Annotated in this window: 195 protein-coding genes, 1 tRNA gene, 1 other RNA gene and 2 riboswitches (1 of these 199 only partly in view); of the genes, 123 read left to right on the forward strand and 74 right to left on the reverse strand. The window is 67.8% G+C overall.

The window, feature by feature from the left end:
* From C1922_RS20630 to bcsZ, 27 genes are all read left to right on the forward strand, one after another.
* On the forward strand, window positions 1-328 hold a 328-nt coding region (locus tag C1922_RS20630; protein WP_234413459.1), incomplete at its 5' end, for an IS3 family transposase.
* A 235-nt stretch (window positions 329-563) separates the two neighbouring features.
* Entirely contained in the window at window positions 564-4,448 is a 3,885-nt protein-coding gene (gene purL / locus C1922_RS03195; protein WP_199912221.1) for a phosphoribosylformylglycinamidine synthase, read from the forward strand.
* Between the two features lie 438 nt (window positions 4,449-4,886).
* The gene (locus tag C1922_RS03200) at window positions 4,887-12,389 is read left to right on the forward strand and encodes an ESPR-type extended signal peptide-containing protein (protein WP_108748469.1); all 7,503 of its coding nucleotides are present in this window, start codon (window positions 4,887-4,889) and stop codon (window positions 12,387-12,389) included.
* Window positions 12,390-12,575: 186 nt separating this feature from the next.
* Window positions 12,576-14,438, forward strand: coding sequence for a S8 family peptidase (locus C1922_RS03205; RefSeq protein ID WP_108751464.1), 1,863 nt, complete (start codon window positions 12,576-12,578; stop codon window positions 14,436-14,438).
* A gap of 150 nt (window positions 14,439-14,588) precedes the next feature.
* Window positions 14,589-16,310, forward strand: coding sequence for a type II secretion system ATPase GspE (gene gspE, locus C1922_RS03210; protein ID WP_108748470.1), 1,722 nt, complete (start codon window positions 14,589-14,591; stop codon window positions 16,308-16,310).
* 24 nt (window positions 16,311-16,334) lie between these two features.
* Window positions 16,335-17,555, forward strand: coding sequence for a type II secretion system F family protein (locus C1922_RS03215; protein ID WP_108748471.1), 1,221 nt, complete (start codon window positions 16,335-16,337; stop codon window positions 17,553-17,555).
* Window positions 17,556-17,604: 49 nt separating this feature from the next.
* The gene (gene gspG / locus C1922_RS03220) at window positions 17,605-18,048 is read left to right on the forward strand and encodes a type II secretion system major pseudopilin GspG (RefSeq protein WP_108748472.1); all 444 of its coding nucleotides are present in this window, start codon (window positions 17,605-17,607) and stop codon (window positions 18,046-18,048) included.
* 6 nt (window positions 18,049-18,054) lie between these two features.
* Window positions 18,055-18,549, forward strand: a complete 495-nt coding sequence (locus C1922_RS03225; RefSeq protein ID WP_108748473.1) for a GspH/FimT family pseudopilin — start codon at window positions 18,055-18,057, stop codon at window positions 18,547-18,549.
* On the forward strand, window positions 18,546-18,965 hold the full coding sequence (locus C1922_RS03230; RefSeq protein WP_108748474.1) for a prepilin-type N-terminal cleavage/methylation domain-containing protein: 420 nt from the start codon (window positions 18,546-18,548) through the stop codon (window positions 18,963-18,965). Before C1922_RS03225 ends, C1922_RS03230 begins: the two co-directional genes overlap by 4 nt.
* Window positions 18,962-19,597, forward strand: a complete 636-nt coding sequence (locus tag C1922_RS03235; protein ID WP_108748475.1) for a type II secretion system protein J — start codon at window positions 18,962-18,964, stop codon at window positions 19,595-19,597. The genes C1922_RS03230 and C1922_RS03235 overlap by 4 nt, the downstream gene beginning before the upstream one ends.
* Window positions 19,594-20,457 carry a general secretion pathway protein GspK gene (locus C1922_RS03240; RefSeq protein WP_108748476.1) on the forward strand — a complete coding sequence of 288 codons (864 nt, stop codon included), beginning with the start codon at window positions 19,594-19,596 and terminating at the stop codon, window positions 20,455-20,457. The genes C1922_RS03235 and C1922_RS03240 overlap by 4 nt, the downstream gene beginning before the upstream one ends.
* Entirely contained in the window at window positions 20,454-21,614 is a 1,161-nt protein-coding gene (locus C1922_RS03245; RefSeq protein WP_108748477.1) for a PilN domain-containing protein, read from the forward strand. The genes C1922_RS03240 and C1922_RS03245 overlap by 4 nt, the downstream gene beginning before the upstream one ends.
* The gene (gene gspM / locus C1922_RS03250) at window positions 21,595-22,311 is read left to right on the forward strand and encodes a type II secretion system protein GspM (RefSeq protein WP_108751465.1); all 717 of its coding nucleotides are present in this window, start codon (window positions 21,595-21,597) and stop codon (window positions 22,309-22,311) included. The genes C1922_RS03245 and gspM overlap by 20 nt, the downstream gene beginning before the upstream one ends.
* Window positions 22,308-23,105: a general secretion pathway protein GspN gene (locus C1922_RS03255; protein ID WP_108748478.1), complete on the forward strand. Its 798-nt coding sequence runs from the start codon at window positions 22,308-22,310 to the stop codon at window positions 23,103-23,105. The genes gspM and C1922_RS03255 overlap by 4 nt, the downstream gene beginning before the upstream one ends.
* A gap of 9 nt (window positions 23,106-23,114) precedes the next feature.
* A complete protein-coding gene (gene gspD, locus C1922_RS03260; protein WP_108748479.1) occupies window positions 23,115-25,319 on the forward strand; it encodes a type II secretion system secretin GspD in 2,205 nt (734 codons plus the stop codon).
* Between the two features lie 734 nt (window positions 25,320-26,053).
* A complete protein-coding gene (locus tag C1922_RS03265; RefSeq protein WP_108748480.1) occupies window positions 26,054-26,908 on the forward strand; it encodes a glycosyltransferase in 855 nt (284 codons plus the stop codon).
* A complete protein-coding gene (locus C1922_RS03270) occupies window positions 26,905-27,744 on the forward strand; it encodes a glycosyltransferase family 2 protein (RefSeq protein ID WP_108748481.1) in 840 nt (279 codons plus the stop codon). Before C1922_RS03265 ends, C1922_RS03270 begins: the two co-directional genes overlap by 4 nt.
* 72 nt (window positions 27,745-27,816) lie before the next feature.
* Complete coding sequence (pncB, locus tag C1922_RS03275) at window positions 27,817-29,004, forward strand: nicotinate phosphoribosyltransferase (RefSeq protein WP_108748482.1); 1,188 nt, start codon at window positions 27,817-27,819, stop codon at window positions 29,002-29,004.
* A gap of 201 nt (window positions 29,005-29,205) precedes the next feature.
* Window positions 29,206-30,738 carry a BcsE family c-di-GMP-binding protein gene (locus C1922_RS03280; RefSeq protein WP_108748483.1) on the forward strand — a complete coding sequence of 511 codons (1,533 nt, stop codon included), beginning with the start codon at window positions 29,206-29,208 and terminating at the stop codon, window positions 30,736-30,738.
* The gene (gene bcsF / locus C1922_RS03285) at window positions 30,735-30,914 is read left to right on the forward strand and encodes a cellulose biosynthesis protein BcsF (protein ID WP_108748484.1); all 180 of its coding nucleotides are present in this window, start codon (window positions 30,735-30,737) and stop codon (window positions 30,912-30,914) included. The genes C1922_RS03280 and bcsF overlap by 4 nt, the downstream gene beginning before the upstream one ends.
* Window positions 30,911-32,539 (forward strand): cellulose biosynthesis protein BcsG, encoded by a 1,629-nt coding sequence (bcsG, locus tag C1922_RS03290; protein ID WP_108748485.1) that lies wholly within the window; start codon window positions 30,911-30,913, stop codon window positions 32,537-32,539. Before bcsF ends, bcsG begins: the two co-directional genes overlap by 4 nt.
* The gene (bcsR, locus tag C1922_RS03295; RefSeq protein ID WP_108748486.1) at window positions 32,539-32,715 is read left to right on the forward strand and encodes a cellulose biosynthesis protein BcsR; all 177 of its coding nucleotides are present in this window, start codon (window positions 32,539-32,541) and stop codon (window positions 32,713-32,715) included. Before bcsG ends, bcsR begins: the two co-directional genes overlap by 1 nt.
* A complete protein-coding gene (bcsQ, locus tag C1922_RS03300) occupies window positions 32,712-33,470 on the forward strand; it encodes a cellulose biosynthesis protein BcsQ (protein ID WP_108748487.1) in 759 nt (252 codons plus the stop codon). Before bcsR ends, bcsQ begins: the two co-directional genes overlap by 4 nt.
* Window positions 33,470-36,094 (forward strand): UDP-forming cellulose synthase catalytic subunit, encoded by a 2,625-nt coding sequence (bcsA, locus tag C1922_RS03305; RefSeq protein WP_108748488.1) that lies wholly within the window; start codon window positions 33,470-33,472, stop codon window positions 36,092-36,094. The genes bcsQ and bcsA overlap by 1 nt, the downstream gene beginning before the upstream one ends.
* Window positions 36,091-38,466 (forward strand): cellulose biosynthesis cyclic di-GMP-binding regulatory protein BcsB, encoded by a 2,376-nt coding sequence (gene bcsB / locus C1922_RS03310; protein ID WP_108748489.1) that lies wholly within the window; start codon window positions 36,091-36,093, stop codon window positions 38,464-38,466. The genes bcsA and bcsB overlap by 4 nt, the downstream gene beginning before the upstream one ends.
* Entirely contained in the window at window positions 38,466-42,047 is a 3,582-nt protein-coding gene (gene bcsC / locus C1922_RS03315; protein WP_108748490.1) for a cellulose synthase complex outer membrane protein BcsC, read from the forward strand. Before bcsB ends, bcsC begins: the two co-directional genes overlap by 1 nt.
* Entirely contained in the window at window positions 42,031-43,164 is a 1,134-nt protein-coding gene (gene bcsZ, locus C1922_RS03320; RefSeq protein WP_108748491.1) for a cellulose synthase complex periplasmic endoglucanase BcsZ, read from the forward strand. Before bcsC ends, bcsZ begins: the two co-directional genes overlap by 17 nt.
* Before the next feature lie 163 nt (window positions 43,165-43,327).
* Here the strand turns inward: bcsZ and C1922_RS03325 are convergent, their stop codons facing one another.
* Both C1922_RS03325 and ettA read right to left on the reverse strand, forming a co-directional pair.
* On the reverse strand, window positions 43,328-44,644 hold the full coding sequence (locus tag C1922_RS03325; RefSeq protein ID WP_108748492.1) for an NCS2 family permease: 1,317 nt from the start codon (window positions 44,642-44,644) through the stop codon (window positions 43,328-43,330).
* Between the two features lie 123 nt (window positions 44,645-44,767).
* Window positions 44,768-46,432 (reverse strand): energy-dependent translational throttle protein EttA, encoded by a 1,665-nt coding sequence (ettA, locus tag C1922_RS03330; protein WP_108748493.1) that lies wholly within the window; start codon window positions 46,430-46,432, stop codon window positions 44,768-44,770.
* A gap of 254 nt (window positions 46,433-46,686) precedes the next feature.
* Here ettA and C1922_RS03335 point away from each other — a divergent pair, with 254 nt between their 5' ends.
* Window positions 46,687-47,166, forward strand: a complete 480-nt coding sequence (locus tag C1922_RS03335; RefSeq protein ID WP_108748494.1) for an RcnB family protein — start codon at window positions 46,687-46,689, stop codon at window positions 47,164-47,166.
* A gap of 104 nt (window positions 47,167-47,270) precedes the next feature.
* Here C1922_RS03335 and C1922_RS03340 read toward each other — a convergent pair whose 3' ends face one another.
* Window positions 47,271-50,765 carry an autotransporter domain-containing protein gene (locus tag C1922_RS03340; protein ID WP_159091848.1) on the reverse strand — a complete coding sequence of 1,165 codons (3,495 nt, stop codon included), beginning with the start codon at window positions 50,763-50,765 and terminating at the stop codon, window positions 47,271-47,273.
* A 366-nt stretch (window positions 50,766-51,131) separates the two neighbouring features.
* On the opposite strand from C1922_RS03340, the gene glyA reads away from it, so the two are divergent.
* The 5 genes from glyA (at window position 51,132) to ribD (ending at window position 55,172) form a co-directional block, all read left to right on the forward strand.
* On the forward strand, window positions 51,132-52,385 hold the full coding sequence (glyA, locus tag C1922_RS03345; protein WP_108748496.1) for a serine hydroxymethyltransferase: 1,254 nt from the start codon (window positions 51,132-51,134) through the stop codon (window positions 52,383-52,385).
* 68 nt (window positions 52,386-52,453) lie between these two features.
* On the forward strand, window positions 52,454-52,921 hold the full coding sequence (locus tag C1922_RS03350) for a hypothetical protein (protein ID WP_108748497.1): 468 nt from the start codon (window positions 52,454-52,456) through the stop codon (window positions 52,919-52,921).
* Window positions 52,914-53,348, forward strand: coding sequence for a hypothetical protein (locus C1922_RS03355; protein ID WP_108748498.1), 435 nt, complete (start codon window positions 52,914-52,916; stop codon window positions 53,346-53,348). Before C1922_RS03350 ends, C1922_RS03355 begins: the two co-directional genes overlap by 8 nt.
* A gap of 95 nt (window positions 53,349-53,443) precedes the next feature.
* Entirely contained in the window at window positions 53,444-53,965 is a 522-nt protein-coding gene (gene nrdR, locus C1922_RS03360) for a transcriptional regulator NrdR (protein ID WP_108748499.1), read from the forward strand.
* A 121-nt stretch (window positions 53,966-54,086) separates the two neighbouring features.
* On the forward strand, window positions 54,087-55,172 hold the full coding sequence (ribD, locus tag C1922_RS03365; RefSeq protein ID WP_108748500.1) for a bifunctional diaminohydroxyphosphoribosylaminopyrimidine deaminase/5-amino-6-(5-phosphoribosylamino)uracil reductase RibD: 1,086 nt from the start codon (window positions 54,087-54,089) through the stop codon (window positions 55,170-55,172).
* A gap of 66 nt (window positions 55,173-55,238) precedes the next feature.
* On the opposite strand, the gene C1922_RS03370 is transcribed toward ribD, so the two are convergent.
* Both C1922_RS03370 and C1922_RS03375 read right to left on the reverse strand, forming a co-directional pair.
* Window positions 55,239-56,120: a hypothetical protein gene (locus C1922_RS03370; RefSeq protein WP_108748501.1), complete on the reverse strand. Its 882-nt coding sequence runs from the start codon at window positions 56,118-56,120 to the stop codon at window positions 55,239-55,241.
* Window positions 56,121-56,222: 102 nt separating this feature from the next.
* A complete protein-coding gene (locus C1922_RS03375) occupies window positions 56,223-56,846 on the reverse strand; it encodes an outer membrane beta-barrel protein (protein WP_108748502.1) in 624 nt (207 codons plus the stop codon).
* 245 nt (window positions 56,847-57,091) lie between these two features.
* A riboswitch (FMN riboswitch) is annotated at window positions 57,092-57,236 on the forward strand.
* A 77-nt stretch (window positions 57,237-57,313) separates the two neighbouring features.
* Here C1922_RS03375 and C1922_RS03380 point away from each other — a divergent pair.
* The 5 genes from C1922_RS03380 (at window position 57,314) to thiL (ending at window position 61,286) form a co-directional block, all read left to right on the forward strand.
* Window positions 57,314-57,916 (forward strand): riboflavin synthase, encoded by a 603-nt coding sequence (locus tag C1922_RS03380; RefSeq protein WP_108748503.1) that lies wholly within the window; start codon window positions 57,314-57,316, stop codon window positions 57,914-57,916.
* A complete protein-coding gene (gene ribB / locus C1922_RS03385; protein ID WP_108748504.1) occupies window positions 57,913-59,013 on the forward strand; it encodes a 3,4-dihydroxy-2-butanone-4-phosphate synthase in 1,101 nt (366 codons plus the stop codon). The genes C1922_RS03380 and ribB overlap by 4 nt, the downstream gene beginning before the upstream one ends.
* A 155-nt stretch (window positions 59,014-59,168) precedes the next feature.
* Entirely contained in the window at window positions 59,169-59,636 is a 468-nt protein-coding gene (gene ribH, locus C1922_RS03390; RefSeq protein ID WP_012479138.1) for a 6,7-dimethyl-8-ribityllumazine synthase, read from the forward strand.
* Entirely contained in the window at window positions 59,633-60,112 is a 480-nt protein-coding gene (gene nusB, locus C1922_RS03395) for a transcription antitermination factor NusB (RefSeq protein ID WP_108748505.1), read from the forward strand. Before ribH ends, nusB begins: the two co-directional genes overlap by 4 nt.
* Window positions 60,113-60,323: 211 nt before the next feature.
* Window positions 60,324-61,286 (forward strand): thiamine-phosphate kinase, encoded by a 963-nt coding sequence (thiL, locus tag C1922_RS03400; protein ID WP_108748506.1) that lies wholly within the window; start codon window positions 60,324-60,326, stop codon window positions 61,284-61,286.
* A 302-nt stretch (window positions 61,287-61,588) separates the two neighbouring features.
* Here the strand turns inward: thiL and C1922_RS03405 are convergent, their stop codons facing one another.
* Genes C1922_RS03405 through C1922_RS03415 form a run of 3 tightly spaced genes read right to left on the reverse strand, consistent with a single transcriptional unit; the run spans window position 61,589 to window position 63,850 of the window.
* On the reverse strand, window positions 61,589-62,548 hold the full coding sequence (locus C1922_RS03405; RefSeq protein WP_108748507.1) for a hypothetical protein: 960 nt from the start codon (window positions 62,546-62,548) through the stop codon (window positions 61,589-61,591).
* A gap of 8 nt (window positions 62,549-62,556) precedes the next feature.
* Window positions 62,557-63,279, reverse strand: a complete 723-nt coding sequence (locus tag C1922_RS03410) for a fimbria/pilus periplasmic chaperone (protein ID WP_108748508.1) — start codon at window positions 63,277-63,279, stop codon at window positions 62,557-62,559.
* A gap of 58 nt (window positions 63,280-63,337) precedes the next feature.
* The gene (locus C1922_RS03415; RefSeq protein WP_108748509.1) at window positions 63,338-63,850 is read right to left on the reverse strand and encodes a fimbrial protein; all 513 of its coding nucleotides are present in this window, start codon (window positions 63,848-63,850) and stop codon (window positions 63,338-63,340) included.
* A gap of 255 nt (window positions 63,851-64,105) precedes the next feature.
* Here C1922_RS03415 and C1922_RS20635 point away from each other — a divergent pair, with 255 nt between their 5' ends.
* The 5 genes from C1922_RS20635 (at window position 64,106) to C1922_RS03440 (ending at window position 70,148) form a co-directional block, all read left to right on the forward strand.
* Window positions 64,106-65,065 (forward strand): fimbrial protein, encoded by a 960-nt coding sequence (locus tag C1922_RS20635; protein WP_234413460.1) that lies wholly within the window; start codon window positions 64,106-64,108, stop codon window positions 65,063-65,065.
* A 115-nt stretch (window positions 65,066-65,180) separates the two neighbouring features.
* Window positions 65,181-66,143 carry a fimbrial protein gene (locus tag C1922_RS03425; protein WP_159091850.1) on the forward strand — a complete coding sequence of 321 codons (963 nt, stop codon included), beginning with the start codon at window positions 65,181-65,183 and terminating at the stop codon, window positions 66,141-66,143.
* A 78-nt stretch (window positions 66,144-66,221) separates the two neighbouring features.
* A complete protein-coding gene (locus C1922_RS03430) occupies window positions 66,222-68,669 on the forward strand; it encodes a fimbria/pilus outer membrane usher protein (RefSeq protein ID WP_199912222.1) in 2,448 nt (815 codons plus the stop codon).
* Window positions 68,670-68,697: 28 nt separating this feature from the next.
* A complete protein-coding gene (locus C1922_RS03435) occupies window positions 68,698-69,207 on the forward strand; it encodes a fimbrial protein (RefSeq protein WP_108748511.1) in 510 nt (169 codons plus the stop codon).
* A 104-nt stretch (window positions 69,208-69,311) separates the two neighbouring features.
* Window positions 69,312-70,148, forward strand: a complete 837-nt coding sequence (locus tag C1922_RS03440) for a fimbrial protein (protein ID WP_159091852.1) — start codon at window positions 69,312-69,314, stop codon at window positions 70,146-70,148.
* A gap of 692 nt (window positions 70,149-70,840) precedes the next feature.
* On the opposite strand, the gene C1922_RS03450 is transcribed toward C1922_RS03440, so the two are convergent.
* A complete protein-coding gene (locus C1922_RS03450) occupies window positions 70,841-71,257 on the reverse strand; it encodes a hypothetical protein (protein WP_108748514.1) in 417 nt (138 codons plus the stop codon).
* A gap of 496 nt (window positions 71,258-71,753) precedes the next feature.
* Complete coding sequence (locus tag C1922_RS20640; RefSeq protein WP_234413461.1) at window positions 71,754-74,036, reverse strand: autotransporter outer membrane beta-barrel domain-containing protein; 2,283 nt, start codon at window positions 74,034-74,036, stop codon at window positions 71,754-71,756.
* 710 nt (window positions 74,037-74,746) lie between these two features.
* Here C1922_RS20640 and C1922_RS03460 point away from each other — a divergent pair.
* A complete protein-coding gene (locus tag C1922_RS03460) occupies window positions 74,747-77,968 on the forward strand; it encodes an autotransporter outer membrane beta-barrel domain-containing protein (protein WP_108748515.1) in 3,222 nt (1,073 codons plus the stop codon).
* 101 nt (window positions 77,969-78,069) lie between these two features.
* Here C1922_RS03460 and C1922_RS03465 read toward each other — a convergent pair whose 3' ends face one another.
* From C1922_RS03465 to C1922_RS03480, 4 genes are read right to left on the reverse strand one after another with little or no spacing between them, the layout of a single operon-like run.
* A complete protein-coding gene (locus C1922_RS03465) occupies window positions 78,070-79,455 on the reverse strand; it encodes an FAD-linked oxidase C-terminal domain-containing protein (protein WP_108748516.1) in 1,386 nt (461 codons plus the stop codon).
* On the reverse strand, window positions 79,452-80,132 hold the full coding sequence (locus C1922_RS03470; RefSeq protein ID WP_108748517.1) for a metal-dependent hydrolase: 681 nt from the start codon (window positions 80,130-80,132) through the stop codon (window positions 79,452-79,454). Before C1922_RS03470 ends, C1922_RS03465 begins: the two co-directional genes overlap by 4 nt.
* On the reverse strand, window positions 80,132-80,524 hold the full coding sequence (locus C1922_RS03475) for a YraN family protein (RefSeq protein ID WP_108748518.1): 393 nt from the start codon (window positions 80,522-80,524) through the stop codon (window positions 80,132-80,134). Before C1922_RS03475 ends, C1922_RS03470 begins: the two co-directional genes overlap by 1 nt.
* Complete coding sequence (locus C1922_RS03480) at window positions 80,490-82,211, reverse strand: penicillin-binding protein activator (protein WP_108751468.1); 1,722 nt, start codon at window positions 82,209-82,211, stop codon at window positions 80,490-80,492. The genes C1922_RS03475 and C1922_RS03480 overlap by 35 nt, the downstream gene beginning before the upstream one ends.
* 81 nt (window positions 82,212-82,292) lie before the next feature.
* Here C1922_RS03480 and rsmI point away from each other — a divergent pair, with 81 nt between their 5' ends.
* Both rsmI and rnpB read left to right on the forward strand, forming a co-directional pair.
* Window positions 82,293-83,111, forward strand: a complete 819-nt coding sequence (gene rsmI, locus C1922_RS03485) for a 16S rRNA (cytidine(1402)-2'-O)-methyltransferase (RefSeq protein ID WP_108748519.1) — start codon at window positions 82,293-82,295, stop codon at window positions 83,109-83,111.
* Between the two features lie 134 nt (window positions 83,112-83,245).
* An RNA gene (gene rnpB, locus C1922_RS03490) (RNase P RNA component class A) lies at window positions 83,246-83,597 on the forward strand.
* Between the two features lie 69 nt (window positions 83,598-83,666).
* On the opposite strand, the gene C1922_RS03495 is transcribed toward rnpB, so the two are convergent.
* Entirely contained in the window at window positions 83,667-84,146 is a 480-nt protein-coding gene (locus C1922_RS03495) for a DM13 domain-containing protein (protein ID WP_108748520.1), read from the reverse strand.
* Between the two features lie 251 nt (window positions 84,147-84,397).
* Complete coding sequence (locus tag C1922_RS03500; RefSeq protein WP_108748521.1) at window positions 84,398-85,186, reverse strand: NRDE family protein; 789 nt, start codon at window positions 85,184-85,186, stop codon at window positions 84,398-84,400.
* Between the two features lie 323 nt (window positions 85,187-85,509).
* On the opposite strand from C1922_RS03500, the gene mraZ reads away from it, so the two are divergent.
* From mraZ to lpxC, 15 genes are all read left to right on the forward strand, one after another.
* Entirely contained in the window at window positions 85,510-85,956 is a 447-nt protein-coding gene (mraZ, locus tag C1922_RS03505; protein WP_004143635.1) for a division/cell wall cluster transcriptional repressor MraZ, read from the forward strand.
* A gap of 14 nt (window positions 85,957-85,970) precedes the next feature.
* On the forward strand, window positions 85,971-86,954 hold the full coding sequence (gene rsmH, locus C1922_RS03510) for a 16S rRNA (cytosine(1402)-N(4))-methyltransferase RsmH (RefSeq protein ID WP_108748522.1): 984 nt from the start codon (window positions 85,971-85,973) through the stop codon (window positions 86,952-86,954).
* Entirely contained in the window at window positions 86,951-87,214 is a 264-nt protein-coding gene (gene ftsL, locus C1922_RS03515; protein WP_108748523.1) for a cell division protein FtsL, read from the forward strand. Before rsmH ends, ftsL begins: the two co-directional genes overlap by 4 nt.
* Window positions 87,211-89,058 (forward strand): penicillin-binding protein 2, encoded by a 1,848-nt coding sequence (locus C1922_RS03520; RefSeq protein WP_108748524.1) that lies wholly within the window; start codon window positions 87,211-87,213, stop codon window positions 89,056-89,058. The genes ftsL and C1922_RS03520 overlap by 4 nt, the downstream gene beginning before the upstream one ends.
* Window positions 89,055-90,563, forward strand: coding sequence for a UDP-N-acetylmuramoyl-L-alanyl-D-glutamate--2,6-diaminopimelate ligase (locus tag C1922_RS03525; protein WP_108748525.1), 1,509 nt, complete (start codon window positions 89,055-89,057; stop codon window positions 90,561-90,563). The genes C1922_RS03520 and C1922_RS03525 overlap by 4 nt, the downstream gene beginning before the upstream one ends.
* Window positions 90,560-91,954, forward strand: a complete 1,395-nt coding sequence (gene murF / locus C1922_RS03530) for a UDP-N-acetylmuramoyl-tripeptide--D-alanyl-D-alanine ligase (protein WP_108748526.1) — start codon at window positions 90,560-90,562, stop codon at window positions 91,952-91,954. Before C1922_RS03525 ends, murF begins: the two co-directional genes overlap by 4 nt.
* Window positions 91,944-93,029: a phospho-N-acetylmuramoyl-pentapeptide-transferase gene (mraY, locus tag C1922_RS03535; protein WP_108748527.1), complete on the forward strand. Its 1,086-nt coding sequence runs from the start codon at window positions 91,944-91,946 to the stop codon at window positions 93,027-93,029. Before murF ends, mraY begins: the two co-directional genes overlap by 11 nt.
* Window positions 93,030-93,031: 2 nt before the next feature.
* Entirely contained in the window at window positions 93,032-94,372 is a 1,341-nt protein-coding gene (gene ftsW / locus C1922_RS03540) for a putative lipid II flippase FtsW (protein WP_108748528.1), read from the forward strand.
* Entirely contained in the window at window positions 94,369-95,466 is a 1,098-nt protein-coding gene (gene murG / locus C1922_RS03545; RefSeq protein WP_108748529.1) for an undecaprenyldiphospho-muramoylpentapeptide beta-N-acetylglucosaminyltransferase, read from the forward strand. Before ftsW ends, murG begins: the two co-directional genes overlap by 4 nt.
* Window positions 95,467-95,506: 40 nt before the next feature.
* The gene (gene murC / locus C1922_RS03550) at window positions 95,507-96,943 is read left to right on the forward strand and encodes a UDP-N-acetylmuramate--L-alanine ligase (protein ID WP_108748530.1); all 1,437 of its coding nucleotides are present in this window, start codon (window positions 95,507-95,509) and stop codon (window positions 96,941-96,943) included.
* Window positions 96,940-97,902, forward strand: a complete 963-nt coding sequence (locus tag C1922_RS03555) for a D-alanine--D-alanine ligase (RefSeq protein ID WP_108748531.1) — start codon at window positions 96,940-96,942, stop codon at window positions 97,900-97,902. The genes murC and C1922_RS03555 overlap by 4 nt, the downstream gene beginning before the upstream one ends.
* A complete protein-coding gene (locus tag C1922_RS03560; RefSeq protein WP_108748532.1) occupies window positions 97,899-98,645 on the forward strand; it encodes a cell division protein FtsQ/DivIB in 747 nt (248 codons plus the stop codon). Before C1922_RS03555 ends, C1922_RS03560 begins: the two co-directional genes overlap by 4 nt.
* Complete coding sequence (gene ftsA, locus C1922_RS03565) at window positions 98,642-99,877, forward strand: cell division protein FtsA (protein ID WP_079220634.1); 1,236 nt, start codon at window positions 98,642-98,644, stop codon at window positions 99,875-99,877. Before C1922_RS03560 ends, ftsA begins: the two co-directional genes overlap by 4 nt.
* 167 nt (window positions 99,878-100,044) lie before the next feature.
* A complete protein-coding gene (gene ftsZ, locus C1922_RS03570; RefSeq protein ID WP_108748533.1) occupies window positions 100,045-101,280 on the forward strand; it encodes a cell division protein FtsZ in 1,236 nt (411 codons plus the stop codon).
* A gap of 180 nt (window positions 101,281-101,460) precedes the next feature.
* A complete protein-coding gene (gene lpxC, locus C1922_RS03575) occupies window positions 101,461-102,372 on the forward strand; it encodes a UDP-3-O-acyl-N-acetylglucosamine deacetylase (RefSeq protein WP_108748534.1) in 912 nt (303 codons plus the stop codon).
* Window positions 102,373-102,653: 281 nt separating this feature from the next.
* Here the strand turns inward: lpxC and C1922_RS03580 are convergent, their stop codons facing one another.
* Window positions 102,654-103,103 carry a DUF721 domain-containing protein gene (locus C1922_RS03580; RefSeq protein WP_108748535.1) on the reverse strand — a complete coding sequence of 150 codons (450 nt, stop codon included), beginning with the start codon at window positions 103,101-103,103 and terminating at the stop codon, window positions 102,654-102,656.
* A gap of 12 nt (window positions 103,104-103,115) precedes the next feature.
* On the opposite strand from C1922_RS03580, the gene C1922_RS03585 reads away from it, so the two are divergent.
* The 4 genes from C1922_RS03585 (at window position 103,116) to C1922_RS03600 (ending at window position 112,041) form a co-directional block, all read left to right on the forward strand.
* Window positions 103,116-104,069, forward strand: a complete 954-nt coding sequence (locus C1922_RS03585; protein WP_108748536.1) for a M23 family metallopeptidase — start codon at window positions 103,116-103,118, stop codon at window positions 104,067-104,069.
* Between the two features lie 252 nt (window positions 104,070-104,321).
* A complete protein-coding gene (gene secA / locus C1922_RS03590; protein ID WP_108748537.1) occupies window positions 104,322-107,054 on the forward strand; it encodes a preprotein translocase subunit SecA in 2,733 nt (910 codons plus the stop codon).
* A gap of 283 nt (window positions 107,055-107,337) precedes the next feature.
* A complete protein-coding gene (locus C1922_RS03595; RefSeq protein WP_108748538.1) occupies window positions 107,338-110,991 on the forward strand; it encodes an autotransporter domain-containing protein in 3,654 nt (1,217 codons plus the stop codon).
* Window positions 110,992-111,084: 93 nt separating this feature from the next.
* Window positions 111,085-112,041 (forward strand): Nudix family hydrolase, encoded by a 957-nt coding sequence (locus C1922_RS03600; RefSeq protein WP_108748539.1) that lies wholly within the window; start codon window positions 111,085-111,087, stop codon window positions 112,039-112,041.
* A 76-nt stretch (window positions 112,042-112,117) separates the two neighbouring features.
* Here the strand turns inward: C1922_RS03600 and C1922_RS03605 are convergent, their stop codons facing one another.
* Window positions 112,118-112,699 carry a DUF4124 domain-containing protein gene (locus tag C1922_RS03605; protein ID WP_108748540.1) on the reverse strand — a complete coding sequence of 194 codons (582 nt, stop codon included), beginning with the start codon at window positions 112,697-112,699 and terminating at the stop codon, window positions 112,118-112,120.
* Window positions 112,700-112,739: 40 nt separating this feature from the next.
* On the reverse strand, window positions 112,740-113,567 hold the full coding sequence (metF, locus tag C1922_RS03610) for a methylenetetrahydrofolate reductase [NAD(P)H] (RefSeq protein ID WP_108748541.1): 828 nt from the start codon (window positions 113,565-113,567) through the stop codon (window positions 112,740-112,742).
* 200 nt (window positions 113,568-113,767) lie between these two features.
* Here metF and C1922_RS03615 point away from each other — a divergent pair, with 200 nt between their 5' ends.
* Genes C1922_RS03615 through C1922_RS03625 form a run of 3 tightly spaced genes read left to right on the forward strand, consistent with a single transcriptional unit; the run spans window position 113,768 to window position 116,463 of the window.
* Window positions 113,768-114,664, forward strand: coding sequence for an alpha/beta hydrolase (locus C1922_RS03615; protein WP_234413462.1), 897 nt, complete (start codon window positions 113,768-113,770; stop codon window positions 114,662-114,664).
* A gap of 24 nt (window positions 114,665-114,688) precedes the next feature.
* Window positions 114,689-115,735, forward strand: a complete 1,047-nt coding sequence (locus tag C1922_RS03620; protein ID WP_108748542.1) for a histidine kinase — start codon at window positions 114,689-114,691, stop codon at window positions 115,733-115,735.
* Window positions 115,732-116,463, forward strand: coding sequence for a LytTR family DNA-binding domain-containing protein (locus C1922_RS03625; protein WP_108748543.1), 732 nt, complete (start codon window positions 115,732-115,734; stop codon window positions 116,461-116,463). Before C1922_RS03620 ends, C1922_RS03625 begins: the two co-directional genes overlap by 4 nt.
* A gap of 20 nt (window positions 116,464-116,483) precedes the next feature.
* On the opposite strand, the gene C1922_RS03630 is transcribed toward C1922_RS03625, so the two are convergent.
* On the reverse strand, window positions 116,484-118,007 hold the full coding sequence (locus C1922_RS03630) for an amidohydrolase family protein (RefSeq protein ID WP_108748544.1): 1,524 nt from the start codon (window positions 118,005-118,007) through the stop codon (window positions 116,484-116,486).
* Between the two features lie 134 nt (window positions 118,008-118,141).
* On the opposite strand from C1922_RS03630, the gene C1922_RS03635 reads away from it, so the two are divergent.
* Both C1922_RS03635 and C1922_RS03640 read left to right on the forward strand, forming a co-directional pair.
* On the forward strand, window positions 118,142-118,699 hold the full coding sequence (locus C1922_RS03635; protein ID WP_108748545.1) for a DUF3228 family protein: 558 nt from the start codon (window positions 118,142-118,144) through the stop codon (window positions 118,697-118,699).
* 80 nt (window positions 118,700-118,779) lie between these two features.
* Window positions 118,780-119,424 (forward strand): energy transducer TonB, encoded by a 645-nt coding sequence (locus C1922_RS03640; protein ID WP_159091854.1) that lies wholly within the window; start codon window positions 118,780-118,782, stop codon window positions 119,422-119,424.
* Between the two features lie 5 nt (window positions 119,425-119,429).
* On the opposite strand, the gene C1922_RS03645 is transcribed toward C1922_RS03640, so the two are convergent.
* A complete protein-coding gene (locus tag C1922_RS03645) occupies window positions 119,430-119,924 on the reverse strand; it encodes a hypothetical protein (RefSeq protein WP_108748547.1) in 495 nt (164 codons plus the stop codon).
* Window positions 119,924-120,397 carry a Cys-tRNA(Pro) deacylase gene (gene ybaK, locus C1922_RS03650; protein WP_108748548.1) on the reverse strand — a complete coding sequence of 158 codons (474 nt, stop codon included), beginning with the start codon at window positions 120,395-120,397 and terminating at the stop codon, window positions 119,924-119,926. Before ybaK ends, C1922_RS03645 begins: the two co-directional genes overlap by 1 nt.
* A gap of 96 nt (window positions 120,398-120,493) precedes the next feature.
* Here ybaK and C1922_RS03655 point away from each other — a divergent pair, with 96 nt between their 5' ends.
* Window positions 120,494-121,336, forward strand: coding sequence for a hypothetical protein (locus C1922_RS03655; protein ID WP_108748549.1), 843 nt, complete (start codon window positions 120,494-120,496; stop codon window positions 121,334-121,336).
* A 61-nt stretch (window positions 121,337-121,397) separates the two neighbouring features.
* Here C1922_RS03655 and C1922_RS03660 read toward each other — a convergent pair whose 3' ends face one another.
* From C1922_RS03660 to ahcY, 3 genes are all read right to left on the reverse strand, one after another.
* Entirely contained in the window at window positions 121,398-122,759 is a 1,362-nt protein-coding gene (locus C1922_RS03660) for a peptidoglycan-binding domain-containing protein (protein ID WP_234413463.1), read from the reverse strand.
* A gap of 50 nt (window positions 122,760-122,809) precedes the next feature.
* Complete coding sequence (locus C1922_RS03665) at window positions 122,810-123,526, reverse strand: lysozyme inhibitor LprI family protein (RefSeq protein ID WP_234413464.1); 717 nt, start codon at window positions 123,524-123,526, stop codon at window positions 122,810-122,812.
* A 336-nt stretch (window positions 123,527-123,862) separates the two neighbouring features.
* Window positions 123,863-125,323, reverse strand: a complete 1,461-nt coding sequence (gene ahcY, locus C1922_RS03670; RefSeq protein ID WP_108748552.1) for an adenosylhomocysteinase — start codon at window positions 125,321-125,323, stop codon at window positions 123,863-123,865.
* Window positions 125,324-125,359: 36 nt separating this feature from the next.
* Window positions 125,360-125,443: riboswitch (S-adenosyl-L-homocysteine riboswitch) on the reverse strand.
* A gap of 101 nt (window positions 125,444-125,544) precedes the next feature.
* Here ahcY and C1922_RS03675 point away from each other — a divergent pair.
* The 3 genes from C1922_RS03675 (at window position 125,545) to C1922_RS03685 (ending at window position 131,565) form a co-directional block, all read left to right on the forward strand.
* Window positions 125,545-128,055, forward strand: a complete 2,511-nt coding sequence (locus tag C1922_RS03675; RefSeq protein ID WP_108748553.1) for a prolyl oligopeptidase family serine peptidase — start codon at window positions 125,545-125,547, stop codon at window positions 128,053-128,055.
* A 247-nt stretch (window positions 128,056-128,302) separates the two neighbouring features.
* Window positions 128,303-131,014: a phosphoenolpyruvate carboxylase gene (gene ppc, locus C1922_RS03680; RefSeq protein WP_108748554.1), complete on the forward strand. Its 2,712-nt coding sequence runs from the start codon at window positions 128,303-128,305 to the stop codon at window positions 131,012-131,014.
* An 89-nt stretch (window positions 131,015-131,103) separates the two neighbouring features.
* Complete coding sequence (locus tag C1922_RS03685) at window positions 131,104-131,565, forward strand: hypothetical protein (RefSeq protein WP_159091856.1); 462 nt, start codon at window positions 131,104-131,106, stop codon at window positions 131,563-131,565.
* Window positions 131,566-131,590: 25 nt separating this feature from the next.
* On the opposite strand, the gene C1922_RS03690 is transcribed toward C1922_RS03685, so the two are convergent.
* From C1922_RS03690 to metK, 3 genes are all read right to left on the reverse strand, one after another.
* On the reverse strand, window positions 131,591-132,097 hold the full coding sequence (locus C1922_RS03690) for an acyl-CoA thioesterase (RefSeq protein ID WP_108748556.1): 507 nt from the start codon (window positions 132,095-132,097) through the stop codon (window positions 131,591-131,593).
* Window positions 132,098-132,156: 59 nt separating this feature from the next.
* Window positions 132,157-133,353 carry a hypothetical protein gene (locus C1922_RS03695; RefSeq protein ID WP_108748557.1) on the reverse strand — a complete coding sequence of 399 codons (1,197 nt, stop codon included), beginning with the start codon at window positions 133,351-133,353 and terminating at the stop codon, window positions 132,157-132,159.
* A 176-nt stretch (window positions 133,354-133,529) separates the two neighbouring features.
* Window positions 133,530-134,741, reverse strand: a complete 1,212-nt coding sequence (metK, locus tag C1922_RS03700) for a methionine adenosyltransferase (RefSeq protein WP_108748558.1) — start codon at window positions 134,739-134,741, stop codon at window positions 133,530-133,532.
* A gap of 313 nt (window positions 134,742-135,054) precedes the next feature.
* On the opposite strand from metK, the gene C1922_RS03705 reads away from it, so the two are divergent.
* The 3 genes from C1922_RS03705 to C1922_RS03715 all read left to right on the forward strand — a co-directional run bounded on the left by C1922_RS03705 (window position 135,055) and on the right by C1922_RS03715 (window position 138,731).
* A complete protein-coding gene (locus C1922_RS03705) occupies window positions 135,055-136,752 on the forward strand; it encodes a GNAT family N-acyltransferase (protein WP_108748559.1) in 1,698 nt (565 codons plus the stop codon).
* A complete protein-coding gene (locus C1922_RS03710) occupies window positions 136,749-137,549 on the forward strand; it encodes a UDP-2,3-diacylglucosamine diphosphatase (RefSeq protein ID WP_108748560.1) in 801 nt (266 codons plus the stop codon). Before C1922_RS03705 ends, C1922_RS03710 begins: the two co-directional genes overlap by 4 nt.
* 153 nt (window positions 137,550-137,702) lie before the next feature.
* Window positions 137,703-138,731 (forward strand): metal-dependent hydrolase, encoded by a 1,029-nt coding sequence (locus tag C1922_RS03715; protein ID WP_108748561.1) that lies wholly within the window; start codon window positions 137,703-137,705, stop codon window positions 138,729-138,731.
* A 25-nt stretch (window positions 138,732-138,756) separates the two neighbouring features.
* Here the strand turns inward: C1922_RS03715 and C1922_RS03720 are convergent, their stop codons facing one another.
* The 4 genes from C1922_RS03720 to C1922_RS03735 all read right to left on the reverse strand — a co-directional run bounded on the left by C1922_RS03720 (window position 138,757) and on the right by C1922_RS03735 (window position 143,189).
* Window positions 138,757-139,584 carry a class I SAM-dependent methyltransferase gene (locus tag C1922_RS03720; RefSeq protein WP_108748562.1) on the reverse strand — a complete coding sequence of 276 codons (828 nt, stop codon included), beginning with the start codon at window positions 139,582-139,584 and terminating at the stop codon, window positions 138,757-138,759.
* A 108-nt stretch (window positions 139,585-139,692) separates the two neighbouring features.
* Window positions 139,693-140,688 carry a tRNA dihydrouridine synthase DusB gene (gene dusB, locus C1922_RS03725; protein WP_108751470.1) on the reverse strand — a complete coding sequence of 332 codons (996 nt, stop codon included), beginning with the start codon at window positions 140,686-140,688 and terminating at the stop codon, window positions 139,693-139,695.
* Window positions 140,689-140,908: 220 nt separating this feature from the next.
* On the reverse strand, window positions 140,909-141,865 hold the full coding sequence (locus C1922_RS03730) for a ribokinase (RefSeq protein WP_108748563.1): 957 nt from the start codon (window positions 141,863-141,865) through the stop codon (window positions 140,909-140,911).
* A 25-nt stretch (window positions 141,866-141,890) separates the two neighbouring features.
* Complete coding sequence (locus C1922_RS03735) at window positions 141,891-143,189, reverse strand: nucleoside transporter C-terminal domain-containing protein (RefSeq protein WP_108748564.1); 1,299 nt, start codon at window positions 143,187-143,189, stop codon at window positions 141,891-141,893.
* A gap of 193 nt (window positions 143,190-143,382) precedes the next feature.
* Between C1922_RS03735 and C1922_RS03740 the strand changes: the two genes are divergently transcribed.
* From C1922_RS03740 to C1922_RS03770, 7 genes are all read left to right on the forward strand, one after another.
* Window positions 143,383-144,354: an aldo/keto reductase gene (locus C1922_RS03740; protein WP_108748565.1), complete on the forward strand. Its 972-nt coding sequence runs from the start codon at window positions 143,383-143,385 to the stop codon at window positions 144,352-144,354.
* Window positions 144,355-144,580: 226 nt separating this feature from the next.
* A complete protein-coding gene (locus C1922_RS03745; RefSeq protein ID WP_108748566.1) occupies window positions 144,581-144,775 on the forward strand; it encodes a hemin uptake protein HemP in 195 nt (64 codons plus the stop codon).
* Window positions 144,776-144,927: 152 nt separating this feature from the next.
* Window positions 144,928-147,120, forward strand: a complete 2,193-nt coding sequence (locus C1922_RS03750) for a TonB-dependent hemoglobin/transferrin/lactoferrin family receptor (protein WP_325051579.1) — start codon at window positions 144,928-144,930, stop codon at window positions 147,118-147,120.
* Window positions 147,121-147,125: 5 nt separating this feature from the next.
* The gene (locus tag C1922_RS03755; protein WP_108748567.1) at window positions 147,126-147,728 is read left to right on the forward strand and encodes a Hemin transport protein; all 603 of its coding nucleotides are present in this window, start codon (window positions 147,126-147,128) and stop codon (window positions 147,726-147,728) included.
* An 84-nt stretch (window positions 147,729-147,812) separates the two neighbouring features.
* On the forward strand, window positions 147,813-148,742 hold the full coding sequence (locus tag C1922_RS03760) for a DUF6607 family protein (protein WP_108748568.1): 930 nt from the start codon (window positions 147,813-147,815) through the stop codon (window positions 148,740-148,742).
* A 268-nt stretch (window positions 148,743-149,010) separates the two neighbouring features.
* Window positions 149,011-149,541, forward strand: a complete 531-nt coding sequence (locus C1922_RS03765; RefSeq protein ID WP_108751472.1) for a hypothetical protein — start codon at window positions 149,011-149,013, stop codon at window positions 149,539-149,541.
* Window positions 149,541-149,753: a hypothetical protein gene (locus tag C1922_RS03770; protein ID WP_108748569.1), complete on the forward strand. Its 213-nt coding sequence runs from the start codon at window positions 149,541-149,543 to the stop codon at window positions 149,751-149,753. Before C1922_RS03765 ends, C1922_RS03770 begins: the two co-directional genes overlap by 1 nt.
* A 248-nt stretch (window positions 149,754-150,001) precedes the next feature.
* Here C1922_RS03770 and C1922_RS03775 read toward each other — a convergent pair whose 3' ends face one another.
* From C1922_RS03775 to C1922_RS03790, 4 genes are all read right to left on the reverse strand, one after another.
* A complete protein-coding gene (locus tag C1922_RS03775; protein WP_108748570.1) occupies window positions 150,002-150,487 on the reverse strand; it encodes a hypothetical protein in 486 nt (161 codons plus the stop codon).
* 2 nt (window positions 150,488-150,489) lie between these two features.
* Complete coding sequence (locus C1922_RS03780; RefSeq protein WP_108748571.1) at window positions 150,490-150,834, reverse strand: DMT family protein; 345 nt, start codon at window positions 150,832-150,834, stop codon at window positions 150,490-150,492.
* 78 nt (window positions 150,835-150,912) lie between these two features.
* Window positions 150,913-153,423, reverse strand: a complete 2,511-nt coding sequence (locus tag C1922_RS03785) for an FtsX-like permease family protein (protein ID WP_108748572.1) — start codon at window positions 153,421-153,423, stop codon at window positions 150,913-150,915.
* Window positions 153,420-154,067: an ATP-binding cassette domain-containing protein gene (locus tag C1922_RS03790; RefSeq protein ID WP_108748573.1), complete on the reverse strand. Its 648-nt coding sequence runs from the start codon at window positions 154,065-154,067 to the stop codon at window positions 153,420-153,422. Before C1922_RS03790 ends, C1922_RS03785 begins: the two co-directional genes overlap by 4 nt.
* 25 nt (window positions 154,068-154,092) lie before the next feature.
* Between C1922_RS03790 and C1922_RS03795 the strand changes: the two genes are divergently transcribed.
* The 3 genes from C1922_RS03795 to C1922_RS03805 all read left to right on the forward strand — a co-directional run bounded on the left by C1922_RS03795 (window position 154,093) and on the right by C1922_RS03805 (window position 157,011).
* A complete protein-coding gene (locus tag C1922_RS03795; protein WP_199912223.1) occupies window positions 154,093-154,788 on the forward strand; it encodes an arylesterase in 696 nt (231 codons plus the stop codon).
* An 87-nt stretch (window positions 154,789-154,875) separates the two neighbouring features.
* A complete protein-coding gene (locus C1922_RS03800) occupies window positions 154,876-155,589 on the forward strand; it encodes a response regulator transcription factor (protein WP_002811889.1) in 714 nt (237 codons plus the stop codon).
* 150 nt (window positions 155,590-155,739) lie between these two features.
* A complete protein-coding gene (locus C1922_RS03805) occupies window positions 155,740-157,011 on the forward strand; it encodes a HAMP domain-containing sensor histidine kinase (protein ID WP_108748576.1) in 1,272 nt (423 codons plus the stop codon).
* Between the two features lie 124 nt (window positions 157,012-157,135).
* Here the strand turns inward: C1922_RS03805 and C1922_RS03810 are convergent, their stop codons facing one another.
* On the reverse strand, window positions 157,136-157,837 hold the full coding sequence (locus C1922_RS03810; protein WP_108748577.1) for an SGNH/GDSL hydrolase family protein: 702 nt from the start codon (window positions 157,835-157,837) through the stop codon (window positions 157,136-157,138).
* A gap of 213 nt (window positions 157,838-158,050) precedes the next feature.
* Here C1922_RS03810 and C1922_RS03815 point away from each other — a divergent pair, with 213 nt between their 5' ends.
* From C1922_RS03815 to C1922_RS03860, 9 genes are all read left to right on the forward strand, one after another.
* On the forward strand, window positions 158,051-158,446 hold the full coding sequence (locus tag C1922_RS03815; protein ID WP_108751473.1) for a diacylglycerol kinase: 396 nt from the start codon (window positions 158,051-158,053) through the stop codon (window positions 158,444-158,446).
* Between the two features lie 33 nt (window positions 158,447-158,479).
* A complete protein-coding gene (locus C1922_RS03820; protein ID WP_108748578.1) occupies window positions 158,480-159,229 on the forward strand; it encodes a TerC family protein in 750 nt (249 codons plus the stop codon).
* Window positions 159,230-159,390: 161 nt separating this feature from the next.
* On the forward strand, window positions 159,391-160,551 hold the full coding sequence (locus C1922_RS03825) for an MFS transporter (RefSeq protein ID WP_108748579.1): 1,161 nt from the start codon (window positions 159,391-159,393) through the stop codon (window positions 160,549-160,551).
* Between the two features lie 557 nt (window positions 160,552-161,108).
* Window positions 161,109-161,729, forward strand: coding sequence for a LemA family protein (locus C1922_RS03835; RefSeq protein WP_108748581.1), 621 nt, complete (start codon window positions 161,109-161,111; stop codon window positions 161,727-161,729).
* Between the two features lie 3 nt (window positions 161,730-161,732).
* Window positions 161,733-162,611, forward strand: a complete 879-nt coding sequence (locus C1922_RS03840; RefSeq protein ID WP_108748582.1) for a TPM domain-containing protein — start codon at window positions 161,733-161,735, stop codon at window positions 162,609-162,611.
* Window positions 162,611-163,105: a TPM domain-containing protein gene (locus tag C1922_RS03845; RefSeq protein ID WP_108748583.1), complete on the forward strand. Its 495-nt coding sequence runs from the start codon at window positions 162,611-162,613 to the stop codon at window positions 163,103-163,105. The genes C1922_RS03840 and C1922_RS03845 overlap by 1 nt, the downstream gene beginning before the upstream one ends.
* Window positions 163,106-163,156: 51 nt before the next feature.
* Window positions 163,157-164,044, forward strand: coding sequence for a prolipoprotein diacylglyceryl transferase (lgt, locus tag C1922_RS03850; RefSeq protein WP_108748584.1), 888 nt, complete (start codon window positions 163,157-163,159; stop codon window positions 164,042-164,044).
* Window positions 164,041-164,835: a thymidylate synthase gene (locus C1922_RS03855; RefSeq protein WP_108748585.1), complete on the forward strand. Its 795-nt coding sequence runs from the start codon at window positions 164,041-164,043 to the stop codon at window positions 164,833-164,835. Before lgt ends, C1922_RS03855 begins: the two co-directional genes overlap by 4 nt.
* Before the next feature lie 5 nt (window positions 164,836-164,840).
* The gene (locus C1922_RS03860) at window positions 164,841-165,332 is read left to right on the forward strand and encodes a dihydrofolate reductase (protein ID WP_108748586.1); all 492 of its coding nucleotides are present in this window, start codon (window positions 164,841-164,843) and stop codon (window positions 165,330-165,332) included.
* Between the two features lie 93 nt (window positions 165,333-165,425).
* Here the strand turns inward: C1922_RS03860 and C1922_RS03865 are convergent, their stop codons facing one another.
* From C1922_RS03865 to C1922_RS03905, 9 genes are all read right to left on the reverse strand, one after another.
* Entirely contained in the window at window positions 165,426-166,430 is a 1,005-nt protein-coding gene (locus C1922_RS03865) for a symmetrical bis(5'-nucleosyl)-tetraphosphatase (RefSeq protein WP_108748587.1), read from the reverse strand.
* 15 nt (window positions 166,431-166,445) lie between these two features.
* On the reverse strand, window positions 166,446-166,829 hold the full coding sequence (apaG, locus tag C1922_RS03870) for a Co2+/Mg2+ efflux protein ApaG (protein ID WP_108748588.1): 384 nt from the start codon (window positions 166,827-166,829) through the stop codon (window positions 166,446-166,448).
* 13 nt (window positions 166,830-166,842) lie between these two features.
* The gene (rsmA, locus tag C1922_RS03875; protein ID WP_108748589.1) at window positions 166,843-167,646 is read right to left on the reverse strand and encodes a 16S rRNA (adenine(1518)-N(6)/adenine(1519)-N(6))-dimethyltransferase RsmA; all 804 of its coding nucleotides are present in this window, start codon (window positions 167,644-167,646) and stop codon (window positions 166,843-166,845) included.
* The gene (gene pdxA, locus C1922_RS03880; protein ID WP_108748590.1) at window positions 167,643-168,623 is read right to left on the reverse strand and encodes a 4-hydroxythreonine-4-phosphate dehydrogenase PdxA; all 981 of its coding nucleotides are present in this window, start codon (window positions 168,621-168,623) and stop codon (window positions 167,643-167,645) included. The genes rsmA and pdxA overlap by 4 nt, the downstream gene beginning before the upstream one ends.
* Before the next feature lie 3 nt (window positions 168,624-168,626).
* Entirely contained in the window at window positions 168,627-169,970 is a 1,344-nt protein-coding gene (locus tag C1922_RS03885) for a peptidylprolyl isomerase (protein ID WP_108748591.1), read from the reverse strand.
* The gene (gene lptD / locus C1922_RS03890) at window positions 169,967-172,414 is read right to left on the reverse strand and encodes an LPS-assembly protein LptD (RefSeq protein WP_234413466.1); all 2,448 of its coding nucleotides are present in this window, start codon (window positions 172,412-172,414) and stop codon (window positions 169,967-169,969) included. Before lptD ends, C1922_RS03885 begins: the two co-directional genes overlap by 4 nt.
* Window positions 172,415-172,503: 89 nt before the next feature.
* Complete coding sequence (locus C1922_RS03895) at window positions 172,504-173,442, reverse strand: histone deacetylase family protein (RefSeq protein WP_108751474.1); 939 nt, start codon at window positions 173,440-173,442, stop codon at window positions 172,504-172,506.
* A 4-nt stretch (window positions 173,443-173,446) separates the two neighbouring features.
* Entirely contained in the window at window positions 173,447-174,001 is a 555-nt protein-coding gene (locus C1922_RS03900; RefSeq protein ID WP_108748593.1) for a cob(I)yrinic acid a,c-diamide adenosyltransferase, read from the reverse strand.
* A gap of 8 nt (window positions 174,002-174,009) precedes the next feature.
* Window positions 174,010-174,594: a hypothetical protein gene (locus C1922_RS03905; RefSeq protein ID WP_108748594.1), complete on the reverse strand. Its 585-nt coding sequence runs from the start codon at window positions 174,592-174,594 to the stop codon at window positions 174,010-174,012.
* Window positions 174,595-174,703: 109 nt separating this feature from the next.
* Between C1922_RS03905 and ubiH the strand changes: the two genes are divergently transcribed.
* On the forward strand, window positions 174,704-175,912 hold the full coding sequence (gene ubiH, locus C1922_RS03910; protein WP_108748595.1) for a 2-octaprenyl-6-methoxyphenyl hydroxylase: 1,209 nt from the start codon (window positions 174,704-174,706) through the stop codon (window positions 175,910-175,912).
* Window positions 175,909-177,090, forward strand: coding sequence for a UbiH/UbiF family hydroxylase (locus C1922_RS03915; protein WP_108748596.1), 1,182 nt, complete (start codon window positions 175,909-175,911; stop codon window positions 177,088-177,090). The genes ubiH and C1922_RS03915 overlap by 4 nt, the downstream gene beginning before the upstream one ends.
* Before the next feature lie 531 nt (window positions 177,091-177,621).
* Here C1922_RS03915 and rlmM read toward each other — a convergent pair.
* From rlmM to C1922_RS03940, 5 genes are all read right to left on the reverse strand, one after another.
* Complete coding sequence (gene rlmM / locus C1922_RS03920) at window positions 177,622-178,689, reverse strand: 23S rRNA (cytidine(2498)-2'-O)-methyltransferase RlmM (protein ID WP_108751475.1); 1,068 nt, start codon at window positions 178,687-178,689, stop codon at window positions 177,622-177,624.
* The gene (locus C1922_RS03925; protein ID WP_108748597.1) at window positions 178,673-179,233 is read right to left on the reverse strand and encodes a nucleoside deaminase; all 561 of its coding nucleotides are present in this window, start codon (window positions 179,231-179,233) and stop codon (window positions 178,673-178,675) included. Before C1922_RS03925 ends, rlmM begins: the two co-directional genes overlap by 17 nt.
* A gap of 96 nt (window positions 179,234-179,329) precedes the next feature.
* Entirely contained in the window at window positions 179,330-180,067 is a 738-nt protein-coding gene (locus C1922_RS03930) for a DUF6348 family protein (RefSeq protein ID WP_108748598.1), read from the reverse strand.
* 30 nt (window positions 180,068-180,097) lie between these two features.
* A complete protein-coding gene (locus C1922_RS03935; RefSeq protein ID WP_108748599.1) occupies window positions 180,098-180,745 on the reverse strand; it encodes a hypothetical protein in 648 nt (215 codons plus the stop codon).
* A 43-nt stretch (window positions 180,746-180,788) separates the two neighbouring features.
* Window positions 180,789-182,537 carry a glutamine--tRNA ligase/YqeY domain fusion protein gene (locus C1922_RS03940; protein WP_108748600.1) on the reverse strand — a complete coding sequence of 583 codons (1,749 nt, stop codon included), beginning with the start codon at window positions 182,535-182,537 and terminating at the stop codon, window positions 180,789-180,791.
* A gap of 146 nt (window positions 182,538-182,683) precedes the next feature.
* Here C1922_RS03940 and C1922_RS03945 point away from each other — a divergent pair, with 146 nt between their 5' ends.
* Together C1922_RS03945 and msrA are read left to right on the forward strand one after the other, a co-directional pair.
* Window positions 182,684-182,947: a DUF2007 domain-containing protein gene (locus tag C1922_RS03945; RefSeq protein ID WP_108748601.1), complete on the forward strand. Its 264-nt coding sequence runs from the start codon at window positions 182,684-182,686 to the stop codon at window positions 182,945-182,947.
* Window positions 182,948-182,977: 30 nt separating this feature from the next.
* On the forward strand, window positions 182,978-183,643 hold the full coding sequence (gene msrA / locus C1922_RS03950; protein ID WP_199912251.1) for a peptide-methionine (S)-S-oxide reductase MsrA: 666 nt from the start codon (window positions 182,978-182,980) through the stop codon (window positions 183,641-183,643).
* Window positions 183,644-184,224: 581 nt separating this feature from the next.
* Here the strand turns inward: msrA and C1922_RS03955 are convergent.
* From C1922_RS03955 to ahpC, 5 genes are all read right to left on the reverse strand, one after another.
* Window positions 184,225-185,181 (reverse strand): transaldolase, encoded by a 957-nt coding sequence (locus C1922_RS03955; RefSeq protein WP_108748603.1) that lies wholly within the window; start codon window positions 185,179-185,181, stop codon window positions 184,225-184,227.
* Window positions 185,182-185,231: 50 nt separating this feature from the next.
* The gene (gene rnk / locus C1922_RS03960) at window positions 185,232-185,636 is read right to left on the reverse strand and encodes a nucleoside diphosphate kinase regulator (RefSeq protein ID WP_004154317.1); all 405 of its coding nucleotides are present in this window, start codon (window positions 185,634-185,636) and stop codon (window positions 185,232-185,234) included.
* A 122-nt stretch (window positions 185,637-185,758) separates the two neighbouring features.
* A complete protein-coding gene (locus tag C1922_RS03965) occupies window positions 185,759-186,724 on the reverse strand; it encodes a LysR substrate-binding domain-containing protein (protein ID WP_108748604.1) in 966 nt (321 codons plus the stop codon).
* 87 nt (window positions 186,725-186,811) lie between these two features.
* The gene (gene ahpF / locus C1922_RS03970) at window positions 186,812-188,404 is read right to left on the reverse strand and encodes an alkyl hydroperoxide reductase subunit F (RefSeq protein WP_108748605.1); all 1,593 of its coding nucleotides are present in this window, start codon (window positions 188,402-188,404) and stop codon (window positions 186,812-186,814) included.
* A gap of 222 nt (window positions 188,405-188,626) precedes the next feature.
* Complete coding sequence (gene ahpC, locus C1922_RS03975) at window positions 188,627-189,190, reverse strand: alkyl hydroperoxide reductase subunit C (RefSeq protein ID WP_107229920.1); 564 nt, start codon at window positions 189,188-189,190, stop codon at window positions 188,627-188,629.
* 323 nt (window positions 189,191-189,513) lie between these two features.
* On the opposite strand from ahpC, the gene prmC reads away from it, so the two are divergent.
* Together prmC and pip are read left to right on the forward strand one after the other, a co-directional pair.
* Entirely contained in the window at window positions 189,514-190,371 is an 858-nt protein-coding gene (gene prmC / locus C1922_RS03980; RefSeq protein WP_108748606.1) for a peptide chain release factor N(5)-glutamine methyltransferase, read from the forward strand.
* A gap of 49 nt (window positions 190,372-190,420) precedes the next feature.
* Window positions 190,421-191,362, forward strand: a complete 942-nt coding sequence (gene pip, locus C1922_RS03985) for a prolyl aminopeptidase (RefSeq protein ID WP_108748607.1) — start codon at window positions 190,421-190,423, stop codon at window positions 191,360-191,362.
* Between the two features lie 163 nt (window positions 191,363-191,525).
* Here the strand turns inward: pip and C1922_RS03990 are convergent, their stop codons facing one another.
* Window positions 191,526-192,425 (reverse strand): LysR family transcriptional regulator, encoded by a 900-nt coding sequence (locus C1922_RS03990; RefSeq protein ID WP_108748608.1) that lies wholly within the window; start codon window positions 192,423-192,425, stop codon window positions 191,526-191,528.
* A gap of 90 nt (window positions 192,426-192,515) precedes the next feature.
* On the opposite strand from C1922_RS03990, the gene C1922_RS03995 reads away from it, so the two are divergent.
* Window positions 192,516-193,928: an MFS transporter gene (locus C1922_RS03995; RefSeq protein ID WP_108748609.1), complete on the forward strand. Its 1,413-nt coding sequence runs from the start codon at window positions 192,516-192,518 to the stop codon at window positions 193,926-193,928.
* Complete coding sequence (locus tag C1922_RS04000) at window positions 193,925-194,596, forward strand: hypothetical protein (RefSeq protein WP_108748610.1); 672 nt, start codon at window positions 193,925-193,927, stop codon at window positions 194,594-194,596. Before C1922_RS03995 ends, C1922_RS04000 begins: the two co-directional genes overlap by 4 nt.
* 81 nt (window positions 194,597-194,677) lie before the next feature.
* Here the strand turns inward: C1922_RS04000 and C1922_RS04005 are convergent, their stop codons facing one another.
* The 4 genes from C1922_RS04005 to C1922_RS04020 are packed head-to-tail and all read right to left on the reverse strand — an operon-like array spanning window position 194,678 to window position 197,535.
* Complete coding sequence (locus C1922_RS04005; RefSeq protein ID WP_108751476.1) at window positions 194,678-195,475, reverse strand: N-formylglutamate amidohydrolase; 798 nt, start codon at window positions 195,473-195,475, stop codon at window positions 194,678-194,680.
* Window positions 195,468-196,022 carry an NUDIX hydrolase gene (locus C1922_RS04010; RefSeq protein WP_108748611.1) on the reverse strand — a complete coding sequence of 185 codons (555 nt, stop codon included), beginning with the start codon at window positions 196,020-196,022 and terminating at the stop codon, window positions 195,468-195,470. Before C1922_RS04010 ends, C1922_RS04005 begins: the two co-directional genes overlap by 8 nt.
* The gene (locus C1922_RS04015) at window positions 196,019-196,951 is read right to left on the reverse strand and encodes a 5'-3' exonuclease H3TH domain-containing protein (protein WP_108751477.1); all 933 of its coding nucleotides are present in this window, start codon (window positions 196,949-196,951) and stop codon (window positions 196,019-196,021) included. Before C1922_RS04015 ends, C1922_RS04010 begins: the two co-directional genes overlap by 4 nt.
* Before the next feature lie 5 nt (window positions 196,952-196,956).
* Window positions 196,957-197,535 (reverse strand): nitroreductase, encoded by a 579-nt coding sequence (locus C1922_RS04020; protein ID WP_108751478.1) that lies wholly within the window; start codon window positions 197,533-197,535, stop codon window positions 196,957-196,959.
* Window positions 197,536-197,866: 331 nt separating this feature from the next.
* On the opposite strand from C1922_RS04020, the gene C1922_RS04025 reads away from it, so the two are divergent.
* The gene (locus C1922_RS04025; RefSeq protein WP_108748612.1) at window positions 197,867-200,185 is read left to right on the forward strand and encodes a DUF1631 domain-containing protein; all 2,319 of its coding nucleotides are present in this window, start codon (window positions 197,867-197,869) and stop codon (window positions 200,183-200,185) included.
* Window positions 200,186-200,237: 52 nt separating this feature from the next.
* Window positions 200,238-201,317, forward strand: coding sequence for an NAD(P) transhydrogenase subunit alpha (locus C1922_RS04030; protein ID WP_108748613.1), 1,080 nt, complete (start codon window positions 200,238-200,240; stop codon window positions 201,315-201,317).
* A gap of 77 nt (window positions 201,318-201,394) precedes the next feature.
* Here C1922_RS04030 and C1922_RS04035 read toward each other — a convergent pair whose 3' ends face one another.
* The 3 genes from C1922_RS04035 to C1922_RS04045 are packed head-to-tail and all read right to left on the reverse strand — an operon-like array spanning window position 201,395 to window position 202,767.
* On the reverse strand, window positions 201,395-201,856 hold the full coding sequence (locus C1922_RS04035) for a DUF3106 domain-containing protein (RefSeq protein ID WP_108748614.1): 462 nt from the start codon (window positions 201,854-201,856) through the stop codon (window positions 201,395-201,397).
* A gap of 3 nt (window positions 201,857-201,859) precedes the next feature.
* Window positions 201,860-202,186, reverse strand: coding sequence for a hypothetical protein (locus C1922_RS04040; protein WP_108748615.1), 327 nt, complete (start codon window positions 202,184-202,186; stop codon window positions 201,860-201,862).
* Window positions 202,183-202,767, reverse strand: coding sequence for an RNA polymerase sigma factor (locus tag C1922_RS04045; protein ID WP_108748616.1), 585 nt, complete (start codon window positions 202,765-202,767; stop codon window positions 202,183-202,185). The genes C1922_RS04040 and C1922_RS04045 overlap by 4 nt, the downstream gene beginning before the upstream one ends.
* Before the next feature lie 98 nt (window positions 202,768-202,865).
* Between C1922_RS04045 and C1922_RS04050 the strand changes: the two genes are divergently transcribed.
* Both C1922_RS04050 and C1922_RS04055 read left to right on the forward strand, forming a co-directional pair.
* Entirely contained in the window at window positions 202,866-203,186 is a 321-nt protein-coding gene (locus C1922_RS04050) for an NAD(P) transhydrogenase subunit alpha (protein ID WP_108748617.1), read from the forward strand.
* On the forward strand, window positions 203,183-204,643 hold the full coding sequence (locus tag C1922_RS04055) for an NAD(P)(+) transhydrogenase (Re/Si-specific) subunit beta (protein ID WP_108748618.1): 1,461 nt from the start codon (window positions 203,183-203,185) through the stop codon (window positions 204,641-204,643). Before C1922_RS04050 ends, C1922_RS04055 begins: the two co-directional genes overlap by 4 nt.
* Before the next feature lie 110 nt (window positions 204,644-204,753).
* On the opposite strand, the gene C1922_RS04060 is transcribed toward C1922_RS04055, so the two are convergent.
* Window positions 204,754-205,173: a hypothetical protein gene (locus C1922_RS04060; RefSeq protein WP_108748619.1), complete on the reverse strand. Its 420-nt coding sequence runs from the start codon at window positions 205,171-205,173 to the stop codon at window positions 204,754-204,756.
* Window positions 205,174-205,295: 122 nt separating this feature from the next.
* On the opposite strand from C1922_RS04060, the gene sufT reads away from it, so the two are divergent.
* From sufT to C1922_RS04075, 3 genes are all read left to right on the forward strand, one after another.
* Window positions 205,296-205,847 (forward strand): putative Fe-S cluster assembly protein SufT, encoded by a 552-nt coding sequence (sufT, locus tag C1922_RS04065; protein WP_108748620.1) that lies wholly within the window; start codon window positions 205,296-205,298, stop codon window positions 205,845-205,847.
* A 59-nt stretch (window positions 205,848-205,906) separates the two neighbouring features.
* Window positions 205,907-207,001, forward strand: a complete 1,095-nt coding sequence (locus C1922_RS04070) for a branched-chain amino acid aminotransferase (protein WP_108748621.1) — start codon at window positions 205,907-205,909, stop codon at window positions 206,999-207,001.
* Between the two features lie 465 nt (window positions 207,002-207,466).
* Window positions 207,467-209,215 carry a S8 family peptidase gene (locus tag C1922_RS04075; protein ID WP_108748622.1) on the forward strand — a complete coding sequence of 583 codons (1,749 nt, stop codon included), beginning with the start codon at window positions 207,467-207,469 and terminating at the stop codon, window positions 209,213-209,215.
* 200 nt (window positions 209,216-209,415) lie between these two features.
* Here C1922_RS04075 and C1922_RS04080 read toward each other — a convergent pair whose 3' ends face one another.
* From C1922_RS04080 to wrbA, 3 genes are all read right to left on the reverse strand, one after another.
* A complete protein-coding gene (locus C1922_RS04080; protein ID WP_108748623.1) occupies window positions 209,416-209,901 on the reverse strand; it encodes an asparaginase domain-containing protein in 486 nt (161 codons plus the stop codon).
* Window positions 209,902-209,980: 79 nt separating this feature from the next.
* The gene (locus C1922_RS04085; protein ID WP_108748624.1) at window positions 209,981-210,316 is read right to left on the reverse strand and encodes a DUF2069 domain-containing protein; all 336 of its coding nucleotides are present in this window, start codon (window positions 210,314-210,316) and stop codon (window positions 209,981-209,983) included.
* Window positions 210,313-210,906: an NAD(P)H:quinone oxidoreductase gene (gene wrbA, locus C1922_RS04090; protein ID WP_108748625.1), complete on the reverse strand. Its 594-nt coding sequence runs from the start codon at window positions 210,904-210,906 to the stop codon at window positions 210,313-210,315. The genes C1922_RS04085 and wrbA overlap by 4 nt, the downstream gene beginning before the upstream one ends.
* A gap of 77 nt (window positions 210,907-210,983) precedes the next feature.
* Here wrbA and C1922_RS04095 point away from each other — a divergent pair, with 77 nt between their 5' ends.
* The gene (locus C1922_RS04095) at window positions 210,984-212,258 is read left to right on the forward strand and encodes a YihY family inner membrane protein (protein WP_108748626.1); all 1,275 of its coding nucleotides are present in this window, start codon (window positions 210,984-210,986) and stop codon (window positions 212,256-212,258) included.
* Window positions 212,255-212,818 (forward strand): TlpA disulfide reductase family protein, encoded by a 564-nt coding sequence (locus tag C1922_RS04100; protein ID WP_108748627.1) that lies wholly within the window; start codon window positions 212,255-212,257, stop codon window positions 212,816-212,818. Before C1922_RS04095 ends, C1922_RS04100 begins: the two co-directional genes overlap by 4 nt.
* A 98-nt stretch (window positions 212,819-212,916) precedes the next feature.
* Here the strand turns inward: C1922_RS04100 and ppk2 are convergent, their stop codons facing one another.
* The 4 genes from ppk2 to hemA all read right to left on the reverse strand — a co-directional run bounded on the left by ppk2 (window position 212,917) and on the right by hemA (window position 217,906).
* The gene (gene ppk2, locus C1922_RS04105) at window positions 212,917-213,702 is read right to left on the reverse strand and encodes a polyphosphate kinase 2 (RefSeq protein WP_108748628.1); all 786 of its coding nucleotides are present in this window, start codon (window positions 213,700-213,702) and stop codon (window positions 212,917-212,919) included.
* Between the two features lie 151 nt (window positions 213,703-213,853).
* Complete coding sequence (locus tag C1922_RS04110; RefSeq protein WP_108748629.1) at window positions 213,854-215,557, reverse strand: tetratricopeptide repeat protein; 1,704 nt, start codon at window positions 215,555-215,557, stop codon at window positions 213,854-213,856.
* Window positions 215,558-215,562: 5 nt separating this feature from the next.
* A complete protein-coding gene (gene prfA, locus C1922_RS04115; protein WP_108748630.1) occupies window positions 215,563-216,645 on the reverse strand; it encodes a peptide chain release factor 1 in 1,083 nt (360 codons plus the stop codon).
* Window positions 216,623-217,906 (reverse strand): glutamyl-tRNA reductase, encoded by a 1,284-nt coding sequence (gene hemA / locus C1922_RS04120; RefSeq protein ID WP_108748631.1) that lies wholly within the window; start codon window positions 217,904-217,906, stop codon window positions 216,623-216,625. The genes prfA and hemA overlap by 23 nt, the downstream gene beginning before the upstream one ends.
* Window positions 217,907-217,969: 63 nt before the next feature.
* Between hemA and C1922_RS04125 the strand changes: the two genes are divergently transcribed.
* The 10 genes from C1922_RS04125 (at window position 217,970) to C1922_RS04170 (ending at window position 226,273) form a co-directional block, all read left to right on the forward strand.
* On the forward strand, window positions 217,970-219,655 hold the full coding sequence (locus tag C1922_RS04125) for a tetratricopeptide repeat protein (RefSeq protein ID WP_199912224.1): 1,686 nt from the start codon (window positions 217,970-217,972) through the stop codon (window positions 219,653-219,655).
* Window positions 219,652-220,308, forward strand: a complete 657-nt coding sequence (gene lolB, locus C1922_RS04130) for a lipoprotein insertase outer membrane protein LolB (protein WP_108748633.1) — start codon at window positions 219,652-219,654, stop codon at window positions 220,306-220,308. The genes C1922_RS04125 and lolB overlap by 4 nt, the downstream gene beginning before the upstream one ends.
* The gene (gene ispE, locus C1922_RS04135) at window positions 220,305-221,174 is read left to right on the forward strand and encodes a 4-(cytidine 5'-diphospho)-2-C-methyl-D-erythritol kinase (RefSeq protein WP_108748634.1); all 870 of its coding nucleotides are present in this window, start codon (window positions 220,305-220,307) and stop codon (window positions 221,172-221,174) included. The genes lolB and ispE overlap by 4 nt, the downstream gene beginning before the upstream one ends.
* An 11-nt stretch (window positions 221,175-221,185) precedes the next feature.
* Window positions 221,186-221,262: transfer RNA gene (locus C1922_RS04140), tRNA-Gln, on the forward strand.
* 138 nt (window positions 221,263-221,400) lie between these two features.
* The gene (locus C1922_RS04145; RefSeq protein ID WP_108751479.1) at window positions 221,401-222,360 is read left to right on the forward strand and encodes a ribose-phosphate diphosphokinase; all 960 of its coding nucleotides are present in this window, start codon (window positions 221,401-221,403) and stop codon (window positions 222,358-222,360) included.
* Between the two features lie 110 nt (window positions 222,361-222,470).
* Window positions 222,471-223,088: a 50S ribosomal protein L25/general stress protein Ctc gene (locus C1922_RS04150; protein ID WP_108748635.1), complete on the forward strand. Its 618-nt coding sequence runs from the start codon at window positions 222,471-222,473 to the stop codon at window positions 223,086-223,088.
* Window positions 223,089-223,136: 48 nt separating this feature from the next.
* Window positions 223,137-223,715 (forward strand): aminoacyl-tRNA hydrolase, encoded by a 579-nt coding sequence (pth, locus tag C1922_RS04155; RefSeq protein ID WP_057501643.1) that lies wholly within the window; start codon window positions 223,137-223,139, stop codon window positions 223,713-223,715.
* A 41-nt stretch (window positions 223,716-223,756) separates the two neighbouring features.
* Window positions 223,757-224,338, forward strand: coding sequence for a DUF4375 domain-containing protein (locus C1922_RS04160; RefSeq protein WP_159091858.1), 582 nt, complete (start codon window positions 223,757-223,759; stop codon window positions 224,336-224,338).
* A 99-nt stretch (window positions 224,339-224,437) separates the two neighbouring features.
* The gene (gene ychF, locus C1922_RS04165; RefSeq protein ID WP_108748637.1) at window positions 224,438-225,529 is read left to right on the forward strand and encodes a redox-regulated ATPase YchF; all 1,092 of its coding nucleotides are present in this window, start codon (window positions 224,438-224,440) and stop codon (window positions 225,527-225,529) included.
* Between the two features lie 150 nt (window positions 225,530-225,679).
* A complete protein-coding gene (locus tag C1922_RS04170) occupies window positions 225,680-226,273 on the forward strand; it encodes a hypothetical protein (RefSeq protein WP_108748638.1) in 594 nt (197 codons plus the stop codon).
* 446 nt (window positions 226,274-226,719) lie between these two features.
* On the opposite strand, the gene C1922_RS04175 is transcribed toward C1922_RS04170, so the two are convergent.
* The gene (locus C1922_RS04175; RefSeq protein WP_108748639.1) at window positions 226,720-229,929 is read right to left on the reverse strand and encodes an autotransporter outer membrane beta-barrel domain-containing protein; all 3,210 of its coding nucleotides are present in this window, start codon (window positions 229,927-229,929) and stop codon (window positions 226,720-226,722) included.
* Window positions 229,930-230,172: 243 nt separating this feature from the next.
* A protein-coding gene (locus C1922_RS04180; protein WP_108748640.1) for a response regulator transcription factor crosses the window boundary here: on the reverse strand, window positions 230,173-230,686 show its 3' portion. Its footprint extends 128 nt past the window's final position; 514 of the gene's 642 nt are visible here — the last part of the coding sequence; its start codon lies off the right edge, out of view; the stop codon is at window positions 230,173-230,175.

The raw sequence follows: 230,686 nt of genomic DNA on the forward strand, positions 1-230,686 counted from the left end.
CAAGAAGCTTTCGCCCGAAGATCGGCCGATGATCCACTCCGACCAAGGCTGGCACTACCAGCACGAGAACTACCGCCACAAGCTCGAAAAGCACTCGCTGAAACAGAGCATGTCCCGGCGCGGCAACTGTCTGGACAACGCGGCCATGGAGAGCTTCTTCGGGACCCTGAAGTCGGAATTCTTCTACCTGAACACCTTTGACAGCATCGATAGCCTGGAAGCTGGCCTGGTGGAGTACATCCGTTACTACAACGAGAATCGTATCCGCCTGAAATTAAAGGGCTTGAGCCCGGTAAAGTACCGGGAGCAGGCCGCGCTGGCCGCCTGATCCCCCACCTGTCCAACTTCAGGGGGTCACTTCATGGACGGGTTTACGGCGTCCCCCGCAACCGGACCCACCCCGCCATCCCACAGGAAACCCGCTGTTGCTGTTGCTCCGGCTGTTGCTCCGGCTGTTGCTGTGGCTTGGGCGCCTCTGCGGGTGCCGGGCGCCGCCCGGCCAAAGCCCACCCCCCGGTTCCGGTACAATGTCGGGCCCGTTTCCCAACTACGGTTCCCCGGACATGATGGTCCTCGAGGGCGCGCCCGCCCTGTCGCTGTTCCGCCGCGAACGCCTTGAATCCCGCCTGCAGTCCATCGCTCCCTCTCTGCGCATCAGCGGTGCCTGGCACGTCTACTTCGTCCAGCCCGAAGGCACGGCCGCCCCCGACGTGGCCACCCTGTGCCGCATCCTGGAAGCCCAGCCGCAGGCGCAGGCCGTGGCCGACGGTGCGGTCAGCCGCGTCGTGGTGCCCCGCCTGGGCACGCTGTCGCCGTGGTCCAGCAAGGCCACCGAACTGGTGCGCGGTGCCGGCCAGCCGGTCAGCCGGGTGGAACGCGGCCTGCGCATCGACGTGCAGGGCTGGCCGGCCGACGCCGCCGCCCAGCAGGCGCTGGTGAAGGCCCTGCATGACCCGATGACCCAGTCGGTGCTGGACACTGTCGACCAGGGCCAGGCCCTGTTCACCACCCCGGCGCGGGGTGAACTGGAACGCGTGCCGGTGGACCAGCTGGAGGCCGCCAACCAGCGCCTCGGCCTGGCCATGGCCCAGGACGAGATCGACTACCTGCGCGAACGCTTCACCGCGCTGGGCCGCTCGCCCTCGGACGTGGAACTGATGATGTTCGCGCAGGCCAACTCCGAGCACTGCCGCCACAAGATCTTCAACGCCAGCTGGACCATCGACGGCCAGGAACAGGACCGTTCGCTGTTCCGGATGATCAAGAACACCCACCAGCAGACCCCGCAGCACACGCTCAGCGCGTACAGCGACAATGCTGCGGTGATCGAAGGCCATCCGGCCTCGCGCTACCGCCCGGACCCGGCCACGGGCGAATACCGTCGCGAGCCGCAGGTGCCCAGCGCGTTCCAGATCAAGGTGGAAACGCATAACCACCCGACCGCGATCGCGCCGTTCCCGGGCGCCTCGACCGGCAATGGCGGCGAGATCCGCGATGAGGGCGCGACCGGCCGCGGTGGCAAGCCGAAAGCCGGCCTTTCCGGCTTCTCGGTCTCGCACCTGCGCATTCCCGAGCTGCCGCAGCCGTGGGAGGCGCCGCGCGCGCTGAACCCGCGCATGGCACCCGCGCTGGAAATCATGACCGACGGTCCGCTCGGCGGCGCCGCGTTCAACAACGAGTTCGGCCGCCCGAACCTGCTCGGCTACTTCCGCAGCTTCGAGCTGCCTGAAGGCGCCGACCTGGTGCGTGCCTACGACAAGCCGATCATGCTGGCCGGTGGCCTGGGCGCGATCGACCGCATCCAGGTCGACAAGATCCAGCTGCAGGCCGGTGATGCGGTCATCGTGCTCGGTGGCCCGGCCATGCTGATCGGCCTCGGTGGCGGTGCCGCCAGTTCGGTGGCCTCCGGCGAAAGCGCCGAGGACCTGGACTTCGCCAGCGTGCAGCGCGACAACCCGGAAATGGAACGCCGCTGCCAGGAGGTCATCGACCGCTGCGTGGCGATGGGTGCCAACAACCCGATCAAGTTCTTCCACGACGTCGGTGCCGGTGGCCTGTCCAATGCCATCCCCGAACTGCTGCACGACTCCAGCGTTGGCGGTGTCATCGACCTGGGCAAGGTGCCCACCGATGATCCGTCGCTGTCGCCGATGCAGCTGTGGTGCAACGAATCGCAGGAACGCTACGTGCTGGGCGTGGCCCAGGAACGCCTGGCCGAGTTCGCCGCGCTGTGCGCCCGTGAGCGTTGCCCGTTCGCCGCCGTCGGCGTGGCCACCGCCGAAGAACACCTGGTCGTGGCCTACGGCGCCGTGCCGGGCCACACCCCGGCCGATGCGCCGATCGACCTGCCGATGGACGTGCTGTTCGGCAAGCCGCCGAAGATGCACCGCGATACCGCGCACCCGCCGGCACCGCGCTGGCCGGCGCTGAAGACCGGTGGCCTGGACCTGCAGGAAGCCGGCCTGCGCGTGCTCGCGCACCCGACCGTGGCCTCGAAGAACTTCCTGGTCACCATCGGTGACCGCAGCGTTGGTGGCCTGACCGCGCGCGAGCAGATGGTCGGCCCGTGGCAGCTGCCGGTGGCCGATGTGGCCATCACCCTGGCCGACTTCGACGGCGTGGCCGGCGAAGCGATGTCGCTGGGCGAGCGCACCCCGCTGGCCCTGCTCGATGCCGCGGCTTCGGCACGCATGGCCGTGGGCGAAGCGCTGACCAACCTGTGCGCGGCCCCGGTCGATGCGCTGGATGAGATCAAGCTGTCGGCGAACTGGATGGCCGCTGCCGGCCATCCGGGCGAAGACGCGCTGCTGTACGACGCGGTGAAGGCGGTGGGCATGGAACTGTGCCCGCAGCTGGACATCAGCATCCCGGTGGGCAAGGACTCGCTGTCGATGCAGGCGCAGTGGCACGACCAGGGCGAAGCCCACAAGAGCGTGTCGCCGGTGTCGCTGGTGATCTCGGCGTTCGCGCCGGTGGCCGACGTGCGCCAGCAGCTGACCCCGCTGCTCGACCGCGACGTGGACAGCGAGCTGTGGCTGATCGGCCTGGGGGCCGGCAAGCAGCGCTTGGGCGGTTCGATCCTGGCCCAGGTGCATGCCGACCACGGCGACCTGCCGGCCTTCGCCGGTGCCGCCCCGGACCTGGATGACCCGCAGCGCCTGCGTGGCTTCTTCGAACTGATCCGCGATGCGCGCCAGGCCGGCCTGCTGCTGGCTTACCACGACCGCAGCGACGGTGGTGCCTTCGCCGCACTGTGCGAAATGGCCTTCACCTCGCGCCTCGGCCTGGACATCACCCTCGATGCCTGGGGCGATGATCCGTTCCGCAGCCTGTTCAACGAAGAGCTGGGTGCGGTGGTGCAGATTGCCCGCGAAGACCGTGCGGCCTTTGCTGATCTGATCGAGCGCCATGCACTGATCGAGTGCGCGCAGCGCATCGCCAAGCCGACCACCGCACCGGTGGTGCGCGTTTCGCTGGGCGGCGAAAACCTGGCCGAGTGGCGCTGGGAAGCGCTGTTCGACGCCTGGTGGTCGGTTACCCACGCCATGCAGAAGCGCCGCGACAACCCGGAAAACGCCGACGCCGAGCGCGAGATCGCCCGTGCCTTCAACGCCCCGGGCCTGAAGCCGAAGCTCAGCTTCGACCTGGCCGAGGACGTGGCAGCGCCGTTCATCAACACTGGTGCGCGCCCGCGCGTGGCGGTGCTGCGCGAGCAGGGCGTGAATGGCCAGATTGAAATGGCCAACGCCTTCGAACGTGCCGGCTTCAGCGCGTTCGACGTGCACATGAGCGATCTGATCGAAGGTCGCGTGGCCCTGCAGGACTTCACCGGTCTGGTCGCCTGCGGCGGCTTCAGCTACGGCGACGTGCTGGGTGCCGGCCGTGGCTGGGCCACCTCGGTGCTGGAACGCAGCGCGCTGCGTGATGCCTTCGCCGCGTTCTTCGCCCGCGAAGACAGCTTCGCGCTGGGCGTGTGCAACGGCTGCCAGATGATGAGCCAGCTGAAGGACATCATTCCCGGTGCCGAGCACTGGCCGCAGTTCCGCCGCAACGCCAGCGAGCAGTTCGAAGCCCGTACCGCGCTGCTGGAGGTGGTGGAATCGCCGTCGATCCTGCTGCGTGGCATGGCCGGCTCGCGCCTGCCGGTGGCCGTGGCCCACGGCGAAGGCCGTGCGGTGTTCGCCAATGCGGTGGACCAGGCGGCTGCACGCGTGTCGCTGCGTTACATCGATGGCAATGGCAACGTGGCCAGCCAGTACCCGCTGAACCCGAACGGTTCGCCGGACGGCATCACTGGCCTGACCAGCAGCGACGGCCGGGTGACCATCATGATGCCGCACCCCGAGCGCACCCCGCGCGCGCTCAACCTGAGCTGGGCACCGGCTGAATGGCGGGGTGATTCGCCCTGGATGCGGATGTTCCGCAACGCACGCGTCTGGTGCGGCTGATCGTCCACCCCGCGCACGCGCCAATTCGATGACGTATGGAAACCCGCCGGTAACCCCGGCGGGTTTTTGTTTATATTGCGTGAATATCGTGTGCTGTCCACGAGTTACACCGCGTTACACGCGCTACGACATGTTCACGTGGTTCTAACGAAATAACCGCATAAACGGATAAAACGGTGAACTGGTTCACGACAGTAGGTTTTGTTCCGTCAAACTCTTGACGGAAGATAATCTTCACGTTAACACTGCCAGTCCGTTTTGAATTCATTCATTTCGTAGTAACGCATTGCGCAACGGAAGGCGCTCTTGCCTCTCTGCGCGTTCTGCGCGAACACCGTCGTAAATCACGCGAATAGACGCCCCCAGGGGACGTTGGGCCGGATGGCCCAGCGATGGCGTTGCTTTGCCTAAAAACCAGTCCACTCAGGAGCCGTATCGATGAATCGGATTTATCGCAAGGTCTGGAACAAAGCATTGGGTCAGTTGGTCGTTGCCTCGGAACTGGCAACCTCGGACCAGGCCGGTACGGTTGTCGACAAGCGGCAGAAGCAGGGCGGCAGCGCGCCGACGGTGCTTGCCGCGGGCCTGCTGATGGCCCTGGGCTGGACAAGCCTGGCGCAGGCGCAGTCAGTGGAAGTAGGCGGCAACGCCAATTGCGTAACGATCAGCAGCAGCGTGATCGACCAGTGCGTGGTCGATGGCAGCGCCAACGCCAGTGGCCGCAACGCCGTTGCAGTCGGCACCGGCAGCACCGCCAGCGCGGCCAACAGCGTGGCGCTGGGCGCCGGCTCGACGGCCAACCGCGCCAACACGGTGTCGGTCGGCGCCAGCGGCAACGAACGGCAGATCACCAACGTGGCCGCGGGCACGGCGGCCACCGATGCAGTGAACCGCGCGCAGCTGGATGCGCAGGCACAGGCACAGGCGCAGGCCACCCAGGCCGCACTGGCTGCGGCAGCCGCCGAAGGCAGCCGCTACTTCAAAGCCGACGGTGCCGGCGATGACAGCGATGCGGCGCAGATCGACGGCCAGGGCGCATTGGCCGCCGGCGCCGACGCCAGCGCCAGCGGCGACGACACCACTGCGCTGGGCAGCGCCGCGCAAGCCAGCGCCGACAGCGCGACGGTCGTCGGTGCGCAGGCCCAGGCCAGCGGCAGCGGCAGCACCAGCGTCGGTGCCGGCAGCATCGCCAGTGGCACCGCATCGGCCGGCTTCGGTGTCGGCGCTGAAGCCACCGGTGGCTACAGCACCGCGCTGGGCGGCCTGTCCAACGCATCTGCGTTCAACGCAACGGCGGTCGGCAATGCCGCCAACGCCACCGGCTCCAGCAGTGTCGCGGTCGGCGGTGATGCACAGGCCAGTGGTGCCAACAGCACCGCTACCGGCCAGGCCAGCATCGCCAGCGGCAGCAACAGCGTGGCCGTCGGTGGCGCCCTGTTCGGCCTGCTCGCAACTGAAGCATCGGGCGATTACTCCACCGCCGTCGGTGGCGGCGCGTGGGCGCCGGGCACCAACAGCACCGCGCTGGGCAACGCCGCCGAAGCGCAGGGCGACAACAGCGTCGCCCTGGGTGCCGACTCCATCGCCGACCGTGACAACACCGTGTCGGTGGGCGGCGCAGGCAACACGCGCCAGATCACCAACGTGGCCGCCGGCACCGAAGGCACCGATGCGGTGAACAAGAACCAGCTGGACGAAGTGGCCGCCGCCGCCGAAGCAACCAGCAAGTACTTCCAGGCCAGCGGCAGCGACGACAGCGACGCCGGCGCACTGGCCGAGGGCGACAGCGCACTGGCCGCCGGTGAAGCAGCCAACGCCATCGGCGATGGCACCACCGCACTGGGCGGCGGCGCACTGGCCATTGCGGCCAACGCGACCGCCGTGGGCTACAACAGCTCGGCCACCGGTGAAAATGCCGCGGCCGTGGGCAGCAACGCGCAGGCCAGCGGCAGCGACAGTGCCGCCCTCGGCAGCGGCGCGGTGGCCAGCGAAGTGAGCAGCACCGCGACCGGTACCGGCGCGCAGGCCACCGGCGTGTACAGCACCGCCAACGGCGCCGAAGCCATCGCCAGCGGCGCGCAGTCGCTGTCCAGCGGCTTCCGCGCCTCGGCCTCGGCCGATGGCACCACCGCCGTCGGTGGTTACAGCGAAGCCAGCGGTCGCCTCGGTTCGGCGCTGGGCTACGGCACCGTGGCCAGCGGCGCCAACAGCACCGCGGCCGGCGTGTTTGCCACCGCCACGGGCGCCGGTTCGGTGGCCGTGGGCGAGGCCAGCGAAGCCAGCGGCGATGAGAGCGTGGCGATCGGCGGCAGCACCTATTTCGGCCTGATTCCGGCGCGCGCCAGCGGCTACGGTGCGGCGGCCTACGGTGCCGGTGCCTGGGCCACCGAAGACTATGCAACGGCCATCGGCTGGAACGCCTGGGCCGATGGTGCGCAGTCCACCGCACTGGGCGCCAGCGCCACCGCCAATGGCAGCAACAGCGTGGCCATCGGTGCGGCCTCGCAGGCCGACCGTGACAACACCGTGGCCGTCGGCGCCGACGGCAACGAACGCCAGATCACCCACGTGGCCGACGGTACCGAAGCCACCGATGCGGTGAACAAGGGCCAGCTGGATGCAGTGGCCAGCGTGGCTGAAAACACCAGCACCTACTTCAAGGCCACCGGCAGCGATGACAGCAGCGCCGGTGCGTTCGCCGATGGCAGCAATGCCACCGCCGCCGGTGAGGCCGCCAATGCCCTGGGCAATGGCACCACCGCACTCGGCAGTGGCGCCACCGCGGTCAACAGCAACGCCACCGCGGTGGGCTTCAACGCTCTGGCCAGCGGCCAGAACAGTGCCGCCTTCGGCAACAACGCGCAGGCCGTCGGCCCAGGCAGCGTGGCCGTCGGTGGTGCCGCGGTGGATGAGCAGGGCAACCCGCTGATCACCAACGGCGGCGTGCCGGTCGATACCGGTGCGACCAGCGCCGGCGTGGGCGGCACTGCTGTCGGTGCCAGCGCCGAAGCCGGTGGCTTCGCCTCCAGCGCCTACGGCGTGGGTGCGTATGCCGGCGGTGCGCAGTCGGCGGCGTTCGGCGCCGTGTCCAACGCCATTGGCGACTACTCCACCGCGCTGGGCACCAGCAGCGTGGCCACCGGCACCAGCAGCGTGGCCATCGGTGGCCCGGCCGACCTGATTCCCGGCCTGGGCTTCTTCGTGCAGACCCAGGCCAGCGGCGAAGCCGCCACGGCGGTCGGCGCCGGTGCCATTGCCAGCGGCGACTACGCCACGGCCAACGGCACGCTCACCGAAGCGTCGGGTGCCGAGGCGACGGCCGTGGGCTACTTCGCCTACGCACCGGGTGAACAGTCCAGCGCGCTGGGCGCACAGACCTGGGCCAGCGGCGCGCAGAGCACGGCGGTCGGCTTCTATGCCACCGCGCGCGGCGCCAACAGCGTGGCCCTGGGCGCAAACTCAGAAGCGGTACGCGACAACAGCGTGGCCGTGGGCAGCAGCGGCAACGAACGGCAGATCACCAGCGTGGCCGCCGGTACCGAAGCCACCGATGCGGTGAACAAGGCGCAGCTCGATGCCGTGGCCGACACCGCCGATACCACCGCGCACTTCTTCCAGGCGCAGGCCGAAGAGGGCACCGATGCCGGTGCCTATGCCGAGGGCGCAGGTGCGGTCGCGGCCGGTTCGGCCAGCAATGCCATTGGTGCCGGTGCACTGGCGCAGGGTGCCGGTGCCGGCGCGCTGGGCGCCGATGCCGTGGCACTGGGCCGCAACACCTTCGCCGACGGCGATGGTGCGGTGGCTGTGGGTGGCCTGGGCCAGGCCTACGACGAGTACAACCAGCCGCTGCTGGACGACGAAGGCAACCCGGTGCAGGTGGGTACCACCGCCTCGGCCGGTTCCACCGCAGTGGGCAACGCGGCGCAGGCCACCGGGCTGACCAGCAATGCCTTCGGCAGCGGCGCGCAGGCCACCGGCGACAACAGCTTTGCGGCGGGCAGCAAGTCGCGCGCCACCGGCAGCTATGCCGTCGCCGTCGGCGACAGCGCGTTTGCCAAGGCCGACGACAGCACTGCCGTGGGTGGCTACAGCACCGCCAGCGAAGCCGGCGCCACCGCGTTCGGTTCCGGCGCCTGGGCAACCGGCAGCAACGCCTCGGCGTTCGGCCCGGCCGCATGGGCCAGTGCCAACGGCGCCACCGCCATCGGCTACAACAGCTGGGCCAACGGCACCAGTTCCACGGCGGTCGGTCGCGGTGCCTTCAGCTACGGTGCCAACAGCGTGGCACTGGGCTTCCAGGCACTGGGCAACAGCATCAACAGCATCGCCATCGGCACCAACACGGTGGCCGGCGGTGAAAGCGCCATTGCACTCGGTGCTGGCAGCACAGCCAGCGGCAGCAATGCGGTCGCGCTGGGTGCAGGGTCGGTCGCCGACCGCGATGGCAGCGTATCGGTGGGCAGTGCCGGTAACGAACGCCAGGTCACCAATGTGGCCGCCGGTACCCAGGCCACCGATGCGGTGAACAAGTCGCAGCTCGACGCCGTCGCCGCCACCGCTGAATCCACCAGCAAGTACTTCCAGGCCAGCGGCAGCGACGACAGCGATGCCGGCGCCTATGTGGAAGGGGACAACGCGCTGGCGGCCGGTGAAGCGGCCAATGCCATCGGTGACGGTGCCAGCGCGCTGGGTGCCGGTGCCAACGCCATCGGCAGCAATGCGCAGGCCATCGGCTTCAACGCCCTGGCCACCGCCGCCAACGCCAGCGCGGTCGGTGCCAATGCACAGGCCACCGGCGAGTACGCCACCGCACACGGTGCCGAAAGTGAAGCCAGCGGCGAACAGAGTGCCGCCTTCGGTGCGGCCGCCGTGGCCAGTGGTGCCGGCAGCACCGCCAGCGGCGTGCTGTCCGAAGCCAGCGGCGAAGAAGCGGTGGCCGTGGGCTACTTCAGCACCGCCAGCGGCGAGGCATCCACCGCGGTGGGCAGTGAAAGCGTGGCCAGCGGCACCGCCTCGGCGGCCTTCGGCATCGGCGCCGAAGCCACCGGCGGTTACAGCACGGCCATCGGCGGCTATTCCAGCGCATCGGCATTCAACGCCACCGCACTGGGCAACTTCGCCAATGCCTCCGGTTCCAACAGCGTCGCCCTGGGCGGCGATGCCGAAGCCTCGGGCGCCTACAGCACCGCCACCGGCCAGGGCAGCCTGGCCACCGGCACCAATGCGGTGGCCGTGGGTGGCTCGTTGTTCGGCCTGCTGGCCACCGAAGCGTCGGGTGATTACTCCACCGCCGTCGGTGGCGGCGCGTGGGCACCGGGTACCAACAGCACTGCGCTGGGCAACGCAGCCGAATCGCAGGGCGCCAACAGCGTCGCTCTGGGTGCCGACTCCATTGCCGACCGTGACAACACGGTGTCGGTGGGTGGCGCAGGCAACACGCGCCAGATCACCAACGTGGCCGCCGGTACCGAGGGCACCGATGCGGTGAACAAGGACCAGCTGGATGCCGTGGCGGCCGCAGCCGAGGCCACCAGCAAGTACTTCCAGGCCAGCGGCAGCGACGACAGCGATGCTGGCGCGTATGTGGAAGGGGAGAACGCGCTGGCGGCCGGTGAAGCGGCCAATGCGATCGGCGATGGCAGCACTGCCCTTGGCAGTGGCGCCACTGCGGTTGCGGCCAACGCTACTGCGGTCGGCTTCAACAGCCTGGCCACCGGCGGCAATGCGGCAGCGGTCGGCACCAACGCACAGGCCAGCGGCGAAGACAGTGCCGCCCTGGGCAGTGGCGCGGTCGCCAGTGAAGTGAGCAGCACCGCTACCGGTGCTGGCGCACAGGCCAGCGGCGTGTACAGCACCGCCAATGGTGCCGAAGCCATCGCCAGCGGCGCACAGTCGCTGTCCAGCGGCTTCCGCGCCTCGGCCTCGGCCGATGGCACCACCGCCGTGGGTGGCTACAGTGAAGCCAGCGGTCGCCTGGGTTCGGCACTGGGCTACGGCACCCTGGCCAGCGGCGCCAACAGCACTGCCGCCGGTGTGTTCGCCACCGCCAGCGGCGCCGGTTCGGTGGCCGTGGGTAATGCCAGCGAGGCCACCGGCGATGAAAGCGTGGCTATCGGTGGCAGCACCTACTTCGGCCTGATCCCGGCCCGTGCCAGCGGTACCGGCTCGGCCGCGTTCGGTGCCGGTGCCTGGGCCACCGACGACTACGCCACCGCCATCGGCTGGAACGCCTGGGCCGATGCGGCCGACGTCACCGCACTGGGTGCCAACGCCAGCGCCAGTGCGGCCAACAGCGTCGCGCTGGGCAGCGGTTCGCAGGCCACCCGTGCCAACACGGTGTCGGTCGGCACGGCCACTGCGCAGCGGCAGATCACCAACGTCGCCGCCGGTACCGAAGCCAGCGATGCAGTGAACAAGGGCCAGCTGGATGCGGTTGCCGCCACCGCCGATGCGGTCGGCCAGCGCTTCCAGGCCAGCGGCACCGGCACGGCAACGGCGTCGGGTACCGACGCGGTGGCCATCGGCGCCAATGCCACGGCCAGCGGCAGCCGCAGCAATGCGGTCGGCAGCGGTGCCACCGCCATCGGCAATGCCGCTCTGGCCCTGGGCGCCAACAGTGGCGTCACCGGCAACAACTCGGTGGCCCTGGGTGCCGGTTCGCGCGCCGTCGAAGCCAACGTGGTGTCGGTCGGTGGTGGCAATGGCACCGCCGGTCCGGCCACCCGACGCATCGTCAACGTGGCCGATGGCCGCATTGCCGCCGGCAGCACCGATGCGGTCACCGGTTCGCAGTTGAACGTGACCAACCAGCGCGTGGGTGCGGTGGAAACCCGCGTGGGTGACTTCGACTCGCGCATCGCCACCATGGAAACCAGCACCGCCAATGCCGTCGGCTACGACGATGCCAACCGCGATCGCCTGACCCTGTCCGGCATGGATGGCACCACGATCGACAACGTGGGCGCCGGCAGCATCGCCGCCGGCAGCCGCCAGGCGGTCACCGGTGGCCAGCTGTTCCAGTCGCTCAGCGATGCCGCCAGCTTCCTCGGCGGTGGCGCCAGCGTCGGCCTGCAGGGCGTGTTCGTGGCACCGAACTACGTGATCCAGGGCAGCACCTACAGCAACGTGGGCGACGCACTGGGCGCGCTGGACCGCAAGGTGACCGAGCTCGACCAGCGCACCGCCGGTGGTTCCAGCCGCGCCAGCACCGCCAGCACCGCCACGGCCAGCCTGCGCAGCGCCAGCACCACCGCGCAGGCGTCGGTGGCCGAACTGTCCGCAGCGGCCGAGTCGGATCCGGTGGCATCGCGCACCGACATTCCGGCCAAGCCCAGCGTGGGTGGCACCAGCGCCGCACAGCCGGCTGCCGCCGTCGGTGCGGTCAGCGTGGGTGAGGGCGCAGTCGCCAGCGCGGCCTCGTCCACCGCCATCGGCCAGGGCGCGACGGCCTCGGCCGCCAACGCGGTGGCCCTGGGCCAGGGTTCGATCGCCGATCGTGCCAACACCGTGTCGGTGGGCAGCGAGGGCAACGAACGCCAGGTCACCAACGTGGCCGCCGGTACGGCCGCCACCGATGCGGTGAACAAGAGCCAGCTGGACCGCGGCATCACCACCGCCAACAGCTACACCGATAGCCGCGTGCAGGCCGTCGCCGACAGCTTCGATGTGTTCAAGGGCGAAGTCGATGGACGCCTGCGCCACATGGACCGCCGCATCGACCGCCAGGGTGCGATGAGCGCGGCCATGCTGAACATGGCCACCAGTGCCGCCGGTATACGCACCCAGAACCGGGTCGGCGTCGGCATCGGTTTCCAGGGCGGCGAATCGGCGATGTCGCTGGGCTACCAGCGTGCGATCAGCGATCGCGCCACGGTCACCCTGGGCGGTGCGTTCAGCAGTGATGACGCCTCGGTCGGCGTCGGTGCCGGCTTCGGCTGGTAAGCGCAAGCGCGTGCCGGTGGCCACGTGCCACCGGCGCGTCATGCAGTGAAGGCCTGAGGGGGCGAGGCACGGCAACCCTGGTGGGCCAGCCAGGGCAGTCGCAGGGAATGATGGCCGTAGTGAGCTCCGCCCGAGCAATGGGTGGAGAAGGAAAGCTCAACCATGACCTTGAAGAGGATTTCGAACGTGACCAAGAAGCAGAACCTTCGCATCAACGTACTGGCTGCCGCCGTGCTGTCGCTGACGGTCGGCGTCGGTGCCGCCCATGCGATCAATCCGGGCACGCCCAGCGCACCGGCACGTGTGGCCAGCGCCGACCAGCAGGCCGTGGACGGCATCATCGTCAAGTACCGCGCCGGTACCGCCGCCGCCAGTGACCGTTCGAGCAAGCTCACCGTCGTGCAGTCGGCGCTGTCGCGCGCGATTGTCAGCAGCGGCACCAGCAGCCGCGCGCTGTCGCTGTCGCCGCAGGTCGAGCGCAAGCTGGGCACCGGTGGCGATCTGATCCGCCTGAAGTCGCGCCTGGCCGGCGCGGAAATGAAGAAGGTGCTGGCCGAGCTTAACGCCGATCCGTCGGTGCAGTACGCCGTGGCCAACGTGCGCCTGCAGCGTTCGGACCTGCGCGCCAGCAATGCGCAGCCGGCACTGGTGCCCAACGATCCGAACTACACCCAGTACCAGTGGAACTTCTACAACGCCACCAGCGGCGTGAACGCGCCGGCGGCGTGGGATGTCTCACAGGGCGAAGGCGTGGTGGTGGCCGTGCTCGACACCGGCATCCTGCCGGGCGTGCCGGACTTCGGCGACAACCTGCTGCCGGGCTACGACTTCATCAGCGACAAGGAATCCTCGCGCCGCCCGACCGACGGTCGCGCCCCGGGCGCCACCGACTACGGTGACTGGGTGGAAACGGCCAACGAGTGCTACAACGGCTCGCAGCCGGAAGGCAGCTCCTGGCACGGTACCCACGTGGCCGGCACCATCGCCGAAGTGACCAACAACGGCAGCGCGCTGGCGGGCCTGGCCTACAAGGCCAAGGTGCTGCCGGTGCGCGTGCTCGGCAAGTGCGGCGGCACCCTGGCCGACATCAGCGACGCCATCACCTGGGCCTCCGGTGGCACCGTGGCCGGCATTCCGGCCAACACCACTCCGGCTGAAATCATCAACATGAGCCTGGGCGGCGGCGGCGCGTGCGACGCGGCCTACCAGGATGCGATCAACGGCGCCGTCTCGCGCGGCACCCTGGTGGTGGTGGCCGCCGGCAACGAAACCGACAACGCCGCCAATTACCGTCCGTCCAGCTGCGCCAACGTGGTCTCGGTCGGCGCCACCCGCGTCACTGGCGGCATCACCTACTACTCCAACTACGGCACGGTGGTCGATCTGGCCGCACCGGGCGGCGGTGGCAGCGTGGACGGCAACCCGAACGGCTACATCTGGCAGGTCGGCTCCAGCTCCGACACCACCCCCGATGCCGGTGAGTGGGTGCTGATGGGCAAGGGCGGCACCTCGATGTCCTCGCCGCACGTGGCCGCCGTGGCCGCGCTGGTGCAGAGCGCCCTGGCTGCCAATGGCAAGGATCCGCTCAGCCCGGCTGAGCTGGAAACGCTGCTGAAGCAGTCGGCACGTCGCTTCCCGGTCACCATCCCGGCCGCCACCCCGATCGGCACCGGCATCGTCGATGCCAAGGCCGCGCTGGATGCCGCGCTGAAGGAACCGTGCACCGAGAACTGCGAACCGGAAGGCATTCCGCTGACCAACAAGGTTGCCGTCAGTGGCGTGGCCGGCGCTGCCGGCAGCGAAACCGTCTACACCTTCCAGGCTGAAGCCGGCAAGCAGTTGAGCGTGCTGACCTATGGCGGCACCGGCAATGTGTCGGTGTACCTGGCGCAGGGCCGCGTGCCCACCGCCACCGACAACGATGCCAAGTCGACCCGCCCGGGCAACACCGAAACCGTGCGCGTGGCCAAGCCGGTTGCCGGCACCTACTACGTGAAGGTGGTGGGCGAGGCGGCATTCGGCGGCGTGACCATCCTGGCCACCCAGTAACGGCCCAGCGGTTGCAGATGTTGTCGTAAGTGAATTGGCGGCGCCCGTTACCGGAAGGTGACGGGCGTCGTCTTTTGTTGTCCTGCGCGTGCAGGACGGCGGAAACCCCGGCCAAACTGCTAAAGTCAGGGCGATCGACAGGAGAGTCATGTGAACGCGCTCGCAGCTACCGCCCACGACGACGCCGAAGGCCGCATCCTGGATGCCCTGCTGTCGCGTGGCCGGTTGAAGGATGCTGACCTGGCGCGCGCGCGGCCACTGCATGCCGAAGCCGGCGGCAGCCTGTTGGCGCTGCTGGTGCGGCTGGGGCTGGTCTCCGAACGTGACCAGGCGCAGGCCAGCGCCGACGTGGTCGGCCTGCCGCTGCTGGAAGGCAAGCAGTTGCCCGAAGCTCCGCCGCAGTCGCTGGCCGAAGGGCTGCCGCTGTCGCAGCGGTTCCTCAAGCAGTTCCATGTCTGCCCGTTGGCGCTGGACGAACACGGGGTACGCCTGTGGCTGGCCGATGCGCACGATCCCTACCCGCAGCAGGCCGTGCAGCTGGCGCTGGGGGTACCGGTCACCCCGGTGCTGGGCATGCGCGCGGAAATCGACGATCTGGTGGAACGCTGGTTCGGCCAGGGCCGCAGCGCGATGGGCGCCATCGTGGAAACCGCCGATGGTGAAGGCGGCGCGGTGGACGATATCGAACACCTGCGCGACCTGGCCTCGGAAGCGCCGGTCATCCGCCTGGTCAACCTGGTCATCCAGCGGGCGGTGGAACTGCGCGCCTCGGATATACACGTTGAACCGTTCGAAAGCCGGTTGAAAGTCCGCTACCGCGTGGACGGCGTGCTGGTGGAAGGCGAAAGCCCGCCGGCCAACCTGACCGCGGCGGTGATCAGCCGCATCAAGATCATGGCGCGCTTGAACATCGCCGAGCGCCGCCTGCCGCAGGATGGCCGCATCATGCTGCGCGTGCAGGGCAAGGAACTTGACCTGCGCGTCAGCACCGTGCCCACCGCGCACGGCGAAAGCGTGGTCATGCGCCTGCTCGACCGCGAAACCGTGGTGTTCGACTTCCACCGTCTCGGTTTCACCGATGCCTTCCTGCCGCAGTTCCGCAAGGTGCTGGAACAGCCGCACGGCATCCTGCTGGTCACCGGCCCCACCGGCTCGGGCAAGACCACCACGCTGTACACCGCGCTCAGCCAGCTCAACACCGCCGACGTCAAGATCATCACCGTCGAAGACCCGGTCGAATACCAGATCGAAGGCATCAACCAGATCCAGGCCAAGCCGCAGATCGGCCTGGATTTCGCCAACGCGCTGCGCAGCATCGTGCGCCAGGATCCGGACATCATCATGATCGGCGAAATGCGTGATCTGGAAACCGCGCGCATCGCGATCCAGTCGGCGCTGACCGGCCATCTGGTGCTGTCCACCCTGCATACCAACAACGCTGCCGGTGGCATCACCCGCCTGCTCGACATGGGCGTGGAAGACTATCTGCTGACGTCCACCATCAACGGCATCCTGGCCCAGCGCCTGGTGCGCCGCCTGGAGCCCACCCACGCCGAGCGCTACGAGGCCTCGCCGGAGGAAATCGAACGTTTCGAACTGCGCCGCCTGCAGCCGCAGGGCACCATCCACCTGTTCCGCCCGAAGCCGTCGGCGCTGGCGCCCACCGGTTATCTGGGGCGCACCACCATCATGGAATTCCTGGTGATGAACGATTCGCTGCGTCGCGCGGTCATGCGCCGCGATGGCATGGGCGAGATCGAACGCATCGCCCGCGAAGCCGGCATGCGCACCATGTACGAAGATGGCCTGGCCAAGGCGTTGAGCGGGCAGACCACCATCGAAGAAGTGCTGCGCGTGACCGAGGAGGGTTGATGCGCGCCGGAGCCTGCTGCTGACATGCCGAACTACCGCTACAAGGCGCTGAACCCGCACGGCGAAGTCTTCGATGGCCAGATGGAGGCGGCCAGCGAAGCCGAGCTGATCGCGCGCCTGCAGGACCAGGGGCACCTGCCCATGGAAACCCGGCTGGCCGATGGCGGCGCCGTGGGCGGCAGCAGCCTGCGTGGCCTGTTCCGGCCGCGGCCGCTGCAGGGCGCGGCATTGCTGCAGTTCACCCAGCAGCTGGCGACGTTGCTGGCTGCTGGGCAGCCGCTGGATCGCGCGCTGTCGATCCTGCTCGGCCTGCCCGAAGACGAGCGCTCGCGCCGGGCGATCACCGACATCCGCGACGTGGTGCGTGGCGGCGCGCCGCTGTCCACGGCACTGGAACGGCAGCACGGTCTGTTCTCGCGCCTGTACGTGAACATGGTGCGTGCCGGCGAAGCCGGTGGCAGCCTGCACGACACGCTGCAGCGCCTGGCCGATTACCTGGAACGCAGCCGCGCGCTGCAGGGCAAGGTGGTCAACGCCCTGGTCTACCCGGCCATCCTGCTGGTGGTGGTGGGCGGCGCACTGTTGTTCCTGCTGGGCTACGTGGTGCCGCAGTTCGCGCAGATGTACGAAAGCCTGGACGTGGCGCTGCCGTGGTTCACCAACATCGTGCTGCAGATCGGGCTGTTCGTGCGCGACTGGTGGATCCTGCTGCTGGTGGTGCCGGCGGTGCTGGTGCTGCTGCTGGAACGCAAGCTGCGCCAGCCCGCGTTCCGCCTGGCATTGGATGGCTGGCTGCTGCAGCGCCGTGGCATCGGCCGCCTGCTGGGCGAACTGGAAACCGCACGCCTGGCGCGCACCCTGGGCACTCTGCTGCGCAACGGCGTGCCGCTGCTGGGGGCGCTGGGCATCGCCCGCAACGTGCTGGGCAACCGCGCGCTGGCCACCGACGTGGACAGCGCCGCAGACGAAGTGAAGAACGGTGCCGGCCTGTCGCTGGCACTGTCGCGCGGCAAGCGCTTCCCGCGGCTGGCCCTGCAGATGATCCAGGTGGGCGAAGAATCCGGCGCACTGGACACCATGCTGCTGAAGGCGGCCGACACCTTCGAACAGGACAGTGCCCGCCGCATCGATCGCCTGCTGGCGGCCATGGTGCCAGCCATCACCCTGGTGCTGGCCTCGGTGGTCGGCGCGGTGATCGTGGCCGTGCTGGTGCCGCTGTACGACCTGACCAATGCCATCGGTTGATGATGGCCCTTCCCACACTCCCGCTGTTCCGTACCTGAAAGGACCGACCATGATTGCTTCCCGTCGACCGATCCGCCTTTCCTTCACCGCCGCCCGCCACCAGTCGGGCATGAGCCTGCTGGAAATCATCATCGTCATCGTGCTGATCGGCGCGGTGCTGACCCTGGTCGCCAGCCGCGTGCTGGGCGGCGCCGACCGCGGCAAGGCCAACATTGCCAAGGCGCAGGTGCAGACCGTGGCTTCCAAGATCGACAACTACCAGCTCGATACCGGCAAGCTGCCGGGCACGCTGGAAGACCTGATCAACGCCCCGGCCGGTACCGGTGGCTGGCTGGGCCCGTACGCCAAGGCGGCCGATCTGAACGACCCGTGGGGGCACGCGCTGGAATACCGCGCACCGGGTGAAGGCCAGCCCTACGATCTGATCAGCCTGGGCAAGGATGGCAAGCAGGGCGGCAGCAGCGTCGATGCCGATATCCGCTACGAGCCGTAAGCCTGCATGACCCGCATCCTGCCGCGCCGGTTGCCCCGCCCGCGCCTGCACGGCAGGCGTGCAGCGGGTCTGTCGCTGCTGGAAATGCTGCTGGTGATCGCGTTGATCGCCGCCATCGGCCTGATCACTGCCGCCGGTCTGTCGCGTGGCTTTGCTGGCATGCAGCTGCGCAGTGCCGGCAAGGACATCGCCAACCAGCTGCGCATGGTGCGCGCCCAGGCCATCGCGCGGGGCGAGCCGCAGCGGTTCGTGATCGAACCGGCGCAGCACCGCTGGACCGGTGCCAACCAGCGCCAGGGCACGTTGCCGGAAACGCTGCAGGTGCAGTTCGAAGGCGCCGCCCAGTTGTCCACTGGCGCAGGGCAGGGTGTGATCGAGTTCCATCCGGATGGCGGTGCCAGCGGTGGCCGCATCCGCCTGCAGCGCGACAGCGCCGAATGGCGCATCGACGTGGGCTGGCTGACCGGCGAAGTACGTTCCGGCCCGTGGCAGGCGCAATGAAACGGCGCGCGCGTGGCTTCACCCTGCTGGAAGTGATCGTGGCCTTCGCCCTGCTGGGCCTGGCGCTGACCTTGCTGCTGGGCAGCCTGTCCGGCGGCGCGCGGCAGGTGAAGGATGCCGAGCTGCGCACCCGCGCGGTGCTGCATGCGCAATCGTTGCTGGCCGCCGCCGGGGTGGAGGAACCGTTGCAGGCCGGGCGCCAGCAGGGTGAGTGGGAGCAGGGGCGCTTCCATTGGGAACTGCAGGTGCAGCCCTGGGTGGAACCGCGCGCGGGCAACGTGCCGGTCGCCGATTCCCCCGGCGCGCCCTGGCTGGCCGAACTGCAACTGCAGGTGCGCTGGGGCGATGGTGCGCGCGAGCAGTTGCGCTGGCGCAGTCTGCGCCTGCTGCCGCCGGACCTGGAGCGTGCACGGTGAAACGGCAGGCACGCGGCTTCACCCTGGTGGAAGTGATGCTGGCCACGGTGCTGCTGGCCGGCGGCCTGGCGCTGGCCTTTGCCAGCGTGCGTTCGGCCATGGCGGTCAGCCAGCGTGGCGAACAGATCGCCGCCGACAGCGAGCGCATGCGCGCGGTGCAGGGGCTGCTGCGGCGGCAGTTGAGCGCGGCGTTGCGCAGTCCGATGGAAGTACCCGACCCCACCCGCGAGCCGGTGTACTTCAGTGGTGACGAAAGCGGCATGCAGTTCGTGGCCGATCTGCCTGGCTACCTGGGCCGCGGAGGCCCTTACCTGCATGCGCTGCAGGTAGATGGCCAGGCCGGCGAGCGCCGCCTGTTGCTGGGCCTGGTGCTGCTGCAGGAAGGCGAACAGCTGCCGGAAACCCCGCCGCGCGCGCCGGAAGTGCTGGTCGAGCACCTGCGCGATGTGCAGCTGCGCTACCGCGGCGTGGATGCCGCCAGTGGCCAGATGACCGACTGGTTGCTGCGCTGGGACGATACCCGCCGCCTGCCGCTGCTGGTGGAAGTGCAGGTGCGCCCCGCGCGCGGGCCGGCCTGGCCACCGCTGGTAGTCGCCCTGCGTGCCGGTGGTGCCGCCGGAGGCATCCGATGAGGATCCAGCGCGGGGCCGCGCTGGTGCTGGTGCTGTGGCTGATCGCGCTGATGACCGCTCTGGTGGGCGCATTCGCGCTGACCGCCCGGGTCGAGCACCTGCAGCAGCGGGTGCTGGATGACGACGGGCGCGGGCAGGAACGCGCACGAGCCGGCCTGGAATATGCGCTGATGCGCCTGCGCGCCGATCCGCAGCGCCCGGCCTGGCAGGCCGACGGCCGCACCTACCGGTGGCAGTTCGACGATGCCCGCGTGGATATCCGCGTGGTGGACGAGAACGGCAAGATCAATCTGAATGTCGCCGACGCCGTGCTGCTTACCGCCTTCCTGAAGGCATTGGGCGAAAGCCCCGACGATGCGCAGCGGCTGGCCGGGGCCATCATCGACTGGCGCGATGAGGACAGCCTGCAGCAGCCTGGTGGCGGCGCCGAAGCGCCCGACTACGCAGCGGCCGGCCTGCCGTATGGCCCGCGCAACAAGCGCTTTGAAACCCTGGGCGAACTGCAGCGGGTGCTGGGCATGCGCGCGGCGCTGTACCAGGCCATGCTGCCGCACATCACCCTGTACAGCCGCATGGCGCGGCCCGATCCGCGCTTCGCCACCGCCCCGGTTCTGGCAGCGCTGGGGCTGGACGCCGAGCAGGTATTGGCGCAACGGGCCCAGCAGGAGCGTGACGAAGATTCAGGTGCGGGCACGTCAACCCTTGCCAGCGGCAGCGGCACCTATAGTATCGAGTGCCGCGCCATCGACGGCAGTGGACGCCAGTCGGTTCTGAAGGCGGTGGTACGCAACGGCTCGGGCGGAGTGCCCGGCCAGACCTACACAGTGCTTCGCTGGGAGCAGGGAATGGCAGCAAGATGACAGCATGGCAGGACAGCGTGCGGCAGGTGCAGGGCCGGATCGGCCCTGGCGTCGGCCATTTCCTGCGCTGGTGGCGGCAATCGTTGCTGGCCTGGGTGCCGGCACGCTGGCAGTGGGCGCTGGGCTGGTCGCAGGCACGCCTGCTGCTGCAGCGCGATGGCGACCAGGTGCAGGTCTGGCGTGATGGCAGCGCGGGCCCCGAACGCGTGGTGCGCCTGCCGTGGCCGCTGGCGCCGGCTGATCTGGACCGCGTGCTGGAGCCGCGCCTGCGGCGCCTGCCGCGCGTCTGGCTGCTGCCGGTGGCACAGGTGCTGCGCCGCAGCCTGCGCCTGCCCAGCGCCGCCGCCGATCGCCTGCACGCCGTGGTGGGCTATGAAATCGACCGGCAGACACCCTTCGAAGCCAGCCAGGTCAGCTATGACGTGCGCGCCCTGGGCACGGCCGGCGACGGCCTGCTGCAGCTGGAGCTGGTCGCCTGGCCGCTGCGCCAGCTGGACACCTGGCGCAGCCTTGCCGGTGACTGGGCCGATGCCCTGGCTGGCGTGGATGCCATCGACGAACACGGCCACACACTGCAGGTGAACCTGCTGCCGCCGGCGCAGCGCCAGCGCCGCGTGGATCCCAGCCGTCGCTGGAACCTGCTGTTGGCGGCCGCAGCCTTGATGATGCTGGTGCTGGCCGCGCTGCAGTTGCTGGATAACCGGCGCGACGCCGCCGACGCTCTGCGCGAACAGGTCGAGCGCAGCGCCCGCAGTGCCCGCGGCGTGGCCAGCGAACGCAGCCAGCTGCAGGCGCTGATCGACGGCGCCGCCTTCCTTGAAAAGCAGCGCAGCCAGCGTGCCACCACGGTGGAACTGTGGACTGAGCTGACCCGGCGCCTGCCCGACGGCACCTATCTGGAAAAACTGGCGATCGAGAACAACAGCCTGCAGTTGATCGGGCTCAGTGGGCAGGCATCGCAACTGGTCGCGCTGCTGCAGGATGCGCCGCAGTGGCGCAAGGTGAATCTGACCGGCGTGCTGCAGGCCGACGGCGCCAGCAGTGGCCGCGACCGCTTCACCCTGACCGCCGAACTGCAGCCGTTGCCGGCCGCACCCGTCGCCGCCCCCGCTGCACGCAAGGAGGCGGCCGATGCCGATGCCCAACCCGCGCCGTGACCGCTGGCTGGCGCTGGCCCTGCTGCTGGCCGTGCTGGGCGTGGCTTACCTGCTGCTGGTGCACCCCTGGTTCACCCAGCCGCTGCTGGCCATCAACGAAGACGTGGCCGCGCTGCGCGAACGCCAGCAGCGCGTGCAGGCGCAGCTGCAGCAGCAGCCGCAGATCGAACAACGCTTGAAGGAAACCCGCCAGGTGCTGGAACAGCGCCCCGGCTTCCTGCGCGAAGCCACTGCCGAGGCGGCTGCCGCCGCGCTGGGCGCACGGCTGCAGGATGCGGTGGCCATGGCCAGCCCGGGCAACCGCAGCTGCACGATCAGCAACCGCACGCCGCTGACCGACAACCGACGCGATGCCGAATTCGTGCGCGTGGCCATGCAGGTGCGGCTGCGCTGTGGCGTGGCCGAACTGGCCACCGTACTGCACAGCCTGGAAACCGGCAGTCCGCGCCTGTTCGTGGACAACCTGAACCTGATCGCGCAGCGGTTCCAGCAGTCGGCCAATGAATCCGGCCTGGGCCTGGATGTGTCCTTCGAGCTGGCCGGCTATCTGCTGCCCGGCGCGGCGGCCGACAGCGCAGCGCCGGCGGCTGCCAACGCTGCGGTCGTTGCACCGGAAGCAGCTGCTCCGGTTGAGCCGGCCGCGGATGTCGCGGCCGATGCTGCTGCCGATTCCGATGCAGGGGAGGGCGCCCAATGAAGCTTGATGCGCTACCCCTGCGCACGGGGCTGCTGCTGGCCGTGGCGGGTTGGGCAGGCGCGCTGTGGCTGGCCACTGGCTTCGGCCTGGGCAGCCGCCTGCCAGCGGGCCCGGACGATGCCGGCCGTGCCGCCGCATTGCCCTCGCTGCCGCCACTGGCTCCCGAACGCATGGCCGCGGCCGACAGTTACAGCGCCATCAGCGAACGCCCGTTGTTCGCCGAAGACCGGCGCCCGCGCCCGTATCTGCTGGGCGGCAGCGAACCGGCCGCCAGTGCCGCCCTGCGCCTGACCGGCGTGTTGCTGACCGACAGTTTCAGCATGGCCACCTTCACCACCGAGCAGAACCGTTCGCTGCGCCTGCGCCTGAACGGCGAGGCCGTGGACGGCTGGCAGTTGGTCGCGCTCGAACCGCGCCAGGCCACGGTCATCGGCCCGTCGGGCAACCAGGTGCTGGAACTTGCCACTTTCAACGGGCAGGGCGGTGAACCGCCGACCGTGCTGCGCGGGGCCAACGGCGCGGTGCCGCCGGCAGGCGTGGTGGTGCCGCCACCGCCACCGAGCCCGGCCAGCAGCAGCAACAGCAGCGCACAGCGCCCGGTCGATCTGGCGGCCTCCGCGACTGCCGGTCCGGCGGCGCAGAGCACGTCCGCCGCCAACACCAATGCCAACGGTCCCAGCGAAGCGCAGATGCAGGCCATCCGCGAACGCATCCAGGCCCGTCGCCGTCAGCTGCAGCAGCAACAACAGCAGCAACAACCGTCGCCGCCCACGGGCGATGGCACCAACCGATAGAGTGAATGCATGAACCTGCGTTTCCTTTCTTCCTCGTTCCTCCTTGCGCTGCTGGTCGGCTGCACCACGGTGTCCGGCCCGCACGTGCAGCGCAACGGCAACCCGCAACCCACGCCGCCAGCCGGCCAGGCCGCCGCCGATGCGCAGGTGGCCGAAGGTGATGGCCAGAGCGGCGCGCCGCAGGCGGTCATCCGTCGTGGCAGCGGCACCATGATCAACCGCGAAGCGGCGCGCGCGCCTGCGCCGGCGTTGAATACCGCCAGCAGCGGCAGTGCCACCTTCAATTTCGAGGGCGAATCGGTACACGCGGTGGTCAAGGCCATCCTCGGCGACATGCTGGGCCAGAACTACGTGATCGCACCGGGCGTGCAGGGCACGGTCACCCTGGCCACGCCCAAGCCGGTGTCGCCGGCACAGGCACTGAACCTGCTGGAAATGGTGCTGGGCTGGAACAACGCGCGCATGGTCTACAGCGGCGGCCGCTACAACATCGTCGCCGCCGACCAGGCCCTGGCCGGCACCGTCGCGCCCAGTACCGCACCGGCCTCCAGCGCCCGCGGCTTCGAGGTGCGGGTGGTGCCGCTGCAGTTCATTTCCGCCAGCGAAATGAAGAAGGTGCTGGAGCCGTACGCGCGGCCCAACGCCATCGTCAATGTCGATACCGGGCGCAACGTGATTACCCTGGGCGGCACCCGCGCCGAGCTGGAAAACTACCTGCACACCGTCGAGATCTTCGACGTGGACTGGCTGTCGGGCATGTCGGTGGGCGTGTTCCCGATCCAGTCGGGCAAGGCCGAACAGGTCGCTGCCGATCTGGAGAAAGTCTTCGGCGAAGACAGCAAGACGCCCAGCGCCGGCATGTTGCGTTTCCTGCCGCTGGAAAACGCCAACGCCGTGCTGGTCATCACCCCGCAGGCGCGCTACCTGGACCAGATCCAGCAGTGGCTGGACCGCATCGATACCGCTGGTGGCAGCGCCCGCCTGTTTTCCTACGAACTGCGCTACATCAAGGCCCGTGACCTGGCCCAGCGCCTGTCCGAAGCGTTTGCCAGCAGCAACAACCGCAACAACCGCGGCGGTGCCACCACGCTGGCCCCGGGCGCGCAGCCGATGCAGCTGGACAGCACCGGCCAGACCGACACCCGCACCGACAGCGGCACGCTGGGCGGCACCGGTTCCAGCAGCAGCGGCATGGCCAGCACCATGAACCTGCCGCAGCGCCAGGAAGGCAACATCAGCGTCAGCCTGGACGTGGAAGGCGACACCGTTGGCGTTTCGGCGGTGGAAGAAACCAATGCGCTGCTGGTACGCGCCACCCCGCAGGCCTGGCGGTCGATCCGCGAAGTGATCGAGAAGCTGGACGTCATGCCGCTGCAGGTGCACATCGAAGCGCAGGTGGCCGAAGTTTCGCTGCAGGGCGAACTGAGCTACGGCGTGAACTGGTACTTCGAGAACGCCGTGCAGGGCCAGACCTTCCCTGGCGCCACCGGCGATGCCACCCTGCCCAGCGCCCTGGGCCGCAACGTGTGGGGCACCTTCGCCGGCGCGATCACCGGCAGCGAGGGGCTGGGCTGGACCTTCCTGGGCAAGAACGCCGCCGCGGTGGTCAGCGCGCTGGACAAGGTCACCGACCTGCGCCTGCTGCAGACCCCGTCGATCTTCGTGCGCAACAACGCCGAAGCCACCTTGAACGTGGGTGACAAGGTGCCGATCAGCACGGTGTCGGTGAACACCGGCGTGGGCACCGACAATACCTACAGCCAGGTGCAGTACATCGACACCGGCGTGATCCTGAAGGTGCGCCCGCGGGTGACCCGCGATGGCACGGTGTTCATGGACATCGTGCAGGAAGTGAGCAGCGCCGGCGAAGTGGCGGCCAACTGCGACCCGACCCGCACCCAGTGCAACCCGCGCATTTCCACCCGCAAGCTGTCCACGGAAGCGGCCATCCAGAGTGGCGACACCATCATGCTGGCCGGCCTGATCACCGATTCGGGCACCGATGGCCACAACGGCATTCCTGGCCTGAGCCGGATTCCGGTAGTGGGTGCGCTGTTTGGCAGCAAGACGCGCAACAGCCGTCGTTCGGAAGTGATCGTGCTGTTGACCCCGACAATCGTGCGCAACGGCCAGGAAGCGCGCGCGTTGACCGACGAATACAGCAGCCGCTTCCGCGCCATGGAGCCGATCGCCCCCGGCGCCCGCAAGAAGTAAGGCCGGCAGGGCCTGCGGCCCTGCACCCGCTTCAAGGCAACGGCAACGGCAAAAGCGGGCATTCCGGGGGGGGGGGGCGGGACGGTGTGGGAGTGCGGGGACGCCGCAAGTACGTCCTTGTAGGCTTGGCAGCCGCATCCATGCGGCTGACACCCCGCCCTCAGTGGTAAGGCCGGCAGGGCCTGCGGCCCTGCACCCGCTTCAAGGCAACGGCAACGGCAAAAGCGGGCATTCCGGGGGGGGGGGGGCGGGACGGTGTGGGAGTGCGGGGACGCCGCAAGTACGTCCTTGTAGGCTTGGCAGCCGCATCCATGCGGCTGACACCCCGCCCTCCGACACCGCCCCACCTCTGACAGATTTACGCGGCTGTACGGCGCCTGTCGTTCCGCGCGGCTGTTGGTAGGTGTCGACCTTGGTCGACACATCTGTCAGATATCGAATGAATTCATCCGTGTCGACCAAGGTCGACACCTACCGAGGTAGAGCGCCGTTCGGGCAGATCGCGGCCAACTGTCGAAGGCGGGGTGGGTCCGGTTGCGGGGGTGTCCGCGGCATGGATGCCGCGGCCAAGCCTACATGGACGTATTTACGGCGTCCCCCGCAACCGGACCCACCCCGCCATCCCCCAGCAACCCAGCTTCTGCTGTTGCTCCGGCTCTGGCTCTGGCTTCTGCGGGTGCCGGGTGCAACCCGGCCAGTGCTACCCTTCGCCCAACGACAACCACGGAGGCGGGATGGGGGCGATCGTGTTGTTGCCGCTGGGCGTGGACGATGCCGTACTGGACCGCTGCCTGGCCGCGCTGGATGCCGGTACCGCGCCCGGTACCGCCGTCTGGTTGGCCGACGATGCACAGGCCGGGCCGCGTGCGCAGGCGGTGGTCGAACACTGGCTGGCACATACACCGCTGCAGGCCGAATACACCCGTCGCGCACGACCGCTGGGCGAAGTGGCCCACCTGGATGAAATGCTGCGGGCCTGCGAAGGGCTGGATGTGGCCGTGCTCGCGCCCGACTGCGTGCCAGCCCCCGGTTGGCTGCAACAGCTGCAGGCCTGCTTCGCCCGCGATGCCGCCATCGCCACCGCCACGCCCTGGTGCAACGCCGGCGAAACCGCCGCCTGGCCCCGGCTGGGCGAGATCAATCCGGAACCGGCTGATCCGGTCCTGCTGGCCCACACCTGCGCCGCCTTGCCCAGCCTGCACCCGGAACTGCCTTCGGCGGTGACCCATGCGGTGCTGGTGCGAGGCAACGCGCGCCGCCGCGCGGGTGGCCTGGACGTGGACAGCTACCTGGGCTGGAACGCCGCGCTGGTGGACCTGAGCCTGCGCATGGCAGGCCTGGGCTGGCGCAACGTGCTGTGCGAGAACGCCTTCGTCAGCCGCGCCGGCGAAGCGCCCAGCCGCGAAGGCGACTTGGAAGCACTGGCGGCGCGCTGGCCCGGCTGGATGCCGCGGCTGGCCGACTTCCTGATGCACGACCCGCTGCACGGGTTGCGCCAGGATCTGCAACAGCAGCTGCAGCAGGCGATAATGCCGCGCGGGCAGGGCGACCTGTTCGCCCCACCACCTTCGCCGGAGTTGCCCGCTTGACGTCCGCCATTGCCGCCATCGTTGTGACCTACCAGAGCGGCAGCACCATCGATGCCTGCCTGTCGCGGCTGCGCCAGGCGCAGGACGTGGCCGAAATCCGGGTCATCGACAACGGCTCGCTGGACGACACGCTGGACATCATCCAGCGCCATGCCAGCCACGACGCGCGCGTGCGCTTCATCGGCAATCCGGACAACCCCGGCTTCGCCGCAGCCAACAACCAGGGCGTGGCCGATTCGCACAGTCCTTGGCTGGCCTTCATCAACCCGGACCTGATGGTCGAGCCGGACACCCTGGCCGCGCTGCGCACGCGTGCCGAAGGCCTGGGGGATGCGCTGCTGGGGGTGGAGCAGGTGGACGAGCAGGGCCAGGCCGACGATGCCGTGCGCCGCCGCGATCCGGATTTCCTGGCCATGCTGCGCTCGCCGGGCCGTGGTGGCCGGCTGGCCATTCCGCGTGATCCGCAGCAGACGCTGCAGGTGGTGCCGGCCCTGTCCGGCGCGCTGCTGCTGATGCCGCGCACCCTGTTCGACCGTATCGGCGGCTGGGATGCGGGGTACCGGCTGCATGCCGAAGACCTGGACCTGTGCCGCCGCGTGCGCGATGCCGGCGGGGTAGTGGCCATCGCCAACGATCTGCAGGTTACCCACGTGCGTGGGGTTTCCAGCCGCTCGCGGCCGTTCTTCGTGGAATGGCACAAGCACCGTGGCCTGTGGCGCTACTTCAGCAAGTTCGAGGCGAAGCAGCGCTCGTGGCCGGTGCGCGGGCTGGTATGGGGCGCGATCTGGGCGCATGCGCTGATGCTGGTCCCCCGGTTGCTGCGCAAGGCGTTGTGACCGCCGGGCAGGGGCGGGGTATTTGCCCGATTGCGGGAACGCGATTCACCTGATCGGGCGCATAATGGCGTCATGGCCATCATCCAGTCCCTGCTCGACACCGACCTGTACAAATTCACCATGATGCAGGCGGTGCTGCACCAGTACCCCAGCGCCCAGGTGCAGTACCGGTTCAAGTGCCGCAACCCCGGTATCGACCTGGCGCGCTACATCGAACAGATCGATGAAGAAATCGACCATCTGTGCAGCCTGCGCTTCACCGATGCCGAGCTGGACTACATGCGCGGCCTGCGCTTCGTGAAGCCGGACTTCGCTGACTTCCTCGGCCTGTTCCACCTGGACCGCAAGTACATCCGCCTGCGCCCGTCGCAGACCGTGCCCGGCGAGATCGACCTGGACATCACCGGGCCGTGGCTGCACACCATCCTGTTTGAAGTGCCGCTGCTGGCGATCATCAACGAAGTCTGGTTCCGCAACACCACCACCGCTGATTTCGCCGAGGGCGAGCGCCGCCTGCAGGCCAAGGCCGCGCTGCTGCGCGATACCCCCGGTTTCGAACAGTGCCGCATTGCAGACTATGGTAGCCGCCGGCGCTATTCGCGCGACTGGCATGCACGCCTGCTGCCGCTGCTGCGCGATGCGCTGGGCCCGCAGCTGGTGGGCACCAGCAACGTGCATTTCGCCCGCCTGTACGGCATGACCCCGCACGGCACCATGGCCCACGAGTACCTGCAGGCCTTCCAGGCACTGGGGCCGCGCCTGCGCGATTCGCAGGTGGCGGCGCTGGAATCGTGGGCGCGCGAGTACCGCGGCGACCTGGGCATTGCACTGTCCGACGTGGTCGGGCTGGATGCCTTCCTGCGCGACTTCGACATGTACTTCTGCAAGCTGTTCGACGGCGTGCGCCACGATTCGGGCGACCCGTTCGACTGGGGCGACCGCATGCTGGCGCACTTCCAGCAGCGCCGCGTGGATGCCCGCAGCAAGGTACTGGTGTTCAGCGATGGCCTGGACATCACCAAGGTCATGCGCCTGTACGACTACTTCCGTGGCCGCTGCCAGGTGGCCTTCGGCGTGGGCACGCACCTGACCAACGACCTGGGCCCGACCCCGCTCAACATCGTCATCAAGATGGTCCGCTGCAACGGCCAGCCGGTGGCCAAGCTCAGCGATTCGCCGGGCAAGAGCATGTGCGATGACCCCGGCTACCTGGCCTACCTGCGCCAGGTGTTCGAACTTCCTCCCGCAGAACCGGCGTGAGGCAGCGGCGTGTGCCTTCGGGCGCGCGCGTCAGGTTGACGTGTTGACCATGTGTTGATGCCGCAAGCGTGAAGATCGACGGTATCATGCCGTCCATGCCACGCAATTGTGACGCGCGTCATCAATTGCATCGTTTCCGCTGCAGTTTTTTTCTGCCTGCCCGCCCATGAACCTACAGATCGTTGTCGAAAGGATGTCGGCGTGACGCCGCCGCGGCTGGCCGTGACGGACGTTGCGGCCGAGTTCGTGGAGATGCGCCCGGGCGGCGTGTACTGGGCCGTGGCCGCCGGCAGTGCGCCGGCCGACCTGCTCGGGGCCGGCACGCTGGCGGCCGCGAGCGACGTGCACGAGGCGCTGCTGGTGACCCTGGGGCGCACCGTTGAACCCCTGCTGGCCTTGTTGCAGCCCGACCAGGGGCCGGCACGCGTGCGCCTGTTCCAGCGCTCGCATGCAGGCATGCAGCAGGCACTGCGCAGCCTGCCGGGCGATCTGCCGCGCGCCTCGTCGGCGGCCACTGCGCTCAGCATCGTGCAGTTCCCGGTGGCGGCGCTGGATGGCTGGGACGATGCGCGCCTGGCGCGCTGGTGCCAGCAGTTGCAGCAGTGGGCACAGCGCGCCGGCCAGGTGCTGCTGCTGTTGTGCCACGGCGAAGTGGCCACCCTGGCACCGCGCCTGCTGCCGTTGAACCGCAGCTGCGCGGGCGTGGCCCAGTTGCACCCGCACCGGGGCGCGCTGCAGTTGCTGCTGCACTACTGGGCCAACAGCCATGGCGTGGTGGCCCAGCGGGCATTCGCGGTGGAAGCGGTGGGCAACCAGTTGCAGCGGATCGCCGATGACCAGACCGACGCGGTGAGCGTGGCCGGTGATGGCGGCAGCGACTGTGATCTGTTCCTGGCCCAGGCCGATGTGCTGGAAGGCGCGCCGCCGTTGTCGTCGGCGTGGAAGCTGTACGACGGCTGGGCGGGGTTGATGCCGGCCGCGCTGCGCGCCAACGAAGCCACGGTGGTGCTGGCCATCAATGAAAACGCGCAGGTGGATGCCCTGGCCCGTCTGCTGCACCGCCTGCGCCGCGAGCGCGGCGATGCGCTGAAGCTGGTGGTGCGCGAGCTGCAGCCCTGCCTGCGCTATGCCGACGAACGCCTGCTGCTGCAGTGTGGTGGCAGCCTGGTGGTGCCGGCGCACACGCCGCTGCCGCGCCTGCTGACCCTGCTTGATGCCGTGCAGCGCCAGCGCTGGCAGGGGCAACTGGCCGATGACCCGGAACCGCTGATCCGCTCGCACCGGCCGCCGCCGATCAGTGGCCTGGTCAGCGTGGCCCGCTTCCGCCAGATTGCCGGCGAGCGCATCGATCTGGATGGCAGCGCCGTGGAAAGCGCGGTGCTGGCGCTGCAGCCGGTGGCCGGCCTGCGCGCCGAACAGACCCTGCAGCAGCTGCGCATCCGTCGCCAGGGCGATGTGGTCTGCGTGTACCGCGGGCAGGTTCGGTTGTTCCTGTTCGGCTGTCGCCGCGATGCCATCGAGCAGGCGCTGTCCAATCTGTTCCGCCTGCCGTGGCGCGAACTGTTCGACGGCTACCAGCGCTTGGCCGAATACGATCTGGCCTCGATGAATGCCACCGGCAGCGACCCCGAAGCCGAGCCGTTGCCGCCCCCTGACGCCACGCCCGAGGCGGCGCCGGTGCAGGTGGCGACGTTTGCTGAACCGAAGCCACTGCGGCTGGGAGAGGATGCATGACCACCGACCAGCAGCTGTGGACGTTGATCGTTGCCTGCGCGGTACTGATGATTCCCTTTGGCGCCATGCTGGGTGCGCTCTGGCGCATGGCGCGCCGCGCCGTGCAGCGCCTGCTGCCGCCGCGCCAGCTGCGCCGCGTGGGCGTGCGCCAGCGTGCGCCGCGGAGGCCTGCATGAGCCCGCAGCCGTTGCCCGCTTCGCCCTTCGCCTGGGCCGACCTGCGCGGTTGGAACCTGTATTTCCTGTCCAAGGTGGCGCTGGCCTGGATGGGCGCGCTCAACCTGAAGCTGCTGCCCAACCTGCTGTTCCTGGCCGCGCTGCTGGTGCCGCTGCGCTGGCGCTGGGCGCGCATTGCGCGCACGGTGGTGGCGGTGCCGGTGGGCGTGGCCCTGTATTACCAGGACACCTGGTGGCCGCCGTTCCAGCGCCTGCTGGCGCAGCCGGGCGTGCTGGATTTTTCCGCCGACTACTGGCTGGAGCTGGCGCAGCGCTTCATCAACTGGCAGATGGTGGCGGTGCTGTCGCTGCTGGTGGTGGGCTACGTACTGCTGAAGCCGTGGCTGCGGGTGACCACGCTGAGCGTGCTGGGCATGCTCGGCATGGCCGTGCTGGCCCTGCCATTGCCGGCGGGCTGGAACTGGGGGCAGGGCCAGGCGGTGGCGGCCACCGGCACCGGCGGCGCAGCCACGCGCGCGCTGGCACCGGCCAGCAACGATACGCTCAACGCCTGGCTGGCCAGCTTCTACCAGCAGCAGGCCACGCTGAAGACCACGTTCCCGGCGCCGGCCAGCGGCGCACCGTTCGACGTCATCATCCTCAACATCTGCTCGCTGGCCTGGAGCGACCTGGATGAAGTCGGCCTGCGCCAGAACAACCTGCTGGACCACATGGACGTGGTGTTCGACGATTTCAATTCGGCTACCGCCTACAGCGGCCCGGCGGCGATCCGCCTGCTGCGCGCCAGCTGCGGCCAGACCTCGCATACCGCGCTGTTCGACCCGGTGCCGGCCGAATGCCAGTTGTTCTCCAACCTGCAGCGGCTGGGCTTCCAGAGCGAACTGGCGATGAACCACGACGGCCACTTCGATGATTTCATCGGCGAACTGTCGCGCTACGGTGGCCTGCAGGCCAAGCCGATGGATATCAGCGGCTTCCCGCGTGCACTGGTGGCGTTCGACAAGTCGCCGCTGCGCCGCGACGGTGACGTGCTGATGGGCTGGCTGAAACAGCGTCAGGCCGAATCCAGCCCGCAGGTGGCCCTGTTCTACAACACCATCTCGCTGCACGACGGCAACCGCATCGTCGGCGCCGATGGCCGTGCCGCTGCCGCCGATTACAAAGCGCGCGCGAACATGGTGCTGGGCGACATGGCCGGTTTCGTCGATGCGGTGGAAAAGAGCGGGCGCCGCGCGATGATCGTGGTCGTGCCCGAGCATGGCGCGGCCCTGCACGGTGATCGCATGCAGATTCCGGGCATGCGCGAGATTCCCAGCCCGTCCATCACCCATGTGCCGGTGGGGGTGAAGCTGGTCGGCATGGGCGCGCCGGCCGCAGGTGGCCCGCGCCACGTGCCCGAACCCAGCAGTTTCCTCGCCATTTCCGAACTGGTGTCGCGCGTGTATGCGTTGAACGCGCAGTCGCCGCCGGCCGACCGGGACTGGAACAGCCTGCTGCAGGGCCTGCCGCAGACCCCATCGGTTTCGGAAAACGAAGGCGCCAAGGTCATCGATTACGACGGCAAGCCGTGGCTGCAGCTGCAGGGCAGCCAGACCTGGAGCCCCTACCCGGAGGACAAGCGCTGATGGCTGACATCCTGGCGGTGCCTGCCACCCTGTCGGTGGAAGAGGACGACATCGACCTGCTGCGCCGCAGCCTGGCGATGCCGGACATGCGGTACGTGGATTTTTCCGCGAACAACGAGCGCGCCCAGGCACTGGCGCGCTGGCCGCTGCTGGCCGAGCTGGAGCGCCTGCCATGACGTTGACCCTGTCATTGCAGGGCGTGCGCGGCGGCACCGGGGTGACCACGGTGCTGGCTGCATTGGGCCAGGCGCTGCATGCGCAGGGCCAGCGTGTGCTGCTGGTGGAAATGAGCCCGGACCAGATGCTGGGCCTGCACCTGGGCCTGGCCGCCGGCGAGCGCGCCGGCTGGGGCCGCGCGCAGTTGGACGGCGCTGACTGGCGCGCGGCGGCATTTGCCTGCGCAGCCGGGCTGGCCGTGCTGCCCTATGGCCAGGTCGATGCCAGCGAAGCCCTGCAGCTGGAACACGCGTTGGCGGCAGCGCCGCAGACCTGGGCCGAGCGCCTGCCCACGCTGTCGGCACAGTTTGACTGCGTGCTGTTCGATCTGCCGCAGCGCCTGCCCGCGCATGCGGCGGCCATCAACACCCACGCCGCCTGCCGCCTGCCGTTGCGGCTGGCCTGCGTTGACCCGGCCAGCCATGTGCAGCTGCACCGCCAGCGCGAGGACGGCCGGCGCCTGCTGGTGAACCGCTACGACCCGGCCGTGCAGGTGCAGCGCGACCTGATGCAGCTGTGGCTGCACAGCCATGGCGCCGGCCTGCTGCCGCAGCCGCTGCACGAGGATGCGCAGGTGCCGGCGGCGCTGGCCAGCAAGCAGCCGTTGGGCCAGCATGCGGCCGATTCGCTGGCCGCTGCCGATGTGCAGGGGCTGGCCCTGTGGTGCCTGGCGGAAGCGGCGCGCCTGCGACAGGCGGAGGCTGGCCGGCGATGATGAGCCAGCGGGTCTATTACCTGGACTGGGGGCGGCTGCGCCACCGCGTGCATGCGGCCTGGCCGACCCGCGCGGTGCTGTGGCTGCTGCAGGCCCTGGGCTGGGCGCTGCTGCGCCTGGAAGGACCCGCCTGGCAGGGCCTGGCACCACGGCTGCGCGCCGCCTTCCCGCAGCTGCAGGGCGACCGCCGCTGGCGCCCGGGTGACCCGATCCGTCTGCTGGTGCAGGCGCTGTGGCTGTCGGTGGTGCGCCTGGTGCCGCGCCGATCGCTGCGCCGGCAGCGACTGGCGCGCGCACGCCAGCAGCGCATCGCCGAACTGCGCGGCGCGGCCGGTCGCGGCCACGTGCGTTACCTGCGCACCATGCGCGATGCCCCCAAGGATGTGTGGAACAGCCGGTTCATGGCCTGGGCCGGCGAGCGCGCGCGCGCGCTGTCGCCGCGCGCGCGGCGCTGGGTGACGGCCGCCATCGGTGTTGCCACCCTGGGGCTGGCGCTGCTGTGCGTCACCCAGCCCTTCAGTTACCTGGCGCAGTTCGTGTTCGTGCTGTTGCTCTGGGCCATCGCCTTGCTGGTGCGGCGCATGCAGGGGCGCTACGCCACCCTGGTGCTGGTGGTGCTGTCGATCACCGTGTCCTGCCGTTACCTGTGGTGGCGCTACACCGCCACGTTGAACTGGAACAGCACCTTCGACCTGGTCTGTGGCCTGATCCTGCTGGCTGCCGAAACCTATTCCTGGCTGGTGCTGATGCTGGGCTACGTGCAGGTGGCCTGGCCGCTGCGCCGGCGCCCGGCCCCCCTGCCGGCCGACGTACGGCAGTGGCCCACCGTCGACGTGCTCATTCCCACCTACAACGAAGACCTGTCGCTGGTGCGGCATACGGTCTACGCCGCGATGGGCCTGGACTGGCCGGCCGACAAGCTGCGCATCCATATCCTGGACGACGGCAAGCGCGAGGAATTCCGCGCATTCGCCGAACAGACCGGGGTGAACTACATCACCCGCACCGACAATCGCCACGCCAAGGCCGGCAACCTGAACCATGCGCTGACGCTGATCGACGGTGAACTGGTCGCCATCTTCGACTGCGACCACCTGCCGGTGCGTTCGTTCCTGCAGGTCACCTGCGGCTGGTTCGGCCGCGATCCCAAGCTGGCGCTGGTGCAGACCCCGCACCACTTCTTCTCGGCCGACCCGTTCGAACGCAACCTGCAGGTGTTCCGCAGCGATCCCAACGAAGGCGAGCTGTTCTACGGCCTGGTGCAGGACGGTAATGACCTGTGGAACGCCGCCTTCTTCTGCGGTTCGTGTGCGGTCATCCGCCGCGAGGCGATCGATGCCATTGGTGGCTTCGCTACCGAAACCGTCACCGAAGATGCGCACACCGCGCTGCGGCTGCACCGCAATGGCTGGAACTCGGCCTACCTGCGCATTCCGCAGGCGGCGGGCCTGGCCACCGACAGCCTGGGCGCGCACGTGAACCAGCGCATCCGCTGGGCACGCGGCATGGTGCAGATCTTCCGCATCGACAATCCACTGATCGGCAAGGGCCTGAGCCTGTTCCAGCGGTTCTGCTACGCCAACGCCATGCTGCACTTCCTGGCCGGTATTCCGCGCCTGGTGTTCCTGACCGCGCCGCTGGCGTTCCTGCTGCTGCACGTCTACATCATCTATGCGCCGGCACTGGCCATCCTGCTGTTCGTGGTGCCGCACATGGCCCATGCCAGCCTGACCAACGCGCGTATCCAGGGCAAGTACCGTCGCCCGTTCTGGGGCGAGGTGTACGAGACCGTGCTTGCCTGGTACATCGCGCGGCCGACCACGGTGGCCTTGTTCAGCCCCGGCCGCGGCAAGTTCAACGTGACCGACAAGGGCGGCACCCAGGATGGCGACCGCTTCGACTGGCGCGTGGCACGACCATACCTGGTGCTGGCGCTGCTGAACGTGGCCGGCCTGTGCTTCGCGGTCTGGCGCTTCATGCACGGCCCGGTCGATGAGCGCGGCACGGTGATCGTCAGTTCGCTGTGGGTGCTGTACAACCTGCTGATCATCGGCGGCGCGCTGGCGGTAGCCGCCGAAGTGCAGCAGGTGCGGCGCACGCACCGCGTCACCACGCACCTGCCGATGGCCCTGCAGGTGCCCGATGGGCGTCGCCTGCGCGGCGTGCTGCAGGACTATTCCAACGACGGCGTGGGCGTGGAGCTGGGCAACGACCCCGGCCTGGCCGAGGGTGCGCGGGTGCACGTGCTGCTGGGCCGTGGCCGCCGCGAGTTTGCTTTCCCGGCGCGCGTGCAGCGCACCATGGGCCACCGCCTGGGCCTGCTGCTGCAGTTCGACAGCGAACGCCAGCGCGTGGAATTCGCCCAATGCACCTTCGCCCGCGCCGATGCCTGGCTTGACTGGCATGCCGGCTACCAGCCCAAGAGCCTGCCGCGCAGCCTGTGGAGTGTGCTGGTGCTGGGCTGGCGGGGTTACCGGCGGATGGGCGATTTCGCCCCGTTCGACCTCGACCGGCCCGTGCACTGGAGCCGGCGCCTGCTGCGCTGGATGGCCAGCTTCGCTCCGCAACGTCCGCTTCCCTCCCACCCGGCTGACCCAGCCGCTGACCCAGGGCTTCGTCCATGAGCATTTCCTCTCCTCTGCGCTGGCTGCTGCTGCCGTTGCTGGCCCTGCCGGTCGCTTCGGGCAACAGTGCCCCCGCGCCGGCCCGCCTGCCCGCGACCACCGGGTCCACGCCTGACACCGCACCGGCGCAGGTGGCGGTACCCACGCCGGTGAATGCCGCCGTGGTACCCGCGCCGCGGCCGGAACCGGCGCAGGCCGAAACCTGGGCGGGCAGTGCCTGGCCGTGGCAGCGCCAAAGCACCTTTGCCGAGCTGGGCCGCCGCCAGGATGTGCTGCTGTCGGGCGTGCGCAACACCACCACGCTGGAATTCCAGGTGCGCCGCGATCGCCTGGCGCGCGAAGCCGAGCTGGACCTGAGCTTCACCCCGTCGCCGTCGCTGCTGCCGACGCTGTCGCATCTGCGGGTGTATCTGAATGACGCGATGATGGGCGTGGTGCCGATCAGCAACGACCAGCTGGGGCGCCCGGTGCAGGCCAAGCTGCCGCTGGACGCGCGCCTGATCGCCGATTTCAACCAGGTGCGGCTGGAGTTCGTCGGCCACTACACCGATATCTGCGAAGAGCCCACTCACAGTTCGCTGTGGGTGAATGTATCCAGCAACAGCACGCTGCGCCTGGGCGGCCAGCCGCTGGCCATGCAGGACGACCTGGCCAACTTCCCGCTGCCGTTCTTCGATCCGCGCGACACCGCGCGGCTGGAACTGCCGGTGGTCTACGGCACCGCGCCGACCCTGGCGCAGCAGCGTGCCGGCGCGATCATGGCCTCGTACTTCGGCAGCCTGGCCGGCTGGTGGCGGCAGGCGCGCTTCCCGGTCAGCTTCGGTGCGCTCCCGGACAAGGGCCATGCCGTGGTGCTGGCAGTGAACGGCAAGTTCCCGCCGGTGATCGCCAACCACGCGCCGGTGCAGGGCCCGGTGGTGGAACTGATGGCGCTGCCGGACGACCCGCAGCGCAAGCTGCTGCTGGTGCTGGGCCGCAACGACGATGACCTGCAGAAGGCCGTGGCTGCAATGGCCGCGGGCAACGTGCTGTTCCGCGGCAAGCAGGTAGCGATTGACCAGATCAAGCCGCTGGCCCCGCGCAAGCCGTACGACGCGCCGAACTGGGTGCGCACCGACCGTGCCGTGCGCCTGGGTGAACTGCTGGATTACCCGCAGCAGCTGCACGCCAACGGCGTGGCGCCGCAGCCGATTACTCTCAACCTCAACCTGCCGCCGGATCTGTTCATCTGGCGCAACCAGGGCATCCCGCTGAACCTGCGCTACCGTTACACGCCGCCGTTCGGCAGCGACGAATCGCGGTTGGGCGTGGCCATCAACGACCAGTTCATTTCCAGCTTCCCGCTGGTGCGCCGCAACGGCAAGCAGGGCCTGGAAGAAATCCGCCTGCCGGTACTGGCCGGTGATGCCGGTGCCGACGCGGGGCGTCTGCTGATTCCGTCGCTGAAGCTGGGCGACCGCAACCAGCTGCGCTTCGATTTCAACTTCGCCAGCGTGATGGGCAGTGCCCAGCGCGACCATTGCCAGACCGTGCTGCCGCCGAACCTGCAGGCGGCGATCGAAGAAGATTCGACCATCGATTTCTCCGGCTTCCACCACTACATGGGCCTGCCGGACCTGTCCGCGTTCGCACTCAGCGGTTTCCCCTTCACCCGCATGGCCGATCTGTCTGAAACGGTGGTGCTGGTGCCGGCGCAGGCCAGCGAAGCGCAGGCCACCCTGTTGCTGAACCTGGTGGGCGGGCTGGGCGTGCAGACCGGTTACCCCGCCTACGGGCTGCGCCTGTCCAACGATTGGAAGCAGGCCAGCACGTTGGACGCGGACCTGTTGATGCTGGGCGCACTGCCCGATGAGCTGCGCGGCAGCGACCAGCTTTCGCTGCTGATCGACGCCCAGCGCACGCGCCTGTTGAACGGCCAGTCGCCGTCGCCGCAGCAGGCAATGGAACAGGCCCGCCGTGGCAGCCGCCAGGGTGACCCGGCGGTGACCGAAGTGGCGGTGACTGCCGATGCACCGTTCGCCGCCATCGTCGGCCTGCAGTCGCCCCACCACGCGCAGCGCAGCATCGTCTCGCTGGCTGCCAGTGGCGCGGCCGACTACGGCCTGCTGGACGATGCGCTCAGTGACACCGGCAAGCGCCAGGCCATCGCCGGTTCGGTGGCGATCCTGCGCACCTCGGGCATCCACAGCCAGTTCGTGGGCGAGCACTACTACGTCGGCTCGCTGCCGTGGTGGTTGCTGCTCTGGTATCACCTGGCCGACCACCCGGCGTTGCTGGCGGTGCTGGCAACGGTGGTGGTGCTGATGGTCGCCTTCCTGCTGTGGCGCGCACTGCGCTGGGTGGCTGCCAAGCGGTTGGGCCCGGACCACTGATGGCACGCGCGCGGCATCCGCTGGTCGCCGCCTCCGGCCTGGTCCTGCTGGGCCTGGCCGGCGTTGGCGCGTGCCAGGCGCAGGCGCTGCCGGCCACGCCGGGCGGCACCGTGGCCGAGCAGCGGCAATGGCTGCTGGAACAGGTACGCATTGGCGAAGCCAGCGGCCGCCAGGGCCTGATCGAAGACGCGCTGGCGCGGCTGCGCATGCTGGCCCCGGATGACCGCAGCACGCTGCTGGCGATCCTGGAAGTGCAGCTGTCGCAGCAGAAGATGGCCGACGCCGATGCCACCCTGCAGCGCCTGCGCCAGCTGGGTGCGGGCAGCCGCGAACTGGTCGCCGGTGAGCGCCTGTGGCGGGCGTACCGTGGCGATCTGCAGCAGGACCTGCAGCAGGCGCGGCTGTTCGCCGCCGGTGGCCGCAGCGACGAAGCACTGGTGATCTATCGCCGCCTGTTCAATGACGATCCGCCCGGCCTGCAGTTGGGCCTGGAGTACTGGCGCCTGCGCGGCGCGCAGGCCGATGGCCGCGCGCTGGCGATCCGCGAGCTGAGTGCGCTGGACCGCAGCTATCCGGGCAATACCGCGCTGCTGCAGACGCTGTCGCAGCTGCTGTTCGCCGCTGGTCGCGATGCCGAGGCGCTGGCCGCGCTGGAGCGCATGGGGCGCAACCCCGAAGCGCGCACGCTGGCTGCCGATGCCGAATGGGACTTCCTGCAGGACCAGCCGGCCGACGATGCCAATGTGCGCCGGCTGCAGGCCTTCATCACCCGCAATCCGAACTTCAACGACATCGCGCTGGTGCGCGAGCGCTATGCCGACCAGCACAAGCGGGTAAGCGATCCGGCCTGGCGAGCCGGCCTGCGCGGCCAGCAGCTGCTGGATCGCGAGCGCAATGCCGAGGCCGAGCGGGCGTTCGTGCAGGCGCTGCGCGGCTACCCGCGCGAAGCCGAATTCCTGGGCGGGCTGGGCATGGCGGTGATGCGGCAGGGGCGCCGCGAACAGGCCATCAGCTATTTCCAGCGTGCCGTGCAGGCCACGCCGGCCGGTGACAGCACCGACAAGTGGACCGACCTGCTGGCCAGTACGCGTTACTGGCTGCTGCTGGACCAGGCCGAAGCGGCACTGGCCAGTGGCAGCGTGGATCAGGCGCAGGCGCTGTACGAGCGTGCGCGCCGCCAGCAACCCGGTGAGATCAATGCACAGCTGGGGCTGGTGGACGTGGCCGTGGCCCGTGGCGACGATGCCGGCGCCGAACGCCTGCTGCTGGCCGCGCAGCGCCGCGCACCGCGCGATGCCAATGTGATCCGCAAGCTGGTGCAGCTGTATGGGCGCACCGATCCGCAGCGTCTGGAAAGCTTCATTCATTCGTTGCCGGCCGCGCAGCAGAAACTGTATGCCGAAGACCTGAGGCAACTGCAGATCAGCCGGCTGCGCGAGCGCCGCGAACAGGCGCTGGCCGCCGGCGATGCCGCCACTGCAATCAGTCTGGGCCAGCAGTTGCGCCAGGAGCTGCCCGGCGATGCGTGGCTGGCCTATGCATTGGGCAATGAACTGCGCAGCGCTGGCCGCGACGACGACGCCGATGCGGTGGTGGCCGACATGGCCGCGCGCAATGACAGCAGCGAAGCGCGCTATGCGCAGGCCTTGTACCTGTCCGGCAGCGATCGCCTGCCGCAGGCGCTGGCGGTGCTGGACAGCGTGCCGCGCGAGCGCTGGGACGATGACATGCGCGCGCTGTCGCAGCGCCTGCAGCGGCAGCAACTGGTGGAACACCTGTGGGAGCTGCGCGCGCAGGGCCGCGAGCCCGAAGCCATCGCATTGCTGCAGCAGCAACCACCCAGTGCCGACAACGACCTGCTGCTGGCCGAATGGGCACGCCTGCGCGGTGATGCGGCACAGGCACTGCATTACTACCAGCAGGTGCTGGCCGCGCAACCGGACAACCTGGATGCCCAGTTGGGCCAGGTGCAGGCGTGGATCGCGCAGGGCGATCTGCCGCGTGCGCGCCAGCAGATGCACGACGCGCCGCCGCAGGTGGCCGACGATGCGCTGGGCCAGCAGCGGCAGTTGGCCGGCATCTGGACCGACCTGCATGAGAATGCGCGCGCGCTGCAGATCCTGCGCGGGCTGCTGGCGCGCAAGACCGAAGCCGATGCGCAGTCCTGGCGCGATGCGGCGCGGCTGGTGCGTGCCGACGACCCCGAGCAGGCGCTGGACATGTATGCCCAGGCCATGGCCGACAACGGCCTGCTGGCCCCGGCGCAGGCGACGCCGCGCGACAACCGCGCGCTCACCCTGGCCAGCCGCCAGACCGGGGGCGATGACTGGCTGCGCAGCAGCCTGCGCAGCGACGTGGACACGCTGTACCAGCAGCAGAACCCAACGCTGACGGTGATGCAGGATTCCGGCCGCCGCAGCGATGGCACGCCGGGCCTGTCACGGCTCTCGCGTGACACCCGCATCGCCCACCTGGACGCACCGTTTGCCGGTGGCCTGGGCTGGGCGCGCATCGAGCAGGTGCACTTCGATGCGGGCCGGTTCCAGACCGGCGACGATGGCACCTTCGACGAAGATTTCGGCAGCTGCGATCTGGATCTGCTGCAGGCCGATGGCACGGAACTGCGCGCGCCCGGCTGCAGCCGCTTCGTGCACCAGCGGCGCACTTCCGGTGCCGGTTTCGCCGTGGGCTGGCGCACCCTGGACGACCGCTGGAACATCGACCTGGGCCATACCCCGTCCAACTACGTGGTGGGTAATTGGCTGGGTGGAGTCACCCTGAACGGTGACCTGGGCCGGCTGGGCTGGGGCGCCACGGTGTCGCGCCGGCCGATGACCAATTCACTGCTGTCCCAGGCCGGCGCCGTGGACCCGCGCAGTGGCATTGCCTGGGGCGGGGTCACCGCCAATGGCGTGACCTTCAGCCTGGGCTACGACGAAGGTGGCCGCAACGGCATCTGGTCAAACTGGAGCTGGCACCGCCTGACCGGTCGCAACGTGGAAGACAACACCCGCGCCCGGGCGATGGCCGGCTGGTACCACAAGCTGATCCAACGCCCGGACATGCGCCTGGACGTGGGCACCACGGCCATGTACTGGCGTTACCAGAAAGACCTGGGCGGTTATTCGCTGGGGCAGGCCGGTTACTACAGCCCGCAGCGCTATGCCTCGCTCAGCCTGCCCGCCAGCTTCGCCTGGCGCAGCGACAACTGGTCGCTGCGCGTGGATGCGTCCTTCAGCGTGTCCAGTGCACGCACTGCATCCATCAGCCGCTATCCCGACCAGGCCCTGATCGAGCGGGTGATCGCCCAGCTGGAGCCGCAGTACGGCCCGCTCACGCTCGACCCGGATGGCCTGTACACCAGCAGTGGTCGCAGCAGCGGTACTGGCTCGCGCCTGTACGCGGCGGTGGAACGGCGCCTGGGCGACCACTTCGTGCTGGGCGCGGCCGGTACGCTGCAGCGCAGCCGCGATTTTTCGCCGAACACTTTCCAGCTGTATCTGCGCTATACCCTGAAGCCGTGGCAGGGCAACCTGCCGTTGCCGGTGTCCCCGCTGGTGCCCTATGGCGAATTCCGCTGATCCGCAGCGCCGCCGCCTGCTGCAGGTGGCCGCGACCCTGCCGCTGCTGGCCCATGCCGGCGTGCATGCGCAGCCCGCGCCGCGCTGGCCGGCCTGGCAGGTACTGCTGGCCAGCAGCCTGAGCCGCGACGGGCGCATGATCGACCGCAGCCAGGACGACCAGCGCACCACGTCCGAAGGGCAGTCCTATGCGCTGTTCTTTGCCCTGGTGGACAACGACCAGGCCTTGTTCGACCGGGTGCTGGCCTGGACCCAGGACAACCTGGCCGGCGGTGACATGGCCGCGCGCCTGCCGGCCTGGCTGTGGGGGCGCGATGGCAAGGGCGTCTGGCGCGTGCTGGACGACAACCCCGCCTCCGATTCCGATCTGTGGCTGGCCTACGCGCTGCTGGAAGGCGCGCGGCTGTGGCGGCGGCCGGCATTGCAGGTGATCGGCCAGGGCATGCTGGCGCAGGTGCGTGCGCGCGAAATCGTCGAACTGGATGGGCTGGGGGCGATGCTGCTGCCCGGCCCGCAGGGGTTCATCGAAGATGACGCCACGCGGGTCAATCCCAGCTACCTGCCATTGCCGTTGCTGCGGCGCTTCGCCGCCGTGGACAAGCAGGGGCCGTGGCAGGCGCTGGCCCGCAACACGGTGGCGCTGCTGCAGCAGACCAGCCCGCACGGCTTCGCGCCGGACTGGGCGGCCTGGCGCAAGGGCGCGTTCGTGGTGGATCCGGTGAAGGGCCCGGTGGGCGGCTACGATGCCATCCGCTGCTATGCCTGGGCCGGCATGACCGCCGCGCGCGACCCGCTGTTCCGGCCGCAGCTGCAGGCGTTGTCTGGCCCGCTGCAGCGCCTGCGCAGCGGTAGCGCGATGTGGGAAAAGGTGGATACCCGCAGCGGGCAAGGGCAGGGCGAAGGCAATTACGGGTTCCGTGCCGCGCTGCTGCCGTATTTTCAGGCGCAGGGCGAAACACAGCAGGCGCAGGCGTTGTTGGCCAGCCTGCCAACGGTGGAACAGCAACGCAGCGCCGAGCCGGCCTACTACACGCAGATGCTTACCCTGTTCGGCCGCGGCTGGATGGAAGGCCGCTGGCGCTTCGCCGCCGACGGCCGCCTGCAGCCGCGTTGGTAGGGGCACAACGCGGGGTCAGAGCCCTTTGCGCCGCAAAGGGATCTGACCCCAGCCGCAGCCGACGGGGTCGGATCCCGTTGCACAGCAACGGGCTCTGACCCCAACTGCAACCGACGGGGTCGGATCCCGTTGCACAGCAACCGGCTCTGACCCCATTCGACGGTCATTCCAGCGCGTAGCGCAGCACGAACAGCACCGCCACCAGCCACACCGCCGGGTGCACTTCGCGCCAGCGCCCGGTACCGGCCTTCAGCGCGGCATAGGCAATGAAGCCAAACGCCAGGCCATTGGCGATGGAATAGGTGAACGGCATGGCCAGCGCGCACAGCGCCGCCGGCACTGACTCCGTCAGGTCGCTCCAGTCCACTTCCACCAGCTCGCGCAGCATCAGACCGGCCACGAACAGCAGGGCAGGGGCGGTGGCATAGCCGGGCACCATCGCCGCCAGCGGCGAGAACAGCAGTGCGGCCAGGAACAGTGCCGACACCACCAGCGCGGTCAACCCGGTGCGGCCACCCACCTGCACGCCCGACGCGCTTTCGGCGAAGGCGGTAGTGCTGCTGGTGCCCAGCAGCGAGCCGGCCACGATGGCCGTGCTGTCGGCCAGCAGCGCGCGACCGAAGCGCTTCGGCGCGCCCGGCAGCTTCAGCAGGCCGGCACGCCCGACCACGCCGTACAGGGTACCGGTGGCGTCGAACACTTCCACCAGCACGAACACCAGCACCACCTGCAACAGCACCGCGATCGGCGCGCCGCCGTCGTGGTGCAGCAGGCCGGGCAGGTCCAGCTGCAGGAAGGTGGGGGCCAGGCTGGGCGGCAAAGACACCAGCCCCTTGAACTGGACGTCGCCCAGCGCCCACGCTGCGGCTGTCACCGCCAGGATACCGATCAGGATCGCGCCGCGCACGCGGCGTGCTTCCAGGATCGCGATCAACAGGAAGCCGCCCAGGGCCAGCAGCGGCGGCGCGGTATTCAGCGGGCCCAGCGCCACCAGCGTGTCTTCGTTGGCAATGATCACGCCCGATTTCTGCAGTGCGATGATCGCCAGGAACAGACCGATGCCGGCCACGATGGCCGAGCGCAGGGACGATGGAATGCCGGCCACCAGCCAGGCGCGCACGCCGGTCAGCGACAGCACCAGGAACACCAGGCCGGAAATGAACACCGCTGCCAGCGCCTGGTGCCACGGCAGGCCGGCGGCACCGACCACGGTGAAGGCAAAGAACGCGTTCAGGCCCATGCCCGGTGCCATGCCCACCGGGAAGTTGGCCGCCAGCGCCATCACCGCCGAACCCAGCGCCGCCGCCAGGCAGGTGGCAACGAACACCGCGCCGGCATCCATGCCCGTGGTCCCCAGGATTTCCGGGTTGACGAAGACGATGTAGGACATCGTCAGGAAGGTGGTGACACCGGCCAGCAGCTCGGTGCGCACGGTGGTGCCGTGCTGCTGCAGCTGGAACAGGCGTTCGAACAGGGACATGGGGGAATCTCGACCCGTTGGTGGCAGGTACCGACCGTTGGTCGGTACGCCTTGAAGCGTCGCGACCAAGGGTGGCGACCCACAAAGGAGAAAGGCCGCGCGAGCGCGGCCTTTCCGGTTGTCTTACTTCAGCGCCTTGAAGCGCAGGCGCTTCGGCGCGGCGTCGTCGCCCATGCGGCGGCGCTTGTCTTCTTCGTACTCGCGGTAGTTGCCCTGGAAGAACTCCACGTGCGAATCGCCTTCGAACGCCAGGATGTGCGTGGCGATGCGATCCAGGAACCAGCGGTCATGCGAAATGACGAAGGTGTTGCCCGGGAACTCCAGCAGCGCATCTTCCAGCGCACGCAGGGTTTCAATGTCCAGGTCGTTGGACGGTTCGTCGAGCAGCAGCACGTTGCCACCCTGCAGCAGGGTCTTGGCCATGTGCAGGCGGCCACGCTCACCACCGGACAGCGAACCGACCATCTTCTGCTGGTCCTGGCCCTTGAAGTTGAAGCGGCCGATGTAGGCGCGCGACTGGATCTCGATGCCGTTGATGTTGAGGATGTCCAGGCCGCCAGCGATCTCCTGGAAGACATTGTGGTTGCCTTCCAGCGCGTCGCGGCTCTGGTCCACGTAGGACAGTTTCACGGTCGGGCCGACCACGATCTCGCCCGAATCCGGCTTTTCCTGGCCGGTGATCATCTTGAACAGGGTCGATTTACCGGCACCATTGGGGCCGATGATGCCGACGATGGCGCCGGCCGGCACCAGGAAGCTCAGGTCGTCGAACAGCAGGCGGTCGCCGAACTTCTTGGAAACGTTCTTGAACTCCATCACCGCATTGCCCAGGCGCTCGCCCGGCGGGATGAAGATTTCATTGGTCTCGTTGCGCTTCTGGTAATCGACCGACTGCAGCTCTTCCAGGCGGGCCAGACGGGCCTTGCCCTTGGTGCGGCCGCCCTTGGCGTTCTGGCGCGACCACTCCAGTTCCTTCTGGATCGCCTTCTGGCGGGCCTTTTCCTGGTTGTCTTCCTGCTTCAGGCGCTCATCCTTCTGGGTCAGCCAGTCGGTGTAGTTGCCCTTCCACGGAATGCCGCGGCCGCGGTCCAGTTCCAGGATCCACTCGGCGGCGTTGTCCAGGAAGTAGCGGTCATGGGTGACCGCCACCACGGTGCCGGTGTAGCGCGCCAGGAACTGTTCCAGCCATTCCACCGACTCGGCGTCCAGGTGGTTGGTCGGTTCGTCGAGCAGCAGCATGTCCGGCTTCTGCAGCAGCAGGCGGCACAGCGCCACGCGGCGCTTTTCACCACCGGACAGCTTGCCCACGATGGCATCCCACGGCGGCAGGCGCAGCGCATCGGCGGCCACGTCCAGCTGGTTTTCCAGGGTATGCGCGTCGCCGGCGGCCAGGATCGCCTCCAGGCGCTCCTGTTCCTTGGCCAGCGCGTCGAAGTCGGCGCCTTCCTCGGCGTAGGCGGCATACACCGCTTCCAGCGCGGCCTGGGCCTGCAGCACTTCGCCCACGCCTTCCTCCACCGCTTCACGCACGGTCTTGGTCGGGTCCAGTTCCGGTTCCTGCGCCAGGTAGCCGACCTTGATGCCCGGCTGCGGGCGGGCTTCGCCCTCGAAATCGGTGTCCACGCCGGCCATGATCTTCAGCACGGTGGACTTGCCGGCGCCGTTCAGGCCCAGCAGGCCGATCTTCGCGCCCGGGAAGAAGGACAGCGAGATGTCCTTGATGATCTGCCGCTTGGGCGGGACCACCTTGGACACGCGGTTCATGGTGTAGATGTATTGCGAGGACATGAGGTCTCCGTAGGGCGCGGCCCTGCACCCGTCCGTCAGCGGGAAGATCCCGGACGACAGCGGGCACAGACTGAAATGGAATACCGCCAATTATAGCCGGAACCGCCTGTCACCCGCGCCGCCCCTGGCCCCCGGGGCTGGCCGCTGCCTGAATACTGCGTCACATCCTGCAGATCGGAACCGTTTCCAGCCAATATCCGTTCAGACGCAATGCGCAAGATTGGCCTCACCACCCACCCGAGCAGAGGTTTCTCATGCGCATCAACCGAATCATGGCCGGAGCCGTGGCCTCTGTGCTGGCCCTTGGCGCTGTCGCCCCGGCGTTTGCCGACAACGACCACCGTGACCGCCGCGAGTGGCGCGAAGACCGCCGTGACGACCGCCGCGAGTACCGCCGCGACGTCCGCGAGGCCCGTCGCGACTACGAACGTGATCGCCGCGATGCCCGCCGCGACTGGAACCGCGACCACGACCGCCGCTATTACCACCCGGCGCCGCCGCCGCGCGTGGTCTACCGCCCCGGCTATCGCCCGGGCCCGGGCTACGGCTGGCAGCGTGGGCACCGCTACCGCGATTACTACCGTGGCCCGATCTACGTGGTGAACGATTACCCGCGTTACCACCTGCGTCGCCCGCCGTACGGCCACCACTGGATCCGCGACGACCGCGGCAACATGCTGCTGGTGGCCGTGGCCACCGGCATCATCGCCGACTACATCATCAACAACCGCTGATGCAGCAACGGGGTCGCAGCCCTTCCCGCAGGGAAGGGCTGCGACCCCAACAGCACCGGGTTGGAACCTCTTCCAACGGAAAAGGCTCCGGCCCCTTTCTGCGTTTAGAACGCCACCGACAGATCCAGCTGTGCGCCGACATCGCGCTGGCCATCGCCGCGCTGCCCCTGCATCTGCAGCGACAGACGGCTGGTGTCGGTCGGGCTGACCGCCACGCCCAGCTGGGCCAGCGCACTGCGGCGGGCCAGCGGTGCGGCGGCAATGCTGAAGTCCTGCGCACCTTCGATGAAACGCGCGGTGGCCTGCGGCAGGCGATCACCGCCGGCCACCTGCCAGCCCACGCGCGCGGTCAGCGCCGCACGGTCACGCTGGCCGCCACTGATGTCCCAGTCCGCGCGCAGCGCGGCCAGGCCGGTGCGGTAGCGGGCAGTTTCGCCATCCAGCTGCAGGGCACTGTGCCCGCCGTGTTCCTGGCTGCCATCGCTGCGCAGGCGCACCTGTGCCAGTTCCAGTTCCGGGGTCAGCTGCAGGCGCGGCCCACCGAAGGTCCAGCCGGCACGCAGGAAGGCGGTGGTGCCGGTGGCGTCTTCGCGTGCGGCCAGGCCTTCGGACAGCGTGCTGCCCACCTGCGCGGTGCGGGTGCTGTCGGTGCGGTAGTCGGCGCGGCTGACGCCCGCACGCAGGCTCAGACCCTGCCAGCGGTACTGGCCGTACACGCCGTACTCGGTGCTGTCGGTCTCGGCGCGTGCATCGCGCTGGGCCAGGCGGCTGACCAGCTGCTGCTGGCCCGCGGCCACGCCCAGTTCCAGTGCATCGCCGAACATCCAGCCGGCACCGGCCATCTGCCCGTGCTGCGAACTGCGCAGCCCGGCGTTCTGCGCGCTGGCATCGGTACGCCGCTGGCTGCTGCTGCCGGCCACCCACGCGCGCACGCCCGGGACGATCTGCCCGGCCATCGCCGCACCATCCAGATGGCGGTCAATGCCATCGTGCAGGAAGCGGTTCTGCAGCAGGGCGCCGCGGCTGGCCGCATGGATCTCGCCGGACAGGCTGTCGAACGCGGGCACCACATCGGCCACGTCCAGGCGCACCACCGCGTCATGGACCGCGTTGCCATTGCCCAGCGCTTCCACCGCGCCGGCCACGGCCTTCTGGTTGTTGTTCACTACCACATCGGGGAAGGCCAGTTCGATGTCCGGCATCGCGATGTCGTTGCGCTGCATCGTCAGGTAGACGTGGTTGGCGTCGTAATCCAGGGTCGGGGCCAGGAACGCCAGGGTGCTGCTGGCGCCGGTGAATACGCCGGCCACGCCGCCATTGGCGGTCAGCACGGTGTAGCGGGTCGAGGCCTGCCAGTCGCCTTCAGCGGCCACTGCCAGCGTGCTGGCATTGCCCAGCGTTGCAGTACCGGTCACCAGCGTGTGGTCGCTGATGCCATTGGCGCTCACATCCACCCGGTACTGGCTGCTGCTGTCGAACGCGAGATCACCCTTCACCTGCAGCTGGCCGATGCCACCTGCCGTCGCACTGCCTGGCGACAGCACGCTGCCGGACAGCAGCTGCACACCGCCCACGCTGCCGCGACCGGTCAGCCAAGCGCCCTGATCCAGCTTGACCTGGCCACCCAGCAGACCATCCACTTCCAGCTGGCCTTCGCTCACCCAGGCCGTGCCGCTGAAGGCGCTGCTGTCGCCGGTCAGGGCCAGGTAATGCCTGCCCTGGCGCAGCACGCCGCTGCCGCTCAGCTGGCCCGCATAGGTCAGCACGCGGGTGGTATCGGTCTGGAAGGTCCCTGCGCTGCCGATGTCGATGTTGCCGGTGGGCAGCGCATTGCCGACCGCGCGCACGGTGCCGCCCAGCACGCGCACCTGGCCGGCGAACGGGGTGCTGCCCAGTACCAGCTCGCCGCTGTCGTGCTTTTCCAGCACAGTGTTGGCCGCGCCACTTACGCCGCCGGCAAAGGTCACGCTGTCACTGCCGGCAATGTGCACGTCGGTGGTGCCCAGCAAGCGGACGCTGTTGGCAAGGGTGGTCATGTTGACCAGGCCGAGCGATGTACCGTCGGCGAAGGTCACCCGACCGTTGCCGGCGGCCTGGTTGCCGGCCAGTGACAACGTGCCCTGGTTGATGGTCAGGTCACCCATGAAGGTGTTGTCACCTTGGAGCATCAGTACGCCGGCGCCGGTTTTCGCCAGGCCACCGCTACCGCTGATATTGCCTTGGATATCGAGGTTGCCGATCGCATCCAACTGCGAATCGGAGGTTACCCGCATGTCGCTGGAAACCGTGAGCCAGCCCGGGTTGCGAAGCACGCCGCCGGACAGCTCCAGGTCACCCGTGCCGGCGCCGGTGCTGATGGACGTCAGCAACGAGGTGGTGTCACCCACGGCCAGTACGCCGTTGTTGCTCACCACCAGCCTGCCTTCGCTGCCAGCGGCCGATGCCAGCTGGATCGACCCATTGATGGTTGCCGAAGCGGCGTCACTCACGGTGAAGCGGCCAAGCCCGGCATCGCCCAGCGCCAACGAGTCGCTGATCCATTCGCCACCAGCGCCGCTCAGCTGCACCAGCCCCTGGCTGCCAGCAGCTTCGCCCAGGGTCACGTCGCTGGCGAAGAACCGGCTGGAGATGTTGGCCGTGGCATGCCCGTTCCTGCCGATCACGGTCTGCGCGCCGGTGGTGTTCATGCCGCCGTCGCTGCCGATGGTCAGGGTTGCGGTGCCGCCCTGGTCGGCCATCACCAGTCCGCTGGAATAGACGCCGGCTCCGTTGTAGACCGACAGCGCGCCGGTACCGCCGCGACCCACGGTCAGCAGGCCATTGTTGTACCAGCGCGAGGCGATGTTGTTGACGGTGGCCGTGCCAGTGCCGCCGGCATCACCCACGACGGCCGAATCGCTGCTGACGACCGCGCCGCCCATCACCATCATCTCACCCTGGCCATGCACGCCAACGCCAAGGCTGCCGGTCGTGAGCTCCGATCCGGCCTGGGCCACCTGCAACAGGCCGTCACTGTTGGCGACGTTGCCGATCAGCATCTGGCTGCTGTTGACCTTGCCGCCATTGCTGATCTGCACGCGGCCCGTGCCTGCATTGCCGACGTAGATCGTGTCTGCCTCCCACAGCGAACCGGCCCCGTCGGCCATCACGAAGCCATCGCTGCCCGGCATCGAGCCTACCCAGGCATTTTTCGTGTACAGGTAGGCGCCGCCCAGCACGGACAGTTCGCCGCTGCCTTCGTGTCCCACGCCGATGTCATAGTTGATCCGCCACGAAGCGTCTGCGCCGTGGACGATGGCAATGCCCTTGTGGCCAGCGGCAACACCCAGCGTGGCGGTGGCGGTGGTCAAGCCGCCCACACCGGAGATATCCAGCACGGCATCGGCAGAACTACCGAGGTAGACATGCCAGGACTTGGTATCGGCGGTGGTCAGCCCGACGGTGTACCCGTCGATATAGGCGTAGTTGGTGGAGTTGGTGTCATTGGGCACACCGGCGGTCCAGCTTGACGCGTCGTACCAGTCACCATCGGCGGTGCGAACGGTATTGACCGCCTGCGCTCCGGCGCTGATGGCCAGGCCCACGGCCAGCGCGAGCAAGGAAGCGCGGCGTGCGGGGGCGGACGTACGGCGAGTGGCCAGTGTCGAAGCAGGCTTGCAGCTGTGGAGCGAATGGATCACGCGATTTTTCCCCTGTTTGGACAGGGCGTATCGGCGGCGATCTCGCGGGCTTTAGGTTTGCTACCCTAAATCGTTCATGTTTTCAGGGGTGTGAATCACAATTCAAGAATCTGGATTCATCGCGTGAGGTGCTGCCCCCGGTGTTCATGCCCACCATTGGCACGCAGCACGGCCAGCCCATCATGCCATGCCAGCCGCGCCAAGCCCCGTTGGCCGCGGTCGCCGCCGCCCCCCGGCGCGCTTACAATTACGGGCCCGCTGTCCCCCTACTGCCTGGAGTGACCGATGTTCCCGCGTGACGTCCGCATCGAAACCTACGATCCCGAACTGGCCAAGGCCATCGCCGCCGAAACCCAGCGCCAGGAAGACCACGTCGAGCTGATCGCCAGCGAGAACTACACCAGCCCGGCCGTGATGGAAGCCCAGGGCAGCCAGCTGACCAACAAGTACGCCGAAGGCTACCCGGGCAAGCGCTACTACGGTGGCTGCGAGTACGTGGATATCGCCGAGCAGCTGGCGATCGACCGTCTGAAGCAGCTGTTCGGGGCCGACTATGCCAACGTGCAGCCGCACAGCGGCTCGCAGGCCAACCAGGCCGTGTACTTCGCCCTGCTGCAGCCGGGTGACACCATCCTGGGCATGAGCCTGGCCCACGGCGGTCACCTGACCCACGGTGCCAAGGTCAATGCCTCGGGCAAGCTGTTCAATGCCGTGCAGTACGGCGTGAACGACCAGGGCCTGATCGACTACGACGAAGTCGAGCGGCTGGCCCTGGAGCACAAGCCGAAGATGGTCGTGGCCGGTTTCTCGGCCTACTCGCAGGTGATCGACTGGGCGCGCTTCCGCGCCATCGCCGACAAGGTCGGTGCCTACCTGTTCGTGGACATGGCCCACGTGGCCGGTCTGGTCGCCGCCGGCGTGTACCCCAGCCCGCTGGAACACGCGCACGTGGTCACCTCCACCACCCACAAGACCCTGCGCGGCCCGCGCGGCGGCATCATCGTCGCCAAGGGTGCTGACGAAGATCTGGTCAAGAAGCTGCAGTCGATCGTGTTCCCGGGCATCCAGGGCGGTCCGCTGATGCACGTCATCGCCGGCAAGGCCGTGGCCTTCAAGGAAGCGCTGGAGCCGGGCTTCAAGGCCTACCAGCAGCAGGTGGTGAAGAACGCCCAGGCGATGGCCACCACGCTCATCGCGCGCGGCTACAAGATCGTTTCCGGCGGCACCCAGAACCACCTGATGCTGGTCGACATGATCGGCAAGGACGTGTCCGGCAAGGACGCGGAAGCCGCGCTGGGCAAGGCCCACATCACCGTCAACAAGAACTCGGTGCCGAACGATCCGCGTTCGCCGTTCGTGACCTCGGGCCTGCGCCTGGGCACCCCGGCGGTCACCACCCGCGGTTATGTCGAACAGGACTGCGTGGACCTGGCCAACTGGATCGCCGACGTGCTCGACGCGCCGGCCGATGAAGCCGTCATCGCCCGCGTGCGCGATGCCGTCAGCGCGCAGTGCCGCAAGTACCCGGTCTACGGCTGATTGAAGCAGGGGTCAGATCCCTTTCCGCCAGGAAAGGGCTCTGACCTCGACACACGGGAATCCTGCGCATGGATGAGCGCCGCCTCAAGCGCCTTTACATCGCCCTGGCGGTGCTGTTCGGCCTGCCCAGCCTGCTGCTGGGCGCGGTCGGCGCCTTCATCGCGGCGATGATGGGCGTGTTCGCCTTCATCCGCGTGGACGCAGACAGCCTGCGCTTCGGCAGCGGCCTGCTGCTGTGGGGGCTGGCCGGGCTGTCGGGCCTGCTGGCCTGGGTGATGCTCAGTACATTCTGGCTGCGCGAAGGCTTCGCCGGCCTGCGCGCGGCCTGGTCGGGCTGGTGGTGGCAGCTGGCCCTGGGCATGCTGGCCACGCTGCCGATGCTGGTGCTGGCACTGACCTATTTTTCCGAACTGGGCCTGACGGTACTGAACGGCCTGTTCGCCGGGCCCTCGCTGCTGGTGCCCGCCACCGTGCTGTTCTGGCTGCGCTGGCTGGGCCCGGCCTCGTCCGCTGCGCAGGGCCGCGACCGTGGATGAGCGCACGCATCGGCGCATCTACATCGGGCATGGCCTGCTGTTCGGGCTGCCGGCGCTGCTGGCCGGTGGGTTGGTGGCCGGCTTCGGGGTCTACACGTTCCTGACCCGCAACGCCTTCATGGGGGGCGACGAAGGCACCGTGCTGTTCCTGTGGTCGGCCGCCGGCCTGGCGGGTCTGGTCGGCTGGCTGTGGCTGAGCGTGTGCTACCTGCGGCAGGGCCGCGCGGCCTTGCGGCACACCCGCGCGTTGCCATGGATCGGGTTGGCGCTGGGCGGGCTGGCGGCGCTGGGCGTGGTGGGCTACATCGGCTTCGCCTTGGCCAACGGTAGTCCGTGGCAGGTGCTGGGCTATCTGGTGCTGGGGCCGCCATTGCTGGTGCCTGCAGTGCATCTGGCGTGGTTGCGCTATGTCCCAGGGAAGGCGTGACGTGGACAATAATTTGCCGCCCAAGGCCTTCTCAGGTACCGTTGCGACGCTGCCATGACCGTGGCGGTGCATTTGCCCCCTGAGCCAGGCGTTCCATGCATTGCCCCTTCTGCCAACATGCCGATACCCGCGTCATCGATTCGCGCGTCTCTGAAGACGGCGCGACGATCCGCCGTCGGCGTGAATGCGAGGCGTGCAACGAACGCTTCAGCACCTTGGAAACGGTCGAACTGAAGCTGCCGGCCATCGTCAAGAGCGATGGCACCCGCGAGGCGTTCGACCAGCGCAAGGTCCGTGCTGGCTTCGACCGCGCGCTGCAGAAGCGCGCCGTGCCGGAAGAGAAGATCGAAGCCGCCGTCCGCGCGGTCGTCCACCAGTTGCGCATCAGTGGCGAACGCGAAGTGCCCTCGATCAAGGTGGGCGAGTTCGTGATGAACGAACTGCGCAAGCTCGACCACGTCGGCTACGTGCGCTTCGCCTCGGTCTACCGGAGCTTCGAGGACGTGGCCGATTTCCGCGAGGAGATCGAGAAGCTGGAACGCGACCTGCCGTCCAGCACCGAACAGCTGCAGCTGCTGGGCGATGTCATCGCCCTGACCAAGAAAAAGAAGGGCTGACCACCCGGTAGGTGCCAACCTTGGTTGGCACGGAGGCGTCCATCCACGCGTCGCGGATCCACGACCATCGCCGGTAGCGCCGGCCCATGCCCGGCGGGATCGACGGCGCTACCATGGCGCCATGACGACTTCGTTCTCCGCCCTCGACCACCTGCACATGGCCAACGCGCTGCGTCTGGCCGAACGTGCCGCCTACACCACCCGCCCCAATCCAATGGTCGGCTGCGTGATCGCCCACGGTGAGCGCGTGGTCGGGCAGGGCTGGCACCAGCGTGCCGGCGGCCCGCATGCCGAAGTATTCGCGCTGCGCGAAGCGGGCGACGAGGCGCGTGGTGCTACCGCCTACGTCACCCTGGAACCCTGCGCACACTACTGCCGCACGCCACCGTGTGCGCTGGCCCTGATCGAAGCAGGCGTGTCGCGCGTGGTCGCCGCGATGCGCGATCCGTTCCCGCAGGTCGATGGCGGGGGCTTCGATCTGCTGCGCGCGGCGGGCATTGACGTCGCCGAAGGTCTGATGGCCGCGCAGGCGCGCGAATTGAACAAGGGCTTCCTGTCGCGGGTGGAGCGTAACCGGCCGTGGCTGCGGGTCAAGCTGGCCGCCAGCCTGGACGGCCGCACCGCGATGGCCGATGGAACGTCGAAGTGGATCACTGGCGCGGCCGCACGCGAAGATGTGCAGCACTGGCGCGCACGTGCGGGCGCCATCCTGACCGGTGCCGACACCGTGCTGGCCGACGACCCGATGCTGACCGTGCGCCTGGCCGACACCGAGGTGCTGCCGCCACTGCGCGTGGTGCTGGACTCGCGCCTGCGCTCGCTGGAATGCGGCCGCGTGCGCGAGGGTGAGGCGCCAACGCTGTACCTGCACGATGCGGCGGTGAGCGCGCCGGACGCGGCCGATGCCGAGTTCACCAGCGTGCCCAGCGTGGACGGGCGGCTGGACCTGGGCGCGGTGCTTGCCCTGCTGGCCGAGCGCGGCATCAACGAAGTGCATACCGAAGCCGGTGCCACCCTGGCCGGTGCGCTGCTGCGCGGCGGCTGGGTGGATGAGCTGTTGCTGTACCAGGCGCCAACGCTGCTGGGCGACAACGGCCGCCCGCTGCTGGCCGGCCTTGGCATCCAGGCAATGGACCAGCAGCGTCGCTTGCGGGTGGTCGATCAGCGCCAGGTGGGCCAGGACCTGCGGTTGCTGCTGCGCCCGTGACACAGCGGTAGGCGCCGACCTTGGTCGGCGCTGGGAGCCATCCACGCAGGGCGTGGATCTACCGGCTTACGCGCATTCGTCGGTCCACATCATTTCGGCCACCGGGCGCAGTGCCTTGCATTCCTGCGTCATCGCTTCGGCCGACTGCACCTGCGCCTTGGCCTTCAGTTCCTCGGCCATGGCGTCCACGCCGCTGATCTGGTCCGGGGCGATCTTCGCCACGCAGCTGCGGTGCTGTTGCAGCAGCAGGTCGCAGCCCGGCACGCCGGTCACCTTCGGCGCATCGGCGGCGGCGGCGTCCTGCATCCATTCGTCGAACGGTGCCAGCGCACCCACCACCGGGCCGATCAGATCGTCGAAGTTGGCGCTGTACCAGAACGCGCCGTCCTTGGCCGTGTACAGCTTCAGGCTGCCGGTGATCGGCTGGCGCGGGCCGTTCTGCAGGGCCTGGGTGTAGGCCTGGGTGAAGCGGATGCGCGTGGCCGGGGTGCCTTCGGCCAGGCTTTCGGCGAACAGCGGACGCACGCCAGACAGATCCACCGCCTGGCAGCGGAACTGCACCGTGGCGATCTTCTGGTCATCCACGTATTCGTTGTCTTCCACCTGGCTGCCGGTGGCGCGGCACTGCGAACCCTGCAGGGCCTTGGCGTACATCGCCTCGGCGGCGGCCGGGTCGGCCTTGGCGCCTGCGCCGGCCAGCACCACCTGCCACGGTTCGGCCAGCGCCTTGGCCAGCGCTCCGGCCGGCGGGCTCAGCGCGTCTTCGCCGTTGAAGGCCGGCTTCAGTGCTTCGTTCAAGCGTGCGGTGGCAGCCGTGTCATCTTCCAGCAGGGCGCGCGCGTACAGGTCGAAGGTCTGTTCGGGGGTCAGTGCGGCCGGGGCGGCGCCGGCCAGCAACGGGGCGCCGATCAGCGCGGTGGCCAGCAGGGTGCGAAGGGGGGGCTTCATGACGGATTTCCTGTTCCAGAGGCGCGCAAGCCTAGCCCATCCGCATGAAAAAAAACGGGCCCCTTGCGGGGCCCGTTCGATTACACGACGAGGATCGAGCAATCAGAAGCTGGCGCGCACGCCGGCGGAGAACTGGGTGACGTCGCGGTAGCCGGCCACTTCGCCGACCAGACCCCAGGTCTTGGTGAAGTTGATCTGGCCGCCGACCGAGCCGACCCAGGTGCCTTCGAATTCATTGCCACCGTCCATGTAACCGGCCTTGATCCAGGCTTCGGTCATGCGCGACGGCTTGCCACGCAGGCCCATGGTGGCGCGCACCAGGTTGGTGTGGTCCTTGCTGGTCAGGCGGCCGAAGTCCACGTCCTTCACGGTCAGCTCGGCCTGCTGGCGCACCCAGGCGATGTCTGCGGTGTAATCCACGCGGTCGCTGAAGGGCATGTGGTAGCCGATGCCGAGCTCCGGCTGGTTCAGTTCCAGCTTGAAGGTGCCGTAGGTGTAATCGTAGGACTTGCTGGCGTAGTTCCAGGCGCCGAAGACGTGCACCTGCTCGGCCAGCGCGATCGAACCGCGCAGGTAGCCACCGTCGATCTTCGGATCGTTCAGGTCGTCATCGCTGGTCTTGAACTGGGTCCAGCCACCTTCAACGTAGGTGTAGCTCAGGGCTTCGGCCTGGGCCGACAGCGGGGCAGCGGCCAGCAGGGCGGCCACGATCAGGATCTTGCGCATGGAGGTTCCTGTAAGAAATTCAGTCCATTGGCGGGATACCGTCGTGGCAGCCCGTGGCGACGTCATGTCGTCCGACCCGGGAGTTTAATGAAAAATTTACAGATTGCGAGCGACTCCCGTCACAGCTGGGGCCGGCGAGTAGGGCGCGCCTGGGGCAGAGCCAATTGCTGCCCAATGGGACCCGACCCCGCGGCACCCCGTTCAGCCCGGGCTGGTACACTAGGCGCGCCGGTTCGCCGGTACACAAACGTCTTCAGGGCGGGGTGCGATTCCCCACCGGCGGTAGGTGCGCAAGCACGAGCCCGCGAGCGCCCCGGCCCACGGCCGGGGGTCAGCAGATCCGGTCCAATGCCGGAGCCGACGGTATAGTCCGGATGAAAGAAGACGGTGCCACAGGGCCTTCGCGGCCCTGCGCCCGCCTGTTTGCCTTGCGGCGTTTTTCGCTCACTTTCCGCGGAGAACGTTTCTTGTTTACTGGAATCATCGAAGGCGTCGGCCGTCTGGCCGCACGCGAAGCCATCGGCGGCGATGTCCGCTTCACCTTCAACGTCGGCAATCTGCCGTTCGACCACGTGCAGATGGGCGAGAGCATCGCCATCAACGGTGTCTGCCTCACCGTCATCGCATTCGACGCCAGCAGTTTCCAGGCTGATGCCTCGACCGAGACCCTGGGCCTGACCACGCTCGGCCAGCTGGCTGAAGGGGCGGTCATCAACCTCGAACGCGCCATGCGCCCGACCGACCGCCTTGGCGGCCACCTGGTCAGCGGCCACGTCGATGGCCTCGGCCAGGTGCTGTCCATCCACGAAGATGCACGCGCCCAGCGCTGGCGTTTCGCCGCGCCGGCCGCGCTGCGCCGCTACATCGCCAAGAAGGGCTCGATCTGCGTGGACGGCGTCAGCCTCACCGTCAATGAAGTGGACGACGAAGGTTTCGAAGTCGCGCTCATCCCGCACACCGTGGCCAACACCGCCTTTTCCGCCACCGGCGTGGGCAGCGCGGTGAACCTGGAAATCGACCTGGTTGCCCGTTATGTAGAGCGCCTGCTGGGCGAAGGAGCACGCGCATGAATTTCGCCCCGATTCCCGAGATCCTCGAAGACATCCGCCAGGGCCGCATGGTCGTCATCGTCGATGACGAAGACCGCGAGAACGAAGGCGACCTGATCATGGCCGCCGAGCTGGTCAAGCCGTCGGACATCAACTTCATGGTCACCCACGGCCGTGGCCTGGTGTGCCTGCCGCTGACCCGCACCCGCGCCGCCGATCTGGGCCTGGCGCCGATGGTGCAGGCCAATACCGCGCAGTTCCAGACCAATTTCACCGTCAGCATCGAGGCGGCCGAGGGCGTGACCACGGGCATTTCCGCCCATGACCGCGCGCACACCATCCGTACCGCGGTGAAGCCCAACGCCAGGCCGGCCGACCTGCACCAGCCGGGCCACATCTTCCCGCTGATCGCCCAGCCTGGCGGCGTGCTGACCCGCGCCGGCCATACCGAAGCGGGCGTCGACCTGGCCATGCTGGCCGGGCTGGAACCGGCCGGCGTGCTGGTGGAGATCCTCAACCCGGACGGCAGCATGGCGCGCCGCCCGGAACTGGAACTGTTCGCCCGCGAGCACGGCCTGAAGATGGGCTCCATCGCCGACCTGATCGCCTACCGCCTGGCCACCGAAAAGACCGTCGAGCGCGTGGACGAGCGCGACATCGACACCGAATTCGGCCCGTTCAAGCTGGTCACCTACCGCGACCGCATCGCCCACGACCTGCATTTCGCCCTGGTCCGTGGCACCCCGTCGGCCGATACCCCGACCCTGGTGCGCGTGCAGGTGGAAAACCCGCTGGCCGACCTGCTGCACTGGCGCCGCGATGATTTCGGCGTGGCCGCCACCGATGCCCTGCGCGCGATTGCCGCCGAAGGTGCGGGCGTGATGGTGGTGCTGTCGGCCCCGCGCGACGGCGAGGCCCTGCTGGCCCGCCTGCGCCAGCAGCCGGCGCCGGTGGTGCCGGGCAAGGACAAGGACGTGGGCCAGTGGCGCCGCAACGGTGCCGGCTCGCAGATCCTGTCCGACCTGGGCCTGGGCAAGCTGCGCGTGCTGGGAACCCCCCGCCGCCAGGTGGGCCTGGCCGGCTACGGCCTGGAAGTGGTGGAAACGGTGACCCTGTAACGGTCGCCCGATGGAGTCGGAGCCCGCGGCGCGGGATCCGACCCCGGTAGCGCCGGGTCATGCCCGGCGGATCGACCCAGCCTCTGGTAGGTGCCGACCGTTGGTCGGCACACCATGCGGTAGAATCACCCCCTTATCGAACCCCCAAGCCGCATATGAGCCACTACGAAGGCGATCTTCGCACCCCCGAGTCGGCGCGCTTTGCCATCCTGGCCAGCCGCTGGAACGCCCGCATCACCGATACCCTGGTTGCTGGCGCCCGCCAGAGCCTGGCCGGCAACGGCATTGCCGAAGCCAACATCGACGTGATCCGCGTGCCGGGTGCCTGGGAGCTGCCGCTGGTTGCCGCGCGCCTGGCCGCCGCCCATGAACACGCCGCCATCCTCACCCTGGGCTGCGTGATCCGTGGTGATACCCGCCACTACGAACACGTGGCCGACCGCTGTGCCGAAGGCCTGATGCGCGTGCAGCTGGATTTCGGCGTGCCGGTGCTGAACGGCGTGCTGGCGGTGGAACGCGTTGAAGACGCCGAGGCCCGCGCAGGCGGCAGCCACGGCAACAAGGGCGAGGAAGTCGCACTCGCCGCACTGGAAATGGTCAATCTGCTGGAGCAACTGCCATGAACAAGAACACCCAGGGCAAGCCCTCCGGTAAACCCGTCCGCCGTGATGGCATCGACCCGGTGCTGCGTTCGCGCGCCCGCCGTCGCGCCGTGCAGGCGCTCTACGCGTGGCAGATCTCCGGTGGCAACGGGCAGTCGCTGATCGCCCAGTTCGCCCACGAACAAGCCCGCGAAATTGCCGATCTGGCGTATTTCGAAGCGCTGGTGCATGGCGTGCTGGACAACCGTCGTGACATCGACGAAGCCTTGGCCCCGTACCTGGACCGCGGCATCGAAGAAGTGGATGCCATCGAACGCGCCGTGCTGCGCCTGGCTGGCTACGAGCTGCGCTACCGCCTGGATGTGCCATACCGCGTGGTCATCAACGAAGCCATCGAATCGGCCAAGCGTTTTGGTTCCGAGCACGGCCACACCTACGTCAACGGCGTGCTGGATCGTGCCGCCGTCGAATGGCGCAAGGTGGAATCGGGTCACTGACCCCCTGGGTCCCGCATCGTTCATTGAACGGCGCGGGAAGCTGCTTCGGTAGAGTCGACTGTCAGTCGACTGCCTTTCGATCAGCAGTCGTAGTGTCGGACGGGAGAGCAGTCGACTAACCGTCGACGCTACCCCTGCGGTTCCATCCGATCGGCACGATCCGCCCGCATCCGCGCCCTCCGCCCATCCATGCACCCCGCCGGAGCGCCCCATGTCCCTGGCCGAATTCGCCCTCATCGACCGCATCCGCGCCCGTACCCTCGAGCGCGACGACATCCTGCTCGGCATCGGTGACGACGCCGCGCTGCTGCAGCCGCGCGCCAACGAACAGCTGGTGGTCACCGCCGACACGCTCAACAGCGGCGTGCACTTCCCGGTGGAAACCCCGGCCTTCGACATCGGCTGGAAGACGCTGGCGGTCAACCTGTCCGACCTGGCCGCGATGGGCGCGCGCCCGGCGTGGTGCACGCTGGCGCTGTCACTGCCGGAAACCTCCGAAGACTGGATCGAGGCCTTTGCCGATGGCTTCTTCGCCCTGGCCGACCAGCACGACATCGCGCTGATCGGCGGTGATACCACGCGCGGCCCGCTGTCGCTGTCGGTCACCGCGATGGGCCAGGTGGCCCGTGGCCAGGCGCTACGCCGCGAACGTGCGCAGGTGGGCGATGACATCTGGGTGAGCGGCACGCTGGGCGATGCGGCGGGTGCACTGCGCCTGTGGCAGCAGGGCGCCCTCAACGTAGCCACGGCCACGCTGCTGGGCGACTACGAATACCTGCGCCTGCGTCTGCTGCGTCCGACCCCGCGCGTCACCCTGGGCCTGCGCCTGCGCGCGTTCGCGCATGCGGCGGTGGATGTGTCCGACGGCCTGCTGGCCGACCTGGGCCATATCGCTGTACGCAGCGGCGTGGCCGCGCAGGTGGACAGCGACCTGCTGCCGATTTCGCCGGAACTGCGCGCGCTGCTGGGCCGTGACGGCGCGCGCGAGTGCGCGCTGCGCGGTGGCGACGATTACGAACTGTGCTTCACCGCCGCCGCCGACCAGCGCGATGCCCTGCTGTACCTGGCGCAATCGCTGGACCTGCCGCTGTCGCGTATCGGCCGCATTGTCGATGGGCAGGGTGTGCAGGTGGATGGCGAAGCCGCAGACGGCGGCTACCAGCACTTCGCCTGATGGAAGACGCCGGGCATTGCCCGGCGCTACCGCGGTGGCGGGTACCAACGCCGTGTCGACCGAGGTCGACACCTACCATGCGGGGTACATCGGCCCAGCCCGGCGCTACCGCGGTGGCTGGTACCAACGCCGTGTCGACCAAGGTCGACACCTACCATGCGGGGTACATCGGCCCAGCCCGGCACATTGTTCTGGTAGGTGCCAACCTTGGTTGGCACGAACGTGCCAGGCCTATGTACCGACACCATGCCGATCAAGATCGACACCTACCCCAATATGGCGAGCGACTGTGCTTCAATCATTCACGGGTAATCTGCCTGCAACACGGCCTCGCCCTTGATCTCACCGGGGGCCAGGGCACCTGCGGTGCGTGCATAGCGGGCAGTCAGGTCGATCGGGTTCGGGCCGGTATTGGCCTGGCCGTATTGCCACGGCTGCTGCATGCGTACCGGTACACCCGCACGCAGCAGTTCGATCCGCACCCCTTCGGCGGTGGAGCCGGCGGCAGGTTCCAGCGCGCTGCCGGTGTTGCCTGGGGAGTGCGCGTCGGTCAGTGTCAACGTCACCGGAATGCCATCGTGCGAGCAGTCCATGTTCACGCTGAAATCGCGCTCCGCGGCCGAACTGTCTGGCAAAAGCAGCTCGGCAGGCGCCACGTCGTCCAGCACCACCGACACCGCCTGCATCGTGCAGGCATGGATGACCGAAACGTCGAAGCCCAGCTCAAGCGTATCGTTGCCGATCAGCGACGCATCGTCCTTGGGATGGATGCGCAGCCCAAGCATTCGCTGTATCGGTTGGCTCTCCACGCCACGGCGGCCTGACACTGTCAGTTCAACCCGTAGGCGCGCGTTGCGGCGGGCAGGCATCGTATAGGTCAGCATCTGCCCATCGGCTAGGAACGGGAGGGTCGACGAGGCTCCATCCGCTTCCTCGTACAACCCCAGCAGGACGAAGGGCGAAGTGGACGAGGTCTGGAACTTGCCATAGGTGCGACCCTTGTATTCGACCGTGCCCATCGGCTGCATCGGCGTGTCGAACTCGACGACGAATTCAGTGGGCGCGGTGGTCGAACACCCCCCGAACTGCACCCCCAGCCGCGAAAAGGAATACGCGAACTGCTCGGTGTCTTCCAGCACGACGGGATAGACGGTGCTCATATAGCCATCGGTGACCGTTGTGCAGGCCTGCGCCGTGTTGGTGGTCAGTGCGGCCAAGCCCAGTAAAGCCATCGAGGCGACCAGCCAGGTTCGCAGGTGCATGGCCGTCCTCAGCGCGCAACCTGCGCCGTATGCTCGCGGGGCGAGCCATAGTCATCCAACCACTGGAACGTGACCGAACGCGGCATCGCCACGCCCTGCGGCAAAGGCAGTCGCAGCTGAGCGCCCGGCGCGATCATGTCCACGTCCACCTTCTGGCCACTGGCCAGGGTCAGTGTGCTCACTGTCACGTGGTAGGCGCTGGGGTTGCGTACCTGCAGGGCGGTGCCATCGGCCGACCACTGCAACGTCGCCGCTGCATCCCGGGCCGCACCCGGCAAGCCGGCCGGGCGATGGAACAGCTTCACCCGTGTACGCACCGCGAACTGCAGCAGGTTCTTGTCTGCTGCATTCTCGGGCTTGGGCGGAATATCCAGCAGGTTGAAGTAGAACACCGACTCGCGATCGGTTGGCAGCGCTGCTTCACCGGGACGCGGCGCGTAGGTGATGCGGAAGGCCTGGCCCTGCTTGGCCTGCAGCAGGCGTGGCTCGGCCGGGGTCAGTCGGAACGGCGTGCGCACGTGCTCGGGGCGGGCCTGGCTGTCGCCGCTGTCGATCCACACCTGCACCATGGCCGGCTGCTCACCGCGGTTGCTGGCCTGCACGGTCACGTCGCGACCTTTACTCGCGTCATGCACGATGCGCGTGCCCTGCAGGGTCACGGCGGCATGTGCGGGTACCGACAACATGCAGGCCAGCAGCAGTGCGATGCGTGTTACTGCGCGGAAATTCATGGTTTGACCTCATCTGCATGCCCGTGCCGGCCCGGGCAGGGCCGGCACGGGCGCGGGCTTACTTGTAAACGACCACGAAGTCGCCGGAGGCATTGGCAGTGCCGGCGGTCGCGTTCTGGCCCGGCGAGGCGTACCACGCGCTGTAATCCAGCTGGCCGCTGCCGGCGGCAGGAATGGTCACCCACTGCACCGGGTCCTCACCGATCTTCTGGTGGTTGCCAGCGAAGTCATACAGCGCCACGCCTACGTTGGTGGCACCGGAGCCGGCGTTCAGCGCCAGGTTGCCGGTGGAGCCGTCCGGCGCGCCGCCGAAGCGCACGCCCACGTCCTGCTCGGCGCCCGAGCCGGAGCAGTCGAGCTGGATGCTGAAGTTCTTCTGGCCAGCACGGGTGTTGGCATTGAGCGAGGTCAGTTCGACCTTGCCCATGGCCACGGTGATGGTGCCGGCAGCGGCCTGCACTTCGCAGGTGGTCGGCATGATTTCGCCGGTGATTTCCAGCTTCTCGGCGAAGGCCGACGGCACAACGGCAACCAGCAGGCACGCGCCCAGAGCGCGGGTAATGCTCAACATGAGGATCTCTCAGTAGACAGGGAAGGCGCTGCCGACCGATCCGGCCAGCCAGCAGCGAGGAGTCTCCCGGTGCCGGCCCCCTACGGAAATGCAATTAGTTGCAAATCGCTCTTGATGGGCTGGAACTGCAACTAATCCGATGGGATTGCAGGTCTCTCGCTCCTAGACTCTCGCCCACTTCATTCCCTTCAGGTGCACCCGATGAGTATCCGGTCGCGCTGGTGCATCGCCGCGCCGTCATGGTGTCGTTCAAGCGTGCTTGCTCTTGCCGCGGCCACTGCAGCGGCGCCACTGCAGGCGGCCTGCACGCGCGTGAATCCCGCCGATGATGTCATTGACCACGTCGCTTCGCTTCCCAACTTCGATCTGCCCGGCAGCTACTACTCCGGCGGCAGCTACAAGTCCGTGCTCGCGGACGCGTTCGACTGCCCGGCAGGGCAGCCCTACTTCATCGTCGAGCTTTCCTTTCCGGCGCTCAGCTACGAGCGCGAAGTAGTGGCCGAACGAGAGACCTATGCAGGCTACAGCCTGGGCGAGCGTTCGCCACTCATCGGCTTCGGCTATGTTGCCGGGCCGGATTCGTCCGGTGCTGTCACCGAGCCGGTACCGCTGCGTGTGGGCCAGACCAATCGCGTGCCGGGTGGTGCCACTGGCGTCGCGCGGGCATACGGCGCAGGCCTGTACGTGCAGGCGTTCTTCAGGGGCGGCGCGATGGAAAGCGTCCCGCGCACGCTGGTAGGCACGGCGGTGTCGTGGCCTGAGGACGATCCGTCGCAGCGCCTTCAGCATGTGGTGACCGTGCAGTTCAACGTGCCACCGCTCAGCTGTGTTCTGTCCCAGGCGTCGCTCACCCTCGGCCTGGCCAGCGCCGATGATCTCCCGGCGCCTGGCAGCTCCAGCGGCGAGGCCGATCTGGAGGTCGCCATGAACTGCCCCAGTGCCAATGTCGATGTCACCTTCACTGTGGCCGATGCGCAGGGCAACAACCGCGCGGACGGCGTGCTTACCCCGGCCGCCGGCAGCACCGGCAGTGGCGTACAGGTCCAGCTGCTGCGCGGCGGCGCTCCGCTGCCGTTGGGTGTCTCGTGGCGGCACGGTTACTCGGCCAAGGGTCTGCAGGCCATTCCGTTCAGCGCGCGCTATCTGCGCACGGCCGATCCCATCCTTCCTGGCGACATCAAGGGAGAAGCGTTGCTCACTGCGGAGTACCGCTGACCGGCGCCCCTTTCATTGCGATGCGCGCGTTGCCGTCGCCCCTACGGAGTTCAGTTCCATGTTCTGTCCTGCATCGGTTCCAGACCGACACCGCATTACACACAATGCACTGGCAATGCGACTGCGCCCGCTTGCCGTTGCCGGGCTGTGGGCAGCCCTTGCCGGTAGCGCGCACGCGGCGTGCCAGACCGTGATATCCGATGCGTTTTTCGATCAAGAGTTCGAAGCGCGGTTCACAGAAGCGCCGGATGCAGTCATGGGATACGGTCTGGTTGACCTGCACCTGCGCTGTGATGGTAGCGAGGACCGCGTGGCCGTCATGCCGACACTGGGCAACCTGCGTTATGTGCGGGATGTTCCCCACGAGTACGATGACAACGGTCCTGTCGGGTACGCACCTGCGTTCGAATTCTCCACGGATTCACCACTCCTGGTGTTTGATTACAGTGCGGTACCGGATCAATCAGGAACGGGCGGGGCGCGTGCCTACCTGGAGCCCGGCCGGAGGGTGGACGTTGCCGTTGATCCGCGCCGGGCGGACGTGTTCCTGAGACTCTACGTCACCGCGTTCTCGCGCGGTGGCCAGATGCAGGCGCAGCCCGTGCGCAGCCTGGGTACGGTGGAGTCTTCCATCGGTGGCGCCAGTGCGCGCCACCATATTGCGGTGGGGTTCCGCTTCCGCGCGCAGACCTGTGCCGTCACCCACCCGCATGTGACGCTGGATGACATCGATCTGGAAACGCTGCGCGCGCTGCCCGACGCTGCGGAGAAGCATTTCAGCATCATCGTGAACTGCCGCGCCGGCGGCCGTCCCCTGACGCTGGAACTGGTGGACATACACGCGCCAGGCAACCGTACCAACCTGCTTTCGCCGGCACCGGGCACCACCGCGACAGGCGTTGCCCTGCAGGTGCTGCACCAGGGCCAGCCGCTTGCAATGGCGACGCCGTGGGACTACGGCACGACCCAGAGCGGCAGCCAGTCCATTCCCTTCAGCGCCCGATACCTGCGCACCGCAGATGCATTGCAGGCGGGCGCCGTGCTGGGCGAGGCCACGCTGCTGGCCACCTACCAGTAGTTGATCAATTACCTCATCGCAATGGCCCGGAACATGTTCTGCCTTCCTTCCTACCGTATTCCGCTCTTCCAGCGCAGCATGTTGCCCCAGGCCATCGCGCTGGCCCTGTGCGTGGCACCTGCGACGGCCATCGCCGACGAACTCCAGTTCAGCGATGGCTTCCTGATCGGTGGCCAAGCCATCGACATGCAGCGCTATGCACAGGGGAATCCGCTCCCCGATGGCGACTACGCGCTGGAGCTGCATGTCAACGATGTCCACCAGCGTGACGTGGATATCGCCGTACGCGATGGCGTGGTGTGCCTGCCCACGGCGTTGGTAAGCCAGCTGGACCTGAAGGACGACATCCGGGCGGAACTCAGTGACGATCCTGATACCTGCGTCGATCTGCCACGCATGATTCCCGGCGCTACCGTTGCGCTCGACAGCAGTACGCTGCGGTTGAACATCGGCCTGCCGCAGGCGGCGCAGGCGCGGCGCGCACGCGGCTATGTGGCACCTGACCAGCGCGATCGCGGCATTACCGCCGGCTTCTTCGACTACAGCCTCAACCACAACCGCAGTGGCGGGCGTGACAGCACCTATCTTGGCCTCAATGCCGGCCTTAATATCGGCGCCTGGCGGCTGCGACATCGCTCGTCCATCAGCCATGGCAGCGAGGGCCGCCGCCACGATGTGATCGGCAGTACGCTGCAGCGCGACCTGCCCGGCTGGAACAGCCAGCTGCTGCTGGGTGAAAGCAACACCGGGGGCGAGTTGTTCGAGAGCGTGGCATTCACCGGTGTGCGCGTGGCCACCGACGAACGCATGCTGCCCGATTCGCTGCGCGGCTTCGCGCCGGTGGTGCGTGGCATCGCCGAGGGCAACGCGGTGGTGCGCATCCGCCAGAACGGCAACATCATCCACGAAACCACGGTGGCGCCGGGCCCATTCGTCATCGAGGATCTGTATCCCACCCATTTCGGCGGCGATCTTGAAGTCACCGTCACCGAGCCCGATGGCCGCGAGCAGCGCTTCAACGTCAACTTCTCCGCCGTGCCGCAGGCACTGCGTCCCGGCGCCAGCCGTTTCAGCGCCACGGTTGGCCAATTGCGTGACACCAGCGACCGCTGGGAGGAACTGCGCTTCGCCGAAGCGACCTATGCGCGTGGCATCAGCAATCGACTGACTCTGCTCGGCGGCGTGCAGGCAGGAGAGGACTACCAGGCGGTGCTGGCCGGTGCAGCGGTGAACACACCCGTGGGGGCCTTCGGTGCCGACATTACCCACTCGCGCGCGCAGCCGCTGCTCTCCGGGCCGGTGTCTGGCAACAGCTTCCGCATCAACTACCAGCGCTACGTCGCGCGCAGCGGCACCAACTTTGGTCTGGCTGCCTACCGCTACAGCACGCGAGGCTACCTGTCGCTGGGTGACTTCGCGCGCGTGCGCAGTGATGACTGGGGCTACAGCAGCCGCGCCCGCCAGCGCTACCAGATGAACTTCTCGCAGAAGCTGGGCCAACGCAGCACGCTGTATCTCAGCGGCGGCCATACCCGCTACTGGGATAGCGCGCGGCGCCAGAACGATGTGCAGCTGGGTGTACAGACGGTGGTAGGCATGGCCAACATCGGCGTATCCGCGTTGCGCTATCAGATTGGCGAAGGGCGCCAGGACACGCGCTATGCGCTGACCCTCAGCGTGCCGCTGGGCCGCAGCCCCAGTACGCCGCGCCTGAGCAGCCAGCTCAGCCACGCTGCCGGTGGCACGCAGGCACAGCTGGGCATCAACGGCGCGCTGGGCGAAGACCGCGCGCTCAGCTACAGCCTGTCGGCCAGCGACGGCGGCGGCAGCCAGGGCAATGCCAGCGCCTATGCTGCCTACCAGGGCAGCCGCGGCAATTTCAACGCCGGCTACAGCCGCAGCGGCGATTACCGCAACCTCTCGCTCGGTGCCAGCGGCAGCATCGCCCTGCATCGTGGCGGGGTGAACCTGGGGCCACCGGTGGGCGAGGGCTTTGCACTCATCCATGCCGATGGCGCGCAGGGCGCGCGCGTCGGCTATGGCGGCCAGATCCGCGTGGCCGGCAATGGCTATGCGCTGCTGCCGCACGTCAGTCCGTACCGCTGGAACCAGATCGATCTGGACCCCTCAGGCCTGCCGCTGGAAGTGGAACTGCTGCAGACCTCGCAGCGGGTGGCCCCCACCGCAGGCAGCATCGTACGCGTGGAATTCGGCGCACGCCGCGAGCGCACCTTGTTCATCGATGCCACCGATGCGCTGGGCCAGCCATTGCCATTCGCCGCGCGGGTGGAAGACGAACTGGGCATGCCCCGTGGTGCGGTCGGCCAGGGCGGCGTCATCCAGCTGCGCGGTGCACAGGATGCTGGCGCATTGATTGTCGACCCGGACGGCGCGCAGCGTTGCCGCCTGGAATACCGCATGCCGGACGCACCCGACAGCTACGGCTTGTCGTGGAGCCAGGCGCTGTGCGTGCCGCTGGCGGCACCCGCACGCGGCCTGCAGGCCGCGGTTCCGTCACTTCCCTGATATCCCCCGTTCCCACAGGAAATTGCCGATGAACATTTCCCTTCTGCGTATCACCGCCCTCATTTCGATCACTGCCGCAGCCCCTGCCGCACTGGCCGACACCGCCACTCTCACCATCAGCGGACGCGTGCTGCCGGGCACCTGTACGTTGAATGCACCGGCCATTACGCTCGATCCGGTCAAGGCCAACGAACTCACCCAGGGTGACAATCAGCTGAAGGCCGGTACGCTCGATTTCAGCGGCTGTGTGGGCGTGACCAAGGCCACGCTGTCCTTCGCCGGCACCGCTGCCGATGGCGATGCCGAGCGCTGGAAGAATACAGCGGCTACCGATCCCGCCGACGGTGTTTCCATCGCGCTGCTGGCCGGTGCCACCGGCACGACCTATCTGAAGAATGGCGACACCGGCATAGAAGTGCCGGTCACCGGAGCCACCGCCAGCTACGCGCTGCGTGCCGGCTACTACCTGCCCACGCTGGGCGCGATTGCAGCCGGTGCGGTACAGGCCGACATCGTGGTAACGGCGGCCTACGATTGAAGATGTACATACTCAGTTCCTTTGCGATCCGCGGCGCCGTGTTGTTGGCGCTGACCAGCGCTCCATTCGGAGCGAGTGCGCGGTGCGTACCTTCCACGCCTAGCGTGTCCTATGCCCAGACCGTGCCCGTTCGTTTCGTGGAGGCGCCGGATGTGCTGTTGCATACCGCTGCCAGCGAGGGAATCAGCTTCGTCTGCGACCATCGGGAAGATGCATCACTACGGCCATTGATCGCAGGTCTGAACTATGTTCGTCATATCGATGGAGCACCCGCCTACGAGATCAGCCAGGATTCACCGCTGGTGGTCGTCTGGTTCGCAAGCGAGTTCGACGATGGTAGCGAGGCGCTGGAAGGGCCGCTGGACGCATTCGGGCAGAACTCGTGGCACTTCCCCTTGGGTAAAAGTCAGACTTGGGCGAAACTGTTCTTTTACTCTCGTGGCGGTCCCATGCGGCCGCAGCTGCAGAGATCCTTGGGCAGCGTGCAGGTCGATGGTTCGGGGGGCGCTGAATTCCGTTTCGATATTGGGTATGAATTTCACGGTACGACGTGCGCGCTTTCCAATGCCAATGTCGTCCTCGATCCAATCCCGGCGCAGGATCTGGATGCCGCCTCTACAGCGGGGGACAAGGACTTCGTCGTGACGATGAGCTGTGGTGTACCGGGACGACCGGTTTCCCTGCAGATCCATGATGCGACCGATCGCGGCAATGCATCAGATGTACTCGCGCCCGCTGCCGGGTCGGGAACGCAGGGTGTAGGGCTGCAGATCATGCACAAAGGCTTCGCCCTGCCGATGGGGCGCGTGTGGGCGCACACCGAATCCACGGGTGCGGCGGAGGATATCGCCTTCACCGCGCGCTACCTGAGGCTTCCTGGAAAGCCCTTGGTTCCAGGCGCGATCATCGGTGAGGCTATATTGCTTGCGGACTACTACTGACAGATGTTCACGCCTCCTCCTGTAGCTGAACCCGTGGGGGCATACGAAATGAACGGCAGTGCGGGCTTGCAGTCGGGTGCACATTGGTGCAGTTGCAGTACTAGCGACTTCAATCCTTGGTACTGCGAATCGACATTCCGCTCTATCGCGATAAGATCCGGGCGCCACCCACCTTGGCTGGCATCTGCAGGGGCCCACACCGTCAGTCTGTGCGCAGTTGCCGGGCGATGTGCTCAGCCAGGCCGTGGCAGGCCAGCAGCAGATGCTCGCGCGTGTTGTCCGCTAGCGGCTGGCCCGGTGGTAGCGCCTTTGCACACGCGTTCGCTGGCGTGCAGCAACTGCAGCAGCCCCGCCAGGGTCGAAGCGGCAAGGTCTGCGCGCTCGTGGAAGGCGCGTTGTGGCGATGCAGAATCTTCGTTCGCCGCCCTCAAGGCCAGCTCCAGTCGGCCGGCCAGATCGTGCGGAAGGCGGGCGGCGGCATCGCCCAGTGCGGCGATCACGCGGGGGTAGTGGGCGGCGGTCGTGACAGCATCCTCAATGGGCACGCGCTGTCACGCAGCGGGCGCCGGGGTGGCAGGCGGCGACGGCCGCCCGGCAAGGCCACTTTGCGGGCGCGATGGCGGCGAGCCTATGCAATTAGTCTGAAAAGCAGGCGCGTCCCGCGCAGGTTCAAGCCTGATTCACCGCAGGCCCTACGCCGCGCGCAACTGCACATCCAGGTATTCGGCCAGCCCACGGCAGGCCAGCAGCAGCCCTTCGCGCATGTCATCCCCGATCTGCTGGCCATCGTCGCCATCCACGCGCACGCGCTCGCTGGCGTGCAGCAGTTCCAGCAGGAAGGTCAGCCCGGCATTGGCGCGATCGATGCGTGCCCGCACCATGCGTTGCGCTGGTGTGCGGCCGTTGCTGGGCCATGGCTGGCCGTCGGCGCCTTCCACCTGGCGGATACGCTGCAGGCAACTGAGCAAGGTGATGCGACCGGGTGCGTCGGCGTCTGCGGCGTGGCTGGCGGCCAGGGTGGTTTCCAGGGCGCGGGCGATGGCATCCGGCAGCTGGGCGGTGGCATCACCCAGGGTGGCGAACAGGTACGGATAGGAAGAGGCTTTCATGGCGGCATCCTTGAGCGCGAGGCGAGGGCCACCGCTGCGCGTATGCGAGGGTGGCGGACGGTGCGTGGTTCCAATACCGGTGGTGGCACTGTGAAACGCCGGCGGGCACGAGGCCCCCACGCACCGCCCGCCAAAGAAGCGCAGACGGATTGCCTGCCGACGCCGCTCAACAAGGAAAGAGCGACGCCGGCAGACAAGCGTAAACAACAGTGTTACCAAACGGGATTGGAAGCCCGTGCCACCCGTTGTCGGTGGCCGCACATGAATCGCACGCAGCACCCGTGCTGCCAATGAGAAAAGTTGGAAGGTCGAAAAGTTCGCAAAGTGATGGCACAACGGCCGTGCGTGCCGATTGCGACAAACCTGTAGAGCCGAGCCTATGCTCGGCTGCTTCTGCCGCGGTTGAAGCCGAGAGCAGCCGAGCGTGGGCTCGGCTCTACAGAAAACAGAAAGCAGAACGGCACCGGATCTTTCCGGCGCCGTTCTTTCATCTACATCACCACTTATAGGCAAGGCTCACGTTGCCCGTTGCTTCGCGATAGCCGTGGTCACCGCGCATCACACCAAACCCGCCCCATGCGCTGAAGCCGGAGCGGAATTGCACGCGCGCACCGGCATTCAACTCATAGCGGTTGCGCGGCACGCTGGCCTTCAGCGCCTCATCATCAAACGCCATGCCGTTGCTGGCGCCATCGCGGTACCAGTTGGCCACCACGTACGGGCTGACCGACGCACCGGCCGCCGAATGGCCATCGCCCTGCAGACGCAGGCCCGCGCGACCGGACAGGCCGCTGTCGCCCAGGCTGCGCACGATGGTGCCGTTGGCTTCCTGGTGGCGCTCAGTGTTGGCATCGGTGTAGACCAGCTGCAGTTCCGGCTGCAGGCTCAGCGCAGTACTGCCGATCTGGCCGATGCCGAAGCGATAACCGGCTTCCACGGACGACTGCCAGATATCCGAATCGTAGCGTTCCTCGGCCAGGCCTTGGCCCTGCACGCGGTTGCGGAACTGGCCGCGCTGCACGCTGGCATCCACATACAGCGCATCGCTGGCCCAGTTGCCGTACACACCCAGCGCGCCACCGTCCACCTTGCCGCGTGCGCTGTAGCCGGTCACCTGCGAACGCGAGGTGGCGCTGGATTGCGCCAGCGTCCCCATCACGCCCACGCGGCCGCGGCCGTCATCGAAAACACCCACGTCCGCGCCCAGCTGCAGGCGCGAGCGATCCACGCGCAGGTCGAGCTGGTCTTCAACTGCGGACAGCTTGCTCTGGTTGGCATCCACCCGCGCCCAGCCGCGCACGCCATCGCTGGCAGTGCTGCCGCCCTGGCGATCACGCCAGGTGTGGCGCAGCAGCTGGTCCATCGCGAACTGGTTGGCCAGGTAGGCGCCGGCTTCCGGACGGAGCACCGGGGTGGGGTCGACGGGATCGATCGGGTCGATCGGGTCGATCGGGTCGATCGGGTCAATTGGATCGATGGGCGTGCACTCGGGCAGGCTCGGGTCCACCAGGCACGGGTCCGGGCCGGCGCCCGCCTGCGAGCGCAGGTACCAGTTGCCGTTGGCATCCTTCACCAGGAAGTACTCGTACTGCCCGCCGACCGCGCGGCCCTGCAGGTCGAACTGCGCGTTGGAGGCGCCACCAATGTCGATCAGCTCGATGCCGCGATCCGTCTTCGCCCCTGCGCCGCCGGCATTGAGCACGCGTACATTGGCCTGGCCGTTGGCATCGCCGGTAATCACCAGCTTGTCGGTCAACGAGGTGTCGTCGCCCAATGCCGTATTGAAGACCACCAGGGTGCCATCGGCGCTGAACGCATCCACGGTCAACGTGTTGAAGGTGCTGCCATCGCCCAGCTCGAGAATGGTCGCGCCGCGCATCGACAGCTGCCCTGCCTTGCTGTCGCCGGTCAGCCTCCAGCGGGAATCGTTGATGCGCAGATCATCGATGTTGCTGGCTGTTCCAATCAAGGCACTGTCGTTGTCCAGCTGCACCGAAACGTTCGTCCGCTGTTCAGCAACAAGATTGCCGACGAGCTGGGACTCGGAGGCCGTCAGCGCAACGGTACCGCTGCCTCGCGCGTTAAGGGCAACCGCACCGGTGACGAGTGAGCCACCCGCCAGATCGATGAAGGCTGTTAATCCGGAGTTGGCGCCCGCAGAGAGGCCCGGTCCTGTTCCTGCGCTGACGGACGAACCCTGCAGCTGCACGCTGCTGTCCGACGACGCTGCGCCAACAGAGATGCCACCGTCGGCGCCGGACAGTGATGATCCACGAACCGTTGCGGCTGCGTTGCTGATCTGCAGGGCACCGCTGTTGGAGGACCTGCCGCCAACCAGGGTCGAGTTGGAGATTTCCAGCGTCGCCCCATTCAAAACCCACGCCGCCAGAGCACCGGCCGAGATCGTACTGTCGGACAGCTGGATGACGCCACCGGGGGCACTGCCGGGGCCGTACCCGATGTAGAGCCCGAACTCTTCGCTGGTGATCGTGGAGCGACGCATCTGTGCATCACCGCCACGGAGTTCGATCCCAACGCCGGACGAGGTCACGCGCAGATCTTCGGCGGAAAGGTTGCCGCCCAGCTGCAGGATGCCCTGTACGCCCACGGTGCTTCCCCCATTGGCGATCACGTTCACGTTGCGCAGTTCGAGCGTGCCGTCTTCCTTGGCAAACGCCCGGGTTGCCACCGAGATGGTGCTGTCGGCCATTTCCACATGCGTATCAGCATCGTACTGGCTGAAACCGGTGTAATCCGACTCGACCGTCGTGTTTCGCATGGAAAGGCTGCTGCCCGATCGCAGAATGCCTGCATGCGGCTCAAGTAGGCCTGTCGCAATGATGCGGCTGTTTGCCAACACGGCTTGGGACGAATCGTCCAGCCGGAGGCCCACTCCACTGGTGATGGTTGCACCATCAGCGGTCAGCATCGCCCCTGTTGCCGATACAGACCCACTGGTTGCTCCCGGTGCCAGCGTGAGCGTGGCGCCTGTACGCACATTCCAGTGTTCGGTGGCATCGCCCTCGTTGACCGTATGTGAGGTGCCTGGTGCGACCGTGCCGGCCAGTGCCGCCACCGGGGCCATGGACATGAGAACAGGCAGCAAGGCCAACGCGAGTGGACGTAGTGCCAAGGACTGAGCGCGGGAGTGGACGATCATGGGTGTGTCCTTCTTGGAGGGGGATGGTGGGACGCTGCGTGCCAACCAAGTGCCTCTGTTCAGGCTGGTGACGTATACGACGCTGGCGTGTGGAGGCCGCGTGAGGCGCAGCAGTCGTCTACGATTGCAGGTGTCCGGAATTCCCGTGCAGTGTGCTCAGCGCGGTCGCGGCTTCCCATGCAAGTTGTTGTAAAGCTGGCTTGACGCCGATCCCGGATTCAGGTGGCGGACACGATTGCGACAGCCTGTCGCAGCAGCTCTGCAATGCATTCGATGGTGATGCCGGCACGCCGCATTGAGCATGGAACTGTCTTTAACGGAGAGATTCCATGCAGCTACAGATCTACCATCCGGCTGTGCTTGCCAGTGCGCTTGCTGCGGCCCTTTTCACATGGCACGACGCCTCCGCACAGCAGGTCGTGGCCGACGGTGACGAGCAGACGCCACCGCCAGGCGACTACCACACCACCGAGCCGGTCCTGCCCGGTGATCCCTCGGGCCATGCGTTCTACGCCATCAACGGTGGTCGCATTCTGCCGACCGGGGCTGTGAACCTCTCCACGACCGGGCGTGGCGCGCACGCCGCGCATGCAGAAGGCGCTGGCAGCGTGATTTCGCTGCTTGGGGGGGCGGTGATCACCAGTGGTGTCTCCGCGGCGGGTGCCTCGGCTGCCGCAGGCGGCCGCCTGGAGGCAAGAGACGTGGTGATCCATACCACCGGCAACGGCGCCCACGGCGTGCAGGTGCAGGAGGGCGTTGCCGTGCTGCAGAACGTTCAGGTGCGGAGCGAGGGTGGTGACGCGCTGCGGCTGATGGGTGGCACGCTGCAGGTGCAGGGTGGGGTCTTGCAGATAAGTCGCACGGGTACGTCTGGCCTGTATGCCGACGCCGGTGCCGCCACGCTGGACGGTGTTTTCATTGAAATGGCCGGCAACGCACAGAACGGCGTGCTTGCCACCGGAACCGCCGACGTGGAACTGCGCAACGCAAGCATCACCCGGACCGGCCACGGCGGCGTCGCTGCAACTGCGCATCGTGAAGCTTCGCTGGCCCTGCACCAGGTCGATATCGACCTGCGGGGCGGGGGCGGCATAGGCCTGGCGATGGGCGGACGTGTCGATGTTTCCGACAGCCGCATCGCCGTGCACGGTGACAACAGCTATGCGGTGGAGCAGACCGGCGGTGCACTGACGGTGCAGGGCAGCGCGCTTTCAGGCGCTGTGGGCGTCAGGCTCAGGGACAATGCCGCAACAGTGCTGCTTGACAGTACTGTGCGCGGCGAGGCGATGGCGCTGGAGATCAACGGGCGTGGTATCGCCGCATCGGTCGAGCGGAGCGTGATTGCCAGCACCGGTGGCACCGCTGTCTGGATGCCGAACCAGTCGATGCTGACGCTGCGGGATTCCTCGGTGACCGCGCAGGGCGAGCGTGGCCTCGGCCTGGATGTGAGAGGTGGGCATGCGCAGCTCTTCGGTACACAGGTACGCACCCAGGGCGGTTCCGGCCATGGCCTGTACGCGCATGATGATGCAGGGCGCGCCCCGTTGATCGAGGCATCCGGCGTGCAGGTCCTCACTGAAGGCGATGGCGCCTCCGCCGTGATCGCACGCACCGGCGGCACGATCGCGGTGCACGACAGCCATCTGCAGACCCTGGGCCGCGCTTCCCATGGGGTCATCTCAGGGGGGCACGGCGAAGTCGTGCTGGGCAACACGCATGTGCGCACCGAAGGCGAAGGGGCCTGGGCGGCGGTGATCAATGACAACGGCCGGATGAGCATCGATGGCGGCTCGCTGGTAAGTGCGCGGCACGGTGGCGTGTGGCTGCGCAGCAGCCGCGACCCGGGCCTGACCTTGTCCAACGGTGCGCTGCTGTCCGGTGGCAATGGCATTGGACTGGCCCTGGATGCCGCGGTGGCGGGCCGCTTCGACGTGGCGCTGGAGGGCAGTTCGCAGATGCTGGGCAACATCGTCATCACCCCGGAGGATGAGGACGCCGGCCTGGTGCCGCAATCCGACGTGCATGTGCGCCTGCGTGACGGCTCGCTGTGGCAGGGCACTTCGGATCTGGTGCAGACGATGGCGATTGAAAGCGGCAGCCAATGGACCCTGACCGGCGATGCCACGGTGGGTGAACTGCAGGTGCGCGGCAGCGGCCTGGCTCTGTCTGATGGGAGCGGCACGTTCAATACGCTTACCGTGGAAGGCGATCTGCACGCCGAAGGCGCGCACTTCCTGTTCAACGGCGCGCTGGCCGGTGATGAAAGCGCTGTTGATCGCCTGCAGGTGCGGGGCGGTACCAGCGGTGATGCATCGATCATGGTGCGCAACATCGGCGGCGTTGGCGCGGCCACGGTAGATGGCATCGCACTGATCGAGATCCAGGGTGCGTCCTTGGCGGCCTACACGCTTGCCGGTCGCGCAGTGGCCGGTTCCCACGAGTACTTCCTGTTCCAGGGCGGCCTGATCGATCCCACCGATGGCAACTGGTACCTGCGTTCGCAGTGGTTCGATGTCTGCGAGGACGACCCGGGTGCGCCGGGTTGCGGCGTCGACCCGGGTCCGGGCCCTGGGCCTGACCCGGGTGAGGGCGGCGAAGAAGGTGGCGGTGGCGATCCGGTCATTCCGCCGCCGGTGCTGCGCCCGGAGGCCGGCGCGTACCTGGCCAATCAATCGGCAGCGCTGAACATGTTCTCCCATCGTCTGGACGACCGCATCGGCGCCGTATCGCTGGGCGAAGATCGCGCCGCGTGGGCGCGCGTCGGCCGCCAGCAGGCGGACTTCAGCGCGGTCGGTGGTCAGCTGTCGGTGGATGGAAACACTTCGTTGCTGCAGATCGGCAGCGATCTGCAGCGCCGTGGCAATGCGGTGTTCGGCGTGATGCTGGGCAGCGGCCGTGCCGACAGTTCGGTGGTGTCCGACCTGACCGGTTACAGCGCCAAGGCGCGCGTACGCGGTAATGCCGTGGGTATGTACGGCACGTGGTTGCAGGAGGCTGAAGGCACGCACGGAGCGTACGTCGATGCAAACCTGCAGTACGGCCGTTTTGACAACCGCGTGCAGGGTGTAGGCCTGCAGCGCGAGACCTACGGTTCGCGCATGGCGAGCGCATCACTGGAGGCCGGTCATACCTTCAACGTGTGGCAAGGGGCATCCAGCAATGTGTACATGCAACCGCAGGTGCAGCTGTCGTACATGGATTTCCGTGCGGATCGGCACGTGGAAGCCAACGGTACCGTGGTCGACCGAGCCGATGCGGGTGGCCTGAGTGGACGACTGGGCGTGCGTGCGTTCGGACAGCGTGCAACGGCTGGCACGCTCGTGCAGCCCTACATCGGGGTGAACTGGCTGCGGGGCAGCGGTAGCAGTACGTTGCAGCTCAACGGTGACACGCTGGGCGCGGACGTGCCGCGCAACCGTTACGAAGTGCAGGCCGGTGCCGAGCTGAAGCTGGGCCAGCGCCGGGGTGCATGGGGTGGTATGAGCGCGCAGCGTGGTGACCACGGCTACCGCAACGTGGGTGGCCAGGTGGGTCTGCGAATGGCCTGGTAAGTAGTTCTGACGGGGTCGGAGCCCATTGCCTGTGCAATGGGATCCGACCCCGTTCGCGATCCCGTTCGGATCGGCAGCGCCGGGCCATGCCCGGCGGAACGCTACACCGGCGGCAGCACCTTGCCCGGGTTGAGGATGCCATCCGGGTCCAGCGCGGCCTTGATCGCACGCATCGTCGCCAGCGTTTCCGCGCTGAATGCCTTCGCCATGAAATCGCGCTTGGCCAGGCCGATGCCATGTTCGCCGGACAACGTGCCGCCCAGTGCCAGCGTCAGTTCGAAGATCTTCGGCAGCGCGGCGTGTGCACGCGCGTTCTCGTCGGCATCTTCCGGGTGGTACAGGATGTTGACGTGCAGGTTGCCGTTGCCGGCATGGCCGAAGGTAACGATGGTCAAGGTGTAGTCGCGTGCCAGCGCCTGCACACCGGCCACCAGATCCGGAATGCGCGACACCGGTACCACCACGTCTTCATTGATCTTGCCTGGCGCCACGCTGCGCAGCGCGGGCGACAGCGCCTTGCGCGCGGCCCACAGCTGATCGCGCGCGCGGCCTTCCATCGCCACGTCCAGTGCGATCATGCCGTCGCCTTCGGCGGCGCTGGCCAGCGCCTGCAGCAGGTAGGGCAGGGTGTCGTGGTCGCCATCGGCTTCGACCAGCAGCATCGCGCCGGCCTCGGGCACGTCGGCGCCATTGAGGCGCAGCAACTGCAGGCTGCGCGCATCCATGAATTCCAGGCGGGTGGGCACCACCGGCTGTGACATCAGGCGCGACACGGCAGCGGCCGCTGCATCGGCATCGCGGTACAGCACGCGCAGGCCGGCCTGGCTGACCGGCAGCGGGGTCAGTTTCAAGGTGGCTTCCACGATCAGCGCCAGCGTGCCTTCGCTGCCCACCAGCAGATGGGTCAGGTCGTAGCCGGTGGAATCCTTGGTGTAGGCGCCGCCGCAACGGATCACTTCGCCCGCGCCGGTCACTGCCACCAGGCCCAGCACGTTGTCGCGGCTGGTGCCGTACTTCACCGCGCGCGGTCCGCCGGCATTGCAGGCCAGGTTGCCGCCCACGCTGCAGATCTCCGCGCTGGACGGGTCCGGTGCCCAGAACAGGCCGTGCGGTGCCAATGCCTGTTGCAGTGTGCCGTTGAGCACACCCGGCTGCACCACGGCACAGCGGTCGCCGGCGCGGATCTCGACAATGCGATCCATGCGCGTGAACGACAGCACGATGCTGCCGGGCAATGGCACGGCCGCGCCGGTGGTGCCAGTGCCCGCGCCGCGTGCCACCAGGGCGATGCCATGCGCGCGGCAGGCACGCACCAGCGCTTGGACCTGTTCGATGTCGGCCGGCAGCGCCACGGCAGCGGGGCGTTGGCGGCGCCAGGAATTGTCCTGCGCATTCGCCTCCAACGTGCCGTCATCCATGCGCCAGCCCTCCGCGCCCAGCAGCGTCGACAGTTCGGTAACGAGGGCGGCAGGCAGGGCAGTGCTCATGAGGGTTCTCGCGGAACAGCAGGGTCGGGGTGGATCAATTTCCAGGCAACCACCGCGCAGGCCAGTGGCAGCCACACCCAGCGCAGTTCCGACAACAGCGTGGCCAAGCCACGTGCGCTGAAGAACTGCGGGGCAAACGGCGAAACGCGGATCGGTCGCCACGGCGCGAAGAAGCGATGCTCGCTCCACGGCCAGGCCAGGGCAACGCCCAGGCCGCCGGAGGTCATCGCATCCAGCAGCGGATGGCTGGCCGCGCACACAAACACGAACGTCGCCGCTTGTAGGGGCGATGCCACCGTTGGCGCTGCCTTGGTAGGTGCCAACCTTGGTTGGCACAGAACCGCCGACCAAGGTCGGCGACTACCGGGGCTTTGAACCGGCGACCAAGGTCGGCGGCTACCGGGGCTTTGAACCGCCGACCAAGGTCGGCGGCTACCGAAGAACGCCAGCACCGCCGCCAACGCGGCCAGCACGCCGGCAAACAGCAACGAATGGCTGGCACCGCGATGGCCGAACGCATCGGCATAAGGGATATGCAGGGCAAACGCCAGCACATCGGCGTCGGGCAGCATCGCGGCAATCACGCCGGCGGCCAGCACGCGCGGCGGAATGCGGCCGCGGTCCGCGGCGCACCACAGCGCCAGCGGCACGGCGGCATGGGTGATGATCGAAGGCATCAGCAGTCATCCAACCGGAACGCATCGCGCAGCCAGCGCAGCTGCGGCGGATCGCCACTGGCTTCGACCACATCGAAACGGCAGGGCGCATCGGCCAGCGCAGGATGCTCCTGCAGGTACAGCAGCGCCGCATGGGCCAGGCGTCGGCATTTGCGCGCATCCACCGAAGCGGCACCGCCACCAAAATCAGACCGCGCGCGGTAACGCACTTCCACGAACACCACGGTGCCCGCGTCGTCCATCACCAGATCCAGTTCGCCGCCGCGGTAGCGCACGTTGCGTGCGCGCGGCAGCAGGCCGGCCCGCTGCAGGTGCTGCTCGGCGGCGGTTTCCACCGCCGAGCCCCGTTGCAGGTGCTCAGCGACCACCGGCGATCGGCATCGGCCGGCCACCGCTGAAGGTGGACCACGCTGGCTGGCGCAGGATGTTGCCGTTGCTGTCCAGGTACAGCGTGCCGGTGGCGCCATCCAGGCCGCCCTCGTTGGACAGCTTGTCCAGGTAAGCGCTGATCTTCCACGCATCGGCACCGAAGGCGAACAGGCGGCCGGCGGCACCGCGTGCGCTGGGCAGGGTCTGTGCCACCTGTGCGGCCAAGGGCACGCCGGACACGCTGCGTACGTTCCACGCTTCGTTCGGATAGATGATGCCGTCCAGTGCCACGTCTTCTTCCACCTTGCCGCTGCCGGTGGTCAGCTGGCTGGTGCCGACGCGCGTTGCGCCACCGGCCCCGGCCAGGGCCAGCTGCGGTGCCAGCAGGCGTGCCTGCGGGGCACGTACGGCCAGGAACACTGCATCGATCTGGCCGGCGTTGCGCACCTGCGCGCTGACATCGCCCACCGCCTCACCCACCGCCACCGTGGCGGCGACCGTGCCGCCGCGCTGGGCAAAACGCTGCGCGAACGCGGCGGCGGCGCGGCGGCCGGTGTCGTCGTTGCTGTTGATGACCAGGGCGCGGTTGCGCTCGCGGCCCCGCATGTATTCGGCGGCGACGATGCCATCGTCTTCCGGTGCCAGCGAGAAACCGGCGCTGCCGGCCGGTGGCGCATCCTTGCCGCGGTTCAGGCCCAGCACCGGCACCGGCAGCTGCTGGCGGCCGTAGACCGCGTCCACTTCATCGCGGCCGAGCGGGCCGACCACGAAGTCGGCACCGGAAGCCACGGCCTTGTCATACGCGGCCAATGCACCGGCCGGAGTACCGGCGGTATCGAAGAAGCTGATCTCCGGGCGGCGTCGGCCTTCGCCGTAGTACGCCGCCAGCAGGCCATCACGCACCGGCTGTGCAGCAGTGGCCAGGCGTCCGCTGAGCGGCAGCAGCACGGCCATCTTTGCCGGTGGGCGATAGCCATCGCTCATGGCCGGCGGGCGCTTGCTGGTGTCGAACTGGGCCGCGCCGTCGCGGTCGAATGGGCGCGGCAGCGGCAGGCCGCGCGCAATCAGCGCGCGGCCTGCGAAGTTGTACAGCGGGTCGTTGGCCGGCAGCGCGGCAGCGCGGCTGCGCAGGGTGGCATCGTCCAGCGTGCCCAGCAGGCCGGCGATCGCGGCCTGGTTCTCGTTGCGGGCGGTGCCGGTCAGGCCGGCATGGGCGCGGGCACGCTCGGTCGCGGCGGCGAAGCTGTCACCGCTGGCCTGCAGGGCGCTGGCGCGGGCCAGGTACCACCGGGTGCGCAGGCTGGGGTGCACGTTGTCACCTGCGTCCTTCAGCAGGACCAGCACCTGTGCCGGCTGCTTGTCGGCCAGGGCCAGCTCGGCGCCGGTCAGCTGGAAGCGCTGCAGGCTGGCACCGCTCAGCTGGCGGGCGGTCAGCTGGCCCAGCAGGCTGCGCGCGCGGGCGCTGTCACCGGCCAGGTGCCAGGCCCAGGCCGCGTCGGCCAAGGTATTGCTGCGGGCGGTGCCGCGCAGGGTGGCGGCCTGCGCTTCCAGCTGCAGGGCGGCGTCGCGCGGCTTGCCTTGTTCGATCAGCGCCAGCGCCTGGCTCTGGGCCGGCGATTCAGGGGCGCTGGTCAGGCTGGTGGTGGCACAACCGGCCAGCAGCATCAGCGAGAGCGACAGGGCGGAGATGCGTGCGGCGGGCTTGTTCATGATCGGGTCCATGCGATGAGGGCAGCGGCCTTGGCCAGGTACACGCTACGATTCTACCCTTGCCCCGTGAGTACCGCTGAAATGAGTGTGCCAACCCTGTATGTCGTCGCCACGCCGATCGGCAACCTGGCCGATCTGAGCCCGCGCGCGCAGGAGGTGCTGCGCTCGGTGGCGGCCATCTGTGCCGAAGACACCCGCCGCAGCGGCCAGCTGCTGTCCCATTTCGGCATCCAGCAGCCGCTGGTGGCCCTGCACGAACACAATGAAGAGGCCCTGGCGCAGCGCCTGGTCTCGCGGCTGCAGGCCGGCGAGTCGCTGGCACTGGTCAGCGATGCCGGCACCCCGCTGGTCAGCGATCCGGGGTTCCGCCTGGTCCGCGCCGCGCGTGCGGCCGGCATCAAGGTCAGCCCCATTCCGGGCGCCTGCGCTGCCATCGCCGCGCTGAGCGTGGCCGGCCTGCCCAGCGACCGCTTCAGTTTCGAGGGCTTCCTGCCGGCCAAGGCCAGTGGTCGCCGCGACCGGCTGCAGGGGCTGGCCGGCGAAGTGCGCACGATGGTGTTCTATGAATCCTCACACCGCATTGCCGAATCGCTGGCCGACATGGCCGCGATCTTCGGCGGCGAGCGCCCGGCGGTGCTGGCGCGTGAGCTGACCAAGCTGTTCGAAACCGTGCTGGATGGCGATCTGGCCAGCCTGCTGGCGCGGGTGGAAGCCGACGACAACCAGCGCAAGGGTGAGTTCGTGGTGATGGTGCAGGGCGCCGGGGACGATGAAGAAGCCAAGCTGGCCGAGGGCCGCCGGGTCTACGCCAAGCTGAGCGAGCACCTGCCGCCGTCCACCGCCGCCAAGCTGGCCGCCGAGCTGACCGGCGCCCCGCGCAAGGCGTTGTACGGAAGTTGATGGAGTGTGCGGACCAAGGTCCGCACCTACCAGGGCAGCGCGATCGGTAGATCCACGCCACGCGTGGATGCAAGCACCGCACGCTGTGATCAACACGGCAGAAAAGGCGTGCGTGCGCTAGAATGCGCGCTGGCGGAGTCGGCCAGACAGTCGCGTCATCCCTTCGGGGGTGCCGAGGAAAGTCCGGGCTCCATAGGGCAAGGTGCCAGGTAACGCCTGGGCGGCGCAAGCCGACGGAAAGTGCAACAGAAAGATACCGCCTACGTCTTCTTCGGAAGGCCGGTAAGGGTGAAATGGTGCGGTAAGAGCGCACCGCGAGTCTGGTAACAGACCGGCACGGCAAACCCCACCTGGAGCAAGACCAAATAGGGATCCTTTGGCGCGGCCCGCGTTGGATCCGGGTAGGTTGCTTGAGCGTTGCGGTGACGTAACGCCTAGAGGAATGACTGTCCACGACAGAACCCGGCTTATCGGCCGGCTCCGCCCCTTCCTTCTGCATATGCGCGGGGTCAGGGCCCTTTCCTGCGGAAAAGGATCCGACCCCGCTGCCCTGCCTCAGCCCGGCGTGCGGTACTGGCCGGCGGAAATGAACTGCGAGAAGCGTTCGCACCACACCACGACCGTGGTGTAGTCCTCCACGTCCACATTGGCCGGCACGTCCACCAGGAAGCGGTTGAAGGTCTTGACCTCGCCAACGCGCAGTGCGCTGGCCTTGATCCGCTCGAAGTCGGCATTGTTATCAACGAATTCGCGGGTCAGGTAGACCTTGTAATCCGGGCCGGGCGCGATCTTGCCGTCAAAGGCGATCTGGCGTGCACTGACGCTGACCTTGCCTTCGGCCCAGTGCAGCGCATCGCTGCCCTTGAGATTCTTGTGGAAGCTGGTGCGGTAGGTGGCGTCGGCCATCGCCGCCTGCACTTGTTCGACCGGCGGGTCATCCGGCGCAATCAGGATCGGCAGGAAGTACACGCCCAGCCCGAAGCCGAGGCCGAGGGTAAGCAGGTGGGTGGCGAGCGGAACGAGGATGCGGCGCATGGGTGTCTCCTTGGGTGGGGCCGGCAGGTGCGCGGCGCAGGGCAGTGCATGGCCACCCTCAGAGGTCGCGTGCGGCATTCATAGGTACAGCGCCAGAGGCGGAAAGGTACAGCGAGCCCGTTGCCTCGCCGCAACCCTTGGCGCGCGGGCGTTGGCGATCTCACCCCGTAAACTGAATGACGTTTCTGGCTCGATAAGGGGGCGAAGCCAGAGCATGCGGATCGCGACAGTCACGACCGCCGGAGGGGCGATCAGAAGCTGGCTTGGCTCTGTCCGGTGAACACGCCCTGTGGGCCGAAGCGGCGTTCGTGCATCTGGCCGTGGCCATCGGCATCGATCAGCAGCACGGTGCTGGCGCGGGTGCCGTAGTCGTCCCCGCGGATGAAGGCGGGGCTGAGCCAGCGTTCGCGCTGCAGGCCGATGCCGGTGTCGGGCAGGTCGCTGTCGGCCGGACGGTGTTCGTCGGCGAGGGCTTCCCAGAGTGCGGCCAGTTCCGGGATCGGATCCCTTTCGCTCTGCGAAAGGGATCCGATCTCTTCGGCCTTCAGCCAGGACGAGAGGGCGGCCATCAGCCGGCGGGTCTTCGGCCACGGGGCATCCAGCGCGCCATTGGACATGCCGTGCACGCCCGCGTCCAGGGTCTGCCGCTCGGCAGGGTGGTTGCCGAGGTATTCCAGGGTCTGGCCATCGGCCAGCAGCAGGTTGAACGGTGCGTAGGCACCGGCCACGGCGGCCAAGCGGTCCATGTGGGTGCCCGCGGGATCGCGCCCGCGCAGGAAATCGGCGACCAGTGCGCCACGTGACGGCCCGCTCTGTGCGGCCAGCGGGTCGCGCACGTTGGTCACCACCGCCATGCGGCCGGCCGCACCGACGCCGGCCCAGCCACCGCCCGAACGCAGGTCGCGCCCGCCGATGATCGCCGGTTCGTTTTCCCAGGGCGCCAGCGCCGCCGTGGGGCGGGCGTGGAACTCATCGCGGTTGCCGACCATCACCAACCGCCAGCGCGGGTGCTGAAGCCAGCCAAGAGCAAGCAGGCACATGGCGTCATTGTGCCCGGTTTGCGCAGTGTGGCGTCGCTTTCAGCGTGTTCCGGATGAATGCGCGATCGATGTTTCACGCCATCTACACGCCCCTGAACTTCGGTTCAATCTCAAAAATTGAGACGGATCAGCAACTTGTGGATAAGCCTTGAACAATTCTCTAAACATTGCTGCAAGCCATTGATGCGGCAGGCGATTTCCCTGCTGAAAAGTTGTTGACAACCCTTGGTCCGCTGCTAAGGTGGGCATCAGAGGGAAATCCGGGTGTTTTGTGGGTTTTCGTGGTTCAATGTTTCACCGGGCGAAGGATAGGTGCACGCGTCGTGTTCCAGGGCGAGACGGCCATCACAGTTGACGACAAAGGACGCATGGCGGTTCCCACCGCCTACCGCGACCTGGTCGCGCGTGCCAGCAACAACCGTCTTGTCCTGACCTACAACCCGTTCGAAGCCGGCTGCCTGTGGCTGTATGCAGAGTCGGAATGGGAACGGGTCCGCGACGATGTGATGTCCAAACCCAACACCCAGCGCGTCGTGCGCCTGTTGCAGCAGAAGCTGGTCGGCTCGGCCGCCCACCTCGAGCTGGACGGCAACGGTCGTATCAGCATTCCCGCCAGCCACCGCGGTGCGGTGGGCATTGAAAAGAAGGCGGTATTGCTCGGTATGGGCGACAAGTTTGAATTGTGGAGCGAGCAGGCGCATCGGGCCCTGATCCAGCAGACATTGTCTGACGAGGATCTGGGTGATGGGCTTCTCGACCTGAAGTTGTGAGCCGGGGTGCCCGGATGCGCCCAGAAGCGCAGACCGGTCACCTTCCGGTGTCGCAGTCGCCGGCGGTGCACCTGCCGGTCCTGTACACCCAGGTCATCGAAGGCCTGAGGGTGATCGAAAACGGACGTTATCTGGATGGCACGTTCGGTCGTGGCGGTCATGCACGTGGCGTGCTTACTCAGCTCGGTCCCGAGGGGCGCCTGCTGGTCATGGACAAGGATCCGGAAGCCATTGCCGTTGCCGAGCGCGATTTCGCGCCGGACCCGCGCGTGTCCATCTTCCGTGGCAGCTTCGCCCAGCTGCTGCAGTGGAACGAGACGGCCGAAGGCCTGGATGGCGTGCTGTTCGACCTGGGCGTGTCCTCGCCGCAGCTGGACGTGGCCGAACGCGGTTTCAGCTTCGGCAAGGACGGCCCGCTGGACATGCGCATGGACCCGGACAGCGGTGAAAGCGCCGCGCAGTGGCTCAACCGCGTGGAAGATCGCGAGATCGCCGACGTGCTGTGGACCTACGGCGAAGAGCGGCAGAGCCGCCGCATCGCCCGTGCCATCGTGGCCCGCCGCGAGAAGCAGCCGTTCACCCGTACCGCCGAACTGGCCGAGCTGATCGCCTCGGTGATGCCGCGCAGCAAGTCGGGATCCGATAAGAGCCGGATCCACCCGGCCACGCGCAGCTTCCAGGCCATCCGCATCCACATCAACCGCGAGCTGGCAGATCTGGAAGCTGGCCTCGATGCGGCCGTGGAACGGCTCAAGCCCGGTGGCCGCCTGGCCGTGATCAGCTTCCATTCGCTGGAAGACCGCATCGTCAAGCAGTACATGAACCGCCTGGCCAAGGCGCCGCCGGCCAACCGCCGCCTGCCCGAAGCAGCGGTGTTCGTGCCGACCCTGGACCTGATCGGGGGCGCCATCAAGGCCACCGACGAAGAACTGGCGGCCAACCCGCGTGCCCGCAGCGCCGTGCTGCGCGTGGCCCAGAAGCGGGAGGCCGGTGCATGAGCCGGCTGCTGCTGATCATCCTGTTGGCCTGCACCGTGGCCTCGGCGATCGGCGTCGTGTTCGTGCGTCACCGTCACCGGCAGACGTTCATCGAGCTGTCGCGCGCCGAGCGCACGCGCGATGACATCAACCTGGAGTTCGGCCGCCTGCAGTTGGAACAGGCCACCTTGGCCGAGGCCAACCGGGTGGACCGCATCGCGCGCGAAAAACTGGGCATGAAGTTCCCTGAAGCCGCCGATGTGGTGGTGGTGCGCCCATGAGCAAGGCCGGCCGCAACCGCCCGCGCAACGCCTTCAACCTGCGCCAGCGCCTGCGTTGGGTCGCCCTGGCGCTCGGCCTGTGCTCGGTCTCTTTGGTCGGTCGCGCCGCCTACGTGCAGATCGTCAACGCCGATTTCTACCAGCGCCAGGGCGAAGCGCGTTACCTGCGCGAGCTGCCGATCAAGACCTCGCGCGGCATGATCACCGACCGCAACGGCGAGCCGCTGGCGGTGTCCACCCCGGTCGCCTCGATCTGGGTGAACCCGCAGGACCTGCTGCGCTCGCCCGAGCGCATTCCCGAGCTGGCCCAGGCCGTGGGCATGTCGGTGGACGAACTGAGCAGCCGCCTGTCGCAGAAGTCGGACAAGGAATTCATGTACCTGCGCCGCCGGATCAATCCGGACGAAGCAGAGAAAGTGGTGGCGCTGAAGATTCCGGGCGTGGCCGCACAGCGCGAGTTCCGCCGCTTCTACCCGCAGGGTGAGGCGATGGCGCACGTGCTGGGCTTCACCAACATCGACGACCGCGGCCAGGAAGGGCTGGAACTGGCCTTCGACGAATGGCTGCGCGGCAAGGCCGGCGCCAAGCGGGTGATCCGCAACCGCAAGGGCGAAACGGTGGAAAGCGATCTGCTGCGCGCCGCCGAGCCGGGCAAGGACCTGACCCTCAGCATCGATCGCCGCATCCAGTACCTGGCGTTCAAGGAACTGCGCAACGCACTGGTGGCCAACAAGGCCGCCGGCGGTTCGATGGTGATCATGGACGTGGCCACCGGCGAGATCCTGGCCATGGTCAACCTGCCCACCTACAACCCGAATTCGCTGAACGGTGCGGTGCCGGACACGCGTCGCAACCGCGCCGTGACCGACCTGGTCGAGCCGGGCTCGACGATGAAGCCGCTGACCATTGCCACGGCGCTGCAGGCCGGGGTGGTGACCAAGGACACCATCATCGACACCAACCCGGGCTACATGACCCTGGGCCGCTTCACCATCCGCGACGTGCCACGCAACAACGGCGTGCTCAACGTGACCGGGGTGATCACCCGCAGTTCGAACGTGGGTGCTGCCAAGGTTGCGGCCAAGCTGCCCGATCAGACCTTCTACGATTCGATCCGCAGCTTCGGTTACGGTTCGGTGCCACACAGTGGTTTCCCGGGTGAATCCGGTGGCGTGGTGCTGCGCCCGGCGCGCTGGTCGGGGACGTCCAAGACCACCATGTCCTACGGCTACGGCCTGAACGTCACCCCGCTGCAGATCGCCACGGCTTATTCGGCCCTGGCCAACGGCGGCAAGCTGATCGCGCCGACCTTCGTGAAGGGCCAGCGCAACGAAGGCAAGCAGATCATCGATCCGGCCGTGGCCAAGGAAGTGGTGGCCATGATGGAAACCGTGGTGACCCAGGGCGGCGCCAAGCAGGCGGCGGTGCTGGGCTACCACGTGGCCGGCAAGACCGGTACGGCGCGCAAGGCCGGCCCGGGCGGTTATGAGCGTGGCCATTACAACTCGCTGTTCGCCGGCGTGGTGCCGGCCACCAACCCGCGCTTCGCCACGGTCATCGTCATCAACGACCCGCAGGGCGGTAAGTTCTATGGCGGTCTGGTCTCGGCGCCGGTGTACCACAACGTGATGGAAGGCACCCTGCGGCTGATGGATGTGCCGCTGGACGACCTGCAGTCGTGGTTGGCCGCCCAGCAGTCCGGAAAGATGGGCCATTCGGCGTCCATCCTGCCGGCACCGCCGGCTGAAACCGCGTTGCCAGCCGATGCTGCCGCCGAATTCGACGCCGCGCTGCCCAGCGCGCAGAACCATGTGCCGGCCCCGCCCGCGGGAGGCACGCAATGAGCCCTTCGATGTTGCTTTCGCAGTTGCTTCCCGACGTTGCCCTGGCGGGCAATGATCCCGTTCTGACTGGCCTGGTGCTGGACAGCCGTGCCGTGCGCCCCGGCAATGCCTTCGTGGCGATTGCCGGTTTCGGCGCGCATGGCCTGGGCTTCGTCGACCACGCGCGTGCCGCCGGCGCCAGCGCCATCCTGTTTGAACCGCCGGCCCCCGCCGAGCTGCCTGCGCCGGCCGACGCCATCGCCGTGCCCGGCCTGCGTGCCCGCCTGGGCGCGATGGCCGACCAGTTCCATGGCGCGCCGTCGCGCGCGATGACCATGGTGGGCGTGACCGGCACCAACGGTAAGACCTCCACCGTGCAGCTGCTGGCCCAGGCCTGGCACCTGCTCGGTACGCTCAGTGGCAGTATCGGCACGTTGGGCGCCGGACTTTATGGTGCGGTCGAGCCGACCGGCTTCACCACCCCGCTGGTGCTGCAGATGCATGCGCTGCTGGCGCAGCTGCGCGCCGACGGTGCGCAGGCCGTGGCGATGGAAGTGAGCTCGCACGCGCTCGACCAGGGCCGCGTGGATGCGGTGCACTACGACGTGGCGGTGTTCACCAACCTCACCCGTGACCACCTGGATTACCACGGCGACATGGCCAGCTACGGCGCGGCCAAGGCACGCCTGTTCCATCGCCCCGGCCTGAAGGCCGCGGTGGTGAACCTGGACGATGCGTTCGGTCGCCAGCTGTTTGCCGGCCTGCCGGCCGGCGTGCAGCCCATCGGCCTGAGTTCGCGTGGCGCCGAGGGCGCACGCGTGCGTGCCGAAGCCCTGCAGCTGGACGGCCGCGGTATTGGTTTCGACCTGGTGATCGACGGCGCGCGCGCTGCGGTGCAGTCGCCGCTGCTGGGCCGCTTCAACGTGGACAACCTGCTGGCCGTGGCCGGCAGCCTGCATGCACTGGGCGAACCGGTCGAGCGCATCGCCGGCGTGCTGTCGGCACTGCAGCCGATCCGTGGCCGCATGAACCGCCTCGGCGGCGAAAACGGCCTGCCCACCGTGGTGGTCGACTACGCACATACGCCCGACGCGCTGGAACAGGCGCTGGACAGCCTGCACGGCCACCTGCAGGGCGCGCTGTACTGCGTGTTCGGCTGCGGTGGCGAGCGCGATACCGGCAAGCGCCCGCAGATGGCGGCCATTGCCGAGCGCCTGGCCAACCAGGTCATCGTGACCGACGACAACCCGCGTGGCGAAGACGGCGACGTGATCGTGGCCGATATCCTGGCTGGCTTCACCAATGCCTCGGCCGTGACCGTGCAGCGCAGCCGCGCGCGTGCGATCGGCCTGGCGGTGAAGCGCGCCGGTGCGGGCGACATCATCCTGATCGCCGGCAAGGGCCACGAGCCCTACCAGGAGGTCAATGGCGTGCGCCACGACTTCGACGACACCGAAGTGTCGGCTGCCGCCCTGGCTGCAAAGGCCGGTGTGATTGCCGCGCAGGCAGGGGAGGGCATCGCATGAAGCGCACCCTGCTTTCGCTGATCGCGCACTGGGCCGGTGGTGAGATCCACGGCGACGACGTGGCCATCGACGCGGTCAGCAACGACACCCGCAGCCTGGGCGCGGGCAGCCTGTACGTGGCCCTGCGCGGCGAGCGTTTCGACGGCCATGATTTCGCCGCCGACGCGCACGCGCGCGGCGCCAGTGCGCTGCTGGTCGAGCGCCTGCTGCCATTGGACGTGCCGCAGGTGCTGGTGGCCGACAGCGAACTGGCCCTGGCCAGGATCGCCGCCGGCATGCAGCGTGACCGTGGCACCGAGGTGTTCGCGATCACCGGCAGCAACGGCAAGACCAGCGTGAAGAGCCTGCTGCTGTCGATCCTGCAGCAGGTGGCCGCGCACACCCACAAGGTGGTGTACGCCAACCCCGGCAACCGCAACAACGAGATCGGCCTGCCGCTGGCGGTGATCGATGCACCGGAAGATGCCGACTATGCCGTCTACGAGATGGGCGCCGGCAAGCCGGGCGACATCGCCTACCTGACCGACATCGCCCGCCCGCGCTACGCGCTGGTGAACAACATCGCACCGGCGCACCTGGAACGCATGGGCAGCCTGCTCGGCGTTGCGGTCACCAAGGGCGCGATCTACGCAGCACTGCCGGCCGATGGCGTGGCGGTGATCAACGTGGACGATGCCTACGGCCGCTGGTTCGAACAGCATTTCATCGGTACCCCGGCCCGTTGCCGGGTGCTGCGCTACGGCCTGGAACACAGTGCCGACGTCACCGCGCGCGATATCCGCGCCGGTGCGCAGGGCAGCCAGTTCACTCTGGTTGCGCCGCAGGGCGAGGTGGGCGTGGTGCTGGGTCTGCCCGGCCGCCACAACATCAGCAATGCGCTGGCCGCTGCCAGCCTGGCACTGGGTGCAGGCATCGGCCTGGACCTGGTGGCCGCCGGCCTGGCCGCCGCGCAACCGGTGCCGGGCCGCCAGATCGCCCACACCCTGCACAGCGGTGCAGTGCTGGTCGATGACAGTTACAACGCCAACCCCGGTTCGCTGTCCGCGGCCATCGACGCCCTGGCCGCTGCGCCGGAAGAGGGTTGGCTGGTGCTGGGTGACATGCGCGAGCTGGGCCCCGATGCCGAGGCCCTGCACGCGCAGGCTGGCCTGCGCGCCCGCGCGGCCGGTCTGAAGCGTCTGTACGCGCTGGGCCCGCTCAGCGCCGCCGCCGCGGTTGCCTTCGGTGAAGGTGGCCGCCATTTCGCCACCCATGATGCGCTGTCGAAGGCGCTGCAGGACGAGTTGCACGCTGGTGTGCGCTGCCTGGTCAAGGGTTCCCGTGGCAGTGCCATGGACCTGATCGTCAAAGCGCTGCTGGCGCAAGGAGAGGAATCCCCGCATGTTGTATGAACTGGCTCGATGGTTGCAGCAGTTGGAGAGCCTGTTCGGGCTGTTCAACTACCAGACCTTCCGCGCGATCCTGGCCGCGCTGACGGCGCTGTTCCTGTCGCTGTGGCTCGGCCCGGCGGTGATCCGCCGGCTGGCCCAGTTCAAGGGCGGCCAGCCGATCCGCACCGATGGCCCGCAGACCCACTTCTCCAAGGCCGGTACGCCCACCATGGGCGGCTCGCTGATCCTGCTCACCGTCACCCTGTCGGTGCTGATGTGGGCCGACCTGCGCAATCGCTACGTCTGGCTGGTGCTGGCCGTGATGCTGTGCTTCGGTGCCATCGGCTGGTACGACGACTGGATCAAGATCGTGCGCCGCGACCCGAACGGTCTGAAGTCGCGCTGGAAGTACCTGCTGCAGTCGATCTTCGGCCTGGCCGCGGGCATCTTCCTGTTCCAGACCGCCGACGTGCCGGCGGCGCTGACCTTCTACATCCCGATGTTCAAGTCGGTGGCGCTGCCGCTGGCCGGCATCGGCTTCGTGGCCATCGCCTACTTCTGGATCGTCGGCTTCTCCAACGCGGTGAACCTGACCGACGGCCTGGACGGCCTGGCGATCATGCCCACGGTGCTGGTGGCCTGCGCGCTGGGCGTGTTCGCCTATGCGTCGGGCAACGCGGTGTTCGCCAACTACCTGCAGATTCCGCAGATTCCCGGCGCCGGTGAGCTGGTCATCATCTGCGCGGCCATTGCCGGCGCGGGCCTGGGCTTCCTGTGGTTCAACACCTATCCGGCCATGGTCTTCATGGGCGATATCGGCGCGCTGTCGCTGGGCGCGGTGCTGGGCACCATCGCAGTGATCACCCGCCAGGAACTGGTGCTGGTGATCATGGGCGGCGTGTTCGTCATCGAAACGCTGTCGGTGATGATCCAGGTCGCCTCGTTCAAGCTGACCGGCAAGCGCGTGTTCCGCATGGCGCCCATCCACCACCACTTCGAACTGAAGGGCTGGCCCGAACCGCGCGTGATCGTGCGCTTCTGGATCATCTCGGTGGTGCTGGTGCTGATCGGCCTGGCCACGTTGAAGGTGCGCTGAGCATGAACGACCTGTCCCGCCAGGCAACCCGCCTTGAAGCCATCGAAGGCAGCTACGACAAGTGGCTGCTGGGCGCGATCATCGCGCTCACCGGCGTGGGCGTGGTGATGGTGGCGTCCAGTTCGATCGCGCTGATGAGCAGCCCGTTCTACTACCTCAACCGCCACCTGATCTTCCTGGCGGTGGGCATCGTGCTGGCAGTCATCGCCGCGCGCACCGAACTGAAGTCGATCGAGCAGTACAACCAGGTGCTGCTGCTGGGCTGCTTCGCGCTGCTGCTGGTGGTGTTCATTCCCGGCCTGGGCAGCAGCGTGAACGGCGCCCGCCGCTGGATCAACCTGGGTATTTCCAAGTTCCAGACCGTGGAAGCGGTGAAGGTGCTCTACATCGTCTGGCTGTCCAGCTACCTGGTGCGCTTCCGCGATGAAGTGAACGCGACCTGGCCGGCCATGCTGAAGCCGCTGGGCGTGGCTGGTGCGCTGGTGGTGCTGCTGCTGCTGCAGCCCGACTTCGGTTCGTCCACCCTGCTGCTGGCCATCACCGCCGGCATGCTGGTACTGGGCGGGGTGAACATGCCGCGCATGTCGATGCCGGTGGTGATCGGCCTGGTGGGCATGAGCGCACTGGCCATCATCGAGCCGTACCGCATGCGCCGCATCACCTCGTTCCTGGACCCGTGGGCCGACCAGCAGGGCGATGGCTACCAGTTGTCCAACGCGCTGATGGCGGTGGGCCGCGGTGAGTGGACCGGCGTGGGCCTGGGCAATTCGGTGCAGAAGCTGTACTACCTGCCCGAAGCGCATACCGACTTCATCTTCTCGGTCACGGCCGAGGAATTCGGCTTCCTGGGCACCTGCGTGATCATCGCCCTGTACGCGCTGCTGGTGGGCCGCACCTTCTGGCTGGGCATGCGCTGCGTGGAAATGAAGCGCCACTTCTCCGGTTACATCGCCTTCGGCATCGGTCTGTGGATCAGCATGCAGACCTTCGTTTCGATCGGCGTGAACCTGGGCATCCTGCCGACCAAGGGCCTGACCCTGCCGCTGATCTCGTCCGGCGGTTCGTCGGTGCTGATGACCTGCGTGGCGATGGGCCTGCTGCTGCGCGTGTCCTACGAATTGAAGCGCGCCGAGCGCCGCCAGGCCGTGCGCATCGGCGCGGCCGACGAAGGCATGCCGGTGGCAGCGGCCAGCGCGCCGGCAGCCCCGGCCGCACCGGCAGCGGCGCCTTCGGTGGCCAACGCTGCGGCCAGCACGACTGCCGCGGCAGGGCCCGCTGCGGCCGCGCGCGGCACCAGCCGCCTGCAGTCGCGCATTGAACCGACCTTCGGGAGGCTCTCATGAGTGCTGCCCCGACCACCACTGCCAGCAACCGCCCGGTGATGATCCTGGCCGGCGGTACCGGCGGCCACATCTTCCCCGGCCTGGCCGTGGCCCGCGTGCTGCGCGAACGCGGCGTGCCGGTCACCTGGATGGGCGCCGACGGCGCGATGGAAACCCGCCTGGTGCCGCAGCACGGCATCCACATCGATACGCTGGCCATCACCGGGCTGCGTGGCAAGGGCAAGCTGGCCCTGCTGGCCGCACCGTGGCGGCTGATGCGCGCGCTGCGCGCGGCCGGCATGATCATCCGCCAGCGCCAGCCGCGTGCGGTGGTCGCCTTCGGTGGCTTTGCTTCCGGTCCTGGCGGCATGGCCACGCGCCTGCATGGCCTGCCGCTGATCGTGCACGAACAGAACCGTGCGCCGGGCCTGACCAACCGCATCCTGTCGCGCTATGCGCGCCGCCTGCTGACCGGCTTCCCCGGGACCTTCGCCAAGGGCGAAGAGTTCGTCGGCAACCCGGTGCGTGCGGAAATCGCCGCCATCGCACCGCCGGAACAGCGCTTCGCCGACCGTCACGGTCCGCTGCGCGTACTGGTGGTCGGTGGCAGCCAGGGCGCACGGGCGCTGAACACCGGCGTGCCGCAGGCCATTGCCGCGCTGGGCGCCGGCGTGGCAGTGCAGGTGCGGCACCAGAGCGGCGAGAAGATGCACGCCGAAGCGGTCGAGGCGTATGCCAAGGCCGGTATGCAGGCTGAGATCACGCCCTTCATCGCCGACATGGCCGACGCCTTCGCGTGGGCCGACCTGGTGGTGTGCCGTTCCGGCGCGTCGACCCTGGCCGAACTGTGCGCGGTGGGCGTGGGCAGCGTGCTGGTGCCATTCCCCGCCGCCGTTGATGACCACCAGACCCGCAATGCGGAGTATCTGGTGGAGCGCAACGCGGCCGTGTTGCTGAAGCAGGACGGAACGCTGGCCGACGGCATTGCCGCACTGCTGCGCGAACTGTCCGAAAATCCCGCCCGCCGCATGCAGATGGCGCAAGCCGCGCGTGCCCTGGCCAAGGTCGATGCCGCCGAGCGCATCGCCGATATCATTCTTGAGGAAGCAGTATGAAGAAGGCCTGCCATAGCGCCTGCCACGCGCGAGGCCGCGCATGATCCGCCGCCTGCATGACACCAACGATCTGGTGCGCGCGTTCCCGCGCGTGCATTTCGTCGGCATCGGCGGCACCGGCATGAGCGGCATCGCCGAAGTGATGCTGACGCTGGGCTACGAAGTGTCCGGTTCGGACAACGCCGACAACGCGGCCACCCGCCGCCTGGCCGGTCTGGGTGCGCGCATCATGCGCGGCCATTCGGCGGCCAACGTGCTGGGCACCGACTGCGTGGTGGTGTCCAGCGCCATCCGCGAAGACAACCCCGAGCTGATGGAAGCGCGCAGCCAGCGCATTCCGATCATGCCGCGCGCGGCCATGCTGGCCGAGCTGATGCGCTTCCGCCGCGGCATCGCTGTGGCCGGCACCCATGGCAAGACCACCACCACCAGCCTGACCGCGGCGGTGCTGAGCGAAGGCGGTCTGGACCCGACGTTCGTGATCGGTGGCCAGCTGCTGGCCGCGGGTGCCAACGCCAAGCTGGGCGGTGGCCAGTGGCTGGTGGCCGAGGCCGACGAAAGCGATGGCAGCTTCCTGCGCCTGAACCCGCTGATGTCGATCATCACGAACATCGATGCCGACCACCTGGAAAACTACGGCAACGATTTTGCCCGCGTGCAGGCCGCGTTCGCCGAGTTCCTGCAGCGCCTGCCCTTCTATGGCCTGGCCGTGCTGTGCATCGACGACCCGGAAGTGGCCGCGCTGGCCGCCAAGACCCCGCGCCATGTGATGAGCTACGGCATGAGCCCGCAGGCCGACGTGCGTGCGGAAAACGTGGTGCAGGAAGGTTCGCGCATGCGCTTCACGCTGCGCCTGCCGCAGGGCACCAGCCAGGAAGTGGTGCTGGCCCTGCCGGGCAAGCACAACGTGCTGAACGCACTGGCCGCTGCGGCGGTGGGCTGGCAGCTGGGCGTGGCCCCGGACGCGATCGCGCGTGCGCTGGAAAGCTTTGCCGGCGTCGGCCGTCGCTTCAACGATCTGGGCGAAGTGACCACCGCCAGCGGCGCCAAGGTGCGCATCATCGACGACTACGGCCATCACCCCAGCGAGCTGGAGGCAGTGTTCGCCGCGGCACGCGGCGGCTGGACCGACAAGCGTCTGGTCGTGGCCTTCCAGCCGCACCGTTACAGCCGTACCCGCGACCAGTTCGACAAGTTCGCGGCGGTGCTGTCCAGCGTGGATGCACTGGTGCTGAGCGAGGTGTACCCGGCCGGTGAAGAACCGATTGCCGGTGCCGATTCGCATGCGCTGGCCCGTGCCATCCGTGCGCGCGGCCGCAGCGAGCCGGTGGTGGTGGGCAAGGCCGCCGAACTGGCCAGCGTGCTGCCGGACGTGCTGCAGGACGGTGACCTGCTGCTGATGATGGGCGCCGGCGATATTGGCGCCGTGGCCAGCCAAATCGCCGTGGAAGGCTTCAAGGTGGAGGGCCAGGCGTGAGCACGCTGACCTTCCCGCCGCTGCGCAGCACCGACCCGGCCGTGTTCGGCCGCGTGGCCGTGCTGCTGGGCGGCACGTCCAGTGAACGCGAGGTCTCGCTCGATTCCGGCCGCAACGTGCTGGAAGCGCTGCAGGCGCGCGGCGTCGATGCGTTCGCCGTCGACGGTATTCCGGCGCTGGCCAAGGCGCTGGCCGGCGGTGGCATCGACCGCGTGTTCAACATCCTGCACGGCCACAACGGTGGCGGTGAGGACGGCATCGTGCAGGGCCTGATGGACGCCTTCGGCGTGCCGTACACCGGCTCCAGCGTGCTGGGTTCGGCACTGAGCATGGACAAGATCCGCACCAAGCAGGTGTGGCTGTCGCTGGGCCTGCCGACGCCGCAGTACCGGAAAGTGGACGCCTCCACGGTGCACGCGTTGGCAGCCGAACTTGGCCTGCCGGTGGTGGTGAAGCCGGCCAACGAAGGTTCCAGCGTGGGCATCAGCCGGGTCACCGACGATGCCGGCCTGGACGAAGCAGTGGCCTTGGCCGCGCGCTACGACGGCCAACTGCTGATGGAACAGATGGTGCTGGGCGACGAACTGACCGTGGCCATCCTGGGCGATGTGGCGCTGCCGTCGATCCGCATCGTGCCCAAGGGCCAGTGGTACGACTACAACGCCAAGTACATTGCCGAGGACACCCAGTACCTGTGCCCGGGGCTGGACGGCGCCGACGAGGAAGAGATCGGCCGCATCGCCCTGGCCGCCTTCCGCGCGGCGGGCTGCCGTGGCTGGGGCCGGGTGGATGTGATGCGTGACCGCGCGAGCGGCCGCTTCTTCCTGCTGGAAGTGAACACCGCCCCGGGCATGACCAGTCATTCGCTGGTGCCCAAGGCGGCAGCACAGGCCGGCATCGGTTTCGAGGAACTGGTGTGGCGCGTGCTGGAACAGACCCTGGAGGCATCGCACGCATGAACGCGGTGCTGCGCATCTTCGTCTGGCTGTTGGCGCTGTCGGTGGTTGCACTGCCGGTGGTGGCCGTGGTCAATGGCTGGGTCGGCGCCGAGCGCTGGCCGCTGGCGAAGCTGCGCGTGCACGGTGAATTCAAGCGCGTGCCGCCGGAGCAGCTGCAGCAGGTGCTGCTGCCGTATGCCCACGCCGGTTTCTTCGCGGTGAAGCTGCAGGACGCGCAGGACGCACTGGAAAAGCTGCCCTGGGTGGAAAGCGCGCGCGTGCGCAAGCAGTGGCCGGATGTGCTGGAAGTGACCTTGGTCGAGCACAAGCCGTTCGCCCGCTGGGGCAACGACCGCCTGCTGTCCGAGCAGGGCAAGCTGTTCCCCACGCCGAAGAAGCTGGCCGACCTGCAGCTGCCCGAGCTGGACGGCCCGGACAGCCAGACCGAAGAAGTGGTGAAGCTCTACAACGATTCGCGCGCGCTGTTCGCGCCGGCCGGCGTGGATGTGCGCCGGCTGAGCATGGATGCGCGCGGCAGCTGGTCGCTGCTGCTGAGCAATGGCACCGAAGTGGTGGTGGGCCGCGACGATGCCCGCTCGCGCCTGCAGCGCTTCGTGCGCGTGCTGCCGCAGCTGGCCAACCAGGCCGCACCGATTGAACGGGCGGACCTCCGCTATACCAATGGTTTCACGTTGAGCTGGGGCACCCCGCCCCCGGCCGACGCGCCGGCCACCCCGGCACGAAGGACGCAGGAAAGGACATGAATCGCAAGGGTGACAAATCGCTGATCGTCGGCCTGGATATCGGCACCTCCAAGGTGGTGGCGCTGGTGGGCGAGTATTCGCCGGGCAACCCGATCGAAGTGATCGGCATCGGCTCGCATGAGTCGCGCGGCCTGAAGCGCGGCGTGGTGGTGGACATCGAATCGACCGTGCAGTCGATCCAGCGTGCGGTGGAAGAGGCCGAGCTGATGGCCGGCTGCGAGATCCGTTCGGTCTACGCTTCCATTTCCGGCAACCACGTGCAGTGCAAGAACTCGCCGGGCATCGTGCCGATCCGCGACGGTGAAGTGACCTGGGGCGACCTGGATCGCGTGCTGGACGCGGCCAAGGCGGTGGCGATCCCGGCCGACCAGAAGATCCTGCATGCGATCCCGCGCGAATACGTGCTGGACGATTCGCAGGAAGGCATCCGCAACCCGGTGGGCATGACCGGCGTGCGCCTGGAGGTGCATGCGCACCTGGTGGTGTGCGCGCAGTCGGCCGCGGCCAACATCAGCAAGTGCGTGCAGCGCTGCGGCCTGCAGGTGGACGACCTGGTGCTGTCCTCGCTGGCCTCCAGCGTGGCGGTGCTGACCGCTGACGAAAAGGAGCTGGGCGTGGTGCTGGTGGACATGGGCGCGGGCACCACCGATATCGCCGTGTTCGTGCAGGGTGCGATCTGCCACACCGCATCGCTGCCGATCGCCGGCGACCACGTCACCAACGACATCGCGCACATGCTGCGCACGCCCACCCCGGAAGCCGAGCAGATCAAGGTGCGCTACGCCTGCGCCCTGGCCCAGCTGGCCACCGCCGAGGAAAGCATCCAGGTGCCGTCGGTGGGCGACCGTCCGCCGCGCCGCATGCCGCGCCATTCCCTGGCGCAGGCGGTGCAGGGGCGCTACGAGGAAATCTTCGAGATGGTGCAGGCCGAACTGCGCCGCTCCGGCTTCGAGGAGCTGGTACGTGCCGGCCTGGTGCTGACCGGTGGTGCATCGAAGATGGAAGGCGTGGTCGAACTGGCCGAGGAAATGCTGCAGATGCCGGTCCGCGTGGGCATTCCGCAGCACGTGACCGGGCTGGGCGAAGTGGTGGGCAACCCGGTGCATGCCACCGGCGTGGGCCTGCTGCTGATGGGCAGCCAGAACGAACACCCGCGTCGCCCGTCGCTGCCCACCGGGCGCGCCGGCAGCATGTTCAAGAAATTGAAGACCTGGTTCCGCGGCGAGTTCTGACGCGCAACCTGCAACTCCCGGGCGTGCCCGGTCGCAACACCCGCAACACCTGCAGTACCGCTTCAAGGCAACACACAACCCACACAGCCGCAACGGCAACATGACGCGCAAAGGCAGGAGGCCTGAACGCCCATGCCACCGAAAGCGGATACAACGAGGACACGGACATGGCGCATTTTGAACTGATCGAAAAGATGGCACCCAATGCGGTGATCAAGGTTGTTGGCGTGGGCGGCGGCGGCGGCAATGCCGTGGCGCACATGGTCAACTCGGCAGTGGATGGCGTGGAATTCATCACCGCCAACACCGACTCGCAGGCCATCAAGAATTGCGGTGCCAAGCTGCAGCTGCAGCTGGGCACCAACGTCACCAAGGGCCTGGGCGCAGGCGCGAATCCGGAAGTGGGCCGCCAGGCCGCGCTGGAAGACCGCGAGCGCATCATGGACGCCCTGCAGGGTGCGGACATGGTGTTCATCACCGCCGGCATGGGCGGCGGCACCGGCACCGGTGCTGCACCGGTGGTGGCCCAGCTGGCCAAGGAAATGGGCATCCTGACCGTGGCCGTGGTCACCAAGCCGTTCCCGTTCGAAGGCCGTCGCCGCATGCAGGTGGCGCTGAAGGGCATCGAGGAACTGAGCCAGCACTGCGACTCGCTGATCACCATTCCCAATGAAAAGCTGATCACCGTGCTGGGCCGCAACGCCACCATGATCCAGGCGTTCCGCGCTGCCAACGACGTGCTGCAGGGCGCCGTGCAGGGCATCGCCGATCTGATCGTGCGCCCGGGCCTGATCAACGTCGACTTCGCCGACGTGCGCACCGTCATGTCCGAAATGGGCCTGGCGATGATGGGTACCGGCACCGCCCGTGGCGATGACCGCGCCCAGGCCGCTGCCGAATCGGCCATCCAGAACCCGCTGCTGGACGATGTGAACCTGGCAGGTGCCAATGGCATCCTGGTCAACATCACCGCCGGCGCCGACTTCACCATGGCCGAGTTCGACGAGATCGGCCGCACCATCGATGGCTTCGCTTCCGAAGACGCCACCGTGGTGGTCGGCACCGTGCTCGACCCGGACATGCAGGACGAAGTGCGCGTGACCGTGGTGGCCACCGGCCTGAACCGCGTCTCGGCCAGCAAGAGCCAGCGCCCGGGCGAACGTGCGCCGATCAAGCTGGTGCGCAACGCCACCACCGGCCAGCCGGAATTCGGCGACTTCGACAACGGCGGCGATGCGGTGTCCAAGGCCGTGGGCGGCATGGGCCTGGGCCTGCGTCGTGCCAGCAGCGACAGCGTGGCCGCGTCCACTCCGTCGGCACCGAGCGCTTCGTCGCCCGCGGCGGCGGAACTGCCCAACGATTACCTGGACATCCCGGCGTTCCTGCGCCGCCAGGCGGACTGAGCGGGGTAGCCCGGGGCTTGTCCCCCCCGGGTTGCGCCACCATGTCCTGAAATGCAGGCGCCGGGCCAGGATGGGCCCGGCCGCCTTGCTTCGCGCGTCCCACCGGCGTCTACACGGCGTTTCAGCCGGGGTATGGGACCCTGCGTGTTAATCTAGTGTGTCACTTCCGGTCTGCCCCCCATGATCCAGCAACGCACTCTCAAGAACACGATCCGCGCCACCGGCGTTGGCCTGCACAGCGGTGACAAGGTCTACATGACCCTGCGCCCGGCACCGGTCAACCATGGCATCGTGTTCCGTCGTGTCGATCTGGACCCGGTGGTGGAGGTGCCCGCCAAGGCCGAACTGGTCACCGAAGTGACCCTGTGCACCGGCCTGACCTGCAACGACGCCAAGATCCAGACTGTCGAACACCTGATGTCGGCCCTGGCCGGCCTGGGTGTGGACAACATCATTGTCGAACTGTCCTCGCCGGAACTGCCGATCATGGACGGTTCCTCCGGCCCGTTCGTGTTCCTGCTGCAGTCGGCCGGCATCGTGGAACAGAACGCGCCCAAGCGCTTCATCCGCGTGCTGAAGACCGTGGAAGTGACCGAGGGCGACAAGGTGGCCCGCTTCACCCCGTACGAGGGCTACAAGCTGGGCTTCACCATCCAGTTCGACCACCCGATGATTCCGGCCAAGCAGTCGCGCCAGGAAATCGAGTTCTCCACGCAGGCCTACACCAAGGAAATCTCCCGCGCGCGCACCTTCGGTTTCATGCGCGACCTGGAATACATGCGCGAGCGCAACCTGGGCCTGGGCGGCTCGATGGACAACGCCATCGTGCTGGACGAGTTCCGCGTGTTGAACGAAGACGGCCTGCGCTACGCCGACGAATTCGTGCGCCACAAGATTCTTGACGCCATTGGCGACCTCTATCTGGCCGGTGGCCAGGTGCTGGGGGCCTACGAGGGCTTCAAGTCGGGCCATGCGCTCAACAACAAGCTGGTGCGGGCGCTGATGGCCGATGCCACCGCCTGGGAATGGGTGACCTACGAATCGCCCAGCGTGGAAGACCCGGTGGTGTATGCCATGCCGGCTTACGCGTAACTTGCCAAGTTGTTGAATTGAAAAGAAACGACGCCGCCTCACAGGGCGGCGTTGGCGTTTCTGCGGCCCCGCCGGCTGGCGCCGTGAAGCGTGACGTGAATGCGCTCACCGGGTCACGGTTTTGTGAACCTGACCGATAGAAAGCCTGAATTTAACGTTGTTTTAACAACAATCTAACGACTCGACCACGGGGTGCCGCTAGGATGCGACCCGGCCCCCGAAAATGTTTCACGCTGCGGTGACACGCGCGACGGGGAGCGGAGCTGGATGCCCCGCTGCCATCAGGACCCTTTTCCCGTTTTACCGGGAACATCCTGCAAGGCTGCCAAGGCGTCGCGTAGCCCTTTGTGCGTGGCGGCTGAAACTGCGTGGGGGCCATTCCGGTTGTCGTGCGCTGGGGAGCGCGAGGGAGTGGGAGACGCAGTCTTGATGGTCACCTTGGTGGCCTTCAGCCCGATGGACCGGGCCGCGTCGAGCAACTGGGCTTCGGCAAGCCGCAACTTGGCATGCCAGACCGGGGATTCGACGAGAAAAACGAGGTGTTCGCCGTCCACATTGGCCAACCGGCAACGGTTGCGCAGCGGGGGCGGCAGTTGGGGGCGCAACTGACGGTCCAGCGCGTCGAGCCACAAGGCACGCCGCAGCGGGTTCCCGCTTTTGTCCGCCATCACTGCATCCAGGGCCGGTTTCGGCTTGGACGCAGGGCGAACGCTGGATTTCGGCTCAGACATGAAAACTCACTGATGGCATTCAAAAAGATCGTAATCAAAACGCGTGAACGTCAGGCCAAATCGCCGCTCACGCGTCTGCGGTTCTACTTCGAGGACCGTCCCCGCGCCCTGCTGGGCAGCGTGCTCGGGGTAGGCTGCATTATCGGCCTTGCCGGCGGCTTCGGCGCCAGCGCGCTGAACGACTCGCGCCTGCAGGCCAAGGTCGACCGCCAGGAAGCCGAGCTGGCCAAGGTCCAGCGCGATGCGCAGACCCAGGTCAACGCACTGGCCGCGCGCCTGGGCGAGCTGCAGGCCCAGGCCACCCGCCTGAACGCGCTGGGCGAACGGCTGACCCAGATGGGCAAGCTGGAAGACGGCGAATTCGACTTCAACGAGACCCCCGGCCTGGGTGACGGCGATGCCGGCGGCCCGACCGCGGACATCCCGGTGAAGGACGTCAACGCCGACTTACAGGTGCTGGAGCAGCGCTTCGCTGCTTCAGGCCGCCAGTTGTCGGTGATGGAATCGCTGATGTTCGACCACCAGCTGCAGCAGAACGCTGTGCCCTCGCGCATGCCGATCCGCAACACCTACATCACGTCCAATTTCGGTACCCGCGCCGATCCGTTCGGTCGCGGTGCCGCCACCCACAAGGGCATGGACTTCCACGCCCGCGTCGGTGACCCGGTGATGTCGGTGGCCGATGGCGTGGTCAGCTTCTCCGGGGTGAAGGGCGGCTATGGCAACGTGGTCGACGTGGACCATGGCAACGGCTACGTGACCCGCTATGCGCACAATTCGCGCCTGGTGGTGAAGGTGGGTGACCTGGTGCGCGCCGGCCAGGAAGTGGCCAAGGCCGGTTCCACCGGCCGCTCGACCGGTGCCCACGTGCACTTCGAAGTCTGGGAAAACGGCAACGTGGTCAACCCGCGCAAGTTCCTGGGTGACGGCGGCAACACGCCGGTGGGCCGTATCAGCCGCGGCTGATTGCGCGCTGGGGGCAGAGCCCTTTCGCCATGGCGAAAGGGGGCCGACCCCGTTTCCGTGTGGGGTCGGCTCTCTTCCGCAACGCGGAAGGGGTTCTGACCCCATCGCGCAAGGGTTGAAACCCCTGCCGCCCGTCCCAAGCTACAATGGGTGTTGCCATCGACAGGGCGCCAGGCGCCCTGTTTCGTTTGCGGCGGACGGATCCCCAGGGGGACGACCGGGCCGCTGTGTCCATCCAACCCGGTTCCTTCAATGATCAACAGCCTGCTTACCCGCGTATTTGGCAGTCGTAACGAACGACAGCTGCGCCAGCTCAACCGCATCGTCGCCAAGATCAATGCGCTGGAGCCGGAGATCGAGAAGCTTTCCGACGAGCAGCTGCAGGCCAAGACGCCGGAGTTCAAGCAGCGCATCGCCGGTGGTGAAGCCCTGGACAAGGTGCTGCCTGAAGCCTTCGCGGTCTGCCGCGAAGCCGGCCGCCGCGTGCTGGGCATGCGCCACTACGATGTGCAGCTGATCGGCGGCATGGTGCTTCACCTGGGCAAGATCGCAGAAATGCGCACCGGTGAAGGCAAGACCCTGGTGGCGACCCTGCCGGTGTACCTGAACGCGCTGGAAGGCAAGGGCGTGCACGTGGTCACCGTGAACGACTACCTGGCCCGCCGCGACGCCGCGCAGATGGGCAAGCTGTACAACTGGCTGGGCCTGAGCGTGGGCGTGGTGTACCCGGGCATGCCGCACAGCGACAAGCGCGAAGCCTACGCCGCCGACATCACCTACGGCACCAACAACGAATTCGGTTTCGATTACCTGCGCGACAACATGGCGCTGTCCAAGGCCGACCGTTACCAGCGCGGCCTGCACTACGCCATCGTCGACGAAGTCGACTCCATCCTGATCGACGAAGCGCGTACCCCGCTGATCATCTCCGGCCCGGCCGACGATTCCCCTGAGCTGTACATCCGGGTGAACCGCATCGTGCCGAACCTGGTGAAGCAGGAAGCCGAAGACGGCGAAGGCGACTTCTGGGTCGACGAAAAGGGCAAGCAGGTGCACCTGTCCGAAGCGGGCATGGAACACGCCGAGCAGCTGCTGGTCGACGCCGGCATCCTCGACGGCCAGACCGAAGGCCTGTACGCGGCGCAGAACCTGACCGTGGTCCACCACCTGAACGCCGCACTGCGCGCGCACGCCATCTACCAGCGTGACGTGGACTACATCGTGCGCGACGGTGAAGTGGTCATCGTCGATGAATTCACCGGTCGTACCCTGTCCGGCCGCCGCTGGTCCGACGGCCTGCACCAGGCCGTGGAAGCGAAGGAAGGCGTGCCGGTCCAGCGCGAGAACCAGACGCTGGCCAGCATCACCTTCCAGAACCTGTTCCGCATGTACAAGAAGCTGTCCGGCATGACCGGTACGGCCGATACCGAAGCATTCGAATTCCAGAGCATCTACGGCCTGGAAGTGGTGGTCATCCCGACCAACCGCCCGACCATCCGCAAGGACAGCCCGGACCAGGTGTTCCTGAACCGCAAGGGCAAGTTCAATGCGGTGCTGGCCGACATTGAAGAGTGCGCCAAGCGCGGCCAGCCGGTGCTGGTGGGTACCACCTCGATCGAAACCTCGGAAATGCTGTCTGAGCACCTGCGCAAGGCCGGTGTGAAGCACGAAGTGCTGAATGCCAAGCAGCACGACCGCGAAGCGACCATCGTCGCCAACGCCGGTCGTCCGGCCGCGGTGACCATCGCCACCAACATGGCCGGCCGTGGTACCGACATCGTGCTGGGTGGTTCGCTCGAAGCGGAAATCCACGAACTGGGCGAGGGCGCGACCGACGAGCAGAAGGCTGCGGTCAAGGCCGAATGGCAGAAGCGCCACGATGCAGTGAAGGCCGCCGGCGGCCTGCATATCGTCGGTACCGAACGCCACGAATCGCGCCGTATCGATAACCAGCTGCGCGGTCGTTCCGGCCGCCAGGGTGACCCGGGTTCGTCCCGCTTCTACCTGTCGCTGGAAGACAACCTGATGCGCATCTTCGCCTCTGACTGGGTGCAGAAGGCCATGCGCATGATGGGCATGAAGGAAGACGACGTCATCGAAGACCGCCTGGTCAGCCGCCAGATCGAGAAGGCGCAGCGCAAGGTGGAAGCGCACAACTTCGACATCCGCAAGAACCTGCTGGACTTCGACGACGTCAACAACGACCAGCGCAAGGTGATCTACTCCCAGCGCGATGAACTGCTGGACGCCGAATCGGTGAAGGACAACGTCGATGGCATCCGCGACGACGTGATCTTCGACGTGGTCGCGCGCTTCGTGCCGCCGAACTCGATCGACGAACAGTGGGATCTGCGCGGCCTGGAAGCCACCCTGGAATCGGATTTCGGCCTGCAGATGTCGCTGGTCGACCTGGTCAAGTCGCACGAAGAACTGGACGCCGAAGCCATTGCCGCCAAGGTGCTGGAGCGCGTGAACCAGCACTTCGCCGAGAAGGAAGCCGGCGTGGGCGAAGAGACCATGCGTGCGCTGGAAAAGCACGTGATGCTGACCGTGCTGGACCAGAGCTGGAAGGAACACCTGGCCCGCATGGACTATCTGCGCCAGGGCATCTACCTGCGCGGCTATGCGCAGAAGCAGCCCAAGCAGGAATACAAGAAGGAAGCCTTCGAGCTGTTCTCGGACATGCTGGAAAACGTGAAGCGCGAAGTGGTGACCCTGCTGGCCCGCGTGCGTATCCGCAGCGACGAGGAAGTGCAGGCACTGGAAGCGGCCGAACGCCAGCAGGCGCAGGCACGCCTGAGCCAGTCGCAGTTCCAGCACCAGGACGCCGGCGGCTACAGCGCCGACGAAGAAGCCGCCCAGGTGCAGGCCGCCCAGCAGGGCGTGGCGCAGCGCCAGCGCGACGAACCGAAGGTCGGCCGCAATGATCCGTGCCCGTGCGGCAGTGGCAAGAAGTTCAAGCACTGCCACGGCCAGCTGAGCTGAGTAAACCGAGCTGAGTCGTAAAAGCCCCGCGAACGCGGGGCTTTTTTCGTTCTGGCAGATGCGTCTTGTGAGTCATTGCTCATAACGAGAGTTTTCAGATTTATCTGACCCGCGTGTCGGGACAACCCCCACACCAAAGTCAGACCCGCGCCATGGGCATGCCCCGTTCGCGCCCGTATGTTGCACGGGCTCTGCGGTGGGACTGCAGAACCTGCCGGCGGAGCTGCGCCGATGTCGCCCCCGCGACACCGCGCATCCCTGATCGACAAACACATGGAGCTTCATGAACAGGATCTATCGCCAGGTGTTCAACCACACCACCGGCCAGATGCAGGTTGCATCTGAACTGACCACGTCACATTCGCCCGGCCGCGCCAGCGTCGGCCACGTCCACCGTTCGTCGTCGCTGCGCAGCGCGCTGCTGCTGGCGCTGGGCCTGGCCGCGCTGCCCGCGCAGTCGGCACTGGCAGCCGTATACGATTTCACAGACGACGAGACTGTGTCCGACAGCGCCGCCTACGCTGATGGCTTCCGCATCGGTGTGAATTCGCCGGTCACCATTGACCTGGTGTCGGGCGCGGTGCTGACTGCCAACGGCCCGATTTCGTTGGGTACAGCGGTCGGCGGCGTCGGCACCCTGAACGTGATCGGCCCCGGCAGCGGCGTCGTGCTGAACGACACGTTCGAAGACATGCGCGTGGGCGATGCAGGCAAGGGCGTGCTGAACCTGACCGGCGGCGGCACCGTGACCGTGGCCCGCAACGTGGTGCTGGGCAACGTGTCCGGCGGCGAGGGTGCAGCGCTGGTCAGCGGCGTGGGTTCCAAGCTCACCGCACGCCAGATCGATATCGGCAAGGCCGGTAACGGCAGTCTGGTGATCAGCAATGGTGGCGTGGTCGATACCACCGCAGTCAACAGTTCCACCCTGCTGCAGGGCATGCGCATCGGCGCGGACGCAGGCAGCACCGGTTCGGTCACCGTCGACACCGGCGGCGTACTGAACATCGCCAACAACCACCTGATCGTCGGCCAGCGCGGCCAGGGCGAGCTGAACGTGGCCAGCGGCGGCATCGTCAACGTCGGCCAGACCCTGGCCGTGGGCATCGTCAACGGTGCCACCGGCACAGTGAACGTGACCGACGGTGTATTGGTGGCGCAGGACATCCTGCTCGGCCAGGACGCCGGTTCGACCGCGACGATGCGCGTATCCGGTGCCAGCACCGTGCAGACCGACACCTTCGAACTGGGCGAACGCGGCAATGCACTGCTGCGCGTGGAAAACGGTGGCGTGCTGCGTGCCACCACCTCGCTGATCGCCGAAACACCGGACGGTTCGTCGGGTGACAGGGGCCAGGTCGGCCGCATTGAAGTCAGCGGTGCCGGTTCGGCCATCGAATCGGCGCGCGTGGATGCCACCGCCAGCCTGTTGATCGAGAACGGCGGCGCGATCCGTTCGGACGTGGCCAACATCAAGAATTCGTTCGGTGCCGGTACCGGCGCCAGCCGTGCCAAGGCCACCCTGACCGGCGCCGACAGCCAGTGGATCAACACCGGCGTGATGGAAGTCACCACCGACCTGCAGGTGCTCGATGGCGCCCGCATCAGCACCGACACCCTCAGTGTGTCCGGCGGCTCGGACTTCCCGAAGGGCACCGCCGCGCTGTACCCCGAACAGGTCGTCGTCAGCGGCGAGGGCTCGTCCATCGCCGCTGCCAACGGCATCTCCGTCGGCCGCACCACCTTCGATCCGCTCGGCGTGCTGGTGGTGAACAACGGCGCCAAGCTCAGTGCCGGCACCGGCTATACCCTGGACAACAGCGGCTACCTGGTCATCGGTGGCGGGCTGCAGGACTGGACCAGCGCGGACGGCCCGACCTGGGCAGCGGCCGAAGCGGCCGGTGAACTGGATGGTTCGCCGATCACCATGAACAACGGCCAGGGCGGCCTGCTGTTCAACCACACCGGTGACATCACCCTGTCCAACACCATCGCCAGCTCGTCTGCGTCGATGACCTACGGTGGCCTGCACCAGCTGGCCGGCAGCACCACGCTGGACGGTGACCTGACCGCCTTCGGCGGCGACATCAACGTCAGCGGCGGCACCCTGGTCATCAATTCCGATACCTATACCGGCCAGGGCTACACCGGCAGCAGCCAGGCGGTGACGCAGGACATCACCGTGACCGGCGGCACCCTGGTGCTGAACGGCGCGTCGGGCTTCCAGCAGGAGATCAACTACGGCACGGGCCTGGGCAGCGCGATCATCCGCAGCTCGACCGCCAACATCCGCGACGGCGGCGTGCTGGCCGGCAACGCCACGGTGGGCCAGACCTTCGTGCGCAACGGCGCGGTGCTGTCCCCGGGCCAGAACGGTGTGGGTGCCATCACCATTGATGGTGACCTGTACTTCAACAACATGGCCGTCACCGCTGAGCAGGTCGCCGGCAAGGCGTTCTATGACGTGGACGTGCTGGGCAACGGCCAGGCCGACCTGCTGACAGTGGCTGGCAAGGCCTACCTGGGCAAGGTGAACTATGCCGGTCAACACGGTGCCACCGGCGTGCGCATCACCGCGCTGGACCCGGCCACCAGCTACCAGAATGGCCAGAGCTACACGATCCTGAGTGCGGCCGGCGGTATTGAAGGCCAGTTCGATGACGTGATCTCGCGTTCGGCCTTCCTCGACCCCAGCCTGGTGCAGACCGGCAACGACGTCCGTCTGCTGATCGCAGTGAAGAATGGCGAGACGGGCCCGGGTCCTGGCCCTGGCCCCGATCCGGGACCGGGTCCGGGTCCGAACCCGAATCCGGGCACGCCGGGTACCCCGGGCGAGGGCGGTGGGGTGACCCCGCCGGCCGTGTTCGGTGCCGTTGCCGCCACCGGCAACCACCTGGCCATCGCCGGCGCGCTGGATACCCTGCAGCAGTCCGGGCAGGCGCTGGCGCTGTACAACCAGCTGCTGATGCTGGACGCCGACGAAGCGCGTCTGGCCTTCGATCACCTGTCCGGCGAGATCCATGCCAGCAACCGCGCGTTGCTGCTGGACGATCGCTTCCTGCGTGAAGGCATTTCCCAGCGCCTGCGCACCGACCCGACGATCAAGGCGCAGGGCGGTGGCTTCTGGCTGTCCGGCGGTGGCGCCGCCAATCGCCAGGACGGCGACCACGGCAGCGCCCGCAGCCGCCAGCACCGCGAAGGCCTGATGGCTGGCCTGGACTGGACCTTCGGTGAAGCCTGGACCGTGGGCCTGGCCGCCGGTGCCGAGTCGCTGCGCCAGCAGGTGGACGCGCGCAGCAGCAAGGCCGATGTCGACGCCGTGCATGGTGGCCTGTATGCCTCCTACCGCATGGGCGAAGCGTGGTTCACCGCCGGTGCCAGCTATGCCGACTACGACCTCGATACCGATCGCACGTCGATCGTCGGTGGCATGCAGCAGCGCCTGCGCGCCGGCTACAGCGCCGATGCCGTGTCCGGTTTCGCCGAAGGCGGCTGGGACATGGATCTGGATCGCCTGGTGCTGACCCCGTACGTGGCCGTGGCCTATACCCGCCTGTCCACCGATGCGGCGCAGGAAACCGGCGGCAGCACCGCGCTGCTGATCGATGCCAGCAAGGACGAGGTGTGGACCGCGACCGCCGGCCTGCGTGCCAGCTGGGACATCAGCGCTGGCCAGGACGACGGTGCCCGCCTGGTGGCCGGCCTGGCCTGGCAGAACGCCGCTGGCGATGTGCGCAGCAGCTCGCGCCAGCGCTTTGCAGTGGGCAGCAGCACCTTCAGCATCGACGGCGTACCGCTGGCCCGCAACGTCGGCATCGCCGAGCTGGGCGTGTCGGTGAACATCGGCGACAACAGCCGTCTGTCGCTGGGTGCACAGGGCCGCGCCGGTGGCGGCCAGCACGAGCTGGGCGCGCAGATGACCTGGAACGTGCAGTTCTGATCACGCGTACTGCGTGGATGTAGACCGGGGGCCCCGCAAGGGGCCCCCTTGTCAGGGTTGCGCTGGGCGCCGCCGATTGGGCATGCTCTGGCCATGCCTCCCCCGAAACGATCGATTCATGTGGTGGCCGCAGTCATCACCGACGCCCGCGGCCGCGTGCTGCTGAACCGCCGCACCGAGAACCGGGACATGGCCGGGCTGTGGGAATTCCCCGGCGGCAAGCGCGAACCGGGTGAAACCTCCGAACAAGCTTTGGTGCGCGAACTGCGCGAAGAGCTGGGCATCGAGGCCGACATCGGCGACTGGCTGATGGATGTGCCGCAGCATTACCCCGACAAGCACCTGACGCTGGAAGTGCGCCATGTGCGCAGCTGGAAGGGCAGTCCGCGCGGGCGCGAAGGCCAGGCCATCACCTGGGTGGCCCAGGACAAGCTGGGCCGCTATTCGATGCCGCCGGCCGACCTGCCGGTGGTGGCTGCACTGCGCCAGCCCGACCAGTACCTGATCACCCCGGCGCCGGCCGCCGATGACGCGCTGGCACAGCAGTGGCAGCAGCGGCTGCAGCAGGCGGTTGCCGCCGGCCACCAGCGCATCCAGTTGCGCCTGCCGGCGCAGCATCCGCAGCGCCAGCTGCTGATCGAAAGCGCCATTGGCTCCCACCGTCGCGGTGGCCCGCAGTGGCTGGTCAACCGCGATATCGAACTGGCCGCTGCGCTGGGGGTCGGGGTGCACCTGGGCAGTGAGCAGGTGCTGGCGCTGGCCGAGCGCCCCTTGCCGGTCGGCCAGCTGGTGGCCGCCTCGTGCCACGACCTGGCACAGCTGCAGGCTGCGCAGCGGCTGGGCTGCGACTTTGCAGTGCTGGGGCCGGTGCAGGCCACTGCCAGCCATCCCGCTGCCACGCCGCTGGGCTGGGAAGGATTCGCCGCGCTGCGTGCGCAGGTGTCGTTGCCGATCTATGCGTTGGGCGGGATGGAACCACACCACGTGGCCGACGCCCGCCGCCACGGTGCACAGGGCATCGCCGCGATCCGCGGCCTGTGGCCCACCTGAGCGGGCGCCTGAGGGGTCGGATCCGCGCGCAGCGCGGCTCTGACCCCAGAGGTTGACCCCTCCCGTGGATGCGGCCTCAAAGGGTGATCCAGAAACACCCGTACTGCCGCCGCAACCCCACCACCGTCGCCGCGCGCGTAGCGCTGCCTGGCAGCGTCTGCTCCAGCCGCAGCCCCACCGGGTGGCGGCGCACAGGCGTCTCAGCGCCCTCACGGTCGGATCCCTGCATCGCAGGGCTCTGACCCTCATCCACCACCTGCTGCGGGTACACCGGCACCACATCCACCAGCGGGCGCCGCACAACAGATTCCAGCTGCCCCAGGATGCGCTGCGCTCCTGCATCGGACACGGCACCCCACAGATACAGCGACGACAGTCGATTCACATCGCCGGTCGCCACGGCGGTCTGCACCGACTGCACCAGCTCGCTCAGCCGGCGCGGGCACTGCGCACCCAGTGTGTCGCGCTGCGCGGTGGCACCGGCCGGTGCGGGCGGCGGTTGCCGCGACCGCGCGCCCAGACTGTCGCAGGGGCGGTCGGTGTACACGCTCTGGCCCTGCGCATCGGTGCAGCGGTTCAAACGCGTGGCCTGGGCGTGGGCCAGCACCGGCAGACTGGCCAGCACGACAGCCAGCACGGCGGGAATTGCGAGATTCATGGCTCCAGCGTAACGCCGATGCCGACAAAGTTGTGCGTAGTCAGCCCTGCAACAGCTTCAGCACCGACACCGTCGGCTTGGCCAGGTTCAGGGTGTAGAAGTGCAGGCCCGGCGCCCCCCCGTCCACCAGGCGCTGGCACAGCCCGGCGACCACCTCGGCACCGAACGCCCGCACCGATTCCGCATCGTCGCCATATGCCTGCATCTTGCGGCTGATCCAGCGCGGGATTTCGGCGCCGCATTGTTCGGAAAAGCGGCGAAGCTGGCTGAAGTTGGCGATGGGCATGATGCCCGGCACGATCGGCACGGTCACGCCCAGCTTGCGCACGGCATCCACGAAGTGGAAATACGCATCGGCATTGAAGAAGTACTGGGTGATGGCGGCATCGGCGCCGGCATCGATCTTGGCCTTGAAATGCCGCAGGTCGGCCAACGCATCCGACGCCTGCGGGTGGGTTTCCGGGTAGGCGCCCACTTCAATGTGGAAGGCGTCGCCGTGTTCGGCACGGATGAAGGCGATCAATTCGGCGGCATAGCGCATGTCGCCGGGGAATCCCATACCCGAGGGCAGGTCGCCGCGCAGCGCGACCAGCCGGCGGCAGCCGATGGCGCGGTACAGCTTCAGCAGTTCACGGATCTCCTGGCGGGTGCCGCCTACGCAGGACAGGTGCGGTGCCGCGTCGAAACCATGGTGCTGGTTGAGGTGGCGCACCGTTTCGGAGGTGTAGCTGAGCGTGGAGCCACCGGCGCCGAAGGTACAGGACACATAGTCGGGCGCGTAGGCCTTCAATCGGGCGGCGGCACGGTCCAGCTGGCCACGCTGCTCATCGGTCTTGGGCGGGTAGAACTCGAAGCTGATGGCGGTCATGGCACGGGCGATGGCGGCGGGTGCGGTTGAGTATATCGCTCCATCAAGATGGATGTGAAGTTGCGTGGTGTGAAGAACCGTCCCGTTGCGAGCGACCGTTCACCCCGCTGCCGGGCCGTTGCTCCTGAATCGCAACCGCGGACCCCGCTCCGCCGCCACGCTGCTGCCGTGGCAATTTCGCCCGATGAAGGAGCAGTGCAATGAAGAGCCTGTTGGCACGACTGGTGATGATGGGCACGGCGATGACGGCGCTGGGGACCGGGCTGGCGCACGCCGCCACCCCGACCAGCGGCACCGTCCAGGTCGAGGTCGTCGGCACCGGCCGTCCGCTGCTGATGATTCCCGGCCTGAACAGCAGTGCAGAGGTCTGGCGCGAGACCTGCCTGATGCTGAAGGACGTGCAGTGCCATCTGCTGCAGCTGCCGGGCTTTGCCGGCGCGGCGCCAGCCGATCCGCTGCCGGACGACTTCCTGTCGGCCATGCGCGATCAGGTGCTGGCCTATGTGCACACCCGGAAGCTGCACCGTCCGGCCGTGATCGGCCACAGCCTGGGCGGCGTGCTGACCCTGGCCATGGCTGTGCAGGAGCCGGATGCGCTGGGGCCGTTGATCATCGTGGACGCGGTGCCGTTCTACGCCGGCATGCAGAACCCGCAGGCCACTGCGCAGAGCGTGCGGGCGCTGGCCGGGCAGATGCGCACCTCCATGCTGGCGGCAGACGCGGCCAGCTACCAGGCACAGGCCGAGGCGGCGCTGGCGCCGCTGACCAACGTCGCCGCGCGACTGCCGGAGCTGCAGCGCTGGGGCCGCGACAGCGACCGTGCCAGCACGGCGGGTGCGATGTATTCGCTGCTGGTGCATGACCTGCGGCAGGACGTGGCGAGCATCCGTTCGCCCACCCTGGTCCTCGGTGCGTGGGCGTCGTACCAGGCCTTCGGTGCCACCGAAGCGTCGGCGCGCACGATCTTCCAGACGCAGTACGCGGCACTGCCAGATGTGCGCATCGAATTGAGCGCCAGCGGCCACCATTTCCTGATGTGGGATGATCCGCAGTGGCTGCAGGCGCAGGTGCAGGCGTTCCTGGATAGCCACCGCTGATGCTTGCTGCCTTGGGTTTCCACCATGACTGATCCCACCTCCACGCTACGCTTCTGGCTGATCAACGGCATCGGCTGGCTGCTGTTCGGCCTGCTCAGCCTGGCCATGAGCGGGGCCTTCGGTGCGGGCGCCAGCAGTGGCGGCACGTTGATCAGCGTGGGCCTGGCCATTGCGCTGTGCGTTGTCAGCGGCGCCATGCGCGCGCTGGCGGTGGCGCGCCACTGGTGGCAGCTGGAGGTCGGCGCGCTGGCCGTGCGTCTGGCGCTGGCGGTATTGCTGGGCGCGGCCCTGGCGCAGCTGCTGCTGACGGCCGTGCTGCAACCGGCACTGGCGCTGGGGTGGGTGGATTTCGCTGGCCGGCCGGCCGATTTCCGCCCACTCGCGCGCGTGCTCTACTGGCTCAATACCGTGCTGGTGCTGGGCCTGTGGACCGCGGTGTGGGCCGGCCTGCACAGCGTGCGCCGTGCGCGCCATGCCGAACTGGCCCGCCTGCGCGCCGAGGCCGAGCGCAGTGCGCTGGAGCGCGATGCCCTGCGCGCCCGGCTCAATCCGCACTTCGTGTTCAATGCACTGAACAACCTGCGCGCGCTGATCCTGGAAGACCCCGAGCGCGCGCGCGATATGGTCACCCGGCTGTCGCGCACGTTGCGCCAGGCATTGGCGCACAACCGCAGCGAGCAGGTCACCCTCGCCGAGGAGCTGGCCGTGGTCGATGACTATCTGGCCATTGAAAGCGTCCACTTCGAGCAGCGCCTGCAGGTGCAACGCCACATCGATGCCGATGCCCTGCACGCGCGGCTGCCCGCGATGGCGCTGCAGCTGCTGGTGGAAAACGCGATCAAGCACGGCATCGCCCAGCGCGCGGGTGGTGGCGAGGTGCACATCCGCGCAACGTTGGACCGCGATGTGCTGCGCCTGCAGGTGGACAACCCACGACCCAGCGGCAGCGATGATATCCATGGTCATGGCATCGGCCTGGCCTATCTGCGTGCGCAGCTTGGCAGCGAGGGACGATTCACCTTGCAGCTGGTGGGCGAGGGCATGCAGGCCGTGCTGGAGATTCCGCAATGAGTGGCATGCTGCGCGTGTTGATCGTTGATGATGCGCGGTTGGCGCGGCAGGAGCTGCGCACGCTGTTGTCGGCCTGGCCGTGGGTGCAGTGCGTGGGTGAGGCCGATGACGTGCCAGCCGCCCGCGAAGCGATCGCCACGCTGGCACCGGACCTGGTGCTGCTGGATGTGCAGATGCCCTCTGGCAGCGGCTTCGACGTGCTGGACGGGCTGGAGCGCGTGCCGGCGGTGGTGTTCGTCACCGCCTACGACACCTACGCGGTGCGCGCCTTCCAGGCCAACGCGCTGGATTACCTGGTCAAGCCGGTCGAGGCGCCGCGACTGCTGGAAGCACTGCAGCGGGCACGCCAGCGCGAGGACATGCAGGCCGAAGTGCCGGCGGCGCGTGGCACGCTGGGTGCGCATGACCAGGTGTTCGTGCGCGACGGCGAATGCTGCTGGTTCGTGGCGGTCAGCGAGATACGCCGCCTTGTTGTGGATGGCAACCATACCCGGCTGTGGTTCCGCGGCGAGAACGCCCTGCTCAGCCGCAGCCTGAGTGCGCTGGAAGCACGACTGCCAGCGGACATGTTCTTCCGTGCCAACCGCAACACGCTGGTGAACCTGCGCCGCATCCGCGCGGTGACCCCCAGCGTGGGTGATGGATACGACCTGGCACTGGATGATGGCAGCGAAGTGGAAGTATCACGGCGGCAGGCGCGGGAACTGCGCGAGCGGATGACGCTGTAAGCGGAAGCTCTGACACGCACTCATAACTCTGCACTGACTGGACTGGTGAGGAAGCCCCAGAGCAGTCTCGCCATCACCGCCGGAGAACGTGCCTGCGTGCGCGCATGGTCCAGCAGCGCATCCAGGCGCGGGCGGTCGTAAAGATGGCCTGCGAGCAGCACCGCATGGATGCGGCGGGTATTGCGGATGTCCTGCAGGGGATTGCCGTCGAGCAGCACCAGGTCGGCGGCTTTGCCTACCGCCACACTGCCGTGCACGGACTGAAGTTCCAAGTGACGCGCGGCCTGCAGTGTGGCCGCGCGCAGCACATCGGCCTGGCCCAGGCCGGCCTGCTGCAGCCATTGCAGTTCATCGTGGTAGCGGAATCCGCCCAGGCCAGTGTCGGTGCCGACCAGTACCTGCACGCCAGCGCGATGGGCGGCGCCGGTCAACGCAAGGCCATGGCGGAAGTAGGCCTGCAGTGCGGCATCGCCACGGCGGCCGGGATAACGTGCGGCGGTAGCCTGAAGATCATCGCGCCAGGCCCAGCGCGACAATGGATCCAGATAGGCCAGACGAGGGTCGTTGATGAGGGCCGGATCACGGGCGCGCGCATCTTCCTCGCGGGTGACATGGGTGGGCACGAACACGGCACCACTGGCGTGCATCAGCGCGAACGCTTCCTCGCAGACTGCGGACTGGTGACCTGCGACCATCTGCTCGGCCAGCGCCGTTGGATCCTCACCATCGAGCTTGCCTTCGCGCCATTGCGTGGCATTGTCGAAGCAGTGGCGGGCAAATACATGCGCGTGCTCGAAGCTCCGCTGGCCGGCCTGCAGCGCATCCTGCAACTGGACCGCCTTGGGCAGGTGGCCGACCAGCGGACGCTGCAGGCGCTGTGCCTCGACAGCCAGCTGTTGGTAGGTATCCGCGCGCAACCGGTTGTAAACCTTCAATGCATCGATGCCGCGGGCATCGTATTCGCGTGCACGGCGCACTGCTTCATCTGCCCGCATCGCGGGATCTTCGAAGTAGAAGCTGGCCACCTGCACGAAGCGGGGCGCGACCTGCTGCCCTGCAATGGCCTGGGCGGTCCAGCGGCGCTTGTCGGCCACGCAGGCGATCAATGGATCAGTGCGCTGCGGGCAATCCATCATGTCGCGTGTGCCGGTGATGCCGTTGGCCAGCATCATTGGGAATTGGAGCTGGGGTGACAGCTGCAAGGCGTGGGTGTGCATGTCCCAGAATCCCGGCGACAGCCAACGGCCGCCGGCATCAATCACTGGTAGCGCCGGATCCGGGGTCGCATCGCCAATGGCAGCGATGCGGCCTTCGCGTACCGTCACTGTGGTGGGTTCGCTGGCCTGTCCGTTCACCACATCCAGCACCCGCACATTCACGATCACCCGGCTGTTGCCGGTTTCGGGCTTCGGCGGTGCCTGCAGTGGCCAGAACAATGCGGCGGCGAACAGCAAGGGAGGCGTTGCCAGGCTGGCGGTGGATACCAAGGCCAATCGCTTCCAGCGGCGGCGAGGGGAGGAGGACAATGCGCGTGCTGCTTCCATGAGCCGGCGATCCTTGCAGGAGGTTGCCGGCAGGGTGCGACAATGGCGGCCCTGGCGCCAGTGACCTTCGGTTCGCGGCCCCTCGGCCGGGCCGCAGCGGTTACCCTGTGCTGGACCTTCTGCTGCCACCACAAATGTCCATCGTCCTCACCGAATTCGCCCGTCCCCGCCTGTTCCCGCGCGTGCCGCGTGGCAACACCATCCAGGACGTCAGCGCCGAGCAGTTCCAGGCGCACCTGAACGCGCATGCACCGTTCAAGGTGCTGGATGGCTATGCGCCCTTCTGCAAGCTGTTCGTCTACGAGAACTGGACCAGCACGCGATGCCTGACCGTGCCGGTGACCGATGCCAACCGGCACCTGCTGCGCAGCGGCTATGAAGCGCGCAACCGCGAGGAGCTGCCGGTCTTGGTGCGCTGGTTCGAGGGCGTGGAATCGCCGCGCGCGAGCTATCTGGTGGTGATCCTGTACAGCGCCGAGCAGCTGGCGAAAGAAGGCTCGCCGATCGAAGCCGACTGGGGCATCGTCGGCTGCATCTACACCGCCGAGCCGGAAGAAGTGCCGATGGCCCCGATCACCATGATGCGCAATGCGCTGGGCGTGGAGGAGGGCGGTTCCGGCGTGCCGCTGGACCGCGACGCGTACCGGCGTTCGGTGGAATTCTGGGAAAACAACGCCAACTGGCGGCCGTAGGGGGATGCCTGCCGCAAGGTGAACGTGGCAAGGACGGCGGGGGCGCTACCATGGCGTCGGTTGAACGCATGGAGCACAACATGGAACACAACAGGACGGTTCGCTCATGGATGCCGATTGCGCTGTGCGTTTCGGCGCTATTGGCAGCCTGTGACGGTTCGGCGGCACGATACGAGGCAGGGGCTGCCTGTGGCGGCTTGTCCGAGGTGACCGCGATTCGCGATGCCGGCGTTGACGCGCTGCGGTCCCAGGCGGAAGCAGGGCGGTGCACCTTCCATGCCGACGCCGATGATGCAGCCGCGCTGGCACGCCAGCAGGCAATGTTGCAGGCGGTGTCGGTCATCGCCTGCGGCGCGCCGGCCATCTCCGTGGGTGAAACATCACCGGTACGCTTGGCGCTGCAGCTGCCCGCGCGCTGCCCGTTGTCATCCAGCACGCCGTTGATTTCCACAGGCAGGGGCTGGCACAAACGTCAGCCGTTCTCGATACCGTTCTATCCCCCTGCCGCCATTCGCGAGCAGCAGGAGGGGCGCGTCGAGCTGACGCTTCTACTGGATGCGCAGGGCAAGCCGCAGGCGATCATCGTGGCCCGGTCCACGGGTCACCCACTGCTGGATGAGGCCGCACTCAAGCATGCCCGTGCATGGCACTATGAGTACGAGGCACCGGGAAAACCGGCTTCCATGAGCCTTGTGCACGATACGGTTGACTTCAAACTCAACTGATCCGTTCATGGCTGCGGGGCGGTCTTCCACTCCCACCAGGGGTAGTGATACTCGCGCTCGGTGGCCTGCCAGTGCTGGCCGCAGTGGGTGCAGGCGACGCTGTGGCAGTCGCCCCAGCCATCCTCCGCTGCGTCGAGCGACAGCAGCTGCATCTGCCCGTGTTCGATCAGGCGACGAGGGTCGAAGAACGGATAGCCGGGGTTGAGTGCACACAGGCAGCCAGCGCCCGCCTGCCAGTAACGCAGCCGCTGCAGCGCCGCCTTCAGGTGCGCCTGGTTGCTGACCAGCATGCCGCCCAGCGCAATGCCCGCGCTGCGCTGCTCGATCAACGCCGCATGCGGTGCCAGTGCATCCAGCGGCGCGGCATCGAACAGTCGGGCGAGCGTACGCGCGGCGTCGGTGATGCGCCCGCCGTCGCCTGACAGCAGGTCCTGCAGCAGCGCCTGCGCCTGGGCATGGTCGAGAACGGGTGCTGGCGCCGCAGACCATGGCCAGCGCATCAGCGCGCCCTGCCAATAGCGGCGAAATGGCCGCCGGTGAGTTGCAGCAGATCGCGCGGTGCCAGTTCCACTTCCAGGCCACGACGGCCGGCGCTGACGTGCAGTGTGCGCAGTGATTGCGCACTGGCATCGAGGAAGGTACGCAGGCGCTTCTTCTGACCCAGCGGGCTGATGCCACCGACCAGATAGCCGGTCGCGCGCTGCGCGGCATCGGCGGTAGCCATTTCGCACTTCTTGCAACCCGCGGCTTCGGCCAGCGCTTTCAGGTCCAGCTGGCCGGCCACCGGCACGATGGCCACCAGCAGCTCGTGGGTTTCGGTGCTGGCCAGCAGGGTCTTGAACACCTGCGCCGGGTCCAGGCCGAGCTTCTCCACGGCTTCGCCGCCATACGAGGGGGCGTGGGCATCGTGCACGTAGCTGCGCACGGTGTGGGCGATCTTCTCGCGCTTGAGCAGATTGATGGCGGGGGTCATGCGTGCATCGTAGCGCGCAGGCGCGGGCCTGCCTTGACCGAGGCTACTGGCGGGCCCCTGCGATAATGCGCGCTGCACACCGTCTGGAATCCCATCATGCGCGCACCGCACCTGCTTCATGGCCTGACCTTGGATAGCGCGCCGTGCGCGGGGCCCTACCCGCCGCAGGGCTTCTGGCCGATCGCCGAAGGTGCGCTGGGCAACGGTGATCAGTTCGGTCTGTACTGGCCATTGGGTCGCGAGGCTGAGCCGCCCGTGGTCTGCGAAATGTTCCATGACGAAGGGCGCATGGTCTTCCGCCATTCATCGCTGGATGTCTTCGCGCAGTGGCTGGATGCCGGTGGCGCGGAGGAAGACGACGATGAGGGCGGGGCGCCGCATGGGCACGCGGTCCCGGATGCGGAATCGCCGTTGCCCTTGATCGAGCGCGCGCAGCGGCATGTGCAGGCCGCTGAGCCGGCCCAGGCGGTCACGCAGCTGCAGGAGGCCTGCAGCCGCTTTCCGGAGTTGCAGCGCGCATGGGCGATGCTGGCAGGGCAGCAGATGCGCCTGGGCCAGCATGCAGCGGCCCAGGCGGCGGCACGTGCCGCCATTCTGGCGAACTGGGCGTTCGGTATTCCCGAGCCTGGCGTGCTGCGCATCCTGCGTGCAGCCGATGCTGGCGGCGATCCCGTGCTGGTGATGGCCCAGCAGATGGGATTCGCCTTCGGTGGCGCCAAGACCAACCCGGACTATGCGCTGATGCAGGCGTGCATTGATCAGTGCTGGCAGGTAGGCGACACGCTGGCGGCACTGCGTGTGAGCCAGAACCGCTGCTACGCGCTGAGCAGCGAGACCGTGTCATTCCAGCAGCGCGAAGGATTTGATCTGGATTCCTGGCGGCGCGACTTCGCCGCGCGGTGCAAGAGTGCGCTGCGCGATGACCGGCAGCGCATGTAGATCCAGGCCATGGGGTCGAAGCCCTTTCCGGTGGGAAGGTATCCGACCCCGTTACGCGGAATCAGCGCGACATCGACTGCTGGGTCTGAATCTGTTCCTGGGTCTGCCGCTGCGACAGTTCGTTGTCCAGCGCCTGGCTCTGCCGCGTGCTGTCCTGCAGGTTCTGGTTCACCGCCTGCGACAGGTCGACGTAGGTGCGGTGCATGGCGGGATCGCCGAGCTGGCCCTGCACCGCGAACACGCCCTGGTTGTCCGGCCGCGCCAGCACGGTGTCGACCTGGCTCATGCCGGCCACCTTGGACTCGTAAGCCACCTGGCCAGCAGCGTTCTCGAGCTGGTTGCGGTCATTGAACAGCGGCGACAGGCCGCCCTGGCGGCGCTGATCTTCCAGCGCTTCCAGCTTTTCCACGACCTGCTGGTAACGCGGGTTGTCGGCGTGGCCCGGGCTGGCCATGGTCGGTTCGGCCGCTGCGCGTTGCTGTTCGACCGCCTGCGCGTGCTGCTGGGTGGCTGCATCCAGCGCGCCCAGGGTGCCGTCGCCCGCCTTGCCGTCGACAGTGAGCTGGTGGTCGCGCTGGAACTGCTTGACCGCTTCCAGGGTGCCGGGGCCGAAATCGCCATCGGCCACCAGCGGCTTGCCGTCCCTGCCCAGGTAGCCCAGGTCCGACAGCTTCTGCTGCATGGCCTGCACCTCATCGCCCTTGCTGCCGTTGATCAGCACGCCGTTGCCCGCAGGCGTGCCGGGCGAACCGTGCGAGGGGGCATGGGTGGGAGTGATGCCGATCTGTGTCATGGCCCGGTCGAAGCGCTCATCGCGGCTGGCCACGGCGCCCGGCGCCTGGATGCCGTATTTGGTTGCATCGACGAAGTTCTGCACGTCGCCGCGGGTCGGCGGATTGCCGGCCTGGATGGTGCCGCCCTGCAGCTTTTCCGCGTTGCCGGCCAGATAGTTGATGAACTGCGGGCCCATGCTGCCGAACTGATTGTCGTAGTCGGCCATGGCCAGCTGCAGTTCCGGGTTGGCCGCGATGGCATCGGCGGCGGCCGGGTTGGTGGCACGCACCTTGGCGATGGCGTCGTCGACGCGCTCGATGGCGCTGTCCAGCTTGGCGTTGGTGAGCTCGTCCATCTTCGCCTGCGGAATGGCCTGCAGCTTGGCGTCGAGCCCCGCCAGCTGCTGGGTGCTCAGCCCGCCCTGCTGCGACAGCAGTTCGATGTCACCGGCGGTGAAGCCGTTGTCGCGCAGGAAGCGCCGGGCCTGCGGGTTGCCGCCAACGTCGAACTGCACCAGCCCGAACGAGTAGGTGCTGGCGCCCTTCTGCGCGTACGCGAAGTGGTCCAGGTGGCGGGTATTGCCGCCCAGCTCAGTGTTGAGGAACAGCGTGGACAGCTGTTCGCGGGTAAGTGTGGAATCCGTTGCCATGGTCATGGTCCTTCAAAGAGGGAAAAAGAGCCGGGCGCGCACGGCGGATCTCAGCCGGCGCAGTGCTGCTGGGTGAAGCCGAGCAGCTGGCGGGTGGCCTGGGTGCCGTAGGCGGCCGGTGCCGGCTCCAGCGCGAACTGGCCGACCATCTGGTTGCTGCACAGCTGCACGTTGCGCTTTCCGGCGGTGGTTTCCTGGGTGCAGTTGGCCGCCAGCAGGGCGTTGGGGCCGCCGCCCATGTTGGTGGCGGCGCTGCAGCCCAGCAGTCGGCCTTCCTGACCGTTTTCGCCCAGCAGCGTATTGAAGGCTGCCAGCTGGCTGTTGGGGTCGCGCAGGACCAGCGTGTCCACGCACTGCTGCTGGCCGTCGGGCGTTTCGCAGGCGTCCTGGTCGATCAGGCCGTCACGGGTGGCGGTCAGCACCTTGATGCGGTCGGCGAACACCTGCTGCAGGCACTGTGCGTCGCCGCAAAGGTCGCGCGTGTGCTGGGTCCAGCGTTGCTGCTCGGCCTGCAGCCTGGTCTGGCCTGCACTGTCCAGGGTGGCCTGTGCGGTGGCCAGGGCCTTGCCAAGGTCCGCGTCCAGGCCGGTCAGGGCCGGGTCTTTGCAGATCAGGGTCTGCGCCGGCGATGCGCCATCGGCACAGGCGGTGCTGCCTGCGGGGCCGGCAGCCGGGGCGGTGGCCTGGGCGTCGCTGGACGGCGGGGTGCAGGCGGCCAGCAGGGCCACCCAGCACAGGGTCATCAGGGGCTTCAGGGCCCGGGTCATACGTTCACTGCTGCGCTGCATGTCGATCCTTTGATGTCTGCGTCCTGGCGCATGGCCTGCGGGCGGCAGGCATGGGGCGAACCATGGAACGGGGGCGCCGTGGCGGCCGCACGGAGCGGGCTGGGCACTGGAACAGCTGCGGCGGGGCCGCAGGGGGGGGAAGCGTAGCAAGCGACTTCGTAGGGCTCTGTGACAGGGCGCGCGGAACGCAGAACGGGCGCCCGAAGGCGCCCGTTCTGTGTGTATCCGTTGCGGGGGGCAGAGCCCTTTCCTGCGGAAAGGGATCCGACCCCGCGGCCTTTGTAGAGCCACGCCATGCGTGGCTGCATCGGCCGATCAGTAGCGATAGTGGTCCGGCTTGAACGGGCCCTGCACCGGCACGCCGATGTAATCGGCCTGTTCCTGGGTCAGGGTGGTCAGCTTCACACCGATCTTTTCCAGGTGCAGGCGGGCCACTTCTTCGTCCAGGTGCTTGGGCAGCAGGTAGACCTTCTTCTCGTAGCTGTCCTTGTTGGCCCACAGGTCGATCTGGGCCAGGGTCTGGTTGGCGAACGAGTTGGACATGACGAAGCTCGGGTGGCCGGTGGCGCAGCCCAGGTTCACCAGGCGGCCTTCAGCCAGCAGGAAGATCGCATTACCAGCACTTCCATCAGAAGCCGGGAAGATGTACTTGTCCACCTGCGGCTTGATGTTCACGTGCTTCACGCCCGGGAACGCCACCAGCGCATCGACCTGGATTTCGTTGTCGAAGTGGCCGATGTTGCAGACGATGGCCTGGTCCTTCATCGCGCTCAGGTGCTCGATGCGGATGATGTCCTTGTTGCCGGTGGTGGTGACGTACAGGTCGGCACGGCCCAGGGTCGATTCGATGGTGTTGACTTCATAGCCTTCCATCGCCGCCTGCAGGGCGCAGATCGGATCGATCTCGGTGACGATCACGCGCGCGCCATAGGCGCGCAGCGAGGCGGCGCAGCCCTTGCCCACGTCACCGTAGCCGCAGACCACGGCGACCTTGCCGGCCAGCATCACGTCCATCGCGCGCTTCAGGCCATCGGCCAGCGACTCGCGGCAGCCGTACAGGTTGTCGAACTTGCTCTTGGTGACCGAGTCGTTGACGTTGATCGCCGGGATCAGCAGGGTGCCGGCCTGGGCCAGCTGGTACAGGCGGTGCACGCCGGTGGTGGTCTCTTCGGAGACGCCCTTCCAGTCCTTGACCACGCGGCCCCAGTAACCCGGGCGCTCGGTGGCAACGCGCTTGAGCAGGTTCTTGATGACCTGTTCTTCGTGCGAGGACGAGGCGGTGTTGACCCAGTCGCTGCCGTTCTCCAGCTCGTAGCCCTTGTGGATCAGCAGGGTCACGTCACCGCCGTCGTCCACCACCAGCTCCGGGCCGGTCAGGGTGCCGTCGGCCAGGGTGAAGGTCAGCGCGTCCAGGGTGCAGTCCCAGTACTCTTCCAGAGTTTCGCCCTTCCAGGCGAACACCGGGGTGCCGGTGGCGGCGATGGCCGCAGCGGCGTGGTCCTGGGTCGAGAAGATGTTGCACGAGGCCCAGCGCACGTCGGCGCCGATGTCCTTCAGGGTCTCGATCAGCACCGCGGTCTGGATGGTCATGTGCAGCGAGCCGGTCACGCGCACGCCCTTCAGCGGCAGGCTGGTGGCGTGCTTGCGGCGGATCGACATCAGGCCCGGCATTTCATGCTCGGCGATGTCCAGTTCCTTGCGACCCCAGTCTGCCAGGGTGATGTCGCGGATCTTGTAGTCACCTTCGGTGGAGAAGGTCTTGGCAACAGCGTTCATGCAGTAGCTCCGGTTGTGGACGAGCGGGTGCTCGCATCTAGCCGGGCGCCGTTGTTACAAAGCCACCTTACCGAGCCTGGCCGGGCCTCATGGGTTCCGGTCGCAGCGCCCCTCGGCAGGGGAGAACGCCCAGTATATCGCGGCCCCCAACCATCGGCAGATGGGGGCCGTGGCGCTGCCTGTTAAGGTCGGGATATTCACGCACCGAAACAGGAAGAACGATGAGCAAGCACGCGCGCCGCCAGCGGCGCTGGACCGGTCTGGTCCTGTCGATGGCCCTGCTGGCCGTAGCGCCGCTGGCCTGGTCGGCCGGTATCGCCCCGGCCGCTGCCGCCCAGGCCGCCGCCGGCTACGAACTGCCGTCGGCCGCGCTGCAGGCAGTGGTGGACGCGCCGCGTGCGCCCACGCTGTCCCTGTCGCCGCGGCGCGACGTGGCCGCGCTGATGCAGATGCCGCCGCTGCCGTCGATCCAGGTGGTGGCGCAGCCGGAACTGAAGCTGGCCGGCGTGCGCATCAACCCGCGTACCTTCTCCGACAGCCGTTTCAGCTTCGGCCAGAAGCTGTGGCTGATGAACGTGGCCGACGGCAAGGAGCGGCAGATCAGCGGCTTGCCGGCGCAGCTGTCGATTGCCGGCCTGGCCTGGTCGCCCGACCAGAAGTGGCTGGCCTTCAACCAAGTGGACGCGGCCAGCGGTGCCAACGAACTGTGGCTGGTGGACGTGGCCGCTGGCAGCGCCCGCCGCCTGCAGGCCGGTCTGAACACGGTGTTCGGCGAGGGCTACCAGTGGCTGCCTGACAGCCGCGGGCTGATCGTCATGACCCGCGTGGCCGGAGCAGGTGATCCGCCGCCGGCCGATGGCGTGCCCACCGGCCCGGCCGTGCAGCAGACCGGCAAGAGCAGCGGCGTGGTGTCCATCCGCACCTACCAGGACCTGCTGAAGAACGAGGCCGATGCGCGCCTGTTCGACTACTACGCCAAGGCCCAGCCGATGCAGGTCGGCCTGGACGGGCAGACCCGCGCGCTGGGTGCGGCGGGCATCTACCTGGATTTCAGCGTATCGCCCGATGGCAACTACCTGCTCAGCCAGCGTGTGCAGCGTCCGTATTCCTACGTGGTGCCGGTGGGCAGCTTCCCGCGCCGCATCGAAGTGCTGGACCGCAACGGCCAGCTGGCCCACACCGTGGCCGTGCGGCCGCTGGTGGAAGGCCTTCCGACCGGCAACGATGCCGAAGTGACCGGCGTGCGTGACATCAGCTGGCGCGCCGACGCCGGCGCCACCCTGGTCTGGGCCGAGGCGCAGGACGGCGGCGATCCGAACCGCGAAGCGAAGGTGCGCGATGCGGTGTTCATGCAGGCCGCGCCGTTTGAAAAGCCGCCGGTGACCCTGGCTCAGCTGGGCAGCCGTTTCGCTGGCATCACCTGGGGCCGCGGCGACCTGGCCCTGCTCAATGAGTCGTGGTGGAAGACCCGCAACAGCAAGACCTGGCGCATCGCCCCGGACGATGCCGCGCAGGCGCCGCAGCTGCTGTGGGACCGCGACGCCCAGGACCGCTACAACGATCCCGGCCGTGCCGGCGTGGTACGCGATGTGAACGGTCGCGCGCGCCTGCAGACCACCGCCGATGGCCGCAGCATCTTCCTGTACGGGCAGGGCGCTTCGCCGGAAGGCGACCGTCCGTTCGTGGACCGCTTCGATATCGAAAGCCGCCAGGCCACGCGCCTGTTCCATTCGCAGGCGCCGGCCTATTCGCTGCCGGTTGCGCTGCTGGACCAGGAAGGCACCTCGCTGCTGCTGACCCGCGAAAGCCCCGACGAGCCGGCCAACTACCAGGTGCAGTCGCTGGCCGATGCCAGCGCCGCGCCGCGCGCGCTGACCCACTTCGCCCACCCGTTGCCGCAGCTGAAGGGCGTGCAGAAGGAGCAGATCCGCTACAAGCGTGCCGACGGCGTGGACCTGACCGCCACATTGCTGCTGCCGCCAGGCTACGACCCCAAGCGCGATGGCCCGCGCCCGCTGCTGATGTGGGCCTACCCGGGCGAGTTCAAGAGTGCCGCCGCGGCCAGCCAGGTGACCGATTCGCCGTACCGCTTCAACGCGGTCAGCTACTGGGGGCCGCAGGCGTTCCTGGCCAAGGGCTACGTGGTGCTGGCCAGCCCGACCATGCCTATCATCGGCGAGGGCGACAAGGAACCCAACGACACCTACATCGAACAGCTGGTGGCCAATGCGCAGGCCGCGGTGGACGAGGTGGTGCGCCGTGGCGTGACCGATCGTGACCACATCGCCATCGGTGGCCATTCCTACGGTGCGTTCATGACCGCCAACCTGCTGGCCCACACCCGCCTGTTCAAGGCTGGCATCGCTCGCAGCGGCGCTTACAACCGCACGCTTACCCCGTTTGGTTTCCAGGCCGAGGAACGCAACTACTGGCAGGCGCAGGAGGTCTACCAGAAGATGTCGCCGTTCAATTACGCCGGTGACATCAAGGATCCGATCCTGTTCATCCACGGCGTGGACGACAACAACTCCGGCACATTCCCGATCCAGAGCGAGCGCATGTTCGCGGCGGTGAAGGGCCTGGGCGGCACTGCGCGGCTGGTGATGCTGCCCAATGAATCGCATGCCTACCGCGCACGCGAATCGATCATGACCATGCTGGCCGAAAGCGAGCGCTGGCTGGAACAGACCCTGGGACCGGTGCCGCAGGGCAAGGCGAAGAAGAAGCGCTGACGCGTGTTTGACGGCGGCCCCTGCGATGGGGGCCGCCGATGTAGAGTCGAGCCATGCTCGACTGCCGAAATCCCGCGCTGCGCGCGATGGTCGACCAACGGTCGACTCTGCCCCTTCAGTATCTCCCCGATTGGTATATCCGTAGCCGGACGATACGTGCAGATGAAACCATTTTCGCGCCGCAGCAACGGCGGCGAACTGGGGTAGGCTTGGCGACGGATCATGCCCAGAGGTTCGTGCGTCGCCGATGAACGAGTACCGCAGCAGCATCGAATTCGCTTCCCCCGATCTTCCGCTTCGCGATGATGTGCGCCGGCTGGGCGCACTGGTTGGCGATCTGCTGGTGGAACAAGTCTCCGCCGCGTTCCTCGATGATGTGGAGGATGTGCGCACCCGCGCCATTGCCCGCCGCGAGAACCAGGCGCCGCTGGCCGAACTGGCACAGGGCCTGGCCGGGCGTACGCCGCAGCAGGCCGAAACCATGGTGCGTGCGTTCAGTACCTACTTCCAAGTGGTGAACATTGCCGAGCGCGTGCACCGCATCCGCCGCCGCCGCGATTACCAGCGTGCCGGTACCGCCGCGCCGCAGCCTGACGGCCTGCAGGACGCGCTGCAGCACCTGAAGGCGCAGGGCGTGAGCCTGGACGAACTGGCGCAGTGGTTGCCGCGCATCGACATCGAACCGGTGTTCACCGCCCATCCCACCGAAGCGGTGCGCCGTGCACTGCTGGAAAAAGAACAGTTGATGGTGGCCAGCCTGGTGGACAACCTGGATGGCCAGCGCACGCCCGGTGAAGCCGCCGCCGACGCCGCGCGCTTCCGCATGGCGCTGACCGCCTCGTGGCAGACCACCGATTCATCGCCGGTGCGGCCCACCGTGGATGACGAACGCGAACACGTGGGCTTCTATCTGGTGCAGGTGCTGTACCGGGTGATTCCGGTGTTGTACGAATCGCTGCAGCAGGCGCTGCGCGATACGTATGGGCAGGAACTGCCGCTGCCGCGCCTGCTGCGCTTCGGCACCTGGGTGGGCGGCGACATGGACGGGAATCCCAATGTCGATGCCGGCACCATCCGCAACACGCTGGATGCGCAGCGCCAGGCGGTGCTGGGGCGTTACCAGAAGGAACTGCTGCAGCTGGCCAGCCTGCTCAGCCAGTCCACCGAGCGGGTGGCGGTGAGCGAAGCACTGCAGGCGCGCGTGGCGCAGTACCAGCAGCAGTTGCCGCAGGTGCAGTCGCGGCCGCGCCATGCCGATATGCCCTACCGCCTGCTCAACGACCGTATGCGTGCGCGCGTGCAGGCCACGCTGGATGACGGCGAAGGCGCCTACGCTGGCCCCGATGAGCTGATCGAGGATCTGCAGCTGATCCTGGACAGCCTGCGTGCCAACCGCGGCGAGCATGCCGGTGGCTTTGCGGTGCAGCGACTGCTGTGGCGGGTGAAGACCTTTGGCTTCCATCTGGCGCGGCTGGACGTGCGCCAGGAATCGAGCGTGCATGCGCGCGCGCTGGCGGCGGTGCTGGGCGGTGACGATGCATGGAAGGCGCTGGACGCGCTGGGCCGGGCGCGGTTGCTGGGCCCGCACGCCAGCGGCGAAACACCATTGCCGGCCGGCAGCGATGAAGGCAACGCGCGCCTGGATGCCGTGTTCGCGGCGCTGGCCGATGCGCGCGCGCGCCACGGTGCCGATGCCGTGGGCAGCTACATCATTTCCATGGCGCATGACCGCAGCGACGTGCTGGCCGTGCTGGCGCTGGCGCGGCGCGGCGGCCTGGTCGATGACGAGGGCGCGGTGCCACTGGATATCGCCCCGCTGTTTGAAACCGTGGACGATCTGAAGCGCGGTACCGCTACCCTGCGTGACCTGCTGGCCGACCCGGTGTATCGCGCACACCTGCGCGCACGGGGCGATGTGCAGATGGTGATGCTGGGCTATTCGGACAGCAGCAAGGACGGCGGCATCGCGGCATCGCGCTGGGGCCTGCAGCGTGCCCAGGTGGAACTGCTGGAAGTGGCCGCCGAACAGTCCATCGGCCTGACCTTCTTCCACGGCCGTGGCGGCTCGATCAGCCGCGGCGGTGGCAAGACGACCCATGCGGTCGATGCCTCGCCGCGTGGCAGCGTCGATGGCCGCCTGCGGGTGACCGAGCAGGGCGAGGTGATCCACCGCAAGTACGGCATCCGCGCGCTGGCGTTGCGCTCGCTCGAGCAGTCCACCGGCGCGGTGCTGCGCGCCAGCCTGCGCCCGCGTGCGGCCGAGCCGCGCGAAGACGATTGGCGGCCGGTGATGGACCAGGTGGCTGCCGCCAGCAGTGAGGTCTACCGGGCGTTCGTCGGCCAACCGCAGTTCATGGACTACTTCCGCACGGCCACGCCGATCGACGTGATCGAGCGGATGACGCTGGGCTCGCGGCCCTCGCGGCGGCTCGGCCAGGATGCCGCGCTGGGCAACCTGCGCGCGATTCCCTGGGTGTTTGCCTGGAGCCAGGCGCGCGCGGTCATTCCCGGCTGGTACGGCGTGGGCAGCGGTTTGCAGGCGGCGGTCGATGCGGGGCATGAAACGACCCTGCGCACGATGGCGCGTGACTGGCCGTTCTTCCGCACGTTCCTGGATGACATCGCCATGGTGTTGTCCAAGGGCGATATCACCATTGCCGAGCAGTTCTCGCTGCTGTCCGGTGACCTGCACGGGCGGTTCTTCCCGCAGGTGCAGCGTGAGCTTGAGCTGACCCGGCATTGGCTGCTGGCGCTGATGGGCCAGCAGACCCTGCTGGACCACGATGCGCGGCTGGCGCTGTCGATCCGCCTGCGCAATCCCTACGTGGACCCGATCAGTGTGTTGCAGGTCGATCTGCTGCAGCGCTGGCGGGCCAGCGGGCGCCAGGACGACGATCTGCTGCGCGCACTGGTGGCGTGCGTGAACGGGGTTTCGCAGGGCGTGCAGAACACCGGGTGATGCGCAATGGGGGGTGCCGGCCGTTTGCCGGCAACCCCGCGATGTCGGATGCACGGCTTGCCCCGCGCCTTCCGGTATCCTCCGGCCCCATGAAGCATTCCTGGCGTATCACCAAATACTGGCAGCGGATGCCCGAGGGGTACCTGTGCTCACCGCCCGAAACGTGGACTGACTTCAGCGATGTCGGCAAGCGGGTGAGCATCGAGGATTACCTCGTTGTCGAGGATGCCTATCTGGACGCGATCAGGCGTTTCTGCATCGGCATCGGTGTCGAGTCACTGAGCATCCAGTCGCTTGAACGGCGTGACTCGCACCTCTACCAGGAGGGCCAGCCGCTGGATCTCGATGGGATCGAGCAGGTGGCGCGCGACGTGCTGCGCAACGTCATCTGGTGCAAGCTGGTGAGCAATAGCGCCGAAGTTCACTTCGGTTACGACTACTACCTGTACGTGGTGTCGTCGGTAGACGCGTCGGCCGCATTGGCACAGGTCGATCCGCTGCTGAACATCGAACAGTTCCGGTCGCCCTATCTGCCCGAACAGCAAGGGTAGTGCCGGCCGCTGGCCGGCAGCCCCTTCAACCTTCCGGCGACGGCGGGTTCGAGGCCAGCAGTTCCAGGTGCCGCTGTTCCATTTCCTGGCGCAGCTGGCGGCGGATGAGCGCAGCGGCGTGGCGGCGGCGCTCGTCGCTGGTTTCCAGCTGCAGCGGCGGCACGGCGGTGGGCTTGCCGGTCTCGTCCACGGCCACCATGGTGAAGAAGCAGCTGTTGGCGTGGCGCACGCTGCGCTTGAGGATGTCCTCGGCCACCACCTTCACGCCGATTTCCATCGACGAGGTACCGGTGTAGTTCACCGAGGCCAGGAAGGTGACCAGTTCACCCACCGCAATGGGCTGGCGGAACATCACCTGGTCCACCGACAGGGTAACCACGTAGCTGCCGGCGTAGCGGCTGGCACAGGCATAGGCCACCTGGTCGAGCAGCCGCAGGATCGCGCCGCCATGGACCTTGCCGGAGAAATTGGCCATGTCCGGCGACATCAGCACGGTCATGGACAGCTGGTGGGATTTGAGTTCGGTCGACATGGCCCGATTGTATCGGGCGCGGGCCGGGCGTGCCGCCCGCGCCGATGGCACGGGAGACGTCAGCCGGGCTGCACGCGCGTGCGCAGGTCCGCGTCGGGGAAGCCGCGGGTCAGGTAGCGCGGCGGGTGGATGTGTCGGGTATCGGCTTCCAGCAGGTGGCCGAATTCGCGCATTGCCACGTGCCACTCCACCATCTGCGTATCGCGCTCTTCCACCACCAGCGCGATGAAGTCGGTCTGCGGCAGTGAGGTCTCCACGCCTTCGGACCAGCAGCCGATGGAGATATGGTTGCTGCCGTCGACGATGAAGTTGGCCACGAACACGTCGTGCGCGTGCAGCGCATGCACCTTGTCCAGCTGCTCTTTCTGGGTGGCGTACAGCCCCGCGTGCAGCTGCAGGCGCAGGGCGCGCAGTGCCTGCTGCAGTGTTTCGCTGGCCGGGGTGAAGGGCTGCAGCTGGCCTTCCACGTAGTGATGCATGTCGCCGCTGATCACCCGGCCATCGTCCAAGGCCTCGCTGGCCTCGGCAACCATTGCCTGCTGCGCGTCTTCATCACGTTCGCCGGCCACCAGCAGCACGTCGCGGGTGGGCAGCATGAACACCGGCGGGCCTGCCAGGGGAAGGCGGTGCAGCAGTTCGGGCAGCAGCACGCGGCTGCTGTCATAGGCATCGCTCCAGGTAGAGCGGAACAGCCCCGGGGCGATCTCGACGAAGGGCGCATCGTCCAGTGCACGAAGGTTGTCGCGCGCGATCGCCAGTGCCTGGTCCAGGGTGATGCCCCATTCCTCGGGCAGGTCGCGGGTCTGGGTAGCGGTGTGCTGGTCGTAGTCCACGGCCAGCAGTTCCACGCATTCCCCGGTGAGCGGGCGGTACTGCAGGGACACCCGGGCGTCCAAGCCGTTCTCTTCCATCTCCTGCAGGATGATCTGGTCGAGCAGGTTGCGGTTGCGGATCACCGGGCGCAGCCGGTCGCGGATCTCGGTAAACGGCAGCGGTTCCTCGCTTGCCATGCCCAGGATGCTGGTGAAGCGTTCCAGTACGTCGCGCTGGCGGCCGCGTTCCACGTCCAGATAGGCACAGTAGGCGTTGTGCAGGTTGAAGAACGAACCGCCGTCGTAGGCGATGCGGAACTGATCAGCCTGGTATTCCAGCGGCTTGTCGATGCCCAGCCGGCGTGCGGTCTGGATGACTTTCGCGGCAAATGCCTCGGGGGTGGGCTTGTCCTTGAACCAGCGGTCGAACAGTCGGGACATCATGCGCCATCTTCCTTGATAGAGGGCTGCATGCTGGCGTGGCGGGGGCTGATTTGCAAGGTGGCCGGCGGGCTGCATGCCGTCGCAGGTAGTGGCCGGCGCTGCCAGAAAGCAGAAGGGCCGCTTTCGCGGCCCTTCTTCAAGGTCAGCCGACTGACAGTCGGCTCTACCCGTCGGCTTTACTTCAGCTTGGCGTCGGCGCGCAGGGCGGCGGCGCGGTCGGTCTTCTCCCAGGAGAAGGCCGTGGCGTTGACGGTCTCGCCTTCGCCGTTGAGGTAGCTGAACTCCTTCGGCTTGCGGCCGAAGTGGCCATAGGCCGCGGTCTGCTGGTACATCGGGTGGATCAGGTCCAGCATCTTGATGATGCCGTACGGGCGCAGGTCGAAGTGCTTGCGGATCAGCTTCTCGATCTTGTCGTCGCTGATCTTGCCGGTGCCGAAGGTGGTGACCGAGATCGAGGTCGGCTCAGCCACGCCGATGGCGTAGGAGACCTGCACTTCGCAACGGTCGGCCAGGCCGGCGGCCACCACGTTCTTGGCGACGTAGCGGGCAGCGTAGGCAGCCGAACGGTCGACCTTGGACGGGTCCTTGCCGGAGAACGCGCCACCACCGTGACGGGCCCAGCCGCCGTAGGTGTCGACGATGATCTTGCGGCCGGTCAGGCCGCAGTCGCCCACCGGGCCGCCGATCTCGAACTTGCCGGTCGGGTTGATGTGGAACTTGGTGCCCTTGTGCAGCCACTTGGCCGGCAGCACCGGCTTGATGATCTCTTCGCGGACGGCCTCGATGAGGTCCTTCTGCTTGATGCCCGGGGCGTGCTGGGTCGACAGCACCACCGCGTCGATGGCCGAGACTTCGCCGTTTTCATAGCGCAGGGTGACCTGGCTCTTGGCGTCCGGGCGCAGCCAGGACAGCGGCGAGTTGCGCTTCTTGCGGATCTTGGCCTGCTGTTCCACCAGGCGGTGCGACAGGTGGATGGCCGCCGGCATGTAGCTGTCGGTTTCGTTGGTGGCGTAGCCGAACATCAGGCCCTGGTCGCCAGCGCCCATTTCTTCGGGCTTCTTGCGGTCCACGCCCTGGGCGATGTGCGGCGACTGCTTGCCGATCAGGTTCAGCACGCCGCAGGTGGCGCCGTCGAAGCCGACGTCCGAACTGTCATAGCCGATGTCCGTGATGACCTTGCGGGTCAGCGCTTCCAGGTCGATCCATGCGCTGGTGGTGATTTCACCGGCGACGATGGCAACACCGGTCTTGACCATGGTTTCGCAGGCCACGCGCGCGCGCTGGTCCTGGGTCAGGATCGCGTCCAGCACCGCATCGGAGATCTGGTCGGCAACCTTGTCCGGATGGCCTTCGGAGACCGACTCGGAGGTGAAGAGATAGCTGGACATCAGGCGGTATATCCCTTGATTCGGATGGAAAGATGGGCGCGCATGATACACGGGGTGCGCCGCCTGTGCATTGTGAACCCGGACAGGTTGCCGGTGGTTAAGGCGGTGTGCCCATCTTCACGGGCCCTGCGGGGCGCAAGTGCCTGATGTTGCAGGGGCAGTGTTCCATTGGCGTGACCATTGGCAGGCCGTCGGGCCGGGGGGATGCGCGGGGCAGGGCCGTCATTTTTCTGCCGCCAAACCGCCATCTGCCTGCCTTGGCGGGGGCGCAGGCTCTGCGCCAATCCGGCCGCCGGGCACCCGCGAGCACGCCATGCAGGAACTGCAGCAGCGCCTCCAGCAACGCTTCCCCGAATGGTTCCATGGCCGCCGGGGGCAGTTCGCCCGGCCCCTGCTGCGCGGTATCGGTCGCTGGTCGCGGCTGGACCGCATCGAGGCCTTCCTGCAGCGCAGCGAAGGCCTGCGCGGATTCGACTTCGTCTCTGCGAGCCTGGATTTCCTGGGCAGCCCCTACCAGCTGGAATCCGACGCCCTGGATCGCATCCCGGCGCAGGGGCGGCTGCTGATCGTGGCCAACCATCCGTCCGGGGCGCTGGACGCGCTGGCCCTTCTGGATGCGGTGGGCCGGGTGCGGCGCGATGTCCGCATCGTGGCCAACGACCTGCTGGGTGCGCTGGCGCCGCTGCGGGAGCTGCTGCTGCCGGTGCGCATGCTGGGCGGCAAGGTGCAGCGCGCCAGCCTGCAGGCAGTGGAACAGGCGCTGGCCGCCGAACAGTGCGTGATCGTGTTCCCCGCCGGTGAAGTGTCGCGGCTGTCGGTGCGTGGCATCCGCGATGGGCGCTGGCAGCGTGGCTTCGTCCGTTTCGCCCGCGCATCGTCGGCGCCGGTGCTGCCGGTACGGGTGCAGGCGCGCAATTCACTGCTGTTCTACAGCGCCTCGGCCTTGTTCAAGCCGGCCGGCACCGCCTTGCTGGCGCGCGAGATGTTCGCTCGCCGCGGGCGCCCATTGCGGCTGCAGATCGGCCAGCCGATGCAGCTGGCCCATGGTGATGCCAGCGCCCAGCTGCTGGCCGTGCGGCGCGCGCTGTACGCCCTGCGCTGCAGCGACGTGGCCGCGCCGGCGCAGGAACCGCTGGCCGCACCGCTGCCGCCGGCCGAGGTGGCCAGGGCCGTGGCGGCGGCCCAGCAGCTGGGACAGACCGGTGACGGCAAGCAGATCCTGCTGGCGCGCTGCGCAGCGGGCTGCCCGCTGCTGCTGGAACTGGGGCGCCTGCGCGAACTGACCTTTCGCCGCGTGGGCGAGGGCACCGGACGCGCACGCGATCTGGATGCGTTCGACCTGGACTACCAGCACATCGTGATCTGGGATGCGGTGGCGCAACGTATTGCCGGTGCCTACCGCATCATGCGCGGCGCCCAGGCGCTGGCCCGCCGTGGTCTGGGCGGCCTCTACAGCGCTTCGCTGTTCCGCTATTCCGATGATGCCATTCCACGCATCGCCGAAGGGCTGGAGCTGGGCCGCAGCTTCGTGGTGCCCGATTACTGGGGCAGCCGCAGCCTGGATTATCTGTGGCAGGGCATCGGTGCCTACCTGCAGTGCCAGCCGGGCATCCGCTACCTGTTCGGCGCGGTGTCCATCAGTGCGGCTTTGCCGCGCGATGCGCGCGAGCAGCTGGTGGCTTACTACCAGCGCTATCACGGCGGGGCGCAGGGTCTGGTCGAATCGCATCGCCCGTTCCAGTATTTCGCCGCGCCGCCGAGTTACGGTGAACTGGACGCTGCCGGTGCGTTCGAGGTGCTGAAGGCCAACCTGGCCGCACTGGGAACGATGGTGCCGACGCTGTACCGGCAATACACCGAGCTGTGCGAACCCGGAGGTGCCCGCTTCCTGGCGTTTGGCGTCGATCCGGATTTCAGCGATTCCATCGACGGCTTGATCGAGGTGGACCTGGAGGCGATCCGGCCACACAAGCGCAAGCGCTACCTGCGCGATGCGGGGGCGGTGGCATGAGCGGGGTGGCGCCGCTGCCGCCGCGCCATCGGGCCGTGTTCGTGTCTGACGTTCACCTGGGATCGCCGCATTGCCACGCCGCAGAACTGGCGCGCTTCCTGGGGCGGTTGCGCTGTGAGCGGCTGTACCTGGTGGGCGACATCATCGACCTGTGGTGGATGGCCCACCGCGGCGCGCGCTGGCGGCAGTCACACAGCGATGTGGTGCAGGCCCTGCACGCGCTGCGCAGGGCAGGCACCGACATCATCTACATTCCCGGCAACCACGATGCCTCGCTGCGCCAGGTCTGCGGCATGATGCTGCCGGCCATGCAGGTGCGCCGGCGCGCCATCCATGTGACCGCCGATGGCCGCCGCCTGCTGGTGGTGCACGGCGACGACTACGACGGCGTGACCCATTTCGGCGGCCTGCAGGAACGCTTCGGTGATTGGCTGTACTACCGCATCCTGACTGGCAACCGCCTGTTCAACGCGGTACGCCGCCCGCTGGGGCTGCGTTACTGGTCGCTGTCCGAGTTCCTGAAACGGCGCAGCAGTGCCGCCGAGCGCTACATCCAGCGTTTCGTGCAGGCTGGCCTGGACGATGTACGGCGGCGGGGGCTGGATGGCATTGTCTGCGGGCACATCCATCGCGCGGCGCTGATCGAGCGTGATGGCCTGGTCTATGCCAACGATGGGGACTGGGTGGAAAGCCTGACCGCGCTGGCCGAAGACCATGACGGCGGCCTGCGCCTGCTCGACCACAACGGCCGGGCCCTGGTGGAGCTGCCAGGCGCACGCATCCGACAGGCCGCGTGATGCAGCGCGAGGGGTAGAGTCGACTGTCAGTCGACTGCTCTTCTGTGACACCGCGAAAATCCCGCGCTGCGCGCGATAGTCGACTGACAGTCGACTCTACCGCCGTTGCGCCGTACGTCGACCCTGCGCGCGCCTTCGCGCTAGCATCGCGGCATGGACTCATTGACCCAGATCGTACTCGGTGGCGCGGTAGCTGCAGCCATCGCTCCGCCCGGCCATCGCCGCGCGGCCCTGCTGGCCGGCGCGGCGCTGGGCACCCTGCCGGACCTGGACGCGCTCTGGCTCGGCTTCACCGCCAGCGACCCGGTGGCGAACATGGTCGAGCACCGCAGCTTCAGCCACTCGCTGCTGGTGCTGCCCTGGGTGGCCGCCACGATCTGGTGGCTGTTCAAGCGCTTCGGCCATGGGCGCGTGGCACAGTCGCCGCTGCGCTGGTTCTGGGCGATCCAGCTGGCGCTGGTGACCCATCCGCTGCTCGATGCGTTCACTGTCTACGGCACGCAGTTGTGGTGGCCGCTGCAGCCGCCCCCTGCAATGGGCTCCAGTGTGTTCATCATCGACCCGGCCTACACCGTGTGGCTGCTGCTGGGCTGCGTGCTGGCCTGGTTCGGTCGCGCGCGGCCCTGGGCCGGCAAGGTGCTGGGCGTGGCGCTGCTGGTCAGCAGTACGTACCTGGGCTGGGGGCTGGTGGCCAAGGCGCAGGTGGACAAGGCCGCGCAACAGAGCCTGGCCGCGCTGGGCCTGGGCGATGCGCCGCGCTTCTCGGTGCCGATGCCGTTCAACACCCTGCTGTGGCGGGTGGTGGCGATGACGCCCAATGGCTACGTGGTGGGCGACCGTTCGCTGCTGGCCGACAGCGGTCCGATGCAGTTCGAAGGGCATGCGTCGAACGTACAGGCACTGCGCGAGGTGGCGGGCCTGCCCGCGGTGCAGCGCCTGCAATGGTTCAATCGCGGCTTCATGCGCGCGCAGGTGGTCGATGGCACGCTGGTGCTGAGCGATCTGCGCATGGGCCTGGAACCGGACTACACCTTCAACTTCGCCGTCGCCCGGCAGGCCGACGGGAAGTGGCAGCCGATCGTGCCCGAGCAGCGCCGCACCGATTACAGCAGCCCGCAGGCGCGGGCCGAGATGAAGGGCCGGCTGGCAGTGATGTGGCAGCGCATCTGGCACACCCCGTAGACCCACCCCATGCGTGGATGGGTTCTCAATACACCGTGGCGCGGCCCTGCACGAACGAATAGAAGAACACGGCGTTGGGGTCGTTCTGTACCAGCCGGAACTCGCGGCGCATGCCTTCGACGGTGTCTTCGTCCACCGCACCGGCCTGCAGCAGCTGGTCGGCGGCCGACAGCAGCAGCTGTTCCCAGAACGCGATCATGGTCTTGCGGCGTGCCGGTTCGCGGTTGTCCAGGTGGATGGTCTTGATTTCGGTATGCACGTCGCGGAAGCCGCCGGCCAGCAGCAGGTTGCCCAGCTTGGCGCCGACGAACGGGTCGCCGCCGTGGTCGTACTGGAAGTCGTTGAAGGCCATCCAGTAGCGCCAGATGTGCGGCGAATACGGATCGAGCAGGAACGAAGCATTCATCACTTCGGTGATGTACACCGGCGAGCCCGGCGCCAGCACGCGGCGGACTTCGCTCAATACGCGGGCAGGCGAAGGCACGTGCTCCAGCACCCAGCACAGGAAGGCCGAATCGAAGCTGCGCGCCTCGAACGGCAGTTCACCGGCATCGGCCTGCTGCAGGGTGTAGCGGTCGCTGCACCAGGGCGTGCGCGCCAGGTTCTCGCGCGCCGTGGCCAGCTGGGCCTCGCTCAGGTCCACGCCGGTCACGTGCAGGTCGGGGAAACGGCGCAGCAGGATCTCGGTCTGCGCGCCCACGCCGCTGCCCACTTCCAGCAAGCGGCGGGCGCCGCTGTAGTCGATCTGGCCGAAGATGCTCGATTCAAGCAGGCGCGCCTGGGTCATCAGGCGCTGCTGTTCGGTGCCGGAAAAGCCGTGCAGATAGGTGGGGGAAGAGATCGGCGGGGTCATGGTGTTCTCTTGTAGAGTCGAGCTTGCTCGACTGTTCGGGAAAGCCAGTCGAGCAAGCTCGACTCTACGGGGTGAGGCCGTCGTCCGATAACGACGGGGCCGGCGTGGTCAGGCGGCTGTGGGCATGGCCGGCTCCCCGGCGATCAGGCGGTCGAAGTATTCGGCCGTCAGTGCGATCTGGCTGGCCGGGTCTTCGGCGCGGTTCACCACGGCGCGGAAGGCAGCGTTTTCCGGGCGGTCCTTGGCGTACCAGCCCAGGTGCTTGCGGGCGATGCGCACGCCCTGCGGTTCGCCGTAGAACGCGTGCAATGCATGAAGGTGACCCAGCAGGATGTCGCGCACTTCGGCCAGCGACGGTGGCGGCAGTTCCTGGCCGGTGGCCAGGTAGTGCGCCACTTCGCGGAAGATCCACGGACGGCCCTGCGCGGAACGGCCGATCATCACCGCGTCCACGCCGGTCTGCCGCAGCACCTTCGCGGCCTTCTGCGGCGAATCGATATCGCCATTGGCGATGACCGGAATGCGCAGCGCAGCCTTGATCTCGGCAATGGTGCTGTACTCGGCCTGGCCGGTGTAATGCTGGTCACGGGTGCGGCCGTGTACCGCCAGCGCGGCAATGCCACTGTCTTCGGCAATCCGCGCAATCAGCGGGCCATTGCGGTGGTCGCAGTCCCAGCCGGTGCGGATCTTCAGCGTGACCGGCACCGGCACCGCGTTCACCACCGCCTCCAGGATGCGTGCCACCAACGCCTCGTCGCGCATCAGCGCGGAACCGGCCCAGGCGTTGCACACCTTCTTGGCCGGGCAGCCCATGTTGATGTCGATGATCTGCGCGCCGTGGTCGACGTTGTAGCGGGCGGCCTCGGCCAGCTGCTGCGGCTCGGTGCCGGCAATCTGCACGCTGATCGGGGCCGGCTCGCCGTCATGGTCCATGCGGTGGATGGATTTGCGCGTGTTCCAGAAGCGCGGGTCGCTGATGGTCATTTCCGAGGCGGCCAGACCCGCACCCAGCCGTTTGCACAGCAGGCGGAACGGTTTGTCGGTGACGCCGGCCATGGGCGCCAGCACGACGTTGGGGGCAATGGTGTACGGGCCAATCTGCATGTGCCCATTGTAGGGCGCGGGCGGGGCGAAGGCCCGCCGCCAGGGGCGCCCATTCAGGCCGATCCGGACCGAGGTCATGCCGCACCGGAATCAGCAGATGCTTGACGGTTGCTTCCACCGCCCCAAGGGCTGGGCCATGGTGGGCGGCTGGGCGGGCGGCGGACACAAAAAAACCCGGGCACTGGCATGCCCGGGGTTCTCATCCACGCAGGGCGTGGGTTTACACGTCAGCCGGGGTGAAGCGCGGCATGGCCGCGGCTGCGCCTTCCTTTTCGGTGGAACGGCCGGCGAACTGGTTGGCGAAACGCACATGGCGCGCGAACGGGGCGTCCGGCACCTGGGCGATCGAGGCGGCCAGTGCGCCGTTGAACGCATCGCCGGCACCGGTGGTATCGATCGCCTGCACCTGTTCGGCACCCACGCGGTAGTAGGGCTGGGTATCGCCGCGCAGCTGCTCGTCGGCATGCGACACGAATACACCCACCGCACCCAGGGTGACCACTACGGTGCCGTTGCCCACCAGCTTGCGGCACAGCGCGTGCAGGCTGGCGCCGTCCAGTGCGGCCACGTCGTCGGCGTCCACACGCTCGCCCACGTGGCGGCCGAGCAGGGCGGCGAACTCGGTCTCGTTCGGGGTGATCACATCGGCCAGTTTCAGCAGGCCGATGCTCGAGGGGGCGTCGGCCGGTGCGGCGTTCAGCACGGTGGTCACACCGGCTTCGCGCGCCGCAGCCAGTGCGGCCTCAATTGTCTGCACCGGCGATTCCAGCTGCACCAGCACCACCTTGGCACCGGCCAGCAGCGCCTGCTGCTGTTCCAGGAACGCGGTGCTCAGCGCGGCGTTGGCGCCAGGGCCGATGACGATGGTGTTGCGGCCACGGGCATCGACGTAGATGCCGGCGGTGCCGGTCGGCTCGCTGCTGGCCTCGGCGATCAGGGCGAAGCCATCCTGCGCGGCCAGGTCACGGGCCATGGCGCCACCGGCGTCGTCGCCCAGCGCGCACAGGAAGTGCGTGTCGGCACCGGCGCGGCTGGCGGCTACGGCCTGGTTGAAGCCCTTGCCACCGGGGCCGGTGCTGTAACGGCCGGCAATGGTCGCACCCGGTGCCGGCAGTGCTTCGCACCGCCACACGTGATCGACATTGAAGGAACCGACGACAACGACACTGCTGCTCATAGGGAATCTTTTCTCAAACAGGGGTTCAGCTGAAATGGGTCAGCACGCCGGCGATGGTGGCCGTCATGAAGGTAGCGATGGTACCGCCCAGCACCGCGCGCAGGCCGAACTTGGCCAGGTCGTGGCGACGTTCCGGGGCCAGGCCACCGATGCCACCGATCTGGATGGCGATCGAGCTGAAGTTGGCAAAGCCACACAGCGCGTAGGTTGCGATCAGGCGGCCTTCGTCGGACAGGCTCACGCCGGCCACCTGGCCGTTCACGATCTGCGACAGCTCGGTGTAGGCCACGAACTCGTTGATCACGACTTTCTGGCCGATCAGCGAGCCCACCGTGGTGGCGTCGGCCCACGGGGTGCCGATCACCCAGGCGATCGGCGCCAGCACGTAGCCGAAGATGGTGGACAGGTTGGTCGGCTTGCCGATGGCGGCAGCCAGGCCGGTCACATCACCGATCCAGGTCAGCGGGGCATTCAGCAGGGCGATCAGAGCAATGAAGGCCAGCAGCATGGCGCCGATGTTCAGGGCCAGCTTCAGGCCATCGCCGGCGCCAGCAGCAGCGGCGTCGATGATGTTGCTGGAGGTCTTCTCCACTTCCATCTTCACCGTACCGCGGGTCAGCGGGGTGCCGGTTTCCGGAATCAGCAGCTTGGCCACCACCAGGGTTGCCGGCGCGGCCATGATGCTGGCGGCCAGCAGGTGCTTGGCGTAGAACGCCTGCTGCACCGGGTCGCCACCGCCCAGCATGCCCACGTAGGCCGCCAGCACGCCGCCGGCGATGTGGGCCATGCCGCCGATCATCATGGTCAGCAGCTCGGACTGGGTCATCTTCGGAATGTACGGGCGCACGGTCAGCGGCGCCTCGGTCTGGCCGATGAAGACGCTGGCGCAGACGCTGGTGGTTTCCGCACCGGACACGCGCATCACCTTGGTGATCGACCAGGCCATCACGCGCACGATGCCCTGCATGATGTTCAGGTGGTACATCACGCCCATCAGCGCCGAGAAGAAGATGATGGTCGGCAGCACCTGGAAGGCGAAGATGAAGCCGTAATTCTTGGTGTCCATCAACGAGCCGAAGATGAAGCCCGAGCCTTCGTTGACGAAGCTCAGCACCTTCACGAAGCCCTTGCCCAGGGCATCGAACACATCACGGCCGCCCGGCACCAGGATCACCAGCGCCGCGAACGCGATCTGCAGGGTGATGCCGGTGACGACCAGTTTCCAGTCCACCGCGCGCTTGTTATTGGAAAACAGCCAGGTGATGCCGATCAGCACCGCCAACCCGAACAGGCCGAAGCCGATCCTGCCCAAACCTTCGACCATGTGGTGACTCCCCTGGGGCGTCGCGAAAAACGGGAAGCCTAGTGCAGGGCAGGGGCCGGAGCAAGGAAAAGCCGTCTGCCGGTTCCCATCGGCACCGAACAAGCCAGCAACGGCAAGGGCTTGGCGGTTGCCGGGACAGGTAGAATGGGGACTCGATCCCGGCCCGGATGCGGGCCTGCAGCAGGAGATTGTCATGCTCTACCGTCGCCTGGGCTCCACCGGCCTGCCGATTTCCGCCCTGTCCTTCGGCGCCTGGGTGACCTTCGGCGACCAAGTCGCCCGGGACGAGTCGCGCAACCTGGTGGCCGCCGCCTGGGACCATGGCATCAACTTCTTCGACAACGCCGAGGGCTATGCCAACGGCCGCGCCGAGCAGGTGATGGGCGACGTGATTGCCGATCTGCGGCTGCCGCGCGACGGCTACTGCGTGTCCAGCAAGGTGTTCTTCGGCAGTGCCAAGGACCCGCGGCCGACCCAGCGCGGCCTGTCGCGCAAGCATGTAACCGATGCCTGCCACGCCGCGCTCAAGCGCCTGCGGGTGGACTATCTGGACCTTTATTACTGTCACCGCCCGGATCCGGACGCGCCCATCGCCGAGACCGTGCATGCCATGGACACCCTGGTGCGGCAGGGCAAGGTGCTGTACTGGGGCACGTCGGAGTGGTCGGCCGCGCAGATCCAGCAGGCGCTGGAAGTGGCCGCGCGGCACAACCTGCAGGGGCCGTCGATGGAGCAGCCGCAGTACAACCTGCTGCACCGCGAGCGGGTGGAAGTGGAGTACGCCCCGCTGTATGAAGCCCCGGGCCTGGGTACCACCATCTTCTCGCCGCTGGCGTCGGGGCTGTTGAGCGGCAAGTACGACGATGGCATTCCCGCCGACGCGCGCCTGGGCCGTGACGGCATGGGCTGGCTGCAGGACCTGGTGCTGGGCGCCAACGCCGCCGCGCGCCTGGCCCAGGTACGCCGCTTCAGCCAGGTCGCCCGCGAGCTGGGGCATGCCCCGGCCAGCCTGGCCATTGCCTGGTGCCTGCGCAACCCGAATGTGTCCAGCGTCATCCTCGGCGCCAGCCGCGTGCCGCAGCTGCTGCAGAACCTGCAGGCGCTGGACGTGCTGGCGCAGATGAACGAGGCCGGCTGGGCACGGGTGGAAGCCGCGTTCGTCTGACTGGTGGCGCCGAACCCGCGCGCCACGCCTTTCGTAGAGTCAAGCTTGCTCGACTGCTCCTGAGCAAGAGCAGGCGAGCAAGCTCGACTCCACCCACTCAATAGTCATTGTCTATTGGAATTCAGAATCCAATAGATATTCTCATCGCTCGAATTGAGAATGGTTGTTGATTGTCAACTGAGAATCATTATCATCTATCGCGTCCCTCGCACGAGTCCAGACGCTCATGAATGCTCAACCTGTACTGCTGCGCCCCGAAACGCTGACCCTCCGCGACCGCCCGGTGCGTGCCGTTCCGGCCGAAGAGGTCATTGACAGCGAAGCCCTGCTCAAGGGCCGTCGTGAAATCCTGATCCAGCACGGCGACCGTTTCTATCGGCTGCGCCACACCAGCAACGACAAGCTGATCCTGACCAAGTAACGCGGCCCGGTCGCCCGCATCCCTCCCACCTGCCGGCCCGCTGGCAGGGTGGGCGACCCGTCCGCTCCCGCTCTCTCCCCCTCGGCTGTCCGTGCACGTTCTGCGTGCCGGTGGCCGGGGGTTCCCCCTGTTTGCCCGAAGACCCAAGACCGATGACCCGCCAGACCGCCCTGTCGATCGCCCTGTGGATGGCCCTGCCCCTGTCCGCCCATGCCGCCGCCGAAGCCGATGCCGCGCCGGACGCGCGCGAATTTGATCGCGTGCAGGTCACCGCCACGCGGACCGAACGCGCCGTGAGCGATGTGGCTGCCACGGTGGATGTGATCGACCGCGAACAGATGGACCGGCATCTGGTGCAGGACATCCAGGACCTGATCCGCTACGAGCCGGGTCTGTCGGCCAGCCGCAGCGCCACCCGCTTCGGCCTGGGCAGCATCCGCATCCGTGGCCTGGACGGCAACCGCGTGCGCATCCAGACCGATGGCATCGCCATGCCGACCAGCTTCAGCATCGGCTCGTTCTCCAACGCCAACCGCAACTTCACCGATCTGGACACGCTCAAGCGCGTGGAGATCGTGCGCGGCCCGGCCAGTTCGCTGTACGGCTCCGATGCGCTGGGTGGCGTGGTGGCCTTCGTCACCAAGGACCCCACCGATTACCTGAAGGATGGCAAGGACAGCTACGTTGGCCTGAAGTTCGGCTACGACGGTGAGTGGCAAGGCCTGCTGGGCGGCATCACCACCGCCTTCGGTGGCGACCGCTGGAGCGGCATGGTCAACATCAACCATCGCCAGGGCCAGGAAACCGACAACCAGGGCGACGTGCGCAGCCGCGACAACACCCGTACCGCGGCCAACCCGCAGGATCGCGACGGTCGCAGCGGCCTGGCCAAGCTGGTGTTCGCGCCCAGCGCAGACCAGCGCTTCCGCCTGACCGTGGAAGGCAACGAAGACAGCACCGATACCGATGTGCTGTCGCTGATCGATCGCACCACCACCACCGGCATGAAGGCGCACGACACCCAGGAGCGCACCCGGGTGTCCTTCGCCCATGAAATGGATGCGCTGGACAAGGCATTCGCCGACAGCCTGCACTGGCAGGTCTACAGCCAGCACAGCGAAACCACCCAGGTCACCGACGAAGACCGTGCCAACCGCACCCGTCGCCATCGCGAGTTCAATTTCGACCAGCAGGTGTATGGCCTGCAGGCGCAGTTCAACAAGTCCTTCAGCACCGGCAGCGTGGAACACGCACTGACCTATGGCTTCGAAGGCGCGCGCACCGAGATCCGGCAGAAGCGCGATGGCTATCAGGTGCTGGCCAATGGCCAGGTGACCAGCACGCTGCTGCCCGATGTGTTCCCGGTGCGCGATTTCCCGATCAGCAAGACCACCGAACTGGGCCTGTATGCACAGGATGAAATGCGCATGGCCGGCGGCAAGCTGTCGCTGGTGCCGGGCGTACGCGTGGACCGTTACGAGCTGAAGCCGGACGTGGATTCGATCTTCGCCCAGGATAATCCCGGCGTTGCCGTCACCAGGCTGGAAAAAACCAGCGTTTCGCCCAAGCTGGGAATGGTCTATCGCTTCACCGATGCCTGGTCGCTGTTTGCCGGCTATTCGCGCGGTTTCCGCTCGCCGCCGTACAACGACGTCAACCTGGGCTTCACCAACTTCGCCTTCGGCTACACCGCCATTCCCAACCCGGATCTGAAGCCGGAAACCAGTGATGGCGTGGAACTGGGCCTGCGCTTCCTGTCGCCGGCGGCGTACGTCAGCCTGAGCGGCTACTACAACGACTACAAGGATTTCATCGAGTCGCAGTCGCTGGTCGGCACCAACGCGCAGGGCCTGATGGTGTTCCAGTCGCGCAACATCGCCGATGCGCGCATCTACGGCGCCGAGCTGAAGGCCGGCGTGGATTTCGGCCAGATCAGCCCCGCGCTGCAGGGTTGGGCGTTGCGCAGCGCAGTGGCCTGGTCGCGCGGTGACAACAAGACCGAAGACACCCCGCTGGATTCGGTGGACCCGATGCGCGGCACGGTCGGCCTGATGTACGACACCGATACCTGGGGCGTCGAGCTGGCCGGCACCTTCGTCAAGCGCAAGGACCGGGTCGCTTCGGCCACGGTCTACCGCCCGGCCGGCTACGGCGTGGCCGACCTGATGGCGCACTGGAACTTCGCCCCCGGCGCCACCTTCAACGTGGGCGTGTTCAACCTGGGTGACAAACGCTACATCGACTGGTCCAACGTTGGCTCGACCCTGTCGGCCAGCAGCAGCGTACTGGACCGCTATACCAGCCCCGGCCGCACGCTGTCGGCCAGTCTTGCCGTTTCCTGGTGAATCCCATGAGCCGAGCCCTGTCTGCACGTCGTCTGTCGTCGTCCCTGCCGCGGGTGCCGCTGCAGGTCTGGCCCACGCCGGCGCAGCTGGCCGCGCTCGGCACCGTGCTGTGCCTGTACCACGCCGATGGCAGCGAGATCGGTGGCTGGCGCCAGGCGGTTTCGGTCCACGCCTGCCAGGGCGTGGACAGCGAAGGCCTGCGCGAAAGCCTGTGTTTCCTCGATGCCCGCGGCCGCTGCGTGTGGCGCCTGTACCTGCTGCCGGACAGTGATTTCCTGGCCTGGGACCGGCTGGTGGCCGCGTTGCCGTCGGCGCCGCCGCGCGATGTCGATGGCAGCGTGGGCGAACGGCTGTGGCGGCGCCTGGCCGGCCATCTGGGCGGGCAGCGTTGGCGCCTGTGCGCACTGCGCCTGCATGCGGCCGAAGAGGGCCGTACGCTGGCCGCCAGCCTGTCCACGCTGTCCTCGCTGGGGGCGGCCACCGCGCGCCGCATCGCCCGCCTGGAAGGCGCGGAAGGCGAACTGGCCGTCGATGACTGCTGCTGTGCCGACGCCGCGCGCCGCCCGGCCCCGCGCGCGCCGGACGATCTGCCGCTGGTGCGCCTGTAGGCACGCGCCCGCGGCAACGCGCCTGATGGAACGACTGCCGGCCACGGATGGCCTTTCCATGAACCGTAGAGCAAGGAAATTTCGATGAAGTTGCAGACAGCCAGTGCGATGCTGCTGCTCGCCGCCACCGGCGCAGCCCACGCCCAGCCCTCCGACATCGCCCGCGACCACGCCAGCATCCTGGCCATGCAGGGCGAGTACACCGTGGATTTCGCCTTCGACGAAACCGTATTGCTGAAGCCGGGCTACGAACGCGCGCCGGCCATGCGCAGCGGCGGCAACGAAGTGGTGGTGGTGGTGGAAGACAGCCCGAAACGTGTGGTGCTGCAGCACCTGCTGCTGGATGAAAAGAGCGGCCATGTGACCAAGCACTGGCGGCAGGACTGGGTGTACGAAGCGCCCAACCGTTTCGAATTCAGCGCCGAGCAGACCTGGCTGGTACGTACCATCCCGGCCGCGCAGAACCAGGGCGCCTGGACGCAGTGCGTGTACGAAGTGAGCGATGCGCCGCGCTACTGCGGCACCGGCCGCTGGAGCTATGACAACAACGTGGCGACCTGGACCAGCGATCTGAGCTGGCGCCCGTTGCCGCGTCGTGAGTACACCAAGCGCAGCGACTACAACGCGCTGGCGGTGATCAACCGCCACACCCTGACCCCGAACGGCTGGACCCACGAGCAGTTCAACACCAAGGTGCAGCGCAACGCCGACGGCAGCCAGGTGGAAATCGCCCGCGAGTTCGGTTTCAACGACTACATCAAGACCACCGAGGTCGACTTCACCCCGGCCCGCGATTACTGGAAAGCCACCGCCGGTTACTGGGGCAAGGTGCGCCAGCGCTGGGACGGCTTCCTTGGCCAGGCCCCGGGCGTGCACCTGAAGACCAAGCTGGACGGCATGGCGATGATCATCCCGCTGTTCACCCAGGCCCAGGACATCCAGGACGGGAAGAAGGTGAAGGACGCGCAGATCGACGAGGTCTTCGCCAAGTACGTGGAAAAAGCCCCCTTGTAGCGTCGAGCCATGCTCGACTGCGTCTCTCCGGCAGCGCATCCACGCGTGGCGTGGATCTACTGAGCGGACATCTGCTTCGGTAGGTGCCGAGCTTGCTCGGCACGCTCTTCGCCGGCGATTGCACGTGGCATCCATGCTTGCGGTCGCGTTACATGGCGCATGATGCGTATTGTTTTGACGCATTTAGCCAAATTTCCTCGAAACCTCCGATCGTAGGTTGGGTGTGCGATAGGGTGGGTGGTTCATTCACCCATGATCATGCCGGTTGATGAAACTCTCCGAACTCTGCAGTCAACTGTTGTCCGGTGAATCCTGCGACGACATCGACAGCTTCTATCTCGAAATCGACCACTTCGAGGAGGTGGAACTTGTCTCGCGCTTGAGTCGGATCGATGGAGTGCTGGAGCGCCTTGGGCCTCGATGGACATCGGCCTATCTGCTCAGTCTTTGCAGTCACGTCCTTTCAATCGTCCGCATTGCTGGCAAGGCGCGCGGTGGTACGGGCTCGGAGATGTTCCTCGCATTGAGCTTCACCGACTTCGAGTTGCACGCGCAAGAGGGCATCCTGCTTCCAAGCGTCTTCTACTATCCAGGCTCCGAGGGCCTCGCGTTCGGGAACCGCCGTCGGCACGAATCCGGCAGGGTGGCTTCGGCTGAAATCGACGTTGTTCGCTCCGTGTTCGAAGACGCTGGCATGCTCGCTGGATTTCGCTTCTGCGAGAGTCGCACTGATGGTCCCCCAGGTCATGACGTGGTCCGTGTCTTTGCGATTCCATTGTTCGAAAATGAGGTTCGCTGATGCACGTGCAAGAGCGCCAGGTGGTCGAAACCTACCTGTCCGATCCGCAGGTATATGTTCGTCTCGAACAGCATTTCCTCGGCGCGTTCAGGGCCGGCATCCAGGCGGCCAATTTACGTGCTGAAGACTTCCGCAGCCGCATTACAACGTCTTCTTCGTCGATGGTACGAAAGACAGCCAAGTCAACCACATTTTCTCCGCTAAGCATCTGACCTGCGGCAACATCGTCGGCATCGTCATTTTCGAGAGTCACCCGGACTGCACCGAGGTCCACAATCGGGTAGGGGAGGACAATGCCAAGGACGAGCTCTGCGTGTTCATAACGCTTTCGGGACTGCAGCGTGCGATGGGTAAGACCGTGGCTTGGGCGAAGCAGCAGGCGTTGTGAACCGCATCCACGCATGGCGTGGATCTACCTCCGCTTTGGGTAGGTGCCGAGCTTGCTCGGCACGCGTCCGGCTCAGGATACCGGCCCGCCAAGGGTGCCCAGGTCCAGCCCGGCGTCCTGGAACGCACGCAGGGTGGCCTGCAGGCTCGCCTCGTCATCGCGCGTGCGAACGCCCATGATGGCTTCGCTGCAGCGCGCGCGGTCGGTGCTGCACGCAGTCCGGTCGGGCAGCAGCAGCGCCGTCTGCGCGACCAGGATCGCCATGTGCGCTACTTCCTTCCGCGGCTTCGGTTGGCCCTGGTAGAACCGGTCGAACTCCGCGCGCAGGTCGGCCAGGGCCTCGGCATCGCTGCGGGTGCGCGCAACATCGGTCGCCACCAGATAGGTCTGGTGGCCCTCGTGGAAGGCGCGCACCTCATCGGCCAGCACCGTGTCCAGTACGAAGGCCTGTACGGGGTCCGGTACATGGCCAGGCGCAGTGCGGGCCGATGTGGCCGACATCGCCAGCAGCAGTGGCACGCCGACCAGCAGGGCGCGCAGGCAGAAGCCGTACTTCATTCCTATTCCTTGAACATCAGAAACGCGGCTACCACGATCAGCGCGAACGCGGCCCAGTGGTTCCACTTCAGCGGCTGGTCCAGGTAGAACGCGGAAAACACCGCGAACACCAGCAGGGTGATCACTTCCTGCATGCCCTTCAGCTGCGGCGCCGAGTACACCGCGCTGCCGAGGCGGTTGCCCGGCACCTGCAGGCAGTATTCGAAGAAGGCGATGCCCCAGCTGACCATGATGACCAGCATCAGCGGCGCGCTTTTGTACTTCAGGTGCCCGTACCAGGCAAAGGTCATGAACACGTTGCTGGCGACCAGCAACAGCACCGGGTACAGGTAAGCGGTGAACGGCATCGGCGTACGCCCTGGGGGAAAGGCGGCAAGCATACGCAGCGCGGCGTGGACTGCACATCCACGCCGCGCTGTCGGTGCTCAGGCCTCGCGCAGGGCCAGCGCCGGCGGGGTGTGCAGGATCCGCCGGGTACCCCACCAGCCGGCCAGCAGGCTCAGGCCGATGCCCAGCACGCCGCCCAGCAGCAGGCCCGGCCAGGGCGGCAGCAGCGGCAGTTCGAACACCTTCTGCGACACCAGCAGGCCGATGGACGCCGCTGCGCCCACGGCCAGCATGGCGGCCAGGGTGCCCAGCGCACCAAATTCCACCAGCACGGCGCCGCGCAGTTGGCGGCGGGTGGCGCCCAGGGTGCGCAGCACCGCGCTGTCGTAGCGGCGCTCGCCGGCGGTGGCCTGCAGCGCCGCCAGCAGCACCAGCACGCCGGCCAGCAGGCTGAACACCATCACCAGCTGCACCGCCTGCGCGACCCGGTTCATCACATCGCGCACCTGCGAAATCACCGCGTCCACATCCAGCAGGGACAGGTTGGGCTGGGCGCGCACCAGCTCACCCAGGCCTGCGGCCTGGCCGGCGGGCAGATGGAACGCCGACAGCAGGTTGTGCGGGGTATCGCCCACCGCGTTGGGATTCAGCAGCACGAAGAAGTTCGGCCGGAAGGTGTTCCAGTCGGCCTTGCGGATGCTGCTGACGGTGAACTCGCGCTGCTGCTCGCCGACGGCAATGGTGATGCGATCGCCCAGGTGCGCGCCGTAGCGCCGCGCCCAGCCGGTTTCCACCGAGGCCTCCGCCGCGGTGCTGTCGGCCTGCCAGAAGCGGCCCTCCAGCAGTGCATTGGCCGGCGGGAAGGTGCTGCGCCAACTGAAGTTCAGCGGGCGGTTCTCGTCGTCGTCCTCGCGCGGGCCGTTGTTCGCCCCGTTGCCTTCGGCGCCGGCCTGGTCCACGCGCAGCGGCGGCTTGCCGTTGATCGCGATCAGGCGCCCGGTGGCCATCGGTTCGATGCTGGCATCGTCCGCGCCCAGGCCCTGCAGGGTGGCCAGCACGCTGTCGCGCTGTTCGGGCTGGATGTTGATCAGGAAGTAATTGGGGGTATCGGCCGGCAGGCGCTCGCGCCATTGCTGCAGCAGGCCCGGTCCGGTCACCGCCAGCAACAGCAGCGCGCACAGCGACAGCGACAGGCCCACCAGCTGCATCACCGCCAGCAGGCGGCGCCGGGTCAGTGCGGCCAGGCCCAGCCGCCAGTTGCCGTGCAGGCGGTGCTGCAGGCCGCGCAGCACCTGCAGCAGCACAAAGCCCAGCACGCCGGCAGCCAGCGCCAGCGCGGCCAGCCCGCCCAGCACCCACAGCGCCAGTTTCAGATCGCCGGTCACCTGCACCGCCAGCAGCAGGCTGGCGCCCAGCGCGGCCACATAGGCCAGCAGCGAGGCCGGTGGCAGTGCGGCGAACGAACGGTTCAGCACCCGCATCGGCGGCACCCCACGCAGGCGCAGCAGCGGCGGCAGGCCGAAGCCGAACAGCAGCAACAGGCCGATGCCGGCGCCGGTCAGTGCCGGGGTGGCTTCAGGCAGCGGCAGGCGCTGAGGCACCAGACTGCCCAGCACCTGCACCAGGCCCTCCTGCGCAGCCATGCCCAGCGCGATGCCCACGGCACAGGCCGGCACCGCCAGCATCAGCAACTGCAGGGCCAGGCCCAGCAGGATGTCGCGCTGGCGCGCGCCCAGGCAGCGCAGCACGGCCACCTGGTCGATGCGGCGCAGGGCGAAGCGGTTGGCGGCCAGGGCGGTGGCCACGCCGGCCAGCAGCACCGCCAGCAGCGCGCTCAGGCCCAGGAAACGGCCCGCCAGATCGAAGGCCTGGCGCACCCCGCGTTGGGTGTCATCCACGCTCAGCACGCGCATGCCTTTGGTCTGTGGCAGCAGCCACTGCCGGAACGCGGCGATCTGCGCCGGTTCGCCGGCGAACATCAGCCGGTAGTTGATGCGGCTGCCGGGGCCGAGCAGGCCGGTGCCGTCCACGTCGGCGCGGTTCACCAGCAGGGTAGGGGACAGCGTCAGCAGGTCGCCGCCGGTATCCGGCTCGGCTTCGATGATGCCGGCGATGCGCAGCGTGCCCGCGCCGAATTCCAGATCGTCGCCGGCCCTCAGGCCCAGCGCCTGCAGCAGCCGTGGGTCGGCGTAGGCCTGGCCCTTGGGCGGCATGCCGGCGCGCTCGATCAAGGCCCCGCCCGGGGTGGCGCGCACGCGCAGGCTGCCGCGCAACGGGTAGCCCGCTTCCACCGCCTTGATACTGGCCATCTGGCTGGCATCGCCCTGGAACAGCACGCTGCCGAAGCCGGCAATGCGGGTATGGGCCAGGCCGCGTCGCTGTGCTTCCTCGGCGAAGGCCGCAGGCGGTTCATTGCGGCTGCCCACGCCCAGATCGCCGCCCAGCATTTCTGCGGCACTGCCGGTCAGGGCCAGGTTCACCCGGTTCACCAGGGTGCCCACGGCGGTCATCACCGCCACGCCCAGCACCAGCGCGGCGAACACGGTCAGCAGGTCGCCGGCCAGCGCCTCGCGGCGCAGCGCACGCCAGGCATGGCGCAGCAGGTTCATGCGTGCGCCTCGTGGGCGACATCCTGCAGGCGGCCGTTGTCGATGCGGTGGATGTGCTGGCAGCGCTGGGCCAGACGCAGGTCATGGGTGACCAGCACCAGGGTGGTGCCACTGCTGGCATTGAGTTCGAACAGCAGGTCGCTGATGTGCTGGCCGGTGGCCTGGTCCAGCGAGCCGGTGGGCTCATCGGCGAACAGGATGCGCGGGCGGCTGACGAAGGCGCGGGCCAGGGCCACGCGCTGCTGCTCGCCACCGGACAACTGGCGCGGGTAGTGGCGGGCACGATGGGCCAGGCCCACCGCCTCCAGCACCTGCTGCACGCGGGCCGGGTCTTCGCGGCCGGCCAGTTCCAGCGGCAGGGCCACGTTCTCGGCGGCGGTCAGCGCCGGCAGCAGGTGGAAGCTCTGGAACACGAAGCCGACTTCGCGCGCGCGCAGTTGCGCCCGGGCTTCTTCGTCCAGCGTGCCCAGGTCCTGCCCGGCCAGGGCGATGCGGCCGTGGCTGGGCAGGTCCAGCCCGGCCAGCAGGCCCAGCAGGGTGGTCTTGCCGGAACCGGAGGCGCCGACAATGGCCACGCTGGTGCCTTCATGGACGGTCAGGGTGATGTTGTCCAGTATGTGGACTTCACCCTCCGGGCCCTGCACGGTCTTGCCGACCTGGTCGACGGCGATGGCGACGGGCGCGCTGCGGGGGGACAGGCTGTCGATGAGGAGACTCCAAATGCGCGTTACAGGATGGAGCCGGCAAGCCGGCACGATGATGGTGCTGCTGCTAGGGTTGCTGCTGGCGCCCCTGCTGGCCTGTGCCAAAGGTCCGGGCGGCACCGTGCTGGTGCTGGGCGACAGTCTCAGTGCCGCCCACAATATCCCGGCCGATGCCGGCTGGGTCAGCCTGCTGGACAAGCGGGTCAGGCAGCAGTCGAAAACCCCGCCGCGCATCGTCAATGCCAGCATGAGCGGAGAAACCACCGCCGGCGCGCTCACACGCCTGCCAGGCCTGCTGGCGCGGGAATCGCCCAGCGTGGTGGTGATCGCCCTGGGCGGCAACGATGCCCTGCGCGGGCTGACCCCGCTGCAGGTGCGCGGCAACCTGGAAAAGATGGTGCAGGCCAGCCAGAAGGCCGGGGCGAAGGTGCTGCTGCTGGGCATCGACGTACCGCCCAACTACGGCCCGGGCTACCGCCAGCGTCTGGCCGCGGTCTACCGGGGCCTGGCCGACCAGTACAAGGTGCCGCTGCTGCCGTTCCTGCTGGAAGGCGTGGCCCTGCAGCCGGGGCTGATGCAGGCCGACGGCCTGCACCCCACCGCGCAGGCGCAGCCGAAGCTGCTGGACAACGTCTGGCCGCTGCTCAAACCCCTGCTATGAACCGTTTCCGCGCGTCTTGACGGAACTTCACATCGCGTCCACCGTCGATGGGGCATGTTTCACAAAGCTGAAGACAGAGGGAATCACATGCGTCAGACGAAGGAGACTTCCGGCTTGGTGCTGGTGGTCGAGGACAACCGCAACATCTCCGAGATGATCGGCGAGTACCTGGAAGGCCGTGGCTTCGAGGTGGATTACGCGCAGGATGGCCTGGACGGCTACCGTCTGGCTGCCGAGAACAGCTACGACGTGGTCGTGCTGGACCTGATGCTGCCGCGCCTGGACGGCATCGAGGTATGCCGCCGCCTGCGCAACGATGCACGCAAGTCGACGCCGGTGCTGATGCTGACCGCGCGCGACACCCTGGACGACAAGCTGACCGGCCTGGGCTTTGGTGCAGACGATTACCTGACCAAGCCGTTCGCCATCCAGGAACTGGAAGCCCGGTTGCGCGCGCTGATCCGCCGCGAGCGTCGCCAGGTGGGTTCGGAAGTGCTGAAGGTGGCCGACCTGGTGCTCGACCCGGTCAGCATGCGCGCCACCCGCGCCGGCACCGAACTGCAGCTTTCGCCGATCGGTCTGCGCCTGCTGACCATCCTGATGCGCGAATCGCCGCGCGTGGTCACCCGCCAGGAAATCGAGCGTGAGATCTGGGGCAATGGCCTGCCCGATTCGGACACCCTGCGCAGCCATCTGTACAACCTGCGCAAGATCATCGACAAGCCGTTCGACCGCCCGCTGCTGCATACCGTGCAGAGCGCCGGTTACCGCATCGCCGATATCGCCCAGCCGATGGCCTGATCGGTGCAGGCGCAGGCACAGACCCGCCCCGGCCCTGGCCGGGGCCGGGGGCAGGGGACGTGCCGCATGCTGTCGCGGCGGTCACCGTCCGTGCACGAACGTGGCACGTGGCGCTGCCTATAATCGCAGCGCTTCGACCGGGACCCCGCAATGCCGCACGGCCTGCCGCGCAAGATCCGCATCGTTTTCATCCTGCAGGCCGTGCTGGCCAGCCTGGGCATCCTGCTGGGTGCCTGGCTGGTCGCGCTGGTGATCAAGCACAGCCTGGTGGGCGCGGCCCTGCGCGAAGAGGCGGCCTACTACTGGACCCTGCACGCGGCCTCGCCGGTGCAGCCGCCGCCCAATACCCACAACATCCGTGGCTACCTGCTGGAGCGCGGGCAGTCCAGCCTGTCGCTGCCGGCCAACCTGCGCACGCTCGAGCCAGGCTTCCACGAACTGCCCGGCGATGACCAGCTGGTGCTGGTGGACGCGCGGCCCGAGGGGCGCCTGTACCTGGTGTTCCTGCGCTCGCGCGCGGAAATGCTGGCGTTCTGGTTCGGCATCGTACCGGTGCTGCTGACCCTGCTGGCCGTATACGGCGCCAGCTGGGTGACCTACCGCGCCTCCAAGCGCCTGGTCTCGCCGGTGAACTGGCTGGCCCGGCGTGTCTCACGCTGGGACCCCGGGCACCCGGAAGCCGCCGACCTGGAGCCGGACAAGCTGCCGGCGGACATGCAGGGCGAGACCCGGCAGCTGGCCGCGGCACTGCATTCGCTGGCCACCCGGGTCAGCGACCACGTCGCCCGCGAACGCAACTTCACCCGTGATGCCAGCCATGAACTGCGCACGCCGCTGACGGTGATCCGCGTGGCCAGTGACATGGCGCTGGCCGACGACGGCCTGGAACCGCGCCTGCGCCGCAGCCTGCAGCGCATCCAGCGCGCCGGGCGTGACATGGAAGCGGTGATCGACGCGTTCCTGATCCTGGCGCGCGAGGCCGACATCGAACCGCAGATCGAACTGTTCGATGTCAGCGAGGTGGTGCGCTACGAAGTGGACAATGCGCGCGAACTGCTGGGCAACCGCCCGGTCAGCATCGCCCTGCACAGTGCCGAACCGGTGCAGCTGCACGCGCCACCACGGGTACTGCAGGTGGTGGTCAGCAACCTGGTGCGCAATGCCTGCAACTACACCGACGAAGGGCGCATCGACGTGGATGTGCTGGCCGACCGGGTGGTGGTGCGCGATACCGGCATCGGCATGTCCGAAGAGGCGTTGGCGCGGGCGTTCGAGCCGTTCTACCGCGCCGAACCGGACCGCCCGCAGGGCACCGGCCTGGGCCTGTCGATCGTGCGCCGCCTGTGTGATCGCTTCGGCTGGACGGTCAGCCTGGCCAGTGAGCCGGGCAAGGGCACCGAAGCGACGGTCATCTTCCGCTGACGCTGCACCGGGGTCGGATCCCGTTGCCACGCAACGGGCTCTGACCCCACGCCCGATCCCGGTAGATCGACGCCATGCGTGGATGGGGAGGTGGCGCCGGGCCATGCCCGGCGTCCGCAATGGCTCAGTTGCAGTTGACCTTCGGCGCCAGCGCCTTGGTCCAGATTGCATACCCGGCCGGGGTCATGTGCAGCATGTCCTCGCGGAACAGCTTCGCATCGGGCTGGCCATCGGCACCCAGCATGGGGGTGTAGATGTCGGTGTAGCCGGTGTTGGGCAGCTTCGCCAGCGCGGCCTTGATCTGCGCGTTGGCCTCGTTGATCGCCGGCAGCAGGTGCGCACGCGACGGGCTGGGCTTGATCGACAGGTATTCCACCTTGGTCTTCGGCAGGTCGCGGTGCACGCGCTGCACGAAGGCCACCACGTCGTCGCGCACCTGGCTGGCGCTGCGGCCGCTGTTCAGATCATTGTCGCCGGCATAGAAGAACACCTTGCACGGGGCATACGGCACCACGATCCGGTCGGCGTACCAGGTGCTGTCGCGCACTTCCGAACCGCCGAAGCCGCGGTTGAACACCGGCTGGGTGGGGAAGTCGCGGGCCAGGGTGTCCCACATGCGGATGGACGAGCTGCCGATGAATTCGATGCCACCGCGCGGCGGCGGCGAAGTGCGGTCGGTCTGGGCGAAGGCGGCCATGTCGCCGGCCCAGGCCACGTTGGACACCTGGTCGGGCACGGACGGCGATGCCGGCGGGCTGAGCGCCTGGGCCAGCGGTGCGGCAGTCAGCAGGCCCAGCATCAGCAGGCAGGTACGGCGACGGGTCATCGGGCTCTCCAGCGCAACAATAAGGACGTTCATCATAGGAGCTGGGCCGGCAGGCCGCTTGTCCCTGTCAGGTGGCGCACGGCAGGGGCCGGGGTGCCACGGCGGCCCTTGTGGCAAAATGGGCGCCATCTGCCCCTCCCTGTGCCTTCATGATCTCCTGCCGTGCGTCTGAGCGGTCGCTGCGCCGCGCCCCTGTTGCTGGACCCTTCGCCCGTGGCTGACAACTTCGGCCACATGCCCCGCGGCCCGCGCCGCATCTTCCAGGCCGCCCGCTGGTCCTGGCAGGGCCTGCGCGCCGCCTGGCTGCACGAATCTTCGTTCCGCCTGGAGGTCTACCTGCTGGTACTGCTGGCGCCGTTGGCGCTGTGGCTGGGCCAGACGCCGGTGGAGCGCGCGCTGCTGATCGGCTCGATGCTGCTGGTGCTGGCCATGGAGCTGGCCAATTCGGCCATCGAAGCGGTGATCGAGCGCTATGGCCCGGAGATCCACGAACTGGCCGGCCGCGCCAAGGACATGGGTTCGGCGGCGGTGTTCGTGCTGATGATGAACGTACTGCTGTGCTGGGCCCTGGTCGTGGTGCCGCACCTGTTGGCCGGCACCTACGGCTGAACCTCCCATTCCCCACTGCCTTGAAGAGTTTCCATGTCCTTTGAGTTCCTCGCCGACCCCAATGCCTGGGTGACCCTGTTCACCCTGAGCGCGCTGGAAATCGTGCTCGGCATCGACAACCTGGTGTTCATCTCCATCGCCGTCAGCAAGCTGCCGGAAGAGCGCCGCCCGTTCGCCCGCAAGCTCGGTATCGCCGTGGCCTGCATCACCCGCATCCTGCTGCTGGTGTCGCTGGCCTACCTGGCGCACATGTCGGCCAACCTGTTCAACGTGGCCGGCATGGGCATTTCCATCCGCGACCTGGTGCTGATCGTCGGTGGCCTGTTCCTGATCATCAAGGGCTACCTGGAGATCAAGGAACTGATCACCGGTGGCGACGATGAAAACCCCGCCACCAGCAAGGCCTCGGGTGTGTTCGGCATGGTCATCCTGCAGATCGCGATCATCGACATCGTGTTCTCGCTGGATTCGGTCATCACCGCAGTCGGCATTGCCGACCACATTCCGGTGATGGTGGCCGCGATCCTGCTGTCGGTCATGGTGATGCTGCTGGCCGCCAACCCGCTGGGCCGCTTCATCGACGCCAACCCGACGGTGAAGATGCTGGCGCTGGCCTTCATCCTGCTGATCGGTGCGGTGCTGATCCTGGACGGCCTGGACGTGCACGTGCCCAAGCCCTACATCTACGCCGCAATGGGCTTCTCGGTGCTGGTGGAGTGGCTGAACCTGCTGATGCGCCGCCGCGCACGCGAACACCACGTGCCGGGCGCCGGCGACTGGTAAGCGCGTTTCCTGGAACCCCCGGCCTGGCCGGGGGTTCTGCGTCAGGGGGATCTGTGAACCGGGGTCAACACTGTTTCCCCGCCACGGGGCTTAATCCGGCCGGGCAAAGCGCGCACCCTGTGCGCTTCTTTTCACAGGCCTGCCCCACGCAGGAAACGTCCATGAACTCCAGAGCCGCCTTGCTGGCCCTTGCCGTCGGCGCCTTCGCCATCGGCACCACCGAATTCGCGCCCATGGGCCTGCTGCCGGTCATCGCCGACGGCGTGGGCGTGGGCATTCCCACTGCCGGCATGCTGATCACCGCCTACGCAGTGGGCGTGATGTTGGGCGCGCCGGTGATGACCCTGCTGATGGGGCGCTTCGGCAAGCGCACTGCGCTCATGCTGCTGATGTCGATCTTCGTGGTCGGCAACCTGCTGTCGGCGCTGGCGCCGAACTATGGCCTGCTGCTGCTGTCGCGGCTGGTTACCAGCCTCAACCATGGTGCGTTCTTCGGCATCGGCGCGGTGGTGGCCGCCAGCCTGGTGCCGAAGGACAAGCAGGCCGCGGCCGTGGCCACCATGTTCATGGGCCTGACCATCGCCAACATCGGCGGCGTGCCCTTGGCTACCTGGGCTGGGCAGCAGCTGGGCTGGCGCCTGTCCTTTGCCGGTACGGCGGTGCTGGGCGTGGTGGCGATCACCGCGCTGGGCCTGGCCCTGCCGGCTTCGGCGCCGGGCCCGCGCCCGGACGTGCGCCGTGAGCTGAAGGCGATCATGCAGCCGCAGGTGCTGCTGGCGATGGCCACCACGGTGCTGGGCGCCGGTGCGATGTTCACCCTCTATACCTATGTGGCGCCGGTGCTGACCGAGCTGACCGGTGCCTCCAATGCATTCATCGCGGTGTCGCTGGCGCTGGTGGGCATCGGCTTCACCGTCGGCAATGGCATTGGCGGGCGCCTGGCCGACTGGTCGCTGGACGGCGCCACGCGCATCCTGCTGGCGGTGCTGGCCCTGCTGATGCTGGTGCTGCCGCTGGCATTCATGAGCCACGCCACCGCAGCGGTGGGGCTGCTGCTGTTCGGTGCGGCCACCTTCGCCATCGTGCCGCCGTTGCAGATCCGGGTGATGCAGGCGGCGACCGAGGCACCGGGGCTGGCTTCGTCCATCAACGTGGGTGCGTTCAACCTGGGCAATGCGCTGGGGGCCGCGCTGGGCGGGGCGGTGATCAGCCTGGGCCTGGGTTATGCGGCCATTCCGGTAGCCGGTGGGTTGCTGGCGGCTGCCGCGCTGGTGCTGGCGTGGTGGGGGCGGGCGCGCGCCCCGGCCGCCGAAGCCTGCTGAGGGGGTGGGTTGCGGCAGGGCTTGCAGCCCTGCACCCGCCGAATCAACGTCAACGTCAAAAGCGGGTGTGCTGAGGGATGGCGGGGTGGGTCCGGTGTCAGGGGACGGCGCAAGTACGTCCACGTAGCCTCGGTCGCGCCATCCATGGCGCTCACGCCCCTGCCACCGGACCCACCCCGCCTTCGACAGTTTTCCGCGGTCTGTCGGAACGGCATCCGCTCTGGTAGGTGTCGACCTCCCGCTCTGGTAGGTGTCGACCTTGGTCGACACGAATGCCTGGAGCATGGGCTTTTGCTTCTGCTCTTTCTTTTGATCTTCCCGCGGTGCGCAGGAAACCGTACGAGGCCGGGTGGGTGGGCGTGGCGGGGGTATCCGCGCCATGGATGGCGCGGCTAAGCCTCCAAGGACGGATTCACGGCGTCCCCCGCCATGCCCACCCGCCCGGACTACCCCGATGATCGATGAGCACCACCACCGCGGAGGGGGCGGCGCCCGATGGCCGATCTTTCACCGCGTCCGTGGCATGCTCGGCACATCGTCCACCCGGAATCGCCACCATGCGCCTGTTCACCCGTGTCCTGCCCCTGCTGCTGCTGGCCGGCCTGCTCTCCGGCTGCGGCTACAACACCATCCAGCAGAAGGACGAGGCCGTGAAGGCCAGCTGGTCCGAAGTGCTGAACCAGTACAAGCGCCGCGCCGATCTGGTGCCCAACCTGGTGCAGACCGTGAAGGGCTTCGCCAGCCAGGAAGAGCGCGTGCTGACCGAAGTCACCAACGCCCGCTCGCGGGTCGGCCAGATCAACGTCAACGCCGATGACGAAGCCTCGCTCAAGCAGTTCCAGCAGGCGCAGGGCGAGCTCGGCAGTGCGCTGTCGCGGCTGCTGGTGGTCACCGAGAACTATCCGGTGCTGAAGTCCGACGCCAACTTCCGCGACCTGCAGGCGCAGCTGGAAGGCACCGAAAACCGCATCACCGTGGCCCGTGGCCGCTACATCCAGCAGGTGCAGGACTACAACACCTACATCCGCTCGTTCCCGCAGCTGATCACCGCCAGGATCTTCGGCTACCAGCCCAAGCCGAACTTCAGCGTGGAAAACGAGGCGCAGATTTCCAACGCGCCGGCGGTCGATTTCGGCAACGCGCCGCAGCAGCCGCCGGCAGCGCAGCCGGCGAACTGATCCATGCGCCTGCTCACCGCGCTGCTGGCCCTGCTGCTGTGGCTGCCGCTGGCCGCGCAGGCGCAGCAGCTGGCGCCGATTCCGGCGCTGGATTCGCCGGTGGTCGACACCACCAGCACGCTTGATGCCACGCAGAAGCAGGCACTGGTGCAGCAGGCGCTGGCGCTGCAGCAGCGCAAGGGCAGCCAGCTGCAGGTGCTGGTGGTGCCTAGCACCCAGCCCGAGGACATCGCGCAGTACACCACCCGTGTGTTCGATCAATGGCAGATCGGCCGCAAGGGCGTGGATGACGGCGTGCTGCTGGTGGTGGCCAAGGACGATCGGCGGGTGCGCATCGAACCGGGCTACGGGCTGGAGGGCGCCATTCCCGATGCCATTGCCAACCGGGTCATCCAGGAATACCTGGTGCCGCGCTTCCGTGCCGGCGACTACGCCGGCGGCATCACCGAAGCGACCGCGGTGCTGGTCAAGCTGATCGATGGCGAGGCCCTGCCGGCGCCGGTCAGCAGCCAGCGCGATTCTGAAAGCGGCGACGGCGGCGATACCTGGGCGCTGGCGCTGTTCATCGGCGTATTTGCCGGCAGCATCCTGCGCGGGGTGTTCTCGCGGGTGCCGCGACCGCTACGCGGCCTGTTGGGCGGTGGCGGCGCCGCGCTGGCGGCCTTCCTGTTCACCTCCACGCTGCTGGCCAGTGGCCTGGCCGGCATCGTCGGCCTGATCGTGGCCATGCTTTCGGGCCACCCTGGCCGCTTCGCCGGTGGCGGTGGCTGGGGCGGGGGCAGTTGGGGCGGCGGTGGCGGCGGTGGTTTCGGCGGTGGTGGCGGCAGCTGGGGCGGCGGCGGTGGCCGTTCCGGTGGCGGTGGCGCTTCGGGGGGCTGGTGATGATCAGGCGTATCGGACGGCACCTGTTTTCCCCGTCGCTGCGGCGGGCCTTCCCGCCGGCGGCGCTGCAGGCGATCACCGAGGCCATCGCCAGTGGTGAACAGCGCCACGGCGGCCAGGTCATGTTCGCGGTGGAAGCCGATCTGCCCCTGCACGCGCTGTGGCGGCGGGTGACCCCACGCCAGGCGGCCGAACAGGCCTTCGCCCAGCTGCGCACCTGGGATACCGCGCACAACAACGGCGTGCTGATCTACTTGCTGCTGGCCGACCATGCCATCGAGATCGTGGCCGACCGCGGCCTGCACGGCCGGGTCAGCCCGGCGCAATGGCAGCGCATCTGCACCCATCTGCGCGAAGGGCTGCGCGGCAGCGAGCCGGTGCAGGCCCTGCGCGATGCCATCGATGAAGTCTCCGGGCTGCTGGCCGGGCACTTTCCGCCCGGTTCGGGGTCCGACGATGACGGGCTGCCCAACACCCCGCAGCTGCTTGGTTGAGCCGCGGCGGCGCTGGCCCGAGAATAGGCGTTCACCTGCAGGGCACCTTCCATGATCTATTTCCACGATATCGACCCCATTGCCCTTTCGCTGGGGCCGATCAAGGTGCACTGGTACGGCATCATGTACCTGCTGGGCTTCACTGCAGCCTGGCTGCTGGGCCGCAAGCGCATCGCGCAGGGACGCCTGCCGGGCGTCGATGCCAACGGTTTCTCCGACCTGCTGTTCTACGCCATGCTGGGCGTGGTGCTGGGCGGGCGCATCGGCTACATGCTGTTCTATGCACTGGGCGATTTCCTGTCCAACCCGGTGCTGCTGTTCAAGGTCTGGGACGGTGGCATGAGCTTCCACGGCGGCCTGCTGGGCGTGGTGGTGGCATGCTGGTGGTGGTCGCGCAAGCAGCGCCTGCACCTGTTCGACACGATCGACTTCATGGCGCCGCTGGTGCCGATCGGCCTGGCACTGGGGCGGGTGGGCAACTTCATCGGCGCCGAGCTGTGGGGCAAGTACACCGACGGCACCTGGGGCGTGGTGTTCCCTTCGGGCCTGCCGGCACCGCTGAACCAACTGGACGCGGCCACGCTGAAGGCACAGTTCGCCACCGGCGCGCTGAACCCCTACGCGCGCCACCCCTCGCAGCTGTATGAAGCGGCGCTGGAAGGCGTGGTGATGTTCACTGTGCTGTGGATGGTGTCGGCCAAGCCGCGCCACCGCTACCTGGTGTCGGGCCTGTTCGCGCTGATGTACGGCATCTTCCGCTTCGGCCTGGAGTTCGTGCGCATGCCCGACAACGGGGTCTACATCGCCTTCGGCTGGCTGACCAAGGGCCAGCTGCTGAGCCTGCCGCTGGTGGCGCTGGGCCTGGTGCTGCTGGCACTGTCGCGCCGCGCACCGGTGCTGCAGCCGCAGCCGCTGGTGGCGGCGGAGGGCAAGGCATGAAGGCCTACCTGGACCTGCTTTCGCACGTGCTCGAACACGGCGCCGAGAAGAGCGACCGCACCGGCACCGGCACCCGCAGCGTGTTCGGCTGGCAGATGCGCTTCGATCTGAACGAAGGCTTCCCGCTGGTCACCACCAAGAAGCTGCACCTGCGCTCGATCATCCACGAGCTGCTGTGGTTCCTGAAGGGCGACACCAACATCGGCTACCTGAAGGACAACCAGGTCCGCATCTGGGATGAGTGGGCCGACGCCAATGGCGATCTCGGCCCGGTGTACGGCAAGCAGTGGCGCAGCTGGGCCACCGCCGATGGCCGCGAGATCGACCAGATGCAGTGGCTGGTGGACGAGATCAAGCGCAATCCCGATTCGCGGCGGCTGGTGGTCAGTGCCTGGAACGTGGGCGAGCTTTCGCAGATGGCGCTGATGCCGTGCCACAACCTGTTCCAGTTCTACGTGGTGGACGGCAAGCTGAGCTGCCAGCTGTACCAGCGCAGCGGCGACATTTTCCTGGGCGTACCGTTCAACATCGCCAGCTATGCGCTGCTGACCCATATGGTGGCGCAGGCCACGGGTCTGGGCGTGGGCGACTTCGTGCATACCCTGGGCGATGCCCATCTGTATTCGAACCACTACGAGCAGGCCCGTGAACAGCTGTCGCGTGAACCGCGCGCGCTGCCCAAGCTGTGGCTGAACCCCGAGGTGACCGATCTGTTCGGTTTCCAGTTCGACGACATCCGCATCGACGGCTACGACCCGCACCCGGCCATCAAGGCCCCGGTGGCGGTGTGAGTGCGATGAAACTTTCGATGGTCGTAGCGCTGGACCGCAACCGTGGCATCGGCCAGGGCAATGCCATGCCCTGGCACCTGCCGGACGACTTCAAGCATTTCAAGGCGCTGACCCTGGGCAAGCCGATCCTGATGGGGCGCAAGACCGCCGAATCGATCGGCCGGGTGCTGCCGGGGCGGACCAACCTGGTGCTGACCCGCAGCGGCCAGGTGCCGTTCGAAGGCATGCGTGCGGTGGCATCGCTCGAAGAAGCCAAGGCCATTGCCGAAGGCGAGGGTGCCAGCGAGCTGTGCATCATTGGCGGTGGCGAGATCTTCCACCAGCTGCTGGACCAGGCCAGCGACCTGTACCTGACCTGGGTGGACGCCGAGGTGCCGGCCGACACCCATTTCCCCGAGGTCGACCCGGCGGTCTGGCAGGAAACCAGCAGCGAGCCGCACCCGGCCGACGCACGCCACGCCTACGCGTTCCGCTTCGCGCACTACGTGCGCCACTGATCGCCGCTGTCTGTAGAGTCGAGCCATGCTCGACTGCTGTTGCCGACGCCGCAGTCGAGCATGGCTCGACTCTACGAAACAGCGTTGAACGTATCAGCCCTGCGGCGGCGCGCTGTTGCCGTTGCCGTTGCCACCACCGCCACCACGGCGACGGCGACGACGCGGGCCACGGCTGGCGGCAGGTGCTGCGGCCGCTTCCTTGTCCTTGTCCTGCGCGGCAGCGGCCGGCCGCTCGCGCGCCGGTCGTGCCGGCGGGCGGGCATTGGCTACCGGCGCCGGCACGTCACGCCCCGGTACCTGCACCACGCGCAGTTCATCGGTATCCAGCTGCAGGGCGGTCAGCTTGCCGCCCCAGACCGCACCGGTGTCGATGGCGTGCACGCCCTGGGTGATGGTCAGGCCCAGCGCCGACCAGTGGCCGCACACGACCTTCAGATCGCGCTCCACCCGGCCGGGTACTTCGAACCAGGGGTACAGACCCTGTTCCTGGGTGCCCGGCGTGCCCTTGTCTTCAATGCCGATGCGCCCGCGCGGCGTGCAGTAGCGCATGCGGGTGAGCACGTTGATGATCGCGCGCGAGCGGTCATAGCCGGCCAGGTTCGGGGCCCAGCTGGGCTTGTCGCCGTACATGTTGCGGAACAGCTTGCGGTAGCCGGCGCCGTGCAGCTGCACTTCCACTTCGGCGGCGTGCTTTTCGGCCATCTGCGTGGTCCACTTCGGCGCCAGGCCGGCGTGCACCATCATCCAGCCCAGCTCGCGGTCCACGTGCACCAGCTTCTGCAGGCGCAGCCACTCCAGCAGCTCGTCGCGGTCTTCGGCCTGCACGATGCGCAGCAGGTCCGGGTTGACCTTGCGCTGCTCTTCCTCGGTGCGCGCGCCCACGGCCAGCAGCGAAAGATCATGGTTGCCCAGCACCACCACGCTGTGTTCGCGCAGCGAATGCACCAGGCGCAGGGTTTCCAGCGATTGCCCACCGCGGTTCACCAGGTCGCCGCAGAACCACAGGGTGTCCTGCGCCGGGTCGAAGCGGATCTTTTCCAGCAGGCGCTGGGTTACGTCGTAGCAGCCCTGCAGGTCGCCGATCGCCCACACACTCATCGTCCGGCCTCCGTGTCAGTGCAGGGTACGCGGGATGGCCAGCACGAAAGGTGCGACCGGCGCGGCAAATTCAGTGCCATCGTCGGCAACCATGTCGTAGTGGCCCTGCATGGTCCCGTGGTCGGTGCCCAGCATGACACCCGAGGTGTAGTGGAAGTCTTCACCGGGGCGCAGGCGCGGCTGCTCGCCGATCACGCCATCGCCATCGACATGCTCGACGCGACCGTTGGCGTCGGTGATGCGCCAGTGGCGCGCGACCAGGCGCGCGGCCACGCGGCCACGGTTGCGGATGCGGATCGTATAGGCGAACGCATAGCGGCCGTCTTCCGGCGCGGATTGGTCGTCGAGGAAGCGCGGGGCAACTTCAACGGAAATGGCGTAAACGTCAGCGTCTTCCATACCGGCAGTGTAATCAGGTGGCATTGGCCAAAGCGATGAATTCAGCCACATCCAGCTGTTCGGCACGGGCATCGGGGCGCACGCCGGCAGCGGCGAACTGTTCGGCGGTCACCACCTTGCTCAACGCGTTGCGCAGGGTCTTGCGGCGCTGGCCGAAGGCGGCCTTGACCACCTCGGCAAAGCGCGCGTGATCGTGGATGGCGATCGTGGCCGGATCGCGCGGCACCAGCCGCACTACGGCCGAATCGACCTTCGGCGGCGGCCGGAACGCGCCCGGCGGCACCACGAACAGCGAGGTGACCTGGCAGTACGCCTGCAGCATCACGCTCAGGCGGCCATAGACCTTGCTGCCCGGGCCGGCGGCCATGCGGTCGACCACTTCCTTCTGCAGCATGAAGTGCATGTCGCGGATGACCGCGGCATGTTCCAGCGCATGGAACAGGATGGGCGAGGAGATGTTGTAGGGCAGGTTGCCGACCAGGCGGATCGGCTGGCCGGCGGCCAGTTCGGTGAAATCCACGCGCAGCACGTCGCGGTGGACGATGGTCAGCTCGCCCAGCGGTTCGGCGGCCGCGGTGAGCGGCGCGATCAGGTCGCGGTCGAACTCGATCACCGTCAGCTTCGGGTGGACGCGCAGCAGGGGCAGGGTGATCGCGCCCTGGCCAGGGCCGATCTCGACCAGGCGGTCGCCATCCTTGGGGTTGACCGCCATCACGATCTTGTCGATGTAGTGGCGGTCGGCCAGGAAATGCTGGCCAAGCTGCTTCTTGGCCGGGGCGGTGAACACCGGGCCGGAGGGGGAATGCGGGGAATTCATGCGCTCAGTGTACGTTGCCGGGCCAATTGCGCACACAGGGCCGTGGCGGCCTGCAGGCTGGACGGGTCGGCAATGCCGCGTCCGGCCAGGTCCAGCGCGGTGCCATGGTCGACCGCCACGCGCGGGTAGGGCAGGCCCAGGGTCAGGTTCACGGCCTGTTCGAAGCCCGAATACTTCAGCACCGGCAGGCCCTGGTCGTGGTACATGGCCAGCACGGTGTCGAAGCCGGTCAGTTTGGCCGGCAGGAAGGCGGTGTCGGCCGGCAACGGCCCGACCAGATCCATGCCCTCTGCGCGCAGGCGCTGCAGCAGCGGGATGATCAGGTCCAGTTCCTCGCGGCCCAGGTGGCCGTCTTCGCCGGCATGCGGGTTCAGGCCCAGCACGGCGATACGCGGGGCGGCCAGGCCGAACTCACCGCGCAACGCGGCATGTACCGTGCGCAGGGTGTGTTCCAGGGCGGGCGCGGTGATCGCATCGGCCACCTCGCGCAAGGGCAGGTGGGTGGTGGCCAGCGCAACGCGCACGATGTCGTTGGCCAGCATCATCACTACCTTCACCCCGGCCTGGTCGGCCAGCAGTTCGGTGGTGCCGCTGTAGGCAATGCCGCCTTCGTTGATGACGGCCTTGTGTACCGGGCCGGTGACCACGCCGTGCAGCTCGCCCGACAGGCAGGCCTGCCCCGCACCGAGCAGGGCGCCGATGACAGCGCTGGCGTTGGCCGGGTCGGCCTGGCCGAAGCGGCTGGGCGCGGCATTGGCCACCACGCGCAGGCGCAGATCGCCAGGCAGACGCGCCTGCGCATCTTCCGGCAGCAGTTGCAGGGGCAGGTTCAGCGCGGCGGCGGCCGCGCGCAGGGTGTCCGGGTCGGCGAAGGCGAGCAGCCGGCAATCATCGCGCGGCTGCTGTACCAGGCGGACACACAGTTCCGGACCGATCCCGGCGGGCTCGCCCGGTACCAGCGCGAGCTCGGGGCGCATGGGTCAGGACTGCGGCGGGGTGGCGGTGTTTTCCGCCCGGTCGCCGCTGCGGAAGCTGACGTAGGCTTCGCCACGCAGTTCCTGCAGGAAGCGGTTGTATTCCTCCTCCAGTTTGCGGCGGCCGATGGTTTCACGCACCTGGGCACGCTGGTTGTCGCTGGTCACGTCGGTCTGGCGCGTGGCAACGCGCTGCACGATGTGCCAGCCGGCATCGGTACGGAACGGCTGGCTGACGCCGCCATCCTGGATGCCTTCGACCTGCTGGCCGAACGCCGGACCGAAGGCATCGGCCGGGAACCAGCCCAGATCGCCGCCCTGGCCCTTGCTGTTGCTGTCTTCCGACGATTCCTTGGCCACCTGCTCGAAGTCGGCACCCCCGGCCACGCGGGCACGCAGGGTGTCGATCTTGGCCTTGGCGGCGGCATCGGTCTGGTTGCCGTCCACGCGCACCAGGATGTGGCGGGCATGGTATTCGGTGACCGTGTGGGCACCGGCGGCGGCGTTGGCATCACGCACTTCCACCAGCTTCAGCAGCTGGAAGCCGCTGGGGCCGCGGATCGGGCCAACCACATCGCCGGCCTTCATCTGCTGCATCATCTGCGCGAACGCCGCCGGGATTTCGTCCAGCGTGCGCCAGCCCAGGTCGCCGCCTTCCAGCGCGTTGGGGCTGTCCGAATAGCGCACGGCAGCGGCGTTGAAGTCCAGCTCGCCCTTGTCCAGCAGGGCCTTCACGCCGTCGGCCTTCTTCTGGCCGGTGGCGATCTGGTCGGCGTTGGCGCCGTCGGGCAGGGCGACCAGGATGTGCGCCAGGTGGTACTGGTTGCCGGCGGTGGCCTGCTGCTTCAGCGCGGCATCCACTTCACCTTCGCTCACGCTGATGCGGCTCTGCGCGAAGCTCTGGCGCAGGCGCTGCACGGTGATTTCGTCGCGCACCGAGGAACGGAATTCCTCGAAATCGATGCCGTCATGGGCCAGGCGCTGGCGCAGGCTGTCCAGGTTGGAACCGTTCTGCTGGGCGATGGAGTTCATCGCCTGGTTCAGTTCCTGGTCGCTGACGCGGATGCCGCTGCCCTGGGCGCGGGCCACCTGCAGCTTCACCAGCACCAGGCGCTCCAGCACCTGGCGGCTGAGCACGTCGTCCGGCGGCAGCTGGTTTTCGCGGCCCACGTACTGGGCCTTGATGTTGGCGATGGCGCGCTGCAGTTCACTCTGCAGGACCACGTCCTCGTCGACGACCGCGGCAATGCGGTCCAGCGGCTGGGCCTCCTGCGCGATGACCTGCAGGGGGGCGGACACGCTGGACACCGCCAGCAGCGAGGCGAGAAGAACGGGGAAGCGCTTGGTCATGGGATCAGATTCGGATCGTAGTCGTCCCGGGTCACCCCGGTATTGCTGGGCGGCACCAGATAAAGGTCGTCGCGGTTGTAGCCGAGGATAGCACGGCGCAGGGTACGGTCCGTGTCCTGGCCCAGCGAGCTCAGGCCCTTCAGCACGAACTCGATCTGGATGGAATTGTTCAGATCGCCTTCGCGGTTGCGCACGTAACGGCGGGCCACGGCGCGCACGGCCAGGCAGCAGCTGTCCCACTGCACGCCGCCGATGATTTCCAGCGGCGCCTTGTCTTCCAGCGAATAGTAGTAACGGCCGACCAGGCTCCAGCGCGCATTCAGCGGGTACAGGAACGACAGGTCGGCCTGCTTCAGCAGGTCGGTGCCGTCGGGGTTGATGCGGTGGCGGTAGGTCAGGTTGACCACGCCATCGTTGGACATCAGGTAGCGGGCGCGGAAGCTGGCCAGGTCCTCGCGCTTGTACTTGGGGTCCCACTGGTAGGTGGCGCTCAGGGTCCAGCGGTCGTTCACCATGTAATTGGCGTCGGCGATCCAGGCCGACTTGCCCTTTTCCACCGGTGCGCCGCCCGGGGTGGTGGTCACCCGCGATTCGTCGAAGTACTGGATCTGGCCGATGCTGGCCGAGAACCGTTCCTTGCCGGTGGTCTGGTCGATGAAGCGGGTGCCCAGCGCCATGGTCAGCTGGTTGGCATCGTTCTGGCGGTCGGCGCCGGTGTAGCGCGAATCGCGGAACAGCTGGCCCCAGCTGAAGGTGAAGTCACGCGTGTCGAACAGCGGCAGGTCGTCCTGGTTGCGGTACGGCGTGCGCAGGTAGAACAGGCGCGGCTCCAGGGTGTGCAGGAACGACTTGCCGCCGATGGTGGTTTCGCGGTCGAAGAACAGGCCGGCGTCCAGGCTGGCGATCGGCAGCGAGCGGCTGGGCGAGGTGTTGCCGCGCAGCTGGTCGGCGCTGGCCGTGGTCACGTCCACGCCCTGCGAGGTCAGCACGGTCCTGCGGATGTCGTCGGCCAGGCCGCGGTCCAGCTGGTAGGCGGTATAGCGGTAGGCCAGGGTGGGCGTGACATACCAGGCCGCGCCGCTGAACGGGAACGAGACGTAGGGCTTCACGTCCAGGCGCGAGCCGCCATACATGCGGGTGACCGTGCCATTGCGCACGTACTCGCCCTCGGCGTCGACGGTCTTCTCGTTGATGTCATCGTGGGTGAAGCGCACCGCTTCGGCGTAGATGCCGGTTTCCATCCACGGCAGCAGCGGCTTGTCCCAGGTGAAGAACACCCGCGGCTGGCGGTTGTAGGCCAGCGCCCGCTCGGTCAGGGTGTAGTCGGTCAGCTGCCAGCGGTCGGCCATGATGCCGGCGGTCCAGTCCTTGCCGGTGCCGTACAGGCCGATGGTGCTCTGCAGGTTCGATGCGGTCACGCCCAGCAGACGATTGGAGAAATCCTCCACGTAACGTTCGTCGCTCACCCAGGCCAGGTTGGCGCGGGCCTGCCAGTGGCTGTCCACGTTGTGGTAACCACTGAACATCACCCGGCCGCGGTCGCGGTCGCGCAGCTTGTCGTTGGGGATGTAAGCGGTCAGCAGTTCGCCGCGGCCGCCGTTGTAGAGATAGCGGAACTCGTTGTCCAGCATCAGCCCGCGCTCGCTCATGTAGCGCGGCATCAGCGTGTCGTCGTAGTTCGGCGCCAGGTTCAGGTAGATCGGCTGGGTGTAGTCGAAGCCATTGCGGCCGGACATGCCCAGCTGCGGGAACAGCAGGCCGGTCTTGCGGCGGTCGTCGATCGGGAACTTGAAGTACGGCGCCCACAGCACCGGCACCTTGCCGATGCGCAGCACCGCGTTGCGGGCGGTACCGAAGCCTTCGTCGTTGTCCACGTCGATCTGCGGCGCGGTCAGCTTCCACACCGGCTGCGAGGGGTCGCAGGTGGTGTAGGTGGAGCGGTGCATCTGGCCCACGGCGCCCTGCAGGTCGACCGATTCGGCCTCGCCGTTGCCACGGCGCGACACCAGCTGGTACTGGATGTCGGTGATTTTGTGGGTGTCGCTTTCCTGGTTGCCCTCGGCGCGCTTGGCCACCATGCGGATCGAGGAATCCTGGTAGCGCACGTTGCCGTCGGCGATGTAGTTGCCGGTGTCGGTATCGAAGCTGAGCTTGTCGGTGCCCACGAACTGGTCGCCGCGGCGCAGGGCGACGTTGCCCTGGTACTGCGGCACGGTCGTGGTGCCCAGCAGCTGGTCGCCTTCGATGTCGGTGGGCTGCTGCTCGCGCTGGGCGCTGGCGGCGGCCGCGTCCTGCCCCGGTACCGGGGTGGGGGCATCGGTGAAGGCGGGAATGACTTCGGTGGCCGGGCACAGGCCCCAGTTGAGCGGCTTGTCATCGGCCATCGCCGGCAGGCAGACAGCGATGCTCAGGGGCAGGGGAAGCAGGCGGAGGGCTCGGCGCACGCGGTTCGGATTCGGGCGAAAACGGACCGTAGATTGCCCCATCCCTTGCATAGGGGCAATGAAGGCGTCCGGCCGAGGCCGGTTCGGGTTCATCCTGGGCGTGCCGCAGCGGCGCCCTGCAGCAGGGTCTGCACGTGGGCCACGCTGCATTCGGCCAGCGCCTGCAGGTCGTAGCCGCCTTCCAGCATGGACACCACGCGGCCGGCCCCATGGCGCCGCGCCAGCGCATGCAGTTCGCCGGTGATCCAGGCGAAATCCTCGGTTTCCAGCATGAGGTCCGCCTGCGGGTCGCGCAGGTGGGCATCGAAACCGGCCGAAATCAGCAGCAGCTGCGGGCGGAAGTCGTCGATGGCCGGCAGCATCTCGTCGGCCCAGACATTGCGGAAGCGGAAGCCACCGCTGCCCGGCGGCAGCAGGATGTTCATCAGGTTGCCGGCGCCACGGTCGCGGCGCAGGCCCGAGTTGGGGAACAGGCCGGCCTGGTGGGTGCTGTAGTACGACACCCGCGCGTCGTGCTGGAAGATGTCCTGGGTGCCGTTGCCGTGGTGCACGTCGAAGTCGACCACGGCAATCCGTTCCAGCCCGTGGCGGTCGCGCGCATAGGCGGCGGCGATGGCGATGTTGTTGAGCAGGCAGAACCCCATGGCCGTACTGCTGGTGGCATGGTGGCCCGGCGGGCGCACCGCGCAGAACGCCAGCGGGTCATCGCCCAGCATCACCGCGTCGACCGCGGCCACGCCGGCACCGGCGGCGTGCACGGCGGCGCTGGCCGAACCGGGCGAGGTCCAGGTGTCCATGTCCAGCTGGCGCAGCGGCAGGGTCTGCGGCTGCAGCACGAAGTCGAGCAGGGCGCTGTCGTGGACCCGGCTCAGCTCGCCGAACTTGGCCGGCGGGGCCTGCTGCCAGTCCAGCTGGCCGGGGAACGCCTGCTGCAGGGCGTCGAGCACCACCTGCAGCCGTTGCGGGCATTCGGGATGGCCCGGGCCCGGGTCGTGCAGCAGGCAGGACGGATGAGTGAAGACCCGCACGTGATCAGGCCTGCCGGTGCTGTGGTTGCCACAGCGCTTCGCCGTGGCCATCGGCGCGGGCCAGCACCCGCGCCAGCACGAACAGCAGGTCCGACAGGCGGTTGAGGTAGTGCAGGGCTTCGCTGCGCACGGCCTGCGCCCGGGCCAGGCTGACCGTTTCACGCTCGGCGCGGCGCACGATGGTGCGGGCCAGGTGGCAGCGCGCCGCCGCCTCGCCGCCCGCAGGCAGGATGAATTCCTTCAGCATGGGCAGGCCGGCGTTGTAATGGTCCAGCTGCTGTTCCAGCGCGGAAACGTCGGCGGCATGGATGGCTGCATGGCCAGGCACGCACAGCTCGGCGCCCAGATCGAACAGCTGGTGCTGCAGATGCACCACCAGCGCACGCACGTCGTCAGGCAGTGGCACGGCCAGCAGCACCCCCAGGGCGGCATTGGCTTCGTCCACGGTGCCGTAGGCGGCGACCCGCAGATCGTCCTTGGCCACCCGGCTGCCGTCGCCCAGCCCGGTGCTGCCGTCGTCGCCGGTGCGGGTGTAGATGCGCGAAAGCCGATGACCCATGCCGGTGCTCAGTGGTGGATGTCGCGGCGGGCCTGGTGCAGCTTCAGCATCTGCTCCACGGCCAGTTGCAGCGCGGCAGCCAGGGCCACGTAGATGGCGGTGGTGCGCAGGTACGGCCCGAACCACTGGGCATAGTTCTGTGCCCAGCCGGCCAGGGTCGGTTCGGCCACGTTGCGGCTGGTCCAGTAGAACCCGCCCTGGGCCAGCAGGTGGCACAGCGCCACCGAGACCACCAGCAGCGGCACGCCCTTGGCCAGTACCGACCAGTGCGCGCCGTGGTAGTTGTGGCCCAGCAGCAAACCGCCGGCCCACAGCGAGAAATACGCCGGCAACAGCAGCCAGTAACCGGGCGACACGCAGTAGTGCTGCCAGAAGTCGATCCCCGCGCTGCGGATCACGATCCAGTCCACCAGCACGGCGAACACCATCAGCAGCGGGAACGCCCAGCGGGTCCAGCGGGCCAGATGGAAGCCGCCGATGAAGAACACGGCCCAGGAGGCATCGGGGATGGCCGCGAAGTGGTTCACCCGGGTTGCCGCCAGCAGCAGCACAAGCACGGACAGGACAAAGGCGCGATGGGCGGTGTCGGACATGGCGAAGACCCGTGGGGCGGATTCAGCTTCCATTCTAGCCCGCCGCGCGGCCCTGCGCAGGCGCGGCGTGCCGGGTCTGGATGGCGTGGCGAGCGCGTATCATGGGCCCATGAGTGAACGACATGACGTGCTGATCGTCGGTGGCGGTCTGGTCGGAGCCAGCCTGGCCATCGCCCTGGAACGGCTGGGCCGCAACGTAGCGCTGCTGGAAGCCAGCCCGGCCGGTGAACTGCCGGCGGTGTTCGACCAGCGCAACCTCAGTTTCGCCGCGGCAACCGTGAACGCACTGACCGCGCTGGGGGTGATGCAGAAGCTGGCGATGCCGCCGGGGCCGATCCGGCGCATCCACGTCAGCCGCGCCGGCGACTTTGGCCGCGTGCAGATGGAGGCGGCCGATTACGACCGGCCGTGGTTCGGCCAGGTGGTAGTGGCCCGCGATTTCGGCCAGGCGCTGGAGGCGCGGCTGCAGGAACTGCCGCAGCTGCAGCGCTACCGCCCGATGCGTTTCATTGGTTTTGGTGCGGTGGTCGACGGCTACCGGCAGGTCCATGTGGCCGACGATGCGGGCGAGCGCGTGCTGCTGGCCCGGCTGGTGGTGGGGGCCGATGGCACGGCCAGTGGCGTGCGCGATGCGCTGGGCATTGCGGTGGACCGCCACGATTTCCAGCAGACCCTGTTCGTGGCCCGCGTGCGCAGCCAGCGCGCGCCCGATGGCAGCGCGTGGGAACGCTTCACCGATACCGGCCCAACCGCCCTGCTGCCGCGCGGCGACCGCCACTTCGGCTGTGTGCACGGCGTGGCCCGCGACCAGGCCGAGGCGGTGATGGCGCTGGACGATGCAGCCTGGCTGCAACGCCTGCAGCACACGCTGGGCTGGCGCGCCGGGCGCTTGCTGGAATCTGGGCCGCGCAGTGCCTACCCGCTGGTGCAGGTACTGGCGCGCGCGCTGGTGGGCGAACGCGCGGTGCTGCTGGGCAACGCCGCGCAGACCATCCACCCGTTGGGTGCGCAGGGCTTCAACCTGGGCCTGCGCGACGCGCTCACCCTGGCAGAGCTGCTGGAAGCGGCCGATGAAGATGCGGGCAGCGATGCACTGCTGCGGGCCTACGTGGCCCGGCGCGCGGAAGACCGGCAGCAGACCGTGGCGTTTTCCGGTGGGCTGGCCCGGCTGACCAGCAATCCGGCACCGCTGCTGCGCCCGCTGCGCAGCCTGGGCCTGGTGGCGGCACAACGCGCCTCGGTGCAGTCGATGCTGGTAGGCGGTGCCATGGGCTTCCGTGGTGACGTGCCGCGCCTGTGCCGCGGGGAGGCTGCATGAGCCGGCGCATGCGACTGGATGTGGCCGTGGTGGGCGGCGGCGTTGTCGGCGCTGCGTGTGCACTGGCGCTGGCCGATGCCGGTCTGTCGGTCGCCCTGGTCGAAGGCCGTGAGCCGCCGGCCTGGCAGGCCGCGCAACCGGATCTGCGGGTGTTCGCTTTCGCCGCCGACAACGTGCAGCTGCTGCAGCGCCTCGGCGTCTGGCCGGCCATTGCACAGGCGCGTGCCTGGCCCTACCGGCGCATGCAGGTGTGGGACGCGGCCGGCGGCGATGACCTGCTGTTCGACGCAGACCGCTTCGGTCGGCGCGAGCTGGGCTTCATTGTTGAGAACGCGTTGCTGCAGGACCGCCTGTGGGCCGCATTGCCGGCGGCGGGCGTGCAGCTGCATTGCCCGGCCCGGGTGGAAGCGCTGGAACAGGACGACGAAGGTGTACGCCTGCGGCTGGACGATGGGCGTCGCGTGGATGCCGCATTGGCCGTGGCCGCCGATGGCGCCGATTCCACCCTGCGCCGCCTGGCCGGGATCGAGGTGGAATCGCACGATTATCACCAGCGCGGCGTGGTGGCCTACGTGGACAGCGCGCTGCCCAACCAGGCCACGGCCTGGCAGCGTTTCCTGCCGACCGGCCCGCTGGCCCTGCTGCCGGTGGCCGAGCGCCGCAGTTCGATCGTGTGGACCCTGCCGGAAGACGAAGCGGCACGCGTGCTGGCGTTGGACGACGCCGCATTCAACCGCGAACTGACCCGCGCCTTTGCCGGCCGCCTGGGCGAACTGCGCCTGGCCTCGGCGCGCGCGGCGTTCCCGCTGCGCCGGCAGCTGGCCCGTCATTATGTGTCCGGTCGCGTGCTGGCGCTGGGCGATGCGGCGCACGTGGTGCACCCACTGGCGGGGCAGGGGGTGAACCTGGGCCTGCGCGACGTGGCCGCCCTGCAGCAATGGCTGGCGCCCTCGCCCGAGCGGCGTGGCCAGCCGCGCCTGTCGCCACAGCGGCTGCAGCGCTGGGCGCGCGAACGGCGCAGTGACAACCAGATTGCCGCCTACAGCTTCGATGCGATCAACCGGCTGTTTTCCAACGACGAAATGCACCTGACCCTGGCCCGCGGCCGCGCGCTGGGTTGCGTGGGCAAGTGGCCGCCGCTGGTACAGGCATTCTGGAAGCGCGCCGCCGGGGTCTGAACGGCACGCCGCTCTGGTGCCCACCGACCGCGCGGCACGGCTTTGGTAGGTGCCAACCTTGGTTGGCACGTCTGTCAGACCACGTCGGCCCATATGGGGCGGAGGCGTTTCCGAGGTTGTGCCAACCAAGGTTGGCACGTCTGTCAGGCAACGTCGGCCCAGATGGGGCGGAGGCGTTTCCGAGGTTGTGCCAACCAAGGTTGGCACCTACCGACTGCGCGGTGCGTTGCCTTGGCACCCACCGACCGCGCGGTACGCCGCTCTGGTAGGTGCCAACCTTGGTTGGCACGTCTGTCAGGCCACGTCGGCCTAGATGGGGCGAAGGTGTTTGCGAGGTTGTGCCAACCAAGGTTGGCACCTACCCACCGCGCGGTGCGTTGCCTTGGCACCCACGACCGCGCGGTACGCCGCTTTGGTAGGTGCCAACCTTGGTTGGCACGTCTGTCAGGCAACGTCGGCCTAGATGGGGCGAAGGTGTTTGCGAGGTCGTGCCAACCAAGGTTGGCACCTACCCACCGCGCGGTGTGCGCCTCAGCGCAGCGGCGAGGCCAGCACCGTGATTTCTTCACGGTCGTGGTACAGCTGCTTGGCCCGCACCACCAGCGGCTTGCCCGCTTGTTCCTGGAACAGGTCCAGGCACAACCGCGTCTCGTCCCAGCGCTTCTTCATCGGCAGCTTCAGGTTGAAGATCGCGTGCCGGCACCAGCCCTCGCGGAACCAGGTGGCCATGCGTTCGGCCACGCGGCGCGGCTGTTCGACCATGTCGCAGACCATCCAGTCCAGCGCCTGGTCCGGGTGCCAGTGGAAGCCGTCGGCGCGCAGGTGTTCGACCAGCCCGGTATCCAGCACGTGCTGGCGCAACGGGCCATTGTCGATGCTGAGCACATGCACGTGCTGGCGGGTCAGCACCCAGGTCCAGCCGCCGGGGGCGGCACCGAGGTCAGCCGCGCGCATGCCGGGTTTCACCAGCGCCTCGCGCTCGTCCGGTGCCAGCAGGGTCAGCAGTGCCTCGTCCAGCTTCAGCGCCGAACGCGACGGGGCTTCGGGCAGCAGCTTGAGGCGCGGGATGCCCAACGCCCACGGCGCGCTGTCGGCCGGGTCGGCCACGCAGACGAATGCATGGGTGCCGTCGACGAAGACTGCATGCAGCCGCGGCAGCCGCGGGTTCGGCTTGTCGGTCAGCTTGCCGGCCTTGCGCAGCGCCGGGCGCAACGCATTGCCGAACGCGCGGGCCAGCCCGGACAGTGGCTTGCCGGCATCCGAATCGGGGTGTTCCACCCACAGATCGCCGAAGCGCGGCGCATCGGCCAGCACCTCCAGCATCGGGGTGATGCGGTCAGCCGGGTTCAACTGCGGCAGCTCGGCCAGTACCACCAGCTTCTGCCGCGCGAAGATCAGTTCGCGCCACGGCAGGCGCGGAGCCAGCGCGGCGGCTTGGTCGCACATGAACAGCACGTAGCCATCATTGCGCTGGGTGCGTGCATAGCCGGCGAAACCGGCCTGGCCCGCGCGGTGCTGCAGCTCGCCGGCCAGCTCCGGCTCGAAGCCCTGCCGGCACAGGCAGAGCAGGCCGATCCCGGTCTCAGTAACGGGTGCCATCGGCTTCCCCATAGGCACGCAGCACGCTGCGCGCGGCATCGCGGTTCAGGCCCTGCACCACTTCAATGCCGCGCTTTTTCAGTTCGCCCACCCAGTCGGCCGGCAGCGGGCCTTCGTCGAACGGGGTCAGTTCTTCCACGTCGGCCGAGCTGGCACCGATCAGCAGGCGGTCGATGCCGGCCCACACGGTGGCGCCATAGCACTGGCAGCACGGCTGCGAGCTGGTGGCCAGGGTGACCGGCGACAGCACCGCGTTCAGGCGCGGGGTCTGCAGGCGCTGCTGGGCCAGCATGTAGGCCATGTTCTCGGCGTGCGCCAGCGAGGTAGCGTGCGGCACGACGCGGTTCACGCCGGCGGCGATCACCTTGTCATCGGGGCCGAACACGACGGCGCCGAACGGGCCGCCACTGGCGTGTTCGACATTCAGCCGCGACAGCTCGATCGCCAGTGCGACCTTGGCCTCGTCGCCCGGATAGCGACGATCCAGGTCGATCTGGTCGTGGATCCAGGCGGGAAGGGTCAGGTGGACTTGCGCGTACAGCATCGCGGGGGTGCCTCGTAGGGTGGAAAGGTGGGGCAGGAACAACAGCCGGCGCGCAGTGTAGCCGCAGCGGCATGCAGCGGGGGTGTCGGCGCGGGATCAGGCGTCGGTTTCGGCGTCGGTGTCGGTGCGGATCACCACGTACTGCTTGCGGAACTCCAGCCCGGCCTGCGGCCAGCGCGCAGCGTAGGCGCGCAGCAGGGGCAGGGCGGCGGGGAAATCATGGCCGTTCACCCGGCAGTCGGCCTGGCACTGGCCGTCGGCATCGCGCGAGGCGAACAGACGGATGCCGAGGAACTGGCGGGTCTTCAGCAGATCGTTGAATGCCTCCAGGCTCTGGGTGAACAGGCAGCAGGGGCAGGACCCGTGGTCGTCCTCGCTGCACGCGGCGGCTTCATCGCGGGGTTCGCCGCGGTAGTGGGCCAGAGGCCCCAGCACCACCGCGCGCGCCAGCGCCGTGCCGGTTTCTTCGGCCGGGTAGCGCAGGGTCAGCATCTGCAGTTCAGGCGCATCGTCGGCGCCGACGGCCGCCTGCAGGGTGGCCAGGTCGACCCGCACCCAGTTCTCGAAGCCGGACAGCACGGCGTCCTGCTCGCTGTCACCGGCGGCGTGCTGGTACTCGAACAGGCCGTCGGTGAACAGGTCCGGATGGCGTACCTCGATCACCGTGGAGGTCTGCCAGCCGCCGTTGTCGCGCGCGTTCGACGCAACGCCGTGCGCGACCAGGCGCAGGCCGCTGTCCAGCACCAGCTCGGCGCCGTCGACGGTGCAGGCGATGTCGCGGCCCTGCAGGACCTGCATCAGCAGGGGAAGAAAGGGGTTGGCGGTAGCGGTCATGTCAGGCCTGTCAGTGAAAGGGGGCAGCGGTCACAGCGCATCGCGTTCGGCGCGATAGCGCTGCGCCTGTGCCTGCTGTTGCGGGTCATCGCCATGGTCGCGCAGCCAGGTGTCCAGCTCGCGACGGTAATCGGCGCGGAAGGCGGGGTTGCCCGGACTGAACTGCAGCCTGCGTGCAGCCACCTCCACCCGCTCGCGTGCACGTGCGCGTGACTGGGCGATGCCATGCGGCGATTCGTTGGTCAGGATCACGATGCTGCGCGGGAAGCCCGGCGCGTACTTCACCACGAAGGGCTGGCCCTGCGCGGGAATGCGGATCGTGTTTTCCAGCGGCCACAGCGAGATCGTGTTGGTATGGAACACCACGTCCACATCCTGGCCATCGGCGGTGTGCACCCCCCCCTCGTAACGCCAGATATAGCGGTCGTTGAGGGTGGAACTGGTTTCCTCGGCCTTGACGATCACCGCCTCGCCACGCTCGCCGATCCCGTTCACCCAGGCCGCGTTGACGAAAGAACCCAGGAATACGTTCAGCATCGCCAGCGGAAACATGGCGATGAGATACAGCGGGGTGCGCCGCCACCACGACAGCAGCCCGGCCAGCGCCATCAGCACCGGCAACGCCAGCAACGGGTGCTGGGACAGGAACCAGAGCAGGGCGGAGGGGGCGGCGGTCATTGTCGCGGGCATGCGGGCGCCGTCCTGGCGCCCGCGCGGTTCCTCAGGCCGACCAGGTGTCGCGCAGGGTCACGCTGCGGTTGAACACCGGCTTGGCCTCGGTGTGGTCGCGGCGGTCGGCAACGAAGTAGCCGGTGCGCTCGAACTGGAACGACTGTTCCGGGGCGGCGCTGGCCGCGGCCGGTTCGACATAGCCGGTGACGGTACGGCGCGATTCCGGGTTCAGGTAATCGCGGTAGGTCTTGCCCTCCGATTCGTCGTCCGGGTTCGGCACCGAGAACAGACGGTCGTACAGGCGGATTTCTGCCGGCACGCCATGCACGGCGCTGACCCAGTGGATGGTGCCCTTCACCTTGCGGTTGGCGCCCTCCATGCCCGGGCGCGATTCCGGATCCAGCCAGCCGCGCAGCTCGATGATGGTGCCGTCGGCATCCTTGATCACTTCATCGCAGCGGATGATGCCGGCACCGCGCAGGCGCACTTCGCCGCCCGGTACCAGGCGCTTCCAGCCCTTGGGCGGCACTTCGGCGAAGTCCTCGCGGTCGATCCACAGTTCGCGTGCGAACGGCACCTGGCGGCTGCCGAAGCTCTCGTCCTTCGGGTGGTTGCTGAAGGTCAGCTGTTCTTCATGGCCCTCGGCCAGGTTGGTCAGCACCAGCTTCAGCGGGTCGATCACCGCCATGCGGCGTGCCGCAGCGCTGTCCAGGTCCTCGCGCAGCGCGCCTTCGAGCACGCTGAAATCGATCAGCGAATTCTGCTTGCTGATGCCCACGCGTTCGGCGAACAGGCGCATCGCCGCCGGGGTGTAGCCGCGGCGACGCAGGCCCTGCAGGGTCGGCATGCGCGGGTCTTCCCAGCCGTCCACCAGCTGTTCGGTCACCAGCGCCATCAGCTTGCGCTTGCTCATCACCGTGTAGTTGATGTTCAGGCGCGAGAACTCGATCTGGCGAGGCTTGGCCGCTTCGCGCGGCAGGCCGGCGTCGACCAGCGGCTGGGTCAGCGCATCGTCATGGGCGAAATCCACGTTGTCCACACACCAGTCGTACAGCGGGCGGTGATCTTCGAATTCCAGCGTGCACAGCGAGTGGGTGATGCCCTCGATGGAATCGCCCAGTGCATGCGCGAAGTCGTACATCGGGTAGATCGGCCACGCGTTGCCGGTGTTCTGGTGCTCGACGTGCTTGATGCGGTACAGGGCCGGATCGCGCAGGTTGATGTTGCCGCTGGCCATGTCGATCTTCGCGCGCACGGTGCGCGCACCGTCGGGGAACTCACCGGCACGCATGCGGCGGAACAGGTCGAGGTTTTCCTCGACGCTGCGGTCGCGCCACGGCGACGGGCGGCCCGGCTCGGTCAGCGTGCCGCGGTAGGCGCGCACTTCCTCGGCCGACAGGTCGCAGACATAGGCCTTGCCCTGTTCGATCAGCTTCTCGGCGGCCAGGTAATAGGTCTGGAAGTAGTCCGAGGCATGGCGCAGCTCGTTCCACTCGAAGCCCAGCCAGCGCACGTCGTCCTGGATGGCGGCCACGTACTCCGGATCTTCCTTGGCCGGGTTGGTGTCGTCGAAGCGCAGGTTGCACACGCCGCTGAACTCACCGGCCAGGCCGAAGTTCAGGCAGATCGACTTGGCGTGGCCGATGTGCAGGTAGCCGTTCGGCTCGGGCGGGAAGCGGGTCTTGATCGCCTGGTGCTTGCCGCTGGCCAGGTCCTCGCGCACGATCTGGCGGATGAAATCGCGCTTCTCGTGGCTGTCGGCGGGGGTCTCGGGGCTGGCGGGGGTGTGCTCGGACATGAGTCTGGGGCGAAAAAGGGCAGAAAGACCAACAGTCTAGCGCGTACCGGCCAGGGCTGCCGGGGTTTGCCGCCATGCCCGGCGGGCGCAGCGGCGCGATTCAGGCCCCGGGCGTATGCTGGAACCCTGCCCCGAGGAGCTGCCCCATGCACATCGTGTACAAGGCCGACAACCTGTTCGACGCCCACCTGGTGAAGCACGCGCTGGAAGACGCAGGCATTCCCGCCTTCGTGTTCGGCGAATCGCTGCTGGGCGGCATGGGTGAGCTGCCGCTGTTCGGCGTGCTGCGGGTCGGCATTCCCGATGCGGCGCGGCCGCAGGCCGAGGACATCGTGGCCGGGCTGGACTTGGGCCAGGGCCCGGCCGACCCCATTTCAGATGCAGACGATTGGGCCGGACAGCCGGCGTAGGAGCGCATCATGTTGGGAATTGGCCAGGGCATCCTCGGCATCGGGGCCTTCAAGCAGCGTCTGCCGCGTGCGGAAGAGGCACTGCCGGGGCGCGAGCAGCCGTTGCCGCTGCACAGCAACCAGCACTTCGTGAACAGCCATCCGCTGAAGGACCGCTTCGCTGGCCTGCAGCAGATCCGTTTCGCCCTGGGGTGTTTCTGGGGCGCCGAGCGCAAGTTCTGGAGCGAACCGGGGGTGTACAGCACCTCGGTGGGCTATGCCGGTGGCATCACCCCGAACCCGACCTACGAAGAGGTCTGTTCGGGCCTGACCGGCCACACCGAAGTGGTGCAGGTAGTGTTCGACCCGGCGGTGGTCAGCCTGGAGCGGCTGCTGCAGTTGTTCTGGGAAAGCCATGACCCGACCCAGGGCATGCGCCAGGGCAACGACACCGGTACCCAGTACCGTTCGGCCATCCATGCCACGACCGAGGCGCAGTACGCGGCCGCGCTGGCCAGCCGCGAGGCCTATCAGGCACAGCTGGATTCGGCCGGTTACGGGCCGATCACCACCGAGATCGTGTACCCGGCGCCGGAGTACTACTACGCCGAGGATTACCACCAGCAGTACCTTGCGAAGAACCCGAACGGCTACTGCGGCATTGGCGGCACCGGCGTGAGCTGCCCGATCGGGCTGGATGTGGAGGCGCCGCGCTGACGCGCGGAGGTCCCCCTGCGGTGGGCAACGTCAACATCAACATCCAAAGCGGCTCTGGATTGCTGTGAGCCTGGCGGGACGGGTTGGGTTGTCGGGGGACGCCGTGAATCCATCCCTGGAGGCTTGTGAGCGCCATCCATGGCGCTCGCACCCCCGCCAACCCAACCCGTCCCACCCCTGACAGTTTCCCGGTGGCGGTGGGCAAGAGCATTGGGTTTCTGACGAACTGATGGAAAAGAAAAAGGACGCAGCCTTCGCCGCGTCCTTTTTCTTTGGTTGTGCAATGCCCCGTAGAGCCGAGCCATGCTCGGCTGCGAGCAAGCGCAGCGCGCGACCCGCTGTTGCTCTTCTTTCTTTCTTCCGTGGCGGGCGGCTACAGGAAACTGTCAGAGGGCGGGCGGGTTGGGTTCGCGGGAGTGTCCGCCGCGGGGATGCGGCGGCCAAGCCTCCAAGGATGGATTCACGGCGTCTCCCGCGAACCCAACCCGCCCGACCCAGCGCGGCTGTTGCTCTTGCAGTCAGTCGAGCAAGCTCGACTCTACGAAACCGCCCGCCACGAGGGGCTCAGTCGTTGGCCGCAATCACAGTTCCGAGCGGATCCGCTCGCGCAGCGCCTGCAGGTCTTTGGCGAAAGCGTCGATACCGGTGGCCAGCTTTTCGGTGGCCATCGGGTCCGCTGCCAGGTCGGCCGCGAACTTCGCCGCGTCGATCGGGGTCACCGCCACGCCGTCGGCCGCACCGGCCACCAGCTTGCGCGGCAGCTCGCCGTGGTCGGCGTCCAGCTTCTCCAGCAGGTCCGGCGAAATGGTCAGGCGGTCGCAGCCGGCCAGCGCTTCGATCTGTGCGGTGGAACGGAACGAGGCGCCCATCACCACCGTCGGCGAACCACGGCGCTTGAACTCGGCATACACGCCGCGCACGAACTTCACGCCCGGGTCTTCGTCGATGTTGGCCGGGGTCTGGCCGTTGGCCACGTACCAGTCCAGGATGCGGCCCACGAACGGCGAGATCAGGAACGCGCCGGCCTCGCTGCAGGCCAGCGCCTGGGTCGGGTTGAAGATCAGGGTCAGGTTGCAGTCGATGCCTTCGGCCTGCAGGATGCGCGCCGCTTCCACGCCTTCCCAGGTGGCGGCGATCTTGATCAGGATCTTTTCGCGCGGCACGCCGGCATCGGCGTACATCTGGATGAACTGGCGGGCCTTGGCCACGGTGGCCTCGGTGTCGTGGGCCTGGTCGGCATCCACTTCGGTGGACACGCGGCCCGGCACCAGCGTGCTCAGCAGCGCGCCGACGCCGATGGTCAGGCGGTCGGCCACGGCGTGCACCACGGCTTCGCGGTCACCGCCCTGCTGGCGGCCCCAGGCCAGTTCGCGTTCGATCAGCTCGGCATAGACCGGCAGGTCCAGCGCCTTCTTCACCAGGGTGGGGTTGGTGGTGCAATCCACCGGCTGCAGGCGCTTGATCGCGTCGTAGTCACCGGTATCGGCAACGACCACCGACAGTTCGCGCAGCTGGGACAGTTTGGACGGGGTACTCATTACGGCTCCTGGTGCAGGGAAATCGAATCGCGCGCGGTGCGCAGCGGTAATCAGGGACGGTCGTTGTGGACCGCAGTCACGCGCAGGCGCAGCTTGCGGCCGCCGGGCGCGTTCCAGTCGATGCTCTGGCCGATGGCCAGGCCAAGCAGGGCACTGCCGACCGGGGCCAAAACGGAAACCTTGCCTTCATCGACATTGGCTTCGCGGGGGAAGACCAGGGTCAGGACGTGCTTCTCGCCCGACACTTCATCTTCGCACTCCACGCGCGAATGCATCATGACGATGCCTTCGGGAATCTGGTCCGGCGCCAGCACGGTGGCCCGGTTGAGTTCTTCGGCAAGCGCGAGCGCGGCAGGCGTCTGGCTCAGCGCAGGCGAATCGAGCATGGCCTCGAGGCGGTCCATGTCGAAGGTCGACACAGTGATGGATGGCGGCAGGCCGCTGGCGGTGTTCATGGTGGTGCTCCTTGGTTGAAAGCCATGCAAAAGGCGGCGCTTCGAGCGCCGCCTGGGACTATTGTGGGGACAAATGTGGCCGGAATCGACTCCTGGCCGTGCCGCGGCAGGTTCGGCGGGGTTCAGCCGTTCAGCAGCGGCTGCGCCACCACCGGCGCTTCGCCGGCCGGCACGCCCTGGTCGTCCAGGGTGAACAACGCCTGCGGCAGCTGTTTGAACTGATCGGCCAGGTCCATCAGGAAGCCATGCATGGCCGAGCTGCGCCGCCAGATCATGGCGATGCGGCGGCTGGGCCGGCCTTCGCCCACGAAATCGATCAGGCGGATGTTGCTCGAGCGCGGCACCGGCGGCTGCACCGACAGGCTGGGCAGCAGGGTGATGCCCACGTCGGCGGCGACCATCTGCCGCAGGGTTTCCAGGCTGGTGGCGCGGAATTCGGATTTTTCGTTGGCGCCGAACAGGCGGCACACTTCCAGCGCCTGGTCGCGCAGGCAATGGCCGTCTTCCAGCAGCAGCAGCTTCTGCGTGGCCAGTTCCTGCACATCCATGTGTTCGCGGCGGGCCAGCGGATGGCGGCCGGAAACGGCCAGCAGGAACGGCTCTTCAAACAGGAATTCGGCATGCAGCTGGTCGTCCACCACCGGCAGTGCCAGCAGCGCCGCGTCCAGCCTGCCATCGCGCAGGCGCTCCAGCAGTACGTCGCTCTTTTCTTCCACCAGCAGCAGTTCCAGCTCCGGGAAGCGGCTGCGGATGCGCGGAATGACGTGCGGCAGCAGGTACGGCCCCAGGGTGGGGAAAATGCCCAGGCGCACGGTGCCGGCTTCAGGGTCGCGGTTGCGCCGCGCCGCTTCCTTCAACTGCTCCACTTCGGACACGATCACCCGCGCCCGCGCGGCCGCTTCCTGGCCGGCAGGGGTCAGCATCACCTTGCGCGGCGCACGTTCCACCAGCGGCAGCCCCAGCTCTTCCTCCAGCTTGCGGATCTGGGTGGACAGCGTGGGCTGGCTGACGAAACAGGAGGCGGCGGCCCGGCCGAAATGCTTGTGATCGGCCAAGGCCACCAGGTACTTCAGATCGCGTAGGTTCATCCTTCAGACCCCAGGGAAAACGGACCGGCGGTCGGCATGGTCGACCCAGCAGGCTAACGATGTTCCCGGTGGGCTGGGAACGGTGGTTCAGGCCGCTTCGGCCACCGCACCACTGCCGGTGTTCACCGACGAGCGGATCAGGTGGTCGAAGGCGCTGAGTGCCGCAGTGGAACCGGCGCCCATGGCGATGATGATCTGCTTGTAGGGTACCGTGGTGCAATCACCGGCGGCGAACACACCCGGCACGTTGGTCTGGCCACGGTCGTCGATCACGATCTCGCCGCGCGGCGACAACGCCACGCTGTCCTTCAGCCATTCGGTGTTGGGCAGCAGGCCGATCTGCACGAAGATGCCTTCCAGCTCGACGCGGTGGGAATCGCCGCCCGCGCGGTCCTTGTAAACCAGACCGGTCACCTTGCTGCCATCGCCGAGCACTTCGGTGGTCTGCGCGCTGGTCAGCACGGTCACGTTGCCCAGGCTGCGCAGCTTCTTCTGCAGCACTTCGTCGGCACGCAGGCTGGAATCGAACTCCAGCAGCGTTACATGCGACACGATGCCGGCCAGATCGATGGCCGCTTCCACGCCGGAATTGCCGCCGCCGACCACCGCCACGCGCTTGCCCTTGAACAGCGGGCCATCGCAGTGCGGGCAGTAGGCCACGCCCTTGTTGCGGTACTGGTCTTCGCCCGGCACGTTCATCTGACGCCAGCGCGCGCCGGTGGACAGGATGACCGAACGCGACTTCAGTATCGCGCCATTTTCCAGCTGCACCTGCACCAGGCCGTCTTCACCGGCCGGCACCAGCGCGCTGGCGCGCTGCAGGTTCATGATGTCCACCTCGTACTCGCGCACGTGCTGTTCCAGCGCCGTGGCCAGCTTCGGGCCTTCGGTCTCCTTCACCGAAATGAAGTTCTCGATGGCCATGGTGTCCAGCACCTGGCCGCCGAAACGCTCGGCGGCGATGCCGGTCCGGATGCCCTTGCGCGCGGCATAGATGGCCGCTGCGGCACCGGCCGGGCCACCGCCCACCACCAGTACATCGAAGGCGTCCTTGGCGGCGATCTTCTCGGCATCGCGCTTGCCGGCGTTGGTGTCCAGCTTGGCCACGATCTGCTCCAGGGTCATGCGGCCCTGGTCGAACACTTCACCGTTGAGGTAGACGGTGGGCACCGACATGATCTCGCGCTGTTCCACTTCTTCCTGGAACAGCGCGCCGTCGATGGCCACGTGTTGGATGCGCGGGTTCAGCACCGCAGCCAGGTTCAGCGCCTGCACCACGTCCGGGCAGTTCTGGCAGGACAGCGAGAAGTAGGTTTCGAACTTGTATTCGCCTTCCAGGTTCTGCACCTGCTCGATCAGCTCGGCGGTGGCCTTGGACGGATGGCCGCCGACCTGCAGCAGGGCCAGCACCAGCGAGGTGAACTCGTGGCCCATCGGCAGGCCGGCAAAGGTCAGGTGGATGTCTTGGCCCGGGGTGCCCAGGTCGAACGAGGGCACACGGCCCTGGCCGTCGCGCAGCACCTGCAGCGAAATCTTGTCCGACAGGCTTTCCAGGGTCTGCAGCAGTTCCAGCATTTCCTGCGACTTGGCGCCATCGTCGGCGCGCGCGGTGATCTGGATCGGGCGGGTCACGCGTTCCAGATAGGTCTTCAGCTGCGACTGCAGGTTGGCGTCCAACATGGTTCTCTCCTGGTTTCAGGCAAAGCGTGGGCGTGGCACCGCTGTAGAAGGTAGCGGACCAGCAGGGGGTAGGGGTGAACCCAAGACAGCGACCGTGGAAGGGGCTGGCTGGCCAAGGCTGGCGTGCGTTGGCTGTCTTGGGTTCACCCCCACGCCGGCGTGGGGCCGGCACGGGGATGAAGGGCGCGCGCTGGCGTGGGGCCAACGCAGGCCGGTAGCGCTTTAGATCTTGCCGACCAGGTCCAGCGACGGGGTCAGGGTCTTCTCGCCTTCCTTCCACTTGGCCGGGCAGACCTGGTTCGGGTTGGCAGCGGTGAACTGGGCGGCCTTCAGCTTGCGCAGGGTCTCGGCCACGTCACGGGCGATCTCGTTGGAGTGGATCTCCTGGGTCTTGATCACGCCTTCCGGGTTGATGATGAAGGTGCCACGCAGGGCCAGGCCTTCTTCTTCAATGTGCACGCCGAAGGCGCGGGTCAGCTTGTGGGTCGGGTCGCCCACCAGCGGGAACTGCGCCTTGCCCACGGCCGGCGAGGTTTCGTGCCAGACCTTGTGCGAGAAGTGGGTGTCGGTGGTGACGATGTAGACCTCGGCGCCGGCCTTCTTGAATTCGGCGTAATGGTCGGCCGCGTCTTCGATCTCGGTCGGGCAGTTGAAGGTGAAGGCGGCCGGCATGAAGATCAGGACGGACCACTGGCCCTTCAGGCTGTTGTCGGAAACCTTGATGAACTCGCCGTTGTGGTAGGCGTTGGCTTCGAACGACTGGATCGGAGTGTTGATCAGGGACATCGTTTTTCCTCTGGGTGAAGGGGAGTGGGTGAATCGACAGGAGCTAGGTTACCCATTCCGCATCGATAAGAACAATGCATTGATTTCATCTATTCAATAGTCTTTATCTATTGAAATTCAATGGGTGGGTTGCCCGTATGGCCCTGGACGCTCTGCAACTGTCTGTATGGAAAGGAAAATTTCCTGAACCGACGACATTGGGCTGATAGCTGGCCCTTATGCCGTTCCCCCAAACCTGAACCAACCCCGCTTTTGTAGAGTCGAGCCATGCTCGACTGCTTCTGCGTCGTAGAGTCGACCAAGCTCGACTCTACAATTGCGGCATGACCTTTGAATCCGAATCATCGCTGCGCCAGATCGTGGCCGCGGCCAGCGCCCGCCTTGGCGGCCTCGACGCCCGCCACGAGGCCGAACTGCTGCTGCTGCACGTACTGGACCGCCCGCGCAGCTGGCTGTTCGCCCACGCCACCGATCCGCTGCCGGAAGCTGAACAGGCCGCGTTCGAGGCGCTGCTGGCCCGCCGCATGGCCGGTGAGCCAGTGGCCTACCTGACCGGCCGCCGCGGCTTCTGGACACTGGATCTGGACGTCGACGCCGCCACGCTGATCCCGCGCCCGGAAACCGAGCTGCTGGTGGAACTGGCGCTGGAGCGCCTGCCGCTGGACCGCGCCCTGCAGGTGGCCGACCTCGGCACCGGCAGCGGCGCGATCGCCCTGGCCCTGGCCAGCGAGCGCCCGCAGGCGCAGGTGCTGGCCACCGATGCCAGCCCCGCTGCGCTGGCCGTCGCCGCGCGCAATGCCGCCCGCCATGAACTGCGCAACGTGCGCTTCGCCGAAGGGGGGCCGGACTGGTATGCGCCGCTGCAGGGCGCGCGCTTCGACCTGATCGCCAGCAATCCGCCCTATATCGCCAGTGACGATCCGCACCTGCAGCAGGGCGACCTGCGCTTCGAACCGGCCACGGCACTGGCGTCGGGCGTGGATGGCCTGGACGACATCCGCGCCATTGCCGAAGGGGCCTGTGCGCACCTGCAGCCCGGTGGCTGGCTGCTGGTCGAACACGGCTGGGACCAGGGCGCGGCGATCCGCGCGCTGTTCGACGCCGCGGGCCTGGCCGAGGTAAGCACCGCGCAGGACCTTGAACAGCGCGACCGGGTCACCCTGGGGCGGCGACCGGCCTAGAATGGGGGTTCTCCTGCCAGCGGCAGGGCACCACCACGGAGCTGCAAGCATGCGTACGCTGTACCCCGCCATCACCCCCTACGACGTCGGCACCCTGAAGGTCGACGACCGCCACACGCTGTACTTCGAACAGTGCGGCAACCCGGACGGCAAGCCGGTGGTGATGCTGCACGGGGGCCCCGGTGGCGGCTGCAGCGACAAGATGCGCCAGTTCCACGACCCGGCCAAGTACCGCATCATCCTGTTCGACCAGCGCGGCGCTGGCCGTTCCACCCCGCACGCGGACCTGGTCGACAACACCACCTGGGATCTGGTGGCCGATATCGAAAAGCTGCGCGAGCACCTGAAGGTGGATCGCTGGCAGGTGTTCGGCGGCAGCTGGGGGTCGACCCTGGCGCTGGCCTACGCCGAAACCCACCCGCAGCGGGTGACCGAACTGGTGCTGCGCGGCATCTTCATGCTGCGCCGCTGGGAACTGGAATGGTTCTACCAGGAAGGCGCCAACCGCCTGTTCCCAGATGCCTGGGAGCACTACCTGAAGCCGATTCCGGCCGTCGAGCGCCATGACCTGATCTCGGCGTTCCATCGCCGCCTGACCAGCGAAGACGAAACCACCCGGCTGGAAGCGGCCAAGGCGTGGGCGGTGTGGGAAGGCGCGACCAGCTTCCTGCACGTGGACGACGACTTCATCAACAGCCACGAAGACCCGCACTTCGCCCTGGCGTTCGCCCGCATCGAGAACCACTACTTCGTCAACGGCGGCTTCTTCGAGGTGGAAGACCAGCTGCTGCGCGACGCGCACCGCATTGCCGATATTCCCGGCGTGATCGTGCACGGCCGCTACGACGTGGTCTGCCCGCTGGCCAACGCCTGGGACCTGACCAAGGTGTGGCCGAAGGCGAAGCTGGAAATCACCCCGGCGTCGGGTCATTCGGCGTTCGAAGCGGAGAACGTGGACGCGCTGGTGCGCGCCACCGACAGTTTTGCCTGAGGCAAAACTGTCCACGCATTCCACCTTATCCCCGCGCCTGTCGGCGCGCCCCCTTGAACAACAAGGGGGCTCTGCTCCAGGTCGGCTACGGTGCGCTGATCAGTAGAGCCAGGCCACGCCTGGCTGCTCCTGCATTTGAATCTCATCCACGCATGGCGTGGATCTACCAGTGCCCGGCCAGCAGGGCTTCGGCCAGCACCTGCAGCTTCGGTGAGTGCTGGCGCGACGGCGGGTAGATCAGCGACAGCGCGCGGCTGCGGCCTTCGAACGGCTGCAGCACGCGCTGCAGGCGGCCGTCGGCCAGTGCGTCGGCCACGGCGAAATCCATCACCTGCACGATGCCGATGCCGGCGATGGCCGCTTCCACCAGCGGGTCGCCGCTGTCGAACACCATGCGGGTGGCGGGCGCCATCTCGCACAGCTGGCCGTTCTGCATGAACTGCCAGTCCACCACCCGCCCACTGCGCAGATTGCGCACCGCCAGGCAGGCGTGGGCCTGCAGATCGGCCACCTGCAGGGGCGTGCCGCAACGGGCCAGGTAGGCCGGGCTGGCCACCGTGACCCAGCGCAGCGGTCGCAGCGCGCGCGCCACCATGCGCTGGTCGGCAATCGGGCCGGTGCGCAGGGCCGCATCGAAGCCTTCTTCCACAAGGTCCACCAGCCGGTCGCTGAGCACGGCCTCCACCTGCAGCTGCGGATGCCGTTCCAGCAGTGGCCCCAGCATCGGCACCAGTACCTTGCGCCCGAACATCGAGGGCGCGCTGATCTTCAGCACGCCCGAGGGCATGCAGGGGCGGTCGGCCAGTTGCCGCTCGGCGTCCTCCAGCCCGCACAGCAGCGGCGTTACCTGGTCCACGAACTGGCGGCCATCCGGGGTCAACGCCACGTTGCGGGTGTTCCGCTGCAGCAGCTTCACGCCCAGTGAGGCCTCCAGCCGCCCAATGGCGCGCGACAGGCCCGATTGACTCAGCCCGAGCTGACCGGCGGCCACGGTGAAACTGCGCGCTTCGGCTACTTGGACCAGCATGCGCACAGCGTTGAGATCGGTTGACGGTCCATTCATGCGAAAAATCATCGCAGATATCGACGTGGAGGGGTTTATTGATCGCGCTGCATCAATGAGACTGCGCTCCCCCCTTGCTCCAGACCGCCGATGCCTCCCCTCAAGTACCCCCGCTGGGCACTGACCCTGCTTGCCACCGCGCAGCTGATCATCGCTCTGGATGCCACCATCATCTTCGTCGCCCTGCATGACATGGGCCGCGCGCTGCAGATCAACGCGCAGCAGCTGCAGTGGGTGGTCAGCGCCTACACCGTGGCGTTCGGCGGCAGCCTGCTGCTGGGTGGGCGCGCGGCCGACCTGATCGGGCGCCGCCGCTTCTACCGGCTGGGCATGCTGCTGTTTGCTCTGGCCTCGCTGCTGGGCGCGCTGGCGCCCAATGCCACACTGCTGATCATCGCGCGTGCGGCCCAGGGCATCGGCGCCGCGCTGTTGTTCCCGGCCACGCTGGCACTGATCAACACGCTGTACGCCGAAGGCCCGGTGCGCAACCGCGCGCTGGCGATCTGGAGCATGGCCAGCGCGGTCGGCCTGGCGCTGGGCACCCTGCTTGGCGGGGTGCTGACCCAGGCCTTCGGCTGGCCGGCGGTGTTGGCGGTGATCGTGCCGCTGGCCACCGCATGTGCGATCGCCGCCGGTGTGTGGCTGCCGGCCGACGGCCCGCGCGCGCAGGGCCGTTCGTTCGACCTGGCCGGCTGCATCACCGTCACCCTGGGCGGCAGCCTGCTGGTGACCACCCTGGTGCAGGGGCCGGAATGGGGCTGGACCGCGCCGGCCACGCTGGGCTGCCTGGTGCTGTCGGCGCTGCTGCTGGTGGCCTTCGTGCAGATCGAGCAGCGCAGCCGCGATCCGCTGATGCAGTTCGCGCTGCTGCGCCTGCCGGGCCTGCGCGCGGCACTCGGCCTGACCTTCGCCTTCATGAGCAGCTATGGCGTGCAGTACTACTTCATGGCGCTGTACTTCCAGGATGGCTACGGTTGGAGCCCACTGCAGGCCGGTCTGGCGTTCCTGCCGGCCACCGCCGTGTGCACGCTGGGCATCCAGCTGGCCGAGTGGGCGTTGCAGCGCTGGAGCGCACGCAAGGTGCTGGTGCTGGGGCAACTGGCCGGTGCCCTGGGCATTGCCTGGGTGGCGGCCACCCTGCCGCACGGATCGAACTTCTGGCCGCTGCTGCCGGGCGTGGTGGTGCTGAGCATCGGCCAGGGCATGACCTGGACCTCGATGTGGATCGTGGCCGGGCAGGGCGTGCCAGCCGCGCAGCAGGGGGTGGCCTCGGGCATGGCCGCCACCGCGCAGCAGATCGGCGGCGCGCTGGGCCTGGCGGTGCTGGTGATGGTGGCCAATGCCGGCGCCGGCGCGGCCGGGTCGGCGACCGCGCTCGACGGCCTGGTCCGTGCCGAATACGGTGCCGCGTTGTTCGCCCTGTTCGGTGTGCTGATCGCGCTGGGCCTGCGCCCGGCAGCGGTAGACTCGAACGCCCCTGCCTGCCTGGCCAATGACGCATGATCGAACCGCTGGACCTGGAACAGACGCTGCAGGCCTTCGCGGCCTGCAACGATGACCACGACGTGTACGCATCCTTCGGCTGGGTGCATGCCAGTGAAGGCGATCTGCTGCAGGCGCGCTTCTGGTTGCCGCCTGATGAGGCCACCGCCTTCGACGATGACAACGACGTGCCGGCCCAGGCGCGCGCGCTGGGGCTGACCCCCTACCTGGAGCCGGCCACGTTTGCCGACGTGCTGGACGTGCAGAAGCGCCAGCATCCGTTGTCCGGCCTGGCCGACTACGCGCAGGCGCTGGCCTACTACCACGAGTACGACGCGTTCCAGCAGGTCGAGGGCATTGATGAAGCGCTGGGCGAAGCCACGGCCGAAGCGCAGGCGGCGGCGCGCGCGGCCGGTGTGGGCGCGGGCATCTTCGCCTCGTTCGATCTGCAGATGGTGGCCTGTCCGGACGCTCAGCTGAAGGCCGCTGCACAGCGCGTGGCCCGTCTGCACGAGGTGCCGGTAGGCGAGGCGCTGGCACGTTGTCGTGCACTGCCGCTGCTTTTGGGCGAAGCGCTGGACCGTAACCGCGCGCAGGCCATCAAGGACGACTTCGAGGCCATCGGTGCAACCGTGCAGGTGCACGGGTTCAAGCCGTTCCCGTGGATGGACGCGCCCCGCCTGCGGTAGCGCCGGGCCATGCCCGGCGGCATTACGTTGCACCGCCGCGATGCGGCTCGCCGGGCATGGCCCGGCGCTACCGGGCTTCGGTCACCCTGCCGCCAGCAACGCCGGCTGCAATGCACTGAAAATCCGCGCCAACCGCTGCGCCCATGCCTGCTGGCCGGCGGCATCGGCAATCAGGTCCTGGCGGATCTCCAGTTCCACATGCACCAGCCCACGGTCTTCGCCGTGCACCGGCACCGCGTAGTCGCTGTTGCGGTTTACCGAATACGGTTCGTTGTCGCCCACCACCAGATCGCCCTCGTTGCGCAGGGCCTGCAGCAGCGCCTGGGCGAAGCGGGTGTCCTGGTGGTAGAGCACGCCGGCGTGCCACGGTCGCGCCACGCCGTTCATTGCCGGGGTGAAGCTGTGCATCATCACCAGCAGGGTCGGTCGGCCCGCATTGCGGCGTGCGTCCAGTTCGGCATCGATGCGCGCGTGGTACGGCGCGTGGATGGCGTCGATGCGCTGCTGGCGCTGTGCCGTCGACAGCCCGGCGTTGCCCGGCACCACCGTGTGGTCGCTCACTTCCGGGATCAGCGTGGGCGAGGCCAACGGGCGGTTGCAGTCGATCAGCAGCCGCGAATAGGTCTGTTCGATCGCCCAGGCATCGAGCAGCCCGGCCAGTGCACGGGTGGTGCCGGCAATGCCGATGTCCCAGCCGATATGGCGATCCAGCTCGTGCTGCGGCAGGCCCAGCTGTGCCAGGCCACGCGGCACCTGCTGGCCGGCGTGGTCGGCCAGCAGCAGGTAGGGCGACGCCCCCTGGGCGCGGTGGACGGTGTAGATGGCCGGGTCGTCGGCACCCAGCAGTGCCGGCAGCCCGTGCAGGTCGGCGTCAGCCACGCGGGCGACCATCCAGGTGGTGTTCGATCATCCACAGCCCCGCCCACAGCTTGGCGTCCAGCTCGTAGCCTTCGCCCATCTTCTGCACCAGCCAGGCCGCCGCGTCGCTGCGCGGGATCTCGTGCACGGTGATGTTCTCGCTGTCGTCGCCGCCGCCGCTGCCCACCCGGCGCAGGCCGGTGGCGCGCACGAAGGCGATCTTTTCGCTGCTGGCGCCGGACGAGGTCGGGCCGATCATCAGCACTTCGGCATGGTCGGCGGTCCAGCCGGTTTCTTCCTCCAGCTCGCGCACCGCCGATGCTTCAATCGATTCGCCCGCATCCACGTCGCCGACCAGGCCGGCCGGCATTTCGATGGTCGGGGCCTGCAGCGGCACGCGGAACTGTTCGACGAACAGCACCTTGTCCTCGGGGGTGACCGCGATGATGATCGCGGCCAGGCCGCCGGCGTGGGTGCGTTCGCTGTATTCCCAGGTGCCGCGCACCACCATGCGCTGGTACTTGCCTTCGTAGACGACACGCGGTGCTTCAGTGTTGCGCTGGCTCATGTGGGCTCGCTGGGTGTGGGAAGAGGGTCGGCCATGCCGGTAGCGGCGAACAGGCGGCGCCGGGTCAGCGGCCCGAAACGCAGGGTCTGGCACAGGCCATCCAGCAGTTCCGGGTCGGCAGGCTGGCGCAGCAGGCCCAGTGCGCTGCCGTCCAGCGGCGCGTCCAGGGCAATGGTGGTCAGCTGCCGCCACAGCAGGGCGTGCTCGCGCTGTTCGCGCAGGCGCACGGCCATCTGTGCCGCGCCGCGCAGGCGCAGGAACGGCACTTCATCGATACGTTCGAACAGCGCATCCATGCTGCCGAAATGGGCCAGCAGCACCGCCGCCGACTTGGCACCCACGCCGCTGACGCCGGGAATGTTGTCCACCGCATCGCCGCACAGCGCCAGGTAGTCGGCAATCTGGTGCGCGTGCACGCCGTGGCGGCCCTTCACCCCGGCCACGTCCCAGCGCTGGTTGCGCGCGTAGTCCCACTGCTCGTCGTGGTCCAGCAGCAGCTGCGACAGGTCCTTGTCGGCGGAAATGATCACCCCGCGGTGGCTGCCACGGTGGCGGTGCAGGGCGCTGCCGATCAGGTCGTCGGCCTCGAAATCATGATGGGCCAGCACCGCCAGCCCCAGCGCGGCGCACAGCGCCTTGCAGTGCACGAACTGGCGCTTCAGCGCTTCCGGTGCCGGGTCCCGGTTGGCCTTGTAGGCCGGGTACAGGCGGTGGCGGAAGCCACTGTCCAGGGCTTCGTCGAAGGCGATGGCGATATGGCGCGGGCGCTCGCGTTCCAGCAGGTCCAGCAGGAAGCGGGCAAAGCCATGCACGGCATTGGTCGGCCAGCCCTGGCTGTCCTGGAATTCGTCCGGCAGTGAGTGCCAGGCGCGGAACACGTAGATGCTGGCATCGACCAGGTACAGCGGCGGCGCGGGCTGGGCGCTCACGGCATTCACGGTGCGGTCCAGTCCTGCAGCAGGGCCGCCGCATCCGGGCGTTCGCGCTCGGGCACGGCCGCCTTGGGCGTACCGATATGGATGAAGCCGGCAATCCGCTCGCCGTCGGCCAGGCCCAGGTGCGCGTGCACGGCGGGGTCGAAGGCCATCCACGCGGTCAGCCACTGCGCGCCGAAGCCCAGCGCCTGCGCGGCCTGCAGCAAGGCGAAGCAGACGCAGCCGGCGGTCATCAGCTGTTCCTGCTCGGGCACCTTGGCGTCCGGGCGCGGGCTGGCCACCACCACGATCACCAGCGGGGCGTGGCTGAAGCGCTGCCGGTCCTTCTCGAACACGGCATCGCCGGCGTGCGGATCGCGCTGGCGGCTGCGTTCGGCCAGGAAGTCGCCCAGAGTGTGACGCGCATCGCCGGCGATCTTCAGGAACCGGAACGGCACCCGCTTGCCGTGGTCGGGCACGCGCACCGCCGAGGCCAGCATGCGCAGCAGGGTGGCCGGGTCCGGTCCGGGTTCGCCCAGCTGCCGCGAGGGCACCGAGCGGCGGGCATCCAGGGCGAGCAGGGCAGCGGGGTCGGGCATGGAATCTGAACCGGTCATCACGGGCACATGATTATAGTCGGGGTGGTTGATGACGCCCGTCGCGTCGCGTCTGCCATTCAAATAACAAACTGTGATGAACGTCATGCCACTGGCGCGGCGCCAAACGCCGCTTCCCCTCGCCTCGCAGGCCCCGCACGGCTTACGATACCCGTCTTGCCGGGCCGCCGGTCGTGAGGTTTGAAGTGAGGACTGTTTCACTGTCCGTGACAGGCTGGCCGGCCTACCATCGGCGTACCGGTGCATGGGGTGCACCGGCCGCCGCGATGTCCATGATGTCAGTCGCAACAGAGAAGGTGGGGAGCCTTCCCGAATGATGAGCGCGCCCACTCCGATGGGATCGCCGGGTCGTGACCCGGCCCAGCTTCAGCTTGCCCGGGACATGGTCCTGCCGGCGCTGTGCCAGGCATTTGCCGCGGCACTGGCCCGCTTCGACGATGCCTTGTTCGACCGTGCCGGCAATGCCGGCGCGTCGCAGCTGCTGTTCCTGGATGCCATGCGTGAACTGCGCCGCCGTCGCGCCGAGATCGAGGCCGCCTATGCCGGCCACCTGCAGCGGGCCTGGGCCGCACTGGCCACGGGCGAACCGCTGTCGGCCGAGGCCACCCTGTCCGGGCCGGCCGAAGAAGGCCTGAGCCTGATTCCCGAACATGTACTGGAATCGCGGCTGGCCGTGCGCAACTTCGCCACGGTGCTGCTGCGCGATTTCAAGCCGGTGCTGGCACGCCTGGACCGCCGGCTGGGCTGGCTGGTCGGCGCCGGCGAACTGGATGCCGACCGCAATCCGGTCAGCCCCGAGCACCTGGGCGTGGCCATCCACGAGGCGTTCGCGCACTGCGAACTGGCCCCGGAAGTGCACCTGGTGCTGATCAAGCTGTGCGAGCGCGACCTGCGCGTGCCGGTGGGGCGCATCTACGAAAAGCTGGACGAACAACTGGCCGCCGCCGGGGTGATGCCGCAGATGGGCGCGCCGCGTCGTGCCCCGTCCGCCGCGCCTTCGCGCCCGCCGCCGGGCCTGGATGACCTGGTCGAACAGCGCGCCACGCCCGGTTTCGACACCGATTTCAGCGACGAAGAACAGGCCGCGCCGGCCTGGGCGCAGCGCTTTGCCGCGCGCTGGTCAGAGCGCCGCGGGCATATGCAGCAGCACCTGGGCGTGGAAGAAGGCCCGGCCGGTGAAGGCTACGGCGGCCAGCAGGGCATGCTGCTGGAAGCCCTGCATGAGCTGCTGCAGCAGACCCGCCACGTGCGCGAAGATGCAACGTCGGCCGCGCAGGTGGCGGTGGGCCAGCATCGCCCGCTCAGCCAGCGCGAAATGATGTCGGTGCTGTCGCTGCTGCAGGCCACGCCCAGCGCCACGCTGCGGGCGGCCATCGGCGAAGACGGCGAATCCCTGGCGCAGCGCCTGAAGAGTGAAGTGCTGTCCAGCGCGACCCGGCTCGGCGCCGATCCCGGGCAGACCCGCCTGGACCCGCAGGACGAGGATGCGATCGATCTGGTTGGCATGCTGTTCGACGTGATGCTGGACGAGCGCGAGCTGGAAGGCCGTTCGCGCGAGCTGATCGGCCGCCTGGTGGTGCCGTTCGTGAAGGTGGCCATGCTCGACCGCCGCATGTTCGTGCAGAAGACCCATCCGGCACGCAAGCTGCTCAATTCGCTGGCCGAGGCGTGCGAGGGCAACACCGGCGAAAGCCAGGCCGAGCGCATGCTGATGGCCAAGGTGGAAGAAATCATCGAACGCCTGGTGGCCGAGTTCAACGAGAACCTGGCCATCTTCCTGACCCTGGAAGAAGAGTTCCGCGAGTTCCTGGTGCAGCACCGCCGCCGCGTGGAAATTGCCGAGCGTCGTGCCGCCGAGACCCAGCGCGGCCAGGAAAAGCTGGAAATGGCCCGCAGCCGGGCCGGTGCCGAACTGGACCGGCGCATCGGCGATGCCACGCTGCCCTCGGCCATTGCTGAATTCCTGCGTCAGCCATGGCAGCACCACCTGACTCTGGCGCTGCTGCGCGAGGGTGAAGAGGGCAGTTCGGTGGCCGAGGCCCTCAGCCTGGGCGATGGCCTGCTGGAAGAAGTGGCCGAAGCGCGCCGCCAGATCGTCGGCAAGCCGTGGCTGCAGGCCTGGCAGCCGGCACTGGCCAAGGTCTTTGGCAGCGTGGGCGTGCACGGCGATGCCGCCAGCGCGGCGATCGATGCACTGCACGACACGCTGCAGGGCATTGCCGAATCGCGCCCGGAACTGCAGCGCGCGCTGCCGGAGCTGCCGCAGGTGGCGCTGCCGACGCCGCCGGCGCCGGAAACGGCGGCCGTCGAACTCGGCGGGCAGGTGGATACCGACGATTTCGACAACGCCGACGCCGATCGCTTCCGCCGCATGGAAATCGGCAACTGGCTGGACTTCGTCGACAAGGACGGCAAGGTGCAGGCCGGCAAGCTGTCCTGGGTCAGCCCGATCTCCTCGCGCCTGCTGTTCGTCAACCGCCGCGGCGTGCGCTTCTGCGTGGCCTCGCCGGAAGAACTGGCGGTGATGGTGCGCCTGGGCCGCCTGCGCGCCCACGTGGACGATGGCGCCTTCGACAGCGCCATGCAGGGCGTGATCGACCGCCTGGACCCGGGCAGCGCCACCCTGCACTGAGCCGGGCACCCCTGCTAGGATCGGGAAAACTCACCGATCAGCGGGGACCTGCATGGCCGTGGCGTTGCTGGGGATGAAGGAGACCGCGCCGGGCGAACGGCGCGTTGCGCTGACGCCGGAAACGGCGAAGAAGCTGGGCGCACTGGGCATTACCGTCTGGTACGAAGCCGGCGCCGGCCTGGCCGCCGGTTTTCCTGATGCTGCCTATGACGATGCCGGCGCACGCGCGTTCGACGCGGCGCGCTGGCCCGAGATCGACATTCTGCTGTGCGTGCAGAATCCGCCCGCGGCGCAGTTGAACCTGCTCAAGCCCGGAGCCAGCGTGGTCGGCCTGCTCGCGCCGGCGGCCGATCCCGCCCTGGCCGCGTTGGCGGCCGACGACCGCCTGCGGCTGTTCCCGCTGCAGCAACTGCCGCGAACCACGCGTGCGCAGGCCATGGACGTACTCAGTTCGCAGGCCGGCATGGCCGGCTACAAGGCGGCACTGATCGCCGCCGATCGCGCGCCGCGCTTCTTCCCGATGCTGACCACGGCCGCCGGCACGGTGCGGCCGGCCAAGGTGCTGGTGATCGGCGCTGGCGTGGCCGGGCTGCAGGCCATTGCCACGGTACGTCGTCTCGGCGCGCAGGTGGAAGGCTTCGATGTGCGGCCGGAAACCCGCGAGCAGATCCAGTCGCTGGGCGCGCGTTTCCTCGACCTGGGCGTGAGCGCGGTGGGCGAGGGCGGCTATGCGCGCGCGCTGACCGACGAGGAACGCGCCGAGCAGCAGCGGCGGCTGGGCGAGCACCTGCGCAGCGTGGACGTAGTGATCTGTACCGCCGCGGTTCCGGGGCGGCCGGCGCCGACGATCGTCACTGCGGCCATGGCCGAAGGCATGGCGCCGGGCAGCGTGATTGTCGATCTGGCCGCCGAAAGTGGCGGCAACTGTGCACTGACCCAGCCCGGCCAGTGCATCGAACACCACGGCGTGGTGATCGACGGGCCGCTGCACCTGGCCAGCCGCGGCGCCACCCAGGCCAGCGAGATGTATGCGCGCAACCTGCTGAACTTCGTGGCGCTGTTCGTGCGCGAAGGGCAGGTCGCGTTCGATTGGGACGACGAACTGCTGGCGAAAACGCGCTGGCAACCCTGAAGCGGTAGCGCCGGGCCATGCCCGGCGGATTTGCCGCCTGCCGCTGCGCTCGCCGGGCATGGCCCGGCGCTACCCGATTACCGCGGCCTGGCCGGCGGCGGGTTCTCGCGCACCCAGTCGCTGCGCTGCTCGGGCGTCATCTGCGACCAGCGCTCCCGCAGGGCATCGCGCTGGGCTGGGCTCAGCTGGCGCATCTGCCCGAACAGGGCGCGGGCCTGCTCCCGCTGTTCCGGGCTCATGTGCTCGAAGCGGCGCAACCCGCGGCGCGCCTTGTCGCGTTCTTCCGGGCTCATCGACTGCCAGCGCTGGCCGTGCGACAGCATGCGCTGGCGCTGTGCGGCGTCGGCGCCGTTCCAGCGGTCGCGCAGTGGCGCCAGCAGCGCTTCACGCTGGGCCGGACTCAGCTGTTCCCACGCCGGTAGCGGCGCCGCAGGTGCCACGCGCGCGGGCGCGGCCGGTGCGGAGGACTGGGCCAACGCCGGCGCCGCCGGCAGCACGGCCAAGGCGATCAGGATCGGCAGGGTTGAAACTCGCAGCATGGTTCACTCCATCGCCAGGTCGGTGTCGCCCAGCCACAGGTACAGATCGGGATTCTCGTCGTACAGCGCGCCGTTGTCGTCCACCGCGGCCACGGCAGGTGGCGCCACCGGCGCAGTATGCGGGGCGGTACCGGTGAACTGCACGCCGATGCCCAGCGCAACCACCAGCGAACACGCGGTGGCCAGCCACCAGCGGCCACGGTCGCGGCGCGCCCCTGCAGCACCGTGCCGGGCCTGGCGCAGCCGCGCCAGCGTGGCCGGGGAAAGCGACTGCAGCGCGTGCCCGTGCAGGCTGCGCAGGGCGTCGTCGGAAGGCAGGGAGCGGTTCACGGGTCGATCTCCAGATGGTCCTGCAGCGCCTGTCGGGCGCGTGCCAGATGGGTTTTGACGGCACCTTCGCTGCAGCCCATGGCGCGCGCGGTGGTGGCGCCGTCCAGGTCCTGCAGTACGCGCAGGGTGAAGGCTTCGCGCTGGCGGGCGGGCAGGGTGCGCAGCGCCTGCACCAGATGCTGGTACTGCTGGCGCTGCTCGTGCGCCTGCGCCGGGTCCGGGCCGGGGTCGGCCCAGTCGATCTCACCGCCGTCGGCGTCCTGGTTGTCGCGCCAGAACGGCAGGCGGAAGCGGCGTCGCCGCTGCATGTCGATCACCCGCCGGCGCAGGATGCTCCAGAACAGCGGCGCCCACTCGGCGGCCGGCTTGTCGGCATAGTCCAGCATGCGCATCAGCGCATCCTGCACGGCGTCCAGCGCATCGTCGCGCTGGCGCAGTCCGGCTTCGGCGAAGCGGAACGCGCGCGGGCCGACGCCGGCCAGGAACGCCTCCAGCGACGCCGGCAAGGCCTCGCTGTCAGCGGTCGGGGGAAGAGGGCTGCTCACCAGCACAGGGTACGGTTCCTCGCTCACGGTCACCATCGACAACGCGTGAGCGCGCCCGTGGTTGACCAGACCGCGCACCGGGTTCAGCCCGTGGTTATGATGGGGCGACGAAGACAGAGCGGGAGGCGTTGCCGATGAGTGACGGGTTCGTGGCGCTGTACATCTTCATGCTGGCCGCCATTGCCGGCCACGTGATCATTTCGCGGGTGCCGGTCATCCTGCATACCCCGCTGATGTCGGGTTCCAACTTCATCCACGGCATCGTGCTGATCGGTGCCATGGTGGTGCTGGGCCACGCCCAGACACCGCTGGAAAAGGCACTGGGCTTCCTGGCCGTGGTGCTGGGGGCGGGCAATGCTGCCGGTGGCTACGTGGTAACCGCGCGCATGCTGGAAATGTTCAAGCCCAGCGCGCCCAAGGGCGACAAGGATGCAGCCAAGGAGCCGCAGGCGTGAACATCAGCACGGTTGAACTGCTCGACTGGCTGGTCAAGGCCAGTTACCTGGTGGCCGCCACCCTTTTCCTGCTCGGCCTGCAACGCATGGCCTCGCCGCTCACCGCACGCAGCGGCATCCGCTGGGCCGGGCTGGGCATGCTGCTGGCCACCACGGCCACCTTCTTCCTGCCCGAACTGCACAACGTGCCGCTGATCCTGGTGGCGCTGCTGCTGGGCGCGGGCCTGGCGTGGTGGTCGGCCGGCAAGGTGGCCGTGACCGACATGCCGCAGATGGTGGCGCTGTACAACGGCATGGGCGGCGGTTCGGCCGCCGCCATCGGCGCGGTGGAACTGCTGCGCTACGCCTTCCTGGCCCACCGCGATACCAGCCACTGGAGCGCGCAGGCGCTGGCCGACCTGGCCGCTCGCCAGCCCTCGGCCACCGTGCTGCTGCTGGCGGTGGTCGGCGCGGCCATCGGTGCGGTGTCGCTGTCCGGTTCGGTCATCGCCTGGGCCAAGCTGGATGGCCGCCTGGACAAGCGGGTGACCTGGCCCGGCCAGCAGGTGTTGAACCTGCTGGTCGCGCTGGCCGTGGTGGTGCTGGGCATCATCGCCGCCAGCACGCTCAGCACTTGGGCCATCGTCGGCTTCTTCGTGCTGGCGCTGGCCCTGGGCGTGCTGATGACCCTGCCGATCGGTGGCGCCGACATGCCGGTGGTCATCTCGCTGTACAACGCCTTCACCGGCCTGGCGGTGTCTTTCGAAGGCTACGTGCTGGGCAACGAGGCGCTGATCATCGCCGGCATGATGGTCGGTGCGGCCGGCATCCTGCTGACCCGGCTGATGGCCAAGGCGATGAACCGGCCGATCCGCAACGTGCTGTTCTCCAACTTCGGTGGCGGCGCGGGCGGTGAAGCGCAGGCGATCACCGGCTCGCAGAAGCCGATCGAAGCGGCTGACGTGGCCGCGATGATGGCGTTCGCCGAACGCGTGGTGATCGTGCCCGGCTACGGCATGGCCGTGGCCCAGGCCCAGCACAAGATCTGGGAGCTGGCGCAGCGTCTGGGCCAGCGCGGGGTGAAGGTGAAGTTCGCCATCCACCCGGTGGCCGGGCGCATGCCCGGGCACATGAACGTGCTGCTGGCCGAAGCCGGCGTGCCCTACGACCTGATCGCCGACATGGACGACATCAATCCCGAATTCGCCACCACCGACGTGGTGCTGGTGATCGGCGCCAACGACGTGGTCAACCCGGTGGCACGCACCGACCCGGCCAGCCCGATCTACGGCATGCCGGTGCTGGACGTGGTGAACGCGCGCAACGTAGTGGTGATCAAGCGCGGCAAGGGCACCGGCTTTGCCGGCATTGAAAACGCCCTGTTCTATGCCGACAACACGCGCATGCTGTACGGCGATGGCGCCGAGGCCGCCGCCGCCCTGGTCAGCGAATTGAAGGCCCTGGACGGCGGACATTGAGGGGCGGTTGCATCCGGTAGGTGCGGACCTTCTCAGCTGAGCGGAGATTGCACCCGGTAGGTGCGGACCTTGGTCCGCACGCTCCTGGCGGGCAGCAGCAATCGGCTCGCTCAGCGCGCCAGCCAGGCGCCCACCACCACGCCCACTGCCAGCCAGATCCATTCCATCGCCCCGTTGGCCAGGTTGGTCAGGGTCCAGGCCAGGTGCGGGCCCATGCGCAGCGCGGCATCCATCGGGTTCAGCCCGATCGAGCCGCCCATCCACGCACTGGCAATGCTCCAGTACGCCACCGCGCTCACCAGCAGCGTGCCCAGCACCACCAGGGCAATGCGCAGCCGGCCGGGGCCAAGCGTACCCAGGCGCAGCATGAACACCAGTTCCAGCGCGGTCACCACCGCCATCCAGCCGACCTGGCGGCCGGTCATCAGGGCCAGCAGCACCCAGGCCATGGGAGCGACAAGCAGGCCCAGCAGCAGCATGAAGGGCCAAAGCCAGGTCACGGTCCTGGCACGTGTGGCATTGGAGGACATCGAAGCTTCCTGAAGGTCAGCCACAGGATACTGTGGTTTGCCGCAGCGCACCGGCGTCGGTGGGGCGGGCGGGGTAGAATGCAGGCTTGCGCGGCCCGGTCCGCAGCCCCATATCGATCCCCATGTATTCCCGTAGCAGCGAACCTGTCCACTTCGAACGCGACTGCGAGGCCGTGATGGTCCCGCAGGGCGACACCGTTACCCTGCCTGCCGGCAGCTATGGGTACATCACCCAGGCGCTGGGCGGCAGCTATTCGGTGTTTGTCGAAGGCAATCTGTTCCGCATCGCCGGCAAGGACGGCGACGCCATCGGCAAAGAGGCGCCGGCGCCGCTGGAGCTGCCTGACGACGCCACCGACGAGCAGGTCGAACAGCTGGTGTGGCAGCAGCTGCGCACCTGCTTCGACCCCGAAATTCCGGTCAACATCGTCGAACTGGGCCTGGTCTACGAAGTGGAGATCAAGCATCTGGATGAAGGACAGCGCGAGATCGACGTGAAGATGACGCTGACCGCGCCGGCCTGCGGCATGGGCGACATCCTGGTGGACGATGTGCGCAGCAAGCTTGAAATGATCCCGACGGTGGCCCAGGCCGACGTCGAGCTGGTGTTCGACCCGCCGTGGAACCAGCACATGATGTCCGAGGCTGCGCGGCTCGAAACCGGCATGCTTTGACCCACGGTCCCGCAACTGGCGGGGCCGGCACTACCCGCAACCAGAACAGGAATCCTCCGGTGTCCCAGTCCATCCCCAGCTTCGCCGTTACCCGTTCGGACCACCCGCGCAGCGCTGAAGAGCGCGCCCAGATCCTGGAGAAGCCGGGCTTCGGCCTGCACTTCACCGACCACATGGTGGAAGTGCGCTGGGACAAGGATGCCGGCTGGCACAATGCCAACGTGCGTGCCTACGGCCCGCTGCAGCTGGACCCGGCCGCCGCCGTGCTGCACTACGGCCAGGAAATCTTCGAAGGCATCAAGGCGTACCGTCATGCCGACGGTTCGATCTGGACCTTCCGCCCGGACGCCAACGGCCGTCGCCTGCAGCGCTCGGCCCAGCGCCTGGCGCTGCCGGAACTGCCGGTGGAGATCTTCGTTGAATCGCTCAAGCAGCTGATCGCGCTGGACAAGGACTGGGTGCCGTCGGCCGACGAATCCAGCCTGTACTTCCGTCCGTTCATGATCGGCGACGAAGCCTTCCTCGGCGTGCGCGGCGCGCACAAGGCCGGCTACTACGTCATTGCCAGCCCGGCCGGCCCGTACTTCGCCAAGGGCGTTGCCCCGGTCTCGATCTGGCTGTCCACCGAATACGCACGTGCGGCCAAGGGCGGCACCGGTGCGGCCAAGTGCGGTGGCAACTACGCCGCTTCCCTGCTGCCGCAGCAGAAGGCGCAGGCGCAGGGCTGCTCGCAGGTGCTGTTCCTGGACCCGGTGGAAGGCAAGTACCTGGAAGAACTGGGCGGCATGAATGTCTTCCTGGTCTACAAGGACGGCACCCTGGTCACCCCGGAACTGTCCGGCAGCATCCTGGAAGGCATCACCCGCGAAAGCATCCTGCAGCTGGCACGCGACCGTGGCATGAAGGTCGAAGAGCGCAAGGTCACCATCGATGAGTGGAAGCAGGGCGTGGCCTCGGGCGAGATCGCCGAAGTGTTCGCCTGCGGCACCGCCGCGGTGGTCACCCCGATCGGCCAGCTGAAGGGCGAAGGCTTCTCGGTGGGCGACATCAACGCGCCGGCCGGCGAAGTCACCATGTCGCTGCGCAAGGAACTGACCGACATCCAGTACGGCCGCCTGCCGGACCGCCACAACTGGCTGGTCAAGCTGGGCTGATCGCCCCCACGGAGCGGTGAAGTCGAGCGTGCTCGACTGCATCGCTCCGCGCGTCTGTAGAGTCGAGCCATGCTCGACTGCTCTTTCAGGTTTCCCCGGAAAGCCCGTCCCCGCGACGGGCTTTCTGCGTTGTGGCGACCCATCCCGGCGGCCAAGCCGCCGATGTCAGCAAAGACATGGCAGGACAGCCAAAGTCCCAGTCATGTCTGTGTACGGGATGTGAAAGTTCCTTCACCTTCACAAACCCTCCACACGGAAAGTCTCAGAACAGACATTTCATGTTGCTGAAAAGACACTGAAAATCTTGTGGTGTCCGGAACGAGCCATTAGCGTCAACTGACAGCGGATCGACAGGGGAATCCGCTGACTCACCGGACGCCGAGCCGCGCCCTCGTTCCTTGCCAAGCGCTCGCACCGGTGCTTCTGCCGATTCCGGCATTCACACCACTAGAAAGGGAAATTCCGATGTCCCAGGTTTCGCATCTGCGTGCGCGCAAGTCGTGGGTGGTTCTCAGTGCGTCTGTCGTTACCTCCCTGCTGCTGGCCGCCCCGGCCTTCGCCGGTGACGTCCAACTCAGCGGCCTGCAGTCCGCTCCGACGCACCAGCGCTTCATCGTGAAGTACCGCGAAGGCAGTGCCCCGGTGGCCAACACCACCGCACTGGCTTCGTCCCTGAAGACCGCCGCGGCCGGTCTGTCCAGCAGCCAGGGCCGCGCCCTGGGCCTGCAGGAGGTCCGCAAGCTGGCCATCGGCCCGACCGTGGTCAAGACCGACCGCGCGCTGGACCAGGCCGAATCCGAGCTGCTGATGCGCAAGCTCGCCGCCGACCCCAACGTGGAATACGTGGAAGTCGACCAGATCATGCGGCCGACCCTGGTGCCCAACGACGCCCGCCTCAGCGAACAGTGGGGCTTCGGCACTTCCAATGCCTCGATCAATGTCCGCCCGGCCTGGGACAAGGCCACCGGCACCGGCGTGGTCGTGGCCGTGATCGACACCGGCATCACCAGCCATCCGGATCTGAACGCCAACATCCTGCCCGGCTATGACTTCATCAGCGATGCCGCCATGGCGCGCGATGGCGGTGGCCGCGACAGCAACCCGAACGACGAAGGCGACTGGTACGCCGCCAACGAATGTGGCGCCGGCTATCCGGCCTCCAATTCGAGCTGGCACGGGACCCACGTGGCCGGCACCATCGCTGCGGTGACCAACAACAGCACCGGCGTGGCCGGTACCGCCTTCAACGCCAAGGTCGTGCCGGTGCGCGTGCTGGGCAAGTGCGGCGGCTACACCTCCGACATCGCCGACGCGATCGTCTGGGCCTCCGGTGGCACCGTCAGCGGCGTGCCTGCCAACGCCAACCCGGCAGAAGTCATCAACATGTCGCTGGGTGGCAGCGGCAGCTGCTCCACCACCTACCAGAATGCAATCAACGGCGCCGTTGGCCGTGGCACCACCGTGGTGGTCGCCGCCGGCAACAGCAACACCAACGTGTCCTCGGCCGTGCCCGCCAACTGCCCGAACGTGATTGCGGTGGCCGCCACCACCTCGGCCGGCGCCCGCGCCAGCTTCTCCAACTACGGCACCGGCATCGACGTGTCGGCACCGGGTGCCAACATCCTGTCCACCCTCAACACCGGCACCACCGTCCCGGCCAGCGCCAGCTATGCCTCCTACAACGGCACCTCGATGGCGGCACCGCACGTGGCCGGCGTGGTCGCGCTGATGCAGTCGGTGGCGCCGAGCCCGCTCAGCCCGGCGCAGGTGGAAAGCATCCTGAAGAGCACCGCGCGTGCGCTCCCGGGCGCCTGCTCCGGCGGTTGCGGTGCGGGCATCGTCAACGCCGATGCAGCGGTCACGGCCGCCATCAACGGCGGTGGTGGCACCACCCCGGAACCGGGTGGCACCGTGCTGCAGAACAACGTGCCGGTGACCGGCCTGGGCGCGTCCAGCGGCGCCTCGCTCAGCTACACCGTGCAGGTGCCGGCCGGCAGCAGCCAGCTGCGCGTGGCCATCAGCGGTGGCAGCGGTGATGCCGATCTGTACATTCGCCAGGGCAGCGCCCCGACCGATACCACCTATACCTGCCGCCCGTACCTGAGCGGCAACAACGAGACCTGCACCGTGAACAGCCCGGCCGCTGGCACCTGGCACGTGCGGGTGAAGGCCTACAGCACCTTCTCGGGCCTGACCCTCAACGCCCAGTACTGAGCCCAAGTCCCTCTCCAAGGGCACGCCCCGGCTTCGGCCGGGGCGTTTTTTTCATGGGCGGCGGCTGCATCAAAGCGTCGCGGTGCAAGGTACTTGCTCCTGCTGGCCGCACGCGGCGATCTGTCAGGAGGGGATCATCCCCTCAACCCAGCAGCAACCGAAACGCCGAATCCATCCGCGCGACAGCGCGCCGTGGAACCTCAGACCGACTCGAAGCGGTTGGCGGCCACGTTCTTGCGCACGTGCTGCGGATCGAAGATGCGCCCGTTCATGGCGATGTACACGCCCGACGGCAGCGACTGCACCGCGCCGATCGCACAGCCGATGTTGAATTCGGCGTCCGAACCGCGGAAGCGCGCCGGGCTGAGCGCACCGGTCATCACGATGGTCTTGTCGGCGATGGTCGACAGCACCTTGCCGGTCTGCACCATCGAATCGGTGCCGTGGGTGACCAGCACGTGGCGGGTCGGCTGCGCGGCGATGGTGGCCCGGATCAGCTCACGGTCCTCATCGTTGATGTGCAGCGAATCCTTGCGCAGGATCGGAATCACGTTGAAACGGAAGGTCACCCCCAGCTCGCGCAGGATCATGCCGATCTGCGGGTCGCCGATCTGGTAGTCCGACTTGTCGTCGAAGTAGATCTTGTCGATCGTGCCACCGGTGGTGACGACCAGGAGTTCTTCCATCATGTGCATGCGCGAAACCAGACCAGGTACAGCGGCGCGGGGCCGGGAACACAGATGATAAGGCCCGACGGGCGCAGCGTCAGCGCCGCTTGCTGAAGCGGGCCCGCAGGCCGGGCAGGCTGGCGGCGAAGATCACCAGCAGCGCCAGTGCCACTTCGATCAGGGCCAGCGCGCGGGTCTGCGGGTGGCTCCAGGCGCTCATCACGCCGTGGCTGAACCAGCCCAGCGCCAGCACCGAGGCCCAGAAGCCGGCCTTGCGCCAGCCCAGGCGCAGGGCGATCGCCAACGCCAGCGGCGGCGCGGTGAATACCAGCTGGGTCGCCAGCCAGTGCTTGTCATTGATGAACCAGCCCACGAACAGCGCGGCCAGGCCCAGCAGCGCCAGCAGCAGCACGGTATGGGGCGCGCGGTTCATCGGGCCAGGCGCTGCGCGATATCGGCCACGCGCCGGCCCAGCGCCCGCGCCAGCAGGGCTTCATCCTCGCTGGGCTGCGGGTCGTCTGCGGCGCCGGCCACGTGGCTGGCACCGTAGGGCGTACCGCCGCCGGTGGTGTGGCTCAGCGCCGGCTCGGTGAAGGGGATGCCCACGATCAGGCAGCCGTGGTGCAGCAGCGGCAGCTGCATCGACAGCAGGGTCGATTCCTGGCCGCCGTGCATCGAGGCGGTGGAGGTGAACACCCCCGCCGGCTTGCCGGCCAGCGTGCCGTTCACCCATTCGGCGCCCAGCCCATCCAGGAAATGCTTGACCGGCGCGGCCATGTTGCCGAAACGGGTGGGGCTGCCCAGCAGCACGCCCTGGCATTCGGCCAGGTCCTGCACGCTTACATACGGGGCGCCTTCATCGGGCACGGGCGGCTGCGCGGTCTGGGTCACGGCGGCCACCGGCGGCACCGTGCGCAGGCGCGCGCTCATGCCCGGCACTTCGCCGATACCGCGCGCGATCTGGCGCGCCAGCCGTGCCACCGAACCGCCGCGGCTGTAGTACAGCACCAGGATTTCGCCCATCGTGCCCAGGTCTCCTCATCGTGTGGACGCCAGTATGGCTATCCTGCACGCATTCCGCATCGGGTACCCTTGCGCCGATGGAACCTCTGGATACGCTCAACCTGTGGATGGAGCGCGCGCGGGATCGCGCACGGACCGCCAGCTTCGGCCGCTTCCTGTGGCGGCGCTTTCTCGACGACCGTCTGTTCCAGGCCGCCGCCGCGCTGGCCTACACCACCGTGTTCGCGCTGGTGCCGCTGGCGATTGTGGTGTTCGGCGTGCTGTCGGCCTTCCCGGTCTTCGACCGCTGGAGCGACCAGCTCAGCGACTACGTGTTTTCCAACTTCGTGCCCAGCGCCGCGCGTGCGGCCGAAGGCTATCTGCGGCAGTTCTCGGCCAGTGCCGGCCAGCTCACCGCGGCCGGCTTCATTGCCCTGGTGGTGTCGCTGCTGATCACGCTCAACAGCGTGGAAGAGACCTTCAACCAGATCTGGCGGGTCGGCTCGACCCGGCCCAAGCTCACCCGCTTCCTGGTGTACTGGACCGTGCTGACCCTGGGCGCGATGCTCGCGGCAGCGTCGCTGGCGGTGTCGGCGCGGGTGCTGGCGCTGCCGCTGTTCGGCACCCAGGAAGGGCGCTGGCTGGCCGACCTGGGCCTGCGGCTGGCGCCGGTGCTGATCGAATTCATCTGCATCATGCTGGTCTACCGCGTGGTGCCGCACCACACGGTGAAGTGGCGCCATGCGATTCCCGGCGCCGTGCTGGCCGCGGTGATGCTGGAACTGGTGAAGTGGGGCATCGGTGCCTACCTGGGCAGTTTCCAGTCCTACCAGAAGCTGTACGGCACCGTGGCCTTCGTGCCGATCCTGCTGCTGTGGATCTACTTGTGCTGGGTGGCCGTGCTGCTGGGCGCGTCGCTGGCCTCGTCCATGGCCGCCTTCCGCTACCAGCCGGTGGAACTGCGCCTGCCGCAGGGCTACGAGTTCTATGGCCTGCTGCGCCTGCTCGGGCGATTCCACTACGCGCGCGCGGCCGGCAAGGGGCTGGATGACGACGAGATCCTGCGCATGGAGCCGATGCTGACCGACTCGCTGCTGCAGGACCTGGTCTGCAACCTGCAGGACATTGGCCTGCTGCGCCGCGATGAACGTGGCGAATGGCTGCTTGCGCGTGACCTGGACCAGGTCAGCCTGGCCGATCTGTACGAATGCACCCAGCTGCGCATTCCGGTGGCCGAGCAGCACCTGCCTTACCGCGACGACAGCCTGGGCCAGGCCGCGCTGGCGGCGCTGGACGAACTTCGCCTGCCGCTGCGCGAGCGCCTGAAGCGGCGCGTCAGCGATATCTATTCCGCTCCCGGAGACACCCCATGATGCACAAGACCCCGTTGCTGCTGGCCCTGCTGCTGGCCCTGGCGGCCTGCAAGCCGGCACAGGAACCGGCGCCCTCCAGCAGCGCGCCGCCGGCGCAGGCGCCCACGCCGGCCGCACCGGCACCGGTTGAAGAGAGCCCGGCCGAGCGCACCACGGCCGAATTTCCCACCCTGAAGATGAAGGCGGTGGACGGCAGTGACTACGACCTGGCCGCGCACCGTGGCAAGTGGGTGGTGGTGAATTTCTGGGCGACCTGGTGCGCGCCGTGCCGCAAGGAAATGCCGGAGCTGTCGGCGCTGCACGCCATGCGCAACAACATTGAAGTCGTTGGCCTGGCGTACGAGGAGATCGAAGTGCCGGAGATGCAGGCGTTCCTGGGCAAGCATCCGGTGACCTATCCGATCGTGGTGGTCGATCCCTTCGACCCGCCGGCCGATTTCGCCATTCCGCGCGGGCTGCCGCTCACCCACCTGATCGCCCCCGATGGCAAGCTCGCGCACACCTTCCTGGGCCCGGTCACCGCCGGCGACATCGAACAGCAGATCGCCGCGGCCCGGTAGAGTCGACCGTTGGTCGACTGAAAACACGGCGGGGTCGGATCCCGTTGCCACGCACCGGGCTCCGACCCCTTCCCGGATCATCCACGCATGGCGTGGATCTACCGCGCCTCGACCGGGAACGCCTCGATCGGCTTCAGCACGTCATAGTGCTCGCGGTGCAGCTTGCCCTTCAGCGCTGGCAGTTCCGGCAGCGGTGCATCCACCCGCGTGTCCGGCAGCCGGTCCAGCAGGTTGCGCACCAGGGTCAACCGCCCCAGCCGCTGGTCGTTGAAATCCACCAGGGTCCACGGCGCCTGCTCGCGGTGCGTCGCCCGCAGCATCGCCTCGCGTGCCTCGGTGTAGGCGCTGTACTTGCTGCGCGATTTCAGATCCACCGGTGACAGCTTCCAGCCCTTCAGCGGATCCACGTGCCGCTCGGCGAAGCGCTTTTCCTGTTGGGCCTGGTCCACGCACAGCCAGTACTTGAACAGCAGGATGCCTTCATCCACCAGCAACTGCTCGAACACCGGTGCCTGGCGCAGGAAGCGCTGGTACTCGCTTTCGCTGCAGTAGCCCATCACCCGTTCCACGCCGGCACGGTTGTACCAGCTGCGGTCCATCAGCACGATTTCGCCGGCGGCGGGAAGATGGCTGGCGTAACGCTGGAAATACCACTGGGTGGCTTCGCGGTCGGTCGGCTTGGGCAGGGCCACCACCCGGCACTGGCGGGGGTTCAAGTGCTGGCTGATCGCCTGGATCGCGCCCCCCTTGCCGGCGGTATCGCGGCCCTCGAACAGCACCAGCAGGCGCTGCCCGCTGTGCTGTACCCAGCGCGCCATGGCGGTCAGTTCCAGCTGCAGCGGTTGCAGCAGTGCGTCGTAATCCTTGCGTTTCAGCTTGCCCATGGGTGCACCACGCGGAAAGGAACCCCGAGCCTAGCGCAGCGCTTGCCCAGCCGATGTCGAGGCCGGGGTAGAGTCGACCGTTGGTCGACTATCGCGCGCAGCGCGCGCTGTTCCTGGGCGCCTGCGAAGGGCGGTCGACCAACGGTCGACTCTACCCAGCCACGCCTGTCCAGCCGTGCTCACGCGCCAGCGCCTGCAGCAACGCGGACAGATCCACCGCAAACCCGGCCATGTCGAACACGCCGCTGCGCTCGCGTGCCTGCGCCAACTGCGCGCGCAGCGCCGACAGGGCCGCCGGGTCGTTGCCCAGCGCGCTGGCGGTCGCCACGAAGGCGGCATCGTCAGCCACGTTCATCGCATCCAGGCCCAGGTGATGGTTCAGGCTGCCGGCCACGCGTGCGGCGAAGGTCTCGCCCGGACAGGTCAGCACCGGACAACCGGCCCACAACGCATCTGATGCAGTGGTGTGCGCGTTGTAGGGATGGGTGTCCAGGAAAAGGTCGGCCAGGGCGTAGCGCGCCAGGTACTGGGGATGCGCGAGCTTGGCCATGAACACCAGCCGCGACGGGTCCACGCCCGCGGCCTGCGCGGCATCGCGCAGGCGTGCATCGGCCTTGCCCGGCCCGGACAGCAGCCACAGCACGCTGCCCGGTACCGCCTGCAGCACGGCGAAGGCGCGCGCCATGCTGCGCGGGTTGAGCTTGTAACTGTTGTTGAAGCAGCAGAACACCACGCCCTGTGCGGGCAGGCCGCAGTCGGCGCGGCTGGGCGCCGCTTCCACAATGCGGGTGTTGTCCGACGGCTGGAACGCACGCGGCAGGCGCAGTACGCGTTCGCTGTAATGCGGTTCCAGCGCAGCGGGCAGGGCGAAGCCATCGGCCACCACGGCATCCAGCCACGCTGCACCGGACGTGCCGGGGTAGGCCAGCCAGTTCAACTGCAGCGGGGCAGGGCGCATGGCCAGCACTTCCGGCGCGCCACCGCCGCCCCAGCCGCGCAGGTCGAACAGCAGGTCGATGCCCTGCGCGCGGATGCGTGCGGCGGTGTCGGCGTGGCGCAACCCCGCTACGTCGTGCAGCGTGGTCGCCGCCTGCAGGCGCTGGCGGATGCGGCTGCCATCGTCGCGGTTCAAGGCAAACAGATGCAGCTGCAGTGCCGGGTCGGCCCGCAGCTGCTCGAACAGCGCCACCGTCAGCAGACCGGTCGGATGGGCGCCGAAGCCGTTGGACAGAAAACCCACCCGCAACGGCCCGCGCGCGCGCACCTGCGCCGGCGGCAGCGGCCGTACCGATGCGGCCACGGCCGTTGCCCGGCTGCGCGCGCAAGTCAGCTGTTCGGCTGCGCTGGCGTCTTCGCTCAGGAAGGCAAACGGTTCAACCACGCCCTGGCCGGAGGCCACCGCACGGCGGACCTGCGCGGCCAGCGCATCCAGATCGCGCCAATCGCACAGGCGGCGCTGCCAGGCCAGGCGCTGGGCGGCGATATACGGCTCACCCGGCATCAGGGTGTGCGCGCGCCGGTAGGCGGCGGCTGCGCCCTCGGCGTCGTTGGCATCTTCCAGCGCATGGCCCAGCCACAGGGCAATGCCGGGATGCTGCGGCGCCAGCGTGGATGCCTGGCGCAGCAGGGTGGCTGCATCGTCATGGGCGCCGGCCATCCAGGCCACCCGGCCCAGTCGTGCCAGCGCTTCGGGGTGGTCGGGGCGCAGCTGCAGTGCGCGCCGCGCGGCGCGTTCACCGGCGGCAATGTCGCCCGCTTCCAGTTCCACGTCGGCCAGCATCACCCAGGCGACGAAATCGCCCGGCTGGCGGGCCAGCGCCTGCTGCAGTTGCTGCCGTTGCTGCCAGGCCGACACCGTGCTCAGCCCGCCGAAAGCTGGGCCAGCGCGTCCACCTGGTGCTCGTGGCTCAGGCGCTGCAGCAGCGGGTCCAGATCGCCCGCCAGCACATTGGGCAGGTCGTACAGGGTCAGCCCTTCCACGCGATGGTCGGTGATCCGGCCCTGCGGGAAGTTGTAGGTGCGGATGCGCTGGCTGCGATCGCCGCTGCCCACCTGCAGGCGGCGTGATTCGGCCTGCGCGGCGTCCTGGCGCTGGCGTTCGGCATCCAGCAGCTGCGCCTTCAGGCGCTTCATCGCCTTGTCCCGGTTGGCGTGCTGGCTGCGCTCGGTCTGGCATTCCACCACCACGCCGGTCGGCACGTGGGTGATGCGGATGGCCGATTCGGTCTTGTTCACGTGCTGGCCGCCGGCACCGGACGAACGGAACGTGTCGACCTTCAGGTCGGCGGGATTGATGACGATCTCATCCACCTCGTCCGCTTCGGGAATGATCGCCACCGTGGCCGCAGAGGTGTGGATGCGGCCCTGCGATTCGGTGGCCGGCACGCGCTGCACGCGGTGCGTGCCCGATTCGAACTTCAGGCGCGAGAACGCGCCGCGGCCGACCACGCGGGCCACCACTTCCTTGTAGCCGCCATGTTCGCCGGGGCTGTCCGATTCGACCTCGACTTTCCAGCCCTGGCGCTCGGCATAGCGGGCGTACATGCGGAACAGGTCGCCGGCGAAGATCGCCGCTTCGTCGCCGCCGGTACCAGCGCGCACTTCCAGGAACAGGTTGCCGTCGTCGCGCGGGTCGCGCGGCACCAGCAGCAGCGCCAGTTCCTGCTCCAGTTCCTGCAGGCGCGCCTGGGCAGCGGCGATCTCTTCGTCGGCCAGCTCGCGCAGGTCCGGGTCGGCGCGCATCCCTTCAGCGGCCGTCAGGTCGGCCTTGGCGCGGGCCTCTTCGGCCAGCGCGGTGGCGATCGGTTCCAGTTGGGCGAATTCGCGCGAAAGATCGCGGAAACGGGCATTGTCGGCGACCACGTCGGGTTCGGCGAGCAGGCGTTCCAGTTCTTCGCGGCGCTCGGCCAGCGCTTCCAGCTTACGGCGCAGGGTCGGCGTCATCGGGTCTCACGGGGGGATGGTGGTAGCCCGGCGTTGCCGGGAACAGGCGCTGCGCGGCGCGGGTCAGTTCGGCATCGCCGCTGAGTGCGGCCGCGCGCAGGGCCGCAGTGGGCGGGTGCAGCAGGCGGTTGGTCAGGCCATGGGCCAGCAGTTCCAGGACTTCGTCGGCCGACTTGCCGTTGGCCAGCTGCTGGCGCGCACGCTCCAGCAACTCGGCGCGGGTGGCTTCGCCGAACGCGCGCAGCTGCCGCAGCGGCGCCTGGTGGGCGCTGGCCTGCAGGGTTTCCACATAGCGCGAAACCTGCAGGTCGATGATCGCCTCGGCCTCGGCGGCGGCCTCGCGGCGCCCGCGGCGGTTGTCTTCCACCGCACGCTCGAGATCGTCCACCGTGTACAGGAAGGCGTCGTTCAGCGTGGCGACATCGGCTTCGATGTCGCGTGGCACGGCCAGATCGAACAGCAGCATCGGCTTGTGCCGGCGCGCGCGCAGGGCATTGGCCACGGCAGCGCGGTGGATCACCGGCTCACGCGCGGCGGTGGCCGAGAACACCACGTCGGCCTCGGCCAGGTGGCGTTCCAGTTCGGTCAGCGGCAGGGCCACGCCGCCGTGGCGGCTGGCCAGTTCCTGGGCGTGGGCCAGGGTGCGGTTGGCGATCAGCAGGCGCCGCACCTTGCCTTCGCTCAGGTGGCGGGCGGCCAGTTCGATGGTTTCGCCAGCGCCGACCAGCAGCACGGTGGATTCATCCAGGCGCGCGAATGCGTTCTGCGCCAGGCGTACCGCCGCCGAGGCCACCGACACCGGGTTGGCGCCGACCTGGGTATCGGTACGGGCGCGCTTGGCCACCGAGAAGGTCTGCTGGAACAACCGGTCCAGGCGCTGGCCCAGCAGGCCGTGATCGCGGGCGGTGGACCAGGCGTCCTTCACCTGGCCCAGGATCTGCGGTTCACCCAGCACCATGGAATCCAGCCCGGTGGCGACCCGGAACAGATGGCGCACGGCATCGGCGTCGGCGTGCTGGTACAGGTAGCCCTGCAGATCGCCGGCCTGCTGCTGCAGCCAGTGGTCCAGCGCCTGCGCCGAATCGGCGACCGCGTACAGTTCAGTGCGGTTGCAGGTGGACAGCAGCACCGCCTCGGCGATCTGCGGGGTATCGCGCAGTGAACCGAGCGCGCGCGGCAGCGCCTCACCGGCGAAGGCTGCGCGTTCGCGCAGTTCCACCGGTGCGGTCTGGTGATTCAGTCCGAGCACCCACAGGGTCATTGTTCAGTTGCTTGCGATAAGCTGCTGGCCATTGGACGACATTTTAAGGCCCCGATGCCGACGATGCCCGCATTGATTCGCATCCCCAGTGTTCTGCTGCTGTCCCTGGCCTGTGCCCAGGCGGTGTCCGCAGCGCCGGCCAAGGCCCCCGCACGGGTCCCGGCCGCCGAAGCACTGGCCCTGGAACCGGTGATCGCCGGCGAATTCGCCCTGCAGGCCGGCAAGCTGGCCGAGGCCGCGCGCTGGTACCTGCAGGCGGCCCAGCAGACCGACGGCGATGCCGGCCTGGCCGAGCGCGCCACCCGTATTGCCATGCTGGCCAACGAGGATGCCAATGCCGCCAAGGCGCTGGCCCTGTGGCAGCAGCGTGCCCCGGCCTCCCTGCCGATGCGCAGCGCCGCGGCCGCCCTGGCCATGCGCCAGGGCAATGTGAAGACGGCCCGCAGCGAACTGCAAGCACTGCTGCAGGACCGCGACGAGCAGGGCTGGAAGTTCGCCCTGGCCGCCCTGATCGGCGGCGGGCGCGATCCGGCGGTACCGGCGCAGGTACTGGGCGAACTGGTCGATGCCAACGCCATTCCGGCCAGGATCGAGGCCTGGCAGGAGTTCGGACGGCTGGCCCTGCGCATGGAAAAGCCGGAGCTGGCGCAGCGCATGATCGACGAAGTGGTGCGCCGCTTCCCGCAGGAACCGCGGGTGGCGCTGCTGCGCGCCAGCCAGTTGCAGCAGGCCGGGCAGACCGGGCAGGCGCTGACGCTGCTGCAGGGCGTGGAGCCGCAGACCCGCCAGGACCTCGAACTGCGCAACGCGGTTGCCATTGCCTATGACAGCCTGGGCCAGCCGGCCGCGGCCGAACGCGTGCTGGCATTCGGCCCGCAGGACGTGCAGACCTGGGGCATGCGCGCATCGCTGCTGGCCAAGCAGGGCGACAAGGCGGCGCTGGGCAATCTGTACAACGAACTGTCGCGCCAGGCGGCCAAGCCCGATCCGGCGCAGCGCCTGCTGCTGGGCAAGATCGCCGAGTACCTGCAGCGTTATGCCGAGGCGGTGAACTGGTACCACAGCGTGCCCGGCGGTGAAGAACTGAGCGAGGCGCGCCTGCGTGCGGCCAACGCGCAGGGCCTGGCCGGTCGCCAGGACCTGGCCCTGCAGGAAGTGCATGCCATCCAGTCCGACGCGACGGTGGACGATGACGTGCGCCGTGATGCCTATCTGCTGGAAGCCGAACTGCGCCAGCGCGCCGACGATCTGCCCGGCGAACTGGATGCACTGGCGCGTGGCCTGGCCGCCTATCCGGATGAAAACGCGCTGCTGTACGCGCGCGCCCTGGCCTGGGAACGCCGCGACGATATCGCCCGTGCCGAGGCCGACCTGCGCAAGATCCTGGTGACCGAGCCGGAAAACGTGCCGGCGCTGAATGCACTGGGCTACACCCTGGCCGACCGTACCGGGCGCTACCAGGAGGCGTTGGAACTGATCGACCGCGCGCGCGTGGCCGAACCGGACAACGCGGCCATCGTCGACAGCTACGGCTGGGTGCTCTATCGGCTGGGACGCAACGAAGAGGCGCTGGTGCAGCTGCGCCGTGCCTGGACCCTGGCCAAGGACCCGGAAATCGCCGCCCACGTGGGCGAAGTGCTGTGGGTGCTCGGCAAGCATGACGAGGCCCGCCACTTCTTCGATGAAGCGGCCAAGCTGGACCCCGAGAACCGCGCGCTGCTGCGCGCCCGCGAGAAATTCAATCCATGAGTGTTTCCTCGATCCGCCCGCTGCTGCTGGCGGCGGTGACCCTGGCGGTCAGTGCCTGCACCAGCGTCGGCACCCAGAAGACCCCGGCGCCGGACGTCGTCTACACCGTTTCGCCGGCCGCCGAGCGCACCGAAGAGGCGCGCGTGCAGGCGCTGCGTGCGCAGCCGGACTACGCCTTCCAGGGGCGGGTGGCGGTCAGCAAGGGCAAGAACGGCGGCAGCGGCCGCATCGACTGGGTGCAGCAGGGCAGCGAGTACCGCGTGCAGCTGAGCGCGCCGGTCACCCGCCAGAGCTGGACCCTGCAGGGCGACGCAGTGCAGGGTGGGGCGCGGCTGGAAGGGCTGGGTGACGGCCCGCGCACAGGCGACGACGCGCGCCTGTTGCTGCTCGATGCCACCGGCTGGGACATCCCGGTCAATGAACTGTCCGACTGGACCCGCGGCCTGGTGCTGCGCGGCAGCGGCGAAAGTGCCGTGGAGCGTGATGCCGAGGGCCGCCCGCGGCGCATGCAGCAGGCCGGCTGGCTGATCCAGTACCTGGACTGGTACCCGGCGCAGGACGGGCGCCCGGCCCTGCCGCGGCGCATCGAGGCCAGCCGCGAGGACGCCAAGGTACGCCTGCTGGTGGACCAGTGGGGCGCCGACGCCCCATGACTGCGCAGATTGACGCCGACGGCTGGTCCTGGTGGCCGGCCCCGGCCAAGCTGAACCTGTTCCTGCATATCACCGGCCGCCGTGCCGACGGCTACCACGAACTGCAGACGGTGTTCCGTCTGCTGGACTGGGGCGACCGCATCGGCCTGCGCCTGCGTGAAGACGGTCAGGTGCGCCGCGAAGGCGACGGCCTGGCCGGCGTGGCGGAAGACCAGGACCTGGCCGTGCGCGCAGCGCGGTTGCTCAAAAAAGTGGCCAATGTCGCCCAAGGTGCGGATATCATCGTCGAAAAGCATGTGCCTGCGGGTGGCGGCTTTGGCGGTGGCTCGTCCGACGCAGCCACCGTACTGGTGGTGCTGAACCGGCTGTGGCAGGCCGGCCTGGATGAAGATGCGCTGGCCGCGCTGGGCCTGCAGCTGGGGGCCGATGTGCCGGTGTTCGTGCGCGGGCGCAATGCCTGGGCCGAAGGGGTGGGCGAGCGCCTGCAGCCGATCGCGCTGCCCGCGGCCTGGTATGTGATCGCCGAACCGGGCGTTCATGTTCCGACTCCGGCCCTGTTTGCTGACCCGGATTTGACGCGCGACAGCCCAGTTGCGAAAATAGAGGACTTCGCTTCCGGCGCTCTGGTCGGAAACGTGTTCGAGCCGGTGCTGCGCCGTCGCGAGCCTGCCGTCGAGGCGGTGCTTGCCGCGTTGAGCCGCATAGGCCGGGCACGTTTGACCGGGTCCGGAAGTGGTTGTTTCGTCGAGTTCGATTCGCAGGCTGCCGCAGAGCAGGGACGAGCGAAATTGCCGAAGGAGTTGCGGGCAAGGGTGGCAGCGGGCGTCATGCGTTCGCCACTGCTGGAAGCACTCGAGCAACACTGATTCATCACTGCAGGGGCGTCGCCAAGAGGCCCAAGGCACCAGGTTTTGATCCTGGCATTCGTAGGTTCGAATCCTACCGCCCCTGCCAATTGCGGCTGTGTCCGCGCCTTCCAGCGCATCGACCGCGCGGGACGTGGAAACAGCCGCGGTGTTGTCAGCAGCAAGGGCCCAACGGTCCTTGCCGCTACCGGATCCCCGCCACTCGTCCCCGCCCGAGACAATCATGATGCAAGAGTCCCCGAACCTGCTGGTATTTTCCGGCAACGCCAACAAACGTCTGGCGCAGAACATCTGCAAGGAACTGGGGGTTCGCCCGGGCAAGGCACTGGTCTCGCACTTCTCCGATGGTGAAGTGCAGGTGGAAATCGAAGAGAACGTGCGCAAGCAGGACGTCTTCGTGATCCAGCCGACCAGCGCGCCGAGCGCGGAAAACCTGATGGAACTGCTGGTGCTGATCGACGCGCTCAAGCGCGCATCGGTGAACAGCGTGACCGCCGTGGTGCCGTACTTCGGTTACTCGCGCCAGGATCGCCGCATGCGCTCCTCGCGCGTGCCGATCACCGCCAAGCTGGCGGCGAAGATGTTCAGCACCGCTGGCGCTGATCGCGTGCTGACCGTCGACCTGCACGCCGACCAGATCCAGGGCTTCTTCGATATCCCGGTGGACAATGTGTATGCGTCCCCGCTGCTGCTGGCCGACATCTGGCGCGCCTACGGCACCGAGAACCTGATCGTTGTTTCGCCGGACGTGGGCGGCGTGGTCCGCGCCCGTGCGGTGGCCAAGCGCCTGGATGACGCCGACCTGGCGATCATCGACAAGCGCCGCCCGCGCGCCAACGTCTCCACCGTGATGAACATCATCGGTGACGTCGAAGGCAAGACCTGCGTCATGGTCGATGACATCGTTGATACCGCCGGCACCCTGTGCGCCGCTGCCGCTGCCCTCAAGGCGCGCGGTGCGCTCAAGGTTGCTGCCTACTGCACCCACGCGGTGCTGTCGGGCCCGGCAGTGGACAACATCACCAATTCCCAGCTCGACGAGCTGGTGGTGACCGACACCATCCCGCTGAAGGACGCCGCGCGCGTGTGCAGCAAGATCCGCCAGCTCAGCGTGGCGGAAATGCTGGCCGAAACGATGCGCCGCATCGCCTTCGGTGAGTCGGTCAGCTCGCTGTACGTCGATTGAGAATCCGCCCCTGCCGGCAACGGCGGGGGCATGCCCCGGATGCTTCTGGTCGCGGAAGCATCTTCAAACCGCCTCGCCGCACGGCAAGGCAACAACCTGAGTAGTCGAAAATGTCGAAGACCCATGAAATCAAGGTCACCAAGCGTGAACTGCAGCGTAAGGGTGCGAGCCGCCGCCTGCGTCACGCTGGTGTGATCCCGGCCATCGTGTACGGCGGCAACGCCGAGCCGGTCGCCATCAGCCTGGACCACAACGAAATCTGGCTGGCCCAGCAGAACGAGTGGTTCTATGCCTCCATCCTGGACCTGAACCTGGACGGCCAGGTGCAGAAGGTCCTGCTGCGTGACATGCAGCGCCACCCGTACAAGCAGCTGATCATGCACCTGGACTTCCAGCGCGTGAACGAGAACGAAGCCCTGACCGCTTCGGTCCCGCTGCACTTCATCAACGAAGACACCTCGCCGGCTGGCAAGGCTGCCGACGTCGTGGTCACCCACGAACTGAAGGAAGTGACCATCACCTGCCTGCCGAAGGACCTGCCGGAGTCGATCGAAGTCGACCTGGGCGGCCTGAACGCCGGTGACGTGGTGTACCTGTCCAACATCAAGCTGCCGAAGGGCGTGGAAATCCCGGCCCTGGCGCTGGGCAAGGACCACGACGACGCCATCGTCACCGCCAAGGCCGGCAAGGTCGACGCGGCCGACGAAGAAGCGGCTGCCGCCGAGTAATACCGTCGCGGTGCCTGCCTTCGGGCAGGCACCGTGCTGGAAGGAACCATGGCAGGATTGCGACTGATCGTCGGTCTGGGCAACCCCGGATCGGAACACGCCCGGACCCGGCACAATGCCGGGTTTCATTTCGTTGAGGCCTTGGCTGAAAAAGCCGGTGCGCGCTGGAATGTGGACAGCAAGCTGTTCGGCGAGACCGCCAAGGTCGAGATCGCCGGGCAGACCGTCTGGCTGCTGAAGCCGGCCACCTTCATGAACCTCAGCGGCAAGTCGGTGACCGCCGCACAGCGGTTCTGGAAGATCGAACCGGAAGAAACCCTGCTGGCCCACGACGAGCTGGACCTGCCGCCCGGTGCGGTACGGCTGAAGTTCGACGGCGGCCACGGCGGCCAGAACGGCCTGCGCGACACCATGCGCCTGCTCGGCCACGGCAAGTTCCACCGCCTGCGCGTGGGCATCGGCCACCCCGGCCACAAGGATCGCGTGGTGGGTTGGGTGCTGGGTCGCCCGTCCAAGGACGACGACGTGCTGATCGCGCGCGCCATCGACGATGCCATCGACGTGCTGCCGCTGGCCGTACAAGGCGATTTCAACGAAGCGATGAAGCGGCTGCACACCCCGCGCTGACCATGACCGACCCGCGGACTCCCTGCACTGCGTGTGGTGCCATGATCCTGCTGGCGACGGCCGCCCGGAACGATGGGCTCTGCATGCCGTGCCGGAATGGAACGCGGCAAAGCATGGAACAGGCCAGGGTGCGAAACCGGGAGATGCGCGAAGCGCAGGAGCGCTTTGAAGATTCTCCGGAAGGACGCTACTGGCGCTGGCTTGTGCATCAGGTTCACAAGACAGAGAGTGGAGTGGAAGGGCTCTCGATAGCCGATCGGCGGTACTACATGATTTCGGTGGTCAGTGGCGAAGTGTGGCGCGGTGGGATCGGAACGTACTTCGATAGTTCTTCAGGCGGCTACTACGAAGAGACGCTTGCTGGCCTTGAAGAAGTGGGGCTCGTCGAACTGGGCGACGTGCTGAGAGAAGCCAAGGTGGCCGTGTTCGGTGATGAAGCGGTGCCCAAGGATGAGGGTGCTCGCTGGGAAAGAATGTATGGTCAGCATGCTGAATTGCCGGACGGCGTCGAAGTTCTGCTGGACCGCTTGAGCCAGCGCTTCTGCGAGACCGAGCAGACGCTAGGGCTTTCGGCCGTGTTGCAGGCCTACGCTGAGAAGCACAAGCTTTACGCCGCGTTCTGACGCGGAAGATGGAACGGGCGATTGGGGATTGAGGGCATGCCCGCAGGCGAGCCTTGAATCCCGAATCATCCACTTACACTCAAACCCGGATTTCAACCCATGGGTATCAAATGCGGCATCGTCGGCCTGCCCAACGTCGGCAAGTCGACCCTGTTCAACGCGCTGACCAAGGCGGGCATCGCCGCGGCGAACTTCCCGTTCTGCACCATCGAACCGAACGTCGGCATCGTGCCGGTGCCGGACCCGCGCCTGGGCGAACTGGCCGGCATCATCAATCCGCAGAAGGTCATTCCGACCGCCGTGGAATTCGTTGACATCGCCGGCCTGGTCGCCGGTGCGGCCAGCGGTGAAGGCCTGGGCAACAAGTTCCTGGCCCACATCCGCGAAGTCGATGCGATCACCCACGTGGTGCGCTGCTTCGAGAATGCCGACGTCATCCACGTCAACAACAAGGTCGACCCGATCTCGGACATCGAAACCATCGATACCGAACTGGCGCTGGCCGACCTGGACAGCGTCGAGAAGGCACTGAACCGCGCCGAGCGCGCCGCCAAGGGTGGCGACAAGGAAGCGGCCGCGCGCAAGCCGGTGCTGGCCAAGCTGCAGGCCGCCCTGGCCGACGGCAAGTCCGGTCGTTCGGTCGGCCTGGACGAGGAAGAGAAGGCGCTGGTCCGTGACCTGTTCCTGCTGACCCTCAAGCCGGTGATGTACATCGCCAACGTGCTGGAAGACGGTTTCGAGAACAACCCGCACCTGGATGCCGTGCGCGCCCACGCCGCCGCCGAAGGCGCGCAGGTGGTGCCGGTGTCGGCGGCGATCGAAGAAGAGCTGTCCCAGCTCGACGACGAAGACCGCGATACCTTCCTGGCCGATCTCGGCCTGAGCGAGCCGGGCCTGAACCGCGTGATCAACGCGGCCTACAGCCTGCTGGGCCTGCAGACCTACTTCACCGCAGGCGTGAAGGAAGTCCGTGCGTGGACCGTGCGCAAGGGCGCCACCGCCCCGCAGGCCGCCGCGGTCATCCACACCGACTTCGAGAAGGGCTTCATCCGCGCCGAAACCATCGCGTATGACGACTTCATCAAGTACAAGGGCGAAGCTGGCGCCAAGGAAGCCGGTCGCCTGCGCCTGGAAGGCAAGGAATACCGCGTGCAGGAAGGCGACGTGCTGCACTTCCGCTTCAACGTCTGATCGACCGCGCGTTGTGATGTTCACCAGGGCCCCGCAATGCGGGGCCTTGCTGTTTCCGGGCCCCGCGCAGCATGCTGCGGGGCGGATCGAGCGACCAGAGAAGGTGCGACCATGAGAACTCCGCAATCCGATCTGCCGCGTACCGGCGGCATGGCGCGGGGGCTGCTGGGCCTGCTCCTGCTGCTGGCGGTCGCGGTGTGCGCCGTCATCGCGCTGGGCGCGGTGGCCAGCGCGTTCTCGCTGCAGGACCGCGAACATGTGCAGGCCGCCGTGCATATGTTGCTGGACGATACGCCGTCGTGGCGTGGCGGCCTGGCCTTCGTTTTGCAGCGACTGACCACCACGTTGTCGGGGCCGACCGGTCTGATGCTAATGATCGCCGTAGCAGCAGCCTGGGGAGCCACATCCGCTACCGTTGCCTGTGCCGGGGTGGCTACCGCGCCCGTCGGGCGTGCCGCCGGCGGGCGGCTGCGCGGCGTGGGCGTGTGGGTGGTGCGCGCAGCGCTGCTGATCGTCGCGCTGCCGTTGCTCTACAGCGGACTGCGCTCGGCACTGGAAGTGCTGCGGGGCTGGGGACGGATGCGCGCGATGGGCATCGAAGGCACGATCGCGGCCCGGCACATGGTCGTTGGTGGAACCGACTTTCATATCGCGGTGTCGTGCCTGCTGGGTGTAGCGCTGCTGGCGCTGCTGCTGCCGACGCTGCGTTGGCGCGCGGCTGGACAAAAAAACGCCACGCGCTGAAACGCCTGCGGGGCGTGGCTCATGGCCACTTGTCCACACCAAACCCCCACCGATCTGCACGTGGGATGTGGAAAACCCGGCACGCCCTGTGGGGCCGAGCCCACGCTCGGCTGACGCACACCAGCGCCGGGCATGCGCCAGATGCTGGATCAGCGCGACCACACGCAATGGACAAAATGTCACCACGTCTGGAAACGCCTGCCGTACGGCGCTTCCGATGACTTGTCCACACCAAACCCCCATCGCTTTCCACGTTCCATGTGGAAAACCCAAACGCCCGCGGCCGCACGCCTGGACAAAAAATCACCAGTCGCTGAAACGCCTGTGCTGCATGGCTCCCTGCGGCTTATCCACACCAAACCCCCACCGCTTTCCACGCGGGGTGTGGAAAACACGTGGCCCCAGACGCAAGGGGCCCGGTCCTGCCGACCGGGCCCCGCTTTGCATCACCAGTGGTAGGACACACCCAACTGTCCGCCGATATCGCGGAAGCCCCTGCCTCCGCTCTGCCGACTGATCTCGCCCCACCCGCGCCAGCCACCCGTCAGGTCCAGCTGTACACCGGCCTTGGCTTCGTAGATATCGCGCGGCAATTGCCGCTGCACCAGCTCGCCATCCATGGCAATGGCCGCGTCGTTGCCGCCGGTCCACCAGTTCACCGCCACGAAGGGATGCACCTGGCCCTGGCTTGGTGCAAGCGCGCGGCTGTACAGGCGCAGGCCGACACGGGTCGTGGTCTCGCCGCCCCCGCGATCCTCCACCAGGGTGCCATTGGCTTCCACCACGCGGTCGGCGTCGTAGTGGCCATGGATGACCTGCAGCTGCGGTTGCAGGTAGATGCCGCGTTGCGTGGTGTAGTGCAACGGCAGGGTGTAGCCGGTTTCGGCCGACGCGGTCCAGCTGTGCGCATCGTAGCGCTCCTTCTGCAGCCCTTCGCCCTGCACGCTGTTGCGGAAGCGGCCGTACTGCAGCCAGCCATCCACATACAGGCCCCGTTGCATGGCCGCGTCCTGCAGCCAAGTGGCATACGCGCCCACGCTGCTGCCCTCAACCACGCCATGGGCGGTGTAGCCGGTCAGCGTGGAACGGCTGTCGTTGCGTGCCCGGCCATGGCCCAGCATCGCGCCCACCTGCAGTTCGCCCTCGCCATGCACAGCGAAGCGGCGGCCTACGCCAAGCAGCACGCTGTCCATCGAGCCGTCGACCTGCACCTGGCGGCGGCTGTCGTGGCTGTCAGGCTGGTTGCTGCGCACGTGCAGCCACGCAACCGCTTCGCCGGTGTGGCCCGCCTGCGCGGCCGGGTCGCCGGCACGGTCGTACAGGCCATGGCGGAACATGCCCAGTGCGCTGCTGCGGTTGGCCTGGTAGACCGCCGGTTCCGGGCGCTCCGCCTTCGGCGGCTGCGGCGGCAACGGCGGGTCCACCGGATCGATCGGCGGGTTGACCGGCGGCGTCGTCGGGTCCACCGGCGGCGTCGGCGGATCCACTGGGTCGACCGGCGGATCCACCGGCGCCGCGTACTGCGAACGCAGGTACCAGTTTCCGTCGTCCGGCGTGCTGACCCCACCCTTGAACAGGAAGTAGTCATAGGCGCCGGCCACGGCGCGGCCCTGCAGGGTGAACTGCGCATCGGACTGCCCGTCCACGCTGATCAGGCGGATGCCCTCGCTGGTCAGCGCGCCGGCGCCGCCCGCGTTGCGCACGCTCACCGTGGCGGTGCCGCTGCTGTTGCCCTTGATCACCAGGCCATCGCCCAGCGAGGCATCGTCGCCCAGCGCACGGTTGAACAGCCACTGGCCACCATTGCCGATGTAGTCGCCCGTGACGGTGACGGTCTTGAAGCCCGACGCATCAGGGGCATCGAAGGCGATGAGGCCGGCATGCTCGAGCGTGCCCAGGCTGGAACTGGCGCGCACGTTCCACTGGCTGCCGGCATCGAGCCCCAGCTGCGCCACCTGGTAGCCGGATTCACTACGCAGCGCACCGCTGAACTGCGTGCCGTTGTTCAACAGCATGTGCACGTCGGCGGTGGCGCTGTCGACCAGCACATCGCCGGCCAGGGTACTGGCATCGGCCACGAAGTCGATGCGGCTGGTAGCCACGCTGCTGCCATCGGTGAACACCGTGTCGCTCACCCGCAGCAGGCGCCCGCTGCCGGCACCGGCGTTCACATCACTGTTGTTGACGGTCAGCGCATGGTTGCTGCCCTGCAGCCAGAACGCGGCGCCGCTGTCGGTTTCGATGTGCGCGTTGTTGAAGGTCGCGCGGTTCCAGTACGGGCCGAACGCAGTCAGGTAAGAGCGATAGGCGCCGCTGTTGCTGCCGGTCATGCGGATGTCCACATTGTCGGCCATCGCCAGCTGCGCGGTGTTCATGTGCACGATGCCGAACACGTTCTCGCCAGCGCTGCGGATCGTCACGTCATCCAGGGAGACGTCGGCTGTCGAACCGCCCAGGAATACGCCACCGCCGCCGTTGCCGGCGATCTCCAGCGCGGTTCCCTTCAATTGCCCCTGGCTGCTGGTGCTACCGGTCGAGCCGGTCACGCGCAGCCCGTAGACGGTATCGCCATGGGTGGTGATCGTTCCGCCCTGGACGCTGGCCAGCCCGCCATACACTTCCACACCGTGGCCGTCGGTGCTGGTCCAGGTGTCCACCGTGCTGTCGGTCAGGTACAGGCGCGATTCGTCGCTGGACAGCCAGAATCCGGAGAAGCCGTCGCGCACGTCGAAACTGGCATCGCTTGCGGTCAGGCGGCCCCAGTTGTTGATGTTGGCGCCGTAGCCGCCCACGGTGCTGAAGCGGCCACCGACGATGTCCACGCTGGAGTAGACGCCGGTGTTGCTGTTGCCCATCACCCGGATGTTGCCGCCGATGGCATCGGCCTCGACGTTGTCCAGCAGCAGGCTGGCACCGCCGCCGATGTCGAACAATCCACCGTGCAGCTGCGTGTTGTGCAGTTCGGCGCGGCTGCCGCTGCCGCTGGCACTGACACCGGCCAGCGTGCCGCCAGGCGCAATCTCGATACGGCTGTTGGAAACCGACAGCAGGCCGCCACTGGTGGCTATCAGGCGTGCGCCGCGTGCGCCCTGGATCGTGCTTCCGTCAAAGCGGATCGCGCTGTCGGTGCCGGTGGCGGTGGCCAGCGCCACGCCGGCAGTGGAGTTCAGTGAGCCACCGCGGAACAGGATCTGGCCGCCATTCTGCGCGACCAGCGGACCGCGTCCGCCGGCAGAACCGGCACTGCCGATATCCACGTTGCTCGTTTCGATGATGCTGCCGGCCGCATCGGCGAGCAGGGCATAGGCGGACCCACTGCCCAAGTCGATGGTCAGATCGTTCAAGGCGACCGAAGCACCGGCCAGTGCGCGCACCGCGCTGCCCGATCCGGTCACCAGGATCGGTGCGCCATTGAGGGTGAGCCGGGTACTGGCGTCCTTTGCAGTCACCGCAAACTGGATGCCGCTGTTCACGACGCGGTTGCCGGCGTCGATGGTCTGTTCGCTTCCGCCTTCTACGGTGATCGGAGCGAGGTCGGCCGCCTGCACGGGTAGCGCCGCGCACAGTGCGGTCGCCAGCAGGCTGGGGATAAGGGGGGCGCGGCCAGCACGCGCGCGCGCAGGCGCACGGCGGGGCCGTGAGGAGAAGACGTTCATGATGGTGGACTTCCTGTGGCAGGGCGCAGCACGGCTGCGCGGTCTGGCGCGGCAGGGCCGCGTCGCTGCGGAAACCCGCTCCATGGCCGCTGTCGCGCCGCCGGGGCTTCCGTCCCACCGGGTGCCTGTCCAGTGTTGTCAGGCACACCGTGGCGGGATGTCACCAGCCTAGAAATCAATCCGGGCCGATGGAATCAGACGCTTCCTAAAGCACACGCGGGCAGGTGCCCGGCACGCTGCCGTTCAGGCGAACAGCGAGGCCTGCAGGCAGTACTCGATCAGGGCCTGGTCGCTGTCCACGCCCAGCTTGCGCATTGCGTTGATCTTCTGCGTGCTGACCGTCTTGGCGCTGCGCTGCAGCTGCCGGGCGATATCGCCCACGCTCATGCCGCCGGTAAACAGGCGGATGACTTCCAGTTCGCGCGGCGACAGCCGCGCACGCACCGCATCGGCGTCGGCCGGTTCAGCCAATGCCACCGGCAGCAGGCCCGGTGGCCGGTAGATGCGATCGGCCAGCACCGTGCGCAGCGCCTGGACCAGGCTGCCCAGGCCGTGGCTCTTCAGCACTACGCCACTGGCCCCGGCGGCATACATGGCCGCCACCAGCGAAGGATTGGACACCATCGTCAGCACCAGCAGGCGCGCGTCGGGGAAGCTGCGGCGCAGGTAGGAGATCAGCTTGATGCCGTCGCCGAAGCGCTCGTCGCCGGGCATGCTGTAGTCGGTGATCACCGCCTGCGGCTGGGTAAGGCGCATC

It is taken from the genome of Stenotrophomonas sp. ZAC14D2_NAIMI4_7 (genome assembly GCF_003086675.1).
In the GTDB taxonomy this organism is placed as follows: Bacteria; Pseudomonadota; Gammaproteobacteria; order Xanthomonadales; family Xanthomonadaceae; genus Stenotrophomonas.

Bases quoted from the DNA above. Each gene is read 5' to 3' on its own strand.
- C1922_RS03645 (WP_108748547.1), bottom strand. From the start codon at position 119,924: ATGCGCTGGCCATGGTCTGCGGCGCCAGCACCCGTTCTCGACCATGCC.
- C1922_RS03955 (WP_108748603.1), bottom strand. From the start codon at position 185,181: ATGAGTACCCCGTCCAAACTGTCCCAGCTGCGCGAACTGTCGGTGGTC.
- rsmA (WP_108748589.1), bottom strand. From the start codon at position 167,646: ATGAATTCCCCGCATTCCCCCTCCGGCCCGGTGTTCACCGCCCCGGCC.
- C1922_RS03605 (WP_108748540.1), bottom strand. From the start codon at position 112,699: ATGAATCTCGCAATTCCCGCCGTGCTGGCTGTCGTGCTGGCCAGTCTG.
- C1922_RS03845 (WP_108748583.1), top strand. From the start codon at position 162,611: ATGATCAGGCGTATCGGACGGCACCTGTTTTCCCCGTCGCTGCGGCGG.
- purL (WP_199912221.1), top strand. From the start codon at position 564: ATGATGGTCCTCGAGGGCGCGCCCGCCCTGTCGCTGTTCCGCCGCGAA.
- bcsA (WP_108748488.1), top strand. From the start codon at position 33,470: ATGAGCCAGCGGGTCTATTACCTGGACTGGGGGCGGCTGCGCCACCGC.
- C1922_RS03225 (WP_108748473.1), top strand. From the start codon at position 18,055: ATGACCCGCATCCTGCCGCGCCGGTTGCCCCGCCCGCGCCTGCACGGC.
- C1922_RS03435 (WP_108748511.1), top strand. From the start codon at position 68,698: ATGAACATTTCCCTTCTGCGTATCACCGCCCTCATTTCGATCACTGCC.
- bcsR (WP_108748486.1), top strand. From the start codon at position 32,539: ATGGCTGACATCCTGGCGGTGCCTGCCACCCTGTCGGTGGAAGAGGAC.
- C1922_RS03835 (WP_108748581.1), top strand. From the start codon at position 161,109: ATGCGCCTGTTCACCCGTGTCCTGCCCCTGCTGCTGCTGGCCGGCCTG.
- C1922_RS03375 (WP_108748502.1), bottom strand. From the start codon at position 56,846: ATGCGCAAGATCCTGATCGTGGCCGCCCTGCTGGCCGCTGCCCCGCTG.
- C1922_RS04035 (WP_108748614.1), bottom strand. From the start codon at position 201,856: ATGCTGCGAGTTTCAACCCTGCCGATCCTGATCGCCTTGGCCGTGCTG.
- C1922_RS04075 (WP_108748622.1), top strand. From the start codon at position 207,467: ATGTCCCAGGTTTCGCATCTGCGTGCGCGCAAGTCGTGGGTGGTTCTC.
- C1922_RS03710 (WP_108748560.1), top strand. From the start codon at position 136,749: ATGAGCGGGGTGGCGCCGCTGCCGCCGCGCCATCGGGCCGTGTTCGTG.
- C1922_RS03450 (WP_108748514.1), bottom strand. From the start codon at position 71,257: ATGAAAGCCTCTTCCTATCCGTACCTGTTCGCCACCCTGGGTGATGCC.
- C1922_RS03805 (WP_108748576.1), top strand. From the start codon at position 155,740: ATGCCGCACGGCCTGCCGCGCAAGATCCGCATCGTTTTCATCCTGCAG.
- C1922_RS03715 (WP_108748561.1), top strand. From the start codon at position 137,703: ATGGACTCATTGACCCAGATCGTACTCGGTGGCGCGGTAGCTGCAGCC.
- C1922_RS03245 (WP_108748477.1), top strand. From the start codon at position 20,454: ATGACAGCATGGCAGGACAGCGTGCGGCAGGTGCAGGGCCGGATCGGC.
- rsmI (WP_108748519.1), top strand. From the start codon at position 82,293: ATGAGTGTGCCAACCCTGTATGTCGTCGCCACGCCGATCGGCAACCTG.
- C1922_RS03865 (WP_108748587.1), bottom strand. From the start codon at position 166,430: ATGAGTGTGTGGGCGATCGGCGACCTGCAGGGCTGCTACGACGTAACC.
- C1922_RS04060 (WP_108748619.1), bottom strand. From the start codon at position 205,173: ATGTCCTCCAATGCCACACGTGCCAGGACCGTGACCTGGCTTTGGCCC.
- thiL (WP_108748506.1), top strand. From the start codon at position 60,324: ATGTCCCTGGCCGAATTCGCCCTCATCGACCGCATCCGCGCCCGTACC.
- C1922_RS03810 (WP_108748577.1), bottom strand. From the start codon at position 157,837: ATGACCCGTCGCCGTACCTGCCTGCTGATGCTGGGCCTGCTGACTGCC.
- metF (WP_108748541.1), bottom strand. From the start codon at position 113,567: ATGACCGCCATCAGCTTCGAGTTCTACCCGCCCAAGACCGATGAGCAG.
- ahpC (WP_107229920.1), bottom strand. From the start codon at position 189,190: ATGTCCCTGATCAACACTCCGATCCAGTCGTTCGAAGCCAACGCCTAC.
- C1922_RS03560 (WP_108748532.1), top strand. From the start codon at position 97,899: ATGAACGCGGTGCTGCGCATCTTCGTCTGGCTGTTGGCGCTGTCGGTG.
- C1922_RS03965 (WP_108748604.1), bottom strand. From the start codon at position 186,724: ATGAACCTACGCGATCTGAAGTACCTGGTGGCCTTGGCCGATCACAAG.
- C1922_RS03430 (WP_199912222.1), top strand. From the start codon at position 66,222: ATGTTGCCCCAGGCCATCGCGCTGGCCCTGTGCGTGGCACCTGCGACG.
- rlmM (WP_108751475.1), bottom strand. From the start codon at position 178,689: ATGGCACCCGTTACTGAGACCGGGATCGGCCTGCTCTGCCTGTGCCGG.
- C1922_RS03905 (WP_108748594.1), bottom strand. From the start codon at position 174,594: ATGTCCGACACCGCCCATCGCGCCTTTGTCCTGTCCGTGCTTGTGCTG.
- C1922_RS03695 (WP_108748557.1), bottom strand. From the start codon at position 133,353: ATGATGTCCCGACTGTTCGACCGCTGGTTCAAGGACAAGCCCACCCCC.
- C1922_RS03785 (WP_108748572.1), bottom strand. From the start codon at position 153,423: ATGAACCTGCTGCGCCATGCCTGGCGTGCGCTGCGCCGCGAGGCGCTG.
- lolB (WP_108748633.1), top strand. From the start codon at position 219,652: ATGAGTGTTTCCTCGATCCGCCCGCTGCTGCTGGCGGCGGTGACCCTG.
- murC (WP_108748530.1), top strand. From the start codon at position 95,507: ATGATCCGCCGCCTGCATGACACCAACGATCTGGTGCGCGCGTTCCCG.
- wrbA (WP_108748625.1), bottom strand. From the start codon at position 210,906: ATGGGCGAAATCCTGGTGCTGTACTACAGCCGCGGCGGTTCGGTGGCA.
- C1922_RS03820 (WP_108748578.1), top strand. From the start codon at position 158,480: ATGTCCTTTGAGTTCCTCGCCGACCCCAATGCCTGGGTGACCCTGTTC.
- ettA (WP_108748493.1), bottom strand. From the start codon at position 46,432: ATGTCCTCGCAATACATCTACACCATGAACCGCGTGTCCAAGGTGGTC.
- secA (WP_108748537.1), top strand. From the start codon at position 104,322: ATGATCAACAGCCTGCTTACCCGCGTATTTGGCAGTCGTAACGAACGA.
- C1922_RS04125 (WP_199912224.1), top strand. From the start codon at position 217,970: ATGCCCGCATTGATTCGCATCCCCAGTGTTCTGCTGCTGTCCCTGGCC.
- C1922_RS04010 (WP_108748611.1), bottom strand. From the start codon at position 196,022: ATGAGCCAGCGCAACACTGAAGCACCGCGTGTCGTCTACGAAGGCAAG.
- C1922_RS03370 (WP_108748501.1), bottom strand. From the start codon at position 56,120: ATGAAGCCCCCCCTTCGCACCCTGCTGGCCACCGCGCTGATCGGCGCC.
- C1922_RS03735 (WP_108748564.1), bottom strand. From the start codon at position 143,189: ATGGTCGAAGGTTTGGGCAGGATCGGCTTCGGCCTGTTCGGGTTGGCG.
- gspM (WP_108751465.1), top strand. From the start codon at position 21,595: ATGCCCAACCCGCGCCGTGACCGCTGGCTGGCGCTGGCCCTGCTGCTG.
- lpxC (WP_108748534.1), top strand. From the start codon at position 101,461: ATGATCCAGCAACGCACTCTCAAGAACACGATCCGCGCCACCGGCGTT.
- C1922_RS03500 (WP_108748521.1), bottom strand. From the start codon at position 85,186: ATGTGCCTGCTTGCTCTTGGCTGGCTTCAGCACCCGCGCTGGCGGTTG.
- C1922_RS04045 (WP_108748616.1), bottom strand. From the start codon at position 202,767: ATGGTGACCGTGAGCGAGGAACCGTACCCTGTGCTGGTGAGCAGCCCT.
- C1922_RS04095 (WP_108748626.1), top strand. From the start codon at position 210,984: ATGGAACCTCTGGATACGCTCAACCTGTGGATGGAGCGCGCGCGGGAT.
- C1922_RS04030 (WP_108748613.1), top strand. From the start codon at position 200,238: ATGGCCGTGGCGTTGCTGGGGATGAAGGAGACCGCGCCGGGCGAACGG.
- C1922_RS04170 (WP_108748638.1), top strand. From the start codon at position 225,680: ATGGCGCGGGGGCTGCTGGGCCTGCTCCTGCTGCTGGCGGTCGCGGTG.
- C1922_RS03665 (WP_234413464.1), bottom strand. From the start codon at position 123,526: ATGACCCGGGCCCTGAAGCCCCTGATGACCCTGTGCTGGGTGGCCCTG.
- murG (WP_108748529.1), top strand. From the start codon at position 94,369: ATGAGTGCTGCCCCGACCACCACTGCCAGCAACCGCCCGGTGATGATC.
- C1922_RS03625 (WP_108748543.1), top strand. From the start codon at position 115,732: ATGAGTGGCATGCTGCGCGTGTTGATCGTTGATGATGCGCGGTTGGCG.
- ahpF (WP_108748605.1), bottom strand. From the start codon at position 188,404: ATGTTGGACGCCAACCTGCAGTCGCAGCTGAAGACCTATCTGGAACGC.
- C1922_RS03995 (WP_108748609.1), top strand. From the start codon at position 192,516: ATGCCTCCCCTCAAGTACCCCCGCTGGGCACTGACCCTGCTTGCCACC.
- C1922_RS03620 (WP_108748542.1), top strand. From the start codon at position 114,689: ATGACTGATCCCACCTCCACGCTACGCTTCTGGCTGATCAACGGCATC.
- C1922_RS03635 (WP_108748545.1), top strand. From the start codon at position 118,142: ATGTCCATCGTCCTCACCGAATTCGCCCGTCCCCGCCTGTTCCCGCGC.
- prmC (WP_108748606.1), top strand. From the start codon at position 189,514: ATGACCTTTGAATCCGAATCATCGCTGCGCCAGATCGTGGCCGCGGCC.
- C1922_RS03630 (WP_108748544.1), bottom strand. From the start codon at position 118,007: ATGGAAGCAGCACGCGCATTGTCCTCCTCCCCTCGCCGCCGCTGGAAG.
- C1922_RS03690 (WP_108748556.1), bottom strand. From the start codon at position 132,097: ATGTCGACCGAACTCAAATCCCACCAGCTGTCCATGACCGTGCTGATG.
- C1922_RS03765 (WP_108751472.1), top strand. From the start codon at position 149,011: ATGAAACTCTCCGAACTCTGCAGTCAACTGTTGTCCGGTGAATCCTGC.
- C1922_RS03685 (WP_159091856.1), top strand. From the start codon at position 131,104: ATGAAGCATTCCTGGCGTATCACCAAATACTGGCAGCGGATGCCCGAG.
- C1922_RS04175 (WP_108748639.1), bottom strand. From the start codon at position 229,929: ATGAACGTCTTCTCCTCACGGCCCCGCCGTGCGCCTGCGCGCGCGCGT.
- C1922_RS03860 (WP_108748586.1), top strand. From the start codon at position 164,841: ATGAAACTTTCGATGGTCGTAGCGCTGGACCGCAACCGTGGCATCGGC.
- C1922_RS03525 (WP_108748525.1), top strand. From the start codon at position 89,055: ATGAGCCCTTCGATGTTGCTTTCGCAGTTGCTTCCCGACGTTGCCCTG.
- ppk2 (WP_108748628.1), bottom strand. From the start codon at position 213,702: ATGGGCAAGCTGAAACGCAAGGATTACGACGCACTGCTGCAACCGCTG.
- C1922_RS03915 (WP_108748596.1), top strand. From the start codon at position 175,909: ATGAGCCGGCGCATGCGACTGGATGTGGCCGTGGTGGGCGGCGGCGTT.
- C1922_RS04145 (WP_108751479.1), top strand. From the start codon at position 221,401: ATGCAAGAGTCCCCGAACCTGCTGGTATTTTCCGGCAACGCCAACAAA.
- C1922_RS03425 (WP_159091850.1), top strand. From the start codon at position 65,181: ATGCGACTGCGCCCGCTTGCCGTTGCCGGGCTGTGGGCAGCCCTTGCC.
- ribB (WP_108748504.1), top strand. From the start codon at position 57,913: ATGAATTTCGCCCCGATTCCCGAGATCCTCGAAGACATCCGCCAGGGC.
- C1922_RS03460 (WP_108748515.1), top strand. From the start codon at position 74,747: ATGCAGCTACAGATCTACCATCCGGCTGTGCTTGCCAGTGCGCTTGCT.
- C1922_RS03350 (WP_108748497.1), top strand. From the start codon at position 52,454: ATGGATGAGCGCCGCCTCAAGCGCCTTTACATCGCCCTGGCGGTGCTG.
- ftsA (WP_079220634.1), top strand. From the start codon at position 98,642: ATGAATCGCAAGGGTGACAAATCGCTGATCGTCGGCCTGGATATCGGC.
- nusB (WP_108748505.1), top strand. From the start codon at position 59,633: ATGAACAAGAACACCCAGGGCAAGCCCTCCGGTAAACCCGTCCGCCGT.
- metK (WP_108748558.1), bottom strand. From the start codon at position 134,741: ATGTCCAGCTATCTCTTCACCTCCGAGTCGGTCTCCGAAGGCCATCCG.
- ribH (WP_012479138.1), top strand. From the start codon at position 59,169: ATGAGCCACTACGAAGGCGATCTTCGCACCCCCGAGTCGGCGCGCTTT.
- C1922_RS04100 (WP_108748627.1), top strand. From the start codon at position 212,255: ATGATGCACAAGACCCCGTTGCTGCTGGCCCTGCTGCTGGCCCTGGCG.
- C1922_RS03720 (WP_108748562.1), bottom strand. From the start codon at position 139,584: ATGACCCCGCCGATCTCTTCCCCCACCTATCTGCACGGCTTTTCCGGC.
- bcsB (WP_108748489.1), top strand. From the start codon at position 36,091: ATGAGCATTTCCTCTCCTCTGCGCTGGCTGCTGCTGCCGTTGCTGGCC.
- C1922_RS03795 (WP_199912223.1), top strand. From the start codon at position 154,093: ATGGCGACGGGCGCGCTGCGGGGGGACAGGCTGTCGATGAGGAGACTC.
- ispE (WP_108748634.1), top strand. From the start codon at position 220,305: ATGACTGCGCAGATTGACGCCGACGGCTGGTCCTGGTGGCCGGCCCCG.
- ahcY (WP_108748552.1), bottom strand. From the start codon at position 125,323: ATGAACGCTGTTGCCAAGACCTTCTCCACCGAAGGTGACTACAAGATC.
- C1922_RS03580 (WP_108748535.1), bottom strand. From the start codon at position 103,103: ATGTCTGAGCCGAAATCCAGCGTTCGCCCTGCGTCCAAGCCGAAACCG.
- pth (WP_057501643.1), top strand. From the start codon at position 223,137: ATGGCAGGATTGCGACTGATCGTCGGTCTGGGCAACCCCGGATCGGAA.
- C1922_RS03675 (WP_108748553.1), top strand. From the start codon at position 125,545: ATGAGCAAGCACGCGCGCCGCCAGCGGCGCTGGACCGGTCTGGTCCTG.
- C1922_RS03930 (WP_108748598.1), bottom strand. From the start codon at position 180,067: ATGACCGCTACCGCCAACCCCTTTCTTCCCCTGCTGATGCAGGTCCTG.
- ybaK (WP_108748548.1), bottom strand. From the start codon at position 120,397: ATGACCCCCGCCATCAATCTGCTCAAGCGCGAGAAGATCGCCCACACC.
- gspD (WP_108748479.1), top strand. From the start codon at position 23,115: ATGAACCTGCGTTTCCTTTCTTCCTCGTTCCTCCTTGCGCTGCTGGTC.
- C1922_RS03655 (WP_108748549.1), top strand. From the start codon at position 120,494: ATGCGCGCACCGCACCTGCTTCATGGCCTGACCTTGGATAGCGCGCCG.
- C1922_RS04160 (WP_159091858.1), top strand. From the start codon at position 223,757: ATGATCCTGCTGGCGACGGCCGCCCGGAACGATGGGCTCTGCATGCCG.
- C1922_RS03255 (WP_108748478.1), top strand. From the start codon at position 22,308: ATGAAGCTTGATGCGCTACCCCTGCGCACGGGGCTGCTGCTGGCCGTG.
- C1922_RS03660 (WP_234413463.1), bottom strand. From the start codon at position 122,759: ATGGCAACGGATTCCACACTTACCCGCGAACAGCTGTCCACGCTGTTC.
- ychF (WP_108748637.1), top strand. From the start codon at position 224,438: ATGGGTATCAAATGCGGCATCGTCGGCCTGCCCAACGTCGGCAAGTCG.
- glyA (WP_108748496.1), top strand. From the start codon at position 51,132: ATGTTCCCGCGTGACGTCCGCATCGAAACCTACGATCCCGAACTGGCC.
- C1922_RS03780 (WP_108748571.1), bottom strand. From the start codon at position 150,834: ATGCCGTTCACCGCTTACCTGTACCCGGTGCTGTTGCTGGTCGCCAGC.
- C1922_RS03215 (WP_108748471.1), top strand. From the start codon at position 16,335: ATGCCGAACTACCGCTACAAGGCGCTGAACCCGCACGGCGAAGTCTTC.
- C1922_RS03740 (WP_108748565.1), top strand. From the start codon at position 143,383: ATGCTCTACCGTCGCCTGGGCTCCACCGGCCTGCCGATTTCCGCCCTG.
- C1922_RS03755 (WP_108748567.1), top strand. From the start codon at position 147,126: ATGAGCCGAGCCCTGTCTGCACGTCGTCTGTCGTCGTCCCTGCCGCGG.
- apaG (WP_108748588.1), bottom strand. From the start codon at position 166,829: ATGGAAGACGCTGACGTTTACGCCATTTCCGTTGAAGTTGCCCCGCGC.
- bcsQ (WP_108748487.1), top strand. From the start codon at position 32,712: ATGACGTTGACCCTGTCATTGCAGGGCGTGCGCGGCGGCACCGGGGTG.
- C1922_RS03595 (WP_108748538.1), top strand. From the start codon at position 107,338: ATGAACAGGATCTATCGCCAGGTGTTCAACCACACCACCGGCCAGATG.
- C1922_RS03940 (WP_108748600.1), bottom strand. From the start codon at position 182,537: ATGTCCGAGCACACCCCCGCCAGCCCCGAGACCCCCGCCGACAGCCAC.
- C1922_RS03730 (WP_108748563.1), bottom strand. From the start codon at position 141,865: ATGAGCAGCAGTGTCGTTGTCGTCGGTTCCTTCAATGTCGATCACGTG.
- rsmH (WP_108748522.1), top strand. From the start codon at position 85,971: ATGCGCCCAGAAGCGCAGACCGGTCACCTTCCGGTGTCGCAGTCGCCG.
- pncB (WP_108748482.1), top strand. From the start codon at position 27,817: ATGGCCATCATCCAGTCCCTGCTCGACACCGACCTGTACAAATTCACC.
- murF (WP_108748526.1), top strand. From the start codon at position 90,560: ATGAAGCGCACCCTGCTTTCGCTGATCGCGCACTGGGCCGGTGGTGAG.
- C1922_RS03775 (WP_108748570.1), bottom strand. From the start codon at position 150,487: ATGAAGTACGGCTTCTGCCTGCGCGCCCTGCTGGTCGGCGTGCCACTG.
- C1922_RS03945 (WP_108748601.1), top strand. From the start codon at position 182,684: ATGCACATCGTGTACAAGGCCGACAACCTGTTCGACGCCCACCTGGTG.
- ppc (WP_108748554.1), top strand. From the start codon at position 128,303: ATGAACGAGTACCGCAGCAGCATCGAATTCGCTTCCCCCGATCTTCCG.
- bcsG (WP_108748485.1), top strand. From the start codon at position 30,911: ATGAGCCCGCAGCCGTTGCCCGCTTCGCCCTTCGCCTGGGCCGACCTG.
- C1922_RS03480 (WP_108751468.1), bottom strand. From the start codon at position 82,211: ATGAACAAGCCCGCCGCACGCATCTCCGCCCTGTCGCTCTCGCTGATG.
- bcsC (WP_108748490.1), top strand. From the start codon at position 38,466: ATGGCACGCGCGCGGCATCCGCTGGTCGCCGCCTCCGGCCTGGTCCTG.
- ribD (WP_108748500.1), top strand. From the start codon at position 54,087: ATGACGACTTCGTTCTCCGCCCTCGACCACCTGCACATGGCCAACGCG.
- sufT (WP_108748620.1), top strand. From the start codon at position 205,296: ATGTATTCCCGTAGCAGCGAACCTGTCCACTTCGAACGCGACTGCGAG.
- C1922_RS03615 (WP_234413462.1), top strand. From the start codon at position 113,768: ATGAAGAGCCTGTTGGCACGACTGGTGATGATGGGCACGGCGATGACG.
- C1922_RS03855 (WP_108748585.1), top strand. From the start codon at position 164,041: ATGAAGGCCTACCTGGACCTGCTTTCGCACGTGCTCGAACACGGCGCC.
- gspG (WP_108748472.1), top strand. From the start codon at position 17,605: ATGATTGCTTCCCGTCGACCGATCCGCCTTTCCTTCACCGCCGCCCGC.
- C1922_RS03520 (WP_108748524.1), top strand. From the start codon at position 87,211: ATGAGCAAGGCCGGCCGCAACCGCCCGCGCAACGCCTTCAACCTGCGC.
- C1922_RS03600 (WP_108748539.1), top strand. From the start codon at position 111,085: ATGCCTCCCCCGAAACGATCGATTCATGTGGTGGCCGCAGTCATCACC.
- mraY (WP_108748527.1), top strand. From the start codon at position 91,944: ATGTTGTATGAACTGGCTCGATGGTTGCAGCAGTTGGAGAGCCTGTTC.
- C1922_RS03640 (WP_159091854.1), top strand. From the start codon at position 118,780: ATGGAACACAACAGGACGGTTCGCTCATGGATGCCGATTGCGCTGTGC.
- C1922_RS04085 (WP_108748624.1), bottom strand. From the start codon at position 210,316: ATGAACCGCGCGCCCCATACCGTGCTGCTGCTGGCGCTGCTGGGCCTG.
- C1922_RS04150 (WP_108748635.1), top strand. From the start codon at position 222,471: ATGTCGAAGACCCATGAAATCAAGGTCACCAAGCGTGAACTGCAGCGT.
- C1922_RS04000 (WP_108748610.1), top strand. From the start codon at position 193,925: ATGATCGAACCGCTGGACCTGGAACAGACGCTGCAGGCCTTCGCGGCC.
- bcsZ (WP_108748491.1), top strand. From the start codon at position 42,031: ATGGCGAATTCCGCTGATCCGCAGCGCCGCCGCCTGCTGCAGGTGGCC.
- C1922_RS03415 (WP_108748509.1), bottom strand. From the start codon at position 63,850: ATGTTGAGCATTACCCGCGCTCTGGGCGCGTGCCTGCTGGTTGCCGTT.
- C1922_RS03705 (WP_108748559.1), top strand. From the start codon at position 135,055: ATGCAGGAACTGCAGCAGCGCCTCCAGCAACGCTTCCCCGAATGGTTC.
- ftsZ (WP_108748533.1), top strand. From the start codon at position 100,045: ATGGCGCATTTTGAACTGATCGAAAAGATGGCACCCAATGCGGTGATC.
- C1922_RS03200 (WP_108748469.1), top strand. From the start codon at position 4,887: ATGAATCGGATTTATCGCAAGGTCTGGAACAAAGCATTGGGTCAGTTG.
- pip (WP_108748607.1), top strand. From the start codon at position 190,421: ATGCGTACGCTGTACCCCGCCATCACCCCCTACGACGTCGGCACCCTG.
- ftsW (WP_108748528.1), top strand. From the start codon at position 93,032: ATGAACGACCTGTCCCGCCAGGCAACCCGCCTTGAAGCCATCGAAGGC.
- C1922_RS03885 (WP_108748591.1), bottom strand. From the start codon at position 169,970: ATGACCAAGCGCTTCCCCGTTCTTCTCGCCTCGCTGCTGGCGGTGTCC.
- rnk (WP_004154317.1), bottom strand. From the start codon at position 185,636: ATGAACACCGCCAGCGGCCTGCCGCCATCCATCACTGTGTCGACCTTC.
- C1922_RS03900 (WP_108748593.1), bottom strand. From the start codon at position 174,001: ATGGGTCATCGGCTTTCGCGCATCTACACCCGCACCGGCGACGACGGC.
- nrdR (WP_108748499.1), top strand. From the start codon at position 53,444: ATGCATTGCCCCTTCTGCCAACATGCCGATACCCGCGTCATCGATTCG.
- bcsF (WP_108748484.1), top strand. From the start codon at position 30,735: ATGACCACCGACCAGCAGCTGTGGACGTTGATCGTTGCCTGCGCGGTA.
- C1922_RS03990 (WP_108748608.1), bottom strand. From the start codon at position 192,425: ATGAATGGACCGTCAACCGATCTCAACGCTGTGCGCATGCTGGTCCAA.
- C1922_RS03405 (WP_108748507.1), bottom strand. From the start codon at position 62,548: ATGCACCTGCGAACCTGGCTGGTCGCCTCGATGGCTTTACTGGGCTTG.
- C1922_RS03585 (WP_108748536.1), top strand. From the start codon at position 103,116: ATGGCATTCAAAAAGATCGTAATCAAAACGCGTGAACGTCAGGCCAAA.
- C1922_RS03925 (WP_108748597.1), bottom strand. From the start codon at position 179,233: ATGCTGTACGCGCAAGTCCACCTGACCCTTCCCGCCTGGATCCACGAC.
- C1922_RS03265 (WP_108748480.1), top strand. From the start codon at position 26,054: ATGGGGGCGATCGTGTTGTTGCCGCTGGGCGTGGACGATGCCGTACTG.
- C1922_RS03410 (WP_108748508.1), bottom strand. From the start codon at position 63,279: ATGAATTTCCGCGCAGTAACACGCATCGCACTGCTGCTGGCCTGCATG.
- C1922_RS04025 (WP_108748612.1), top strand. From the start codon at position 197,867: ATGATGAGCGCGCCCACTCCGATGGGATCGCCGGGTCGTGACCCGGCC.
- C1922_RS03230 (WP_108748474.1), top strand. From the start codon at position 18,546: ATGAAACGGCGCGCGCGTGGCTTCACCCTGCTGGAAGTGATCGTGGCC.
- C1922_RS03495 (WP_108748520.1), bottom strand. From the start codon at position 84,146: ATGCGCCGCATCCTCGTTCCGCTCGCCACCCACCTGCTTACCCTCGGC.
- C1922_RS03240 (WP_108748476.1), top strand. From the start codon at position 19,594: ATGAGGATCCAGCGCGGGGCCGCGCTGGTGCTGGTGCTGTGGCTGATC.
- C1922_RS04050 (WP_108748617.1), top strand. From the start codon at position 202,866: ATGAGTGACGGGTTCGTGGCGCTGTACATCTTCATGCTGGCCGCCATT.
- C1922_RS03760 (WP_108748568.1), top strand. From the start codon at position 147,813: ATGAAGTTGCAGACAGCCAGTGCGATGCTGCTGCTCGCCGCCACCGGC.
- C1922_RS03935 (WP_108748599.1), bottom strand. From the start codon at position 180,745: ATGACCGCCGCCCCCTCCGCCCTGCTCTGGTTCCTGTCCCAGCACCCG.
- C1922_RS03325 (WP_108748492.1), bottom strand. From the start codon at position 44,644: ATGTCCCTGTTCGAACGCCTGTTCCAGCTGCAGCAGCACGGCACCACC.
- C1922_RS03465 (WP_108748516.1), bottom strand. From the start codon at position 79,455: ATGAGCACTGCCCTGCCTGCCGCCCTCGTTACCGAACTGTCGACGCTG.
- lgt (WP_108748584.1), top strand. From the start codon at position 163,157: ATGATCTATTTCCACGATATCGACCCCATTGCCCTTTCGCTGGGGCCG.
- C1922_RS03825 (WP_108748579.1), top strand. From the start codon at position 159,391: ATGAACTCCAGAGCCGCCTTGCTGGCCCTTGCCGTCGGCGCCTTCGCC.
- C1922_RS03335 (WP_108748494.1), top strand. From the start codon at position 46,687: ATGCGCATCAACCGAATCATGGCCGGAGCCGTGGCCTCTGTGCTGGCC.
- C1922_RS04080 (WP_108748623.1), bottom strand. From the start codon at position 209,901: ATGGAAGAACTCCTGGTCGTCACCACCGGTGGCACGATCGACAAGATC.
- C1922_RS03750 (WP_325051579.1), top strand. From the start codon at position 144,928: ATGACCCGCCAGACCGCCCTGTCGATCGCCCTGTGGATGGCCCTGCCC.
- hemA (WP_108748631.1), bottom strand. From the start codon at position 217,906: ATGACCCTGTGGGTGCTCGGACTGAATCACCAGACCGCACCGGTGGAA.
- ftsL (WP_108748523.1), top strand. From the start codon at position 86,951: ATGAGCCGGCTGCTGCTGATCATCCTGTTGGCCTGCACCGTGGCCTCG.
- C1922_RS20640 (WP_234413461.1), bottom strand. From the start codon at position 74,036: ATGCGAAACACGACGGTCGAGTCGGATTACACCGGTTTCAGCCAGTAC.
- C1922_RS03770 (WP_108748569.1), top strand. From the start codon at position 149,541: ATGCACGTGCAAGAGCGCCAGGTGGTCGAAACCTACCTGTCCGATCCG.
- prfA (WP_108748630.1), bottom strand. From the start codon at position 216,645: ATGACGCCGACCCTGCGCCGTAAGCTGGAAGCGCTGGCCGAGCGCCGC.
- ubiH (WP_108748595.1), top strand. From the start codon at position 174,704: ATGAGTGAACGACATGACGTGCTGATCGTCGGTGGCGGTCTGGTCGGA.
- pdxA (WP_108748590.1), bottom strand. From the start codon at position 168,623: ATGCGCCCCGAGCTCGCGCTGGTACCGGGCGAGCCCGCCGGGATCGGT.
- C1922_RS04020 (WP_108751478.1), bottom strand. From the start codon at position 197,535: ATGCCCGACCCCGCTGCCCTGCTCGCCCTGGATGCCCGCCGCTCGGTG.
- dusB (WP_108751470.1), bottom strand. From the start codon at position 140,688: ATGCAGATTGGCCCGTACACCATTGCCCCCAACGTCGTGCTGGCGCCC.
- C1922_RS03840 (WP_108748582.1), top strand. From the start codon at position 161,733: ATGCGCCTGCTCACCGCGCTGCTGGCCCTGCTGCTGTGGCTGCCGCTG.
- C1922_RS03800 (WP_002811889.1), top strand. From the start codon at position 154,876: ATGCGTCAGACGAAGGAGACTTCCGGCTTGGTGCTGGTGGTCGAGGAC.
- C1922_RS03745 (WP_108748566.1), top strand. From the start codon at position 144,581: ATGAATGCTCAACCTGTACTGCTGCGCCCCGAAACGCTGACCCTCCGC.
- C1922_RS03470 (WP_108748517.1), bottom strand. From the start codon at position 80,132: ATGCCTTCGATCATCACCCATGCCGCCGTGCCGCTGGCGCTGTGGTGC.